This window comes from Comamonas thiooxydans (assembly GCF_000964545.1).
In the GTDB taxonomy this organism is placed as follows: domain Bacteria; phylum Pseudomonadota; class Gammaproteobacteria; order Burkholderiales; family Burkholderiaceae_C; genus Comamonas; species Comamonas thiooxydans.
The window spans coordinates 169,214-393,407 of the sequence record NZ_BBVD01000004.1 but is presented as its reverse complement, the minus strand read 5'-3'; the positions used below and the strand labels follow the sequence as shown (position 1 = coordinate 393,407).

The following is a 224,194-nucleotide window of genomic DNA, read 5'->3' as shown; positions in this document are numbered from 1 at the left end:
TGGCGGTGGATGCGGCGGCGCGCGGCTTCAAGGTCGTGCTGCTGGAGTCGCTGGACTTCGCCAAGGGCACTTCCTCGCGTGCCACCAAGCTGGTGCATGGCGGCGTGCGCTATCTGGCGCAGGGCAATATCTCCCTGGTGCGCGAAGCACTGCATGAGCGCACGACCCTGCTGCACAACGCACCGCATCTGGCCCAGCCTCTGGCCTTTGTGATGCCCTCGTACAAGCTGCTGGATACGCCGTTCTACGGCATCGGCCTCAAGATGTACGACGCGCTGGCCGGCAAGGCCGGCCTGGGGGCTACCGAATTCCTCTCCAGCGCCAAGACCGTGAAATACCTGCCGACCGTGCAGCAAAAAGGTCTCAAGGGCGGGGTCAAGTACTGGGATGGCCAGTTTGACGATGCGCGACTGGCGCTGGCGCTGGCGCGTACCGCAGCGGCCAAGGGCGCTTTGCTGATCAATTACTGCCCGGCGGAAAAGCTGATCTACGAGGGGCAGCAGATTGCCGGCCTGATCTGCCGCGATGCGGAATCGGGCCGCAACTTCACCGTGCGCGCCAAGTGCGTGGTCAATGCCACGGGGCCCTGGGTGGATCTGTTCCGCCAGCAGGATGCCGAGGCCCAGGGCAAGCCCGTCAAGCCCATGGTGGCGCCCAGCCAGGGCGTGCACGTGGTGGTGGATCGCGAGTTCCTGCCCACGGATCATGCGCTGCTGATCCCCAAGACGGCCGATGGCCGCGTGCTGTTTGCCGTGCCATGGCTGGGCAAGGTGATTCTGGGAACCACCGACACGCCGCGTCACGATCTGGCGCGCGAACCCCTGCCCTTCCCCGAAGAGCTGGATTTCATTCTCGGCGAGGCCGGCAAGTATCTGAATCGTCGGCCCACGCTGGCCGATGTGCGCAGCATGTGGGTGGGCCTGCGCCCCCTGGTCAAGCCGCAGGACGATGATGGCGAGAACACCAAGAAAATCAGCCGCGAGCACACGGTGATGGCCAGCAAGACCGGCCTGGTGACCGTCACCGGCGGCAAATGGACGACTTACCGGGCCATGTCCGAGGATGTGCTGGCCGAATGCTTCCAGATCGGTCGTCTGCCCAGTCGCCCTGCCGGGGTGACCGTGAACCTGCCCCTGGTTGGTGCGCCGGCGGAGGCCGCAGTCACGCACAGCATGAACCAGAGCCAGGGCCTGCACTCCTACGGCACGGATGCTGCCGCCGTGGCGGCGCTGCCTGGTGCGCAGAACTGGCTGATGGACGGTCTTTCCGAGGCCATGGTGCGCTTTGCCGCCCGCTTCGAGTACGCGCGCACCGTCGAGGACATGCTGGCGCGCCGCAGCCGCCTGCTTTTTCTCGATGCCCGCAAGGCGGCCGAGATCGCGCCCCGTGTGGCGGCCATCCTGACCGAGGAGCTGGCCCAGGATGTGCAGCTCAACGACTTCCTGGCCCTGACCCGTCAATATCTACCCGCCCAAGGCTGATCTGTGCGGTCGCCCTGCGGGCGTGGCGTGCGGGCAACAGGCTGCGATCCGCAGGCCTCGTGAAAATGTGAGCTTTCAGCGCTTGATGGCTGTTGATTTCGGCTAATTTATTGTTTGAAATCAATGAGCTAGTGGCGCGGCATGCTATTGTTTTAGTTGCAAGTGCGAAAGGCCTGTCTGCCGGGCTTTGCGCCAGTGAAATCAGTGCGGGTATTGCAGGCTAAACGCTTGACGCACAAAGGATTTCCTGCGACAATCTCCTGCTTCACGTTTAAAAGCGTGGAACTTTCTGCCCAGCGGGAAGCCCTCCGGAATGGTCCGGAAGGTGGACGACGGGCCCAAGACTGACCGGCTGCTTGATCAGCCCTTGAGAAGACTCTGGGGCTGTCGAGCGTTGCTGGAGCAAGTTGGGAATATTGAAATGATCCAAACAGAATCTCGGTTAGAGGTTGCCGACAACACCGGCGCGAAGTCTGTTCAGTGCATTAAGGTGCTGGGCGGTTCTCATCGTCGCTACGCAAGTGTTGGCGACATCATCAAGGTGAGCGTCAAGGAAGCAGCTCCTCGTGGTCGCGTCAAAAAAGGCGAGATCTACAGTGCTGTGGTGGTGCGCACCGCCAAGGGCATCCGTCGTGCAGACGGTTCGCTCGTGAAGTTCGACGGCAATGCCGCCGTGCTGCTGAACGCCAAGCTGGAGCCTATCGGCACCCGCATCTTTGGCCCCGTGACTCGTGAACTGCGTACCGAAAAGTTCATGAAGATCGTGTCGCTGGCCCCTGAAGTTCTCTAAAGGAATAGCACCATGAACAAGATTCGCAAGGGCGACGAAGTTATCGTGCTGACCGGCCGTGACAAGGGCAAGCGTGGCGTGGTTTCTCTGCGCAAGGATGACTCCCACGTGATCGTGGACGGTGTCAACCTGGTCAAGAAGCACACCAAGCCTAACCCCATGAAGGGCACCACCGGCGGTATCGTGGAAAAGGCCATGCCTATCCACCAATCCAACGTGGCTATCTTCAATGCAGCGACCGGCAAGGCCGATCGCGTGGGCATCAAGGTGAACGCCGACGGCACACGTGTTCGCGTGTTCAAGTCCAATGGCGCTGAAATCGCCGCCTAAGGAGTAACACATGGCACGACTGCAAAAACTCTATCGCGAAAAGATCGCGGCTGAACTGAAGGAAAAGTTCGGCTACACCTCCGCTATGGAAGTGCCCCGTCTGACCAAGATCACTCTGAACATGGGTGTGAGCGAAGCCGTGGCCGACAAGAAGGTGATGGACAACGCCGTGGCTGACCTGACCAAGATTGCTGGTCAGAAGCCTGTGGTGACCAAGGCCAAGAAGGCTATCGCTGGTTTCAAGATCCGCGAAGGCCAAGCTATCGGCTGCATGGTGACCCTGCGTGGCGTTCAGATGTACGAATTCCTGGACCGTTTCGTGACCGTGGCTCTGCCCCGCGTGCGTGACTTCCGTGGTATCTCGGGTCGTTCGTTCGACGGTCGCGGCAACTACAACGTTGGCGTCAAAGAACAAATCATCTTCCCCGAAATCGAGTACGACAAGGTGGACGCTCTGCGTGGTCTGAACATCAGCATCACGACAACAGCGAAGAACGACGAAGAGTGCAAGGCACTGCTCGCCGCTTTCAAATTCCCCTTCAAGAACTGAGGTGGCGCATGGCTAAAGTAGCAATGATTCAGCGCGAACTGAAGCGCGAAAAGCTGGCAGCCAAGTATGCTGCCAAGTATGCAGAACTGAAGGCAATCGCCGGCGACGTGAAGCGTTCCGACGAAGAGCGCGATGCCGCTCGCCTGGGTCTGCAGAAGCTGCCCCGTAACTCGAACCCCACTCGCCAGCGTAACCGTTGCGAGATCACTGGCCGTCCTCGCGGTACCTTCCGCCAATTCGGTCTGGGTCGTGCCAAGGTGCGTGAATTGGCCTTTGCTGGCGACATCCCCGGTGTCACCAAGGCCAGCTGGTAAGCAAGCAGGAGAGATTAAACATGAGCATGAGTGATCCCATCGCTGACTTGCTGACCCGCATCCGCAATGCACAACTGGTCTCCAAGGCCACTGTGTCGGCTCCTTCCTCCAAGGTGAAGGTTGCCATCGCACAAGTGCTGAAGGAAGAAGGCTATATCGACGGCTTCGAAGTGAAGTCCGAAGGTGGCAAGTCCGAACTCGAAATTACCCTGAAGTACTACGCCGGTCGCCCTGTGATCGAGCGTATCGAACGTGTGAGCCGTCCCGGCCTGCGCGTGTACAAGGGTCGTCACGCAATTCCTCAGGTCCAGAACGGCCTGGGTGTGGCCATCGTCACTACTCCCAAGGGCGTGATGACTGATCGCAAAGCACGTGCTGCCGGTATCGGCGGTGAAGTGCTGTGCTATGTGGCCTAACGGACATTAAGGAGAAATACTGAAATGTCTCGCGTAGCAAAAGCTATTGTGACCATCCCCGCAGGTGTGGATGTGTCCATCAACGCTGAAACCATCAAGGTCAAGGGCAAGGGCGGCGATCTGTCGCTGGCTCTGAACGGCCTGGTGACCATCGGCAACAACGACGGCAAGCTGTCCTTTGCTCCCGCCAACGATTCCCGTGAAGCTGACGCTCTGGCCGGTACCATCCGCCAGCTGGTCAACAACATGGTCAAGGGCGTGACTGAAGGCTTCGAGAAGAAGCTGACGCTGATTGGCGTGGGCTACAAGGCCGCAGCACAAGGTTCCAAGCTGAACCTGGCTGTGGGCTTCTCGCACCCCGTCAACTTCGAGATGCCTGCCGGCATCACTGTCGCTACCCCCACTCCGACTGAAATCGTGATCAAGGGTGCTGACCGTCAAGTGGTCGGTCAATTGGCTGCTGAGATCCGTGCCGTTCGTCCTCCCGAGCCTTACAAGGGCAAGGGCATTCGCTATGCGAATGAGAAGGTCGTGATCAAAGAGACCAAGAAGAAGTAAGGAGCTGCATGATGTTGAACAAGAAAGAGCAGCGTCTGCGCCGTGCCCGTCAGACTCGCATCCGCATTGCCCAGCAAGGCGTTGCACGTCTGAGCGTGAACCGCACCAATCTCCATATCTACGCCTCCGTGGTTTCGGAAGACGGCACTACCGTGCTGGCTTCGGCCTCCACTGCAGAAGTCGAAGTGCGTTCGCAACTCGGCGCCGCTGGCAAGGGTGGCAACGTGGCCGCCGCCACGCTGATCGGCAAGCGCATTGCTGAGAAGGCTAAGGCTGCTGGCGTTGAGAAAGTGGCTTTCGACCGCGCCGGTTTTGCATACCACGGCCGCGTGAAGGCTTTGGCAGAAGCCGCTCGCGAAGCGGGCCTGCAGTTCTAAGCGGAGCGGATACAAATGGCTAAATTTTCCCCCAAAGTGCAAGACGAAGGTCGTGACGACGGTCTGCGCGAAAAAATGATCGCGGTCAACCGCGTCACCAAGGTTGTGAAGGGCGGTCGTATTCTCGGCTTCGCTGCACTGACCGTGGTTGGCGACGGTGACGGTCGCGTTGGCATGGGTAAGGGCAAGTCCAAGGAAGTGCCTGCTGCCGTGCAAAAAGCGATGGAAGAATGCCGTCGCAACCTGATGAAGGTTGCACTCAAGAGCGGCACCATTCACCACTCGGTGAAGGGCCATCACGGCGCTGCCAAGGTCGAGCTGCACCCAGCTCCCAAGGGTACCGGCATCATCGCTGGCGGCCCTATGCGCGCTGTTTTTGAAGTGGTGGGTATCACCGACATCGTGGCCAAGAGCCACGGTTCGTCGAACCCCTACAACATGGTTCGCGCAACTTTCGACGCTTTGAAGAACTCCACGACCCCTGCGAACGTGGCAGCAAAGCGCGGCAAGTCGGTCGAAGACATCTTCACCGCCTGATCGGAGTCCAGCACATGACAACACAACAAACTGTCAAGATTCAGCTGGTTCGTAGCCCCATCGGCACCAAAGAGTCGCACCGTGCGACTGTGCGTGGCCTGGGTCTGCGCAAGCTGAACAGCGTCAGCGAACTGCAGGACACTCCTGAAGTGCGCGGCATGATTAACAAGATCGCCTACTTGGTGAAGGTTCTCTGAAAGGATTGATGATGGAACTCAATAGCATCAAGCCTGCAGACGGCGCCAAGCACGCTAAGCGTCGCGTGGGTCGCGGTATCGGTTCTGGTCTGGGTAAGACTGCCGGTCGCGGTCACAAGGGTCAGAAGTCGCGTTCGGGTGGCTACCACAAGGTGGGCTTCGAAGGCGGTCAAATGCCTCTGCAGCGTCGCCTGCCCAAGCGTGGCTTCAAGTCGCATCTGCTGAAGTTCAATGCAGAAGTGACCCTGTCCGAGCTGGATAAGCTCGGCCTGGCCGAAGTCGATCTGGCTGCTCTGAAGCAAGCCGGTCTGGTTGGCTCTATCGCTAAGGTCGTGAAGATCATCAAGAGCGGTGAACTGACTAAGGCTGTCAAGCTCAATGGTATCGGCGCTACCGCCGGTGCCAAGGCTGCCATCGAAGCTGCCGGTGGCAGCATCGCCTGATTAAAGTTCTGAAAGAAGACATCCGTGGCTACTAGCGCAGCTCAAATTGCAAAGACTGGAAAATTCGGCGACCTGCGTCGTCGTCTGGTTTTTCTGTTGCTTGCGCTGGTCGTATACCGCATCGGGGCGCATATCCCCGTTCCGGGCATCGACCCAGCGCAGCTGCAGCAGCTGTTCTCTGGCCAGCAGGGCGGCATTCTCAATCTGTTCAACATGTTCTCGGGTGGAGCGCTCTCGCGCTTCACAGTGTTCGCACTGGGGATCATGCCGTACATCTCGGCATCGATCATCATGCAGCTCATGACCTACGTGGTCCCGACATTCGAGCAGATGAAAAAGGAAGGTGAAGCGGGTCGTCGCAAGATTACCCAGTACACCCGCTACGGCACTCTGGGCCTGGCGCTGTTTCAGTCCTTGGGAATTGCTGTTGCCCTGGAAAGCTCCGCAGGCTTGGTTCTGAACCCTGGTTTTGGCTTCCGCATGACTGCGGTGGTCAGTCTCACGGCCGGTACCCTGTTCCTGATGTGGCTCGGTGAACAGATCACTGAACGTGGTCTGGGCAACGGTATCTCGATACTGATCTTTGGCGGTATCGCCGCAGGCCTGCCGAGCTCCATCGGCGGTCTGCTGGAACTGGTGCGCACCGGTGCCATGAGCATTCTGGCGGCAATCTTCATTGTTCTCGTTGTGGCAGCCGTGACGTATTTCGTCGTGTATGTCGAACGAGGTCAACGCAAGATCTTGGTGAATTACGCACGCCGGCAAGTCGGCAACAAGGTGTACGGTGGTCAGTCTTCGCACTTGCCACTGAAGCTGAACATGGCAGGTGTGATTCCTCCCATCTTCGCTTCGTCGATCATCTTGCTGCCCGCTACGGTGGTGAATTGGTTCAGTGCAGGAGAATCCATGCGCTGGCTGAAGGATATTGCGAGCACGTTGACCCCTGGTCAGCCAATCTATGTCATCCTTTATGCTGCCGCGATCATTTTCTTCTGCTTCTTCTATACGGCCCTGGTTTTCAACAGCCGGGAAACTGCCGACAACCTGAAGAAGAGTGGCGCTTTCATCCCCGGGATTCGTCCTGGCGAACAGACAGCCCGCTACATTGACAAGATTCTGGTTCGCCTGACCCTGGCTGGCGCGATCTACATTACCTTCGTGTGCTTGTTGCCCGAATTCCTGATCCTGAAGTACAACGTTCCGTTCTACTTCGGTGGTACATCGTTGCTGATCATTGTGGTCGTGACAATGGACTTCATGGCGCAAGTGCAGAACTACGTGATGTCGCAGCAATACGAGTCGCTCCTGAAAAAAGCGAACTTTAAGGCTGGTATTTGATGACAAGGCTGCCCAAGGGGGCAGCCTGCCAAAAGTTAGTAGACGCCCATCGATCTATCGCGGGCATTGTTTCCCGGTCGATAGGCCGATAGTGGATGGAAAGTTTTAGGAGAAAAGAATGAGAGTTTCGGCTTCGGTCAAGAAAATCTGCCGTAACTGCAAGATCATCCGCCGCAAAGGTGTTGTGCGCGTGATCTGCACTGACCAGCGCCACAAGCAGCGCCAAGGTTGATTGAAAGCATTAGAGGACTAATATGGCACGTATTGCTGGCATTAACATCCCGCCGCACAAGCATGCTGAAATCGGCCTGACTGCCATCTATGGCATCGGTCGCACTACAGCTCGCAAGATCTGCGAAGCATGCGGTATCGAGTATTCCAAGAAGGTCAAGGACCTGACGGACGCTGATCTGGAAAAGATCCGTGACTTCCTGAATCCCATGACTCTGGAAGGTGATCTGCGTCGCGAAACCACGATGAACATCAAGCGCTTGATGGACATCGGTTGCTACCGCGGTTTCCGTCATCGTCGCGGCCTGCCCATGCGCGGTCAACGTACCCGCACAAACGCCCGTACTCGCAAGGGTCCGCGCAAGGGTGCTGCGGCTCTGAAGAAATAAGAGATTGAAAGATCATTATGGCTAAGTCTCCCGCAAACAACGCAGCTGCTCGCGTTCGCAAGAAGGTCCGTAAGAATATTTCTGACGGCATCGCGCACGTGCACGCTTCGTTCAACAACACGATCATCACCATCACCGACCGTCAAGGCAACGCTCTGTCGTGGGCTTCGTCGGGTGGCCAGGGCTTCAAGGGTTCGCGTAAGTCGACTCCCTTTGCTGCTCAGGTTGCTTCGGAAGTGGCCGGTCGTGCTGCTATCGAACAGGGCATCAAGAACCTGGAAGTCGAAATCAAGGGTCCCGGTCCTGGCCGTGAATCCTCGGTTCGCGCCCTGGGTGCTCTGGGTATCCGTATCACTTCCATCTCGGACGTGACTCCGGTTCCCCACAACGGCTGCCGCCCTCAAAAGCGTCGTCGTATCTAACTTTTTTATCAAGCCCACCGCCGCCCAGGTGCATTTGCATCGCGGGCGGCTCCCGTGTTTGCGCACGGTAGATGACACAAAGGAAATCAAGTGGCACGCTATATTGGCCCTAAGGCAAAACTCTCCCGCCGCGAAGGCACCGATCTGTTCCTGAAGAGCGCACGTCGCTCCATCGCAGACAAGGCAAAGTTCGACACCAAGCCTGGTCAGCATGGCCGCACTTCCGGTCAGCGCACTTCCGACTACGGTCTGCAACTGCGCGAAAAGCAGAAGGTCAAGCGCATGTACGGCGTGCTGGAGAAGCAATTCCGCCGCTACTTCGAAGCTGCTGACCGCAAGCGTGGCAACACTGGTGCCAACCTGCTGTCGCTGCTGGAATCGCGTCTGGACAACGTCGTGTACCGCATGGGCTTCGGCTCCACTCGCGCTGAAGCACGTCAGCTGGTGTCGCACAAGGCTATCACTGTGAACGGCCAGTCCGTGAACATTCCTTCTTTCTCCGTGAAGGAAGGCGACGTGGTTGCCCTGCGTGAAAAGTCCAAGAAGCAAGCTCGCGTGGTCGAGGCTCTGCAACTGGCTGCTCAAGTGGGCTTCCCCGCATGGGTTGAAGTGTCTGCTGACAAGGCAGAAGGTACTTTCAAGAAGTCTCCTGACCGCGATGAATTCGCAGCTGACATCAACGAATCCCTGATCGTTGAGTTGTACTCGCGTTAATCTTTAGCAGCGACATTTCTGTAAACCGTCCCCACGGCGCGAGGCATCGCGCCGTGGGTGCTTCACCAGCCTTACCGGTGTAACGAGCCGAGGGTATTGAGAGGAAGTCTGCATGCAAACGAATTTGCTGAAGCCCAAGACAATCAATGTCGAGCAACTTGGTCACAACCGTGCCAAGGTTGTTCTGGAGCCGTTTGAGCGTGGCTACGGTCATACGCTGGGCAATGCCCTGCGCCGTGTTCTGCTCTCCTCCATGGTGGGTTACGCAGCGACGGAAGTGACGATTGCTGGGGTGCTGCATGAGTACTCCTCCATCGACGGTGTCCAGGAAGATGTGACCAACATCCTGCTGAACCTCAAGGGTGTGGTGTTCAAGCTGCACAATCGTGACGAAGTCACCCTGAGCCTGCGCAAGGATGGCGAAGGTGTTGTCACTGCCCGTGACATTCAGACCCCCCACGACGTAGAAATCGTCAACCCTGATCATGTGATCGCCCATCTGTCGCAAGGCGGCAAGCTGGACATGCAGATCAAGGTGGAAAAGGGCCGCGGCTATGTGCCCGGCAACGTGCGCCGCTACGGTGACGAATCGACCAAGTCGATCGGCCGTATCGTGCTCGACGCTTCGTTCTCGCCCGTCAAGCGCGTGAGCTACGCTGTCGAATCCGCACGTGTGGAACAGCGTACCGACCTGGACAAGCTGGTTCTGGAAATCGAAACCAACGGTGCCATCACCGCTGAAGACGCAGTGCGTGCATCCGCCAAGATCCTGGTGGAGCAGCTGGCAGTGTTTGCCCAGCTCGACGGTGGCGATATCGCCAGCGTGTTCGACGCTCCTGCCGGTGGCCGCGGCGCTGCCACGTCGTTCGATCCCATCCTGCTGCGTCCTGTGGACGAGCTCGAGCTCACCGTGCGTTCTGCCAACTGCCTCAAGGCAGAGAACATTTACTACATCGGTGACCTCATCCAGCGTACCGAAAACGAGCTGCTCAAGACTCCCAACCTGGGTCGCAAGTCGCTCAACGAGATCAAGGAAGTTCTGGCTTCCCGTGGTCTGACTCTGGGCATGAAGCTTGAAAACTGGCCACCCGCTGGCTTGGAAAAGCGTTAATTGCTACAATAGAGGACTTTGCTGGAGTTGATCCGGCAAAGTCCAAGTGCCTCGGGCAGTACCTGATACGGCTGCCTGATTTAATTTAGAAAAGATCTCCGGATAAAAACGGGGAGCAAAGGAAAAGCACCATGCGTCACGGCAACGGCCTCCGCAAACTGAACCGCACTTCTGCACACCGCAAGGCAATGCTGCAGAACATGATGAACTCGCTGATCGAGCACGAAGCAATCAAGACCACGGTCCCCAAGGCCAAGGAACTGCGTCGCGTCATCGAGCCCATGATCACTCTGGCCAAGGTTGATACCGTGGCTAACCGCCGTCTGGCTTTCGACCGTCTGCGCGACCGCGACAGCGTGACCAAGCTGTTCAACGTGCTGGGTCCCCGCAACGCTCAGCGTCCCGGTGGCTACACACGTATCCTGAAGATGGGCTTCCGCGTGGGCGACAACGCTCCCATGGCCTATGTGGAGCTGGTCGAGCGCGCTGAAGAAGCCGCTGCAGCAGCTGAATAAGCCAGGGCAGGCTGCAAAGCCTGCTATAATTTGGAAATACCGCGCGATGGAGCAGTCTGGTAGCTCGTTGGGCTCATAACCCAAAGGTCGGAGGTTCAAATCCTTCTCGCGCAACCAAATTGAAAAGGTCACGACAATGTCGTGACCTTTTTTTTTGTCCATTTTCCATTGAAGGGCGGCAGCGCTGGTATCAGCCCGTCATACCTCCCGGCGCTGTGCCCGAGCGCCGGCTCAAATGCTCGCGCACCCGGCTGGCGATCACCTGGGCGATTTCCGGGCTCAGCACCTCGCTGATATGCAGCACCTCGGTGTAGTGCAGATAGAGCAGGCCGCGCAAGGTCCTGAATGCCGTCTCATGTTCGGCACCGCAGATGCCGGCATCGTTGGCCAGCACGCGTTCGACGGCACCGGGGTCGAGCAGCCGGATCTTGCAGATAGCAGCCTGATGCAGTATCGCTAGATCTATTTCTTCAAGGCGGCTTTCCCATTCATCGGGCAGGAATCGGTTCGCTGGCATTTAGAGTGTCTCTCCTGCTGAATCCATGGGCATGTGCCCAATGCTTGAATACTGGCATGTACGAGGTCTTGCCATCGGTTTTGCTTCTGCAAGTCTTGCCGTCGATCAAACTTTGGCAACGTAAAAGTCGGCCTGGAGTCGAAGCCATGCGGCACTGCATCATGATGCCAGTCTGTGACCCGAGCGCCAATGTCCGTCGGGGACTCCTGGCTTTTGCTGAGCTGAGGTATGGTGTCTCGATGCGCTGCAGGTAAAGAAAAGGACTTCTATGTTCGAGAAGATCGTCTCGATGTTCCGTTACTTCAAATCGGTCGTTCCATTTCGGGTCGTGCCTGCACTGATTTCCACCCTGGTTCTGACCGGTCTGCTGCTGACGCCGGTGCCTGCGGGACTGGACAGCAAGGCCTGGCAACTGGTGGCCATCTTTCTGACGACCATCGTGGCGATCATCCTCAAGGTCATGCCCATAGGCGTGATGGCATTGATGGCGATTGTCATCGTGTCGCTGTCTCAGGTGACCTCCAGTTCGTCCAAAGGTGCGATCACGGATGCGCTGAGCAGCTTTGCGAATCCCCTGATCTGGCTGATCGTGGTGGCGGTTCTGATCTCGCGCGGTCTCAAGAAGACGGGGCTCGGCAACCGCATCGGATTGCTGTTCATTGCGCTGATGGGCAAGCGCACCATAGGCATAGGTTACGGACTCGCGATCTGTGAGCTGGTACTGGCCCCGTTCACACCCAGCAACACGGCACGCGGTGGCGGCATCGTGCACCCGATCATGAAGTCCATCGCCAACGCCTTTGAATCGGACCCGGCCAAGGGAACGCAAGGCAAGGTCGGGACCTATCTGGCACTGGTCAACTACCACTCCAACCCGATCACCTCGGCCATGTTCCTGACCGCTACGGCGCCCAATCCTCTTGTTGTGGACCTGGTGGCCAAGGCTACGGGTCAGTCCCTGCACCTGAGCTGGACAAGTTGGGCTCTGTACATGCTGCTGCCAGGGCTGCTGTGTCTGCTGTTGATGCCGCTGGCGATCTATCTGCTGTCGCCACCCGAACTCAAGGCCACGCCCAATGCCGTGGAGTACGCGCGCGCCGAGATGGCAGGCATGGGCCCGCTGTCAGGCAAGGAGCGCGTGATGCTCGGCACTTTCGGCGTGATGCTGCTGCTATGGGCGAATGTGCCGCAGATGCTGTTCGGCCCGGCGTTCACGCTGGACCCGACCGTGGTGGCTTTTCTCGGTTTGTTCGCCCTGATCATCACGGGGACCATCGATTGGGATGATGTGCTGTCCGAGAAAAGCGCCTGGGACACCTTGATCTGGTTCGGTGCCCTGGTCATGCTGGCCGAGCAGCTCAACAAGCTCGGTGTGGTCGCCTGGTTTGCCGAGGGCTTGAAGAGCGCCATCGTCGCCAGTGGCCTGGACTGGCTGCCCGTGGCTGCCATTCTGGTGGGCGTCTTCGTCTTCTCGCACTATCTGTTTGCCAGCACCACGGCCCATATCAGCGCCATGATGCTGGCCTTTCTGACTGTGGGCGCGCAGTTGATCCCGGCTGACTACGTCGTCCCCTTCATGCTGATGATGACGGCCGGTTCGGCCATCATGATGACGCTGACGCACTACGCGACCGGAACATCGCCCATCATCTTCGGCAGCGGCTATGTGACTCTGGGTGTCTGGTGGCGCGTGGGGGCCGCGATGTGCGTGCTGGAGTTGCTGATCTTTGCTGTCGTCGGCAGCGTCTGGTGGAAGCTGCTGGGGCTGTGGTGAGCTGCGCTGTCAGCTGCTCGTGCGCAGGGGCTCGCCCAGCGACAGCATGAGCCGGTTGGCCCAGTTGAAGAAGGCCGTGCCGTGAAGCGCATCGGAGATGGCTGCATCGTCGAGACCGGCGGCGCGCAGCGCATCGATATGACTGGACTCCAGTGCGGGCGGCGTCTGCGTCAAGGCCACGGCGGCGGCAACGATGGCATTCCAGCGCGGGCCCAGGTCGGTGCCCGGACCTTCATCGAGCAGGCGCTGCACATCGGCGGCGCGGTGCGAGAAATGCGTGGCAAAGCGCGCATGTACCGAAGCGCAGTAGATGCAGCCGTTGGTGCGTGAGGTTGCAGCTGCTGCCAGTTCGCGCTCGGCGCGCGGCAGGCCGGCGTCGGGGTTGTAGAAGATGTCCTTGTCGGTACGAGTGCGTGCTCCCAGCGTGTCGGGGTCGCGCGCCAGCAGCCGGAAATAGGGTGAACGCGCGCGCGCTGCGTCCACCAGGCCCGCATGGTGGCGCTCGTTCAGCTCGCTCTCCTGCAGCGGAGCTATCCATGGCTGCCAGTCGAGCTGTTCCTGGGTGAAGACCTGAGGGGAGGTGTTGTGCGTGGTGGTCATGGCTGGGCTTGCAGGGCGAGGGTGGACGATGCCGTGGTGACTGCTGCTCGTGCGCCAAGCACGCGCAGCCCCGCCACGAGGCGGATCTGGAAGGACAGAAAAGAGGCGAGCTGAGACAGGATGACGATATCGGTCTCGCTCCAGCCGGCCTGCTGCAGCACCAGCAAGGCCTGGGCACTCGCATCGCGTGGGTGGTAGGCCAGCAGATGGGCATGGGCCAGCGCGGCGCTCATGCGCGGGCCCAGCAAAGCCGCATGGGCCGGGTCCACGGCGTAGCTGGGGCCGCTCTGGTCCTCGCGGCTCAAGGGGCCGGCCGGATAGATCCCGTAGGGGCCGTGCGGACCGCTGCCGGGCTGCAGGCTGGCAGCGCGCCCGCGCACCACTTCCGAGCTCACGGCACCGGCCAGATCGGCATCTTCGGCCGCCAGGGCGCGTGTGTAGAAGGCCGTGCTGCGGGGCTCGCCATGCAGGCCTGCCGTGAAGGCGGCCAGCGTCAGGCGCTCGCGCAGCGAGACGGTTCCTGAGATGGGCTCTGCGGGGGTGAATAGGGCGGCAAAACTCTGCTGGGCCTGGGTGCGCGCCTCGCTGCGATGGCGGCGCACCTGATCCAGCGTGCTGCCGGCAGCGATATCGGCGAGATGGTCGATTACATCTTCGGGAAAGCGGGTCTGTGCGGTGTTGCTCATGGTCATGCAGCTTGAAGCAGTTCGGTCCGGACTAGGGGGTGGGAAGCGCCGGTGGGGGCCTCGTTGCGGCGCCAGCCCAGAGCTGGTGCCACGACGGCTGCCGTTAGCTCGATGGAGCGCAGAATGGCCTGGTGCGGCGGGTCGATGGAGTGAACCTGGAACACGATGTCGGTGGCTTGCGTCAGCGCCGTGTCGGCGCGCAGCGAGGCGATCACCTCCTCGGGTGTTCCCACATGCACGTCGTAGGCTTCAATGAGCTGCTGCAGCGGCGCCTGCGGATCGACGCGCGTTGCCCATTGCGTGGACGCGGATGAAGCCAGGGCCGCATGACGCTGGGCCGTGCGGCGCAGACCAGCCTCGGCCCATTGCAGTGCCGGGGCGCGCTGGTCGGAAACCAGCAGGGTGCGCGAAGCCAGGATGCGCGGTGCGCGTCCTGCGGGCAGGGCCGCGAGATAGGCTTCGATGATGGGGTTCTGTATCTCGGACAGCGTGGCGCGGGGGCGGCCTTCGGGTCGGGGCTGTGTGCGCGAGAGCATCAAGCCGTCCCCGTTGGCACCGGCGCGTGCACCGCCCTCGACCGAGAACGTGGCCTGCCAGACGCGTTCCAGCAGCTGCGGGGCTGCGGGGTACAGGCGCACGCCGCCTGCCAGCTCGCGCCCGGCCCAGGCATCCCTCAGCACGGCGAAATTGCGCGCAAAGACTGCGCCGCGCTCGCTGCCTGTGACGCCGAAGGCCTCGAAGGACTCCGCCGTGCCGCCTGTGCCCAGGCCCACCTCGAGGCGGCCGTTCGAGAGCAGGTCCAGCACGGCCGCATCCTCGGCCACGCGCAGCGCGTTTTCCAGCGGCAGCGTGACCACGCCCGTTCCCAGGCGGATGCGCCGCGTGCGGGCTGCCACATGCGAGAGAAAGACAAAGGGTGAGGGCAGGCCGCCCTCGCTTTCGTGGAAATGATGCTGGGCGATCCAGGCCGAGTCGAAGCCCTGGGCTTCGGCATGGGCGATCTGCTCGGTGACCAGGCGGTAGCGTTCGCCGGCCGGTACCTCATCGAGCAGGCGGCTGAAGAAGCCCAGGCGCGGGGTCGGGCGCGCGCGAGCAAGAGTGTCAGGCGGGGTGGGGGACAAAATCAATGCTCCTTTTGCCGGGAATGGCGTCCATGAGTTCGCGCGTGTAGTCGCTGGTGGGGCGCAGGAACACGTCCTCGACGCTGCCCACGTCCACCACCTTGCCTGCGCGCAGCACCGACACCGTGTCGGCGATCTGGCGCACCACGGCAAGGTCGTGCGAGATGAAGAGATAGCTCAGACCCAGGTCCTGCTGCAGCTGCGCGAGCAGGGCGAGGATCTGGGCCTGCACGGTCACGTCCAGGGCCGAGACGGCCTCGTCCAGCACCACCACCTCCGGTTGCAGCACCAGGGCGCGTGCAATCGCCACGCGCTGGCGCTGGCCGCCCGAGAGCGCATGCGGGCGCCGTTCGAGCACGGCGGCCGGCAGGCCCACGCGCTCGAGCATGTCAAGCACGTGCTGGCGGCGCTCTTGGTGCGGCAGCGGCTCGAAGTTGAGCAGCGGCTCCTCGATGATGTCGAAGACACGCTGGCGCGGGTCCAGCGAGCTGAACGGGTTCTGGTAGACCAGCTGAACCTTGCGCCGCAGCTGGCGCAGGGCCTCGCCGCGCAGGCCCGTGAGTTCGGCGCCGGCGATGCGGATGCGACCCGATGTAGGGCGTGCCAGGCCCACGATGTCGCGTATGGTCGTGGTCTTGCCCGAGCCCGATTCGCCGACGATGGCATGCGTGGAGCCTCGGCGCAGGCGCAGCGACACGCCGTCCACGGCGCGGAAAATGCCGCGCCCCTGGCTGGGGGCATGGAAGTCGTGAACCAGGTCCTCGACCTCGATGGCCCAGTCCTCGGTGGCAACCGCCGTCTCAGGCGGTGTGCGACGGGGGGCGGGCGTGAGCGAAGGTGCGTCCGACAGCAAGCGGCGTGTATAGGCGCTTTGCGGATGGCGCAGAAGCTCCAGTGTCGGGCCTTGTTCCTGGATGCGACCGCCCTGCATGACGATGAGGCGATGCGCGCGGTCGGCCGCCACGCCCAGGTCGTGGGTGACCAGCAGCACGGCGGTGCCGGTTTCGCGGCGCAGTTCGTCGATCAGATCCAGGATGCGCCGCTGTACCGTGACATCCAGCGCGCTGGTGGGCTCGTCGGCGATGATCAGCGCAGGCCGCAGCGCGATGGCGATGGCGATCAGCACGCGCTGGCGCATGCCGCCCGACAGCTCGTGCGGATACTGGCGCGCCCGCAGGGCGGGCTGGGACAGGCCCACGCGGGTCAGCAGGTCGATCACGCGCGCCTCGATGGCAGAGCGGTCGCGCAAGCCGTGAATGCGCAGGATTTCGCCGACCTGGTCGCCCACGGTGCGCACGGGGTTGAGCGAGGTGGTCGGATCCTGGGGCACCAGGCTGATCACGCGGCCGCGAATGCTGTTCCAGCGCGCAGCACTCCAGTCCGAGACCTCGGTGCCTTGCAGCCGGATGCTGCCTTGCTCGCGGCGCCCGTTGTCGGCGAGCAGCCCGATCACGGCCTGGGCCGTGGTGGTCTTGCCAGAGCCCGATTCACCGACCAGGGCCACGACCTCGCCGGGGGCCACGGAAAACGACAGGCCGTGGACTACGCGCTGTTCCCGGCCGCTGTGGTCGCGGTAGGCTATGACAAGGTCCTGGACCTCAAGCAGCGGTGGTGTGGTGGCGGCAGGGGTGGCCGTGGCGGGGCGGTCTTGCAGCAGGGTGCTCATGCCGGCCTCCGCGCGAAGGAGGCGCCGATGCGGTTGGCGGCCAGAACCACGGCCACCACGACCAGGCCCGGCGCCGTGGTCAGCCACCAGGCGGTGGCGATGTAGTTGCGCCCTTCGGCGATCAGCAGGCCCCATTCGGGCGTGGGCGGCGGTGCGCCGTAGCCCAGAAAGCCCAGTGTGGAAATCGACAGGATGGCCGAGCCGAACTGCAGCGCGGCCAGGGCCACCACCGAGGTCAGCGAATTGGGCAGCACATGGCGCCACAGCACGGCCGCAAAGCGTCCGCCGCTGCCGAAGGCCGCCTCCACATAGTCCGAGCGGCGCACGCGTACCACCTCGGAGCGCACCAGGCGCGCGAAGCCGGCCACGGATGCCACCCCCACGGCGATGGCTGCATTGATGGTGCCAAAGCCCAGCAAGATGATGATGGTCAGCGACAGCAGCAGCGAGGGCGCGGCCAGAAGCACGTCGACGAGGCGCATCAGCGCGTCATCGACGCGGCCGCCCGCTGCACCGGCCAGCAGGCCGATCAGCGTGCCCGCCACCAGGCCCACGGCCACGGCCAGGAAAGCGCCCGACAAGGAGTGCACCGAGCCATGCACTACGCGGGCCCAGAGATCACGCCCCAGCGCATCCGTGCCAAGCCAGTGCGCGAGGCCGGGCTCCAGCAGTTGCTGGCCGGCCTGGCCGACGACGGGGTTCTGATGGGCAAACCAGCCCGGAACCAGGGCCCACAGCGCAGCCGTGGCAATCACCAGCCAGGCCAGGGCCAGCGTGGGCGGCAGGCGCCTGAGCCTTTGCAGATCGATCAGGACGGGGCGCAGGCTTTTTGCGGCCGGTGCCGGCGGGGGCGCCAGCCTGGGCGCTGCGGTCGAGGCGACGCCGGATGCCAGTTGCTTGGGAATGGCGGTCGAGACGGCGGTGTTCATGCCCGGTTCTCCACAGAATGACGCAAACGAGGATCGAGCAGCGGGTAGAGCAGGTCCACGGCGAGGTTGATGAGCACGAAGGCGGCGGCCGAGACCACGACCACGGCCTGGAGCACGGCCGTGTCCTGGTTGCCCACGGCCTGCTGGGTCAGCGTGCCCAGGCCGTTGAGGCCGAACACGGCCTCGGTGACCACGGCGCCGGCCAGCAGCTCGCCGAACAGCACGCCGGCAATCGTCAAGGTGGGCAGCAAGGCATTGCGCGCCACATGGTGCAGCAGTACCCAGGCGCGAGAAGCGCCCTTGGCGCGCGCCACGGCCACGAAGGGCTGGGCCAGCACGGTATCGATATTGCGCAGCAGGATCTGGGCCAGTGGCGCCGAAATGGGGACGGCCAGCGTGAGAGTGGGAAGGACCAGGCCTTCCCAGGGGCCGGGATTGATGACGGGAATCCATCCCAGACGGAAGGACAGGACCTGGATCAGCATGATGCCCAGCCAGAAAACGGGCACGGAGACGAAGACCGAGGGCAGGGCTTGCAAGGCATTGCGCAGCCAGGCCAGCGGCGCGAGGCTGGCCGCGGCCGCCAGAGCGATGGCCAGCAGCGCCGCCGTGGAAAAGCCCAGGGCCGCCAGGCGCAGCGTGGGCGGCAGACTGGTGGCCAGGCCCTGGCTCACGGGCACGCCGGCCTGCAGCGAGTAGCCGAAATGGCCCGTGAGGAACTGAGCCAGCGTGTGCAGGTATTGCTGCCAGACGGGCTGGTCGGCGCCATAGGCGGCGCGGATGTCGGCGATCTCCTGCGGGCCCAGGCCCAGCTCGGGGTTCAGGAACTTGATCAGTACGGCATCGCCCGGCAGCAGCTGCAGCAGGATGAAAGAGGCCGTGAAAGCCGCCCACAGCACCAGGGCGGCCTGTGCGATGCGGCCAAGCAGATAGCGGCGTGGCATGGATGCGCTTCCTTGATCGGTGCGCACTCAGCGCTTGGCCAGCCAGGTGCTGTAGAAGCTGGGGCGGCCCACGGCCTCGAAGCTCACCTCACGCACCCAGGTCGCACCCGCGAAGGCCTGTGGCTCCTCGAAGATCGGGATCACATAGGCCTGATCGATCAGATAGTTCTGCACCTCGCCGGTCAGCGCGAGACGCCGGTTGGCATCGGTCTCGGCCGCGATGGCATCGAACAGGCGGTTGAGCTTGCCGTCCTCGAAGGACTTGACCTTCTGGCTCACACCGCCTTTTTGCAGCAGCACATTGCGGTTGCTCGGATAGTAATTGCTCTTGATCACGTCGGGATCGGCGCGGCCCACCATGCCCGGCAGCACGCCGGTCTTGTCGGGGTCCAGTGTGTCCACCGTGCGGCTGCCCGAGTCTCCGGCCAGCACATTGAGCTTGATGCCCAGCCTGGCCCATTGCTGGGCCACGAGCTGCAGGGTTTCCTTGTTCTGTGGCTGGGGCAGGGATTCGTAGGTCGAGAGCACGAAGTCCTGGCCGTTCTTCTGGCGCAGGCCGTTGGCGCCCAGGCTCCAGCCGGCCTCGTCGAGCAATTGCTTTGCCCTGGCCTCGTCAAAGACCAGCTTGGCCGACAGGTCCACATAGCCGGCTGCCGTGGAGGCGATCACCGAACGTGCCTGCGGGTAGCGCGGCGAGAAGAGGGTTTCGACGATCTCCTTGGTATTGGTGCCATGCAACAGGGCCTGGCGCACCTTGAGGTCGGCCACCAGGGCGTTGTCGGGACGGATGGCGATGCTGTTGTTCACGCCGCGCGTGGACGGCGCGTAGATGCTGAACTTCTGTTGCTCCACGCGCTTTTCGTCATAGGCCTGGACCTGGCGGATGAAGCCGGCCTGGCCGGCCAGCAGTGCGCCTATGCGCACGCTGTCCTCGGGTGTGACGATGAACTTGACTTCATCCAGGCGTGCGCGGCCCTGGTGGGCCAGCCTGGCGGGGCCCCAGCTGTAGTCCTTGCGCGCCTTGAGCACCAGTTCCTTGCCCAGGGTCTCGCTGGCCACCACGAAGGGGCCCGAACCTATGATGCGCGTGGCATCGCCAAGCTCCTCGAACGGACGATCCAGCGTGGCCGGCGAGACCAGGCCCGAGCCGATCACCGAAGTGCCCTGGAGAAAGCCCGGCGAGGGCTTTTTGAAGAAGAATTTCACGGTCAGCGGATCGACGACTTCGCTGCGTTCGTAATTGTTGATGACCTCGGAAACCGGCTGCTTGAGCGCCTTGTTGCCCAGACCGTAGGTATCGAAGTTGCGCGCCACGGCGGCCGCGTCCAGCGGCGATCCGTCCGAGAAGCTCACGCCGGAGCGCAGCTTGAAGCTGTACTCGGTGGCATCGGCGTTCACGGTCCAGGATTCGGCGATCCAGGGCTGGATCTCCAGCGTCTCGGGGTCCTGGTAGGTCAGCTTGTCCGTGATCTGGTTGAGCACGCCGCCGTTGGGATAAAAGCCGCCGGCAGGCGGATAGAGATTGGTGTGTGCCTGCTGTTCGAGGTAGACCAGGGTGCCGCCCTGGACCGGTTCCGCCGAGGCGCCGGCCTGGGCCGTGCCGGATTGTCTGGAGCAGCCGGCCAGCAGCATGCTGCCCGTCAGTACCGCCACTGCGGCCCATAGGGCGCGGCGTCGGGCCGGCTTGTTCACCGGCTGTTTTATCGATGGATCCGTCTGCGAAGGGAAAAACACGTTCATACCTCGTCGCCACATGGCGTTGAAAACTCTGGTTCCGGACGCATCGCCGCAGCGACCGGCCGGATTCATGGTTCTCATGCTATCGACACCAAATATTCGTGTTCATATATTGAGTAGCATCGTTATGCGAAAAGCAACTAAGCGGTGAGGGGCCGCATATTTGCAAAGCGCATAAGCGCAGACGAATTCCTTTGTTGGCCCGGCGCGCCGCTCTCACAACAATGACCTGGCATTCCTCTATCGAAAGCCCGCTCATGAGCCATCTCAACGAATATCTTTCCGAAAAACGCGCGGCCGTGCTGGCACGCAGCGCCGCCATCGAGGCGGGTACGGCCCAGGCCGCCAGACTCAAGGCCAGCGTGCGTGCCGAGGGGCGCAGCGGCGTGCGCCGTCTGCGCATCCGCGAACACCAGGTCATCAGCGACAGCCCGCCCGACTTCGCGGGCTACAACCTCGGCCCGAGCTCGCCCGAGCTGCAACTGGGCGTGCTGGGCACCTGCGTGACCCATATCTTTCTGATCCAGGCGGCCGAGCGCCAGGTGCCGCTGGAGAGCCTCGAAGTCGAGGTCACGGGCGTCATAGACCCGCGCGGCGGCAAGCCCGGCCATGAGGCGACGCCGATCTGGCCGCACGATATCGGCTATACCGTGCATATCGATTCGCCAGCCAGCCGCGCCGAGATCGATGCGCTGTTCGAGGCCGTGGAGAGAACCTGCCCCATCCTCAACCTGCTGCGCCACCCCCAGTCCATCCGCGCCGAGGTACGCCATACCGACTCCAGCGCGCCCGAGCGCCTGGCGGCCTGAAAACCTTTTGGAAAGACTTTTGCATGAGCCTGCCACTCGACCATATCGTCATCGCGGTCCGGGACCTGGAGCACACGATTGCCGACTACCAGTCCCTGGGTTTCAACGTGCTGCGCGGCGGCGAGCACCCGGGCCGCTCCACGCACAATGCCTTGGTGGTCTTTGCCGACGGCGCCTATTTCGAACTCATTGCCTGGCGTGCGCCAGCGCCCGAGGAGCGCTGGTGGCAGCAGCTGCAGCAGCACGGCGAGGGGCTGGTCGACTTCGCGCTGCTGCCCTCCGAGACCGGCGCCGTGGTGGCGGCGGCCCAGGCGCGCGGCCTGGACTATGAAGCGCCTTATGAGGGCGGACGTCTGCGTCCCGATGGAGAGCAGCTGCGCTGGCGCAATGCACGCGCCCACAGCCAGGATCTGCCGTTTCTGTGCGGCGACCTGACGCCGCGTGCCTTGCGCGTGCCCGAAGGCCAGGCCCGGGTGCATCCCAATGGCGTGACCGGCGTGGCGCGCCTGGAAGTAGCGGTGAAGGACCTGCAGGCCAGCCTGGCGCGCTGGCGGGCATTGCTCGGCGAAGGCGTGGATGTCAGCGCGCTGCGGGTCTCGGCCGACGGCAGCACGCAGCAGCTATCGCTGGGTCTGGGCACCACGGAGCTGGTGCTGGCCGCACCCGTACAGGCTGCAGGCCTCCTGGCCCAAAGACTGGCCACTCGCGGCGAAGGACCTTATGCGGTCGTGCTGTCGGTGCCGCAGCAGGCGGTAGCAGGGGGACTGGACGAAGTTGCCACCCACGGGGTGCGCATTGAACTGACACTGCATTCCGGCAGCGAGCTGGAAACCGCCGCCGCCTAGGCCCAATAACAGGGGCGCTAGAATAGCGCCCCCGCTGACACCCATGCCCACTTCGGTGGGCGTTTTCGTTGCGGCCGCGTCAGCCTTTGCGGGCCGGCGCGGTGCAGCGCCGCCTTTCATGACCACAGCTCTCACGCCTGCCACTCTGGGCATCGATTTCGGAACCTCCAACTCTGCTGCTGCCTATCGTCTGCCTGGCAAGACCGCAACTTTGCTGCCTCTGGAAGGGGCTGCCACCGGCATGCCCACGGCGCTGTTCTTCAATACCGAAGAGCACAGCACGCATTTCGGCCGCGATGCCATGCAGCAGTATCTGGCGGGCGAGGAAGGGCGCCTGATGCGCTCGCTCAAGAGCCTGCTGGGCAGCAGCCTGTTGCTGGAAAAGACCGCGGTGCACGAGCAGCTCGTCAGCTACCAGGACATCATCGCGATCTTTCTCAAGCGTGTGGCCGATCAGGCACGCCAGGCGCTGGACGGGCGTCTGCCCGAGCGTGTGGTGCTGGGGCGTCCCGTGCATTTTGTCGACGAACACCCGGAGCGAGACCGTCAGGCTCAGGATGCCCTGGCCGCTGCGGCGCGCGCCGCTGGCCTGGGCGAAGTCAGCTTTCAGCTGGAGCCGATTGCGGCGGCGCTGGATTACGAGCAGCGCCTGAGCGAGGAGCAACTGGTGCTGGTGGTCGATATCGGCGGTGGCACCTCGGACTTCACGGTGGTGCGTCTGGGCCCGCAACAGGCCGGGCATGCCGACCGCACCCAGGACATTCTGGCCACCACCGGCGTGCATATCGGAGGCACGGATTTCGACCATCGCCTCAATGTGGCCCAGGTCATGCCGTTGCTGGGCTACAAGCACATCGGCCCCAGCGGGCGCGAGGTGCCCAGCAGCGTGTTCTTCGATCTCTCCACCTGGCATCTGATCCAGTGGCTATACACGGCCAAGGCTCTGGCTGCGGCGCGCGGCCTCAAGAGCAATTACAGCGATCAGCAGTTGCACCAGCGCCTGATGAAGGTGCTGGATTGGCGCGAAGGCCATAGGCTGGCCGATGCGGTGGAGCAGGCCAAGATTGCGGCTTCGCAAAGCCATGCGGCCTCGGCCATTGCTCTGGACTGGCTGGAGCAAGACCTGCCAGCGGCCATCTCCCCGGAGGTTCTGCAGGAGCAGTTGCAGGCCTTGCTGCTGCAGGTCGTCGAATGTGCGCAGGACTGTGTGCGCCAGGCCGGCGTGGCAGCGCCAGACGCCATCTATCTCACCGGCGGCTCGTCGGCCCTGCGTACCCTGCGCGATGCGCTGCGCGTCGCTTTCCCCGATGTGCCGCAGGTCGAAGGCGACCTGTTTGGTGGCGTGGCAACCGGTCTGGCCTACGCTTGAGTCGCAACCAGGCTTCCCCAAAAGGGGGCTGCGGGGCAGCCCTTGCCAGGCGTCTCTGGTTTGTACCGCGCCCGGTTGACGTACTTATTCCTCTTCGGCGGCCCGCTTGAGTTCCAGCGCCCGGTCGTAGAGCGTGTTGCGGCTGGCCCCAGTGATTTCTGCGGCCAGCTTCACGGCCGTCTTGGTCGGCAACTCGGCCAGCAGCAGCTTGAGCACACGCTCGGCCTCGCCCGATTCCTGCTGCACTGCCACGGGGTGCAGCACGATGGCGAACTCGCCCTTGATGCGCTGCGGCGAGGCCTGCAGCCAGGCTGCCAGCTCGTGGGCCGGCATGCTGGCGATGTCTTCAAACTGCTTGGTGATCTCGCGCGCCAGCGTGACGCGACGCTCGCCCAGCAGGGCCAGAGCCTGGGCCAGCTCGATGATGCGGTGCGGTGCTTCCAGCAGCACGGTGCAACGCGGCTGGTCGGCCAGCTTCTGCACGGCGGCCAGTCGTTCGGCATTCTTGGTGGGCAGGAAGCCGGCAAACACAAAACCGCTTTCGCCCTGTGCCGGAGTGACGGCGCCGGCCACGCTGATGGCCGATGTCACGCTGCTGGCGCCGGGCAGCGGAATGCTGCGCAGACCCGCGGTCTGCAGCGCCGCGCACAGGCGCGCGCCCGGGTCGCTGACGCCGGGAGTGCCGGCATCGCTGACATAGGCGATGCGCTGGCCTTGCTGCAGGCGCTCGATCACCTGCTGGGCGGCTTCTGCCTCGTTGTGCTGGTGCACGGCCAGCAACTGGTTGCCGGGGCGGTCCAGCCCGTAGCTGCGCAGCAGGCCCTGGGTGTGGCGCGTGTCTTCGCAGGCGATGCAGTCCACGATCTGCAGTACATGCAGCGAGCGCAGGCTGATATCGGCCAGATTGCCAATCGGCGTCGCCACCACATACAGGGCTCCCTGCGGATAATGCTGGGAAGCGGCCGCGTCATGTGCGGCAGTCAGTGCAGAGGCGAAAGAGGTAGTCAATGGATTTCCTTGGAAAGCGGCCCAAGCCGGCGCAAAGCACAACCGCACGCGGGCAACAGGCCGAGGATGCCGCGTTGGCGCATTTGCAGACGCGGGGCCTGAAGCTTGTCGAGCGCAATTATCGGACGCCGGGCCGTGGTGGCGGCGAAATCGATTTGATCCTGCGTGACCGCGACGGGTCTTTGGTGTTCGTCGAAGTCCGCAGTCGCAACACCGAGCGCTTCGGCGGTGCCGGCGGCAGCATCGGCCGCCTCAAGCAGCAGCGCATCGTGCTGGCCGCCAGATACTATCTGATGCGGCTTGCGGCAGCGCCGCCATGCCGCTTTGATGTAGTGCTGGTCGATAGCGCCGGGAACCAGATGCGCCTCGAATGGCTCCAAGCGGCATTCGAGGCGCTTTAGCCGTCGCGTCATAGTTGTGCGCAACACTGATGCGCAAATAACGGTTTGCTACCAAAGAGATAACAGGTGGCGGGTATCATCGGGCCTCCATGCTAGAGCAACGAATTCAACAGCATTTCATCGACAGTGCCGACCTGAAGTACCAGGCCGCCCAGGCGCTGAGCCAACCTATTGCTTCCGCCGTACAGGCCATGCTGGCCTGTGTGACGGGCGGCGGCAAGGTGCTGGCCTGCGGTACGGGCGTTTCGGCCAGCGATGCCCAGTTATTTGCCTCCCTGTGCGTGACAGGGTTCGAGCGCGATCGTCCCGAGCTGGCGGCCGTGGCCCTGACTTCCGATGGCGGCCTGCTGGGCAGCGTGGGAGCCACGGGCTCGGGCGGCAATGCCAGCCAGTATCTGGCGCGTCAGGTGCGGGCGCTGGGGCAGCCCGGCGATCTGCTGCTGCTCATGTCGGTGACCGGCAACGACACGGCTGTGCTGGAGGCTCTTGAAGCCGCCCACGAGCGCGACATGATGGCTGTGGTGCTGACAGGCCGCACTGGCGGCAATCTGGCCACCGCCGTGCGCGAGACCGATGTACTGATCTGCGTGCCCCACGACCGTGCGGCGCGCGTGCGCGAAACCCATACCTTGATCCTGCACTGTCTGGCCGATGGTGTGGACTCTCAACTGCTTGGTGACCAGGAGATGCCTTTATGAAGTTGAAGTGGACCCGTGTTGCATGTGCGGCCCTGACTGTTGCCGCTCTGGGCGGTGCCTTGAGCGGTTGCGTGGCTCTGGTGGGCGGCGGTGCTGCCGTGGCGGGCATGTCGGCAGTGGACAGGCGTACCACCGGCACACAGGTTGAGGACCAGGGCATAGAGCTGCGCGCCGGCAATCGCATCAGCGAGGTGATGGGCGACAAGGCTCGGGTCAGCGCCACCAGCTACAACCGTGTGGTGTTGCTGACCGGCCAGGCAGGCAATGCGACGGACAAGGCGACCATCGAGAAGCTGGTGCGCGAACAATCCACCGTGCGTCAGGTCTATAACGAGATCGAGGTCGCGCCTTTCACGGCCACTCTGGGTCAGCGCTCCCAGGATTCTCTGATCACGACCAAGGTCAAGGCCAGTCTGGTCAACGCCAAGGACATTTCATCCTCGGCCATCAAGGTCGTGACCGAGAACAACGTGGTCTATCTGATGGGCATAGTTACGCCGCGTGAATCCAAGCGGGCTGCCGAGATCGCTCGTGGCGTCAACGATGTGAGCAAGGTTGTGCGCCTGTTTGAGGTCATCTCCGAAGATGAGCTGGCTGCAGCAACATCCAAGGCCGCCCCTGTGGTCGAGGATCGCTCCAGCATGAACTGAGGTGAGCGACGGTCACAAAAAAGCCGGACTCGAGTCCGGCTTTTTTCATGGCGCAGCGGCTCAGCGCAGGCGCTGGATCAGGCTGGAGGTATCCCAGCGATTGCCACCCATGGCCTGTACATCGGCATAGAACTGGTCCACCAGCGCGGTGACGGGCAGGCGTGCGCCATTGCGCTGGGCCTCGGCCAGCACCAGCCCCAGATCCTTGCGCATCCAGTCCACGGCAAAGCCGAAGTCGAACTTTCCCACGGCCATGGTCTTGCCGCGATTGTCCATTTGCCAGCTCTGGGCGGCTCCCTTGCCGATCACATCGAGGACTTTCTCAACGTCCAGGTCGGCACGAAGGCCAAAGGCAATGGCTTCGGACAGGCCCTGCACCACACTGGCCACGCAGATCTGATTGACCATCTTGGTCAGCTGACCGTTGCCGCAGGCGCCCATATAGGTGAAGGCGCGCGAGAAGGCATCGGCCACCGGGGCCACCTGGTCGAACACATCCTGATCGCCGCCGCACATGACGGTGAGCTGGCCGTTGACCGCCCCGGCCTGACCGCCCGATACAGGGGCATCGATAAAGTGCAGGCCGCGTTTGCGTGCTTCTGCATACAACTCGCGTGCCACCTGGGCCGAGGCCGTGGTGTGATCGACAAAGATGGCGCCAGGCTCCATGCCTGCAAAGGCGCCGTCGTCGCCCAGCACAATGGAGCGCAGGTCGTCGTCGTTGCCCACGCAGGAGAAGACCATGCGTGCGCCCTTGACGGCTTCGCGAGGCGTGGCCGCATGGCTGCCGCCGGGGAATTCCTCGGTCCAGGCTTCGGCCTTGGCAGCCGTGCGGTTGTAGACCGTGACCTGATGGCCAGCCGCAGCCAGGTGCCCGGCCATGGGATAGCCCATGACACCCAGGCCCAGAAAGGCCACGGGAGTGGAAGCGCAAGCAGCGTAGCTGCGGGAGGCGATGGTGGCTGTGCTCATGAAATCCTCTAAGACTTGGTGCGAAACAGTTCGATCATGGTAGCGCCGGAGTGCATGGCCGTGGCTGACAGCAGGGGCCTGGACGGCCCGCCACGCAGCAAAACCCGCGCTCCTCCTGTGGGAAGAGATGCCAGCGCCTTGGGCTTAGACGATGGTCAGATGCTCGGTGCCGGCCGCCAGGTCCAGAGTCCGGGCACGCTGGCTGTTGAGCTTGATCTGCAGACGCAGGTCGTTGACCGAGTCTGCATTGCGCAGCGCGTCTTCATAGGTGATGAGATTGGACTCGAACAGGTCGAACAGCGCCTGGTCAAAGGTCTGCATGCCGATGTTGCGGCTTTTCTTCATGATCTCCTTGATCTCGACGACTTCGCCCTTGAAGATCAGGTCGGCGATCAGCGGCGAGTTGAGCATCACCTCGATGGCGGCGACACGGCCCTTGCTGTCCTGCTTGGGGATCAGTCGCTGGGAAATGATGGCCCGCAGATTCAGCGACACGTCCATCAGCAGTTGCGGACGGCGCTCTTCGGGGAAGAAGTTGACGATACGGTCCAGCGCCTGGTTGGCACTGTTGGCGTGCAGCGTGGCAAGACACAGGTGCCCGGTTTCAGAGAACGCAATCGCGTGCTCCATGGTTTCGCGGTCACGGATTTCGCCCATCAGAATCACATCGGGCGCCTGGCGCAGCGTGTTCTTGAGCGCGGCTTCCCAGCTTTCAGTGTCCAGTCCCACCTCGCGTTGCGTGACCACGCAGTTCTTGTGCGGATGCACGAACTCCACGGGATCTTCCACGGTGATGATGTGGCCGAAGGAGTTTTCATTGCGCCAGTCCACCATGGCGGCCAGCGTGGTGGACTTGCCCGAGCCTGTCGCGCCGACCAGGATGCACAGGCCACGCTTGGTCATGGTCACTTCCTTGAGCACCTGCGGCACGCCCAGGCCGTCAATCGTGGGCAGGGTGCTGGGAATGGTACGCAGCACCATGCCGACCTTGCCCTGCTGCATGAAGGCGTTGACACGGAAGCGCCCCACACCGGCAGGCGAGATGGCGAAGTTGCACTCCTTGGTGTGTTCGAAGTCTGCCACCTGCCTGTCGTTCATGATGGAACGTGCCAGGGCCAGCGTATGCAACTGGTTCAGCGGCTGGGGCGAGACCTTGGTGACTTTGCCGTCAATCTTGATGGCGGGCGGAAACTCTGCAGTGATGAACAGGTCGCTGCCGTTGCGGCTGACCATGAGCTTGAGCAGATCGTTGATGAATTTACTGGCCTGATCGCGTTCCATGATCGTTCCTTGAGGCAGCGTCAAAATTGGCAGAGCCCAAGTGAGAGACGCCGAGCAAGAGCCGCCTCGCGGCGAGGGCGTCGTCCCCCTGGGGGGAAGCGGCAAAGCCGCTCAGGGGGAGGCATCATCCAGGAAAATTCTCGGGAATCTTCGCCTTGCTGCGCGCTTCGGCAGGACTGATGAGGTTGCGGCGCACCAGATCGGTCAGGTTCTGGTCCAGAGTCTGCATGCCCATGTTCTGGCTGGTCTGAATGGTGGAGTACATCTGTGCCACCTTGGCTTCTCGGATCAGGTTTCGGATGGCGGGCGTGCCCAGCATGATCTCGTGTGCGGCCACACGGCCCTGGCCGTCCTTGGTCTTGCACAGCGTCTGCGAGATCACGGCCTGCAGCGACTCGGACAGCATGGCGCGCACCATTTCCTTTTCCTCGGCCGGGAAGACGTCGATGATACGGTCGATGGTCTTGGCGGCCGACGAGGTGTGCAGCGTGCCGAACACCAGGTGACCGGTTTCGGCCGCCGTCATGGCCAGACGGATGGTTTCCAGGTCCCGCATTTCGCCGACCAGGATCGCGTCCGGGTCTTCACGCAGCGCGGACTTCAGCGCTGCCGCAAACGACAGCGTCATGGGGCCGACTTCGCGCTGATTGATCAGGCATTTCTTGGACTCGTGCACGAATTCGATGGGGTCTTCCACCGTCAGGATGTGGCCGTACTCGGTCTCGTTGAGATAGTTGACCATGGCGGCCAGCGTGGTGGACTTGCCCGAGCCCGTGGGGCCGGTCACCAGCACCAGACCGCGCGGCTTCAGGGCCAGGTCGGCGAAGATCTTGGGGGCGTTGAGTTGCTCCAGTGTCAGGATCTTGCTGGGAATGGTACGGAACACGGCCGCCGCGCCGCGGTTCTGGTTGAAGGCATTGACACGAAACCGGGCCAGGCCTTCAATCTCGAACGAAAAGTCCACTTCCAGAAACTCTTCGTACTGCTTGCGCTGGGCATCGCTCATGATGTCGTAGACCATGGCGTGCACGGTCTTGTGGTCCAGCGGATCGATGTTGATGCGGCGCACATCGCCGTGGACGCGAATCATGGGGGGCAGGCCTGCCGACAAATGCAAGTCCGAAGCCTTGTTCTTGACACTGAATGCCAGCAATTGCGTGATATCCACGGAGATCCCTCTCTGGTTTGATACTCTGGCGCCAATTATGACGACGATTGAAAACAATCTGGGGCAGATTCATGCCCGCATGGCAGCCGCTTGCGCCAGTGCAAGCCGGCCCGTGACATCGGTGCAACTGCTGGCCGTTTCCAAGACCTTTGGCGCGGATGTGGTGCGCGAGGCGGTGCTGGCCGGCCAGCGCAGCTTTGGCGAGAACTATATCCAGGAGGCCGTGGAGAAAATTGCCGCGGTGCGCGCCATGCAGCTGGCGGGCGGCGAGGCGCTGCAGTGGCATTGCATAGGCCCCATTCAGAGCAACAAGACGCGGCTGGTGGCCGAGAATTTCGACTGGGCCCAGACCGTGGACCGGCTCAAGATCGCCGAGCGTCTTTCGGCCCAGCGTCCGCAAGGCATGGCACGGCTCAATGTCTGCATCCAGGTCAATGTGGATGGCGGCGCCACCAAGTCCGGCGTCATGGCCGAGCAAGCACTGGAGCTGGCCCAAGCCATGGTGAAACTGCCCAATCTGCAGCTGCGCGGCATCATGAGCATTCCTGACGATGCTCCTGATTTCGAGGTGCAATGCGCAGTCCACAAAAAGGCCAAAGCCGTTTTTGAGTCCATCAAGGCCAGTGGTCTCGCGGGGCTGGAGCATTTCGACACGCTGTCCATGGGCATGACCGGCGATCTGGAAGCCGCCGTGGCAGCAGGCAGCACCATGGTGCGCGTGGGCAGCGGAGTGTTTGGGAAGCGGAGCTACACCCCCTGAGCGGCTGCGCGCCTAGGCGGCCCCGCCTTCCCCTCTCTCTACGCGCTGCGCGCTAGGGGAGGGGGACGACACCCTCGGTGCGGGGCGGCCCTTCCTTGGTGTCTCTGCGTTGGTCCGCGCTGGTATCAGACCGCTTAGGCCATGCCATACCGCACAGGAGATTGTGCTCAAGGTCGCTTCATCTGGCACTCCGTGGGTAGATCAAGCTGCTGGGCGGAATAGACGGCATCGGTTCTGAAGCCGTAGTTCGTGCCTTCCCAGCCGGTCTTGACCAGCTTGCCGTCCACGGGGGCGATGGTGTTGACGACCTGGGGCAGCAGCAACTGGTGGTCCTTGCCGCGCATCTTGACGGGGCCGAAGACGGTGTCCATGGACATGTCCTCCATGGCCTTGGCAATTTTCACTGGCTCGGTGGACTGGGCCTTGGTCATGGCAGCGGCCAGCATACGCGGCACAAGATCCATGCGCGGGGCCAGAAAGTCCTGGTTCATCCTGGCCTTGTACTCCCTGGCCCGGGCATCGGCCTGAGCACGGTCGGCCATGCCGGGATGCCATTCCGCGACCCAGGTCACCTGGCCTATCTTTGCCTGGGAAATCGAGGTCACGGTGCCCGGAAAGCCGCCAGCGCTATGGTTGAAATAGCGCAGGTTGTAGCCCGAGTCACCGGCCGACTTGAGCAGCAGGGCCAGATCCTGGCCCCAGTTGCCGGTGATGACCGAATCGGTGCCGACTTCCTTGATCTTGGCCACATAGGGTGCAAAGTCCTTGATGCGGCCCATGGGGTGCAGGGTCTCGCCGACAAACTGGATATCCGGGCTTGCCTTGCCGACCATGCTGCGCCCGAAGCTGGCCCATTGCTTGCCATGGGCGTAGTCCTGGTTGAGCAGAAAGACTTTGCGGATCTCGGGCTGGGTCTTGATGTAGTTGGCAATGGCCTGCATGCGCATGGCAGTGTTGGCATCGAACATGAAATGCCAGAAGCTGCAGGACTTGCCGGTCAGCTCGGGATCGATGGAGCTGTGGTTGAGTATCAGCACCTCCTTGCCCGGGTTGCGCTGGTTGTAGCGCGATGCCGCCTGCACCAGCGCCGTGACCACCGATGAGCCCGAGCCCCCCGTCACCACCACGCGTGCGCCCTGATCAATGGCGGCCTGCAGCGCGCTCTGGCTCTCCTGGGCCGAGAGCTTGCTGTCGAACTGCAGCAGCTGGAACTTGGCGCCGTTGTAGAGGCCGCCCTTGGCATTCACGTCATCGACAGCGTAGAGCACATGGTTGCGCATGACTTCACCCACATTGGCAAACGGGCCGGAGAGCGGGTCGATGAACGCGATCTTGAACGGCTCTGCCGTCTGGGCGGATACGGTGCCGGCACACAGGCTGGCAGCCAGCGCAAGGACTGAGAAGCGAACTGACATGGTTTTGTCTCCAGGAGTTGGAATGGCGCCTTGGCCTTCGAGGCTCTCAGCTGGCGCTGTTGGTGGTGGATGAAGCGCTCTTGCGGCGCCTGGGGGGCGAAGGGTTCTGCGCTGCTGGCGCCGGTGCGGCTCTGGCCGCGCGTTTGCGCGCAGGGGTCGCAGCAGTGCGCAGGCCCAGTACGCGTGAGGCCAGATCGGTGAGCTCGACCACCATCTCGGCCGGGCCCAGCTTGCCGTCAGGCTGATACCAGTTGTAGAGAAAGCCGGGCAGACTGCAGGCCGCCTGGGCTGTAATGCGGGTGTCGCGGAAATCGAAATGCCCGCTGGCGCGGCCTTCGTCGAGCAGGGCGCAGAACTGCTTGTAGAACTGCTGGGCCACATTGCGCGATGCCTTGAGATAGGCGGGGCTGAAGGCCTGTGGCTCGCGGTAGGGGAAGAAGCCCGCCGGGTAGTGCGCAATGGTGGCGGCAATCAGACGCTGCAGGCCGTCAATGGCTTTTTCATGCGCGGGGCGCGGGTCGTCGGCTGCAAAGTCCAGCACCGTGAAGCAGGCCTCGGTCGGTGCCCAGCACAGGGTTTCGAAGATCTCCTGCTTGTTGCGGAAGTAGTAGTAGACAAAGGGCTTGGTCACGCCCAGCGCCTGCACGATCTGCTCGATGGTGGTGTTGGCATAGCCATAGCGGTCGAACAGGGCTTCGGCGGCCTTGAGAATGCGCTCGCGCTTCTCGTCGGAGCCGGCAGTGGGCAGGCGCTGGCGGCCGCGCGGCGCCACGGGCGCAGCCGGCTTTTTTTCGGTCTTTCTGGACGTGGCGGGCATGAGGGTTTGCGTGTGTCGCATTCGTTATACCAATGGGTAGCATTGTTCTACCGGCAGGTATACATTGACAAGACGCCGAGCAGCAGATTGCCCTAAGGCAATCCCTGAGAAAGCTCGCAAGTGGCGCAGCTGCCCGGTCTACACGAGACACCCAGGAGACAACCATGGCCGAGTCCGAAATCCTCATTCCCCTGCATGAGGCCTTGCGCCGCAATGCGCGCCAGCATCCCGAGCGCGATGCCTATATCTGGTACGGACAGCACATCAGCTGGCGCCAGGTGGATGAGGCCAGCGATGCCGTGGCCGCCCATCTGCAGCAACTGGGCGTGAAGCCGGGCGAACCCGTCGCCCTGTTCATGAACAACTGCCCGCAGTACATCGTTGCCCACTACGCGGTGCAGAAGATCGGCGCCATAGTCTGCCCCTGCGGGCCGCTGAACAAGGAGCATGAACTCGAATATCAGCTCAATGATCTGCAGGCCAGGGTCATCATTGCGGCCGATGTGCTGCTGTCCGTGGTCGACAAGGTGCGCGGAAGCACCGCGCTGCAGCATGTGCTGGCCGTGCGCTACGGCGACTGGCTGCCCGCCAGAGCCACGCTGCCCCTGCCTGCCGAACTGCAGGCCCCCGTGCAGCCGCTGCCCGGCAATGTGACGTCGTTCTGGGATCTCATGCACAGCGGCGCCAGGCCTTCACATGTCGAGGTGGACATGGACGAGGTGGCGCTGATGACCTATACCTCGGGCACCACGGGCCTGCCCAAGGGCGCCATGCTGAGCTTCGGCGCGGCCGCATACAAGACGGCCGGCGCGTCCCGGGTGACCGGGGTCAGCGCCGAGGACGTATTGCTGGCCGTGGCACCGCTCTATCACATCGCGGGCATGTCCATGGGGGTGAACATGCCCGTGCATTCGGGGGCGCCCTGCGTGCTGCTGCATCGCTTCGATCCACTGGCCGTGGCGCAGGCGCTGGAGCGCTATCGCGTCAGCTGGTGGTACAGCATCGCGCCCATGAATGTGGCGCTGATGCAGGTGCCCGGCGTGGAGAAGATGGACTTCAGCGCGCTGCGCCGCAACACCGTCACCAGCTTCGGCATCACCTATACCGAGGAACTGGCGAAGCAATGGCGCAGGTTCGCACCCAATGCCATCTCCAGCGAGGCGGCCTACGGCCTGTCAGAAACCCACACCATGGATACCTTTATGCCCGGCGATGCCATACGCTGGGGCACCCATGGCAAGCCCGCGCCGGGCAACGAAATCCGGGTGATAGATCCGGAGACCGGCGCGCCGCTGGCCGCAGGCGAGGTGGGCGAGATCATCATTCGCGGCCCGGGCAACTTCAAGGGCTACTGGAACAAGCCCGAGGCCACGGCCAAGACGCTCAAGAACGGCTGGGTGCATACCGGCGACATGGGCAGGTTCGATGCCGACGGCTATCTGACCTTCATCGGCCGCTTCAAGGAAATGATCAAGGTTTCGGGCTACAGCGTGTTCCCCGAGGAGGTGGAGACGATTCTGATCAAGCATCCGGCCATCGCCCAGGCGGCCGTGATCGGTGTTGCCGACGCTCAGAAAGGCGAGGTCGTGCGCGCCTTCATCGTGCGCAAGCCCGGGCAGAGCCTGGAGGCGGACGGGCTGCTGACCTGGAGCAAGGAAAACATGGCCAGCTACAAGGCGCCGCGCGAGGTGCGCTTCATCGATGCGCTACCGGCCACGGGCGCAGGAAAGGTGCTGCGCCGTTTGCTGCGAGATATCCCCTGATTTTTTGCATCAAAAGTGATTGTGATCATTGATTGGTGAGCGCTAAAAGCTATTAAAACGAGAGTCCTATGTTCAAGAAAGTCCTGATCGCCAACCGCGGTGAAATCGCGCTGCGCATCATCCGTGCGCTGCAGGAGCTGGGCATTGCCAGCCTGGCGGTGTACGCCGCCGACGATGCGGAGGCCCCACATGTGCAGGCCGCAGACGAGGCGCTGGCACTGGGCGCCAGCGGCCCGGCTGCCTATCTCGATGGCGCGCAGCTGCTACGGATTGCCCAGCAGCACGGTTGCGATGCACTGCACCCGGGCTATGGCTTTCTCAGCGAGAACGCAGACTTTTCGCGCGCCTGTGCGGCAGCGGGGCTGCGCTTCATCGGTCCGACGCCTGAGCAACTGGCGCTGCTTGGCGACAAGGCCAGGGCCCGCGCGCTGGCGCAGCAATGCGGCGTGCCCCTGATGCCCGGCAGCACCGAGGCCGTGACGCTGGAGCAGGCCCAGCAGTTCTTTGCGCGCCAGCAGGCCGACGGGGCCAGCGGCATCATGATCAAGGCCATCGGCGGCGGCGGCGGGCGCGGCATGCGCGCGGTCACCGAGGCTGGCGAGGTGGCGGCCGCCTACCAGCGCTGCCGCAGCGAGGCCCAGGCAGCCTTTGGCGTGGATGGCGTCTATGTCGAGCGGCTGATGAGCGGCGCGCGCCATATCGAGATCCAGCTGCTGGGTGACGGCAGCGAATGGCCGATGGCGCTGGGCGAGCGCGAATGCACGCTGCAGCGGCGCTTTCAGAAGCTGGTGGAGATTGCGCCCAGCCCGAGCCTGACGCAGCCGCTGCGCGAGCGCATCACCGAGGATGCGCTGCGCATGGCAGCCAAGCTGCGCTACGAAAGCCTGGGCACGTTCGAGTTCCTGGTCGACCTGCAATCCCAGTCCCTGCCCTATGTGTTCATCGAGGCCAACCCGCGCCTGCAGGTGGAGCACACGATTACCGAAGAAGTCTTTGGCGTCGATCTGGTGCAGGCCCAGATCCGCATTGCGGCGGGCGAGCATTTTGCCGACCTGGGCCTGAATGTGAATGCACCGCCCCGGCCGCGCGGCTATGCCATGCAGTGGCGCATCAATGCCGAAACCCTCGATGCCCAGGGCAACTCCCGCCCCGGCAGCGGCCGCATTGCCGAGCTGCACTGGCCGCAAGGCCCCGGCATACGCCTGGACAGCCATGCGCAGCAGGGTGCCAGCCCGTCGCCGCATTACGACACCTTGCTGGCCAAGCTCGTCGTGCACAGCAACGCGCCGCGTTTTGAGGATGTGCTGCGCCGCTCCCGGCGCGCGCTGGCCGACTGCCGCATCGTGGGCCTGGCCACCAATCTGCCGCTGCTGAAGGCCCTGGCGCAGCGGCCCGAGATGCAGGATCAGACCGTGCACACGCGCTGGCTGGAAGAGGTCCTGCCGCAGCTGGTGGATGCTGCAGAAAAGATAGCTTCAAGCACAATTCATTCAAAGAATTCAGATGCTTTTGCTTCTGAAAGCAAGGTACTTCAAGCGCAGCAAGCTCCTGAAAATGCTGTGCTGGCCCCCATGCCAGCCAGGGTCGTGCAGTGGTCTGTTGCGGTGGGTGAGACGGTGGCCAAGGGCGCCGAGCTGGGCATTCTCGAAGCCATGAAGATGCAGCATGTGCTGTTCGCGCAGGCGGCGGGCCGGGTCCAGGCGCTGCTGGCGGAGGCCGGCAGCTATGTGGCGCAGGACCAGGCCTTGCTGGTGCTCGCGCCCGTTCAGGGCGATGCAGCGCATGCCGAGGTGGTGCCGCAGCGGCAGGACCCGGGCCACATCCGGGCCGATCTGCAGCGCGTCAGAGATCGCCATGGCTTCACGCTCGATGCAGCGCGGCCCGAGGCCATGGCCAGGCGCCATGCCCAGGGCAGCCGCAGCGCGCGCGAGAACATTGCCGATCTCTGCGATGAAGGCAGCTTCATCGAGTACGGCGCGCTGGCGATTGCCGCGCAGACACGCAGGCGCAGCCTCGACGATCTGGTGGCTAACACGCCGGCCGACGGCATGGTCACGGGCATGGGCTCCATCAATGCCGCGCAGTTCGGCGCGGAGCGGTCGCGCGCCGTGGTCATGTCCTATGACGCCACGGTGCTGGCGGGCACCCAGGGGGCGCGCAATCACGCCAAGACCGACCGCATGCTGGGCATCGCGCTGCAGCAGAAACTGCCCGTGGTGCTGTTTGCCGAAGGCGGCGGGGGCAGGCCCGGCGATACCGACACACCCGTGGTCGCGGGCCTGCATGTGCATACCTTCGCGGCCTATGCGGCGCTCTCGGGTCAGGTGCCCGTGGTGGGTATCACCCATGGCCGCTGCTTTGCGGGCAATGCGGCGCTGCTGGGTTGCAGCGATGTGATCATCGCCACGCGCAGCAGCAATATCGGCATGGGCGGACCGGCCATGATCGAGGGCGGCGGCCTGGGTGTCTTCCGTCCCGAGGAAGTCGGCCCCGCCAGCGTGCAGCATGCGAATGGCGTGATCGATATCCTGGTCGACGGCGAGGCCCAGGCCGTGGCCGCGGCCAGGCACTATCTGTCCTTCTTCCAGGGGCGGGTCGAGCAATGGTCCGAGCCCGATCAGCGTCTGCTGCGCCAGGTCGTGCCCGAGAACCGCCTGCGTGCCTACGATACGCGCGCAGCCATGGCCGGGTTGGTGGACGAGGGCAGCCTGCTGATGCTGAGAACCGGCTTCGGCGCCGGCATCCACACGGCGCTGGCGCGCATCGAGGGGCGGCCCGTGGGACTGATAGCCAACAACCCGGGCCATCTGGGCGGCGCCATCGATGCCGATGCGGCCGACAAGGCGGCGCGTTTCATGCAGTTGTGCAATGCCCACGGCATCGCCATCGTCAGCCTGGTCGATACGCCCGGCTTCATGGTCGGGCCGGAGATCGAGAAAACCGCCCAGGTGCGCCATGTCAGCCGGCTGTTCGTCATGGCGGCCAAGCTGCGCGTCCCATACTTCAGCGTGGTGCTGCGCAAGGGCTATGGCCTGGGCGCCATGGGCATGACGGCGGGCAGCTTTCATGCGCCCATCTTCAATGTGGCCTGGCCCACGGGCGAGTTCGGCGCCATGGGCCTGGAAGGGGCTGTGCGGCTGGGCTTTCGCAAGGAGCTCGAAGCCCTGCCGGAGGGCGCGCAGCGCGAGGAGCTGTTTGAGAGGCTGCTGGCCCAGCAATACGCGCATGGCGAGGCCATGCACATGGCGGCCACGCTGGAAGTCGATGCCGTCATCGACCCTGCGGAGACCCGCGCCTGGCTGGTGCGCGGCCTGGCCGGTGCGCGACTGCGCGAGGAAGGCGGCCGCTTTGTGGACACATGGTAAACGCTGATGGGGGCATCGAGATTTCAGCGTTTAATCGGTTGAAATCTCCGATGTGCAAAGCGCTTGCAGCTCATGTTTTTGATATGAACTGCATACGCAAAACCATATTCCGGCTCATGCTAAGCTGAATGTCTTGCACCAGCGCCCCGGCGGCCCAACGTCTGCTCCGGGGTGTTTTTGACTGCCCAGTATTTGCGATTGGAGATATCCCATGCCCGGACTTTTGCCCGACGTTGATCCCGATGGCCTGCTCGAATTCTCGGTGGTCTACACCGATAGAGCGCTCAACCACATGTCCAAGAAGTTCGTGGGTGTGATGCAGGACATCCTGGGCATGCTCAAGGACGTCTATCACGCCAACACGGCCGTGCTGATTCCCGGCAGCGGCACTTTCGGCATGGAAGCCGTGGCGCGCCAGTTCGCCAATCGCGAGCGGGTGCTGATCGTGCGCAATGGCTGGTTCAGCTATCGCTGGACGCAGATCTTCGATGCCGATGCGGGCCTGGGTGGCGGCTCCGTGGTCTGCAAGGCGCGCAAGCAGGGCGAGGGCAGCCAGGACCCCTGGGCGCCATGCCCGGCCGCCGATGTGGCCGAGACCATTCGCGTGGAGCGTCCCAAAGTGGTGTTTGCCCCGCATGTGGAGACGGCCAGCGGCATCATGCTGCCCGATGAATACCTGCGTACCGTCGCCGATGCCGCGCACGAGGTTGGCGCGCTATTCGTGCTGGACTGCGTGGCATCCGGCGCCATGTGGGTCGATATGGAAAAAACCGGCGTGGACGTGCTGATCTCGGCGCCGCAAAAGGGCTGGAGCAGCTCGCCTTGCTGCGCCATGGTCATGCTCTCGGCGCGCGCCCGCGAGGCCATAGAGCACACGCAGAGCTCCAGCTTCTCCTGCGACCTGAAGAAGTGGATGCAGATTGCCGAGGGCTACGAAAAAGGCCAGCACGCCTATCACACCACCATGCCCACGGACGCGCTGCTGCGCTTGCGCGACGTGATGCTGGAGACGCGCAAATACGGCTTTGCCAAGGTGCGCGAAGAACAGATGGAACTGGGTCGCAAGGTGCGCGAGCTGCTGCAGTTGCGCGGCTTCCCCAGCGTCGCGGCCGAGGGCTACAAGGCGCCTGGCGTGGTCGTGAGCTACACCACTGACGCGGAAATCCAGAGCGGCCGTGCCTTCCTCAAGGTGGGCTTGCAGACCGCCTCGGGCGTTCCGCTGCAATGCGATGAAGGCCCGGACTTCAAAACCTTCCGCATCGGCCTGTTCGGCCTGGACAAATGGCATGACTCGGATCGCTCCGTGGCGCATCTGTCCAAGGCACTGGACGATATCGGCATGGCCCGGACCTGAGTCAATGCAGCCGGCAGCATGGCTGCCATGACATTTTTTCGACCCGACTTCGTAATAAAGTCGGGTTTTGTTTATTCAGCGCATCCGATATGAAAAAAGCAGTCTCCGTGATCGGGTTTGTATTTGCTCTGGGCGTTGGCGCAGTGGTTCATGCTGCGCCAGTCACCACCGCCAGCGGGCTGATCTATGAAAGCCAGGTCGAAGGCAGCGGGCCCAGTCCCAAGGCGACGGACACCGTCAAGGTGCACTACCGCGGCTACTTTCCCGATACCGGCAAGGAGTTCGACAGCTCCTATGCACGCAAGCAGCCCATCGAGTTCCCGCTCACTGGCGTGATTCCCTGCTGGACCGAGGGCGTGCAGAAGATGAAAGTGGGCGGCAAGGCCAAGCTGACATGCCCTCCCGGCATAGCCTATGGCAGCCGTGGTGCAGGCCGTGCCGTTCCCCCCAATGCCACGCTGAACTTCGATGTGGAGCTGCTGGGCATCCAGGGCCGCTGATCAAGGCCTGTCGATCTCAAGCCGCTTGGCCAGGCGCTGCAGATTGGCTCGATCGAGCTGCAGCTCGCGCGCTGCGGCGGCCCAGCTGCCCCGGTGACGGGCCAGGCTGGAGCTGACCAGCTGGCGTTCATAGGCGCTGACGGCGGCGCGCAGACCGGCCTCGGGCGCAGCCGCCGGTGTGGCCGGGTCCATGGGGGCTGTAGCCTGTGCGGCGGCAGGCGCCTCGGCCCGCTCCCAGAGATCGGCAAGTCCCAGGGTCACGATGCGCAGCCTGGTTCCCGCGCGGCTGGCGCTGCCGTCATTGCGGCTCAGGGCCCTGAGCACGGCGCGGCTGATGCAGTGCTCGAGCTCGCGCACATTGCCGGGCCAGTTGCGATTGAGCAAGGCCGCCTGTGCGGCCGCATCCAGGCGCAGGCCGCCCAGCCTGAGCCTGGAGCGGTTCTCCTCGAGGAAATAGCCCGCCAACTGCAGCACGTCGCTGTCGCGCTCTCGCAGCGGCGGCACGGCGAGCGGATAGACATTGAGGCGGTGATAGAAGTCCGCGCGCATGCGCCCGGCGTGGACTTCCGCAGCCAGGTCACGGTTGGTAGCGGCGATCACGCGCACATCCACATGGTGCTCCCGGTCCGAGCCCAGGCGCTGCAGCTGGCCGCTTTGCAGCACGCGCAGCAGCTTGGCCTGCACGGGCAGCGACAGTTCGCCGACCTCGTCCAGGAACAGCGTGCCCTGATGCGCCTGTTCGAACTTGCCGCTGCGCTCGCTCAGTGCTCCCGTGAAGGCCCCGCGCACATGGCCGAACAGCTCGCTCTCGACCAGGTTGTCGGGCAGGGCCGCGCAGTTGATGCTGATCATGGGCTTGTCGGCACGGCCCGACTGCGCATGCACGGCCTGGGCCACCAGCTCCTTGCCGGTGCCGGTTTCGCCGGTGACGAGCACGCAAAGATCGCTGGCTGCGACCAGGGCAATGTCTTTCTGCAGCTGGCGCATGACGGGGCTTGCGCCCTGCAGTCCGCGCTCCTGTGGCGCGGCGGGACTGGCAGAGCCGGTGGCGCCGCGCGCGAGCTGGGACAGCTGGTGCACGCGCTCGGCCGTGGCCACGGTGGCTGCGGCCAGATTGCTAAAGGCCTGCAGCATGGCCAGCGCCGCGGGGTCGGCGAACCGGCCCGGCTCCAGTGCGTCCAGCGTCAGCAGTCCCCAGGGCAGGCCGCCCAGCTGCAGCACGCAGCCCATGCAGTCATGCACATGCAGCTCGCTGATGGCCTGGCCTTTGTGCGCCACCAGCCCGTCATAGGGATCGGGCAGGGGACTGTCGGGTTCAAAGCGCATGGCCTGGCCGGCCGCCAGCAACTGGGCAAAGCGCGGATGCTCGCCCAGGCGAAAGCGCCGGCCCAGCGTGTCCGGCATCAGGCCGTCGATCGCCATGGGGCGCAGCCATTCGCCTTCGAGCTTCAGCAGGGCGACGGCATCGGCGGGCAACAGATTGCGCAGTGCGGCCAGCAGACGGCGCAGACGTTCGCGCTCGGACAGGTCCTGGGCCAGATCGGCGATCAGCGGGCTGACGGCGTTGAGAATGTGAGATGTTGTCATAACGACATCGTATGGTGTCAATGAGACAGCAATTGATGGATGTCATATTGACGCATATTTTTGCAAGCCATTGTTCTGCAATGGTCTTGTTGCTGGCACGCCGTTTGCATTTATCCGCTCAAGCCTTGCAGCTGGCAAGGCAGCAACCAGGAGATTTGCATGCTTACCGAACGTCAACGCGAGATCGTCAAGGCCACCGTACCGCTGCTGGAAACCGGCGGCGAGGCCCTGATCACGCATTTCTACCAGACCATGCTGGGTGAGTATCCCGAGGTGCGCCCGCTGTTCAACCAGGCGCACCAGCAAAGCGGTGCTCAGCCGCGAGCATTGGCACATAGCGTGCTGATGTATGCCAAGAACATCGACCGACTGGAAAACCTGGGCAATCTGCCTGCGCAAATCATCAACAAGCATGTGGCGCTGCAGGTACAGGCCGAGCATTACCCCATCGTCGGTGCCTGCCTGCTGCGCGCCATTCGCGAGGTGCTGGGGGCAGAGATCGCCACGGATGAGGTGATCGCCGCCTGGGCCGCCGCCTATCAGCAGCTGGCCGATATCCTGATCGGTGCGGAGCGCGCGGTGTACGAGCAGACTGCGGCAGTCGAAGGCGGCTGGCGTGGTGCGCGTGCCTTCAAGCTGGTGCGCAAAGAGGCCGAAAGCGCCGAGATCACGTCCTTCTATCTGGAACCCGTGGACGGCGGCGCGGTGATTGCCCATCAGCCAGGCCAGTACATCGGCCTGCGCGTGGTAGTCGACGGCCTGGAGCAGCGCCGCAACTACTCGCTGTCGGCGCCTGCCAACGGCAAGAGCTATCGCATCAGCGTCAAGCGCGAGGCCGGCGGCAAGGTCTCCAACCATTTGCACGACCAGCTGCACGTGGGCGATACGCTGGAGCTGTTCCCGCCTGCCGGCCATTTCACCTTGCAGGCCAATGCCAAGCCCCTGGTGCTGATCAGCGGCGGTGTGGGCATCACGCCCACGCTGCCCATGCTGCAGGCCGCGCTGCCCACGGGGCGCGAGATCACCTTCATCCACTGCGCGCGTGATCGCGGCGTGCATGCCTTCCGCGAGAAGATCGATGCGCTGGCTAACAGCCACGAGCAGCTCACACGCCGCTATTGTTACGACCAGGCGGACGCGGGCGACGAGGTCGATGCCCAGGGCCTGCTGAGCACCGACCGACTGGCCCAGTGGCTGCCTGAGTCACGCGATGCCGATGTCTACTTCCTGGGCCCGCGCGGCTTCATGCGCAGCGTCAAGCAGTCGCTGCGCGAGCTGGGCGTGCCCGAGGCCCAGGTGCACTATGAGTTCTTCGGTCCTGCGGAAGCGCTGGCTTGAGCGAGCTGAATGCTATTGAATAAATAGCTTTATGCGCTTGGTGTGAAAGGAGTAGAGGCTGAAAAGGCTTGAACTCAAGTCTTCAGTCTCTTCCATGCACTATGGTGTGAATGATTTCCCTGCCATCCAGGATGCGGCTGACACCATTGAACCAGCGGCAGTCGGTGTGGATGTTGGCGTAGTGATCCATCCAATCCAGCGTGATGGGTGAAATGCAGACCAGACGCTGGCTCTGCAGACCAGCATCAAACACTTGTGCGCGGAACTGGCTCAGGTTGGCGGGGCAATCCATCTCTTGAGCAAAGCACTGCCATGCAGCATGCAAAGCCGTGGCGTCTGCTGCGCGCAATCGTGTTTCAGCCTCGGAGGCTTCCGCGGGACTGGTTTGCTGCCAGTCGCTGATTTGCCCCTGCTGCAGGGTGGCCTTGACGCAGTGCCCTGCATCGCCGAAGACCAGCGCTTGAGCATCGCTCAGGCTGTGTACATAGAGTCTGTTGGACTCTGGCACTTCTGCGGCAAAGCGTTGCAGCAGCGGTATGTCCATCCCTAAAACGAAGCTGCTGCAAAGCGCGGGCTGTACAGCGATGGCTTCGGGTCGCAGCACCTGCTGCACCCAGGTTTGCCAAGGCAGCGGAAGCCCGGGCATCAACCATCCCAGCTCGCCCTCCGTGATTCTGTGTCGCAGCCCGGCCTCTTGCCTTTGTCCATCGGCGATCTGGCTGCGAGAGTATGGCCGCACGGCATTCAGCTCACGCTTGAGCTGGCGCTTGTTCAGGCGTTGTGCGGCCACGGGGACTGGGTTTAGCGGTAATACGCCTCGACCGTACCCTTGAGCTTGATCAACAGGGGCTTGCCCTTGCGGTCCAGGGTCTTGCCAGCGGGCACCTTGACCCAGCCCTCGCTCACGCAGTATTCCTCGACGTCAAAGCGGTCCTTGCCGTTGAAGCGGATGCCGATGTCGTGCTCGAACACGGCGGCCACATGGTGAGGGCTGCGAGGGTCGATGGACAGGTGGTCGGGCAGTTCGGGGCGTTGTATGTCGGTCATATCGTGCGGATCCAAAAACGCCTATTGTCCTCTGCTTTGCTGGCTAGTCAGGTGAGCTCATGCCATGAGTCCCTGCTTTTCTTCCTTCGTGAAAACAAGCTGTTGGACTACTTTTGGCAATTCCTGGGGTTATTGACTGCCGCAAATGTTACCTGTGCGTGCGCCAGATGGCCGGTTCGGTTTTACATGTCTGCATGCAGTTTCCGCTGAGTCGCTGCTCATGTGTGTCGACGGTGACTTTTTGTGTCGGTTTGCGTTGCCACCCTGAGAGGCCCAAGGGAAGTTCGGGCTGATGAAAACCCGAATTGATAAGGCAGGAACAGCGTGAATGTCCAACTCTGTATGTGGATGTAGCGTAACGGCTGTACAGCCTGTTTGTTTGCCAAAGGCAACTTGGTTTTCAAAGTTTAAAAGCTATGAAAACGGTAGTCGAAGCTTCACTTCCAAACCGAAAAATGAGCTCTCCGAAACAGCGCCCCGAGCTTGTGCAGCCCGGCGCGCGCAACAAAGGAGAGTCTGATGGATACAGCCATCCGCACCAAGGCAGGCTTGGTTTTTCTGGGGCCACTCACCACAGCCGTCCCTGAGTCAGAGCGATCTGTCTCCTATCAGGATCTGGATGCGCTGATGCACTCCGGTGTACAGCCGCAGGGCATTTATTTGCGTGCCGTGCCGCACCAGGTCTGGCGCAAATGGCTCAATCGCACCCGCCAGAGCGACTGGTGGAGCCTGCCGGTCTTTGCGGAACCGGCGCTGCGCGACGCGCAGCCGTACGTGGATGCGCTGTGCAGCGTGGAGCGGGCACACGAAATCACCGAGGGCATGGCCTTGCGCCGCCAGATGCTTCCCGATCCTGGTGATGTGCTGGGGCTGGAGGAGCGTCTGCTGTACTTCCTCTACGAACGCGGGCCGCAGACGGGCTTTCGGCCGCTACTCGACCGCGACAGCGACCAGCTCTACCGCTATCCGGTCGCGGAGCAACTGGCCTGCGCACAGGAGAGCGTGTCCCAGGCGCTGGAGGAGCTGCGCCGCCGCGGGCTGCTGCGCTCCGAGGGGCTGGTGGACCGCACCCGGCTGTGCTCGGGTTGCGGCTCGGCGCACATCCATTTCGTGGACGTATGCCCGCATTGCCAGAGCCTGGACATCCGACGCGAGTCAATGCTGCACTGCTTTGCCTGCGGCCATGTCGGCGCCGAATCGCAGTTCGTTGAAGGCGGTGCGCTGGACTGCCCCAAATGCCATGTGCATTTGCGTCACATCGGCGTGGACTACGACAAGCCGCTGGCCCAGTACCACTGCCGTAGCTGCCAGCGCTCATCGGTCGATTCCATGGTCCAGGCGCGCTGCCTGGACTGTGCGCGCACGAGCACGCCCGACGAGCTGGAGGTGCGTGAAGTCGCCACGCTAATGCTGAGCGCCAGTGGGCGTCAGGCTGCGCGCAATGGCGGAGTGGGCGAGGCCTACCCGCCGCTGAAGGCGCGCAACTATGTGGACCCGCAGGGCTTCAAGCGCATGTTGGGCTGGGCCAGCGACATCCAGGCGCGCAACCCGCAGTTCAGCTTCCACCTGATGCGCATGGAGCTCGAGCATAAGGGGCTACCGGCGCAGCAACTCAGCCCCTGGCAGATCACCGAGCTGCTGGACGAACTCGCCGTGCGCCTGAATGCCCAGCTGCGCGAGTCCGACCTGATTACCCGCGTGGATGAGCACAGCCTGTGGGTGATCCTGCCATACACGATGCCGCAGGGCCTGCAAAGCCGCATCGAGAAAACCATGGAAAAGCTGGCCGAGGAAGAGGGTGAAGCCAAGCGCCTGGCCCTTTCGGTGCACCTGCGTAGCATGGAAGTCAAGGCCATGAACGACGGCAGCGAAGCACCGTCCGCGAGCAATCTGATGCGGAAGATGCAGGCCGACACGCTGCAAGAGGCCTGACCATGTGGCAGCAGTTTGTGGAATCTTTCTTGCTGCTGGCGCACAGCTTCAGCACGCGGGGCGCATGGGATCAGGCATTCAACCTGTTCCCGTTCATCGTCCTGCTGGAGCTGCCGTTCTATGTGCTGGTCGTCGGCGGGATGCTGCGCTACGGGTTGCGCCATTGGCGTGTTCCGGTCCGGCGCCTGCAATACCCGTCCGTGTCCTGCCTGATCACCTGTTATTCCGAAGGCGATGATGTGCGCAAGACCATCAGCTCCTTGGTGAATCAGCGCTATGCGGGGCGCATCCAGATCATTCCGATCATCGATGGAGCTATCAAGAACAGCGACACGCTGCATGCGGCACTGTCCGAGGCCAAACGCTGGGAAGGTACCGAGGGGCGGCGCGAAGTCACCGTGCTGCCCAAGTGGCAGCGCGGCGGCCGGGTGTCTTCGCTGAATGCGGGGCTGACGCTGGCCACGGGCGACGTGGTGATGGCACTGGACGGCGATACCTCGTTCGACAACGACATGGTGGAGAACGCCACACGCCACTTCGACGATCCACTGGTGGCGGGGGTTGCGGGCAATCTGCGTGTGCGCAACCAGGGCAGAAACCTGGTGACCAAGATGCAGGGGCTGGAATACATGCTCTCCATCAGCGGTGGCAAAACGGGCCTGTCCGAGTTCAACATCGTCAACAACATCTCGGGTGCCTTTGGAGTGTTCCGGACTTCGCTGGTCCGGCACCTTGGCGGTTGGGACGCGGGGACGGCGGAGGACCTGGACATGACGCTGCGCATCAAGCAGTACTTCGGCCGCTACAGCGGCATGCGCATCAAGTTCGAGCCGCATGCCATGGGGCATACCGACGCACCGGAATCCTGGCGCGTGTTCTTCAAGCAGCGCTTGCGCTGGGACGGGGACATGTACTACCTGTTCGTGCGCAAGTACCGTTTCAACCTGCGGCCTTCGTTGCTGGGGTGGCCGAACTTCCTTTTCACCCTTATCAACGGCCTGCTCATGCAACTGGTGCTGCCCTATCTGATCGTGGGATCGCTGGCAATGCTGCTGTTCATCCAGCCGCTGGGCATCGTGCTGGGCACGCTGGCTTTCGTCTACCTGGGCTATCTGCTGTTGCTATTGGCCTACTACCTGGTCTATCTGGCCACGGTGTCGGAGCGTATCCGGTTGGACCTGTCCTATCTGCCGTACCTGCCGTTGTTTCCTCTCTTTGCCTTCGTGACCCGGGTGCACAGCGGCTACGCCATCCTGGTGGAAGCGCTGACCCATTCGCACCTGGACTCGTCCATGGCGCCCAATTGGGTGCTGCGCAAGAACAAATTCTAAAAACCAACGCATGAAACCATTTTCCCTTCACTACCTGCCGGGTGGGCCGCACCGCGTCCGTGCCCTGAGCGGCCTGATAGGCGTCAGCCTGCTGGCTTCCATGCTGGGAACAAGCGCGAGCGCGCAGACTGCCACTGCCGTATCCGCAGCGTCTGAGGCGCGTGCTCCTGTCGCTTCCGCCGACACGGGCCAGCCCTGGAGCTGGGCCGACCTGCAGGCCTGGAGCGCGGAGCAGGGGCCAGCCGTGCGGCTGGCGCGCCTCAAGGAGCATGTGGCCGGCAGCAACCTCAAGCTGGTCGAGTCGGACAACGGTGCACGGCTTATCGCGGCTGCCGGCCTGGCACGCGCCAAGGAGCCGGTGACGGATACCCTGAACCGCAACTACAGCCGCCTGTCGGGGCAGGCTGGTCTGCGCTGGAGTTTTCTGGGCGCCGAGGAAGCACGCCGGCGCAATGTGCAGGAGGCCAGGACCGAGCAACTGAGCAGTACCGCGCAGACCCAGCTTCTGCAGGCCCAGGCCGTGACGGAGCTGGGACGGCTGTATGTGCGCTATCTGCGCAGCCAGCAGCGCGAGCAGGTAGCGCGGGCCTATCTGTCCACGCGCTCCCTGATCGAGGGCAGGCTGCAGGAGCGCGTGGCTGGCGGCCACATGCTGCGCTCTGAAGGGCTGGACCTGCAGGGCTACTACGAAGCCGCGCAGAACCGCGTGGCCAAGGAGAAGGAAGTGCAGCGCGCAGCCTTGCAGCAAATGGGCTTTTTGACTGGCCGCCGTCTGCGCGCCCAGTCGGTGCCGGCTCTGGCCCTGCCGCAGACCTGCATGAATCCGGCCATGCTGCAGGATGCGCTCAGCACGCATCCCGCGCTGGAATCTGCACGCTATGCGATGGAAGGATTGCGGGAGCAGGCCCGGCACACGCGCTATGGCGGAGTGACGGGCGGCGTGCAACTGAGCCAGAGCCTGAGCAAGGATTTCGGCGGCAGCCCCGGCCATGCGACGGCCGTGGCGGTGGATGTGTCCATCCCCCTGCAATGGCGCAGTCAGAAGGATGCGATGGCGGCCAAACTGCAGGGCCAGTATGACGAGGCGGCCGAGCAATACGCGCAGACCCAGGGCAAGCTGCAGCTGGAGCAGCAGACCGTGCTGGAGCAGTACAGGTTGAGCCAGGTCGAACTCAAGAGCAGGGCCCAGCGCTATGCAGCGGCCACCGAAGGGCTGCGTGTGGCGCAGCTGCGCGCGCCCAGCCTCGGCGGTGACGGCATGGTGCAGACCATCAAGGCAGACAACGGCCGCTACGAGGCGGCGGTGCGCTATATCAGCGCCGCCGAAGAAGAGGATCTGGCGGCCATGGACATGCTGTATTACACGCGTGGTTGCAGCTTGCAGGTGCGTAGCGACGACCCGCTGCAGGCTGCGGTGCTGCAGCGTACTGGTGCCGCAGCTTCCGCAGTGGGTGCTGACGGACTGGTAGCAGTGGCGCAGCAGACCAGGCTCAGCGAGGAAGCGGGCGTTGCCAAACCCGCTGCAGCCGCTGCAGCCGCCGCACCTGCGGGAACCGGCTGGTATGCATGGAAAGGCTGGCAATGGGTGCAGCAGCCGGCCCGCATCGACCAACTGCCGCAAGGCACGCAGCGCCTTCTGGTGTCGTTCACCGAAGAGCAGTTGCAGCGCCTGGCGGCCGACGAGCAGGCTCGCCAGGGACTGGAGCAGCTGGCGCAGCGTGCGCGCCAGCGCGGCATCCGGCTGGAGCTGCTGCTGGGCGAGCCGACCTGGGTGCTGCCCAAGGGGCGCGGCAACATGCTGGCGCTGCTGCAGAAGGTGCAATCCATGCCGTTCGGCATGGTCCACCTGGATCTGGAGCGCAGCCAATTGCCCGAGGTACAGCAAAAGGACTGGGGCCGCAATGTGCTCGACAGCCTGCAGGAGGCGGTGGCCCAAAGCCGCCTGCCGGTCTCGCTGACGACCCACCACCGCGAACTGCGCGAACCCGGCTTTCTACAGGCCCTGCAGAAGGCCGGTGTCAAGGAAGTCGTGCCCATGATCTACAGCGCCAATGCGCAGAGCACGGTGAACGCGATCAAGCAGCTGCCGCCCATGCCTCAGGGGCTGGACCTGGCCGTGGCGCAAAGCATTGAAAAGGAATTGCCCTCGGAAGAGAGCTTGTTTCGCATAGGCAGGCGCCAGGCACTGGTTCATTGGCAGGGCGTGGCACAAGCGCTGCGGACGGTGCCCGGTTTCAAAGGCGTCGTCGTGCAGTCCTGGGAAGACTATATGGAGGCTCAACCGTGAAGATCCAATTCAATGCTCCGCCGGCTTCGGCGGAAGTCAGCAATGGCATTCCCGTCAAGTACGACAACGTCAAGCGCAAGGTGCCGCGCTGGCGCTGGTATCTGGTGCTGGGCATTGTGCTGCTGATACCCTTGTACTTTGTCTACAAAACCGTGAGCAGTACGGTGCTGCGGGCTTCGCCCGGCATGGTGGTCATCGACCAGGTCGTGGTGCGTGCACCGATCACGGGCCAGGTGGAGCAAGTCGCCCCGGAGGGGCAGGCCACTGAGCAGGGCGAGCGCGTGCTGCGTGTGGTGCAAAAGCAGGTGCCCACGCCAGCGGCCGGTACGGTGCAGGCTGCCGACGTGGTGGCCAGTTCCGCGGACCATACCTATGCGATGCAGCGCCAGGATCTGCAGGGCCAGCAAAAGGCCTTGCAGTCCAGTCTGCAGGCCGTGCAGGGCCGCATGTCTCTGATGCAGGATCGCGTGCGGCAGATTGATGAGCTGTTCCGCCAGGGCGCGGCCACGCGCCAGGAAGTGGACGCAGCACGCCTGCAGATGCTGCAGGCACAGGCCGAGGTTGGCCGCGCCCAGCGCGAAATCCTGGTCGCCAGCCAGCAGCAGAGCGCCCTGTATCTGCAGGCGGCCAAGGATGCTGCGGCCACGCGTCAGGCTGTCGGTCTGGCACAGGCCGGCAACATCACGCCGGTTGCGGATCTGATGGCGCCCGTGCCCTCGCAAGTGGTGCGCAGCTTCGTCAAGGCCGGCGAATGGGTGGTGGCCGGAGACGAGCTGATGGTGCTGCAGACGCGCAAGGCGCCCTGGGTCCAGGCCTATCTGACGCCCCAGCACCTGAGGTACGCGCGCAAGGGCCAGAAGGCCACGCTGGTCTTCCTGGACGGGCAGAAGGTGCCGGCCGAGGTCGATGAGGTCTTCTCGGAAACCCAGCGTGTCCCGGCCGAGCGCGTGGGCCCGATGGAGTCGCAAAGCGCCGCGGTGGTGGTCAAGCTGCGTCCGCTGCAGGCCCTGCCTGCCGAGCACCGCGTCAACCGCCTGCCCATTGATGTGCGCTTTGAGAGAAGCTGGTGGCCCTGGAGCCAGGACCCTCGGCTTGCTGATTTCACGGCAAACGTCAAGGTCGGCTGACCCGTCCGATGCTGGCGGCAGCCCTGGGCTGCAGACGAGCGGGCCGAGAGGCCGTATGCTCTAGCGCATGCTCACGTCTGAACAACGTCGCTCACTGCAGCAGGCCAAGCGCATGCCGCTGGTTCTGCTGCTGCTGGTGGCCGCAGGTTTCATTGCCACTGCGCTGGCCGGCTCGCGCTGGGCCATAGAGGGGCAGGCCGTGCCTTTATGGCTGGTCTGTCTGCGCGGCATTTGCGAGGCGGCGATGGTAGGGGCGCTGGCCGACTGGTTTGCCGTGACGGCCCTGTTTCGTCATATTCCGCTGCCGCTGGTGGGGCGGCACACGGCCATCATCTCGCGCAACAAGGATCGCATAGGCCGCAACCTGGCCACTTTCGTGCGCGACAAGTTTCTCGACGCGCCTTCGCTGGTGGCGCTGATCGAGCGCAACAACCCCGCCCAGGCGCTGGCGGACTGGCTGACGGCTCCCGCCAACAGCCAGCTGCTGGGCAGGCAGGTGGCGCGGCTGGCGCTGGCCGCGCTGGAGATGGTGCAGGACAAGCAGGTAGAGAAATTTCTGACCCAGTCGCTCAAGGCCGTGATGCAGCATGTGGATCTGTCGCGCGCGGCGGCATCGCTGCTGTCGGGGCTGACGGCGGGCGGGCGCCACCAGGAGGTGCTCGACGATGTGCTGGCGCGCATCAGCCGCGTGCTGCGCCAGGAGCAGACCCATGTGCTGATCGCGCAGACCATCGTGGTCTGGCTCAAGCGTGAGCACCCGATCAAGGAAAAAATGCTGCCCACCGACTGGCTCAGCGACAAGGGTGCCAGTCTGATTGCCAGCGCTCTGGACAGCCTGCTGCAGGACGTGGCCCAGAACCCCGGCCACCGTCTGCGCGAGGCCTTCGACAGCTCCATACAGCGCCTGATCGACGGTCTGCAGAACGACCCGGTCTACGCCGAGAGGGTAGAAAAACTGCGCAACTATCTGCTGCATGACGAGAAGCTGGCCGTCTATCTGCGCGAGCTATGGGCAGGCTGGCGCACCAAGCTGGAGCGCGATCTGGCCGACGAAAACTCGGCCATGGCGCGGCGTGCAGCCGTGATGGGGCGCTGGCTGGGCCAGGCACTGGCGCATGATGAGGCGCTGCGCAACTCCATGAACGAGCGCCTCAAGCGCTGGGCGACCACGCTGGCTCCCGATGTCTCGCAGTTCATCGCCAGACATATTGCCGACACGGTGCAGCGCTGGGATGCGGAGCAACTGGCCACGCTGATAGAGGCGCATATCGGCAAGGATCTTCAGTACATACGCATCAACGGTACGCTGGTGGGCGGCGCCATCGGTTTGCTGCTGTTTCTCATCTCGCATGCCGCGGCCCTGTGGCGCAGCCTGCTGGCCTGGCTGGGATAAAGTTCTATGAGCCGCAGCCGGTGCCAGTTGACGCTGGTTAGCGTCCTTGTCAAAGTACTTAACAGTAAAAATTCTTTGGAAGGCCTGTTGGTTGCGGTTACAATGAGAATTATTCGCAACAAGAAGACCTTGCGGTAATCTTTGACTCAGCCAGGCATGCACATTGAATGACTGCATGCCGCCATGCCCAGCTGCATGGTTTAGCCAGGACGATCTCTGCGCAGATCGTGATTGCCTTCTTCATCACTCCAACAGCGCGAATGCTTCGCTGACCTGCACCTGCTGTTCGTGGCTTTGGCCATGAGGCGCAGCCGTGTCTGGTCGATGTGCATCTTCTTCCAAACTCATCATGCAAATTCATGCAGCCGCTGCTGCAGGCCTGGCCATGGCCTGCGCGTCTTCGTCTTTCCGTCCTCTGTTCACCACCCGCCGGTCGCTGCGTCCTGTGCTGGGCATGGCGCTGGCTGCAGCAGGCCTGCTGACCCACGGGCTGACGGCGGCGCAGGAGAAATCTCTGGAGACCGTGGTGGTCACGGCCTCGGGCTTCGAGCAGGAGATCAAGGATGCGCCGGCATCGATTTCCGTCATCACACGCGAAGAGCTGGAAAAAGGCAGCTACAACAATCTGCATGATGCGCTGCGCGACGTGCCAGGCGTGAATCTGGTGCCTTCGGACAACAATTCCAACGACATCAGCCTGCGCGGCATGGGCGTGAACTACACCCTGATCCTGGTGGACGGCAAGCGCACCAATACCCGCGAAACCCAGGCCAACGGCTCCACCGGCACCGACCAGAGCTGGGTGCCGCCGCTGGAGGCGATAGAGCGCATCGAAGTGGTGCGCGGTCCCATGTCCTCGCTCTACGGCTCTGACGCCATGGGGGGCGTGATCAACATCATCACGCGCAAGGTGGCCAAGGAGTGGATGGGCTCCATCCGCACCGAAGCCACGCTGCAGGAGCGCTCGTCCTCGGGCAATATCTACCAGAGCAATTTCTATCTGTCCGGCCCCATACAGACCGATCTGCTGGGCCTGAGCATCTACGGCAACTACAACAAGCGCGGCGAGGACAACATCCTCAACGGCTACAACGACTACGAAAACCGCGCGCTCAACGTCAAGCTGGCGCTGACGCCCAACAAGGACCACGACATCATTGCCGAGCTGGGCACGGGCAAGCAGCACTACACATCGACACCGGGCAAGACGCTGGCGGCCACGGCCGCACTCAGCGACCGCAAGTTCGAGCGCGACAACTTCTCGCTGCAGCACAAGGGACGCTGGGGCTGGGCATCTTCGGACACCTATCTGCAGCAGGAGAAGACGCGCAATCTGTCGCGCGACATGACCATCAAGAACACGGTCTTCAACAGCAGCTGGGTGGCGCCGCTGGGGGCCAGCCATCTGCTGACCACGGGCGTGAGCTACAACGAGCAGGACCTGACGGACACCACCACCAACACCTTGCCCAATGCCAGCCGCACCAGCATCAACCGCAGCCAGTGGGCCGTGTTTGCCGAGGACGAATGGCGTCTGCACAAGGACTTCGCACTGACCGGTGGCCTGCGCTACGACCATGACAGCCAGGCCGGCGGCCAGGTCAGCCCGCGCCTGTATGGCGTGTGGAATCTGGCCCCGCAGTGGACGGTCAAGGGCGGCGTCTCCACGGGCTTTCGTGCGCCGTCGCTGCGTCAGACCGTGGGTGACTGGGGCCAGAGCAGCCGTGGCGGCAATATCTACGGCAACCCCGATCTGAAGCCCGAGACCTCGCTGACCAAGGAAATCGGCGTGCTCTACGATAGCGGCGCCGGCACCACGGCGGGGCTGACGGTATTCGACAACGAGTTCGAGGACAAGATCACCCGCGTGGCCTGCCCCAGCTGCGGCCCGCTCAACAGCTCGGGCCGCGTGCCCACCACGAACATCAATGTGGATAACGCCATCACGCGCGGCCTGGAGGCTTCGCTGGGCACCCAGCTGAGCAAGACGCTGCGCCTGAAGACCAGCTACACCTTCACCAAGTCCGAGCAAAAGAGCGGCGAGTTTGCAGGCCTGCCGCTGAACCAGCTGCCGCGCCATCTGTTCAATGTCTCGCTGGACTGGAGTCCCACGGCCCAGCTCAACGGCTGGCTCAAGGCGTCCTATCGCGGCAAGGAAAGCGCACCCACGGGCGGAGCGTCCTCGGGCAGCTTCACCCAGAAGAGCTACACCATGCTGGATCTGGGCGGCTCCTACAAGCTCAACAAGACCGTCACGCTGTACGCGGGCATCTACAACCTGCTGGACAAGCAGGTCATCTATGACGGCGTCAATTACGACACCGTGCTCGACGGCCGCCGCTACTGGCTGGGCATGAACGTCAAGTTCTGATCCTCGCCATCGCAGCCGTTGCCGCAATGCCCGGCAAGGGCTGCCGACTTTTCTTCTGTTTTGCTTTTCAAGGTTCTTCATGCAACAACTGATCAGTCGTCGCGCCGCTAGCCTGGCACTGCTGGCGATGGCCGGCTCCGCCTGGGCGCAAACGCCGCAGTCCCTGTCATCTGCGGCCCAACCCGCCCGCATCCAGGTCCAGCATGCCAGGGGCGTGATCGAGCTGCCTTTGGCGCCGCAGCGCGTGGTGATCTACGACCTGGCTTCGCTGGACACCATGCAGGCGCTCAAGCTGCCGGTGACGGGAGTGCCCAAGGTTCATTTCCCCGCCTATCTGACGGGCTACGCCGATGCCCGCTACCAGGTGGCGGGCTCGCTGTTCGAGCCCGACTACGAGGCGCTGAGCCGCATCCGCCCTGATCTGATTGTGGTGGCCGGCCGCTCGGCCAGCAAGTACGAAGCGCTGAGCCGTATCGCACCGACATTGGACCTGAGCACTTCGGGCAAGGACTTGCTCGGCAATATGCAGCGCAATGTGACCGCACTGGCCAGCCTGTGGGACAAGCAGGCGCAGGGCGCGCAGCTCATGCAGCAGGTGCGCAGCGACGTGGAAGCCACCCGCGCTGCCGCGGCCAAGGCCGCGCCAGGCCTGCTGGTGCTGGCCGTCAACCGGAATATGAGCGGACAGACGCCGGGTTCGCGCTTCGGTCTGCTGCATGACGTGCTGGGCATCAGGCCTGCCTTGCCCGCAGATCCGGCGCAGGCGCGCGGCATTGCGTTGAAGATGGAAGATATCGCCAGGATTGACCCCGAATGGCTGTTCGTGATCGACCGCAATGCGGGCACGGGCAGCACCAGGGACAAGGATGGCAAGCCGGTCGTTCCTTCTCAGGTGCTGTTCGACAACGACACCATCAAGAACACGCGTGCAGGCCGCAAGCAGCAACTGGTGTTCGTTGATCCGCAGCTCTGGTATTTGTTGGGTAGCAGCGGCCCCCAGGCCATGCGGGCCAATGCGCAGCAGATTCGCGCCGCGCTCGAGCGCTAGGCTTCGCGGGAGGTGGCAAATTTAATAGCTGCTCTCGCCAATGAATAAAGGGTTTCAATGCATAAAATCATTGAAGCCCTTTATTTTCATACGTAGCAAGCTATCAAAAGTATCAGGCAGCGGGCTCCGAAGGCTCGGGCGGCAGCAACTGCTTGCCAATCAGCTGCCAGGCCTTGGCGGCATCGGTCTGGCCGGCGAACAGATGGCAGCTGGCGGCAGTCATGGCGATGCGGCCGTTCTCGGGTTCCAGGTCGAAGGCCAGCTCGCATTGCGCAGCGGCGTTGGCCCACATGACCAGCGCGTTCCGGTTCTCCTCCTTCTGCAAGGCGTGGGCCTCGGCCATCCAGGCCTGTGCCAAACGAAAGGCGGCTTCCGGTTCGCTCATATCGGCCTTGTGCGCCAGATAGAACTCCTTGCCGGCTGCCTGCCAGAAGGCGCGGGCCTGCTCGAAGTCCTGCGTGGCAATCTTCTGGGCCTGCTGCACCAGCGCGTTGCCGGCCTGCAGATGGGCCTGATAGGTGGATGCGTCTTGATCTTGGGACATGGCGCTTATTGTCCTCATTGCCTGGCCTCGCGGAGCGCAACCGTGTGCATCTCCCCTGGACGGCCCCGGGGCATTGCCGGTGCCTGCCGGCGGCTTGCCGCTAGTAGCGGAAGTCCAGCTGATGCGGGCCCTTGCCGATCTCTGCCGTTTGGGTCTTGCTTACGCCCTCCCTGGTGGTGGCGGTGATCTTGTAGCTGCCGGTAGGCAGCTGGATCAGGCAGACCGGGCCGTTGGCCGTGAAGCGGCTGCTGTCCTTGCCGGAGCTGACCTCGACCGCCACATTGGCCAGATAGGCGCCGTCCTTTTGCGCAAACAGCAGCGACAGCGGGTAGTCCTTCATCGCGGCGCGCATGAGCGTGGACTCGTCCTCGCCTATGCCGCCGCAGCTGTAGCGCAGCGCGCCGGCCTGCTGCATATCGGGAATCCGGCCTTGAGCCAGAGCGGGCAGGCCGAGACCGGCACTGGCGGCCAGAACCAGGCAGGCAGCGTTTCTCAAGCAATGCATGGTGTTTCCTTTCAGCGATGCACGGCCGGCCATCTTGCGGCCTGACCGCGCAGCTCCATGTCATCCCTGCTCGGTGCTGCGTGTGGGCCTCATCGGCTTTTACGCCCGGTTGCCGGATGAAACAGGCGCCCGTGCTTGTGCATCCTGGCCCGCAGGCAGACTCAGCCCGATGCTGGTGACAGACAGGCCGGAGCGTGCAAACGCCTGTCCGCCATGCATGCGTGCAATGGCGGCCACGATGGACAGGCCCAGGCCGTGGTTGCGATCGGCCTGGCTGCGGGCTGCGTCCGCGCGGTAAAAGCGGTCAAACAGCCTGGACAGATGTTCGGCTGAAATGGCCTGCCCCCGGTTCTGCACCGCCAGCGTGACCTGGTCGGCCTGCGGCGAGCTGATCTGTATTTCTATGCAGCTTCCCGGCGTGGCATAGCGCGTGGCATTGCCCAGCAGATTGGACAGCGCCCGGCGCAGCAAACGCGCATCGACCTGGGCCTGTGCATCGCCCTGCACCCGCACCTGCAGATCAGCCTCCTGCAGCGCGGCCTCGTGATACTCCACCACTTCGTGCGCTAGGCTGGCCAGGCTGGCCACCTGAATGCGGTGCGCGCTTTCGCCGCGATCGGCGTGAGAGAGAAAAAGCATGTCCGCCACGATGCCGGCCATGCGCTGCAGATCCTCCAGATTGGAAGCCAGGATGTCGCGCAGCTCGCCCGCATCGCGGGGCTTGCGCAGAGCCAGCTCGCAGCTGCTGATGAGTGTGGTCAGCGGGGTGTTGAGCTCATGGGCCACATCGGCGTTGAAGGCCTCCATCTGGCGGTAGGCCACGGCCAGCCGCTCCAGCAGCGCGTTGAACTGTGCAATCAGCGGACGCAGCTCCTGAGGCTGGTTGCTGTCGTCAAGCCTGGTCTGCCAGTCGTGCGTGAGATCCTTGGCGCCCAGTTGCCGGGTCTGCTCCACCAGCGAATGCAGAGGTGCCAGCCCGCGGCGCACCAGCCAGGCGCTGAACAGCGACACCAGCAGCGCACCGCTGACGGCAGCAAGGCCCAGAATCCAGGCCAGCTGGCGCAGCAGGGCATCGTCGGGGCGGCGGTCCAGCATCAGCAGCACCTGTACGAGCTGCTGCTCCTGCGGATCCACATGGGCTGGCAGCACGACGCTGAAGCTGCGCCGTGCACTGTGAACATCGTCGAGGGGCTGGTGCAGTTTCTCGAACAGCAGCGCGCCGCTGGCATAGCTGACGCGGATCGACATATCCTCGTGGCCCGTGAGAAAGTCGGACAGCATGTGTTGCATGCTGGACGCGGAGCGGTTGGCACGCGCCTGTTGCAGCAGATGCGTCACCGTGACCTGCTTTTGCTCCAGGCTTTCCTGCTGGCGCTGGGCCAGTGCCAGCCAACTGCCCCAGTACACGGCCACGCAGACCAGGCCCAGGCCCAGCATGGTCTGCAGGGCCAGCGAGCGCGACAGCCGGCGGCTCAGGTTCGGGATCTGAGGAGTGCTTGGAGAGACGTGATCAGCGGTCATGAGTGGCTGCTATGCTGGAAGATTCATTGTTTGCGGTTTGCTGGAAAAAGGAACGGACCATGAGTCTTGGTAACGCCATCATGAACAACTACGCCTTCTTGCTGGAGATGTACGAGGACAGCTATTTCCCTGAAGAACTGGTTCGCAAGGGCGAGGATATTCTGAGAGAACTCTGCCTGCAGATAGAGCAGCAAAAGCCGCAGAATCTGGAGCAGCTGTATCGATTGACCCACGCTGCGACCGAGCGTTTCAACGATCTTCAGCAGGAGTTCGAAGAGCAGGGCAGCGAGCTAGAAACGGCGGCACGTGAATGCATTGCGGCTGACTTCGAGGCCATTGCCAAGGCTTATGGTTTTGAAGAGGCGGATGTGGAGGAACTGATCGCTCTACGCGAATGGTAAGCACCGGCTATCAGGCATCAAGGCGAAGCTCCAGCACATAGCCCATGCCGCGCACCGTGTGCAGCAGGGGCAACTCGAACGGCGCGTCGAGCTTGAGGCGCAGGCGGCGCACGGCGACCTCGACGACATTGGTTTCGCTGTCGAAGTTCATGTCCCAGACCTGGGAGGCCAGCTCGGTGCGCGACAGCACTTCGCCCTGGCGCCGCAGCAGCAGACTCAGCAGATTGAACTCCTTGGCCGTCAGGTCCAGTCGCTGGCCGGCACGCGTGGCGCGGTGACGCAGCAGATCCAGCTCCAGATCGGCCATGCGCAGCACAGTGGCTTCGGGCGTGGCCTGGGCCTGCAGGCCGCGGCGCAGCAGTGCATGAATGCGGGCCACCAGTTCTGAAAATGCAAAAGGCTTGACCAGATAGTCATCGGCGCCGGCCTGCAGTCCTTTGACGCGGTCCTCCACCTGGGCGCGGGCCGTGAGCATGAGCACTGGCGTCTGGCGGGACTGGCGCAGAGCCGCCAGCACGGCCAGGCCGTCTATGCCGGGCAGCATGCCGTCCAGAATGATGAGGTCGTAGGGCTGCTCGGTGGCCAGATGCAGGCCGTCAATGCCGTTGTGCGCGGCATCGACCACAAAGCCTTCCTCGCCCAGGCCTTTTTGCAGGTATTCGGCGAGTTTGGTTTCGTCCTCGATGACTAGAAGCTTCATGCGCAGATTGTCTAGCAAGTCGGTCGTTTGCGAAGATGACAAATTTGTCATCTTGAGGTCAGAACCCTGTGGGGGCCGCGAGGCTAGATTTGCTCCGCTTGCACAAGACTGCCAATGGAAGGGCAGGCATGCCGGCGGAGCATCACCATGACATTCATCACCAAGGCGGCCGCTGTGTTGCTGGGCAGCGGTTTGGGCCTTTTCGTGCCTTGTGCCTGGGCGCAGCAAACTGCGCCCGCAACAGCAGCGGCAGCCGCCCCCATCAGCCTGCAGGCCGCACTGGCGCTGGCCATGGAGCACAACCCCGGTCTGCGAGCGGCGGCGCAGGCCCTGGCGGCCAGCGAGGGGGCGCTGATCCAGAGTCGCGCCAGACCCAACCCCGAGCTGGCCTATTCGCAGGAAGACACGCGCCGCGAAACCAGGTCCATGACTCTGCAATGGAACCAGTCCATAGAGATCGGCGGCAAGCGCGAGGCTCGCATGAAGGCGGCCGGGCATGGTCGCGAACTGGCCAGGGCCGAGCTGGAGGCCGCGCAGGCTAGTCTGCGTGCCGATGTGCGCACGGCATTTGCCAATGTGCTGGCCGGCCAGCAACGCGTGCAACTTCACCAGAGGACGCTGGAGATTGCCAGCAGTGCCCGCGATGCCGCGGCCAAGCGCGTGCTGGCCGGCAAGGTGGCTCCGCTGGAGGAAACCAAGGCCCGCGTGGCCGAGAGCAGTGCCGAGCTGGCGCTGGCGCAAGCGCGCTCCGGTCTGCGTGTGGCACGTCAGCAGCTGGCGGCGCTGTGGGGAGCGCAGCCAGCGGCATTTGGCAGCGCGGTGGGGGAGCTGGCGCAACTGCCTGTGCTGCCCGATGAGGGCCTGGTGCTGGAAAAGCTAGAGCATTCACCGCAGATGCTGCGCGCGCAGCAGGCCGTTTTTCAAGCCAGGTCCGTCGCCGAGCTCGAGCGTGCCAAGCGCCTGCCTGACCCCAGCGTGAGTCTGGGCATGAAGCGTGCGCAGGAAGTGGGACGCAATCAGCTGGTGGTGGGTGTCTCGGTGCCGCTGCCGATCCTGGACAGCAACCGCGGCAATCAGCTGCAGGCGCTGCGTCTGGCCGACAAGGCCGAGGATGAGCTGCTGGCCACGCGCCAGCAAATGTACGCACAGCTGCAGCAGCAACGTGAACAACTGCAGACCAGCCGGGCCCAGGCCGAGCAACTGGCGCAGCAGGTCCTGCCGGCGGCCGAGTCCGCTTACGAAGTCGCAGCCAAGGGCTTTGCCCTGGGCAAGTTCAGCTATCTGGAAGTGCTGGATGCCCAGCGCACGCTGGCCGAGGCACGCAGCCTCTATCTGGAGCAACTGGTGGCAACCCATCAGGCGGCTGCGGACATCACCCGCCAACTGGGCGATGTGCCCGGTCTTGAGTAAGAACAAGCACGTATCATGAATTCCACATCCTCTAAGCCCCGCCGCACGGCGATTGCCATCGCCATCATTCTGGCGCTCGGTGCGGCCGCTGCTGCAGCCATTGTCTACGGTACGCAGCCGGCGGCTATAAGCGCCGAAGGCCACGGTCACGGTGCTGCAGAGAAGAGTCATGCCCATGAAGAAAAGAACGGGCATGAGCATGACGAAAAAGAGGGGCATGACCATGGCAGCGAGCCTGGGCATGAACAGGCAGCAAGCACCGGAAAACCCGCAGCCAAGCCTGAATCCGCTCATGCCGATGATGAGGATGAAGGTCTGCTCAAACTCGATGCCGAGCGTGCCAGGGCTGCGGGCGTGGCGCTGGCCGAGGCCGGCCCTGCGTTGATCGCCAGCATGCTGCAGTTGCCGGGCGAGATTCGCTTCAACGAGGACAGGACGGCTCATGTGGTGCCGCGGGTGGCGGGCGTGGCGGAGAGCGTAGCGGCCAATCTGGGGCAGGTGGTAAAGAAGGGCCAGTTGCTGGCCACCCTGACCAGCCCTGCGGTATCCGAGCAGCGCAGCGAGCTGATGGCCGCGCAAAAGCGTCTCGCACTGGCGCGCACCACCTATCAGCGCGAAAAGCAGCTGTGGCAGGAAAAGATCTCTGCCGAGCAGGACTATCTGCAGGCCCAGCAGGCACTGCGCGAGGCCGAGATCGCGTCCGCCAATGCGCAGCAGAAGCTGGCTGCGATCGGTGCCGGCTCAGGTTCTGCCGGGGCGCTGAACCGATTCGAGCTGCGCGCGCCCTTCGATGGGGTGGTGGTGGAAAAGCATCTTTCCGTGGGCGAGGCCGTGCAGGACAGCACGGCCGTGTTCACCATCTCCGATCTGCGTTCGGTCTGGGCCGAAATGAAGGTGGCCGCCAGCGACCTGCCCTTTGTGCGCGTGGGCGAAAAGGCCACTGTGCATGCGACGGCCTTTGAATCGAAAGCCACGGGGACGGTGGCCTATGTGGGCGCCTTGATAGGGCAGGAAACCCGCACGGCACCGGCACGCATCACCTTGGACAACCCGGATGGCATCTGGCGTCCGGGCCTCTTCGTGAATGTGGATCTGACGGCATCCAGCCAGAAGGCGGCGGTGACGGTAGCCAGTGCGGCCATCCAGAAGATCGACGGCGACAAGCCCGTGGTGTTTGTGCCGGTGGACGGCGGCTTCAGGGCGCAGGTCCTGAAGCTGGGCAAGACCGATGGCCAGAACACCGAAGTGCTGCAGGGCCTGAGTACAGGCCAGCGCTATGTGAAGGACGGCAGCTTCGTCCTGAAGTCCGAGCTTGGCAAGGCAACGGCCGAGCATGTGCACTGATTAGCCACCCCCTGAGGCGCGGCGCGCCTTCCCGTTGCACGGCGCCCCCAAGGGGGACGACACCCTCGCCTGGGCGGCCCCGCCGCGAGGCGGCTCTTGCTCGGTGTCTCTGGTTTGGATTGCGCCAGTGTGACAGGGCAGATGAAGATATTTGGAGTTTGAATGTTTGAGCGCATCATCCGCTTTGCGATTGCCCAGCGCTGGCTGGTCATGCTGGCCACGCTTGCCCTGGTGGGCCTGGGTATCTACAACTACCAGCGTCTGCCCATCGATGCCGTGCCCGACATCACCAATGTGCAGGTGCAGATCAATACCTCCGCTCCCGGCTATTCGCCGCTGGAGACCGAGCAGCGCGTCACCTTCCCCATAGAGACCGTGATGGCCGGCCTGCCGGGGCTGGAGCAGACCCGCTCGCTGTCGCGCTACGGCCTGTCCCAGGTGACGGTGGTATTCAAGGACGGCACGGACATCTACTTTGCACGCCAGTTGGTTAACGAGCGCATGCAACAGGCGCGCGATGCCCTGCCGGCGGGCGTCGCGCCTGCGCTGGGGCCTATCTCCACGGGGCTGGGCGAGATCTATCTGTGGACCGTGGAGGCCGATGAGGGCGCCACCAGACCCGACGGCTCACCCTATACACCCATGGATCTGCGCGAGATCCAGGACTGGGTCATCAAGCCCCAGCTGCGCAATGTGGCGGGAGTGACTGAGATCAATTCCATTGGCGGCTTCGCCAAGGAATATCTGGTGGCGCCCCAGCCGCAAAAGCTGGCGGCCTATGGCTTCACGCTGGCCGATATCGTCGCAGCGCTGGAGCGCAACAACGCCAATGTGGGTGCCGGCTATATCGAACGCCAGGGCGAGCAGTATCTGATCCGCGCACCGGGACAGGTGGGGGGTATTGCCGATATTCGCGAAGTCATCGTGGGGTCGGCACAAGGCCAGCCGATTCGCGTGCGCGATCTGGCCGATGTGGGCCTGGGTCGCGAGCTGCGTACGGGGGCTGCCACGGACAACGGTCGCGAAGTGGTGCTGGGTACGGTGTTCATGCTGATTGGCGAGAACAGCCGTGCCGTGGCGCAGGCGGTGCATGAGCGCATGCAGGTGATCAACAAAAGCCTGCCGCCCGGCGTGAAGGCCGTGACGGTGTACGATCGCACCAATCTGGTGGACAAGGCCATTGCCACGGTCAAGAAGAACCTGATCGAAGGGGCGGCGCTGGTCGTGGCGATCCTGTTCCTGTTTCTGGGCAATCTGCGGGCAGCGCTGATCACGGCGCTCATCATTCCGCTGTCCATGCTGTTCACCTTCACGGGCATGGTGCAGATGCGCGTCAGCGCCAATCTGATGAGCCTTGGGGCGCTGGACTTCGGCATCATCATTGACGGCGCGGTGGTGATCGTGGAGAACTGCGTGCGCCGTCTGGCCCATGCCCAGGCAGCAGCAGGCCGATCGTTGACCCGCAGCGAACGTTTCGAGGAAGTGTTTGCGGCAGCCAGGGAGGCAAGGCGTCCGTTGTTGTTCGGTCAGCTCATCATCATGGTGGTCTATCTGCCCATTTTTGCGCTCACCGGTGTGGAAGGAAAGATGTTCCACCCCATGGCGCTGACGGTGGTGATCGCGCTGCTGGGTGCCATGCTGCTGTCTATCACCTTCATCCCTGCCGCGATTGCGCTGTTCATGGGCGACAAGGTGGCAGAGAAGGAAAACCGTTTGATGGAGTGGGCGCGCCGTGCCTATGCGCCGGTGCTGGACAAGGTCATGCATGCACCAGCAGTGGTGTTGACGGCGGCCAGCGTCATCGTTGCCCTGAGCCTGCTGCTGGCCACGCGCATGGGCAGCGAGTTTGCACCCAATCTCAATGAGGGCGACTTTGCGATTCAGGCCTTGCGCATACCGGGCACCAGCCTTACGCAGTCGGTGCAGATGCAGATGCAGATCGAGAGCGAGCTCAAAAAGCAGTTCCCTGAAATCGAGCGTGTGTTTGCGCGCACCGGAACGGCCGAGATCGCGTCGGACCCGATGCCGCCCAATATCTCGGACGGCTACATCATGCTCAAGCCGCGTGAGCAATGGCCCGATCCGGCGCGCTCGCGTGACGATCTGCTGGCTGCCGTACAAGAGGCTGTGGAAAGGATTCCGGGCAGCAACTACGAGTTCTCGCAGCCGATTCAGCTGCGCTTCAATGAGCTGATCTCGGGCGTGCGCAGCGATGTGGCCGTCAAGATCTTCGGCGACGACATGGCTCAGCTGGAAAAGTCCGCGCAGGCCGTGGCCGCCATGCTGCAGAAGATTCCTGGCGCCTCCGAGGTCAAGGTCGAGCAGACCACTGGCCTGCCCATGCTCACGGTGCAGATCGACCGCGAAAAAGCCTCGCGCTACGGTTTGAACATGGGCGATGTGCAAGATGCCATCAGCACGGCATTCGGCGGGCGTGAAGCCGGCACGGTGTTCGAGGGAGATCGACGTTTTGCCATCCAGGTTCGCCTGCCCGAGGCCATGCGCAGCGATGTGGACAGCATAGGCCGTCTGCCGATTGCGCTGCCGCGCGGCGGCGACGGGCGTCTGGGCTTTGTGCCGTTGTCATCGGTGGCGACGGTGGAGCTGGCACCGGGGCCCAATCAGGTCAGCCGCGAGGACGGCAAGCGCCGCATCGTGGTCAGCGCCAATGTGCGCGGGCGAGACATCGGCTCCTTTGTGGCCCAGGCTCAGCAGGAACTCGAAGGCGTTGCGTTGCCTGTAGGGTACTGGACACGCTGGGGCGGAACCTTCGAGAACCTGGAGTCGGCCCGCAAGCGCCTGATGATCGTGGTGCCCGTGGCGCTGGCGCTGGTGTTCACGCTGCTGTTTGCCATGTTCGGCAACGTGCGCGACGGTCTCATCGTCTTCACGGGTATTCCGTTTGCGTTGACGGGCGGGATTGCGGCGCTGTGGCTGCGCGGAATTCCGCTGTCCATTTCGGCGGCCATCGGCTTTATCGCACTCTGCGGCGTGGCCGTGCTCAACGGCCTGGTGATGATTGCCTATATCCGTTCGCTGCGCGAGCAGGGCATGGGCGTTGAACAGGCCGTCACCGAAGGGGCGCTCACGCGTCTGCGTCCCGTGTTGATGACGGCCCTGGTGGCATCGCTGGGCTTTGTGCCCATGGCGATTGCCACGGGAACGGGGGCCGAGGTGCAAAGGCCGCTGGCCACGGTGGTGATTGGAGGCATTCTTTCGTCCACGGTGCTGACGCTGTTGGTGCTGCCGCTGCTGTACAGACTTGGTTATCAGAAGCGCCAGTAGCCGTGCAAGCGCCAGCGTTCTGACTGGCGTTTCGATGTTCTCTGCACAGGGCCGATGCGAATGCATCGGCCCTTTTTGCATGGCGCTTCGTGCCGGGCAAGGCTTGCGAATCTTGAGCGCTGGCCCGATGCGAAGAAACGTACTGAAACACGGACGTCATCGGGATGACACGAGCTTTTCCTAGATTCTTGCCGGTCGAAACTTGTCGACATCAAAGCGAAAGACTCCATGCAAAACAAGCGTTTGATCAAGGCGCTGGCGCTCGCCTGTCTGACGGCTGCCACGCTGGCCGCCTGTGGTGGCAGCGATGACAGCCCGCCTGCTCCCACAAACCCGACCAATCCCACGACCCCCACGACCCCCACCGAGCCGGCCAAGCCGGAGATGCGCTGTGCTCCCTGAGCGCGGTGACAGACAAGGCTTCACCATGATTTCGCGACGCAACCTTCTGCAGGCCGGCAAGAACGCCGCCTTTTCCGCTGCCGCACTGGCGGCCTTTCCGCCCAGCATCCGCCGTGCGCTGGCCATTCCGGCCAACAATGTCACGGGCACGCTCATGGACGTACAGCATGTGGTGATCCTGATGCAGGAAAACCGCTCCTTCGATCAGTACTTCGGCACACTCAAGGGGGTGCGCGGCTTTGGCGACCGGATGACGATTCCCGTGCCCAACGGCCGCAAGGTCTGGCAGCAGGAGCGTGCCAACGGTACGGTCATCACGCCCTACCATCTGGACGGAACGGCCAACAACGCGCAGCGCGTTTCCGGCACCCCTCATTCCTGGCTGGACAGTCAGCAGGCCTGGGACAACGGCCGCATGTCGCGCTGGCCCGTGGCCAAGACGGACACCGCCATGGGCTATTTCAAGGAGCAGGAGCTGCCCTACCAGTTCGCGCTGGCCAATGCCTTCACGATCTGCGATGCCTACCACTGCGCCATGCACACTGGCACCGACGCCAACCGGTCATTCCACATGACAGGCACCAACGGTGCCATACCGCAGAACGTGGCCTTCGTGAATAACGAGTGGGATGCCATCAACGGCGTGCCCAGCGACGCCAACACCGGCTACACATGGAAGACTTATGCCGAGCGGCTGCAGGAAGCCGGGGTGAGCTGGATCAGCTACCAGAACATGCCCGACGAGTGGGGCGACAACATGCTGGGGGCGTTCCAGAACTTCCGCAGAGCGAATCTGGCCTCCGGCTTTCCGGTCTCCAGCGGCGGTGCGCCCAATGCGCCGTATACCAACACCGGCCAGGCCTTGCCCTACCACGCCTATGATGCTGCCGGCGACAACGCTGCCAACCCGCTGTACAAAGGCGTGGCCAACACCTTGCCTGGCAACAAGCCCGAGGAATACCTGGACGCCTTCAAGCGCGATATTCGCGAAGGCAAGCTGCCCCAGGTGTCCTGGGTCAATGCACCGTCCATCTATTGCGAACACCCCGGCCCATCCAGCCCGGTGCAGGGCGCCTGGTTTCTGCAGGAGGTGCTGGACGCGCTGACGGCCAATCCCGAGGTCTGGAGCAAGACCGTGCTGCTGGTCAACTTCGACGAGAACGACGGCTACTTCGACCATATGCCTTCGCCCTCGGCGCCATCGCAGAACGCCGACAAGACCTATGCAGGCAAGACCACGCTGCCGGAGGCTGATCTGCAGGCCGAGTACTTCACGCATGGCGCGCCGGTCGGCAGCCGCAGCCAGCCCGCCCCCGATGGCCGTGTCTACGGTCCCGGGCCGCGCGTTCCGCTGTATGTGATCTCGCCCTGGAGTCGTGGCGGCTGGGTCAACTCGCAGGTATTCGACCATACGTCGGTGCTGCGTTTTCTGGAGGCACGCTTTGGCGTGAAGGAACCCAATATCAGCCCGTTCCGTCGTGCGGTATGTGGAGATCTTCTGAGCACCTTCAACTTCAAGACGCCGAACAACGAGACCCTGCCCGTGCTGGCTGGACGATCCACACGCGATGTCGCCGACCAGCTGCGTGCCGATCAGCAAAAGCTGCCCGCCGTGCCGGTGCCGCGCGATATGCAACTGCCTTTGCAGGCGGTCGGTACGCGTCCCTCGCGGGCCTTGCCCTACGAGCTGCACACCAGTGCGCGCTGTCAGGCTAACAGCCAGGTGGAGCTGGTGTTTGCCAACACCGGTACACAGGCGGCCGTCTTCCATGTCTATGACCGCTACAAGCTGGATCGCACGCCGCGCCGCTATATGGTGGAAGCGGGCAAGACGCTGGCCGATACCTGGGATGCCGTGCGCGACAATTTCGGCAAGTACGACCTCTGGGTGCTGGGCCCCAACGGTTTTCACCGCCACTTCAAGGGCGACCTGAATCGCCTGGGTCGTACACAGGCTGCCCCCGAGGTGCGTGTCTGCTACGACATCGCCAATGGCAATGTCTACGTGGATCTGATGAACAAGGGCGCTCAGGCTGCGGTGTTCACCATCACATCCATGGCCTACCTGAGCGACGGTCCATGGACGGTTAGCGTTGCCGCTGCCGCCAGCGCCGAGAGGCATTGGGAGCTGAAGGCCAGCGGCCAGTGGTATGACTTTGCCGTAACCTGCAACAGCGATCCGGCGTACTACCGGCGCTTTGCCGGCCGCGTGGAAACCGGTCAGCACACGATCAGCGACCCGGCCATGGGCGAGGTATAGCGACCATGCTGCGCCTTTGCTGACCTGTCTGGCATGCACCATTGGCCCTAATATGGCGGTCTTGTATGACGATGGATGCCTGCCATGACTTTCCCCGCACTGCGCGACCTTGTTGAAGACCTGCGTCATGCCCGGCCCGCGCTATGGGCCGGGCGCAGCGAAGGGGCTCGGTCCACGCACTCTATAGACGCAGCTCAGGTTCAGCAGGCTGTACAGCGTTTTGAACGTTTTGCACCCTTGCTGGCGCAGCTGTTTCCAGAGTTGCAGGTGTCTGGCGGACGTATTGAGTCGGCGCTGCTGCACGTGCCGCAGATGCAGCAGGCTTTGCAGCTGCCCGAGCAACTGGGTCGGCTCTGGCTCAAGGCCGATCACAGCCTGCCAGTAGCGGGCTCCATTAAGGCACGCGGTGGCGTGCATGAGGTGCTGGAGTATGCGGAGCAGATCGCTTTGCAGCATGGCCTGCTGGCCGATGGCGACTATCTGCAACTGGCCTCCGATGCTGCGCGTGCGGTGTTCGCCAGCTACCAGGTGGCGGTAGGCTCCACGGGCAATCTGGGCCTGTCGATTGGCGTCATGGCTTCGGGCCTTGGCTTCAAGGCAACGGTCCATATGTCTGCCGATGCCAAGGAGTGGAAAAAGCAGCGCCTGCGAGCCCGTGGTGTGCAGGTGGTGGAGCATGCCGGCGACTATGCCCAGGCCGTGGCCGCAGGCCGCGCGCTGGCCGACCAGGATACGCACTGTCACTTTGTGGATGACGAGCATTCGCTTTCGCTGCTGCTTGGCTATGCGGCGGCGGCTCCGTACCTGGTCGCGCAACTTGCAGAGAACGGGATTGCCGTGGATGAGACGCATCCTTTGTTTGTCTATATTCCCTGCGGCGTTGGGGGTGCGCCCGGCGGCGTGGCGCTGGGTCTGCAGCAGGCATTCGGGCCGCATGTGCATTGTTTTTTTGCCGAGCCCGTGCAGTCGCCCTGCTTCATGGTGGAGATGCTCGCTGGTGCTGCAGCGCTGCCTGGTCTGGAAGCCCATCCTTCGGTCTATGAGCTGGGCTTGAACAACCAGACCGAGGCCGATGGCCTGGCAGTGCCGCGTGCATCGGAGCTGGCTGCCGACGTGGTGCGTGGTTTTCTCGGCGGAGTTTTCACGGTGGAGGACGAAACCCTGTTTCGCCATCTGTGCCTGTTGAAGGATAGAGAGGGGCTGCAGATCGAGCCATCGGCCGCAGCGGGCTTTAGCGGTCCGCGCGCCCTTTTGGAGAGTGTTGCGGGTCAGGATTATCTGCAGCGCCAGAAGCTGTTGCCGCACATGGCAAACGCCACACATATTGTCTGGACCACGGGCGGCCTGTTTGTCCCCGACGAGGAGTACGCGAGGTTTCTGGCACGTGGACGCGATCTGCTGAACTGAGCACCTTACCTGGTTACCTGGGTCTTGGCGCCGTGCCCGCTTCACTCATCAGCATCAGCAGGCTGCGGTTGAAGTCCTCCACCACCAGCAGGCGGCCCGCATGATCGAGGCCGATGCCCGTGGGGCGCCCGCCGGGGCGCAGACCGGGCCTGGCGTCCCAGTTGCTCAGCCATTGAATGGGTTTGCCAGAGGGCCGGCCCTTGTCGTCGCGCGCAAAGCCCACGAGGCGTTGACCGTCTGCGCGCTGGCCGTGCCAGGCCACCAGCAATTGCCCGCCAAATGCGCTGCCCACAGGCGTGGCCAGCATTTGCAGCGGAGCCACGTGGGCGGGCCAAAGCATATGCGGTGCCTCGGTCTTGCTGCAGTCAAAGCGCTTTTCATAACCCTGTGCGTTCTGGCGTGCGCCTATGCAGTAAGGCCAACCGTAGTCGGCACCCGCGCGCAGCAGGTTGAGCTCCTCCGGCGGTTGCCTGGGGTCGCGGTAGTCGATATTGTTTTCGCCTTGCCAGACGGTACCTGCCGCAGGGCCGTCGGGCATCACGGCCAGCGCCATGGAGTTGCGCAGGCCGCTGGCAAAGGGGTTGAATTCCTTGACGGGCTGCTTGCCGGCCTGCAGCACCATGCGCCAGACGGCAGCGCGCGGCATGGCCGCGCTGCGCTCGGGGCAGGGCACGGCTTGCTTCTGGTCTTCACCCCGGCAGGCATCGGTGGCCGATCCCATATTGACGTAGAGGCTGCCGTCCGGCGCAAACGCCAGCTCCTTGAGCAGGTGCGCACCGTCGGCCGGCAGGCCGCTGGCCAGCAACTCGGGCTGAGGTGTCTGTCCGAGTGAAGGCACTGCAGCGCGCCATATCTTGTCGGCCTCGCCGATATAGATTTTTCCGTCCGGACCGCGCGCCATACCCGAAGGGTAGTTGAGCTTGCTCAGCAACACTCTTGCTTCGACGGCCCTGGCCGTGGTGTTGGCATTGGCGGGAGTCGCCGCGTCTGGCGGCAGGCGCAGTTCGATCAGCTGGCCCACCTGGGGCATCCAGTTGCCCATGTCCAGCACCCAGATACGGCCCGGCTCAATCTCCAATACGCGGCGCGGAAAGCGCAGCCCATGGGCATCGTCGGCTATCAACCCTACGCAGGTGCCCGAGGGACTGGTGATGGCCAGGCGTGGATAGATACCACATTTGCCGGTGGAGGCATAGCCGCGTGCATGCGCACCTGGGCTGGCAGCCATGAGCAGCAGCGCAGACAGTCTCAGAATCAACCTGTATTTGCGCTGCAGGGCTCTCCTGGCGGTTAAAAGCGCGGCAGATCGGGGTGGGCAATCTGTCCGCCGCGCACCAGCATCTTGCCGTACTCGGCGCAGCGGTTGAGCGTGGGAATCACCTTGCCGGGGTTGAGCAGCGATTGCGGATCAAACGCCGCTTTGAGCGCGAACATCTGGGCGTTCTCGGCCGTTGTGAACTGGGTGCACATGCTGTTGAGCTTTTCCACGCCCACACCATGCTCACCCGTCACCGTGCCGCCCATGGCGACGCTGGTTTCCAGAATGTCGGCGCCGAACAGCTCGCAGCGGTGCAATTCGTCGGGGTTGTTGGCATCGAACAGGATCAAGGGGTGCAGATTGCCGTCTCCTGCATGGAACACGTTGGCGCAGCGCAGCTGGTATTTCTTCTCCATCTCCTGAATCGCCAGCAGGATGTCGGCCAGACGCTTGCGCGGAATGGTGGAGTCCATGCACATGTAATCGGGGCTGATGCGGCCGCTGGCGGGGAAGGCGTTCTTGCGCCCGCTCCAGAAGCGCAGACGTTCTTCCTCGCTTTCGCTGACGGTGATGGCCGTGGCACCAGCGTGGCGCAGAACTTCGCTCATGCGGGCGATCTCTTCCTCGACCTCCTCGGGCGTGCCGTCGCTCTCGCAAAGCAAAATGGCTTCTGCAGTGAGATCGTAGCCGGCGCGCACAAAGTCCTCCACGGCGGCCGTCATGGGCTTGTCCATCATTTCCAGTCCGGCGGGAATGATGCCGGCCGCGATCACCGCAGCCACTGCGTCGCCCGCTTTGCGCACATCGTCGAAGCTGGCCATGATGCAGCGCGCCAGCTGGGGCTTGGGCACGAGTTTGACCGTGACCTCGGTCACCACGGCCAGCATGCCTTCGCTGCCTATCATGACGGCCAGCAGGTCCAGACCGGGGGTGTCGAGTGCATCCGAGCCGAACTCGACGGGCTCACCTTCGATGCTGAAGCCTTTGACCTTGAGCACGTTGTGCACCGTGAGCCCATACTTGAGGCAGTGCACGCCGCCCGAGTTCTCGGCCACATTGCCGCCGATGGTGCAGGCGATCTGGCTGCTGGGGTCGGGCGCATAGTACAGGCCGTAGGGGGCAGCGGCTTCGCTGATGGCGAGGTTGCGCACGCCGCACTGCACCAGGGCTGTACGGCTGTAGGCATCGACCTTGAGGATTTTGTTGAATTTGGCCAGCGACAGCGTCACGCCCATGGGGTGAGGCATGGCGCCGCCCGAAAGCCCCGTCCCCGCGCCACGTGCAATGACGGGTGCTCCTATGGCGTAGCAGGCCTTGAGCACGGCCTGCACCTGAACATAAGTCTCGGGCAGGCAGACCAGCAGAGGGCGCTGGCGGTAGGCCGTCAGTCCGTCGCACTCATAGGGCGTGGTGTCTTCGCTCTGATAGAGCAGGGCATGCGCCGGCACATGGGGGCGCAGTGCCTCCACCACCTCGGCCTGGCGCCGGGCACGCTCGGACTGCTCGGGCGGGTGGTGCGCGGCGTTGGCCGCTGCGCTGGAGGTGGCGACGAGATCGGTAAAAGTGCTGGCGAACGTCATGCCTGCAAATGTAGGGGATGCGCCCGCGCATTGGTGTGAGCTTTATTGCAAAGCTGCTTGAAATGCTTTGCGACGATGATGATATTTGCTCTTTAAATAATAGCTATTGACGATTGATGAATAAGACTTGGAATTGATTTATTCCCTGAAATGGCCGCTCGCATCAATCATGGTCAACCCCACATAGCTGGAGCCGGTGCGCGGCGGTGTGAAGCGCAGATGCATGGCGCCGTAGCGAATCTCGCCCATGGCGTCGAGGGCGGCCAGCAAGCCCGCTCGATTGCTTGTGGGTGCAGCTTTACGCAGCGCGTCCAGCAGGGTTCGGGTGTTGAGAAAGACTTCCAGGCCCAGATAGGAGGCAGGCGGCATGCCGCCGTGGTCGAGGAGCTGCTGGTAGTCCTTGATGGCCGGAACCGCGCCCTTCCAGGGGCTGGGTACCAGGGTGGTGAAGGCAATGCCGCGTGTATAAGGGCCCAGCCCTTGCACCACCGCACGGTTGGCCTGGGCGGCCAGGTTGTAGAAAGGCGCCGTGACATGAGCCTGTCTGGCCATGGTGATCAGACCTATAGTGGCAGGGGTGCCCGCCAGCACGATGACGCCTTGGAGATCGGGCAGGGCGGCTAGCTGTCTGGCCAGGTCCGGGGTGTTGCTGCCCGATGCCTCCACGGCCAGAGTTGCCGCGGCCTTGAGATCATTGGCTGCAAAGGCGTTCAGGGCGATCTGCAGGCTGTTTTTGCCGAAGCCGTCGTTCTGGTGAACGATGGCGATCCGCCGCAGACCTATGGTCTGCATCTGCTGCAGCATGGCCGCGACTTCTGCCTGGGTGCTGGCGCGCAGCGGATAGATGAAACGGCTCGGCTGCTGGCGCATGCTGCCGGCTCCGGCAATCACGCCCACCAGGGCCGTCTGGCCTTGCTGTACCTCGGGTTGCATGGCTGTGCAACTGGCCGTTCCCCAGCAGTTGAGCAGGGCCAGGGCTCCTTCCTGGATCAGTTGGCGTGCATTGCTGGCGGCGCGCTGTGGCTCGTAGCCATCGTCCAGCACCTTGAGTGTCAAAGCTTTGCCGCCCAGGCCTCCCTGCTTGTTGAATGCCTCCACCTGCGCCTGCATGATGCTCATCCCTTCCTTGCCGGCCTCGGCCTGCGAGCCTGACAGTGGCAAGCTGGCGCCTATGGTGAGCTTGTTCTCCTGCGCATGCAGGGTCAGGCTGGTTGTGATGCTGGCGGCCAGTAGCCAGGCGCAGCGCGATGGGGTTTGCATGGGTCTCCTCCTCGTTGTTGTGAGCCCATGGTGGGAGGATTGCAACAAGGGGGGGAGAGGGCAACTGTGGCCATGTCGGCAGGGGGCGACGTTATGGTGTTTTGACCCGCTTGTGAGATACGGGCTTGATCTGCATCGCCCCATGGCCTTGCGTCGTCATCTGCTCTCCAGTATCCACAGGCGCTTGCTGGCGCGGGTCATGGCGACGTAGAGCATGTTGCGCTGTGGGTCGCTCGCATTGGGCGAGAAGTGTCTGGAATTGACAAAGGGCACGGCCACATACTCGTATTCATGGCCTTTGCTGCGTTCTACCGTGAGCAGTTGCAAGCTGGGTTTTTCATGGCGCTGATGCTGCGCGATGCTCGACTGGACCATGAGGCTGAGGCGGCCCAGGAATTCATCGACGGAAAGCCCGGCGCAGATGCGCGACAGCGCTTGCAGGCTGGCCAGGCACTGGCGCAGTTCGTCCTGGCTGATGGGGGCTTGGGCGAAGAACTGTCGCAACAGAGGGTGCAGAAGCAGCTGCCCCGCATCGGCGCACTGGTCTGCGGGCAAGGCCAGCAACCGGGCACAGGGGGAGTCTGGTGCGATGTAGGCGGCGAGGAAGCGGCGCATGGCGGCTTGCTGTCCCATGAGTTCGGCGGCAATGCGCAGCGTGTCGGACTCCGGCGGGGCGTCGCCCATTGCAGTCATGTCGAACAGGCCGTTGGCCAGCAGATCCCGGTCGGGTGGGCTGGCATGGCGCACATAGCGCATCAGACCTTCGGCAGCGCTGCTCAGAATGCCTTGCGAGAGCAGCGCACCGCCGCTGCAGCCCTGCATGGCCCACAGCATGGCCAGCACCAGGGCGATTTCGCGGCGCTGGTAGAAGCGCTGCATGCCTTTGCAGGCATAGTGCACGCCCTCGTGGGCGAACAGCCATTCGAGCAGTACCGAATCTTCGGGCGAATGCAGGATGACACGCAGCACGGCCGGCGGGTCCTGCGGTTTGCGGGGCTGGCGGGCCACTGCGGCATGAATATCCAGCAATTGCCGGGCGCAGTCCTCGTCATCGCCATGGCGATGTTCGAACCAGGCCGAGGCGTTGCGGTAATGGGCGTCGAACTCCACGCCGAAGAGCTGGTTCAGTTCCTGGCAGATGACGGGGCCGAAGCGATAGGTCGTGTTGAGCGTGGCCTGGCCGGTGCCCGCAGGCAGCTCCTGCAGGATGCGCTGGGCGCTGTCGCCAAAGATGGAGGAGGCGCCCGGCAGTATGTGCTGGTTGAAGTCGCCGACACCGATGAAACGCCCGTTGCCGCGCGCCAGGTGGCGCAGCACCAGCAGCGCGGCTTCGTCAAGGTCCTGCAGCTCGTCGAACAGCACGGCTTCGAAGCGACCCTGCAGCAGCGGGAAGCCGGCATCGAAGTCCAGTGCTGCCAGCTGGCAGGCCAGCGCGTAGGTGCAGTCGCCGGGCGCATAGAACAGCGGCTCCTGGGTGGGGCCTGCGCGTAGCCGCTCATAGCTGCGCAGCAGCCGGTACAGGCCGTAGTCCAGAGCGTTGTCGCGGCAATATGCCAGCGCGCTGAGGCCGCTGTCGTCGATGTCGAGTTCCAGCATGCACTGCTTGGCCTGGGCCTCGAAAGCGAGGAAGGCGCTGATGTCCAGAGGCCGTGCGAAGTAGTCCGCCAGCTCGGGTATGTCGAGCTCGGCATGCCGTTCGGCCTCTTGCGACAGCGCTTCATGCGCCTGCTGGATGAGCAGGTTCTTTTCCAGGCTGGAGGAGAGCATGGGGACAGGGTCTCCCTGCTCTTCGAGTAGGCGGGCGCAAAAATGCTCCAGAGTGAGCAGATGCAGGCCTTCGAGGCGCACGGCGGAGATCCGGTCCAGGCGCGCCTGAATGGCCTTGATGCCGGCCTCCGAGTAGGCCAGCATCAGCACGTTGCGCGCGCCCTGGGTGCGGATCAGGTCGGTGGCCTTGATGGCCAGCGTAGTCGTCTTGCCCGTGCCGGCCAGGGCGCGGATGAGCAGCGAGGACGCTTCGCTGTTGAGGGCCTGGTTCTGGTCAAGGCCGGGGTACAGCCTGGGCTGCAGGTTCATGCAGTGGGTGCTCCATCTTCGTTATCCATCGAGCTATCCGTGCAACGGCTGCTCGCCGGTCCAGGGATGGCGAGCAAGAACTGCGCCGCCGCGAAGCCGCCGGGTTGCCGCTCAGCCCATGGCCTTGCGCAGCCACTCTGCGAAGGCCGCACATTCCCAGCGGTCCATGATGCCGGTCTTCCAGCATAGATAGTGTGCGTGGGGGCTGGGAGCATCGACATCGAACAGGCGCACCAGCGTACCGTTTTCCAGCCAGGGCGCACCGAGCTTGTGGCGCACCAGGGCAATCCCCATGCTGGCCGATGCGGCGTCGCACATCAGACCGATGTCGTTGAACTGCGAGCCTTCGTTGGGCTCGGCCATGTCGAGGCCGGTCGCGGCAAACCATGTGCGCCAGGGCTCCAGCGGGCTGCGCAGCAGCGGCATGCCTTCCAGGTCGTCCGGGCGCTCGAACGGGCCATGTTCGCGGATGAAGCTGGGCGAGGCCAGCGGCGTGACCGTGTCGCGGGCCAGCTCGATATGCTCCACATCGGCATAGTGGCCGGCGCCGAAGCGCACCATCAGGTCGGCATCCTCGCCGATCACATCCAGCAGCGGAATCGACACCTGCAGCGCAATGTCTATCTCGGGATAGGCTTCGGTGAACTGGCGCAGGCGCGGGATCAGGATCACGCGCGCAAAGGTGGGGGTGACGGCCAGCTTCAGGCGTCTGCGCCCAGGCGAGGCTGACGCTCCTGGAAAGCGTTGCAAGGCGCCCAGGCCTTCACGCACATGGGCCAGATAGGAGCTGCCGTCCGTGGTCAGCGAGAAATCCGTTCGGCCGAACAGGCGAGCTCCCAGAATCTGCTCCAGCTGCTTGACTCTGTGGCTGACGGCACTGGGCGTTACGCACAGCTCCTCCGCCGTCAAGGTGACCGAGCGCAGCCGCGCCAGAGCCTCGAAGGTGAGCAGGCACTGTATCGGCGGAATCCGCCTGGCCGTAATGCTGTTCAAGGCGCCGGGGCTGCGGGTCATACAATCAATCCCAAGCCCAGGGATTTAGCGGAACACAACGGTCTTGTGACCGTTGAGAATGACGCGGCGCTCGCTATGCCACTTCACGGCACGGGCCAGAACCTGGCTCTCGGTGTCGCGGCCGCGGGCCGTCAGGTCCTCCACGGTGTCGGTATGGTCGGCGCGTGCCACGTCCTGCTCGATGATCGGGCCTTCGTCGAGGTCGGCCGTCACATAGTGGGCGGTGGCGCCGATCAGCTTCACGCCGCGGTCATGCGCCTGGTAGTAGGGCTTGGCGCCCTTGAAGCTGGGCAGGAAGCTGTGGTGGATATTGATGGCGCGGCCGGACAGCTTTTTGCACAGGTCGTTGGACAGCACCTGCATGTAGCGCGCCAGCACCACCAGCTCGGCGCCTTCTTCCTCGATGATCTCGTACTGGCGCTCTTCGGCCTGGGCCTTGGTCGCGGCAGTCACGGGAATGTGATGGAAGGGGATGTTGTAGCTGGCCGCCAGCTGATAGAACTCGCGGTGGTTGCTGATGATGGCCTTGATCTCGATGGGCAGCAGGCCCGACTTCCAGCGGAACAGCAGGTCGTTGAGGCAGTGGCCTTCCTTGCTGACCATGATGACGGTCTTGATGCGCTCGGCCTTGGAGTGCAAACTCCACTGCATTTGATATTGATCAGCTAATTCGGCAACGGATGCCTTTAAAGAGGCGGCGTCTTTGCCATCGCAGGCAAACTGCACGCGCATGAAGAACAGACCGGTTACCGGGTCGTTGTACTGCGCTGCTTCTTCAATATTGCCGCCTTGCTCAAGCAAGAATCCGGAAACGGCATGCACCAGGCCCAGTCGGTCTGGGCAGGATAAAGTCAAAATATAGGCTTGGGTCATAGCTCGGCAATTGTCGCAGCAAGGCGAGGACCCTGCGGACAAAGGAAATTCATGAAAAGCGAGGAGGGGCATTCTGCGCTCACATCCTGGGTGATTGTCACCCTCTATTTGTGCGTGGGGATGCTTTGGTTGGGGGCGCAGGCGGGCGTGCTCGGCTATTTTGATGTATCGCTGAATCGACAGTCTCTGCGTTGGCAGATAGGCCTGTTCATTGTTTGGTTGCTGGCGACAGCGCTGATTGCACTTTGGTTCATGCAGCGCAAGGCGCGCGCCGACCAGCGTGGCCGGGAGACGGCGCAGGAGCTGGAGCTGGTGGTGCGCCACGCACCGGCCGGTATGGCTCGCGTGCATGTGGGCGGTGCAGAGATTGTCTGGGCCAATGCCAAGCTGGCGGGTTGGCTGGGCTGCAGCGTCGAGTCGCTGCGCGGTCAGGATTTTCGTGTTCTGGTGCCTGTGAATGACCAGGACGACGTTGCTCTGCAGCTGCAGCGCCTGCTGGACGGCAGCACCGATTACTTCCAGGTGTTGCGCCAATGCGTGAATGCCGGCACCGGAAAGGTTACGCCCGTGCTGTGCACCACCAGCCGCGTGGCGGCTTCGGGTGTGGACGGGCCGGTGGCCCTGGTCTGCGTGCTGCAGGATCTCAGCGAGATGGTGAGTGCGCGCAATGCCATGATGCGCAGCGAGACCATGCTGCGCCTGGCGCTGGAGGGCAGCGGCAACGGCGTGTGGGAGTGGGACGCGCTTGAGCAGCGGCTGAACTTCTCCACGGGCATGAGTGCCTTGCTGCGCTATCAGGGCCAGGATCTGGCCCGCGAGTTCGATTTCCATCAGCGCCTGCACCCCGAAGATGCCGCAGGTGCGCGCGCCCAGGCCGAGCAGGCGCTGGAGCAGGGCAGCATGCTGGTGCTGACGGCACGTCTGCTGTGCTTTGACGGTCTGTATCGCTGGTTCCGCGCACGCGGCCAGGCTTACAAGGATGAGAGCGGACGCCTGATACGGATCTCGGGCCTGCTCTCCGACCAGACTGCGAGTCGCGAGGCCGACGAGCGCAGCCGCCTGGCTTCCACGGTGGTGGACAACACCATCGAGGGCGTGGTGGTGACCGATGCACACAGCCGAATTCTCTCGGTCAACCACGCGTTCACGAAGCTGCTGGGCTTCAGCGAAGCGGAAATGCTGGGCAAGACGCCGCGCATGTTCAAGTCCGGCCGACATGACAAGGCTTTCTACGACGCCATGTGGGCCAGCATGCATGCCACAGGGCACTGGCAGGGCGAAATCTGGAATCGGCGCAAGAATGGAGAGGTCTTTCCCGAGCGCATGTCGCTGAGCGCGGTCAAGGATGCCAACGACAAGGTGACGCATTACGTCTGCATGTTCACCGATATCTCGGCCGAGAAGGCGCGCGAGCAGCAACTGGAGTTTCTGGCCCATCGCGACACCTTGACCGGTCTGCCCAACCGCTCTCAATTCACGCGCATGCTGGGCGAGGCGGTGGAGTTGAGTCAGAGCACCAACCGTCGCATGGCCGTGCTGCTGTTCAATATCGACCGCTTCAAGGACGTGAACGACAGCTATGGCCACTCCATCGGCGACGAGGTGCTCAGGCATGTGTCTGTGCAGATGCAGGGTGCTTTGCGGCACGGCGACATCATTGGCCGCCTGGCGGGCGATGAAATCTGCGTGGTGGCGCAATCCATTTGCGGTCGCGACAGCGCGGTGGACGTGGCCGAGCGCCTGATGGCCGCAGCCGGCCAGCCCTGGACCACGCCGGATGGCCTCTCGGTGGTGGTCAGCGTCAGCGCAGGCATCTGTCTGTATCCCGACCATGCATTGACAGCCGACGATCTGCTGCAGGGCGCTCATGCAGCGGTGTATGGCGCCAAGGCCAGAGGCTCCAATGCCTGGTGCTTCTTCCATGAGAACATGACCCAGGCCGCCCGCGAGCGTCTGGCGCTGGAGGCGCGCCTGCGCCGTGCGCTGGAGCTGGGCCATATGCGTCTGTATTACCAGCCACAGATTGAGCTGGCGACGGGGCGACTGGTGGGGGCTGAAGCCTTGTTGCGCTGGCTGGACCCGGAGGAAGGCCTGATCTCGCCGGCCCGTTTCATTCCCGTGGCGGAAAACTCGGGTGTCATCGGCCCGCTGGGCCTGTGGGTGCTGGGTGAGGCCTGTCGTCAGGGTCAGCAATGGCGCGCCGCCGGACTGCCCGATCTGGCGATTGCGGTCAATGTCTCGCTGCACCAGTTTTTGCTGACCGATATTGCCGGGGCTACGGCCGAAGCGCTCAACAAATCGGGTTTTCCGGCCAGTCTGCTGGAGCTGGAAATCACCGAAAGCGCACTGGCCGAAAAGCCCGAAGAGGCGTTGGCCGTGCTCAACCGCCTGCGCGAGCTGGGCCTGCGCCTGGCCATCGATGACTTTGGCACCGGCTATTCCTCGCTGGCGCACCTCAAGCGTTTTCCGCTCGATCTGCTCAAGATCGACCAGGGCTTTATCCGCGACATTCCGCACAGCGCGGACGATATGACCATCAGCAGCTCGGTCATTGCCCTGGGTCATGCCATGGGTCTGAAGGTCCTGGCCGAAGGCGTGGAAACCCAGGAGCAGCTGAGCTTCCTGCAGCAAAAAGGCTGTGACTACTTTCAGGGCTATTTCTGCAGCCGGCCCTTGCCGGCCGAGGACTTCACGCGCCTGCTGGAAAAGACGCGTGAGGGGCAGCCGCTGGTGGCTGTCGCGACCGCGGGCTGAGGGTCACCAGCGTTGCAGCAACCCGTCAGGGCTTGGGCGCAGGTCTGTTCTTCCACTGTTCGCGCAGTTGGCTGCACTGGTCTTCGGAGGCGTTGCCCTCTAGTGTTAGCAGCTTGTCTGCCTTCATGGCGATAGCTGTCTGAGCCTTGTCTGATCGGGCTATCGCCACCTTTTGCTTGAAATCGCCGGGCAGCCAGGTCGGCACGCCGATATCGCTGCGCACATGGCCGCGGCCCGCCACCAGCAGCACGCTTTTGCCGGGCTGGCCCAGTTCGCGCACCGCTGTTTCAGTCACTCTGGCCATGGATTCATCACGGGCCAGCTGAATTCGGGCCATGGGCGCGAACTGCGATTCGGGCAGCAGGCCGCAGTGGCCGTCCTTGATGGCGTCGAGCTGCAGCTGCCAGCCAGCAGCCGGCAGGTGTCCGTCGTAGCGGGACTCGCCCATGGCCTGCTTCATCCGGACACGTGGCAGATTGCCACCGAGCACGGGCACGCCGGCTTTCACGGCAGCCATCACCACCGGGCCATAGTCTTGCCAGGGCCAGCCGCCCGGGCCGCCGCCCTGAGCCCATTGCAGAGCAGTTTTCACCTCCTCATCGCTGGCCGATGCGGGCAGGCTCCGGGTGCTGCCGCCTGCGGGGGCCATCTCGACCACCAGGGCTGCGAGCCTGCCTTGCGCTGCCAGGTGGCGCACGGTAGCGGCTTCCCACTGATGATGGGCGATCTGGTCATGCTGCTCGCCGAGCAGAATGGCCGGTGTTCCGGCCCACTGCCCCAGTGTCTGCTGCCATTCGGTGTCGGAGGTCAACTGAGTTCTTTGATGGGCACAGCCACCCAGCAGCAGGGCGCTGGCTAGAGCTGTCAAGGCCAAAGGATTGAAACGCTGGCGCGGCTGCGCCGCAGAAATGAAAGTCCACATATGAGCTGATTGCGTTCGTCTGAGACGGGGCATGGCTTCGTAGCTGTAGATTTCGTACCGGCTTTGCCCACCGAGTTTTGCCGCGATACTGCGGGGCATTGCCCCTGTCGCGCGCCCATTGTCGTGCCTTGCCGGATTCCCGTGCACATGTCCGTATTGCTTCCTCCCGTGTTTCTGGCCCGTGTGGCCGCTACTTTGCTGCTGGCCTGGCTGGCAGCCCAGCTCTGTCTGGTGCTGCATACGCCGCTGCCCTGGATGCTGGGTCCGCTGATTTCCGTCTCCCTGCTATCGATTGGCGGGGCGCCCACCCAAAGCTGGGCCAGGCTGCGCGATCTGGGGCAGTGGACGATAGGTGGCGCTCTGGGCCTGTACTTCACGCCTGCGGTGACCGAGCTGGTCGCCGGTCTGTGGTGGGCGATTGCGCTGGCCATTGCCTGGGCCCTGTTGCTGGGCTGGGTCTTCGGGCGCTGGCTGTATCGCGTCCAGGCCCCCTCCATGCTGGCGCAACCGGACATGGATGAAGAGCGCTTGCGCGCCACGACCTATTTCTCGGGGGCGATAGGTGCAGCCTCGGAGATGACGCTGCTGGCCGAGCGCGAGCATGCGCGCACAGATCTGGTGGCGGCGGCGCACAGCCTGCGGCTGGTGATAGTGACGGTGAGCATTCCCTTTGCACTGCAATGGTCGGGACTGCAGGGCGACCCGGGCCTGACGCTGCCCAGCGTGCGCACCGTGCAATGGCCAGGCTTTGCCTGGCTGGTGCTGGCCACCGGCGCCGGGGCATTGCTGATGCTCAGGCTCAGGCGTGCCAATCCCTGGTTTCTGGGGGCGCTGGCCGTATCCATGGGCTTGACCATGGCAGGCCTGGAGCTGTCCGCCGTGCCGCAATGGCTGATGAACGCCGCCCAGCTGGTGATCGGCGTCAGCCTGGGGGTGCGCTTTCGACGTGATTTCCTGCACACGGCGCCGCGCTGGCTGGGCATGGTGGCGCTGGGTACCGTGGGGTTGATGGCAGTCTGCGCCGGTTTTGCCTGGCTGCTGCACTGGGCCACTGGTCTGCCCTGGGTGACCTTGCTGCTGGGCACATCGCCGGGCGGCATTACCGAGATGGCCATCACCGCCAAGGTCCTGCAACTGGGCGTGCCCGTGGTCACGGCCTTTCAGGTCTGCCGGCTGATTGCCGTGCTGCTGCTGGTAGCGCCGCTGTACCGATGGCTGAACAGAGCACTGCCAGGAGCGAGGCCATGATCCGCGGTAGGCGAAAGTCCTGGAAGTCAGTCTTGATCCTCAGCGCATGCGCCGGCTTTGTGATGGCCGGGCTTCTGATGTGGATGGCCTGGGAGCACAACCCCCAGTGCGAGATTCACTGCGCAGAGCAAGGCATTGACTGGGGCTACTGGCTGGCGCTGGGTGCGGCAGGGGGGCTGCTGGGCTTTTTTGGCTGCATGCTGAGTGCCTGCGTGTTGATGCTGTTGTGCAGAAAGTCATAGCGGATCGCGCTTTTCCGGTAAGCACTAGAGTGTGTTTTCAGGCATCAAAAAAGCCACTCTTTCGAGTGGCTTTTTGCAAGGTGTTCAGTGAATGATTACCGGCTGCTGGGCCAGGCCCGTGTAGGTGTCGAGAATTTCCTCCACCTCCTCCTCGGTGGGGGCATCCTGCTGCCAGGCGAGGATCTGCTTCTGGAACATTTCGGCCCAGGAACCATCCAGATACACCTCCTTGCCCGAACGCTTGTCCACGATTTCGAAGCCGTGGCGCGGCAGTTGATGGGCTTGCTCGGTCTCGGCCTTGGCTTTGCCTGCCGGAACGTCTGCCTCCATATCGGGACGCAGATGGAGCACCGCAAAGGATTCAGAGTCGTAAAGCATTTGCATGGTGTTCCTCCTTTCACTTCCGTTATGAGCATGCCTGCCATGGATATGGCGACAGGGTGCCGCATTTCAAGGTGGAAATGCCTGCTCTTGGCACTTGGGCACAGTATTCCATGGATTTGGCATGGTTGTGGGCAACTGGCTTTCCCGATCTGTAGTAGGCAAGTCCTTGAATGGTGCGACAGCGTTCAGCCCGAGCCGATGCAGGTGGCAGGCCTTGGCTGGGAGGTGAGTAAGCGCTTTGGGCGCGGTGCTCCCGGGGTTTACGCCAGGGGGCGACATGGAGGCTATTGCGGCGCGGACAGATATTTCCTGAGCTGCAGGTCGACAAAGTCGTCCTGTCCCTGAGTGAGCTTGATGCGCACGGGCAGGTATTGCATGGACGGAGCCAGCCAGACCGATCCGCGCTGGTCGCTGCTGCTTTTGCCGGGCAGCTTGTCCAGGCGCAGCGCCATGACGCCGCCAAATGGCAGCTCCAGCGCCTCGCTGGCACCCACGCGGAACTGCCAGCGCACGGCCGAGCGTGCGCTGCTGGTAGTCAGCTCTATCAGCGTGCCTGGCGGGTATTTATCGGGGGCGGCAGCCATCAGGGCCGAGAGCTGTAGAAACACGCTGAGGCGGTCCTGCACGCCATCGCCGATGGCCGCATCGGTCTGGCCGCCGCTGTAGTGTGCCTTGCCACTGGCCACATCAAAGGCGGCGGACTGGGTTTTTCGCCCCTTGTCGCTGAAGTTGAGCGGTTGCAGGCCCTTGGGTGTGATCAGCCCCTCGCTGGTCTGGGCGCGCTCGCCGAGCAAGAACATGCTGATCGACTGCCTGGCCTGGTAATACTGGCCGTCATGCTGCCATTGCAGCTGGGCGCCGGCCGAGTATTGAAAACCCTTGACCTGACCCGAGGCATTGAACTCCAGCGTGGCGGAGTTGGGCAGGGTGACGGGCAGCACAGAGTCAGGTGGCAGCGGCGCGCTGCCTGCGGGCGTGACCTGGATGGGGCGGGCCGTGTCGGCACCATTGGCTTCGGGAGGCTCGGCCATGGGCTCGGGAGCCGGCTCTGCTGCAGCAGCGGGCAGCTCTGTATTGGCGGGTGCTTCTGTTCCAGGAGTTTCTTGCGTTTGTGGTTCCTGGACTGGAGGCGGATTTGGCTCTGATTCCTGCTCGTCCGGGACGGGGGCAGGCACGGGAGCAGGAGCCGGCGCCCGGGGTGAGGCCTGGGGTCTGGGCGCCGGGGCTGGAGCCGGTTTGGGCGCTGCGGGTGCAGGCGGCGGAGGAGGGGGCGCCTGCAGCATGCGCGTCTCCATCACGATCTGGTCGGCCGCCGCTTTGTCCGGCGGGCTTAGTTCGGGCAGGCCCCAGAGCAACAGCCCATGGGCTGCCAGCACCAAGCCGGTGATGGGCAGCAGTGTCTTGCGTGCTTGGCTTGTCTGAGGGGAGCGGCCCATGAGCGTGATTCTGAGATTGCAGGTTTCAGTGGTTGGGATCGGCGCGCCAGCCCAGATCGCTGGAAAGCTGGCGGGCGGCCGCCTGCAGTGGCGCATCTATGGCTCCACCATAGTCCGGGTCGAAAGTCGCCAGCGAGCCCAGGGTCATCAGCCCCAGCACGATATGGCCGGATGCATCGAAGACCGGCACGCAAAAGGCCACGATGCCCGGCAGCACGGTGTCGACCACGCGGGCCGTGCCGCGCGCACGGACTTCGGCCAGCATGTCCGCAACGGCCTCTTCGGTCTGGGGCAGGTCCTGGCGCCTGGCCTTGCGCGCACGTTCGATCTCGGGCTCCAGCAACGCGGCCGTCGCCTCGCGCGGCAGCCAGGCACCGAAGCAGCGCCCTGTGGCCGAGGCCAGCATGGGCATGACGTCGCCCAGGCGCAGATTGGCAGTGACGGACTGCGCCGATTCCTCCCAATGCACGATGGTCGGGCCATGGTTGCCCCAGACGGCAATGGCCAGCGTGTGGTTGAGAGTCTCGAGCAGCGCCGGAATGCGCTCCCGCGCCAGACGCACCGGGTCGAGGCGGGCCAGGGAGGCCAGGCCGATCTTGAGCGCCGCAGGGCCCAGGTCGTAGCGCGAATTGCGCTCGTCCTGCGCCACCAGGCCGATGCGCTGAAAGCTCACCAGATAGCGGTGCGCCTTGGCGGCACTCATGCCGGCGGCGGCGGCGACATCCTTGAGCATCAGCGGGCCGCTGGCCTGCGCCAGCGCTTCGATGAGGGAGAAACCCACTTCGACCGACTGAATCCCTGCGCGTTCCTTTTCCATTGCAATAGAATCGTGTTTTGTTTAGTTAAATCAATTTAACCAATCGTAATTTTGGCTAGCGTTGTCAGGCATTGTGCCAGCACCGCTGCCGTGAGCAGAGGGACAGAGAATGAAACTGGCAACCTACAAGGATGGCTCGCGCGACGGGCAACTGGTCGTGGTCTCGCGTGACCTGAGCCAGGCCTGCTATGCCACCGGTATTGCCAGCCGCATGCAGCAGGTGCTGGACGACTGGAGCTATATGGCCCCCCAGCTGCAGGATCTGTCGCACGAACTCAATCATGGCAAGGCCCGCCACGCGTTTCCCTTCGATCCCCAGCGCTGCATGGCACCGCTGCCACGAGCTTATCAGTGGGCGGATGGCTCGGCCTATATCAACCATGTGGAGTTGGTGCGCAAGGCGCGCAATGCCGAGGTGCCGGCCAACTTCTACACCGACCCGTTGATGTACCAGGGCGGCAGCGATGATTTCATCGGCCCCTGCGACGATGTGATCGTGCCCAGCGCGGCCATGGGCATAGACTTCGAGGCAGAGATTGCCGTCGTCACCGGCGATGTGCCCATGGGCACGGATGCCAAGGATGCGCTGGACGGCGTTCGTCTCGTCATGCTGGCCAATGACGTGAGCCTGCGCAATCTGATACCTGGCGAACTGGCCAAGGGTTTCGGCTTTTTCCAGAGCAAGCCCGCCACGGCCTTCAGCCCTGTGGCCGTGACACTTGACGAGCTGGGCGATGCCTGGAAGGGCGGTCGTCTGCATCTGACGCTGCAGAGCACCTGGAACGGCCGCAAGGTCGGCATGTGCGATGCGGGCGAGGAGATGACTTTTCACTTCGGCCAGCTGATCGCCCATATCGCCAAGACCCGCAATGTGCGCGCCGGCTCCATCGTGGGCAGCGGCACGGTGAGCAACAAGGGCGTGGAGACCGGCAGCGGCAAGAACAAGCGCGTGGAATGGCCCAAGGGCTATAGCTGCATCGCCGAAAAGCGCTGCATAGAGACCATTCAGGACGGCGCACCCAAGACCGAGTTCATGCAGTTCGGCGACACCATCCGCATCGAGATGAAGGGCAAGGACGGCCAGAGCATCTTCGGCGCCATCGACCAGAACATTGCGCCGCCCGGCGGCAGCAAGGATGACTTGCCCGAAGCTCAGCCTCTGGACAGCTCTGAAGACTAAGCCCTCGTTGCTGCCGCCATGCCCATGTCAAGTCTGAATCTCTCGCGCTGGATTTCGCCTCTGAAGGTCGTGTCGGCCATAGCGTTCGCTTTGTTGACGGGCCTGTCCATGGCGGCAGAGCCTGCCGCCGAACCTGCAGTCAGTTGTCCGCCGCCGTTCAGTCCGCCAACGCCGGCCGAAGTGCAGGCCATGGCCCCCCAGATGCAGGACAGAGGCCTGCTCTGGCGCGTGCAGGACGGCGAGCGCACCAGCTGGCTTTACGGCACTTTGCATGTGGGCAAGCGGGAGTGGATCTTGCCCGGCCGCACCATCTTGCGTGCCATGGTTGCGACGGATTTGCTGGCGCTGGAGCTGGATGTGCTGAATCCGCAGGTCATGCAGCAGTTGATCGACGGCTTCCAGGCCCGTGTCGACGCCCCTGCGCTGCCCGCAGATCTGGACGCCCGGCTGGCGCAGCAGCGCAAGCGAGCCTGTGCCGAGCATCTGAGCGTGCAACGTCCGGACGCCCAACTGCTGGGACTGGTCAGCCAGCTGGGCCGCAAGCATGGGCTGATGGTCGAATTCGGCGCCGATCTGCAGCTGGCGAGCCTGGCCGGTGCCGTGCGCAAGCCTGTGCTGGGGCTGGAGTCGGCGCAGATCCAGCTCGAGGAGCTGCTTTCCGACGATCCCTTGGAGGTACAGGAAAGCGTGCGCGATGGGCTGGAGCAGCTCGAAGATCCCAAGTCCCCGGAAATCCTGCAACAGCTGGCGAACATCTGGGCAAGCGGCAACGAAAAACAGCTGGAGAACTATGCCGACTGGTGCGACTGCATCAAGACCGAGCGTGACCGGCTCAAGTACGCGCGCCTCATGGATGGACGCAATCCGGGTATGGCAGACGGCATTGTGCGTCAGCTCCAGCAGGGCAAGACCGTGTTTGCCGCCGTGGGAGCGCTGCACATGGTCGGGCCCAAGGGCCTGCCCGAGCTGCTGCGTCAGAAAGGCTATCAGGTCGAGCGCGTGAGCTTCAAACTGCCACCCATACAGAAATCAGAGTCAAAACCGATTCAAACCGAATAGAGACAAGCGCAGGCAGCTATCAATTAATAGAAAAGGCCGCCTGGCGGGGTCTAAAAATCATTCCACAACCCCCTACATCACCCTCAAGGAGACAAACGATGGATCGTCGTCAATTCCTGGCTGCCGTGGCAGCCAGCTCGGCTGCTGCCGCATCCCCCTTTGCCATGGCGCAGGACTGGCCCGCCAACCCTGTGCGCTGGGTCGTTCCCTACCCACCCGGAGGCGGCACCGATGTGCTGGCCCGCACGGTGGCCGAATCCATGCGCAAGACGCTGAACCAGACCATCGTGGTGGACAACCGTCCCGGTGCCTCGACGAATATCGGCGGCCAGCTCGTTGCCGCGGCCAAGCCCGATGGCTACACCATCATGTCGGCCGACAACGCCATCCTGGCGTTCAACGAGCACCTGTTCAGCAAGCTGCCCTTCAGCCCCGACAAGGATTTCACCTATGTGGGCGGCATCAGCCGCTTCCCCATGGCGCTGGTGGTCAACCCTGCGTTCGAAGCCAAGGATTTCAAGGAATTCCTGGCCTATGCCAAGGCCAACCCCGGCAAGCTCAACTACGCCTCGCCCGGCAATGGCTCGCCTCACCATCTGGCCATGGAGCTGTTCAAGAACCGCACCGGCACCAGTCTGACCCATATCCCCTACAAGGGTGCCGCGCCCGCGCTGGCCGATGTGATGGGCGGCCAGGTGCCTTGCATGTTCCTGGATCTGGCATCGGGCCTGCCCGTGATCCAGTCCGGCAAGGTGCGGGCCCTGGCCATAGGCACGGCCAAGCGCGTGCCCAATCTGCCCAATGTGCCCACGCTGGCCGAACTGGGTCTCAAGGATTCCGAGGTCTATGCCTTCCAAGGCATTCTGGGTCCCAAGGGCTTGCCGCCAGCCATCGTGCAGCGTCTCAACGCAGACCTGCAAAAAGCCCTCAAGGACCCTGACGTGGTCAAGCGCATGGCCGACTTCGGCATGGAAGCCCTGCCTGGCACGCCCGAGCAGTTCCACCAGCTGGCGCGCACCGAAGCCAAGCGCTGGGGTGAGGTCATCAAGGCGGCCGGCGTGAAGCTGGACTGATCGCCTCTTTCCTGAGCTTCGCGAGGTTCTGGGCATGGCTTGAGCCGTTGCCGCAGACCTCGTCGGCTTGCATCGTAGCGGCCCTGCCACCTTGAGTTGCAGGGCCGTTTTCAGTAGGGAAGTATGCCGGGCAGCAGTGGGCGGCTCAGGCGCTCGCGCCACCATTGCTGGGCCCGGCCGGGGGCATCGCTGCGCCAGGCCAGCCAGAAGGTTTCGGGCGGTCGCGGTTCTTCCACCGCCAGTTCTACCAGTACCCCGGTCTCCAGCTCCACACGCACGCATGCGCGTGGCACAAAGCCGTGGCCCAGGCCGGCGGCCTGGCAGGCTATCTTGGCCTGCATATCGGGCACGGTGATGCGCCGCTGACCGGTGAGCAGGCCCACGGTGCGGTCGGTCAGCGAACGGGCGCCGTCGCCCACCACCACGGCGGTGTGCTCCAGCAGGTCGGCGCGCGCCAGCGGACGGCCAAGACGCGCCAGCGGGTGGCTGGCAGTCACGCAGAACACGAAATCGAGCTGGCCCACGGCCACGGCCTTGTGGCCGCCACCGGCCGGACCCTCGCCCGCCGCCACGATCAGGTCGGCCCGGCCTTCGCGCAAGGCTTCCCAGGTGCCCGTCAGGGTCTCGCTGCCGATGCGCAGCCGCGTGCCGCTGTTCAGCGCCTCGAATGCCTGGATGTCGGCGCCGAAGGCGCTCGTGGGGATCAGCGAGTCGTGCACCAGGCGGACCTCGGTCTCGAATCCTGTGGCGATCTGGCGCAGTCGCGACTCGAGCTGACGCGCAGCTGCCAGCAGCCAGCGCCCTTCCTTGAGCAATTCCTCGCCCGCAGGCGTGAGACTGACACGTGGGCCGTTGCGCACAAACAGGTTCAGACCCAGCTGTTCCTCGAGCTTGGACACGGCATAGGAGATGGTCGAAGGTACTTTGTGCAGGCGCTCCGCCGCACCTGCAAACGAGCCATGGCGCGCAATGGTGTCCACCAGTTCTATGGCTTCCAGAGAGAGTTTGAGCATATTGGGTGTGCCTAAAAAACAATCATCGAAATTATCGATGATTGAGAAGATTTTCTTTCAGCATAACCGCATATCAGGCCGCGGATACTTCATTCATCGCCACACGGAATGCAGCAGAACAAGGCAGACAGGCCTGCTGCAGCAAGTGTGAATACCATCGATTGTTAAGGGGATAGAAATGCTTGAAGTTCGCCAATCCAACCACCGCGGCCGTGCCAACCATGGCTGGCTGCAATCGCGCCACACCTTCTCCTTCGGCCATTACCGCGACGCCAACCAGCAAGGTTTTTCGGATCTGCTGGTCATCAATGACGACCATGTGTCCCCCGGTCAGGGCTTCGGTACCCACGGCCACCGCGACATGGAAATCTTCTCCTATGTGCTCGACGGCGCCCTGGAGCACAAGGACTCCATGGGCACGGGCTCGGTGATCCGTCCTGGCGATGTGCAGATGATGAGCGCCGGCACCGGAGTGGAGCACAGCGAATTCAACCACTCGGCCCAGGACCCGGTGCACTTTCTGCAGATCTGGATCGTGCCCGCCGAACGCGGCGCCGCTCCACGCTATCAGCAGGTCCATGTGGACGATGCCGACAAGCGCGGCCGCCTGCGCCTGATCATTGCCCCCGAAGGCCGGGACGGCACGTTGGCCGTGCGCCAGGACGCCCGGGTCTATGCCGGCCTGTTCGATGGCGCTGAATCCGCCGAACTCGATGTGGGCACCGACCGCCATGTCTATGTGCATGTGGCCCGCGGCAGCCTCAGCGTGAACGGAGAGCGCCTGTCCGAAGGCGACGGAGCCCGCATCCGCAACGCCGGGGCTCTGCGCTTCGATCAGGGCGAGCAGGCCGAGGTGCTGGTCTTTGACCTGCGCCCCCGTGAACTGCCTAGCTTGTAAGTGCCAGTTTCCATTCGGCTTTCCTGTTTTTTCCGCAGCCTCGCTCTCACCTTTTACCCAAGAGTTTCACCATGACCAACGCCAATGCCTCCATCGCCCGTCCCGTCGCCGTCGCCAAGCCCGGTGCCAAGCTGCTCAACCCCCATGACCACACGCTGATCATGATCGACTTCCAGTCGCAGATGGCTTTTGCCACGCACTCCATCGATCCCGTGCAACTGCGCTCCAACGCGGCCCTGGTTGCTTCGGCCGCAGCCGGCTTCGGTGCCTCTACCATCCTGACCACAGTGGCCGAAAAAAGCTTCTCCGGGCCCATGTTCGAGGAAGTGACCGCGCCTTTTCCCGGCCAGACCCTGCTGGACCGCACATCGATGAATACCTGGGAAGACGAGGCTGTGATCCGGAAGGTCAACGAGATCGGCAAGCCTCGCATCGTGCTGGCCGGCCTGTGGACCAGCGTGTGCATCGTCGGACCGGCCCTGTCGGCGCTGGATCAGGGTTTTGAGGTCTTCGTGATCGCCGATGCCTGCGGCGACATTTCCACCGAAGCCCATAACCGTGCCATGGAGCGCATGGTGCAGGCCGGCGCCCAGCCCATCACGTCGCTGCAGTACCTGCTGGAAATGCAGCGTGACTGGGCCCGCGCCGAGACCTATGACATGACCACGGGCATCGCCAAGAAGCTGGGTGGCGGCTACGGCATCGGCATCACCTACGCCAAGACCATGTTCGGCGCCCACGAAGGCTAAAAAGAGCACATCATCTTTCTACTGCGCAGACCGATCTCGCACCCGCGATTCTCGCCGTACGCATGTACGGATGCGGTCCTCAATGCGACCTTGGTCTGCTCGCCAAGAAATCTGGCGCACTCTTCGCGCCGCTGAACGACCGGAGACCTCCATGACCCAGCCCTCCACCCCCGATCTGATCCTGTTCAACGGCCGCTTCACCACGCTGGACCGCAGCAAGCCCACGGCCACGGCCGTGGCTGTAAGCAAGGGGCGCTTCAGCGCCGTCGGCAGCGACCGCGAAGTCCTGCTCCTGGCCGGCTCGCAGACCAAACGCATCGATCTGGGCGGACGCAGCGTGCTGCCGGGTCTGATCGACAACCACCTGCATCTGATCCGTGGTGGCCTGAACTTCAACATGGAGCTGCGCTGGGACGGCGTGAAGAGCCTGGCCGATGCCATGGCCATGCTCAAGGCCCAGGTGGACGTGACCCCTGCGCCCCAGTGGGTGCGTGTGGTGGGCGGCTTCAGCGAGCACCAGTTCGTGGAAAAGCGCCTGCCCACGCTGGCCGAGCTCAATGCCGTGGCACCCGACACCCCGGTCTTCATCCTGCACTTGTATGACCGTGCCCTGCTCAACGCCGCTGCCCTGCGCGCCGTGGGCTACACCAAGGACACGCCCGAGCCGCCCGGTGGCCAGATCCTGCGCGACAGCGCCGGCAACCCCACGGGCCTGCTGCTGGCCAAACCCAATGCTTCCATACTCTATGCCACGTTGGCCAAGGGCCCCAAGCTGCCGCGCGACTACCAGCTCAACTCGACACGCCACTTCATGCGCGAACTCAACCGGCTGGGCGTGACCGGTGCCATCGACGCTGGCGGCGGCATGCAGAACTACCCCGACGACTACGACGTGATCCAGGAGCTGGCCGATGCCGACCAGCTCACCATCCGCCTGGCCTACAACCTGTTCACGCAAAAGCCCAAGGAAGAGAAGGACGACTTTCTGCGCTGGACCTCCACCTCGCAGTACAAGCAGGGCACAGACTACTTCCGCCACAACGGCGCGGGCGAGATGCTGGTGTTCTCGGCCGCCGACTTCGAGGACTTCCGCCAGCCCCAGCCCGAGCTGGCGCCAGGCATGGAGGGCGAGCTCGAAGAAGTGGTGCGCATCCTGGCACAGAACCGCTGGCCCTGGCGCATGCACGCCACCTACGACGAGACCATCGATCGCGCGCTCGATGTGTTCGAGAAGGTCAATGAAGACATTCCCCTGGCCGGTCTGAACTGGTTCTTCGACCACGCCGAAACCATCTCCGAGAAGTCCATCGACCGCATCGCGGCCCTGGGCGGAGGCGTGGCCGTGCAGCACCGCATGGCCTACCAGGGCGAATACTTCGTCGAGCGCTATGGCGCGGCTGCGGCCGAAGCCACACCGCCTGTCAAGCGCATGCTGGAAAAAGGCGTGAACGTGTCTGCCGGCACCGACGCCACCCGCGTTGCCAGCTACAACCCCTGGGTCTCGCTGTCATGGCTCGTCACGGGCAAGACCGTGGGTGGCCTGCAGCTCACGCCTCAGCGCAATTGCCTCACCCGCGACCAGGCCTTGCGCATGTGGACCGAAAACGTCACCTGGTTCAGCAACGAACAGGGCAAGAAGGGCCGCATCCAGGTGGGCCAGCTGGCCGACCTCATCGTTCCTGATCGCGATTTCTTCGCCTGCCCCGAGTCCGACATCGCCGACACCTCGGCCCTGCTCACCGTGGTGGGCGGCAAGGTGGTCTACGGCGCTGGTGCCTTCGCCGACCTCGATGAGTCGGCCCCGCCCCTGGCCATGCCCGACTGGTCGCCCGTGCGCACCTTCAAGGGCTATGGCGCCTGGGGTGTGCAGGAGGCTGCGCCGCTGCAGTCCGTGATGCGCAACGCGGCAGCAAACTGCGGCTGCGCCATTAGCTGCAACATGCATGGCCATGCCCACGCCACGGCCTGGAGCAGCAAGCTGCCCGTGGCCGATCTCAAGGGCTTCTGGGGCGCCCTGGGCTGCGCCTGCTGGGCGGTGTGAGATGGGCGAGACGCTGCATGCCGCAGCCACCGCCCCCTGGGTGCAGCCGCTGGCCCTCGCCGGTTTCACGGTGCTGGCGGCCTTGCTGGCCGACCGCTTCCGGGCAGCGCCGCAGGCCGAGCGCCAGCGTGCTGCCAACGCATTTTTTGAACACTGGGGCCTGGTCGGCGGCATGTTGCTCGTCGCCTGGCACGATCTAGGAGACTCCCATGCCGGATAACCAAAAAACCGCCTCGGGCAGCTTCGCGCCCCTGGCCATTCCCGTCTTTGCAGTGCTGTGGGCCGCCACGGTGCTGGGCAATATCGGCAGCTTCATGCGCGATGTGGCCAGCGCCTGGATGGTGACCGAGCTCTCGTCCAGCCCCACGGCCGTGGCCCTGATCCAGACGGCGGCCACGCTGCCAGTCTTTCTGCTGGCCATCCCGGCCGGCGTGCTGTCCGACATCCTGGACCGCCGTCGTTTCCTCATCGGCGTGCAGGTGTTGCTGGGCGCCGTCAGCGGCACGCTGCTGGTGCTTGCCCAGACCAACACCCTCACGGTGGAATACCTGGTGGCTCTGACCTTTGTGGGCGGCATTGGCGCCGCCCTCATGGGACCGACCTGGCAGTCCATCGTGCCCGAGCTGGTGCCGCGCAGCGAACTCAAGAGCGCCGTGGCCCTGAACTCCCTGGGCATCAACATCGCCCGTGCCATCGGCCCGGCTGCCGGCGGCCTGCTGCTGGCCAGCTTCGGCGCCGCGGCGGCCTACGGCCTTGATGTGCTGAGCTATGTGTTCGTGATCGCCGCCCTCATCTGGTGGAAGCGTCCCAAGGCCGAGGCTTCGGCACTCAACGAGCAGTTCTTCGGCGCCTTCCGGGCCGGTGTGCGCTATGCCCGTGCCAGCCGCGAGCTGCATGTGGTGTTGCTGCGCGCCGCTGTGTTTTTCCTGTTCGCCAGCTCGGTCTGGGCCCTGCTGCCCCTGGTGGCGCGGCGCATGCTGGGCGGCACGGCCGGCTTTTATGGCGTGATGCTGGGCGCTGTGGGCGCCGGAGCCATCCTGGGCGCCGTGCTGCTGCCCAAGCTGCGCAAGCGTCTCGATACCGACGGTCTGGTGTTGCTGGCTTCTGTGGTTACGGCCTTGGTCATGGGCATGCTGACCCTTGCGCCGCCCCAGTGGGCTGCCGTGGCGCTGATGCTGGTGCTGGGCCTGGGCTGGATTGTTGCGCTGACCACACTCAACGGTGTGGCCCAGGCGGTGCTGCCCAACTGGGTGCGCGGCCGGGGTCTTGCCATCTACCTGATGGTATTCAACGGTGCCATGGCCCTTGGCAGCCTGGGCTGGGGCCTGATTGCCGGCCAGCTGGGCCTGCCGGTCACGCTGCTGATCGGAGCCCTGGGTCTGGTGCTGGTGTCCCTGGTCTTTCACCGCGTCAAGCTGCCAGCTGGTGAGGCGGATCTGCAACCGTCCAACCACTGGCCCGAGCCCCTGCTGGCAGAACCCGTGGCTCATGATCGTGGCCCGGTCATGATTCAGATCGAATACCGCATTGCCCACGAAGATTTGGCCGCTTTTTTCCAGGCCATGCAGCAAGTGGCCCAGGAGCGCCGTCGCGATGGGGCTTATGCCTGGGGCGTGGCCGAACACACCGGCGAGCCCGGTCGAGTGATTGAGTGGTTCCTGGTTGAATCCTGGGCTGAGCACTTGCGCCAGCATGGTCGTGTGTCCAAGGCCGATGCCGATCTGCAGGCCGCCGCTTTGCGCTACCACCAGGGGCCGGACAGGCCCCTGGTTCACCATTTCCTGGCCCTGGATGCGCGCAGCGCCCAGCAGGGAACGGGTTCCCCCGCCCAATGAGCGGCGCTGGAATCGGCATTCATCGCTGACGGGACAGGCGATGAATGCGACCCGGTTTATTTTTCCAGGGGCTGGAGCAGAGGTCGGTGCATCACTTACTTGGCGGGCTTGGCGGCACGCACTGCCACGACCTCGATTTCCACATACCAGGCCGGGTTGGCCAGGGCTGCAATCTGGAAGGCCGAGCGTGCGGGCAGGTTGGGCTGGGTAGCCGTGCCAAAGAACTGGGTGTAGCCACGCATGAAGCCGGCAAAGTCCATCTTGTTGCCCTTGGCGGGGTCGGCCACCAGGAAGACCTGCATCTTCACCACATCGCTCATGCCGAGATTCATGCTCTTGAGCTGCTCTTCCAGGCCCTTGAGGATGGCCATGGTCTGGCCTTCAGTGTCGCCGCCATAGGCAGCAGGATCAGTGGCGGGCTTGGATTTGTCCACCACGGGCGGCACCTTGCCCGAGAGGTAGACAGTGCGGGCATCGGTGGGAATTTCCACGGCTGCGGCGATGGGAAAGGTCGAGCCCGGTGTCTTGTAACGCAGGACATCGCCACCGCCGGAGGTGGTGGCTGCGCAGCCGGTGAGCAGGACTGCAGCGCCCAGCAGGGCGGCGGTGGTGGCGGTCTTGAAGATGGATGGAACGTTCATGTGATCTCCTGAATGGATTTATGGGGTGACGCGAAAGGGTTTGACGTCGGCGGCAGACAGCTTGTCCGGGTACTGATTGCCGAAGTTGCTGCGCACATAGTTCACGACGTCGGCAATCTGCTCGTCGGACAGCTTGCTGGCAAAGGATGGCATGCCGTGCAGGCCGTTCATGACGACCGAGGTCGGGTAGGCGGCGGCTGCCAGCTTGGGGTTGGAGGCCAGCGCGGGGTAGAAGCCGGCGCCCTTGGCGCCTTCGCCCTTGACCATGTGGCATCCCTGGCAGATGGCCTGGTACAGGGTCTCTCCGCCGCTCTGGCTGAAGCGTGGACGGACCGCAGAGAAGTTCTGCATCAGCGCCTGGGTATCGGCGGGCGAGATGGAAAGAACGGCGGCAGACTGCAGCGTTTGCAGGTTTTTCACATCCTGGGTTTTCATGCCCTGTGATTGGGCCAGGACGGCGCCGGAGAGACCCAGGGCCAGGGCGAAAGCGGAGCAAAGACGGTGCAATGTGTGCATGGTGAAGTTCCTTGTTGCAGACATGGGCGATCAGAGGCTGGAGGCCTTGGCGTGCAGACGCTGGATGGCGTCCAGCGAAGACAGCACGGCACCTTCCTGCCAGGCGGGGATGTACGAGACATGCTCGCCCGCGAGCACTAGGCGACCGTCGATCTGGGCCAGATCCTTGTAGTGCTGCTCGCGCAGCGCATCGGTCCAGTTGCCGAAGCAGCCGTTGATCCAGGGCATGCGATGCCAGGCTACCGACACACCGTTGAGGAACTCCTGCTTGTACTGCGGATGAATCTGCGCGCCGTACTCCAGCGCCAGACGAATGCGCTCGGCCGGCTTGAGCGAGGAGAAGCGGTAGCTGTTGGAGTTCTCGAAGGCATAGGCGCCCAGCAGCACGGCGGGGCCGTTGCCCATATAGCCGGTGGAGGGGTAGGAGATCTGCTGAATCGGCAGATCGGTGTAGCTGATGCCGCCGTAGATGCGCTCGTCCTCTTCCCAGAAGCGGCGCTTGAACTCCAGACCGACCTTCATGGAGCTGCCGTAGGGCACGGCAGCAATCGCGTTTTGCATGGCGCTGCTGGCCTGCACTTCGATCTGGCTCAGGATGGACAGCGGAATCGTGCACACGCACCAGTCGGCGCGGGCCTGCAGTGTGGCGCCGGGCTTGAGGGCGTCCACATAGTCCACGGTCACGCCCTTGTCGTTCTGGGCGATCTTGGTGACCTTGGCGTTGTAGCGTATGGCCGAGCCCAGATCGCGCGCCATGGCCTGGGCCAGCATGTCCATGCCGCCTTCGGGCTGGAAGATGGCGCTGTGGAATTCGTAGATATTACCCACGCCCATCTGGCGCCACAAATTGGATTCGAGCAGCTCGTGCAGGCCCATGGGCGTCGACGGTTTGGCCTGCGCCATCAGGCCGCCGCCGGGGTCGATGTCGTAGCCACGGAAATCGCTGACCGCATTGCTGGCGCGGTAGCGGTACTCCTTGTCCAGCACGCCCCAGGCCTTGAGGCTCTCCAGCAGGCGTTCCTTGTCTTCCCGGCTGACGCTCTGGTCCAGCGCGCCCTGATTGGTAGCCTTGGACAGCAGCTCGGCCACATGACCGTAGACATCGGTCTGCACATGGCGAAAGCGCTGGGGCTTGCCAGCCAGGGCCTTGCTGTTGTGCAGATAGGCGTTGTAGTTGACCTGGTTAAAGGCTTCGAGCTTGATGCCGAAGCGCTTGTAGTAGTCCAGCATCGCATGGTGGTGGTAGGGCACGCGCCAGGGGCCGGGGTTGAAGTAGTTGCCCTTGGCAAAGCCCACTTTCTGGCGTGTACCGTCGAGTTCGCTGAACTCATCGCCGCTGCGCAGCGTCCAGCAGCGGCCGCCGGCGCGACTCTGGTATTCAAGCAACTGCACCTTGTAACCCGCCGCGCGCAACTCGTGGGCTGCCACCATGCCTGCCAGGCCCGCGCCCAGCACCAGAACCGACGCGCCAGGTCTGGCGTTGCCGAGCTTGACCGGACCGCTGTAATGCGACTCGGCGGCGTAGCCCAGTGAACTCATGGCTTGGTACATGGCACTGCCGCCCGCGACCTTTCCGATCATCGAGAGCAGTTGTCTGCGACTGACATGCTTGCTTGGCTCTGGCATCTGAAATTCCTTTGCTGTTGTGTATTCCGCTGTCCATCCGGGGTTGCGGGGCAAGGGTTTTCAGCAAGAGCTGTGCCAGGTCAGAGGGCTCAAGGCATTAGTTCAATGAAATCAGTTACTTGTTATGGAATTCAGATCAATTTGCGCTCAATCCTTTTAACGCTTGTGGTGCAAGCTCACTAATTTGAAGCGTCATTGGCCAAATTGGTGCAACGGAGTCACACAATAAGCTGCAAAAAAAGCGTATCGGCTGTGACAGCGGATACGCCTTGAGTGTGGGAGCGGAACTACGGTGCTGCCGGGCTCAGAGCTCGCTGGGAGGCTCGCAGGCCTTACTGACCATGACACGATTGCGTCCACCCCGCTTGGCGGCATAGAGCATGGCATCGGCCTGCTGGAAGACGGCCTTGATATCGGGATCGCTGTCGGGCCAGTGGGCCACGCCCAGCGAGATGGTGATATGGCCCACTGGCGGTATCTCCATTTTCTCGACCAGCTGACGCAGGCGCTCGGCGGCATGGGCGGCGGCCTCCAGCCCCGTGCCGGGCAGCAGCAGCAGAAACTCCTCGCCACCCACGCGGCAGGGCAGGTCATCGACACGCGAGACCTCGCGCATGGTGCGTGCGAGCTGTCTGAGTACCTCGTCGCCTGTGTCGTGGCCAAAACCGTCGTTGATATGCTTGAAGTGGTCGATGTCGATGGCAATCACCGAGAACGGCAGCGCTTGCGTCTGAAAGGCGCTGATGGCTGCCTCCAGATGGCGGCGATTGCCCAGCCCGGTCAACGGATCGGTGTTCACGTCCTCGCGCAGCTTGGTGATATTGCGTTGCAGCAGGCCCAGGCCCTTGAGCATGGCTTTCTTGAGTTCGTAGGACTCGAAGTACCAGGACTTGACGGCCTGGATGTTCTGCGCCGTCTCGGGCTTGTCCATATCGTGAGCGCCATTGGCGAGCTGGCGCAGCGGGCTGGCAATGCGGCGCGCGCTCCACCAGATGACCACCAGCATCAGCAGGGCGATGGGCAGGGTCTTGTAGAGCACGGAGCGCATCAGCTTGTTGAGCGGGGCCAGCGTGGCCGCCTTGGGGCGCTGGGCCACAATGCCCCATCCCGAGGCATGGATGACGGCATAGCCGGCCAGCATTTCCACTCCCTTGCTGTTGACGACTGGCGCCGTACCCGACTCGCCTCGGATCACGGCGTTGATGACATCGTTGTTGATCACCTGATCGCCGATACGGTGGTTGTCGGGGTGATAGATGATGTGCTTGTTCTGGTCCACCACATAGACATAGGTGCCATCCTGGTAGAAGTGCGAGCCCAGCAGGGTGTCGAGGATGCTGTCTTCCTTGAGGTAGATGCTGCCGCCTACCGCTCCCAGGAATTCGCCCTGAGGGTCGAAAATGGGCTGCGAGACAAAGACGATGTAGTTGCCGGCCGTGGACATATAGGGCTGGCTGATGACGGGCCCGCGAGTGCTCAATGTCTGTGTCACTCCGGCGCTTTGCAGCGTCTTGCCCTTGATCTGCAGGGTTTCGGGCGATGTCGCCAGCACATAGCCCGTTGGGTCGATGATGGTGACGGAGTTGAAGCTCTTGGTTTGCAGGCGCAGACGTGTGGCCTCCTTGGCCAGATAGTCCACGTCATCCATGTGCGCGCCCATCAGATTGGCGCTGTATTCCAGCTGCTGCAGGGCGGACTGCAGAAAATCATCCGTGCTCTGCGCCAGCTTGGTCGCATAGGCATGGTGACCTTCGAGCGTGTTGTCTATCAGCTGCTGGCGCTGCACCAGATAGCCGGCATAGAAGGTGTTGAGAAACGGGATCAGCGCGCTGCAGATGGTCAGGACCAGGATCAGTCGACGCAAATCAAGCCGGTTAGGCGCAAGCCGGCGGTGCCAGGGGAGAGATTTCTTCACAGATGATGTCGCGAGAGCAGGGCGGCTCTGCGCTGTACCTGTGTGCTCTGACAGGCTCAGACCCCGGCCGCATATTCATTGAGTGTCTGCATTATGGTTGCTCGCGCCGTGGCCCTGCTCATGGTCAACCACAATGCAGCGGTGTCAGGCTGACAACTCCTTGAACTTTTCCACCTGTACCGCGCAGTCGTAGAAGCAGGGCGCTCGGCCAATATCGGTGAGCTGCTGATGCGTCAGCTCGTTCACATTCGTTCCGTTGGCTCCCTGCTTGCGCCACCAGATGCCCAGGCCCACCACCACGCCGGCGCGAGCGCGGCCGTTGACGGCGGCGTGGCAGACATGCTCGCCGCGCTGGTTGAAGACGCGTAACCGGTCACCGTCGGCAATGCCGCGCGCAGCTGCGTCATCGGGGTGCATCTCCAGCAGCGGGCGCTCTTCCATGCGGGACAGACTGGCTATATTGGCAAAGCTGCTGTTGAGGAAGTTGCGTGCCGGCGGCGAGATCATGGCCAGCGGGTAGGCGGCCGTGGGCGGCTCGTAATTGGGCAGGTAGTCGGGCAGGGTGTTGATGCCCAGCCGCGCCAGGGCTGGGTTGTCGAATTCGCATTTGCCCGAAGGCGTGGCAAAGCCACCTTCGGCAAATGGCGCATCGGGCAGCGGAATATGGGCAAAGCCCCGTTGCAGAAGGTCGTCGAAATCAATCGCAGTATGTGTAACTGCTGCACGGCATAGAGCTTCGTCGGACTCCGAGAAACATGCCGCAGCAAAAGCGGGGTCCAGCCGGGCCATATGCATGGCCAGATCGCGAAAGATCTGCGCGTTGCTGCGTGCCTGGCCCTGGGGCTCGATCGCGGGGCGATTCAGCAGCACATCGGTATGGCCGTAGCTGCCGTGGACGTCCCAATGCTCTAGCTGCGTGGTGGCGGGCAGCACATAATCGGCATGGTCTGCGGTGTCGGTCAAGAAATGCTCAAGCACCACGGTGAACAGATCTTCGCGCGCAAAGCCCGCAGCCACCTTGGCCGACTCTGGCGCCACCGCCACGGGATTGCTGTTATAGACCACGACGGCTTCCACCTTGGGGCCGAAGCCGGCATCGCCCCCATGCAGCAGCACATCGCCAATCTGGCTCATGTTCAGCGTGCGTGGGCGACGCTCGCCCAGCAGCTGGGGCATTTGCAGATCTGCGCGCTTGAACGGCGAGACCCCCGAGGCGGACAGCAGCAGCCCGCCAGCACGGTGGCGCCAGGCGCCGGCAAGAGCCGGCAAACAGGCCACGGCGCGCACGGCATTGCCGCCGCCGCGCGCCCGCTGCATACCGTAATTGAGGCGAATGGCCGCTGGTCTGGTCGTGCCGTAATCACGTGCCAAGGACTGAATCTGTTCCACGCTCAGGCCACAGACACTGGCCGCGCGTTCGGGTGGCCATTGCAATGCTCTGGCCCTGAGTGCCTCCCAGCCGAGGGTGTGTTGGGCGATGTAGTCGTGGTCCAGCCAGTCGTGCACGATCAGCTCGTGCATCAGCGCCAATGCCAGTGCCGCATCGGTGCCGGGCAGCAGTTGCAGGTGTTCCTGGCATTTGTCGGCGGTCTCGCTCTTGCGCGGGTCTATGCAGATCAGCTTGGCGCCCTGGCGCTTGGCTTCCTGTGCATAGCGCCAGAAATGAAGATTGCTGGCAATGCTGTTGCTGCCCCAGATCAGGATCAGCTTGCTTTCGGCAAAGAACTCCACACGCATGCCCAGCTTGCCGCCATAGGTAGCGGTCAGCGCCTCGCTGCCGGCACTGGCGCAGATGGTGCGATCCAGCAGGCTGGAGCCCAACTGGTGAAAAAACCGTCGGTCCATGCTCTCGCTCTGCACCAGTCCCATGGTGCCGGCATAGCTGTAGGGCAGTATGGCTTCGGGCGCGCGCCGGGCAATCCCGTGCAGGCGCTGGGCAATATCGCTCAGGGCTTCTTCCCAGCTCACGGGGGTGAACTGGCCGCTGCCTTTGGGGCCGCTGCGCTTGAGCGGCTGCAGTACTCGCCCGGCGTGGTAGGTGCGCTCGGTGTACTTGCTGACCTTGGCGCAGAGCACGCCGCCCGTGTGAGCGTGCTCTGCATTGCCTTGCACCTTGGTGGCCGTGCCATCGATCACCGTGGTGACCAGAGCGCAGGTGTCCGGGCAGTCATGCGGGCAGGCGCCGCGTACTTGAACGATATGAGGCATGTCGTGGGCTCGAAAAATCTGGACCGGTTTGCGGCTGAAGACCGTTTTGTGGGCCTATTATGCGGCGCGCATCCATGTCAAGAAACCTGAGATGCAAGACCCCAGAAACGGGCCGATCCAGCCCGTAGCAATGAGTAGCCCGTAGAGAGATCAAGAGCAATGCAGTACAAGCGAGTGGAGTGGAATCGTCGTCAATTCATGACTGCTGGCGCAGCTGTGGCAGCCGGGAGCTGGATCGGCGCAAGTCATGCCCAGGATTCGAGCGGGCCCATTGTGCTTGGGCAGTCCTGTGCGCTGAGCGGTCCTTCAGCGCAGCTGGGTATGCAGTTTGTGCAGGGCGCCAAGCTGTATTTCGATCAGCTCAATGCCCAGGGCGGCATCGGCCGCTGCCAGGTGGAGCTGCGCACGCTGGACGATGGCTATGAGCCAGAGCGCTGCGTGGCCAATACCCAAAAATTCATTGCCGATGATGTGATGGCCTTGTTTGGCTATCTGGGCACGCCCACCAGCATGGCGTCACTGCCTTTGCTGCAGAAGGCCAAGCTGCCGCTGATTGCTCCACTGACGGGGGGCGCCGGCCTGCGCGATCCCAAGCTGGCCCAGACGGTCTTCAATCTGCGCGCCTCCTATGCCGATGAAACCGCGCTCATGGTCAGACAGCTGGTTTCTTTGGGCCTCAAGAAGATCGCGGTGTTTCATCAGAACGACGCCTATGGTCAGTCAGGTCTCGAGGGGGTGATGCAGGCGCTGCAAGGCCATGGCCTCAAACCCGTGGGGGCCGCGACGGTGGAGCGCAACTCCCAGGATGTGGCCAAGGCCGTCAAGACTCTGGTGCCGCTGGGTGCCGATGTCATCGTGCAGGTCGGCACCTATGCGGCCAGCGCTGCCTTTGTGCGAGCGGCACGCCAGGCAGGCTATGGCGGTCAGTTCTACAACGTGTCGTTCGTGGGAACTTCTGCACTGGCGCAGGCCCTTGGCAAGGAGGCCGAGGGCGTGGTGGTCACCCAGGTCGTGCCCTCGCCCTTCAAGACCTCGCATCCACTGGCGCGTGAGTTTCAGGCCGCGCTGCAGAAAGGAGGCGCTTCGCTGCAGCCCGATTACTCCAGCATGGAAGGCTATCTGGCTGCCCGTGTCGTGAGCGAAGCGCTGAAATCTGCCTCTGCCGCAGGTCGCCTGCAGCGCGATGGCCTGGTGGCGGCACTGGAGGCGATGAATGGCCAGCAGGTTGCGGGCTTTCCCATCGCTTTCCGTGCGCAGGCGGGCAAGCCGCGTTTTGTGGAGCTGTCCATGCTCACGGGCGACGGAAAGGTCCGGGTGTGAGGCTTTGAGGCGCGCAGGGCGCAAGCTCTCCCGCTTTGGGTCATCATGGCATCTTTGCCATTGATGACCCCAAGGAGAGAGCGCATGGCCCTGCTGCCCGAACTTCAAGCAAGCGCCCCTGACATTGCCGCGCTGCGTCGCGATATCCACGCCCACCCCGAGCTGTGTTTCGAGGAAATACGGACCTCGGATCTGGTCGCGGCGAAGCTGGAGCAATGGGGCATAGCAATCCATCGTGGTCTGGGAAAGACCGGTGTGGTGGGCATCATCCACGGTCGTGACGGCGGCAGTAGCGGCCGAGCCATCGGCCTGCGCGCCGATATGGATGCCCTGCCCATGCAGGAGTTCAACACCTTTGACCATGCCAGCCGCCATGCGGGCAAGATGCATGCCTGCGGTCACGACGGCCACACGGCCATGTTGCTGGCGGCGGCGCAATATCTGGCCGCACATCGCGACAGCTTCGAGGGCACGGTCTACACCATCTTCCAGCCTGCCGAGGAAGGCGGTGGCGGTGCCCGCGAGATGGTCAACGACGGACTGTTCGAGCAGTTCCCCATGCAGGCTGTGTTTGGCATGCACAACTGGCCGGGCATGAAGGCCGGCACCATGGCCGTGGGTGCGGGGCCCGCCATGGCATCCAGCAACGAATTCAGGATCGTGGTGCGCGGCAAGGGCGGCCACGCGGCCATGCCGCATATGGTGGTGGACCCGGTACCCGTGGCGGCACAGCTCATCATGGCTTTCCAGACCATCGTCAGCCGTAACGTCAAGCCCATTGAGGCGGGCGTGGTGTCGGTCACCATGGTTCATGCCGGCGAGGCTACCAACGTCGTGCCGGACAGCGTGGAGCTGCAGGGCACGGTGCGTACCTTCACGCTGGAGGTGCTGGACCTCATCGAGCAGCGCATGCAGCAGATCAGCGAGGCCGTCTGTGCGGCGCATGGCACGCAATGCACGTTCGAGTTCGTGCGCAACTACCCGCCCACCATCAACACCGCCCCCGAGGCCGAGTTTGCCCAGGCCGTGATGCGCGAGATTCTGGGCGATGCCGGTGTGGTGCCGCAAGAGCCATCCATGGGGGCCGAGGACTTCGCCTTCATGCTGCTGGAAAAGCCCGGTGCCTACTGCTTTATCGCCAACGGCGATGGTGATCATCGCGCCCTCGGGCATGGCGGTGGCCCCTGTACCTTGCACAACCCCAGCTACGACTTCAACGATGCGCTGATTCCGCTGGGTGCGACCTTCTGGGTCAAGCTGGCCCAGCGCTGGCTGGACCAGCCTACGCGCGGCTGAAGGCTGGCGCCCGCCGTTGCGCGTTGGGTGGACGATTTCTTTCACGCCAGACCTCAGGCGGGCAGCCAAAGAGCGTGCTGAACCAGCGTGTGAAGGCACTGTGGCTGTTGTAGCCCAGCATGGAGGCGATCTGGCCTACAGGGTAGTCAGGGTTGCGCACATAGCGCTGGGCAAGATCCGCGCGAACTCCCTGCAGCAGGTCGGTAAAGCTCAGGCCTTCACCGTCAAGCTCGCGCTGCAGGGTCCGTACGCTGCGCCCCAGGCCTTGGGCCACGCAGATGCAGGTGGCATTGCCCGAGGGCAGCATGAGATAGATGGCCTTGCGCACCTGCTGGCCGATGGAGGCCTGACGGCCCTGCTGCGTGGTGTCCACCATGGTCTTGGCATAGCGCACCAGAACCGGGTCGGCCAAGGGGTTGGGAGCATCCAGGTCCTCGGTGCGAAACACAATGCCGTTGAAGTCCGCATCAAACTCCACGCGGCAACGAAACATCTGCTTGTGCAGGCCGGTGTCGCCGGGCGCGGGGTGGCTGAAGCAGACCCGCAGCGGGCGCCATTGCTCATGCAGCAGCAGGTTGCAGGTGCGAAACAGCACGCCGATTGCCAGCTCCATGGATTGCGGCAATGCATCCGGCAGGGTGAGCTCTTCGCGCAGCACCACGACGCCATTGGCGTCGTCCATATGAATCACCAGCGACTCATTGAGCATGTGCACATGCTCGATCAGCGTGCTCAGCACCTTGCGCAATGTGGGCTGGTGCAGCAACAAAAGGCTGACGACACCGAAGTTTGAAACCTGCCGCGATTGCGCCATGCGCAGCCCGAAGTTTTCGCAACCCGTGATGCTTGCAGCTTCTTCCAGCAGGCGCCCGGCCGTCAGCGCATCGATCAGCTGATCCTGCTCGCGCACCACGGCTGGGCGCAGGCCGGCACGACGCAATGCCGCATCAGGGTCTCCTCCCAGTTCGCTGAATAGTTCCGAGAAATTCGTCAGAGATGCCGCGCGCACAAAAGTGACCATGACTGCTCCACGCAAAAAGTCGGAGAAATTCTGGCATGAGATGCATAGCGTGCGGCATGAAATGCACAACCTATGTGACACAGGTTTTCTACAGTGGACTTACCGGGCGGCAGAGACTAGCAACAAGCCTGGGTTCAAAAAAGTGTAGGAGACAGTGATGCAGATAAACCCTCTGACCTGTGCCATAGGCGCGGAGTTGGTCGATGTGCAACTGGTGGATGCGCTGCGCGATGATGGGCTTTTCGCAGAGATCAAGACGGCCTTGCTCAAGCACAAGGTGCTGTTCTTGCGCCGCCAGAGTATCAGTCGCGCCGAGCATGTCGGTTTTGCCCGGCGTTTTGGCGAGCTGGAGGACCACCCGGTGGTCGGCAGCGACCCCGAGCATCCCGGGCTGGTGCAGATCTACAAGACGCCGGACAAGCCGCTGGACCGGTATGAAAACTCCTGGCATTGCGATGCCACCTGGCGCGAGGTGCCGCCCATGGGCTGCGTGCTGCGCTGCGTCGAATGTCCGCCGGTCGGCGGCGACACCATGTGGGCCAATATGGCGCTGGCTTACGAGATGCTTCCATCGCATATCAAGGACGTGATAGCCCCGCTGCGGGCACGCCACAGCATCGAGTGCACCTTTGGCGCCGCCATGCCTGCGCAGAAGCGTCTGGCTCTCAAGGCGCAGTTTCCGGATGCGGAGCACCCGGTGGTTCGTACACATCCGGAAACCGGTGAAAAAGTGCTGTTTGTCAGCGGCTTCACCACTCATTTCACGAACTTCCACACGCCCACCAATGTGCGTGTGGGTCAGGACTTCACCCAGGGCTCATCCAGTCTGCTGCAGTTCTTGATCAGCCAGGCCGCGATCCCCGAGTACCAGGTCCGCTGGCGCTGGGAGCCCGACAGCATCGCCATCTGGGACAACCGCGCGACACAGCATTACGCGGTGATGGACTACCCGCCCAGCCATCGAAAGATGGAGCGCGCCGGAATCATTGGCACACCGACTTTTTGAGCATCGAAAGACGCCCGTGGCAAGGCGCAGAACCTGACCGAGCGGTGCGATGCAAGCACAGTTGTACGCAAGGCTCTGAGCGCGGGCATGGCATTCATATAACAACGGAGACACCATCATGAATTTCCTCGACGGTCACCTGGTTGCCGAAAATCAGCAGCCTCTCATCATCACTGCAGCTCCTTATGCACCTTCGTGGCTGCCGGAGGACTTCCCTGGCGAAATTCCCGTCACGATGGAGGAGCAGATTCAAAAAGCCGTGGACTGCTACAACGCCGGCGCCCAGGTGCTGCACTTGCATGTGCGTGAACTCGACGGTCGCGGCAGCAAGCGGCTTTCCAAGTTCAACGAGCTGATTGCCGGCGTGCGTGCCCGCGTCCCGGACATGATCATCCAGGTGGGCGGGTCGATCAGCTTTGCACCCGAAACCGATGGCGCGGCCGCCAAATGGCTGTCTGACGATACCCGCCACATGTTGGCCGAGCTGGATCCCAAGCCCGATCAGGTGACGGTGACCATCAATACCTCGCAGATGAACATTCTGGAGCAGTTCGATGTGCGGGATATCGAGGGCACTTCGATGGAGGACCCAGCGGTGTTCAATGCTTACAAGGAAATGACCGTGCCAGCACAGCCGGGCTGGGCCGAAGAACATATACGTCGCCTGAGTGCGGCCGGCATTCAGAGTGCCTTCCAGTGCTACAACATCAACAGCTTCGAGTCGGTGGAGCGGCTGATGCGTCGCGGCATCTACAAAGGTCCGCTGGTGCTGAACTGGGTGGCCATCGGCGGCGGCATGGACCAGCCCAGCGTCTACAGCCTGGCCAATTTTGTGCGCGCCGTGCCCGACGGTGCGGTGCTCACGGTAGAAGCCTCGGTGCTGAACGTGCTGCCCATCAATCTCATGGGCATTGCCATGGGCCTGCATGTGCGCTGCGGCACCGAAGACAATCTGTGGAATCAGACCCGAACCCGAAAAATGGGCACGGTGGAGCAGATAGAGCAGTTGGTGCGCATTGCCAAGGAATGCAGCCGCCCCATCGCCACTCCTGCCCAGGCGCGCGAGATCTGCCAGATCGGCGTGTTCTACGACACGGTGGAGGAGAGCCTGGCAAGGAACGGCTTTGCTCCGAATCGCAACGGTGCTCAGCAGGGTTTTCTGCGCAAAGTCGCCTGAGTCCAAAGGAGCGCACGATGCAACGCATTCCAGTCTTGCTGTCCATTGCTCTGGCTGCAGCTTTGCCAACTGGCAGCGCCTTCGCTTTCACCGACAAGCCCGTCAAGCTCATTGTTCCTGCCCCGCCCGGCGGCACGATCGATGTGTTTGCTCGCATCATCAGCGATCAGTTGGCGCATGAGCTCAAACAGCCTGTGATTGTGGAAAACCGCCCAGGTGCCGGCGGTGCCATGGCGGTGAAATACATGCTGTCCCAGCCCTCAGACGGCAATACCCTGCTGGTGACGGTGACCAATATCCTGACCGAGGTTCCGCATGTGCTCAAGGGGGGCTTTGATGCCATGAAGGATGTCAGACCCGTCTCGCAGATGGCCCGCTCCGTCATGGTCTTCATTGCTTCGCCTCAGTTCCCTGCCAAGGATGCCAAGGAGGCTATTGCCTATATCAAGGCCCATCCGGGTCAGCTGTCCTTTGCCTCCTACAGCCAGGGGACGGCATCGCAGTACGCAGGGGCGATCTTGAATCAGAAGGCGGGGCTGGACATGCAGCATGTGCCGTTTCCAGGCTCGGCACCGGCACTGGCACAAATCATGGGCAATCAGATTCCGCTGATGTTCGACGGCTCCGTGACCACCAAGCCGCTGGTTCCCAGCGGCAAGGTCAAGCTGTTGGCCGTTGCTTACAAGAGCCGCTTGTCCGATTTTCCCAATGTACCGACGATGGCCGAGGTCGGTTATCCGGAGCTTGATTTCAGCAACTGGGCCGGTGTGTTTGCTTCGGCAAAGACGCCGCAGCCGTTGCTGGAGAAGATCAATGCCACGCTGCAAAAGGTCAACGCCAGCCAGGCGGTGCAGGCACGTTATGCGGCCACAGGCTTTGAGCCGATTCGCCAGGAGCGCACTCTGGAGCAGTTGTCTACCGATCTGCAGGCTGAATACCAGCGCAATGGCGAGATCGTCAGGAATTTCGGCATCAAGCTGAACTGAATCGGCTCGTCAATCGGCCCGGGCATGTCTGCGACTGAGGATGCCCGGACTTTTGCTTTGCAGCGCTTGCTGCACCTCAATAGATACAGGAGCATTTCATGACTCAGGCCATTCGCTTTTACGAGACTGGCGGTCCAGAAGTCCTGCGACTGGAAAACGTTGCCGTGGGAGACCCCGGCCCAGGCCAGGCGCGCGTGCGGCATAGCTATATCGCGCTCAACTTCATCGATGTGTACTTCCGCTCCGGGCGTTATCCGTTGGCCTTGCCCAACGGGCTGGGCTCGGATGCCGTCGGAGTGGTCGAGGCCGTCGGAACGGGTGTGACGGATATCCGGGTGGGTGACCGCGTTGGCTATCTGATCGGTCCGCAAGGCGCTTATGCACAGGCGCGTGTGATGCCTGCAGAAGTGCTGATTCCGTTGCCCGACGGAATTTCAGACCGTACGGCAGCCACACTCATGATGAAAGGCATGACGGCCCAGTATCTGTTCCGTCAGGTCTATCCGCTGCAGGGCGGTGAAACCATTCTCTATCACGCAGCTGCCGGAGGCGTAGGCCTGATTGCCTGTCAGTGGGCCCGCGCCATGGGGGTCAACATGATTGGTACGGTCAGCACGGATGAGAAGGCCGAACTGGCCAGGGCGAACGGATGCGCGCACACCATTGTGACTTCGCGTGAAAACATCGTCGAGCGAGTGAAGGAAATCACGGCAGGCAAGGGCGTTCCCGTGGTTTACGACTCGGTAGGCAAGGACACACTGATGGACTCGCTCGATTGCCTGCAGCCACGTGGCTCGCTGGTCAGCAACGGAACCTCTTCCGGCTCCGTGGTGGTGGACTCATCGCTGCTGGCCGCCAAAGGCTCGATCTGGATGACCCGGCCGGCCATGATGCATTACATCCAGCCCCGCTCACATATGCTGGAGATGGCTGCAGAGCTGTTCGAGCACGTGCTGGCGGGGCGCATCGTGAGCGAGCCGCAGCAGGAGTTTGCCTTGGCCGAGGCAGCACAAGCCCATCGCGCATTGGAAGCGCGCAAGACTGTGGGGGCCACGGTACTCGTGCCATGAACTGCTGGGTGCAAATGTTGGGCGGGTAAAGCTATTGCGAAAATCCGTGCCGGTGCCTTTTCCAAGGCGCCGGCTTTTTTCTGTCTGACATTGGCCATGCGGCAGGGCGACATTCCTAGGGATTTCACCTTGGGAACATGGCACCAAATAAGCAATGAATGGCATCAACTGCACAAGAGCTGCAGCCTTCCTTTTCTAGAGTGATTTCGCGGATCAATACCGCGAATTCATAACGAAAAGGAGACATGAAATGCCACGTATTTCACGCTATATCTGGAGTCTATTTGCATTGTCCGCCAGCAGCCTGGCCAGCGCTCAGTCATCCGTGACGCTGTTCGGTGTCATGGATGCGGGCGTCAGCCGCTACATGGTGCGCAGCAATTCCTGGGATGGCTCCGGCCGCACGGCCAGCCAAGGTATCTGGGCGCTGTCACCCTCGGGTAATCTGGCCAGCCGTCTGGGTGTTCGTGCCGTTGAAGATCTGGGGGCCGGAATGTCTGCCAGCATGTGGCTGGAAGCGCCTGTGACCAACGACACGGGTGGCGGTGCGCTGAACTTTGGGCGACGCTCCACCGTCAGCCTGGCGGGCAATTGGGGCGAGCTGCGCCTTGGGCGTGATCACACGCCGTCGTTTCTGAATGACTGGGCCTTTGATCCCTATTCCGTCAACGGCGTGGGCGTCAATTTGCTGGCGGTGGTCAGCAGCAACCTGGCCATCAACCGTGCGCTGAGTACGCAGACCAGCGGCACGCTGCCCGAGCGCTTGCTAGGAAACGGTTTGTCGGCAGGCACGGACAATTATCTGCGCGCCAACAACTCCATCGGCTACCACCTGCCTACAGGGCTGGGCGGAATTTATGGTCAGCTGATGTATGCTTTCCCGGAAAATGATGCCAGGCGCGGCCGCTATGCCGGTGGGCGCATTGGCTGGGCCAGCGGCCCCACCGATATTGCGCTGGGCTATGGCGAAAGCATGCTGGGCACTTTCAACGGCCGCAAGGAAACCATCAAGTCCCTGAACCTGGGAGGTTCGTACAACTTCGGTCCGGTCCGTGTGTTGGGCGAGTGGTCGCAGGTGCGCAATGCGCGCAGCGATGTGCGGGCCACAGACCGCTATGACGGGTTTCTGGCTGGTGTGCAAATCCCTGTCGGACTGCATCAGCTCAGGGCGTCGGTGGCCAGGGTGCAATTCAAAAATGGGCAGGGAACCGGCGACGCATCGGTGAACAAGCTGGCCTTGGGTTATGTGCATAACCTCTCCAAACGCACGGCGCTCTACACCACGGTGTCACGTATCAGCGTGAGCAATGGACACAACAATCCTGCGGTGATGGGTGTGACGCCGCTGGCCGTCAGCAGCCCGGTCATCATGCCGCAACCGGCCTACAGCAACAGCCCCGGCATGCAGCCACGCAGCGCATTGGGCTTTGATGCGGGTTTGCGCATGATGTTCTGAAGACAGTCCGCTGCTGCTGCGAGGCGAATCACGAAGAGGCGGATTTGAGGGAGTGCGTGTCGCAAAGGGCTGCTTGCCGGCGTTGCAGTACTTTGTGAAATAAAAAGAACGGTCGTTCTAATTTTCCGGATTTTTGGCTACACTGGCCTCGACTATTAAAGCCCAGGAGACCTTTCATGTCCGATCTGAACGCCCGGTTTGAAGAGACCGTCAAGAATTCCACCTCGCTCGGCGAGCGTCCCGACAACGCCACCTTGCTCAAGATTTATGCCTTGTACAAGCAGGCGACCGAGGGTGACAACGAAGCCAAGAAGCCCAGCTTCACCGACATGGTGGCCCGCGCCAAGTGGGATGCCTGGGCCAAGCTGGAAGGCACGACGCCGGATGAGGCCAAGCAGCAGTACATCGATCTCATCGAGTCGCTGCGCTGATCCGCGCCACCCCTGATCGCCGACAAGGCCCCGGGATCCGGGGCTTTGTCGTTTCAATTCAGACCAGATCACCCTGCACCAAAGACGGAGGGCTGGAACCTGGCGCACCCCCAAGCCAGGGACACCGAGGAAGGGCCGCCCCGAGGGTGTCGTCCCCTTGGGGGAAGCGGCAGGGCTGCTCAGGGGGTCAGTACCTGTTCGAGAAATTGGCGCTGATGCGCTGACGCAAATATTCCGCCCCTGTGATGAGCGGATATTTTTTGGCCGGCCCTTCTATCACCGCATCCTCATTGGCCTGGCAGAAGAAGGCCAGGCTATAGCGGGCCCCCTGGTACTCATGGGGCAGAGGGTTGCGCACGCGGTGGAAGTTGCTGGGCAACTGGTCGTCGCTCCAGCGCATCAGCATGTCGCCGATATTGCAGGTGATGACGCCATCCACAGGCTGCACGGGTGTCCATTGCTGGGCATCGGCCTCCTTGCCGGGCAGCACCTGCAGACCGCCTTGACCGGCGCGCTGGAACAGCAATGTCAGGCAGTCGAAGTCCGTATGTGCGCCAGCCCGCCACAGACCGATTTCGTCCTTGAGTGCCGGGTCCACGGCAAAGTAATGCAGCATGCGCAGCGTGCTCTGGTAGCTGGGCACGACGGGGTCATGTGCGCGGGTGAAGAATTCATCGTCAAAGCCCAGCTTGTAGGCAAAGCAGGACAGCAGTTGCATGCCAACCTGCCAGCATTGATGCTCAAAGGCCAGAGTAGCTCGCTTGAAGCCGGGCAACTCCTGCTCGCTGGGCCACAAGCCTTGCATGCGCGGGCGTGTGACCTGATAGGACTCTTTCTGGTCGGGAGTGCGCGTGGAAGGGCGAATCTGTGCCTTGTGCTCCCAACCTGCATTGCGCGATAGCGGCCATTGAGCCTTGGTTTCGGGCGGCAAGGCGAATAGCTGCTCGGCTCTGCAGAACGCGGCGTCGATATCGGCCTGGGCAATGCCGTGGCCGGAAACCTGGAAGAAGCCGATTTCCACCGATGCGCTCCAGATCTGCTCGGCAATCTCCTGCTTGCGCTGCTCGAAGTCACTGATGTCTATGACGCGAACTTCGCGCGCCGAGGTTTCTGCACCTTGCCCGCCCATGCGGGCTTCCTTGTTCAGTTCGCCAAGGCTGTAAGAGTGGCTGGTCATGGTCTGCATAAGAATCTCTCTTGCGATGACTTCAGACACCGGCGTTGCCAGTGAGGCTTGGGGCTGCGGGCATCTGAAGTGTGGATACCAGGCACGGCCGGCTGCCGCACCCACTTCAAGAGCAATGACCCGCGAAGCTGCTGACCGAGGAAAGGTCAGAGCACCGTGCTGAACGCTTCTACTCTTGATTTGAGTGCAGCAAACAGCGTGCCAGCCATTTTCCAGGGCGCGGGCACTCTTGGTTTTGGTGCATGGCTTCAATCTGGTGCATTGCCGTGCATGAATCCATGCATCCATCTCTTTTGCATGCACTTTTTTGATACCTGGCAAGGCGCAACCCAAAGCAGGCACGCCAATTGCTAGAAGGTTGAACGAGTAGAAGCGTTCAGCCTGCATCCGCGTGCAGTGCCCGGAAATTGCTCAAGTCCTGTCAGCAGCGGCAGCTGCTGGCGTTCCTGTCGCCAGAGACCTGAGAGTTCCACCATGCTACGTCGCCATTTCCTTGCTGCCCTGCCTCTTTGCGGCGCACCCTGGGTTCATGCCCAGGGCAAGTCGCTGACTCCGCTGAAATTCACGCTGGATTTTCGCGTCAACGGCCAGACGGCGCCGTTCTTTCTGGCACAGCAAAACGGCTACTACCGCGATGAAGGGCTGGATGTGAGTCTGGACGTAGGGTCGGGCTCGGTGGCTTCGATTACTCGTATCGCCAGCGGTGCCTACCAGCTCGGACTGGGCGATGTCAGTTCGCTGATCGAGTTCAATGCGCAAAACGCTGGCACACCTCGCGTGCAGGCCGTCTACCAGTACTACAACCGCGCGCCTTTTGTGATCATCGGGCGCAAGGACAGAGGCATCACTTCGGATTTCGCAAGTCTCAAGGGCAAGAAGGTGGCTGCAGCGGCAGTGGAGTCCACGCGCCGTGCCTGGCCCATGGTGGCGCGGCGAAGGAATCTGCCCGCCGATCTGTTTGCCTGGTCGACGACGGAGTTCTCGGCACGCGACAACGTCATGGTGCGTGGCGATGTGGATGCCGCCACCTATTTTCATGATTCGGCGGTTTCGCTGTTTGCGCGCCTCAAGCCCGAGGAACTCTCCATACTGCGCTACAGCGATGCCGGCGTTCATCTGTATGGCAATGCGATCCTGGCGTCCAGCCAGCTGATCGCAGAGAAGCCGCAGGTCGTGGCCGCTTTCCTGCGCGCCACCAACCGTGCGATTGTGGAATGCCTTGCCAACCCCGCTGCAGGCATTGCCGCAGTGCGCCAGCGCGAGCCGATTCTCGATGAGAAGCTGGAGCTGGAGCGCTGGTCCATCACTGCACAGTATGTGGCCGCGGCAGATACGAAAAGCCATGGACTGGGCGACTTCAGCAAGCGTTTGCTGGAGCAGCAGCTGGACAGCGTGGTGCAGACCTTTGCGCTCAAGACCACGCCATCTGCCGATGCACTGTTCAACAGCAGCATGCTGCCCGCCAGGTCGGCGCGCATGCTCAAGGCCTGAGGAGGAAGCCACCATGCCCCTGCCTCAAGTCCAGACCTTGAATGACAGCGATGGTCGCTATCTGCGCCAGGCCATTGCGCTCGCGGATGTGGCGCGCGAGCGCGGCAACCGTCCGTTTGGCGCGCTGATCGTGGCTGCAGATGGGCGCGTGCTGGCCGAGGCCAGCAATGCCAACGGCGAGAGCGGCGATTGCACGGCCCATGCCGAGTTGTCCGCCATCCGCCTGGCCAGTCCTTTGCATTCACGCGATGAGCTGGCCGTTGCCACGCTGTACTCGTCTGCCGAGCCCTGCGTGATGTGCGCCGGCGCGATCTTCTGGTCCGCCATCGGCCGAGTGGTCTATGGCATCGATGCGGAGCGGCTGCGCGTGTTCCGTGGCGAGCGGCTCGATCAGAAGGATGCCGAGCTGTCCTGCCGCGATGTGTTTCAGGCCGCTTCGCACGCCATCGAATGTATCGGGCCGGCCTTGATCGAAGAGGCCAGCAGTTCGCACCAGGGTGCCTGGAAGGTCTGAGCGCCGACACGAACCCAACAGCAATTCATTGACATAGAGAGAGGGAAGCCACCATGCAAACCAAGCGCCTGTTCCTGCAATCCGTTCTGGCCCTGGGCAGCTTTGCCAGTGCCACGGCGGCCTTTGCCGCCACGCCCATCAAATTCCAGCTCGACTGGCGTTTCGAAGGACCTGCCGCGCTGTTTCTGCAGCCCGCCGCCAAGGGCTATTTTCAGGCAGCGGGCCTGAATGTGACGGTTGATGCCGGCAGCGGCTCGGGCGGCGCGATTCAGCGCGTGGCATCGGGCTCTTACGACATGGGCTTTGCCGATCTGGCCGCACTTATGGAGTTTCATGCCAACAACCCCGATGTCAAAGACAAGCCCGTGGCCGTGATGATGGTCTACAACAACACGCCAGCCTCGGTCATGGCGCTCAAGAAGAGCGCCATCGCCAAGCCGGCGGACCTGACGGGCAAGAAGCTGGGAGCGCCGGTCTTTGATGCCGGCCGGCGCGGCTTCCCGCTGTTTGCCAAGGCCAACAAGGTCGGAGATGTGCAATGGACCACCATGGATCCGCCGCTGCGCGAGACCATGCTGGTGCGCGGCGATGTCGATGCCATCACGGGCTTTACCTTTACTTCGCTGCTGAATCTGGAGGCGCGTGGCGTGAAGGCGGCCGATGTGGCGGTCATGCCGTTTGCCGACAACGGTGTCAAGCTCTATGGCAACGCCATCATCGCCAGTGCCAAGCTGGTGCGCGAGAACCCCGAAGCCGTGCGCGCCTTCCTCAAGGCCTTCAGCAAGGGCGCCAAGGAAGTCATGGCCAATCCCGGTAGTGCCATCGCCTATGTGAAGGAGCGCGACGGCATCGTCAACACTGCTCTGGAAATCCGCCGCCTGCAACTGGCGATCGACACGGTGATCAACACCGCCGATGCGCGCGGCGAGGGCTTTGGCCAGGTCAGCCCGACACGCATGGCGCTGATGGCTTCCCAGATCTCGGACGTCTATGCGACCAAGACGCGGGTGAATCCTGAGCTTGTCTGGAACGGCCGCTTCTTGCCGCCCGTCGCAGAACTCGACGTCTTTCCCAAAAAGTAATTGCTCATTGATTGATAGCTGTATGCGCTTGTGTGACAGGAGCTGCAGCCTGTTTTTATGAAATCATCAGATACAGAAGCTGCCCGGCCCTTCGTCGAATTCAAGGACGTCTGGCTGGCCTATAACGAAGAGCTGCTGCAGGCCAACCACTTTGCGGTGGAGGCCATCGACCTCACGGTGCAGCGCGGCGAGTTCATCGCCATCGTCGGTCCTTCGGGCTGCGGCAAGTCCACTTTCATGAAGCTCACCACGGGCCTGAAGATGCCCTCCATGGGCCGTATCACGGTCGATGGCCAGCGCGTGACAGGGCCGCTCAAGATCTCGGGCATGGCCTTCCAGTCCTCCTCGCTGCTGCCCTGGCGCACCACGCTGGACAATGTGCTGCTGCCGCTGGAGATCGTGGAGCCGCACCGTTCGCAGTTCAAGCAAAAGCGCAAGGAATACGAAGCACGTGCCATCGAGCTGCTGGGCAAGGTGGGCCTATCGGGTTATGAGCGCAAATTCCCCTGGCAGCTGTCCGGCGGCATGCAGCAGCGCGCCAGCATCTGCCGCGCCCTGATTCACGAGCCGCAGATGCTGCTGCTAGACGAGCCCTTTGGCGCGCTCGATGCCTTCACCCGCGAGGAGCTGTGGTGCATCTTGCGCGACCTGCAGGCCGAACAGAAGTTCAATGTGATTTTGGTCACGCATGATCTGCGCGAGAGCGTGTTCCTGGCCGATACCGTCTATGTGATGAGCAAAAGCCCGGGCCGCTTCGTGGTGCGCCGCGACATCGACCTGCCGCGCCCGCGTGATCTGGAGGTCACTTACACCCCCGAGTTCTCGGACATTGTCTACGAGCTGCGCGGCCATATCGGCGCCCTGCGCAAGAGCGGCACCGACATCGCTGCCGCCATTCCTCAATAAGGCGCATCATGAAACATCAAAAAACCGCCGAGCGCTGGGCTCCCTGGCTGCTGTTGCTGCTGATCGTCCTGCTCTGGCAGATCATCTGCTCGGGCTTAGGCGTCTCGGAATTCATCTTCCCCAGCCCCTGGGCCATAGGCCATCAGCTCTATGAGTTTGCGGGCACGATTGCCATGCATGCCTGGCACACCTACTGGGTGACGATGGCAGGCTTTGCCCTGGCGATCGTGGTGGGTGTGCTGCTGGGGTTTCTGATCGGCTCCTCGCGCCTGGCCTATGCGGCCTTCTACCCGCTGATGACGGCCTTCAACGCCTTGCCCAAGGCAGCGTTCGTGCCGATTCTGGTGGTCTGGTTCGGCATCGGCGCGGGCCCGGCCATTCTCACGGCCTTTCTGATCAGCTTCTTCCCCATCATGGTCAATATCGCCACGGGTCTGGCCACGCTGGAGCCTGAACTGGAGGATGTGTTGCGCGTGCTGGGGGCCAAGCGCTGGGACGTGCTGATCAAGGTCGGCCTGCCGCGTTCCCTGCCGTATTTCTACGGCTCGCTCAAGGTCGCGATCACGCTGGCCTTCGTCGGCACCACGGTCAGCGAGATGACGGCTGCCAACGAGGGTATCGGCTATCTGCTGGTCTCCGCCGGATCTTCCATGCAGATGGGTCTGGCCTTTGCGGGGCTGATCGTGGTGGGGGCCATGGCCATGGTTATGTATGAGCTGTTCAACCTGCTGGAAAAGCACACCACGGGCTGGGCGCGTCGCGGCTCCCAGGGCGAGTGATGCATTGTTTCTGAGCGCTGTCAACGTAGCACCTGAAAACGAGAAAGGCCAGCCGGATCGTTGATCCGGCTGGCCTTTTTTGTGCTTCGCAGTCAATGCCTAGCTGGCCGTGCGGCAGCTGGCAAATGCATCCAGAGGCTGCTTGTAGGTTGGAGAAGTGACATCCATCAATCCCATCACCGTATGGAACAGGTTGTCATGCGAGAGCGGCTGATCCAGCGTCTTGCTCAGACAGGCCTGATTCAGGCCGGTGCGAGCACCCAGCGTTCCCAGCCAGGCAATCATGGGCACATGTTTTTGATCATCGGGCGCCATGGCGTAAGGCATGCCGTGCAGATAGACACCGAGCTCGCCCAGCGATTCGCCATGGTCGGACATGTAGAACATGCCGGTTTCAAACTGGTTTTGCTGGGCCTTGAGCCAGTCTATGGTCTGGGCCAGGAAGTGGTCGGTATAGCGAATGGAGTTGTCGTAGACATTGACCACGCTTTGCTGAGAACAGCTGGACAGCTCATTGGTCGCGCACTCGGGCTTGAAAGCCTTGAGGTCTGCAGTGGAGCGTTTGAAGTAATCGGGGCCGTGACTGCCCATCTGGTGCATGACCAGTACCAGGCCCTTGGCGCGGCGTGCGGGATCCAGCTTGGCGATGCGCTCGTCCAGGCCGCTGAGCAGCAGAGCGTCCAGGCATTCGCCATCCTGGGCGCACAGGGCCTTGCCGGTCGGCGTATTCACGCTGTCGGCGGTATCGGCCATGGGGATACGCTTGCACACGCCTTTGCAGCCTGCCTGGTTGTCCACCCAAAGTACGGCCAGGCCGGCGGCCTGCAGAACGTCGAGCAGGTTGTCATGCTCGACCTTGGAGGCGTAAAAGCCTTCGCGGCCCAGGTTGGAGAACATGCAGGGCACCGATTCGCGGGTGCTGGTGCCGCAGGAGTGGGCATTGCGCCAGCTCAGCACATCGCGCTTGGCCAGCTCGGGGTTGGTATCGCGCTCATAGCCGTTGAGGCTGAAGTTCTTTGAGCGTGCCGTCTCGCCCACCACCAGCACCAGCAGCGGCGGTTTCCGGGCTGCGGCATAGCTGGCACCCAGAGCTGCACCACCCGTGATGCTGTCAAAGGGCCTGGGCTTGTTGAGTAGAGGATCCAGGGCCACCGAGGCGGAGGACAACACGGGGTTGATCGGGTTGATCATGTAGCGCAGCCAAAGATTGTTGCGCACCACGGGGGCCAGATCGCGGTAGGAAACGGCCAGCGATGCGGCTATCAGGGCAATGCCGCCCAGTAGCAGCCAGGCGGTGCGCAGCATATTGCGCCAGGCGCTGTTCGCGCGTTTGAGCGGCGTTTTCCAAAGCCAGATGGCGGGCAGTATGGCGATGATCAACACCTCGGCCAGCAGCTTGATGTTGAACAAGTCCGAGCTTTCGCGTGCATCGGTCTGCAGGATGTTGTGAATCATGCCCTTGTCCATCACGGTGCCGTAGCTGACCATGAAGTACTGGGAGCTGGCCGCCACCAGCAGCAGTGCAACCCAGAACGGCTTGGTAAAGCGCGGCCAGGCAAACAAAGAGGTCAGCAGAAGGCTGGCGCCCAGCACCAGCGGCATAACCCGCAGGGCCAGCAGAGCCAGACTGCCGTGATAGCCATCCAGGGAAGGCAGGCGCAGCCACAGGGCCCAGTTGGCTGTCAGCGTCAGCCAGATGGCCAGGGCCAGAGCGATGAACTGAGGCGTGCGAGGTTGAAAAAGCCCCTTGAAAAATGGGGCAGAAGCGGAGTCTTGGGTAGCCACGGCAGACGGCAAAAAATAGGTATCGGAGAAGTCTGGCGGGACTTTCTTAAAAACCGCTGAAGCCTCCTATGTGGCGAATCCTTGTAAAAAATTGTTTTATGTCGATTTGAAGTATTTATTGGCACTGAGTCGCTGTTTTTGCAGCTTCTCCCCATTGGGTGCATAGCCGCAGCTTGCGCTCTTCTGCGGACAAGGCTGCCAGCTCGCGCATCTGAGCATAGAAGCTGCGCCAGGTCTCGGGAGTGGCCGGGCCTTCGCCGCGCAGTTGCAGCCACCAGCGAGTCATGGCAGGCACCCAGTCGTCATAGGCGGCCAGGGCGCTGAAACTGGCGTTATTGGACTGGGCCACCCATTCGTCGGTCTGGGTCAGGCGCCGGTAATATTGCTCGCGCAGGGCGAGGCTGCTCAGCAGGGGCTCGTCAGTGGCAATCCATTGCGCTCTGAGCTGCGCATAAGTGGCGCGGAATTCGTCAAATACTTTGCTTTTGATGGCTTCCAGCGCTTTGGCATCAAGGGCTTCAGTATTTTTCTGTTCATAAATCTGTTGCAGGCGCTGACGGGTCTCGCGCGTCAGCTGCTGCCATAGCTCGCGTCGCTGCAGGCTCTGCTGCCAGCGCTGCTGCGTGGCGGCGCTGGCATGGCTGTGCAGCCACAAGGGTGTGGCCATGCGCTCCACCGTGGTGGCAAAGGATTCGTTGAAGGCCGTGTCGTTCTTCACATACAGCAGCTGGTGGGCCAGTTCGTGGAACAGCAGGCCGGCAAAGTCGCCCTCCTGCCAGGAGGTGAAGGTGCTGAGCAAGGGATCGCCGCCCAGCCAGTTCAGATAGCCCAGCGTGGAGTAGGCAGGCACGCCATAGACGCTGGTTTCCAACCCCTGGGACTGAAGCGTCAGTGCCTGCGCCTGTGCGTCGCTCTTGCTGAAGTAGCCTCGGTAGGCAATGCAGCCGGTGACGGGAAAGCACCATTGGTGCATCTCCAGGCTGTAGGCCGGGGCTGCCACCACGTTCCAGACCGCAAACGGACGCTGCAGCTGGGCGTAGCGGGTGTAGCTGGCGTTGTCGGGCAGAGCCAGCTCCCGGCTGGCGAAGCGGCGCATCTGTTGCGCGGTCTGCAGGCGCTGACGCAGTGCTGAGGAGGTACTGTCTTCTGCCAGCCAGTCATCAATAGGCCGTGCGGCCTGAAGAATCTGCATCTGTCCCTTGAAACCTTGCCAGTAATAGCCGGCGCTGCTGCAGCCCGTCAGGCCTGCAATTGCGGCACTAATTCCCAGCAAAGCCCTCAGGCTGACTACACTCATCCTTTTTCTCATTGCGCTTGTCCGCCTGTCTGGTTTCACTTCATGGATTTTCTAACGCTCGCCATCATTGTCACCACCGTGCTCTACGTGCTCAAGAAGCAGGAGCAGCGTCAGCACACCCAGCTTCTGGCCCAGCATCTGGCACGCTTTCAGATCGAGAAGCTCATGGCCAATCTGATGGAGGGATATCTGCGTGTCATCGGCGAGAAGGATGCGCAGAGGCGTGAACAGATCTGGCCCGTGCTGGCCAATACCGAGAGCAGCCTGGTGAGCCAGTTTCAGCGTTTCGCGGATGAATTCGCCACCTTGCCGGCCGAGCAGACGCGTGCCAGCACCCTGCCGCTGGCGCTGCCCTATATGACCAGGGTTCTGCCTTCGGCCACCATGGATGTGCGCGAGACCATGAAGCTTCATGCCCAGGCGCTGGCGGCTGCCCGTGTGGGGGATGCGGCCGACGAGGAGGAGCGCAAGCGCCGAGCCTTCACCATGACGGCCGAGCTGATGCTGATGCAACACACCTGCCACTGGTTCTGCCGCAGCCGCACCGTTGCTTCCATGCGCTTGCTGGCGCGTCACAAGACGGCTTATGAACAAGTGCTGCAGGCTGTGGCCCCCGCCACCCTCAAGGCCTACGACAGGCTGGTGAAAGCCAGCAACTGATCCTCTGCCAGACCTGGAGGCAGTTTTAGGCAGGGATGTTTTCCGTCTTGACCCTGCCATAGTCGATGTGAACAATGGTTTTCATGAAAAACCTGTTGAGCACATTGGAGCCGCTGCTAGCAAGACTTCCTGTGACTGCGTCGATACAGCTTCCCTCGGGCGAGCGTATCGGGCCTGAACACAGCGCGGTTCAACTCATTTTTCGTTCTCCCAAGGCTGTTGCGGCGCTGCTGGACGGCCAGATCGGCTCGATTGGTTCGGCCATCGTCGAAGGCTGGGTGGAGGTCAAGGGCAGCTCCCGCGACATCATGGCGGCAGCGGCCGGGCTGCTGCGCGGTGATCCGGTCAGTCATACGCCCTCCTGGCTGGGGCAGACGGTCTCCAAGGCCAGGTCGCTGGCCATGCACACGCTGACCCGCGATGCGGAGCAGATTCAGTTTCATTACGATCTCTCCGACGATTTCTACGCGCTGTGGCTGGACCCGCGCCGCGTCTATTCCTGCGCTTACTACAAAGAGCAGGGCATGAGCCTGGCGCAGGCGCAGGAGGCCAAGCTCGATCACATCTGCAAAAAGCTCAAGCTCCAGCCCGGAGAGCGCTTCTGGGACATAGGCTCTGGCTGGGGCGGACTGGTCTTCTGGGCAGCCGAGCATTACGGCGTGCAGGCCCATGGCATCACACTGTCGCGCAACCAGTTCGATCATGTGCAGCGTCTGATTGCCGAGAAGGGCCTGCAGGGCAAGGTTCATGTCGAGCTACGCGACTATCGGCAAATGGTTGATGTGGAGCCATTCGACAAGATCGGCTCGGTCGGCATGTTCGAGCATGTGGGCAGCGCCAATCTGCAGGAATACTTCGAAACCATTTATTCCATGCTCAGGCCCGGCGGACTGGCCCTGGTCCATGGCATCACGGCGGGCGGTGTCAGCAATGTGGAACTGGGTGCCGGCATGGGCGAGTTCATCAACCGCTACATCTTTCCCGGCGGAGAGCTCATGCATGTCAGCCGCGTGCTGCATGATCTGGCGGCCAGCGGACTGGAAATGGTGGATACCGAGAACTTGCGCCCGCACTACGCGCGCACGCTTTGGGCCTGGTCGGATGGGTTGGAGGCCAGGCTGGGCGAAGCTCAAATCATTTTGCAAGCCCAGTACGACGAGGAAAAGGCCGCTAAGGCTTTGCGTGCCTATCGTCTTTATCTGGCGGGCTCGGCCATGGGCTTCGAGCATGGCTGGATTGCGTTGCATCAGATGCTGTGCAGCAAACCCGATGGCGATCTGCGCAGCGGTGCGATGGCGGGTGCGCAGAGCGGCTATCCTTTCAACCGCGAATACATCTACCGTTGAAGGAGTCGCTTCATGCCCTACAAATTCAAATCGCGTGCCACGGCAGACCTCATCATGCTGGACGCCAACGGCCGCAAGCTGCTGGAAATCATCGGCAAGTCTCCCGATGAGGTGCATGGCATCATCACCGTGGAGCAGATTCCGGCCGCCATCATCGCGCTGGAGGCTGCTGCCGCCGAAGATGCGGCCAGACGTGCGCAGCCGCAAGACGAAGCGCAGGAGGAGGATGCCGTGCCTGCAAATCAGGACGGCGTGGCCCTGGGCCAGCGCATCGTGCCTTTTGTAGACATGCTCAGGCGCAGCGCCGCCGATGGCAAGGAAGTGACCTGGTAAGCGGCCTTCTTCGGTCGCCCCATGCAAAAAAGCCTGCAGATGCAGGCTTTTTTGCGTTGAACGGATTGTGCGTTCTCAGTCGGCGTAGATGCCGGCGGCCTTGATGACCTTGCCCCACTTGGCGATTTCGGCTTCCACAAACTTCTTGTGACCCGCAGGGTTGGTACGGTCGTCGCTGGCAATCACGGCCCCCAAGGCTTCCTGGCGCTTGATGAACTCGGGGTCCTTGAGCGAAGCCTTCATGGCTTCGTTGATCTTTTGCACCACATCGGCAGGCGTGCCCTTGGGGGCGTACAGACCGTGCCAGATGGTCACGTTGAAGTCCTTCAGGCCCAGGGACTGCAGCGTGGGCAGGTCCTTGAGTGCAGGCGTGGTCAGAGGCTTGGCAGTGGTCACGGCATAGGCCTGAACCTTCTTGGCGGCAATCTGCGAAGTGGTATTGGTGGTCTGGTCGCACAGCAGATCCACCTGGTTGCCCATCAGATCGGCAATCGCAGGAGCTGCACCCTTGTAGGGCACGGGCGTCATGTCCTGCTGCAGCGAGGCCTGGAACATCAGGCCGCACAGGTGCGAGGCCGAGCCCACGCCGGCGTTGGCCAGATTCACCTTGCCCTGGTTCTTGCTGACCCAGTCCTTGACTTCGGCGAAGTTCTTGGCGGGCAGGGTGGGGCGGCCGATCAGCGTCATGGGCACATCGTTGATGATGCCAGCGTACTCGAAGTCGTTGAGCACGTTGAAGGACAGCTTGCGGTACAGCGTCGGGATGGTGGACATGCCGATATGCGTCAGCAGCAGCGTGTAGCCGTCATTGCGTGCACGTGCGGCCTTGGCTGTGCCAATCGTGCTGCCGGCACCGTCTGCGTTGTCGATGACGATGGTGGCGTTGTTCAGCTGCTTGCGCATGGATTCGGCCAGGTCGCGAGCCACCTTGTCGGTGGGGCCGCCTGCCGTGAAAGGCACGATGATCGTGATCGTCTTGCCAGCGGCTGGGTAGCTGTCGGCATGGCTGCTGATGGCTGCGGTAGCGGCCAGAGCGATGGTGGCGATCTTGAAAATAGTTTTCACAGTGTCTCCCTAAAAATAATGTGCAAGCAGACCAGGACGGTTGACTTGTCGTGACGTAAAGCCGGATTCTAGGTAGCGCTAATCTGTGGGGTTTTTGTTATTTTCTAAGTGTTATCCCTTGATGGAGCGGGCGATCACATTGCATTTGCGTTAAAGCAAACCGATTGCCTGTCGCGTATTGGCGACACATGTGCAGGGGCTTGGCCAAGCTCGAGTCCCAGTACAAAACCTTTAGGTCGCAGAGCCAGCCGAATGCCGGCAGCTCTTCAGAGCTTCACTGATAGGAGCGCGCGTCCTCGATCACCTTGCCGTCATTGGGCAGGCTTCCGGGAGACACCATCTGCACTTCGCCGCGCAGCTTGGTGACTTCGCGCAAGGCGTCGATCACCTGCAGGGCAAAGCCCGGTGCGGTTTCCGTGGTTTCAACCAGCAACTGCATCTGGTCGTTGGCCATCTCACCCGTCACCACCAGCCTGGCCCTGACGATCTGCGGAAAGCGCTTGACGACCTCGGCCACCTGTTTGGCATGCACGAACATTCCGCGCACCTTGGTGGTCTGGTCGGCGCGGCCCATCCAGCCCTTGATGCGGGCATTGGTGCGACCCGTGGGGCAGGTTCCCGCAAGATAGGCCGAGAGGTCACCCGTGCCAAAGCGGATCAGCGGATAGTCGGGGTTGAGCGTGGTGATGACCAGCTCGCCCACCTCGCCCTCGGCCACAGGGTCGCCGGTTCCGGGGCGCACGATCTCCACGATCACGCCCTCGTCCAGCACCAGACCTTCACGGGCGCTGGTCTCATAGGCAATCAGGCCCAGATCGGCCGTGCCATAGCTCTGGTAGGCGTCTATGCCATGATCGCGCATCCATTGGCTGAGCGAGGGGGGGAAGGCTTCGCCGCTGACCATGGCCTTGGTCAGGCTGGGCAGCTTCATTCCCATCTCCTGGGCCTTTTCCACAATGATTTTCAGAAAACTGGGCGTACCCACATAGGCCGCAGGCCGCAGATCGGCCATGGCCTGCACCTGCTGCTCGGTCTGGCCCGTGCCGCCCGCGAACACCGTGCAGCCCAGGGCCTGAGCACCGGTTTCCATCATCGATCCGGCGGGCACGAAGTGATAGCTGAAGCAGTTGTGCACCAGCTCCCCAGACCTGAAGCCCGCGGCGTACATGGAGCGGGCCATGCGCCAGTAGTCGGGGCGGCGGCTTTCGGGCTCGTAGATGGGGCCGGGGCTGGAAAACAGCCTGGGCATGTCGTGGCCAAGGCCAATGGCATTGAAGCCGCCAAAAATCTGCTGCGGACGCTGTGCAGCCTGGCGCTCCAGCAGCTCGCTCTTGCGCGTCACAGGCAAGGTGGCCAGCGCTGCGCGACTGGTGATACGGGACGCATCCACACCTTTGAGAATTTCGGCAAAAGCGCTGGAGCGCTGCTGTGCATGGGCAATCTGCAGCGGCAGGCTGGCCATGCAGTCGGCTTCGCGCTGTTCGGGGCTGCGGGTTTCCAGGGCATCGTAGAAATCACTCATGGCAAATCCTGTAGAGAAAATCTGCAAGCAAAACTGAAGTCAATGGGCGCAAGTTAAAAACTGGCGCGCACCAAGCCAGAGACAGCGAGCAAGCGCCGCCGCGCAGCGAGGCCGTCGTCCCCCTAGGGGGAAGGCGCGAAGCGCCTCAGGGGGCAGTCATCAAGCCAACCAGCGTTTTCTGCGTTTGTAGCTCTTCACATCCTTGAAGCTCTTGCGTTCGCCGCCGCCCACGCCCAGATAGAACTCCTTGACGTCCTCGTTGCTGGCTAGATCCTTGGCGGAGCCGTCCATGACGATGCGCCCGCTTTCCATGATGTAGCCGTAGTCGGCGTATTTGAGCGCCATGTTGGTGTTCTGTTCGGCCAGCAGGAAGGTGACTTTTTCCTTGCTGTTGAGGTCTTTGACGATGTGAAAGACCTCGTCCACGATCTGCGGTGCCAGGCCCATGGAGGGCTCGTCTAGCAAAACCATACGCGGGTTGCTCATCAGCGCACGGCCGATGGCGCACATCTGCTGCTCGCCGCCCGAGGTGTAGGCCGCCTGGCTGGTGCGCCGGGTCTTGAGGCGCGGGAAGTAGTTGTAGACCTTCTCGAGATTGGCTGCAATCTCGCCCTTGTCCGTGCGTGTGTAGCTGCCGGTGAGCAGGTTTTCTTCGATCGTCAGGTGGGCGAAGCAGTGGCGTCCTTCCATGACCTGGACCACTCCGCGCTTGACAAGTTCGGCGGGCGAGAGGTTGGCGATCTGCTCGCCTTCCAGTGTGATGCCGCCTTTGGTGACTTCGCCGCGCTCGCCCTTGAGCAGATTGGAGATGGCGCGCAGCGTGGTGGTCTTGCCCGCGCCATTGCCGCCCAGCAGGGCCACGATGCTTTGGTGGGGGACTTGTAGCGAGACGCCCTTGAGCACCAGGATCACATGGTTGTAGATGACCTCGATGCCATTGACTTCCACCAGCGGTGCGGTCTGGGCGGAAGTGGAAACTGTGTGCGCGATATCGGTCATGCGGTCACCTGATAACTCAAAATAGATAGCTGTCTGCACTTCATGGATAAGCGCTTGAGGCTGATTTTTATAAATCCGGTTGCGACGAGGCGAGCCTTGGTCAGAGACATCAAGCAAGGACCGGGGCTGGCCGCGCCGCAGCGAGGATGTCGTCCCCCTCAGGCGCCAGGCGCCAGTGAGGGGGAAGGCGCGACGCGCCTCAGGGGGTGCAGGTTCTTACCTTGACGTTCTTTTCCTTGGCGTACTTTTCCGCGAATTCCTTGTAGAGCGGATCGACCATGGACTTGTCGGCCTGGTACCAGTCGGAAGTCACCTTGAACTTGGCGCCGTCCCAGGTGGCAATGCGGGCCCAGTCGGCGCCCAGATGGTTGTCGCAGCTGGTCTTGAAGGGGCGGATGATCTTGCCGAAGCCCAGCTCGTTCAGGCGTTCCTGCGTCATATTCAGGTTCTCCAGGCCCCAGCGCACCTGCTCGGGTGTCATGACCTTGCCTTTGCCGAACTTTTCCTGAGCGGTGCGGATGGCCTCGACCTGCAGCATGGAGATCACAATGCCGCGAGTATGTGCCAGCTGGCCCAGTTCCTTGGCGTCCTTGGCGGTGCCCTGACCCTTGTCGTAGAGCATGGACTTGATGTCGCCATGCACCTTGTCGCTCTCGGCAGTGTTGTGGATGGTCACCGTGTTGTAGCCCTTGGCGCCGGCACCGATGTCCTTGACGTCATGGTCGGAGCCGCCCCACCAGACGGCATACATCTTCTCGCGCGGGTAGCCCGTGGCCTGCGCCTCACGCACGGCCGTAGGAGTCATCACGCCGGCCGACCACAGCAGCACATAGTCGGGGCGGTTCTGGCGAATCTGCAGCCAGGTGGATTTTTGCTCTACGCCGGGGGCAGTCACGGGCAGCTTGATCAGCTCAAAGCCATCCTTGGCGGCGCGCTTTTCCAGCAGCGGAATCGGCTCCTTGCCATAAGGCGAGTCGTGATAGACCAGTGCGATCTTCTTGCCCTTGAGGTTGCCTTTTTCCTTCTTCAGAATGTCCTGCACGATGGAGTCGGCGGCTGTCCAGTAGTTGCCCAGCAGCGGGAAGTTCCACTCGAAGACCTTGCCGTCCACGGACTGGGACAGACCATAGCCTGGGGTGACCACTGGCACCTTGTCGCCGGGAGCCTTGTCGGTCACGGCAAAGGTGATGCCGGTGGACTGGGTGTCAAAGCCCGAGGCGCCGCCGTCCTTGTTCTTGAGGCGCTCGTAGCATTCCACACCCTTGGCCGTGTCATAGGCGGTTTCGCATTCCTCGAATTTGATCTTCACACCGTTGACGCCACCCTTGGCATTGACCAGCTTGAGGTAATCCTGCTTGCCGTCCGCCCATGGAATACCCAGGGGCGCGAACTGGCCCGTGCGATACACCAGCAGAGGCACGAACTGCTCCTGGGCCTGAGCCGCAGGCGAGGCCATCAAGGCTCCCATGCCTGCAGCAACAGCAGCGGCAGCAATCGCAACTTTCTTGAACATCATCGACTGTCTCCTTGGGTTGTATGGGACGCTGTCCCGGTTGCAGGCACTCTGCGGTGTCTTGTAAATAAATCAGCTATCTCTCAATCAAGCACTCAGCAATTCAAGGGCACCGAGCAAGAGCCGCCTCGCGGCGGGGCCGCCCCGGCGAAGGTGCCGTCCCCCTTGGGAGAAGCCGCGTCAGCGGCACAAGGGGAGTCATCAATGCGGAAACGGCCAGACGCGCAGCTTCTGACGGGCCGTGGCCCAGAGCTTGGCCAATCCGTGGGGTTCCACAATCAGGAAGAACACGATGAGCGCACCAAAAATCATGTGCTCGAGATAGGTCGCCGTGGCTGTGGACAGCGGCAGGCCCAGCCAGTGGGGCACCTGGTTGAGCAGCAGCGGCAGCAGCACGAAGAAGGCGGCGCCGAAGATGCTGCCCACGACCGAGCCCAGGCCGCCGATGATGATCATGAACAGCAACTGCAGAGAGCGGTCCAGGCTGAAGGCTGCGGGTTCCCAGGCGCCCAGGTGGACAAAGCCCCAGAGCGCACCGGCCACGCCGACGATGAAGCTGCTGACCGCAAAGGCCGACAGCTTGGCGTAGGTGGGGCGGATGCCGATCACTGCAGCTGCCACGTCCATGTCGCGCATGGCCATCCATTCACGACCTACCGAGCTGCGCACCAAATTCTTGGCGGCCAGTCCGAGCAGACACAGGATGGCCAGGCAGAGCAGGTACTTTTCCATGGGCGTGTCGATGGCCCAGCCCAGAATGGCCAGTGGCTTGGCGCTGACGGAGCCGGATGAGGAGTTGTTCGTCACCCAGGCCGCGCGGGTCGCCAGCCAGTCCACAAAGAACTGGGCGGCCAGCGTGGCCACGGCCAGATACAGGCCGCGAATGCGCAGGCTGGGCAGACCGAACACCACGCCGAACGCCATGGCCACCACGCCACCGCCCAGAAGTGCCACCAGCAAAGGCATGCCTTCAATGCGGGCCTGCAGGTTGTAGGCCGCATAGGCACCCACGGCCATGAAGGCGGCCGTGCCCAGCGAAATCTGGCCGCAGTAGCCGACGAGGATATTGAGTCCCAGCGCCGCCAGCGACATGATGACGAAAGGAATCAGAATCGCCTGAAAGGTGTAGTCGCTGGCAATGAAGGGAATGGCCAGGAAGGCAAAGGCCAGCACCAGCAGGATGACCCAGCGGTCCTGCGCGACGCCGAAGATCTGCTGGTCTGCCGCGTAGCTGGTCTTGAACTGGCCGTTTTCACGATAAAACATATTCTTGTTCTCCCTGTTCAGACGCGGTCAATGATCTTGTCGCCGAACAGACCTTGGGGTCGTACCAGCAGGAAGCAAAGGGCCAGACCATAGGCAAACCAGGTCTCGATGCCGCCGCCCACCATGGGGCCGATGTAGACCTCGGAGAGCTTCTCTCCCACGCCGATGATCAGGCCGCCGATGATGGCGCCGGGCAGTGATGTCAGGCCGCCCAGAATCACCACGGGCAGGGCCTTCAGGGCCACCAGCGACAGCGAGTACTGAACGCCCAGCTTGCTGCCCCAGATGATGCCGACGACCAGAGCCACGCCGCCGGCCACCGACCAGACGATGACCCAGATGCGCGACAGCGGAATGCCGATGGACTGGGCGGCCTGGTGGTCGTCGGCCACGGCACGCAGCGCGCGTCCGGTTTTGGTCTTCTGAAAGAAAAGGCTCAGGCAGATCACCAGGATGGCTGCGATGCAGGCCGCATACAGGTCTTCCAGGCTGATCATCACGCCGCCCTGAAACAGGCTGTCCATGATGAAGACAGGATCCTTGGGCATGCCCACGTCAATCTTGTAGACCTCGCTGCCAAAGACCATGGGGCCGAGGCCATCGAGCAAATAGGCAATGCCCAGCGTGGCCATCAGCAAGGTGATGGGCTCCTGATTGACCAGATGGCGCAGGGCCAGACGTTCGATCACCCAGGCCACGCCCACCATCAGCGCCAGGGTGACGGCGATGGCCAGCAGGTTGCCGATCAGCCCCGGCTCCAGGCCCAGCCAGCCGGGAATCCATTGCGAAAAACGCGCCATGGCCAGGGCTGAAAACAGCACCATGGCGCCTTGCGCAAAGTTGAAGACGCCGGAGGCCTTGAAGATCAGCACGAAGCCGATGGCGATCAGTGCATACAGCGTGCCCACCATGAGGCCGCCGAACAATGTCTCTAAGAAAAATCCCATGACTGCTCCTTCAGTGGCCTGCGCCCAGATAGGCGCGGATCACGTCTTCGTTGTTGCGTACTTCATCGGGAGCGCCGTCGCCGATCTTCTTGCCATAGTCCAGCACCACGACACGGTCCGAAATGTCCATGACCACGCCCATATCGTGTTCGATGAGCACGATGGTGGTGCCGAACTCCTCGTTCACATCGAGGATGAAGCGGCACATGTCCTGCTTTTCTTCCACGTTCATGCCGGCCATGGGCTCGTCCAGCAGCAGAACCTGAGGCTCCATGGCCAGGGCTCGGCCCAGGTCCACGCGCTTTTGCAGGCCATAGGGAAGCTGACCCACGGGAGTCTTGCGATAGGCCTGGATTTCGAGAAAGTCGATGATGTGCTCGACGAACTCGCGGTGCTGCATTTCCTCGCGTTGCGCGGGGCCGATGCGCAGGGCCTGCATGAGGATGTTGCTCCTGATCTTGAGGTTGCGGCCGGTCATGATGTTGTCGATCACGCTCATGCCCTTGAACAGCGCCAGGTTCTGGAAGGTGCGTGCGACACCCATCTCGGCCACCTGGCGGCTGTTCATATGACTGAAGGTCTGGCCGCGAAAGGTGATGGAGCCTTCGGACGGTGTATAGACGCCGTTGATGCAGTTGAGCATGGAGCTCTTGCCAGCACCGTTGGGGCCGATGATGGAGCGGATTTCGTGCTCTTTGACATTGAACGAGATATCGGTCAATGCCTTGACGCCGCCGAAACGCAGACTGATGTTCTTGATGTCCAGAATCACTTCGCCGCTGGTTCTTGTATTCATGAAAATTCCTCTCAGGCGGCAGCCTTGGCCGAAGCCGGGTGGAGCTTGGCTTCGACGATGGTCAGCGTGGCGCTGACGCTGCCCGTGCGGCCGTCCTCGAACTTCACCAGGGTCTCGATGAACTGCTGCTGCTTGCCGGTGTAGAGCGCCTCCACCAGCACGCCGTACTTGTCGGCGATGAAGTTGCGGCGCACCTTGCGGGTGCGGGTCAGCTCGTCGTCATCGGGGTCCAGCTCCTTGTGCAGTACCAGAAAGCGCGCCACCTGGGTGTCGGCCATGCCGGGCTCGCTGGCCAAGTCGGCGTTGACCTTGTCTATGCAGTCGGCCACCAGCTCCAGCACCTTGGCCTTGCTGGCCAGGTCCACATAGCCGCCGTAGGGCAGACCCTGGCGCTCGGCCCAGTTGCCCACGGCCTCGTAGTCGATGTTGATGAAGGCGCAGACCTCGTCCTTGCCATGGCCGAAGCAAACGGCTTCCTTGATATGCGGGAAGAACTTGAGCTTGTTCTCTATGTAGTTGGGCGCGAACATGGCGCCGCGGCTGGTCTTGCCCACATCCTTGGCGCGGTCGATGATGCGCAGCTGACCGTTGGCATCGATCACGCCGGCATCGCCGGTATGGAAGTAGCCGCTGGCGTCGATCACCTCTGCGGTGGCGTCGGGGCGCTTGTAGTACTCCTTGAGCACGGACACACCCTTGACCAGCACCTCGCCGTTGTCGGCAATCTTGAGCTCGATGCCCGGAGCCGCCTGGCCCACGCTGGAGAGTTCCACCTGGCGGTCGCGCTGCAGGCAGACATAGGCACAGGTTTCGGTTTGACCGTAGAGCTGCTTGAGGTTGATTCCGATGGAGCGGAAGAAGCGAAACAGCTCGGGGCCGATGGCAGCGCCTGCCGTATAGGCCACGCGGATGCGCGAAAGGCCCAGAGCATTGCGCAGCGGTTCGTAGATGAACAAGCTGCCCAACTGGTATTTGAGGCGATCCATGGCACTGACGTTCTTGCCGTCCAGAATGTCCGAGCCTACGCGACGTGCCACCTCCATGGCCTTGGCATACATCCATTGCTTGAGCGGCGAGGCATCTTCCATGCGAATGGAAACCGAGGTCAGCATGCCCTCGAATATGCGCGGCGGAGCAAAGTAGTAGCTGGGTCCGATCTCGCGCAGGTCGATGGCGATGGTCGAGGCGGATTCCGGGCAGTTGATGGTGAAGCCCGCCACCAGCCATTGCGCAAACGAGAACAGATGGTCTCCCACCCAGGCCGGCGGCAGATAGCAGATCACATTGTCCGAAGCATTCAGGCCATCGGTCTGCACGCCGCCGCGGGCAGATTCGCCAAAGCTGGCGTGGGTCTGGCACACCCCCTTGGGCTTGCCCGTGGTGCCCGAGGTGTAGAGGATGACCGAGACATCGTCGGGCGAGACGGCCTGGAGCATGGCCTCATAGGCTCCTGCGTGCCGTGCATCCCATTCCTTGCCCTTGGCCAGCAGCTCATCGGTGCTGATGAGTCCGGGTTGGTCATATTTGCGCAGGCCGCGCGGGTCGTCATAGATGATGTGGCGAATGCTTGGCACGCTCTCGCGTACTTCCAGCAACTTGTCCACCTGTTCCTGGTTCTCGGCAAAGGCGAACGCGATCTCCGCGTCCTCCATCACAAAGCGCATCTCGGCGGCCACGGCATCCTGGTACAGCGGAATGGGCACTGCGCCACAGGCCTGAACGGCCAGAAAGCCCATGTAGACATGAGGCCGGTTATCGCTGATGAACGCCAGGTTCTGGCCACTTTCAAGCCCCAGCGCGCGCAGGCCGCAGGCCATGTGGCGTACGGTCTGTGCGGCTTCGCGCCAGCTCCAGGTTTGCCAGATGCCATACTCCTTTTCGCGCAGGGCGGGCGCATCGGGGCGTTCTGTCGCGTGCTTGAGCAGCAGTTGCGGGAACGTGGTTGTCATGCCTGATCCTCTTGGTTGGGGTTGGAGCCGCCGCGGCTACCCTTCACGAAAGTCTTGCAGACATGCTATGAGTGACTTTGACGTCAGGATGTCTGTTTGACGACAATTTGAGGGAAAGCCTGCATAGTGAAAATCCGCTGTAACAAATGCTGCTGAAAATGGCGCATTTGCTGCCTCGTGGAAATCCCGCTGTTGCGCCAGCGCGGCTTTGGCAATGCTTCTGGGCATGAGTCAAGAACTGTCCCTGCATCAAAGGCGGCGCAAGCCTTTGAGCTCAGAACTCGATGGCATTCCCTGGTGGCCCGTTCTGTTGCCCATGGAGCGTGAAAACGTGGCACGCGTGCTGCTCGTCGGCGATGCCGAGCCGGGCGACTATGTCTGCCGCACTGGTCGCCCGCCTACCTACTGGTTTGGCGTGGTCGACGGCCTGCTCAAGATGAACACCGAAAGCGCCGACGGAGTCAGCATGACGCTGGCCGGCCTGCCTCCCGGCGGCTGGTTTGGGGAGGGAACGGTCATCAAGCGCGAGCCCTATCGCTACAACGTGCAGGCCATCCGCAAGACGGTTGTGGGTGGCCTGCCCATAGACATGTTCCACTGGCTGCTTGATCACTCCATAGGCTTCAATCGTTTTGTGATGAACCAGCTCAACGAGCGCCTGGGCCAGTTCATCGCGGCGCGTGAGATCGACCGCATGAGCAACCCCGATCTGCGCGTGGCGCGTACTCTGGCCGCCTTGTTCAACCCCTTGCTCTATCCCGGCGTGGGGCAGATTCTGCGCATCACCCAGCAGGAGCTGGCCAATCTGGTCGGCCTGTCACGTCAGCGTGTGAACGAGGCCTTGTCTGTGCTGCAGCGCGAGCGCGTGATCCAGATTGAGTATGGCGGCCTGCGCGTACTGGACCTGGAAGCGCTGCGGCATGGTGAGTTCTGTGCGTCGCGCAAGGCGCTTGCCTGAGGGACGTCCTATAACCTAGCTCCGCGCTGGAATTGTGGATAACTCTCGCCTCGCGCCCGCGCGTCGCGAGACAATTACGCCCAAATGTCAGTCAAACCTCCTAAAGAGTCCGGCGCCCCTGGTGCTGGCAAATCCTCCGCGCCCTCTGATTCCTCGTCGGCGCGCCCTGTTTTGCGTGCACCGGCCAAGCCAGCCAAGGCCGAAAAGCCTGCGGCAGCCCGTGGCTCCAGGCCCGCTGGCGGTACCGATCGCGGCCCGCGTGGTGAAGGCCCGCGTGGCGAACGTGGCGCCCGCCCTCAGCGTGAGCGCGACGAGCGCCCCCGCGCTTCAGGCTTTGGTCGTCCCGATGGCGGCCGCCCTGCTCGTGACGACGGTGAACGTCGCGGCGGCTTCTCGCAGCGCGATGAGCGCCGCCCCCGCACCGATCGCGATGAAGGCGGCGAGCGCCGCTTTGGCGGCGGTGACCGTGGTTTTCGCCCCTATGGCGAGTCGCGTGATGGTGATCGCGGTGGCGAGCGCCGCGAGTTCCGTCCCCGTGACGACCGCCGTGATGACCGCCCTCAAGGCGGCCGTGACTTTGGTGACCGTCCACGTTCGTCCGGTTTTGGTCGCCCCGACCAGGGCCGCTTCGAGCGTTCCGAAGGTGGCGAGCGCCGTGAATTCCGCCCCCGTGACGACCGCCGTGATGACCGCCCGCAAGGCGGCCGTGACTTTGGTGACCGTCCACGTTCGTCCGGTTTTGGCCGTCCCGACCAGGGCCGTTTTGAGCGCTCCGAAGGTGGCGAGCGCCGTGAATTCCGTCCACGCGACGGCGAACGTCGTGGCGGTGATCGCTTTGAAGGCCGCCGCGATGAGCGTCCTCAAGGTCGTGACTTTGGTGACCGTCCGCAAAGCCGTGGTTATGGTCGCCCAGACCGCTCCGAAGGTGGCGAACGCCGTGAATACCAGCCCCGTGATGGCGAGCGCCGTGGTGGCGATCGCCCGCAAGGCCGCGACTTTGGTGATCGTCCGCAGAACCGTGGCTACGGTGACCGTCCCGAAGGCCGCTCCTTTGATCGTGACGACCGCCGCGGGGATGCCCGTCGCGGTGATGACCGCCGCAACGACGAGCGCCGTGGTGAACGCCGCGACGAGCGCGGTAGCGAGCCTGAAAAGCGCCATATCCCCGGCTCGTTTGTGTCGGAGGCGACCCGTCGCCCCACCACCGGTATTCGCACCTATCGCCCCGCAGCCGATGGCTCGGACCGTGCGATTCCCGTCAAGCGTGCTCCCGAAGCCGAAGCGCGCCAGGACGACCGTCCCGGTGCCATTCGCATCAACAAGCGAATTGCCGACATGGGCATGTGCTCGCGTCGCGAAGCCGATGAGTGGGTGGAAAACGGCTGGGTCACGGTCAATGGCGAAGTCGCAACCATGGGTCAGAACGTGGTGCCCGGCGACAGGATCGAGATCGACCAGAAGGCTCAGGAACGCCAGGACCAGCAGGTCACCATCCTGCTGAACAAGCCCATGGGCTATGTCAGCGGTCAGGCCGAGGACGGCCATGAGCCCGCCGTGGTGCTGATCACCAACGAGAACCGCTGGAACGAAGACCGCAGCAAGACGCGCTTCAACTTCAGCCAGCTCAAGGGCCTGGCTCCCTGCGGTCGTCTGGACATCGACTCCGTGGGTCTGCTGGTGCTGACGCAGGACGGCCGCGTGGCGCGCCAGATCATTGGCGAGGACTCGGAAGTCGACAAGGAATACCTGGTGCGAGTGACCTTCGGCGATCGCGACGTGGATGTGCAGTCCGTCTTCCCAGAGGAAAAGCTGGCTCTGCTGCGTCACGGCCTGTCGCTGGACGAGCAGCCGCTCAAGCCGGCCCAGGTGGACTGGCAGAACCCCGAGCAGCTGCGCTTTGTGCTGACCGAAGGCAAGAAGCGCCAGATTCGCCGCATGTGCGAGCAGGTCGGCCTCAAGGTCGTGGGCCTCAAGCGCATCCGCATCGGCGGCGTGACCCTGGGCAATCTGCCCACTGGCCAATGGCGCTATCTGGCTGCGCATGAAAACTTCTGACACCCCCTGAGGCGCTTCGCGCCTTCCCCCCTCTCTCTTCGGGAGGGGGACGACAGCCTCGCTGCGGGGCGGCGGGGCCGCCCAGGCCCTTGCTCGCTGTCTCCGGTTGTGGGGTGTGTCGAATTTTGAGTGAAATTGGCCTCTGGCCCTTTATTGATAAGCGCAAGTAGCTATTCTTTTTGAATAAGTGCTTGCGCTTTTTTCTTGCCCGAATAGCCCTTGAAATATCAGGGGCAGGCCCTAGCTATGACTGCGAATCGCCTTGAGAGGTTCTCCGGGCGGCTTTTGATTTCAGTTTTTCGCTCACAAAGACATGACAAAGCAAACCCATTCCTTCCAGGCCGAAGTGGCCCAGCTGCTGCACCTGGTCACGCATTCGCTGTATTCCAACCAGGAAATCTTCCTGCGCGAGCTGATCTCCAATGCTTCGGATGCTTGCGACAAGCTGCGCTTTGAAGCGCTGGGCGACGCCAGCCTCTACGGCGATCAGCCCGAGCTGGAAGTGCGCGTTTCCTTCGACAAGGCTGCCAAGACGCTGACCATCACCGATACCGGCATCGGCATGAGCGAGCAAGAAGCCATCGACAATCTGGGCACGATTGCCAAGAGTGGCACCAAGGCCTTCATGGAAAAGCTCAGCGGCGACCAGAAGGCCGATTCGCAATTGATCGGCCAGTTCGGCGTGGGCTTTTATTCAGGCTTCATCGTGGCCGACAAGATCACCGTGGAAACCCGCCGCGCCGGTGCTCCGGCATCGGCCGGCGTGCGCTGGATCAGCGGCGGCACGGGCGACTTCGAGATCGAGCAGATCGAACGCGCCCAGCGCGGCACCAGCATCATCCTGCACCTGCGTGAGGACGCCGAGGAGTTTCTCAACGGTTACAAGCTCAAGCAGGTCATCTCCAAATATTCCGACCACATCAGCCTGCCCATCCTGATGGAAAAGGAAGAGTGGAAGGACGGCGAGAACGATCAGCCCGGCGAGATGGTCAAGACCGGCGAATGGGAAACCGTGAACAAGGCCAGCGCCCTGTGGACCCGCGCCAAGAAGGACATCACGGAAGAGCAGTACAAGGAGTTCTACAAGGCCATCAGCCATGACTTCGAGGACCCGCTGACCTGGAGCCACAACCGCGTCGAAGGCAATACCGAGTACACGCAGTTGCTCTATATCCCCGCCAAGGCCCCGTTCGACCTGTACCAGCGTGACAAGCATGCCGGCATCAAGCTCTATGTGAAGCGCGTCTTCATCATGGACGATGCCGAGGCGCTGATGCCGCAGTATCTGCGTTTTGTGAAGGGCGTGATCGACTCTGCCGACCTGCCGCTGAACGTGAGCCGCGAGCTGCTGCAGGAAAGCCGCGATGTACGCCTGATCCGCGACGGCTCGGCCAAGCGCGTGCTTTCGATGCTGGAAGACCTGGCACGGCACGACAGGCACGAAGCTGCGGCCGAGGCTGCCGATGGCGTGCAGGATGTCGTCAGCGAAGAGGACAAGGCCAAGGAAGGCAAGTTCACGCAGTTCTACAACGAGTTCGGCGCCGTGCTCAAGGAAGGCCTGGGCGAGGACTTCGGCAACAAGGAACGTATTGCCAAGCTGTTGCGCTTTGCCACCACCGCGCATGAGGGTCTGAACACCTCGTTTGCCGACTACAAGGCACGCATGAAGGAAGGTCAGGACGCGATCTACTACATCACGGCCGACACCCTGGCTGCGGCCAAGAACAGCCCTCAGCTCGAAGTGTTCAAGAAGAAGGGCATCGAAGTCCTGTTGATGACCGATCGCGTGGACGAGTGGGCGCTCAATTATCTGCACGACTTTGACGGAACGCCGCTGCAGTCCGTGGCCAAGGGTGCCGTGGATCTGGGCAAGCTGCAGAACGAGGAAGAGAAGAAGGCCGCCGAGGAAGCTGCCGAAGCCTTCAAGCCCGTGCTGGCCAAGCTCAAGGAAGCACTCAAGGACCGTGCCGAAGACGTGCGTGCCACCAGCCGCCTGGTCGACTCGCCCGCCTGTCTGGTGGTCAGCGACGGCGGCATGAGCCTGCAACTGGCCCGACTGCTCAAGCAGGCCGGCCAGGCCGCGCCCGAGTCCAAGCCCGTGCTGGAAGTGAACCCCGATCACGCCCTGGTCAAGAAGCTCGACGGCTCGGTCCACTTCAACGATCTGGCCCAGATTCTGTTCGACCAGGCCGTGCTGGCCGAGGGCGGCATGCCCGAAGATCCTGCTGCTTATGTCAAGCGTGTGAACGCGCTGCTGGCCTGAGCGGTTCGGTTACCCCGATAAAAATCCCCGCAGAGTGGTGGCTCTGCGGGGATTTTTATCATGATTTCTGGCTGTATCGCTTATGGGTAGGGCGCAAACAGCTATCAAAATTGATTAGGAGCGTGAACGTGCAAGCAGGCTGCGATCCCAGAGCACCATGGCAAGGGTGAACAGGCCCAGCAGACCTCCCATGAGGCTGGTGCCGGCCCAGCCATGTGCCAGCCAGGCCCACGAGCCCAGTGCCGAGCCGAGGGAGGCGCCGAGAAAGTACGTGGTCATATAGACGGCATTGATGCGCGAGCGGGCCTCGGGTGCCAATGCGTAGACCACGTTCTGGTTGCTGATGTGCAGAGCCTGCAAGGCACCGTCGACCACCAGCAGGCCCAGCATGAACCACCAGAGGCTGCTGCCGCCCAGCCACAGGCACAGCCAGCCCAGCAGCATCAGAATGGCGCCGGCCAGCGTGGTGGACTGCTCCAGCCCTTTGTCGGCCATGCGGCCTGCCACATTGGCCATCAGTGCGCCGGCAATGCCCACGATGCCGATCAGGCCGATCATGAGATCCGAGAGTTCAAAGCCCGGCCCGGCCAGCAGCAGCGCCATGGTGGAGAACAGCACGCTCACGGTGGCAAAGCCGGTGCCGCCAATCAGCGCGCGGCTGCGCAGGCGCGGATGTCGGCGCAACAAGTCCCCCAGGGACTTCATGACTTCACCATAGCTGACGGGAGCGGCGGGAGCCGCCTTGGGCAGGGCACGTGCCAGCAGCAGAGCCATGAAGGCCGTAGCGATGGCTCCTGCCCAGTAGACGGTGCTCCAGCCGCCCAGATCGGACAGAATCCCCGCCACGCTGCGCGAGGCCAGAATGCCGATCAGCAGGCCGCTCATGACCAGCCCTACGGCGCGGCCGCTGGTGCCGGGGGCGGCGAAGGTGGCCGCCATGGGCACCAGTACCTGGGCGGCCACCGAGAAGACACCGGCCATCAGCGTGCCGGCAGCCAGCAGCGCAAAACTGCCTGCCAGGCCGCTGATACCCGAGAGCAGCATGCCGCAGGCGGCTAGCAGCATCAGCGTCAGAACCAGGCGGCGGCGCTCCAGCATATCGCCCAGCGGAACCAGAAACAGCAGGCCCAGGCCGTAGGAGACCTGGGCCATGGTCACGGTGCTGGAGGCCTGGGCATCGCTGATGTGCAGATGCTGGACCATGGAGTTAAGCAAGGGCTGGTTGAAGTAATTGGCTCCGGCGCACAGACCGCAGGCCGTGGCCATGAGCAGCAGGGTGGTTCTGGAGAGGACGGTAGTGGCCGCTGGTGTTGTGGTTTTCATGAGGCGTTCAGGTGTGCAGGGTGTCAGGCGGGAGTGGCGGCTTTGGCGCCCACCGCCATGGGCAGGGCCGCCGTGGCCTCCACCTCGATCAGCATGCCGGGCAGGGCCAGCTTGGGCACGGGAATCAGCGTGCAGGCCGGAAAGCGCGGCCGCTTGTCGCCGGGTTCGCCGCTGCCCCAATGCTGTCTCACGGCGCTTTGCCAGTGTTCGAAGCGCTCCAGCGAATGATCGACGATGAGCACGGTGAGCTTGAGCACATGGCCCATGTCCGCGCCACCGGCGTCCAGGGCGGTCTTGATATTGGCCAGAGCCTGCGCAGCTTGCAGGGCAAAGCTGTCTGGCAGCTCGGCCAGGGCGTTTTCTCCACCCTGGCCCGAGACGAAGAGCCAGCGCAGCGGCTCCTGGACGGTGACCACATGGGTGTAGCCATTGGGCAGGCTGTCATAAAGACCGGTGGGCTGCAAATAGCACGGTTGTGGTGCAGGGGCAATGAAACTGGGCTTGGCGTCCATGAAAGTCTTTCAGGCAAGGCTGGTCCGGCAGGGCCCGCCAGCAGCAGGCCTTTGTTCCGGAAGCCGCTGGAATTGTTCAACCTCAACTAAGCTTGAGGTCAAGAGGTTTGTATGACCACATAGGATTGCGGTTATGGCGGCCAGGCAGGGACAAAGGGAAGCAACGGGAGATGACTGTGCAGTGTGAAGAGGCTGGCGATATGAATGGATGCGGCAGCGGCCTGGTGGCCGAGGCTGAGGGAATGCCGGATCTCAGTGTGGGAGAGGTCGCCAGCCGCAGCGGGGTGGCGGTATCAGCCCTGCATTTCTATGAGAAGCAGGGCCTGATCGAGAGTGCGCGCACCGCAGGCAATCAGCGTCGCTATGCACGAGCGGTGCTGAGGCGGGTGGCCGTGATCAAGGTAGCCCAGCGCATGGGCGTACCCCTGGCCGAGATCGCGCAGGCACTGGCCCATCTGCCGGCCAACCGCGTACCCGGCAAGGCCGACTGGAGTCGCCTGTCCTTGCATTGGCAGGCACAGCTCGATGCACGCATTGCCATGCTGACCCAGCTCAGGGATCAGCTCGATTCCTGCATAGGCTGCGGCTGCCTGTCTCTGCAGGCCTGCCCGCTGCGCAACGACCATGACTGTCTTGCGGCGCAGGGAGCCGGCCCGCATTTCAGATAGCCGGGCCTACTGGCGTGGCACGGGCAGCACGCGTGCCCTTGCGCTGATGATGCCAAGCAGTGCCGACAGCAGGCCCAGACAGACACAGAAGCCTATCAGTGCGCCCGCCAGCCCTATATGGTCGGACAGCCAGCCCATGCCCAGGATGGGGACGATGGTGCCTACATAGCCCACGACCAGATAGGTGGACAGCAGGCCAGTGCGGTTGACGGGCTTGGAGACCTTGTTGACCACGGCCATGCCTGACAGATTGCACAGTGCATGACCGCAGGACATGCTCAGCACACTCAGAGCGAACAGCCATGGTGAGCCGGCAAACAGATTGAGAACCAGCAGGGCATTGGTCGCCGCCAGGGCGAAGAAGCCGATGATGATCAGTCGCTTGGTGGGGTAGGGCCGGGCGATGAGCTGAATGCCGGCCGACAGAAACAGAATGACGCCAATGGACAGGCCAGAGACTGCCGGTCCGTGCCAGGGCAGCATCTGGGCCATGAAGCTGGGGGCCATGGCGGCAAACAGGCTGAACATGCCGAAGGCAGAAAACGCCGCCATGCAGCCCAGCGCATAGTGGTAGAGAAAAGGCTTGCGCGGCTGGGAAATGCTGGGCAGAACATCTTTCAGTGTCAGGCCGGGAGCATTGTGGACGGGGGCACTGGTCGCCGGCAACTGGATCTTGAACAGCGCATGGATGCCCAGAAAGCTCAGTGCGATGGGTGGCAGATAGCTGCTGACCAGCGGGTGGGGCACCCATTGCGCCATCAGGCCGCCAACCAAGGGCCCCAGGCCGAAGCCGAAGGCAATCGTCAGGCTGGTGGTCGCAGCCGCACGCTGCAGGTCGCCCTTGTTGTTGAGCTGGGTCATGCCTATGGAGGCCGAAGTGGTGATCAGGCCCGAGGCCAGGCCGATGATGAAGCGGGAGGCGCCCAGACTCCAGACATTCCAGGACAGGGCCGAGCCGATGACGCCCACGGTCATCACCATCAGTCCCAGGCGCAGCACTTTGAGAAAACCGAAGAGGTTGGTCAGACGACCCAGAAACAGCAGGCTGATCAAGGCGCCCAGCATATAGGTCACGAAAATCTGCGTGATATGGCTGGGCTGCAGCCCCCAGGCCTGCTGGTAGAGCGGGTAGAGCGGGCTGGCAAGCGCCGTTCCCATGACGCCGACGCACATGGAAAAGCAGACCCAGGCATAGGGAGTCAGACGGGATTGCATTGGGAAGGCTTTGGTGGAGCAGTCATCCGCATGCCCGATGCGGGCAAGTCGGCTTGGCCTAGAATTATTAAAAATGACTAATTGGTCAATTTTATGAATTCTAGAAAAGGATTTCAGAGCATGGCGGATGTTGCGACGGCAGCCCCTTGTGCAGACCCGGATATCGGCACAGTGGCAAAGCGTCAGCGGCGCACGCGTGGCCCGAGTCTCGACAAGACAGCGCAGACCCGTCAGCAGATCGCGGAGGCCGCGCTGGCCGAGTTCGTGGAGTGCGGCGTGGCCCGTAGCACCATGGAGCGCATCGCCTGCCGCGCGCAGGTGGCCAAGGGCACGCTGTATCTCTACTACCCATCCAAGGATGAGCTGCTGCGGGGCGTGGTGGAGCATGCGCTGCGGCATTCGGCCGTCTACCGGCCGCTCAAGCGTCGAAAAAGCGAGACGGTGCGTGCCTTTCTGCGCCGCAGTCTGCTGCCGACGCTGGAGGCGGTCGAGAGCAGCGAGCGCGGCATGCTGGCACGTCTGGTGCTCAGCGAGGCACGGCATGCGCCCGAGCTGGCCAGACTGTACAAAGAGCTGGCTTTTGATGCCTGGCAGAACTATGTGCAGGACTTGCTGGCGCTGGCCGTGAAAGAGGGGGAGCTCAAGACCCGCTCGGTCAGCCGCAGTGCCCAGTTGCTGGCCAGCCCGTTCTGGATGGCGCTGGTGCACAACAACCTGCTGGCTTCCGAGGGCTCGCAGAAACTGGCTCTCAAGCCACTGGTCGAGCTACTGATTGATAACCTTTTTGCGGTCACGGCGGGTGACAATGCGGCTGTCAAACGTCAGTGAGAGTCAGTGAGATGAATTCCATGCCAGTCACCATAAAGCCCGGTCATCACAGAATCCTGAGCACGGTCTGTGCCGCTGCTCTGGTGCTGGTCTTGCCCGCCTGCGGCTCCGTAGGAGCTGGCGTGGGCGTCGGGATTCCGGTGGGGCCGTTTTCCGTGGGCGTGGGCCTTGGCAGCGGCGGTCTCAGCGCAGGCGTCGGCACGGGCGTCGGGCCTGTCGGTGTGGGCGTAGGCGTCAATCAGCGCGGGCAGGTGCTGGGGAGTGCCGGTGTCGGCGCTTCCACCGGTGTGGGCGGTGCCAGCGTGGGTGTCGGGGTGGGGTCCTCCACCGTGCTGCATGACCCCAATCGCCCGCAGGCACCAGAGGCGCAGCCCGCGCCGCCGCCGGCCCCCGCACAGAGCGGCGATGCCGTGCAATGGCGCGATGCACGTGGGCAGCTCGTGCCCGAATGCCGTTTGCAGGGGCGCTGCTAGCTCTTTGCAGGCATGGACCGCCTTAGGCGTAGAGCGGCTCCTGCTGCATGGCTTCGATCTGTTCGTTCAGCATGTCCACCTGACCCTGCCAGTAGTCGGTGCTGCCAAACCATGGGAAGTTGATGGCAAAGATCGGATCCTGCCAGCGGCGCGCCAGCCAGGCGCTGTAATGCAGCAGGCGCAAGGTGCGCAGCGGCTCGATCAGCGCCAGCTCGCGCCGGTCGAAGCTACGGAACTGCTCATAGCCTTCGAGCAGGGCCGACAGCTGCTGCGTCTGCTGGCCCCGGTCGCCCGAGAGCAGCATCCACAGATCCTGCACGGCTGGACCGCTGCGCGCATCGTCCAGATCGACGAAATGCGGGCCGCCATGGCCTTCGTCGTCCAGTGGCGTCCAGAGAATGTTTCCCGGGTGGCAGTCGCCATGCAGGCGAATCTGCGTTGCAGAATGCAGGCCAAAATGGCCTGCAGCGCTTAATCCGTCAGCGGATGGTGCTATTAATGAGAGAGCTTTGTCGCAAGCCTGCTGCCAGCGGCTGCGCACTTCGAGCGCCACGACCTCATGTTCGAGCAGATAGTGCATGGATTCGTAGCCGAAGCTTTTCAGGTTCAGCGCCGGACGATGCTCAAAGGGCCGAGCGGCACCCACGGTGTGGATGCGGGCCAGAAAGCGGCCTGTCCATTCCAGCACCTCCCAGTCGTCCAGCTCGGGGCGGCGCCCGCCGCGCCAGGGACTGATGCTGAACAGAAAGCCCGCATGCTCATGCACGGTTTGCCCTTGCAGCACCAGCGGCGCAACCACGGGAACTTCCCCGTCCGCCAACTCCTGGGAGAAGGCGTGCTCTTCCTCGATCTGGATGCGGCTCCAGCGGCCGGGGCGGTAGAACTTGGCGACGACCTTGTCGCCCTCGTCCTGATGGGCCAGATAGACGCGGTTTTCATAGGAGCTCAGCGCCGTCAGCCGTCCGTCCGGCACAAGGCCCGTGCTGCACAGCGCATCGATCACGCAGTCCGGCGTGAGGTCCGCATAGGGGTGAGAGGGGTCTTGTGTATCGCTCATCCCTGCATTGTCAGGCCCAAACAGGCCAGTCCGGGTCGGACGGGGTTGCGCATACGCCGACAAGATTGCTTTTGATTTGATAGCGGTATCCATTTGACAGGCCAGGCTTGGTGGTCTGAAAAATGGGAAAACTGTCCTGGTGCCGTGCATGTGGCCGAAGCTGGCACACTGCCCGCATGCAAGAGAGCGAAGAACTTTCACAGCCCTGTGAGGACCGGGATTTTGCCGAGTGGCACAAAGGCTGCCCCTGGTGCGCCGTCTGGGTGGTGATGCTGCAAGGCCCTGACCTGGAGTCCTTGCTGCAGCACGCCAGATCCAGACTCGGTGATGCCCTGTTGCCGCGCCATGCGCGCCAGCCGCATATCACGCTGGCCTATAGGGGGCTGTGTGGGGGAGGGGACGAGCATGTGGCGCGGGAATATGACCGGCTGGCGCTGCGCGCCGATGTCGCCATGCTGCAAAGCCAGCGGCTGCACCCTTTTGCCGTGCAAGTCGCGGGGGCTGGCAGCTTCACCACCGTGCCTTATCTGGGCGTCGGCCGGGGGCAGGAATGCTTGCAGCGCCTGCATAAGGCGCTGGTGCCCATGGAGCCCGCGCCGGGCTGGCGCTATGTACCCCATGTGACCCTGGGCCACTATGCGAGACGGCTGCCACTGCGAGAGGCTGTGGACAAGTTGCTAGCACTGATCCAGGACTTGCCGGTCTTCGAGGTAAGGGAGTTGGCGCTGACCCGCTATGCGGCGGCCGATATTGCCGGGCCGCTGACGCTTGAAGGCGTCTTCGAACTGGACACCGGGCGCTATGTTGCAGCGCCCGGTGCCCTGTGGCCTGAGCCGCTTTAGGCGATGGTCAGCGTCACGTCGATATTGCCGCGTGTGGCGTTGGAGTAGGGGCAGACCTTGTGAGCGGCGTCCACCAGTTGCTGGGCCGCAGCCTTGTCCATGCCGGGCAGGCTGATCTTCATGCGCACGGCGATGCCGAACACTTCGCCCACGGGGCCCAGATCGACTTCCGCGTCTACCGACAGGTCGGCAGGCAGGGTCAGCTTCTGGCGAGCGGCCACGGCCTTCATGGCGCCGATAAAGCACGCGGAGTAACCGGCGGCAAACAGCTGCTCGGGGTTGGTGCCCTTGCCGGCGCCGCCGGGCGAGCTCAGCTGGATGTCCAGGCGGCCATCATCGGTGCGCGAAGCGCCTTCGCGGCCGCCGGTGGTGTGGGCGTGGGCGGTGTAGAGAACCTTGTCGAGTTGGGCCATGGTGTCTTCCTTTGCGAGATTGCCCGGCAATGCGGGCGGGTGGAGGAAATCGTCAGGAGTGGCTGCGGCGCGGCGCAAGCCGTGCGCGCAGTGTGCCGAGCTGGCCCGTGAGGGCCTGCAGTTCGGGCAGGGTGCACTGCGTGCTCTGAAGCACGCAGGCAGGTATTTTTTCGGCTTCGGCGCGTAGTGCCCGGCCGGTATCCGTGAGGGCGATGCGCACGCGGCGCTCGTCCTGTGCATCGCGCTGGCGTGCCAGCAGGCCTGCGCTCTCCAGTCGCTTGAGCAAGGGCGTCAGCGTGCCTGAATCCAGGTAAAGACGTTCACCCAGTTCCGAGACCGTGAGCTGGTCGCCTTCCCAGAGCACCAACATGACCAAGTACTGAGGGTAAGTCAGGCCTATGGCATCCAGCAAGGGTTTGTAGAGCTTGGTCATGGCCAGCGATGCCGAGTACAGCGCAAAGCAGACCTGATTGTCCAGGCGCAGCAGCTCGGAGCTGTCGGGGAGAAGGTTGTCATCGGATCGCATGTGTTGAATTATTGCAGACAATTAAATTGTGTGCAATTTAATTTGCAAGCAACCAAGCCAAAGGAGGCAGTGCAGAGGTCCGGAGCAATGCAAGCAGGCTCCGCTCACGGAGCCTGTCGCGGCTGAAGCTGTCTCGTGCCTAACGGGCGGTCAGCGCATCGGCCAGAGCCTGGTACATGGGCAGGCTGGTCGGGTCTATGCCTGCGTTGCCAGCAATCGGGTGGGAGGCGTAGCGCACCACCACCATCTGGGCCTTGGGGTCGATGTAGATGGCCTGACCGTGAATGCCGCGCGCCATATAGGCCCCGTTGGGATTGTGCGAGACCCACCACATATTGCGATACGACCAGCCGGGCAGCGTGGCATAACCGGCCTTCACAAACTTGGCGGGGTCGGCGCCGCGGCGAATGTCCTGAACCACGGCCCTGGGCAGCACCTGCTGGCCGCTGGCGGCGCGGCCTTCGTTGCGCATCAGCTCGCCGAAGCGGGCCAGGTCGCGCAGCGTGGTGTTGAGCCCGCCGCCGCCCGATTCCGTGCCTATGCGATCCACCATGAAGTAGGCGTCCTGCTCGGCACCGATGCGGCTCCAGATGCGCTCGGACAGCAACTGGGCCAGAGGCTTGCCGCTGGCGCGGCGCACGATCCAGGCCAGGACTTCGGCGTTGACTGTCTTGTAGGCAAATCCCTGGTCATGCTCGCCCTCTTTCTGCAGGGTCTGCAGAAATTCATAGAAGCTCCTGGGCCCTGCATAGTCCTTGCCCTGGGGCATCATGCCGCCGGCGCGGGCGTAGTCCCAGACTTCGGCCTTGGGATCGGCGTAGTTCTCGGAGTACTTCACGCCAATCGTCATGTCCATCACCTGGCGCACCGTGGCGTCGCCATAGGCGGTGTTCTTCATCTCGGGCAGATAGTCGGTCACCGGTGCCTCGGGCTTGATGAGGCCTTCATGGGCCAGCAGGGCGGCCAGGGTGCCGACAAAGGACTTGGTGACCGACATGGCCAGGTGCGGGCGCTGCGGCTCCAGCGCGCCCAGATATTTCTCATAGATCACGCGGCCCTTGTGCATGACCAGAATGCCATCGGTGTAGTTGCGATCCAGTGCCTGGACAAAGCTCAGTTCCTCGCCGGTGCCCATGACCTTGAAGCGCACCTGCTCGATGTCGACCGGAGCCGAGCGCAGGGCGCTGGGCGAGCCAGGGCCACGCCAGACATTGGCCGTGGGCGTGATTTCGCGGATATGCGAGAAGGTCCAGCGATTGCGTGGAAAGGTATTGCCCAGGGGGTTGTCGAAGGTGATGAGCTTGTCGGCTGCGGGCGGAAAGCCCTGCATCCAGCCCATGGCCTGCACGCTGGTGCTGGCCGGGTCGGGCAATGCGGGAGCGGCAGCCTGTGCATGGACTGCAGAAACCATAGCTGTCAGCGCAAGTGGCACAAGCGTTTTGCGTGTAAAAGACTTCAAACTCATCATCACCTCTTGGGCATGGGATTAACGACCGGTAAAACGTGCTGGGCGTTTCTCGATAAAGGAACACACCCCTTCGGCAGCGTCCTCGCTGCTGGCCAGGCGCTGCTGCACGGGGATGAAATCGGCCACGGCGGCGGCCTGGCCCAGCTCTATGGCCTTGAGGACATTGAGGCGTGTGGCCACCACGGCCTGCGGCGCCTGGGCGGCAATGCGCTCGGCAATGCGAAAAGCCTCTTCCAGTTCCTGGCCTGCAGGCACGACTTTTTGCACAAAGTGGCAGCGCAGGGCTTCGGCTGCATCGAAGGCGTCGCCGGTCAGCAGATGCAGCATGGCATTGCCCACGCCGGCGCGCTCGGGCATGCGCAGCGTGGCGCCGCCCGTGGGCATGATGCAGCGCTGTACTTCCATCTGTGCAAAGCGGCTGCTGTCGGCAGCGACGACGATATCGGCGCCCAGCATCAGCTCTATGCCGACGGTAAAGCAGATGCCCTTGACGGCGGCGACCATGGGCTTGGTGCGGCGGCGGTAGCCGGGCAGGCCATAGTCGTGAGGCTCCACGAGACCTGCAGGGATGACCTTCTGGCCGCTTTTCATGAACTCGGCGATGACAGGCAGATCCAGTCCCGCCGTGAAATGTTCACCGAACGCATGGAGCAGGCCCACGCGCAACTCTGGCTCGTCGTCGAGCCGGGTATAGGCCTCTGCCAGTTGCTGGAACATGGCCGGCGTCCAGCCATTGCGCTTGGCCGGGCGGTTGATGCCTATCAGCAGCACATGGCCGCGGACTTCACAAGAAATGCAGCCCTCGGGCGGAGGGCTGGGATGGTCGATTTGCATGGCAGGTCTCCTGCTGCAACCTTAGACGGCTGTCGCAGCCGCCGCAGTCGCGCACAAGACCTGAAGGCCGGCGATTTAGTAGGTGTAAACACCCTGGCCGGTCTTGCGGCCCAGACGGCCGGCGGCCACCATTTCGCGCAGCAGGAAGCAGGGGCGGTACTTGCTGTCGCCGAATTCCTTGAGGTAGACCTCCATCACGGCCAGGCAGACGTCCAGACCAATCATGTCGGCCAGGGCCAGCGGGCCAATCGGCTGGTTGCAGCCCAGCTTCATGCCGGCGTCGATGTCCTCGGCCGAGGCCGTGCCTTCGCTGAGCACCTGGAAGGCCTCGTTGATCATGGGCACCAGAATGCGGTTGACCACAAAGCCGGGAGCGTTCTTGACGGTGATGGGCGACTTGCCCAGTTTTTCCGACAGGGCCTTGACGGCATCGTGGGTGGCGTCGCTGGTCTGCAGGCCGCGGATGATCTCCACCAGGGCCATCATGGGCACGGGGTTGAAGAAATGCATGCCGATGAACTTGTCGGCACGCTGCGTGGCAGCTGCCAGCTGGGTGATGGAAATGGACGAGGTGTTGGTTGCAACGATCACGTCCTGTGCCAGCAGGGTATCGAGCTGCTTGAGGATCTTGACCTTGAGCTCGTAGTTCTCGGTGGCGGCTTCGATCACCAACTGGGCCGACTTCAGATCGTCGTAACTGGTCGAGGTCTTGATGCGTGCCAGCGCTGCGTTCTTGTCGGCTTCGCTGATCTTTTCCTTCTTGATCAGGCGGTCCAGGCTGCCGGCCACGGTGGCCAGGCCTTTTTGCACGGCGGCCTCGGAGATATCCACCATCACCACGTCGATGCCCGACACGGCGCAAGCCTGCGCGATGCCGTTGCCCATGGTGCCGGCGCCGATGATGCCTACGGTTTGGATTGCCATCTTTTTGTCTCCATTCAGTTGAGTGCGGTTGAACAGGAAAATGTTATCCCGGTTCTGACCGGGTTTGACCCTAGTCGGGCATGGTTGGCGTGTTAGGAGTCATCACGATGACAGTTTTTTCTGCACGACCGTGTTTTTCCTCGTTTCGCTGCTGCAGACCTCTGGTCAGAATTTGCGGCAAAAGGAGGGCGGAGATGCGTGACTATCTGGTGGTGGGAGGCGGCTCCGCTGGTGCGGTTTTGGCAGCCAGGCTCAGCGAGAACCCGCAGGTCGCCGTGACCTTGCTGGAGGCGGGTGGCGAAGACACAAGCGTGCTGATCCACTGCCCGGCAGGGCTGGCGCTGATGGCCAAGCAGAAAAACTTCAACTGGGCCATGAGCACGGTTCCGCAGGCTGGCCTCAATGGCCGGCGGGGCTACCAGCCGCGCGGCAAGGTGCTGGGCGGCTCCAGCTCCATCAATGCCATGATCTATCTGCGCGGCCAGCCTGCGGACTACGAATATTGGAGCGCCCAGGGTAATCCAGGCTGGGGCTGGAGCGATGTTCTGCCCTATTTTCTGAAGGCCGAATGCAATACGCGCGGCGCGGATGCGCTGCATGGTGCCAGCGGCCCTTTGCATGTCTCCGATCTCTGCGATCCGAACCCGCTGGCCCAGGCCTTTGTGCGCGCAGGCGTGCAGGCCGGTCATGCGCACAACCTCGACTTCAACGGCACCGCTCAGGAGGGCGTGGGTCTGTATCAGGTCACGCATCACAAGGGCGAGCGCTGCAGTGCGGCCAAGGCTTATCTGAAGCCGGTGTGCGGCAGCAGGCCCAATCTGGAAATCCTGACCGGTGTGCAGGTGCTGCGGGTACTGATGGAAGGTCGCCGAGCTGTCGGAGTGGAGTATGTGCAGGGTGGTCAGACCCGGCAGCTACGCTGCCGGCGCGAGGTCTTGCTTTGTGCCGGGGCGCTGCAGTCGCCGCAGCTGCTGATGCTCTCGGGCATAGGGCCGGGCGAGCATCTGCAGCAAACAGGCGTTGATGTCGTGCATCACCTCCCCGGTGTGGGCGAGCATTTGCATGACCACCCCGATGTGGTGCAGGTGGTGGACGGGCCGCAGATGACGGACAGCTTTGGCCTGTCGTTTGCCGGCCTCAGGAATGTCTGGCAGGGCATGGGCCGCTGGCGCCGTGAGCGCCGGGGCATGCTGACCAGCAACTTTGCCGAGGCCGGCGGCTTTATCCGCAGCGGGCCGCAGGAGCGTGCGCCCGATCTGCAGCTGCATTTTGTGGTGGGCAAGCTGGTCGACCACGGTCGCAAGACGGTGCTGGGCCACGGTTACTCCTGCCATGTCTGTCTGCTGCAGCCAAGGAGTCGGGGCAGCGTGAAGCTGGCCTCTGCCGATGCCAGAGCCATGCCGCTCATAGACCCTGCCTTCTTTGCCGAGGCCGACGATATGCAGCGCCTGGTGCGCGGCGTACGCCGCATGCGTGAAATTCTCGGGCAACCTGCGCTGGCTCGTTTCGAGGGGCGGGAGCTGGAGTATTCGGCACAGGCGCGCAGCGATGCGGAGATCGAGCAGTTCATCCGAAATTACGCCGACACCATCTATCACCCTGTGGGAAGCTGTCGCATGGGGCCTGGCGTGAAGGATGTGGTCGATGCACGCTTGCGGGTGCATGGTGTGCAAGGGCTGCGCGTGGTCGACGCATCGATCATGCCGCGCATCGTGAGCGGCAATACGAATGCGCCGACCATCATGATTGCCGAGAAGGCGGCAGATCTGATCAAGGCCGAGTGCTGACTCAGGTCAGCGGAGCCAGGTCGGAGGGGGCATGATCCTCGCCGGGCGGAGGCGTCAGAGTGGTGCATTCGACCCTTCCCCGGCCCTGATTCTTGGCTTGTTGCAGGGCGGTGCCGGCATGGCTGGCCAGCTCGTTGAGGCTCAGGCTCTTCCAGGCCGAGGGGACCAGGGCACAACCCGCGCTGAAGTCCAGGTCCATCTGCAGTTCGTACTGCGCGCCGATCTGGAATGCGGACTGGATGCGAGTCAGCAGCGACCTGACACCCAATTGATCGGCGTGAATTAGCAGGCAAAAGGATTCACCCTGCCATCTGGCCACGACCTCGTCGCCGCGCATCTGCTTTCGCAGAGTGCGTGACATGAGCTGCAGCGCCGCGTCTCCGGCCTGATAGCCATGGCGGCTGTTGACCCGCGAAAAGTGATCCATGTCGATCAGAATCAAGGCCAGCGGCAGGCCTTCGCGTCGAGCTCTGTTCAGCATGAAGCGGGCCTGGTTCTTGATGGCCTGGCGCAGCGGCAGGCCGGTCAGACTGTCTTCTGGTGCGTTTGCGGATCGCTGGCGGACTTCTTCGTCACGGCAGGCCATCAGGATCGATACGAAAAAAATGGCGGAACCTATGGGGATCAGCCACGAAAGCAGCATATGTGGGCTGGGTTCCTCTGCAAAGCTGTGCAGCCAAGGAGCGTTCAAGGTGAAGTAGCCGCGTATGAGCAGAATGCTTGCGATGCAAAGGCCGGCACCCAATAGCAGATAACGCCAGGCCGTGGCCGAGTTGGTTTGCGGCGATAAGGTTAGGCAGACCAGAGTGACAAGGCTCAAGCCGTAGCTGATATTGAACCAAGCCAACCGGTAGGGCTTGCTTTCGATCAGAACCAGCACGCCCGCAAGTGTCAGCAGGCACAGCAAGGCCAGGGAGCGGGTGAGTATCTTGTTGCGAGGTCCAAGCCAACCCTTGAGTGCTTTATGCAGCTGCCACAGTGCGCCGGTTGCAGCCGCGGCACTGGATATCGACAGCAGCGCATTCCATGTGAAGGGGAGTACATGCCCGGCGCAGAAGACGAGCAACCAGGCCAGCCCCTGCAAAAGCAGGAATTGCTGAGCATTTCTGGTCGCCCGGCTCATTTGCTGACCCATAAACCATGGCAGTGCAAAAGCGACCGTCATCAAATTGACGGCCACCATCAATGTCATGGAAAACTGGTCGGTTTCCGGCATGGCTGGGCTTTACTGGAAGGCCACTTCGTCAAAGCTGCGCAGCTTGCGGCTGTGCAGGCGGTCGGAGCCGCCTTCGCGCAGTATGTCGACGGCACGCATGCCGATGCGCAGGTGCTGGTCCACACGCTCTCGATAGAAATGGTTGGCCATGCCAGGCAGCTTGATCTCGCCGTGCAGCGGCTTGTCGCTCACGCACAGCAAGGTGCCATAGGGCACGCGGAAGCGGAAGCCGTTAGCGGCAATGGTGGCCGACTCCATATCCAGCGCCACGGCTCGGCTCTGACTGAAGCGGCGCTGGGGCAGGTTGTCAGGCAGCAGTTCCCAGTTGCGGTTGTCGGTGCTGGCCACGGTGCCGGTGCGCATGATGCGCTTGAGATCGGCACGCTCCATCTGCGTGACATCGGCCACGGCCTGCTGCAGCGCGACCTGGATCTCGGCCAGCGCAGGAATCGGCACCCATAGAGGAAGCTCTTCGTCCAGCACATGGTCTTCACGCACATAGGCGTGGGCCAGCACATAGTCGCCCAGCTGCTGGCTGTTGCGCAGACCCGCGCAGTGGCCCAGCATCATCCAGGCATGAGGGCGCAGTACGGCGATGTGGTCGGTGATGGTCTTGGCATTGGCCGGGCCCACTCCGATATTGACCATGGTGATGCCGCTATTGTCTGCGCGCACCAGGTGGTATCCTGGCATCTGCGGCAGGCGCGGCGGCGCCGTGCCGAGTTCGTCGACGGCTTCCGCGGGCAGGCCGGCACGGCGGGTCACCACATTGCCGGGTTCGACAAAGGCAATGTATTCGCTGTCCTCCTTGGCCATTTCGGCGTGGCCCAGGCGGATGAATTCGTCGATATAGAACTGGTAGTTGGTGAACAGCACGAAGTTCTGAAACCAGTCGGGGGCCGTGCCTGTGTAGTGGCGCAGGCGATGCAGCGAGTAATCCACGCGCGGGGCGGTGAACAGCGACAGAGGCAGGGCCTCGCCGGCCGCCGCGCGCCAGGTGCCGTTGGCGATGCCGTCGTCCATGGATTCCAGGTCGGGCAGATCGAACACATCACGCATCAGCATGCGGCGTTCTGGCGAGAGCGAACCTTCGATATGGTCGTTGTCGGCGAACGAGAAATGAATCGGGATGGGCTTGTCGCTGAGGCCTACTTCGATGGGGACCTGGTGGTGCAGGATCAGCAGGCGCAGTTGCTCGCCGAAGTAGCTGGCAAACAGGTCGGGCCGGGTCAGCGTGGCCTCGTAGGTGCCTGGGCCTTCCACAAAGCCGTAGGTCAGCTTGGTATCGGCTTGCGCCACCGTGGTGGTCTTGATGCGTACAAACGGGTAGTAGGCATGAATGGGCGCGGCCGGAGTTTCACCTGCCACGAAACGCTGCATGGCAGCTCGCAGATGGTCGATTTGCTCGCGGTACAGCTGCTGCACATGGGCCAATGCCTGAGGGGCATCCGTATGAAACATGCTGCTGCTTTTATGAGAGGGTGTCGGTGTATTCGAGGCCATGCACTATTGTCTTTGTAGCAGTTGACAGTGTTGCGACATCCATGCCGAGGCTTGCTCGGCAGATAATGGCGCTGACACGAGAAACCCTTGCATCATGGCACAGCCCATCTCTCTCAGAAGTTGCAGCTGTTCAGTGCTTTCCACACCTTCGGCCAGAATCTCCAGATGCAGGCTACGGCCCATCTGCACGATGGCATTGACAATGGCGGCCGCATCCGGGTTGTGGGGCAGATCGGTCACGAATGAGCGGTCGATCTTGAGCCGGTCTATGGGGTGCTTGCGCAGGTAGGCAAGAGACGAATAGCCGGTACCGAAATCGTCGATCGCCAGTCCCACGCCCAGTGCCTTGAGGGCATGCAGAGTCTGCTGCATCTGGTTGCCCGAGAGCATCAGCGTGGTTTCTGTGACCTCGATGTGCAGATAGCAGGCGTCCAGCCCCGTGTCGGCCAGTGCCTGCGCCACTTCCTTGACTACATCGCGCTGGCGGAATTCCTGTGCCGACAGGTTGACGGCCACGGGGATGGCGGGAAAGCCTTGTTGCTGCCAGGCACGGGCTTGACGGCAGGCCTGATAGAGCACCCAGCGGTCCACGGCTGCGATCAGCCCCCGGTTTTCGGCAAAGCCGATGAACTCGTCGGGCGAGACCAGGCCGCGGTGCGGGTGCTTCCAGCGCACCAGGGCTTCGAAGCCTGAAAGCTCGCCCGTCTGCATGAGGGTCTGCGGCTGGTAATGCAGCTCGAACTCACCGCGTTCCACGGCGTTGCGCAGCATTTGCTCCTGCATCAGCATGCGTGTGGCCCGGCTTTCGAGCGCAGGAGTGTAGAACTGGGAGAAGCTGCGGCCGCGACTCTTGGCCATCTGCATGGCGGCCTCGGCATTGCTCAGCAGGGACGCCGGACATTTCCCGTCCTTGGGATACATGGCGATGCCGACACTCACGGAAATCACCAGTTGGGTACCCTCGATCAGATAGGGCGCCTCAGCTGTGGCCCGAAGTCGCGTCAGCAGGGCCTCGGTCTCGAGCAGGCCGGGGTTGTCGGGCAGCACGACCACAAAGTCGTCGCTGCCGGTGCGGGCCACGATGTCCTGAGCACCCACAGTGCTTCGGAGCCGCTTCGCAAGCTCGCACAGCAGCAGATCCCCTGCCTGATGACTGAGCGAATCGTTCACCGCCTTGAACTGGTCCAGGTCCAGTGACAGCACCGCCAATCGTGATTGCTCGCCGGCAGCCCTGGCGATGGCATCGGCCAGCAGATGGTTGAGACGCGCTCGGTTGGGCAGATGTGTCAGCAGGTCATGCTGGGTCAGATAGTCCATGTGCTGTCGGGTCTGAAGGCTTGCGGTCAGGTCGCGCAGCAGGACGATGCGATGCCTGTCCTTTTCTCCAGGCATGGTGCAGGCCTCGATCTCTACGGGGATTAGCTGGCCGTTCTTGTGAATGATCACGGACTCGAGGCGATCCTCTCGCTCGCTGCGCATGTTCTGCAGCGCCCGCAGGCGCGCTTCAGGTGCCACGTAATCGAGAACCGGCGTGCCGCGCAGTTCGCCAAGCGAGTAGCCAACCAGCCGGGCCAGTGCGTCATTGCCGTCCGTGATGATGCCGTCACGATGCAGCACGATGGCCTCGGTGGTGATGGCAGCGAACTTGCGCATGCGCTCTTCGCTGTCGCGTATCTGCTGTGTCGCCAGATGGTGGTGGCTGACATCGGTCATCAGCGCCACAACGCCCTTGAGTACGCCTTTTTCCTCATGAGGGCGCAGCACTGCCTCGATGTGTTGCAGCCGACCAGTCTCGTTTTCGACCTGGCGGGTGTAGCGCAGCGTCTGAGTGTTGTCGACGGCCACGGAGTCCAGATAAGGTTCGATCTGTGTCCAGACCAGCTCGCCCACAATGTCACGCACATCCATGCCCACTATGGTTTGCATGGTGTGGCCAAAGTGCTCTGCATAGCGCGCGTTGGCAAAGCGACAGGCGCGTGTGTCGGCATCAAAATAGGCCAGCATAGCGGGCGCTGTATCGGCCACCAGTCGAAGAATGGCGTCCTCATCCCTCGGTTGCTGTGCTATCAACGTATCAGGCATGCGCCTCCCTTTTTTCTGGGAGTATTTATATAGGAATCAGGTCAGCCTCGACCATGACATGTCCATCACGATAAGGGATTCTGGGTTGCTTTATAGACAACTTGCAAAGACTATTGAAGCATCAAAGCACTTGGTGATATAGAGGCTGTAGAACCTGAACATGTCCAAATCTGACGTCTCAACATATTCACAATGGCTGCAGCCGCATAATTTGCTGCGCCTGTCCGTGGTGGTGGCGCTGCTCACCATTGTGCTCAAGACCCTGGCCTGGTGGCTGACCGGTTCGGTAGGCCTGCTGTCCGATGCGCTGGAGTCCTTTGTGAATCTGGCCGGAGCCATGTTTGCACTGACCATGGTGACCGTGGCCAAGCGACCGGCGGATACCGAGCACCCCTATGGACATTACAAGGCGGAGTACTTCTCGGCCGGTTTCGAAGGCGTGCTGGTCATAGGCGCGAGCCTGGCGATTGCCTGGGCGGCGCTGTCGCGGCTGTGGAACCCGCATCCACTGGAGCAATTGAGCTGGGGCCTGATGCTGTCGCTGCTCAGCACCGTCTTCAACGGGCTTCTGGCCTGGGTCATGCTGCGCTCTTCACGCAAATACCGCTCCATGGCGCTGGAGGGCGATGCGCGGCATCTGCTGACCGATGTCTGGACTTCGGTGGGCGTGGTGGTGGGTCTGCTGGCCGCCGCCTTGACAGGCTGGCTGTGGATGGATGCACTGGTGGCTCTGGCAGTGGCTGTGCATATCTGCGTGCAGGGGGTGCAACTGGTCTGGCAGTCCTCGCAAGGACTGATGGATCAGGCGCTGGACGCGCCGCAGCGTCTCAAGATTGACACTTTGCTGGACGGCTATGCCAAGCGCAACGAGGGGGTGAGCTTTGACAATATCTCCAGCCGTCAGGCGGGGGAGCGCAGCTTTGTGGACTTCCACATGCATGTTCCCGGCCAGTGGAGCGTGCAGCGAGCGGCACAATTGCGCTCGGAGATTGAAGCCGCGCTGCTGCAGGCCATTCCAGGCCTGTATGCCCGCATCGAGCTGCTGCCCATGGGCATGAACACGGTCAGTGAAGTGGCCGATGGAGAGCAGGGCGGCGAAGCACAGGGCGCGGCCAAGGAAGGTTTGAGTACATGATGAGTGTGATTCAGCGCGTCAAGCAGGCGCGCGTGGAGGTCGACGGCCGTATTACGGGCCAGATCGACCAGGGCTTGCTGGCGCTGGTCTGTGCCGAGCGCGGCGATACCGAGGCCGAGGCCGACAAGCTGCTGGCCAAGATGCTCAAGCTGCGCATCTTCAGCGATGAGGCCGGCAAGATGAACAAAAGCCTGCAGGACGTTGGCGGGGGGCTGCTGGTGGTCAGCCAGTTCACACTGGCGGCCGATACCAGGGGCGGCAATCGCCCCAGCTTTACCGCCGCCGCCGCGCCCGACGAAGGCCGACGCCTCTACGAATACTTTGTGGACCAGGCCAGGCTTTCCCACGCTCAGGTGCAGACCGGCGAGTTCGCCGCCGACATGCAGGTGCACCTGGTCAATGACGGGCCCGTCACCATTCCCATGCGCATGGAGCCGCAGGCCTAGGCAGAGCCGGGCCTGCGACCCCATTCGTCACCACGATTCCTACAAGAGCTGTCCATGAAGCAATCCTGCAATTCCTCCTTGTCCCTCATAGCCGCCGGCCTGATTCTGGGTCTGGCAGGCGCCAGTCTGCCCATCCAGGCGCAGACCTTGAAGAAACCCGCGCTGGACGCACTGATCGCATCGTCCGCCCCGACCCCGCCCGAATCCTTCAAGACCTTTGCGCAGCAGGCTGCCAGGGCCGAGCCGGGCCTGGCGTCAGCCGTGCAGCGATACATGCGCGGCCAGACGCTGTCGGATGGCGAGCTCGCGGATATCGCGCGATTGCTGGGTGTGTACAACCGCCTGACGCAGGAGACAGCGGTGCTGGAGAGCCTGCAGCGCATGGTGGCGCTGCCCACGGTGCGTGATCCCAAGGTGCCTCCGCATGAAAGTCCGGCCATCCTGGACTTCGGCAAGCTCGTTGCATCCATGGCCGCCGAATTCGGGCTGCGCTTTCGCAATGTGGACAATCGCATCTTTGAGGTGACACTGCCTGCCAATGCGGCGAGCCGCGCCAGCGAGGCGACCGAGTTCGGCATCCTGACCCATGCCGATGTGGTGCCGGTGGTGGCTGCAGAGTGGGTGCTGGACGGCAGGCAGATCAATCCTTTCCAGGTCACCCGCGTGGGCGATCGGCTTTATGGGCGCGGCACGATTGACGACAAGGGCTCCATCGCCACCGTGCTGTATGCGATGAAGGCGGTCAAGGACAGCGGTCTGCCGCTGTCGCGCAGCATTCGCCTGATGATAGAGACCACCGAGGAAACCGGCGGCGATGCCATGAAGTACTACCAGAGCAAGACCGCGCTGCCGCAGTACAACATCGTGCTGGACAGCAAGTACCCGGCCGTGGTCGCTGAAAAGGGCACGGGCGCGCTCAAGGCCTTGTTTGCGGATGTCACCGTGGATGCAGCCAAGCCTGCCATCACCGCCATGAGCGGCGCTGCCTCGGCCAACTCCATTGCGCAGACGGCTTCCGCTACCGTCTCCGCCATCGATGCAGCTGCGCTGGATCAGATTGTGCAGCGGCTGTCCAAGGAAAAGGACGGGTTTGTGCGCAGGCACGAGGCCCAGGGCAAGTTCGCCATCGATGTGCAGCGCGCCGAGGGCCAGGTCACGGTCAAGGTCAGCGGTGCATCCGCTCACGGCTCGCGCCCTGAGGAAGGGGTCAATCCCGTGCCGCGCCTGGCGCTGTTCCTGCAGCAGAGCCTGATGCCGGAGCAGGGCGCTGCGCTGCTGCAGCCCAATCAGTACAGCCAGGCCGTGCGCTATATCAACGGCGTGTTTGGCCTGGACTATCTGGGCCGGCAGCTGGGTATCGCCTATGCCGATGATTTCATGGGGCCGCTCACGCTGTCGCCCAATCTCATCAAATCCGCGGACGGCAAGCTGGAGGTGACGGCCAATGCGCGCATGCCGCGGGGCAAGACGCCGGAGCAGTTGCGCGCCGAGGTGGAGCAGGGCATTGCCCGCTGGAGCGATGCGGCCAAGGTTGCGGTGACCGTGCAGTACACACAGGGCAACTGGATGGCCCGCGACCCCAAGGGTGCGTGGCTGAGCACCTTGCTCAATATCTTTGGCGACACCACGGGTCTGGATGCCAGGCCCGTGCCTACCGCAGGCAGCACCACGGCCAAGCTCATGCCCAATGCCATCAACTTCGGCCCGGCGATGCCTGGCAAGAAATACACGGCCCACAATGCGCTGGAGTACCAGGAGCTGCCGGATCTGCGCACGGACATGCAGATGTTCACCGAGATGCTGGTGCGCATCGGCAATCTGCAGCAAATGCAGTGATGAACGGCAGACAAGCCGCAGCCCCGATGGCGGGGCAGGCTTGCGGTTACTGCATCACGTTCATGACGGCCAGCGTCATGGTTTCCACACCGGTCTTGAGCGTGGGTTCTGGCTCGGGAGCGAAGAAGGGCGAGTGGTTGAAGGGCAGCGGCTTGCCGCCGGGCTGGCTGGCCTGGGCCACCTTCTGGGGATCGAACACGCCCAGGGTGTAGAACATGGATGGAACGCCCTGGTTGATGAAGTCGGAGAAATCTTCGCTGGCCGTGATGGGCGGGATGGGGATCACGTTCCGGTCGCCGAGCGCGGCCTTGAACAGCCTGACCGTGCGGCTTACCAGCGCCGCGTCGTTGACCACGGCGTCCGAGCCCTTGACCAGCTTTACCTCGGGGGCAGGAGCGCCCGACATGGCGGCTTCGGCCTTGGCTGTGCGCTCTATGCCTTCGTGCATTTTTGTGCGCACCTCGCTTTTGTAGCTGCGGATGGTGCCCAGCAGCCGCGCCTGGTCGGGAATGATATTGCCCGCGCTGCCCGAATTGAAGGCGCCCACGGTGACCACGCCGAACTCCATGGGGTCTTTTTCGCGGCTGATCACGCCCTGCACGTCGACCACAAAGCGCGAGGCCATGAGCACCGGGTCAATGCCTTTGTCCGGCATGGAGCCGTGGCTGCCACGGCCATGGAAAGTGATGTCCAGAGAGTCCGAATTGGAGGTCGCCGGCCCGGCCACATAGCCCACCATGCCATAAGGCATGGAGCCGGTATGCAGCGCAAAGGCGTAGTCGGGCTTGCCGAACTTCTTGAACAGGCCGTCGGCCAGCATGGCCTTGGCGCCGGTCACGGTTTCCTCGGAAGGCTGGGCGACGAACATCAGCGTACCCTTCCATTGATTCTTCAGGCCCAGCAGTGCCTGGGCCGTTCCCAGCCAGCTGGCCATATGCATGTCGTGGCCGCAGCTATGGGCGACAAAGCTCTCCTTGCCGTTGTACTGGGCCTTGGCCTTGCTCGCATAGGGCAGGCCGGTTTTTTCCTCCATGGGCAGGGCGTCCAGCTCGGTGCGCACCATGACGGTGGGACCCGCGCCATTGCGATAGATGGCAACCAGGCCGGTCTTGCCAATGCCCTCGGTGACCTCGAAGCCCAGCTTGCGCATTTCGGCAGCCAGCTTGGCGGCGGTACGCGTTTCCTGAAAACCCAGCTCGGGGTTGGCATGCAGGTCTTCGTAGACGCCGCGCAGCTGCGGATACATCTTGGCGATCAGCTGCTGCAGCTGGGGCTTGAGCGGCTGGGGATCCAGCTCTGCGGCCTGGGTCGAGGTCAGACTGGCGGCCAGCGCGGCGGCGATGCAGAACTTGCGAGTGAGGCTTGGGTGCATATTGGGTCTGTGGTTGGCGTCAAACAGAAGCGGCTCATGGAGAGCGCGCTTTCAGACTAGGAGCATGGCCGGACCGGATTGAAGAGGGGCAACCCGCAAATGGCACCGTGAATAGCGATGGCTCAAGGCTTTTGCGGCGCAGGCCCGGGATAATCCGCTCCCATGAACACCTCCACCAGCGCCGCCCAGGCCTCTGATTCCACCGCTTTCTCGGCGCTGCCCCTGTCCCCCGAAATGCTGGCCAACCTCCAGCAACTCGGCTATACGCAGATGACGCCCATCCAGGCCGCCAGTCTGCCGCTGACCCTGCAGGGCAAGGACCTGATCGCCCAGGCCAGCACCGGCAGCGGCAAGACGGCTGCCTTCGGCCTGCCCATGGTCGACCGCCTGAACCCGCGCTGGTTTGCCGTCCAGGCCCTGGTGCTGTGCCCCACACGCGAGCTGGCCGACCAGGTCGCCACCGAAATCCGCCGCCTGGCGCGCGCGCAGGACAATATCAAGGTCGTCACAGTCTATGGCGGCGTGCCCTCGCGCAACCAGATCGCCTCGCTGGAAAACGGCGCGCACATCGTCGTCGGCACGCCCGGACGCGTGATGGATCTGATGGAGCGCGGCAAGCTCGACATCGGCAACCTCAAGACCCTGGTGCTGGACGAGGCCGATCGCATGCTGGACATGGGCTTTCTCGGCGACATCGAAACCGTGGTGCGCCAATGCCCGGCGGACCGTCAGACCTTGCTGTTCTCGGCCACCTACCCCGATGGCATTGCCTCGCTGGCCAGCCGCTTCATGCGCGATCCGCAGACCGTCAAGGTCGCGACCCAGCACAGCGCGGGCAAGATCGCGCAGCGCTGGTACGAAGTCGGTGCTAGAGAAAAAGTGAGCGCGGTGGCCAAGCTGCTGGCACACTTCCGTCCTGAATCAAGCATTGCCTTTTGCAATACCAAGCAGCAATGCCGCGACGTGGTGAGCGAGCTGCAGGCCCAGGGCTTCAGCGCTCTGGCCCTGTTCGGCGAGCTGGAGCAGCGCGAGCGCGACGAGGTGCTGGTGCAGTTTGCCAACAAGAGCTGCAGCGTGCTGGTCGCCACCGATGTGGCGGCGCGCGGTCTGGACATCGCCGACCTGTCTGCAGTCATCAATGTGGATGTCACCCCCGACCCCGAGGTGCATATCCACCGTATCGGCCGCACGGGCCGTGGCGATGCCGAAGGCCTGGCGCTGAATCTGGTAAGCATGGACGAGATGGGCAGCGTGGGCAAGATCGAGCAGCTGCAAGGCCGTGCTTCACAATTCTTCCCCGTTGACGAACTCACGCCTGCCGCCGGTGGCGAGCTGCTGCCACCCATGATGACCATCCAGATCATTGGCGGGCGCAAGGAAAAGATCCGCGCCGGCGATGTGATGGGCGCCATGTGCGCCGACTTCGGCTATAGCCGCGAGCAGATCGGCAAGATCAGCGTCAACGACTTTTCCACCTATGTGGCCGTGGATCGCAAGATTGCCTCGGCGGCCTGCGCCAAGCTCAATGCAGGCAAGGTCAAGGGCAAGACGGTCAAGGCTCGTCTGCTCTGAAAATATCGTCAAATTGGCCTCTGACGCTTATCTATCAAGCGCTGCGTGCTCACAAAAAAGCCTTCTCGGACCGAGAAGGCTTTTTGCTTTGGGCAGCGCTTCAGCCTTTGGCGAAGAACAGCCCTGCCATCACGAGCCCCGTGGCCACAATGCCCCAGCGCAGGACATGGGGTGCAATCTTGCGCGCCACGCGGGCTCCCAGATAGCCGCCCAGGGTGGCGGCCACCATCATGACGATGGCCTGCTTCCATTCCACAATGCCGCCCACGGCATAGATCACCACGGCAATGGCCGTCAGCAGGGCAGAGACCAGGTTCTTCATGCCGTTCATGGCGTTGAGCGAGGTCTGGCCCAGTAGGCCGAACAAGGCCAGCAGCAAAATTCCCAGGCCGCCGTTGAAGTAGCCGCCATAGATGGCCACGATCAGCATGCCTGCAGCGGCCTTGGCCGCCGATGGGGTGGCATGGGCGGCATTCTTGCCCGAGGCCCAGGCGCGCAGCTGCGGCCCGAAGGCGAACATGGCGGTGGCGGCCAGCAGCAGCCAGGGAACGACCTTGCGGAAGGTGGCGTCGGGCGTGAACAGCAGCAGCGCCGCACCGGCGGAGCCGCCGATCAGGGACAGCGCCACCACCTGTTTCATGGACAGGCCAGGCGGGGACTGCATATCGTCTTTGAAGCCCCAGGCGCCCGCCATATAGCCTGGCAGCAGGGCCACGGTGCCCGTGGCATTGGCAATCACGGGTGGCACGCCGGTGAAGACCAGCGCGGGAAGGGTCAGAAAGCTGCCGCCACCGGCGACGGCGTTGAGCGCGCCGGCCGTGAAAGCTGCGGCCAGCAAAAGGGCGAGGTGGCCCAGGTTCTCCATGTTCTTGTCTCCTGATTTTCTCTATCGGCTTTGCGCCTTGTGGTTGGGGTCGATCTTAGGCGCTGGCCCGCGTCGCCTCTTTTCTTTTTCTTGTGTGGTTAATTATTTTTGGAAATAAAAGAATATGAAAACAGTATTTTGAGGAATAAGTGATTGTTTTGACAATCAACTCCTTAGTTAAGGAGTTTTGCCGTGAATCTGCCCCGTTTACTTTCCCGCACCGCCTGGGCCATGCTGGCTGCAAGCTGTGTATCGGGCGCAGCCATGGCTCAGCAGCCGGAGTTTCCTGCGCGCTCCGTCAGGCTGGTGGTGGCCAACGGCCCCGGCAGCGTCCCGGATCTGCTGGCCCGTCAGGTGGGCAATCTGGTGGGCAGGGACTGGAAGCAGGCCATCGTGGTGGAAAACAAGGGCGCGGCTGGCGGTGTCTCGGCCGTGGATGCCGTGGTCAAGGCTCAGCCCGATGGCTACACCCTTCTGGTGGGCGGCGACAGCGCCATCACCATCATGCCCAATGTGCAGCGCAACCTTCCCTATGACGTCAAGAACGACCTGGTGCCGGTGACCAAGCTGGGCCAGTCCGACTTCGTGCTGGTGGCCAATCCCCGCAAGGGCTTCAAGACCTTGCAGGACTTTGTTGCTTATGCCAAGACCCACCCGGGCAAGATCAACTATGCCTCCTCGGGCACGGGCGGCGCCCAGCATCTGGCCATGGAGCAGTTCAAGCAGCGCGCAGGCTTTTTCGCCACGCATATTCCCTATCGTGGCGGCCCTCAGGGCCTGCAGGATGTGCTGGCCGGCCAGGTCGATGTGATGCTGATTGCGATTGCTCCGGCGCTTACCCAGATCCAGAGCGGCAAGCTCACGGCGCTGGCCGTGTCCGGCATGCAGCGCCATGCACTGCTGCCCCAGGTGCAGACCCTGGCCGAGAGTTACAAGGGCTTTGAGGCTGGTGCCTGGTTCGGTTTGTTCGCACCCAAGGGCACGCCCGCTGCCGTGGTCCAGGCCATCGCCCAGGACACGGACAAGGCGCTCAAGGACCCCGAGCTGCGCAAGAGTCTGCTGCAGCAGGGCATCACCCCCGTGGGGGAGGGCCAACAAGTGTTTGCCAAGCAGATCAAGACCGAAGATGTGCGCGTTGCCCAACTGGTGCGCAGCATTGGCCTGAGCGTCGAGTAAACGGCTTTACGCACCAGCAGAAAAAGCGGCCGAGGGCCGCTTTTCCTTTGCTCTAGAGGACTGGGTCAGAAGCTGTAGCGCAGGCCGATCGAGATTTCGCTGGCCGTCAGCTTGGCACGCATCTGCTCGTCCTGCAGGCCGCGGACGTTGGCGAAGTTGTTGGCACCGCTCTTGGCCTTGCCCATGTCGACATAGCGCCAGCCCAGGTCGATGCTGAGCTTCTGGATAGGCGAATAGCTGACGCCAAAACCCACGGAATACGCCAGATTGTTCTGGGTGTCGCTGATGTACTGACGGCCCGGATTGCCCTGCCAGCCGCTGGACTCCAGACGTGCCAGGCCCAGGCCGGCCATTCCGTACAGCGAGAACCGGGCGTTCAGGGGGAAATCCTTGTATGCATTGACCATCAGGCGCTGCGAGCGGATCTGGTGGTGGTTGAAGCTGGTTGGGAAGCGGGTGGAGCCGCTGGTGAACTCGTTGTTCTTGGGCAGGGTGTACTCGGCTTCCACGCGCCAGTTCGACGGGAGTTGATAACCAAGGGCCAGGGAGCCCCCTGTGGCGGTATTCGACTCGTCGCCAGGCACGAACTGGCCCAGTCCGGGGCGGGCGCTGGAGTCCATGTCGTGGGCTTGGTAGCGTGCGGAATTGATCCGCAGGGCGCCGTAGTAGCTATCGTCGGCAAAAGCGCTGCCTGCGGCAGCCAGGATCAGCAGGGGGGCAAGGCGTTGAAATTTCACGAAAAATCCTAGATCCGATTACTTCAGCAGGTCCTGCACCTTGGCCAGGGCGGCCTGTGCGCATTGGTCGTCCAGATGGCCGCCGGGCGCACCGGCCACGCCCACGGCACCGATCACCTCATTGCCCACCTTCACGGGCACACCGCCGCCCAGCAGCAGGAAGCCGGGGATGTCCTTGAGGTTGGCTGCGCCGGCGTTCTTCTGGGAGTTCTCCATGATGGCAAGCGTTGGCGCCTTGGCCGATGCCGAGGTGAAGGCCTTTTCGCGGCTGGCTTCCACGGTGTGTGGGCCGGCGTTGTCGGCACGCTGCACGGCGCGCACGCTGCCGGCGCGATCGACCACGGTGGCGGTCACGGCATAGCTGTTGGCGGTGCAGGCCGAGACGGACTGGGCGGCGATCTGGTTGGCCAGCTCCAGCGACATATTCTTTTCCGTGCGCACGGCCTGGGCGTTGGCGGTGCCAGCGGTCAGGGTGGCCAGAGTCAGGGCGGCGAGTGTCAGAGTGCGTTTCATACGTTTTTCCGGGTGGATGGGTATGAACGCAACTGTAGAAAAACGCCACCCGGGCGTCCATGCGGCAGGCTACGCGCCTACCTCCGTAGAACTACGGAGCGGCGTCCTCGACCAGGGCCGCGTAGCGCCGGATGAGCATGGCCAGCGAGTCGGTCTCCAGCTTAGCGAACAGGTTGGCGCGGTGGGTCTCCACCGTGCGCGGCGAGAGCGACAGAGCGCGACCGATCTCCTTGTTGGTGAGCCCCTCCACGATCAGGCCCAGCACCTCGCATTCGCGGCTCGAGAGCTGTGCATAACGCTCGCGCGCCTGCCGGTCGGCCTGGTGGCGCTCGCGCGAGCGCACATGCTGGCGCACGGAGGCCTGCAGCGCCTCGATGAGCAGCTCGTCATCGACCGGCTTCTCAAGGAATTCCGCAGCACCGGCCTTGAAGGCGCGGCGGCACATCTCCACGGTTCCATGGCCCGTAAGCATGATCACAGGCTGATCCACCCCTTGCGCCACCAGCCTGTCCAGCACCGCCAGCCCGCTGATGCCAGGCATGCGCACGTCGAGCACGATGGCGCCCACGTCGCTGCGGTCGAACTCGGCGAGAAAGACATGCGGGTCGGACCAGGTTTGGACGCGCAGGCCTACCGTGCCTATGAGCAGTGCCAGGCTGTCGCGCACGGCGGCATCGTCGTCCACAAGGTGAATCAGGGGCGAGAGGGAAGAGGTCATGTCGCGTTCAAGGCTGGTGTGCCAGCGGGAGCTGCAGATGGAATTCGGCCCCAGGCCCATCGGCAGGCGAAGGAGAGGATGGCGCCAAAGTGAGCTCGCCTCCCATCGCCTGCGCCAGGCTTTCCGACAGCGAAAGGCCTAATCCCAGGCCGCCGGAGCGTGTGGTGTAGAACGGCGTGAACAGGCGCGCTCGCGCCTCGGGCGCCACGCCGGGGCCGGTGTCGCGCACGCTCAGCAGGACCCGCGCGCCCTGGGGGCTAAGGGTGAGGCGCAAACGGCGCCGGCCGGGCTCGGTCTGCTCCATGGCCTGCAGCGCGTTCATCACCAAGTTGTGGATGATCTGCTGCAAGGCCACAGGCTCGGCGCGCACGGCCGGCAGGTCTGCGGGAGCATCCACCTGCACGGCAATGCTGCGGCGGCGCAGCTCGGGCTCCAGCAGGTGCAGTGCATCATGCACGGCGGTGGACAGGGGCAGAGCCTGGACCTGGCCTGACAGGTCGGGCCGCTCGACCACGCGGCGCAGGCGTCCCACGACGGTGCTGGCGCGCCTTGCCTGGGCCACGGCCTGATTCATGGCATGGCGTGCCATGTCCAGATCTGGCTCCTCATCGCCCAGCAGGCGCTGCGCCGCCTGGGTATTGGCCAGCAGCGCGGTCAGCGGCTGGTTGACTTCATGTGCCATGCCCGCAGCCAGTTCGCCGAGCTGGTTGAGACGGGCGACCTGGCCCAGACGCAACAGCTCTTCTGCCCGGCGTGCGGCCACGCGCTGGCGCAGCAGGGTGCGCAGTGCGGCCAGTGCTGCAGCGCTGGCCGCCGCCCAGGCCAGCATGGTGGCCCAGGGCAACTCGCTCCAGCCCACGTCGCGCTCCAGCACCACATCGAAGGGCTGGCTCTGCGAGGCCAGCAGCTTGTGAAAGTCGTAATTCCAGCCGCGCTCCAGTTGCCGTCCGGCCTGCACGGTAAAGGCTTGGCCCTGATACTGAAGCCGCACGCGCACTGGACTGGTCCGGGCATCCATGGGCCACTCGTCCCAGGGAATGGTGGCATGCAGATCCAGCAGCAGGGCGTGGTCGGCGGCTGGGCCGGCAAGTGCCAGCCATACCCGGCCTTTGGGCAGGTCGGCCCAGGCCAGTTCGGCATGGCCGCTTTGCAGCGAGCGGGCCTCTGCCATATCCAGCGCGGCACCCAGGTCATGGGGCCAGTCAGCCGGCCAACTGCTGTCCGGCAGGCGGCGCAGTACCTCGATGATCTGCGGATAGGCGGCGGGCAGGCGCGGCAGCGGCAAGGCTACCTTGGCACTGCGGCCTTGCGCAGGTGGTTGCAGCAGGGGCAGCATGGCCATTACCGCATCGTGCTGCACGGCACGCTGGCTCAGCAGCCGGTGCACGATGCGCGCATCCGTCACGAATGCATCCTCCAGGGCCTGCAACCGCGCATGCACGAGCCAGCCTGCGCCTGCAATGGCCACCAGGGCCCAGGCCATCAGCCAGGCCAGGGGGCGGCGCCAGTGGGGGATGATCATGGCCGGTGTTGTCGCGGATTATTTGGCGTAAGGGTCTTCGTAACCCATCTCCTTCATGATGTCGGTCTCGTAAGCCTCCATCTCTTCGGCGTCTTCCTCGCTGGTCTCGTGGTCCCAGCCCTGGGCATGCAGCGTGCCATGCACCAGCAGATGGGCGTAATGCTCTTCCAGGCTCTTGTTCTGCTCCTGGGCCTCGCGCTCCACCACGGGGGCGCAGAGCACAAGATCGGCCATCACGCAAGGCTCCTGCTGATAGTCGAAGGTCAGCACATTGGTCGCGTAGTCCTTTTTGCGGTACTCGCGATTGAGCTTGCGGCCTTCCTCTGTATCCACGATGCGCACCGTGATCTCGGCATCCACGGCCAGCGCATGGCGGATCCAGCGCGTGACGCGGCTGCGGCTCAGCAGTTCGCGATGGGCGGCGGCCTCGGCGCTGGGACCGAATTGCAGCGATAGTTGCAGTTGATTTAAGGTCATTTTGGCTTTTAGCCCTTATGGGGTAAGCGCTAGTAGCTATTGATTTTGATTAAAGTTCGTCTGCCGTTGGCAGCGGGCGGGCCGTTCGGGGGCTGCTACGGTGCTTGGGCGCCGAAGTGCCTTCGGACACGCGGCCGCGTGCGTCATAGGCGTCCACAATGCGGGCCACCAGCGGGTGGCGCACCACGTCGGCGCTGGTGAAGTGGTTGATGGAGATGCCCTTGACGCGTTTGAGGACGCGCTCGGCATCGACAAGTCCGCTGGGTGCTCCCTTGGGCAGGTCGACCTGGCTCACGTCGCCCGTGACCACGGCCTTGGCGCCAAAGCCGATGCGGGTCAGAAACATCTTCATCTGCTCGGGCGTGGTGTTCTGCGCCTCGTCCAGGATCACGAAGGCGTTGTTCAGCGTGCGTCCGCGCATGAAGGCCAGCGGCGCGATCTCCAGCGCATTGCGCTCGAAAGCCTTCTGCACCTTCTCGTAGCCCATCAGATCGTAGAGCGCGTCATACAGCGGGCGCAGATAGGGGTCCACCTTCTGCGTCAGGTCGCCGGGCAGAAAGCCCAGGCGTTCGCCGGCTTCCACGGCGGGCCGGGTCAGCACGATGCGCTGCACGGCGCTGCGCTCCAGCGCGTCCACGGCGCAGGCCACGGCCAGATAGGTCTTGCCCGTGCCGGCCGGGCCGATGCCGAAGCTGATGTCGTGATTGGCGATGTTTTCCAGATACAGCGCCTGGTTGGGCGTGCGGGCGCGCAGATCGGCACGGCGCGTAGTCAATTGCGGAGCCGTCAGGTCGGCCTCCAGCATCTCGACATCGCCGGCCAGCATGAGCTGCAGCGTATCTTCCGCAATCACGTAGTCGGCGATCTCATAGAGAGCCTGAAGCAGCTCCAGCGCCTCATTGGCCTTGGCCTTGGGGCCGTCGATCTTGAACTGCTCGTGGCGATGAGCGATCTTGACGCCCAGCGCGATTTCGATGGTGCGCAGATGCGCATCTGCCGGGCCGCAGAGATGGGTCAGGCGCGTATTGTTATGGGGTGTGAAGGTATGGCGCAGGATCACGCGGATAATTTCTCAAAAGAATCGCCGCACGGTGCGGCAAAGGATTTCAATGATAGGCAAATTGACTGGAACGCTGCTGGAAAAAAACCCGCCCGAAGTCCTGGTGGACTGTGCCGGTGTGGGCTATGAGGTGCAGGTGCCCATGAGCACCTTCTACAACCTGCCTGCCAATGGTGCCAAGGTAGCCTTGCTGACCCATTTTGTGGTGCGGGAAGACGCCCAGCTGCTGTTCGGCTTCGGTACGGCCCGCGAGCGCCAGACTTTCCGCGAACTCATCAAGATCACCGGCATAGGACCGCGCATGGCACTGGCCGTGCTCAGCGGCATGAGCATCGATGATCTCGCGGACGCGGTATCGCAGCAGCAAGCAGGGCGATTGGTCAAGGTGCCCGGCATCGGCAAGAAGACCGCCGAGCGTCTGCTGCTGGAGCTCAAGGGCAAGATTGGCGCGGATACCGGTGCGCAGTCGCTGTTTGCCAATAACAACGACCAGAACGATATTCAGCAGGCACTGATGGCGTTGGGCTACTCGGACAAGGAAGCATCGGCCGCCCTCAAGAAACTCCCACCCGATGTAGGGGTGAGCGAGGGCATTAAGCTCGCGCTCAAGGCTTTGACCAAATAGCTTCGCTGGCCCTGTGCCAGTCCGATCGTGAACTGCAGGAGAACACGATATGCATTGGTGGATACAGGGCAGGCGCGTTCCCTCTCTATGCGCAAGCCTGATGCTGGTGGTGCTGACCGCTTGCGGCGGCGGAGGGGGCGGAGGCAGTGTTCCGGACCCGGGCCCTGGCGGCGCAGGTGTCGGTAACGGCGGCAATGGTGCGGGCGTCGCAGAGACCAGTCCTCCGCCGGGTCCGCCCACGGCCTATGTGCTGGATTCGCTGATAGTGCCTGTCGCCCAGACTGCGGCTTCGGCCAGAGGCGTGGCTGTGGCATCCGTGGCCGTGCGACCCAAGGCCGTCGATCTGGCTTTGCCGCAGTGGAACGACGCGCCTTTGCCGGTCATGCCCATGCCTGGTGTGCCCATGCAAATAGGGGCGCCGCGGGCGCTGTCTTCGCTGCAGTCCACTGGCGACATGGCACGTACGTTGCGATGGGCCGGGGCACCGGATGGCAGACAGGTGGCGGCGATAAGCATCACATCGACCGGCGCCCATGGCCTGCGGCTGGGGCTGGTGGTCGATGCCATGCCCGATGCCGCCGAGCTCAGGCTGTACCGCAAGGATCGCAGCAAGACCGGGTTCGAGACCACGGGCAAGGCCATCAACGAGGCCATTGCGCGCAACCGTCGTGTCGACGGCGATACCCGGGCGGCTGGCATCTGGTGGACCCCCGACCTGGGCGCCGATGAGGTCACGCTGGAGATTGCATTGCCTGCGGGACTGTCGACATCGCAGCTGCGCATTGCCATTCCCACACTCACCCATGCCTATGTCAACCTGGCCCTGCCCGTGGAGCTGGAGCTGCGCGATAGCCTTGTGCCCAGAAATGTGGGCGATGCCGCGGGTTGCGAGCTCGATGCCAGCTGCGCCGATCAGTACGCGGTCGAGCGCAATGCCGTGGCGCGCATGACGTATGTGGGCCCCGACAATCGCTACTACTACTGCTCGGGCTCCCTGCTGAACAATACCAAGCGGGACTACACGCCGTACTTTCTATCGGCCAGTCACTGCATCTCGACGCAGGCAGCCGCTACTTCGCTGCGCACAGACTGGTTTTTCCGCTCGGCAAGCTGCAATAGCTTCGAGCCGAATGCAAGTACCTCGGCGCTGCAGCGCGGTGCCACGCTGCTGTATTCGACCGCTGTGACCGATGCCACGCTGATGCGACTCAATGAGGTGCCACCTGCCGGCGCGACGCTGGCCGGCTGGGATGCGAGAGGAACGGCGGTGACGGGGACGGCCATCTACGGACTGCATCACCCGCAGGGCGATTTGCTCAAATACAGCGAAGGCCAGGTGCAAAGCTACAGAAATTGCAGTCTGGGCGCCGGCAGCATCACCTGCAGCCCGGGCAATGCCCAGAGCGATTTTGTGAACGTCGGCTGGAGCAAGGGCGTGACCGAAGGCGGCAGCAGTGGCTCGGCCATGTTTGCGGGCGGACGCGTCGTGGGCACGTTGTCCGGCGGCAGCAGCTCGTGTACGGTCAGCGGCGGCTCCGATGTCTACAGCCGCTTCGACCGGACCTTCAGCAGCCAGATCGGGAACTGGCTGGCGCAGTGACCGAGGGCCGGGCCTATTTCCCCTGCAACTGCCTGACGGCCGCCTTGGTCTGCTCCACATGGGCCAGCGGGTCGCTGCTGACAAGGGCGAACTTCACCTTGCCGTCCTGGCCCACCACATAGGAGATGCGGTCGGCCCTGGCAGGGTTGGCGGCAGCACCCGCGTCATAGGCCTTGATGGTGACGGCCCGAGGGTCCGATGCCACGGCAAACTGGTCGCGGCAGGCCTCGGTGGAAAAGCGCTTGAGGGTGTCGATATCGTCATGTGACATGCCCACGACCGTGGCTTTCATTGCGGCGAACTGGGGCGTGGCTTCGGCAAAGGCATGGGCTTCCAGCGTGCAGCCCTGGGTGAAGGCCTTGGGGAAGAAATACAGCACCACCGGCCCTTTCTTGAGCGCCTCGGCCATATCGAAGTCAAAAGCCTTGCCGGCAACGGCCGCGGGCGTCTTGAAGCCAGGTGCTGCATCGCCGGCCTTGAGCGCAGCCTGGGCAGCGACGGACAGGCAAAGCAGGGCGGCCGTACAGGCCAGGGTGTGAATACGCATGAAAAAGCTCCTCGGATCTTTGCCGTCATTGTGCGCAAAGCCAGGGGCCGGCCGTCAATGTGGGGCACTGCAACTGTGGGATTTTGTTTTCCCCTGTATTTTTAATCAGTGTCCCTGTCATGCTTGGGGCACAATCACCGCCATGACGATTCATGTGGACGAATTTGCGGCCAGTCCCGCACCTGCACGCAAGGCCAGAAGCGCGGCCGCCGACCCCGAGGCGGCTGCGCCGCGCATGGTTTCGGCCGGGCATTCGTCCCAGGGCGAAGAGGCGCTGGAGCGTGCCCTGCGCCCCAAGCAGCTCGATGAATATGTGGGCCAGGCCAAGGCGCGAGAGCAGCTCGAGATCTTCATTGGCGCTGCCAAGAAGCGCAGCGAGGCGCTCGATCATGTGCTGTTGTTCGGCCCGCCGGGCCTGGGCAAGACCACGCTGTCCCACATCATCGCAGCCGAGCTGGGCGTGAACCTGCGCCAGACCAGCGGCCCGGTGCTGGAAAAACCCAAGGATCTGGCGGCGCTGCTCACCAATCTCGAGCCCAACGATGTGCTGTTCATCGACGAGATTCACCGCCTGAGCCCGGTGGTCGAGGAAATCCTCTACCCGGCGCTGGAGGACTATCAGATAGACATCATGATCGGCGAAGGCCCGGCTGCACGCTCCATCAAGCTCGATCTCCAGCCATTCACGCTGGTGGGCGCGACCACGCGCGCCGGCATGCTCACCAACCCGCTGCGCGATCGCTTCGGCATCGTGGCGCGGCTGGAGTTCTATACCTCGGAGGAGCTCTCGCGCATTGTCAGGCGCAGCGCCGGACTGCTCAATGCGCCGATTGACGCGGAAGGCTGCTTCGAGATCGCGCGCCGCTCGCGCGGCACGCCGCGCATTGCCAACCGCCTGCTGCGCCGCGTGCGCGACTATGCCGATGTCAAGGGCGACGGCCGCATCACGCGCGAGATTGCCGACAAGGCGCTGGCCATGCTCGATGTGGACCCCCAGGGCTTTGACATCATGGACCGCAAGCTGCTCGAAGCCGTGGTGCATCGTTTCGACGGCGGCCCGGTAGGTCTGGACAATATCGCCGCCAGCATTGGCGAGGAGTCGGGCACCATCGAGGACGTGATCGAGCCCTACCTCATCCAGCAGGGCTTTTTGCAGCGCACCCCGCGCGGCCGCATGGCCACCCAGGCCGCCTACCGGCACCTGGGCCTGCAGCCCCCCGGAGACAATGCAGCATAAAACTGGCGCAACCCAAACCAGAGACATCGAGCAAGGGCCGCCCCGCAGCGAAGATGTCGTCCCCCTGGGGGAAGCCGCGCAGCGGCTCAGGGGGGATCAATTGCTCTGCGGTCCGGCGTTCCAGAAGGCCTGCAGCACGCCGGGCAGGGCTTCGATCTGCGTGACCACCTGGTCCAGCTCCTCGGCATGCACGGCCGTGGCGAACAGCTCGGCCTCGATTTCGGTGTTGTGCGGCGGAATCTCGTGCTTTTCGACTGCGCGCACCGGGTAGTTGGCCGCCTCCAGCAGCTCCTGCATGCCCTCGCGCACATCGGCCTGGGCTTGCTGGCCGCAGATCACATAGACATAGTAGGTGGCCTCGCTGGCATGCTCGGCCACGGGATGGCGGTTGATGTAGTTGACCACGGGGCGCAGCAAGGTGTTGCTGGCCAGCACGAACAGGGTGGCAAGGCCGGCCTCGGGCAGCAGGCCCGCGCCCGCGCAGGCGCCCACGGCGGCCGAGCCCCATAGCGTGGCGGCGGTGTTCAGCCCCGTGATGTTGGCTCCTTCCTTCATGATGGCGCCGGCACCCAGAAAGCCCACGCCCGAAACCACATAGGAGATGACGCGCGTGGCGCCGTCCGCGCCTGAGACGCGCATGGCCAGGTCGACGAACACGGCCGCGCCCACGGCGACCAGGGTATTGGTGCGCAGGCCCGCCGTGCGCTGGCGTATCTGGCGCTCAAGGCCGATGATGCTGCCGCAGACAAAGGCCACGAGAAGACACAGCACCGTGTTCAGCGTGGCGAGCAGATTGAAGTTCTGTAGGGATTGCATGAAGTTCTGATTGTTATTGGTTATGGACAGGTGCTTGGGTTCATGAAATATGCGGCCCGGAGCTCACCAGCCGTACTTGCGGATATAGACGCGCTTGAGCAGCGTGGTCAGCACAGCATAGGCCAGCAATATGACGATGAGCCAGGGGAAATAGCCGAGCGGCAGGGCCTGCAGCTTGAAATGTCCGGCCAGCGGGCCCATGGGCAGGAAGATGCCTATGGCCATGATGGTCGCCGTGGCGGCCAGCAAGGGCCAGGAGGCCCGGCTTTGCACAAACGGGATCTTCGGCGTGCGGATCATGTGCACGATCAGCGTCTGCGTGAGCAGCCCCACCACGAACCAGCCCGACTGGAACAGGCTTTGCTCTGCGGCCGTGCTGGCATGGAAGACGAACCACATCAGCGCGAAGGTGAGCACGTCGAACAGCGAGCTGATGGGGCCGAAGAAGAGCATGAAGCGGCCCAGGTCCTGAGGGCTCCAGCGCAGCGGCCGCGCGACCATTTCCTCGTCCACGTTGTCGAAGGGAATGGCGATCTGCGACAGGTCGTAGAGCAGGTTCTGCATCAGCAGCTGCATGGGTAGCATGGGCAGGAACGGGATGAAGGCCGAAGCGATCAGCACCGAAAATACATTGCCGAAGTTGGAGCTGGCCGTCATGCGGATGTACTTGAGCATATTGCTGAAGGTGCGACGTCCTTCGAGCACGCCCTGCTCCAGCACCATCAGGCTTTTCTCCAGCAGGATGATGTCGGCCGCCTCGCGGGCGATGTCCACGCCGCTGTCGACGCTGATGCCGATATCGGCGGCGCGCAGCGCGGGCGCGTCGTTGATGCCGTCGCCCATAAAGCCCGTGATATGACCGTTGGCGCGCAGCGCATGCACGATGCGCTCCTTGTGCAGCGGCGTCAGGCGGGCGAACAGCAGGTGCGACTCCACGCAGCGACGCAGTTGCTCCTCGTCCATGGCTTCGATGTCGTTGCCGACAATCGCCTCGTCCACCTGCAGACCCACGTCGCGGCAGACCTTGCGTGCCACCAGTTCGTTGTCGCCCGTGAGCACCTTGACCGCCACACCGTGCTGCAGCAGCGCAGCAATGGCGGCCTGGGTGGATTCCTTGGGCGGATCGAGAAAGGCCACGTAGCCGATCAGGGTCAGTCCGGCCTCGTCGGCGATGCCGTAGGTGCTCTTGTCGGGCGGCACTTCCTTCATGGCCACGGCCACCACGCGCAGCCCCTCGCTGTTCAGGCTCTCGGTGATGGCGCGCACCTGCTCGCGGCGCTCGGACGTGAGCGGCAGCCGCGTGTCTCCGTCGCGCCCGCTGTCTCGAATATGTGTGCAGACCTGCAGGATTTCCTCGACCGCTCCCTTGCAGACCAGCTCGTGGTGGTGATTGCGCTCGGCCACCACCACGGACATGCGCCGGCGCTGGAAGTCGAACGGAATTTCGTCGACCTTGCGGTAGTCCTCGTTGACATGCAGCCGCGTGTGCAGCTCCACATGCTCGAGCACGGCACGGTCCAGCAGGTTCTTGAGCCCGGTCTGGTAGTAGCTGTTGAGGTAGGCGAACTGCAGCACCTCGTCGCTGGGACGGCCCTGCACATCGGTGTGGCGCTCCAGCGCGATGCGGTCCTGCGTCAGCGTGCCAGTCTTGTCGGTGCACAGCACATCCATGGCGCCGAAGTTCTGGATCGCATCCAGGCGCTTGACCATCACCTTCTGGCGCGACAGCACCACGGCGCCCTTGGCCAGCGTGGAGGTGACGATCATGGGCAGCATCTCGGGTGTCAGGCCCACGGCCACCGACAGCGCGAACAAAAAGGCCTCGCCCCAGTCGCCCTTGGTGTAGCCGTTGATGAACAGCACCACGGGCACCATCACGGCCGCGAAGCGGATCAGCAGCCAGCTGACGCTGTTCACGCCCTGCTCGAAGGCCGTGGCAGTGCGGTCCTGGTGGGTGATGCGCGCTGCCAGCGTGCCGAAATAGGTCTGGTTGCCGGTGGCGACGACCACGGCCATGGCCGATCCCGAGACCACATTGGTGCCCATGAAGAGCAGGTTGCCGGCTTCCAGCAACTGGCCGGCCTGCAGGGAGGCGAGGGTGCGCGCATCCTTTTCCACGGGCAGCGATTCGCCCGTCATAGCTGCCTGGCTCACGAACAGGTCCTTGGCGGACAGCAGGCGGCAGTCGGCCGGGATCATGTCGCCGGCCGACAGGGCCACGATGTCTCCGGGCACCAGCTCGCGCATGGGCAACTCGGACAGCGAGGTGTCATGGCCTCCGCCGCTGTCGCGAAAGTCTGCGGCCGGTGCATCGGTCTTGCGGCGCACGGTGACGCGGTTGCTGACCAGGGCCTGCAGGCGTGCTGCGGCGCGCCGGGACCGCCCTTCCTGGACAAAGCGCAGCAGCGTGGACAGCAGCACCATGCTGGCGATGACGATGGTGGCTTTTTCGTCCTCGGTGACATAGGAGACCACGGCCAGCAGCGTCAGCAGCAGGTTGAAGGGGTTGCGGTAGCAATGCCACAGGTGCTTCCATGCGGGCAGCGGCCTTTCATGCGCCACCTCGTTGGGCCCATGGCGTAGCTGGCGCTGCCGGGCCTGCTCGGGGCTCAGGCCCCGGCTAGATGTGTCCAGCTGCTGCAGCAGCGCAGCCACGGGGCTGCAGGCGGCGGATTGCAGGGCCTGTACCTGTGTCGCAGGCACTGTGACGGCTGTGGACGGGCCGCCAGCGGGCATGGGCTGGCGGCCGAAGAGGCCGGCCATGCGGTGGCTGTGCAAAAAGGCCCGGAACAGATTTTTGAGAGTCTGCATCACGGCCTCCGGTCAGTGCAGCGTCTTGCCGGAGGTGCCCAATCGCGTCCAGGGCTGCTGCACCTGGCTGGCGCGCAGCTGGTTGTCGATGCGGTTGCGCTGCTCGCGGGTCAGCAGCGACAGCGCATCGGCGCGCTGGCGGATGCTGAGATTGGCCATGGCGCTGGCCATGAGGGGCGCTGCATGGCGGTCGACCAGGTGGCGCAGCACATCGGTGCGGCGCTCGCTCAGTGCCGAGATCACGGCATGGGTCAGGCCATGGTGGCGGGTAGAGTCATTGAAGCGGGATGCGGGGCGGCTGCGTTGCAGCACGCGCAGCCAGGCGAGGCGTTGCATGGGCATACTCCTTGGGGGTGACCCGGGAGCTGCCCGCCGCTGCTAGGGCATCAGGCGCGCGACCCCGGGACGGGGTTCCAGTTCGTGCGCGCAGCCAAGAGGGTCACACGCACGGCAATGGGCTGACAGTGCGCCGCGAAGGGCGCGCTGCAAGATCGACTAGGGTCGGGATCCATACGTGTTCCTTGGTTGAAAGTGAATGAAATGCGGGCCGGAGTCGGTCCGCGACGAGGCTGCTCAGCGTACGCTGCGGCTGCTCAGAAAGCTGCGGATGCGATGCGTGGGCCAACTGGTCAGTGCATCGAGCTCCAGCGTCTGCTCCAGCGCTTGCGGCAAGGCTGCCGGTGCGGCGGGCGCTGCCTGGCGGGGCATAGCGCGGGCGCGCAGCAGCAGGGGGCGCAGCTGGTGCAGAGAGCGGGTCAGGCGGTTGCTCATGGCGTTCTCCTCATCGGTTGAGGGAGCGGGCCAGGCGGCAGCGCGGCACAAACGTTTTGGCGCAGCCACGAGTCGGGGTAAACCAGAGCGAATGGCGGCGCGAAAACTCAGTGAGGAGCAGAGCTTGCGAGCTTGAAGCCTCTAGCCGTGCTGCGCACGGCAGGGCGGCCCGAAGGTCGGGAAGCCAAACAGCAAGTTGCGAGGATCGCGAGGGCGAGGGATGCGGGGCGGTCGATGACGACTCCCGATCCGGGGGAGTCTGTCAGTCGGCCAGCTTCGCAGCCATTGCGGCGTGCGATAAATCACTGGTTGAACTGGCACTGTCCACGTGGGGACTCCTGAAATTGCGATCTGGCAATTATCGGCCCAGACCGGGTTCAGGGTCAACCCTAGGTGGTTTTCAGTTGCAATTGCGCCGGGGCCTGGTGGGTTGCAGGCTCGGCCCATGGGCGCACACAGCCCCAGACGATCAGGGCCTGTGCGGCGTAATAGCTGCCGAGCACGCTCACTGCGGACCAGGGCAGCGGCTGCACAAAACGGTTGATGGCCAGGATGGAGTCGCTGAGCATGAAAAAGCTGGCGCCCAGGGCGGTCAGTAGTGCGGCGCGGCTGCGCAGTTGACGATAGCGTCCCCAGGCCTGGGCCGCCATCAGGGCGATGACGCCGACATAGGCGGCCACGGGCAGACGCAGGGCGGCGGGCAGGCCATGGGTCCAGAGAAAGACATACATGGCGGCGCCGATCGCAGCCACCAGCATCAGTGCGCTGCGATCGGCAAACCAGGCAACATCAAGCTTGAATAGCGCAACGTAGCAGACATGGGCCAGCAAAAAGCTGACCAGGCCGGGAATGAACAGACTGGTGGGCAGCTGTCCGTCCAGCATCAGGAATACATCGCCAGCCATGGAAAAAACAATAGCTGCCAGCAGCAGATGAACATGCTTTTGAGGCAGATTTTTTATAGTTTTTGAGCTCTGCTTTCCGCAAGAAGCTATGCATATGAGAGCAAAAACCATGGTGGCAGGCTTGAACAGCCAATGCCATGGCTGCAGTCCCAGCGCTGCCGTGGCCGTGGCCAATGCGCCGCTTTGCAGCATCAGCGCCAGCCACAGACTGATGCGTCCCTGCATGGCAGCGCCCAGAGCCCATTGCCCGGTGAGCAGCACGCCGAACCAGATCAGATTGGTGGCCAGCGGTGACTGATCGGCATGCCAGAGAAAGACCGAAGTGCCCGCAACCAGTGCTGCAAACTGCAGGCCGGCAAACCAGCGCAGCCCAGTGCCCATGGGCGGGGCATAGATGATGCGGTGCTCGTCCAGGTCGAAGGCGGGCTTGGGAAAGCGCTGCGCCACATCGGCCGGCCGCCAGCCCGGCGGCTTGAACCAGACGCGAAGCTTGTCCAGCCAGCTGCGTGCATGCCAGCTGTCATGCGCCAGCTGGCGGTAGACGCTGAAGTTGGCCCAGAGCGGGTCCCAGCTCTTGAGCAGGCCGCGCGTTCCGTAGACGCAGGGCTCCTCGTCGTCCTCGGTCTTGTAAGTGCCGAAGAGCCGGTCCCAGACGATGAGAATGCCGCCGTAGTTGCGGTCCAGATAGCGCTCGTTGACGGCATGGTGCACGCGGTGATTGCTGGGCGCGCAGAACCAGCGGTCGAACCAGCCCAGCTTCTTGACCTGCTCGGTATGCACCCAGAACTGGTAGAGCAGGTCGATCAGCCCTACCACGGCAAACACCAGCGGCGGCACGCCGGCCAGGGCCATGGGTAGATAGAAGATCCAGCCCAGCAGCGCGCCGGAGCTGGTCTGGCGCAGCGCGGTGGAGAGGTTGTAGGCCTGGCTTTGGTGGTGCACGGCATGGGCGGCCCAGAGCACGCCCACTTCATGGCCCATGCGGTGCAGCCAGTAGTAGCAGAGGTCGTAGAACAGCAGGGCCAGCAGCCAGCCCGGCAGGCTGAGCCAGAAGGCATCGGCCTCGATCAGAGCCACATGGCTGGCCACGACGGTGTAGATGCCCAGCGTCAGCAGCTTGGTGAAGACGGCGCTGGTCTGGCTCAGTACGCCCAGGTTCAGCGAACTGATGGCATCGGCCAGCGCATAGGCATTGCGCCCGCGTCTTAGGCTGATGGCCCATTCCACGGCAATCAGTGCGAAAAAGACCGGCGTGGCCAGAACGATGACTTGGCTGGGGGAGAGCATGGGTTCCGATTCTGGAGCGGCCCGGTGTCCGGCGGCTTGGCATGAACCCTAGCGCCCGGCGCTGCAGACCTCGTTGGGTTTAAAGGGTGAATCAGGATTGCTAAGTATTTCCTGTTATGGCAGCCCGCAAGGTGCTCTGGGATAATTGCCAGCTTGCCCGTCCGCCGGAGGGCACACTCAAATTTACCGGCCAGTACAGCGACGCGGCGACCCCGGGATGGGCCTGGAGCCGTCAGTCTGTCTGCATTCTTGCTGCATGCCCATGTCCACATCCCGCCGCTCCTTTGTTGCCGCCGCTGCCTTGCTGGCCTCAGGCTTTACCGCCCCTGCCGTTCTTGCCGCCGCCGATGTCTGGCCCGCCGCCAAGCCCATCACGCTGATCGTGCCGTTCAGTGCCGGTGGCAATGTGGACACCACGGCGCGCCTGATCGGCCAGAAGCTGGGTGAACGTCTGCACCAGTCCATCGTGGTGGACAACGTGCCCGGCGCCGGCGGTGTGCTCGGGGTGAGCAAGGCCGTCAAGGCACCGGCCGACGGCTACACCTTGCTCATGGGCTTTGACGGCCCCATCAGCATTGCCCAGCTGGTGAATTCCGCCGTCAAGTACGATGCCGAAAAGGATCTGACCCCTGTGGGGCTGACCACCATCGCACCCGTGGTCGCCGTGGCCCGACCCGGCCTGCCGGCGCACAATCTGAACGAGCTGATTGCCCTGGCGCGTTCCAAGCCCGGATCGTTGACCTATGCCACTTCGGGCGTGGGCACCATGCTGCATCTGGCCATGGAAATGCTGCAGGAGCGCGCCAAGATCAAGCTGGTGCATGTGCCCTACCGCGGCGGTGCTCAGATCACCAGCGACGTGATGGGCGCTCAGGTCGATGTGGGCATGCTCACCACCGTGAGCGCCGTGCCTATGATCCAGCAGAAAAAGCTCGAAGGTCTGGGCGTGACATCGGCCAAGCGCATCGATGCCATCCACGCCGTGCCCACCTTTGGCGAGACGGCCGAACTCAAGGGCTTTGACCTCAACACCTGGACGGGGCTGTTCGTGCCCGCCAAGACGCCTCAGGCCGTGGTCACGCGTCTGGCTACCGAGCTCGATGCCGTGCTCAAGATGCCCGATGTGCGCAAGCGCCTGGAAGATGGCGGCGCCACGCCCGGCTCCGGCACCCAGGCCAGCTTTGTCCAGTTCCTGAAGAAGGAAAAAGCCGGCTATGCCCAGATCGTGAAGTCGGCCAACATCCAGGCGGAATAAGCCATGGCCGCGCCTCTGAACCCGGTGCATGCCGAGATCCATCCGCCCGTGCTGCCCGAAGTGGCCGCCGTCGCGCACGAGATGCTGGCCCTGCGCCATGATCTGCATGCCCATCCCGAGCTGGCATACGAAGAGCACCGCACGGGCGATATCGTGGCCGCCAGGCTGGCCGGATGGGGCTACGAGGTCCATCGCGGTCTGGGCGATACCGGCGTGGTGGGGACGCTGCGCTGCGGCGACCATGCTAATGGCAAGCACATCGGCAAACGTCTTGGCCTGCGCGCCGACATGGATGCGCTGCCCATCCGTGAAGCCACGGGCCTGCCCTATGCCAGCCGTCACGACGGCAAGATGCATGCCTGCGGCCACGACGGGCACACGGCCACCTTGCTGGCAGCAGCCAGGGTGCTGGCAGGGCGCAAGAACCAGCTCCAGGGCACGCTCAATCTGATCTTCCAGCCCGCCGAGGAAGGCCATGGCGGTGCGCAGAAGATGGTGGAGCAGGGCCTGTTCGAGCTGTTTCCCTGCGATGCGCTCTACGCCTTTCACAACGAGCCCGGCTACCCGGCGGGGCAGTTCGGCTTTCGCTCGGGCGTGATGTATTCCAGCTCGGACACGGCCATCATCACCATCCGCGGCAAGGGCGGCCATGGTGCCATGCCTCATGTGGCCGTGGACCCCATTGTCGTGGCCTCGCATCTGGTGCTGGCGCTGCAAACCATACGCTCGCGCGAGATCGACCCCAACGACATGGCGGTGGTCACCATCGGTGCCATCCATGCGGGCGATGCGCCCAATGTGATTCCCGAAACCTGCGAGCTGCGCGTGACCATTCGCGCGCGCTGCCCCGAGGTGCGCCAGCAATTGCGCGAGCGCATCACGGCCATGGCCCATGCCCAGGCCGCAGTTCACCGCGCCACGGCCGAGGTGGACTACAAATGGCGTTATCCGCCCGTCATGAACGACAAGGCGGCTACCGATTTCGCAGTCGGTGTGGCCCGCGAATTCCTCGGCGAAGCATGGTTGATTCCCGATCTGCAGCCGCTGCAGGCCAGCGATGACTTCGCCATCATGCTCAACCAGGTCCCCGGCAACTACTTCATCGTCGGCAACGGCATGGGCGAGGGCGGCTGCATGGTGCACAACGCAGCCTATGACTTCAACGACAACCTGCTGCCCGTGACTGCCTCGTATTGGGTGAAGCTGGCCGAGAGCTATCTGGGGCGCGACTGAGTTTTGTATGAGTGAAATCAACCTCTCCGGCCAGAACCTGCCCGGCTTCGATGCCACGACCGACTATTGGCAAGCCACCGTCATCGAGGCCGAGCTGAGCCAGTCGCCGCTGCCACCCTATGCGAAGAGCTATCCGGCCAGACTGCCCGACGGCCGCTATCTGCTGCTGCCGCTGCGCGGCATGCCCACGGCCGATGGTTCCGCCCCCGACCGCTGCGTGGCGTCGCTGATTGCCAACCAGGCTTCCATTGAAGTGGTCGAGCAACTGGCGTTGCACATGGCGCAAGGCGCCGGGGCGCATGACTTCGATGTGGTTGTCGGTCTGCCCACGCTGGGCCTGGCTTTTGCGCCACTGGTGGCGCGCCACCTGGGTCGCAGCCGCTATGTGCCGCTTGGTTACTCGCGCAAATACTGGTATCGCGACGAGCTCTCCGAGCCCGTCAGCTCCATCACCACGCCGGGCAAGGGCAAGCTGCTCTATATCGACCCCAATCAGCTGAGTCTGATCACTGGCAAGCGCGTGCTGGTGGTGGACGATGCCGTGAGCTCGGGCACGACCATGATGTCCGGCCTCAAGCTGCTGGAGCGTTGCGGCGCCGAAGTGGCCGCCATTGCCGTGGCCATGCGCCAGGGCGCGCAGTGGCAGCAGAAATTGGTGCGTGCCGATGGCAGCGCCATCCCCGTGGTCGCGGCCTACGACTGTCCGCGCATGGAGCGCCGCGCCGACGGCTGGTGGCCTGAAGGCTCATAAAAAGAGAGCTACTGGCGTCTTTCATGCATGAAGTTTAGGCTGTTTATGCCTTGAAATCATTGTATGAAATGCGTTATAAGCTCTTGTTTGTATAGCAGTCAAGGCCCGGAGCAGGAGCAAATCAGGTCAGCGCACCGCGCCCGTCGACCGTGAAGATGCGCTCGACCACGCCCTTGAGCCGGCCACCGCGCACGCCGATCAGATGGTCGTGCAGATTGACCGTGGGGTCGCAGTGGCCGGGAATCAGCCACAGGCTCTCGCCCAGCGCGGGCAGCCAGCCGCTGTGGTTGCCCGCGTCGGCATCGGGGTGCAGCACGCCATGCTCGTCGCCGCCATTGGCAAAGCGCAGCGCATTTTCGGGCGCCAGCGCATGCAGCTTCGGCAGGCCGGAGTCTATGGCATGGGCCTTGTGGCCGGCGTCGCAGACGGCATGGTCGCCGCTGAGCGACATGACCTGGGTCTTGACGTAGAGCGCATGCTCGAACAGGGGCTGGGCCGGGTCGCGCTGGTTGGCCGCGTAGTCGGCATCCATGAAGAGGAAGGAGCCGGGCTGGATTTCGCCATAGATGCCGCTGGCGGCCTCGTTGACCATGGTGCCCGTGCCGGCACCCGTGATCAGCGGAATGGCCAGGCCGGCGCGGTCGAACTCATGGCGCGTGCGGTTGACGAGCTTGAGCACCTGCTCGATGGCGGTCTTGCGCTCCTCGGCGCTGCGCAGATGTTGGGCGCCGCCGTGATAAGCCTGCAGACCCGCAAAGCGCAGCACGGGCTGCGCTGCAATCGCCTGTGCCAGGCCCAGGGCGGCTTCGCCGGGCTCTGCGCCGCAGCGGTTCTGGCCGACATTGATTTCCACCAGCACATCCATGGCTGTATCGCCGGCCTGCGCATCCTGCAGGGCCCGCGCCAGCCGGGTGATGCCTTCCTCGCAATCTACGGCCAGGGCCAGCCGGCCGCCCTGGGCATTCAGTTCCCTGGCCAGAGCCGCCACGCGCGCCAGCTTGGTCTGGGAGATGACTTCGTTGCTGATGAAGATATTGGTGATGCCGCCCTGGGCCAGTGCCTCGGCCTCGCTGACCTTCTGCACGCAGTGGCCGCAGGCGCCGGCATGTTCGAGCAGATGGGCGATATGCGCGCTCTTGTGCAGCTTGGCATGCGGACGCCAGAGCACGCCATGCTGCTGGGCAAAGCGGGCCATGCGCTCGATATTGCGGTCCATGGCGTCCAGGTCGATGACCAGGGCGGGCGTGTCTATGCGTTTGACGGCCTGGCCGACCAGGGTCTGCAAATGCTCAGGAATGTGCTTCATCTCGGCTGCCTTGCTGAAGGTGTGCGGTATCTGCCCAGCCTACCAAAGACAGGCCGTCAGGCGTCCAGAGCAGGCGATTGATGGCGCAGTTGCTCAGCTCCCAGGTGCGTGGCGTCTGGAAATCCTGGCGCGTGGCCAGGCGGTAGAGCACATCCATCACGCCGCCATGGGCGACCAGCACGATCTGCTCGCCCTCATGCTTGCGTGCAATCCGGTCCACGGTGGCAAAGATGCGTTCGCGCAAGGCCTGCAGCGAGTCGCCACCTCCGGGCGGGGCATAGGCCGGGTTGCGCGTGCGCCAGAGCTGGGCGTCCTCGGGCTGGGTGGCTTCCACATCCTTGAAGGTGCGGCCCTGGAAATCGCCGAAGCAGCGCTCGCGCAGGCCGGCGGTGGTGTGTAGAGGTGCACCGGATCTCTGGGCAATCGCCTGCGCAGTGACATGGGCACGCTGCAGGTCGCTGCTGTAGATGGCGGCAATACTCTCGTCGGCCAGTGCCTGGGCCGCTTGCTCGGCCTGCCACAGGCCGGTGTCGTTCAAGGGGATATCCAGATGCCCCTGGATACGTCCATCGACATTCCAGGTTGTCTCTCCGTGCCGGATGGCAATGATGCGCGTGGCGTGCATGTCTTGGCTCGTTCAGCGTAGGTTGTTTTATTGAACAGTCATTGTCTTGCAAACAAAGTGTGCCTGTACCCCGGTCTGTTGTTACAGACTTTTCGACGCTCGGCCTGCATCGTGGCGCAGCCGGCAAGAAAAAAGGCCTGCAACCACGGTTGCAGGCCTTTGGGCATTGCAGCACTTGCCAGCACTTGCGTTTCAAGCGCCGGCTGCCATGTTTTTCGGTGTCAGATCAGCGATTTGGCATTGTCCAGCACAAAGTCGCAGGCCTTTTCCTTGAGGTTGCTCTTGACCTTGTCCAGGCTGAAGCTCTTGCCGTCGGCGCCCGTGACCATGCCCATCAGCCCGTTCTGGTAGCCCTGATCCTTGGGTTCTTCCTTCTGGCCCAGGCCAAGCTTGCCCAGCAGCTGATTCTTGACCTGGGCGGCCTTGTCGGCGTTGAGGTAGTTGTTCTTCATGCAGTAGGTGAGGACACCTGCGGCATTGCTGGCCGTGCCGGAGCTCAGGTTGCCCAGGCCCAGGGCCGACAGTGCCGAAGAGCCTCCCGAGCCGCCGAGCATGCCGCCCAGACCAGAAGCGCTGGAGCTGCTCTCGGCCGCGCCGCCGCCCAGCTGACCGCGCAAGGCGTCGCCGAGGCCACTGGCATGGGCGCTGAAGGCGGCCGCAGCCACTGTGGCGCAAAGCAGGCTGGAGAGAGCAAATTTCTTCATGACTTCATCCTTTTCATGGCGAGGGCCCAGGCAGGAGGCCCTGGTTCAAAGCGAGCTGCACGTTAGCACGCGGCAGGCCCGGCAACTGTTGAAGATTGCAAATCAACGTGCCGGAGCCACGGTGGCCGGTGCCACCTTGGCCGGGGCGGCTGGCGTGACCGATGCGGCGGGCTGTGCGGGTGCTGCAGGCGCGCCGCTGGCAGGCTGCGCTGCCGGCGGCTGGATGACGGTGCGCACATTGCGCTGGCCCTGCGGCGGCTTGGGGAAGCCCGTCAGCGCAGCATCAAACAGAATGCCGAAGATGGCCGGGTCGTCGGTCCACACATCCTGGCGCTGGGCCGAGGTTTCGTAGACGATCTGCTGGGTCTTGATATCGCGCATGACGATGCTCACGGCGCGGTAATACTCCAGCGGCGGTTCGTTGAACATCATGCCGCCGCCGAAGCCCCAGCCGAAACCGCGGCCGTAGCTCATGCCCCAGCCCCAGCGCGGGCCCCAGTAGGGGTCGTAATAGGGCCAGCTGGCCCAGTCGCGCGCATAGCGTGCCATGGCGCTGATCTGCACCACCAGGCTGGCGTGCGAGTCATCGCGTGTCAGGCCGACGCGGGCCAGCGCATGCTGGGCCTGGGCTTCCACGGCCGCGAAGTTCACCTGGCTCTGCTGCGAGGGCAGGGTCTCCAGCCGGTAGGTGGCCGGCACGGGGATGGTGTTCAGTGCGGAAAAGCTCTGCACCGTGCTGTTGACCTCACGCACCGTGCTGCAGCCGGCCAGCAGGGCCGTCGCAGTCAAGGCCGCAAGGCCGATCCAGCGTAAGGAGGTTTTGCGCAGGTTCATGATGATTTCTCTGAAAACGACAAAGGCCCATGGGATGGGCCTTTGATTGGACAGCAGGGTCCGGTTTTAGTTCAAAAGTCCGCTCAGGACAGTTGTACCACTTGTACTCCGCCGGGCAGGGCGGCCATGGTTGGCAGCTCTTCATGGTCAAAGGCCATGTCGCCGTTGGGATCGGCAATGCCCGTGGCCTTGGCGTTCCTGAAGTCGTGCAACTGGGGGTCCATCATGTGGGTGGTCACGATATTGCCCATGGCGCGGAACATGCTCTCGATGCGGCCGGGGAACTTCTTGTCCCACTCGCGCAGCATATTGCCCACGGCCACGCGCTGCAGTCCGTCCTGGCTGCCGCAGAGGTTGCAGGGAATGATGGGGAAGTTCTGGTACTGGGCCCAGCGCGTCGTGTCCTTCTCGGGCACATAGCACAGGGGGCGGATCACCACATGCTTGCCGTCGTCGCTGACCAGCTTGGGCGGCATGCCCTTCATGCGGCCGCCGTAGAACATGTTGAGCATCATGGTCTGCACGATGTCGTCGCGGTGATGGCCCAGGGCCACCTTGGTGCAGCCCAGCTGGTCGGCCACCTTGTACAGGATGGCGCGGCGCAGGCGCGAGCACAGACCGCAGGTGGTCTTGCCTTCGGGCACGACGCGCTTGACGACGCTGTAGGTGTCCTGGTTCTCGATGTGGTAGTCCACACCGATGCTCTGGAAGTACTCGGGCAGCACATGCTCGGGGAAGCCGGGCTGCTTCTGGTCCAGGTTCACGGCCACGATGTCGAACTTCACGGGCGCGCGCTTTTGCAGCTTGCGCAGAATGTCGAGCAGGGTGTAGCTGTCCTTGCCGCCGGACATGCAGACCATGACCTTGTCGCCTTCCTCGATCATGTTGTAGTCGAGGATGGCCTTGCCCACTTCGCGGCACAGGCGCTTCTCGAGCTTGATCTGTTCGCGCTCGATCTTGATCTTGCCGGGCTTGGCGGCTTCTTCGCCGTTGGCGTTCTCTGCGGCCGCAGCATCGGCGGCTTCTGCCTCTTCGGCAATCCAGGGGTTGTCGTTTACTGCATTCATGGGGTTCACCATTGTCCGGTTTCGATGCGAATGGCTACTTCGCAGTCGTCAAAAATTTCCAGCTTCGCAATTTTCACACGCACGCCGCGCACGCCGGGCAGCTGCAGCAGGCGCTGGGCCAGCTTGCCGATCAGGCTCTCGAGCAGGTTCACATGCTCGGAGGTGCATTCGTCGATGATGATCTGGCGCACCTTGCGGTAGTCCAGCACATGGAGGATGTCGTCATCGCGCGGAGCCAGGGGCTGGGGGCCGAGATTGAGTTCGGCGTCGACCTGGATCGGCTGAGGCTCTTGTTTCTCATGCGCAAGAATCCCCAGGCTCGCGTCGAAGCGCAGCCCGGTGAGCGTGAGAATCTGTTGTCCGGAAGTGGAAGTCATGGAAAAGGGTGCGGCCTCGACGGGCTCACATCATCGAAAAATCGCGCTCGAAGCGCTGTAAATGTTGGCCGCCATCGACCAGCATGGTGGTGCCCGTCATGGATCGGTTTTCCAGTGCAAAGCACACGGCGGCGGCAATGTCCTCGGACGAGGAGGAGCGTCCCAGCGGGCTCATGGCGTGCAGGGCCTCGAACTTTTCCTGGCTCAGCATATGGCTGGTCAGCGTCAGGCCCGGCGCCACGCCCACCACGCGCACGCTTGGAGCCAGCGCCAGGGCCAGCATGGTGTTGGCGGCTTCCAGAGCCGCCTTGGAGAGGGTGTAGCTCAGGAAATCGGGGTTCTGGTTCCAGAGCTTCTGGTCCAGCACATTGACCACGGCGCCCTGGGCCGAGGCTTCGCCCGCCGCCGCACGCTCCTGCACATGGGCGTGCAGAGCCTGGGACAGCAATATAGGCGCACCCGTGTTGCTGCGCATATGCGCTTCCAGCGCCACATAGCTGAAGCTCTGGGCATCGTCATGCTCGAACAGCGAGGCGTTATTGACCACGGCGTCGATGCGGCCAAAGCGCTCCACCACACGCGGCACCAGCGAGCGTACCGACTCCTCGTCAAAGAAGTCCGCGTCAAAAGCTGCGCTGTCGCCCGACAACTGCGCGCAGGAAGCTACGGTCTGCATGGCTTGCTCGCGGGAGTCGCGATAGTGCACAGCCACTTGCCAGCCCGCGCGGGCCAGGGCCAGGGCCATGTCACGTCCAAGGCGACGGGCGGAACCGGTCACCAATACTGTGCGTGGTCGGGCGGGTGAGGACATTCGTGGAAAATGCGGGTTGTGACGACAGAACCCTCAAGTTTAACGAGCGCCTTGCAATCCCGCATTGCCAAGGAGATTGCCGCCGTGGGCGGCTGGCTGCCTTTCGACCGTTTCATGGAGCTGGCGCTCTATGCTCCGGGCCTGGGCTATTACGCCAATGAAACGGCCAAGTTCGGTGCCATGCCGGAGTCGGGCAGCGACTTTGTGACGGCGCCGGAGATTTCGCCTATTTTTGGCCAGTTGGTGGCGTCCCAGTTACGGGAAGCGCTACAAAAAACGAATACCCGCGAGATCTGGGAGTTCGGCGCGGGAACCGGCGCGCTGGCGCTGCAGATCCTCGACGAGCTGGCGGCTCAGGGTGCGTTGCCCGAGCGCTACACCATCGTCGATCTCTCGGGAATGCTGCGCGCGCGCCAGAAGCTAGCGCTGGCCAAGTACGAACATCTGGTGCGCTGGGTGGATGCGCTGCCGGACGCCATGGAGGGCGTGATCATCGGCAACGAGGTGCTGGATGCCATGCCGGTGCAGCTGCTGCAGCGCACCGCAGGCCAATGGCATGAGCGCGGCGTGGTGCTCGGCGCAGGCGGCGATGAGGCGGCTTTTGCCTGGGAAGACCGTCCCACCGAACTGCGCCCGCCTGTGGATATCGGTGGCCCGCATGATTTTCTGACCGAAATCCACCGCCAGGGCGAGGCATTTATCCACACCCTGGGCGAGCGTCTGGTTCGCGGTGCCGCCTTCTTCATCGATTACGGCTTTGGCGAGAGCGAGTACTACCACGAGCAGCGCCATATGGGGACCCTGGTCTGCCACTACCAGCATCAGGTGGACAACGACCCTCTGGTGCTGGTCGGCCTCAAGGACATCACGGCCCACGTCAATTTCACGGGCACCGCCGTGGCGGCCCAGGATGCGGGCTTCGACGTGCTGGGCTATACCAATCAGGCGCACTTTCTCATCAACTGCGGACTTGCGCCCAAGCTCGATGCGGTCGGCATCAAGGCCCGCTCCATGGCCTCCAAGCTGGTCATGGAGCACGAGATGGGTGAGCTGTTCAAGGTTGTTGCCCTGTCCAAGGGCGTGGAGCCCTGGATGCCGCTGGGCTTTGTGCAGGGCGACCGCACGCACCGGCTATAGCGTCTGCGCGCCCGCCGAGCTCACTGCTTTTCGAGCTTGGCGGCCTGGATGATGCTGCCCCAGTGCTTGTACTCGGTGCGCGTGAAGTCGCGGAACGCGCTTGAGCCGAGCAGACGAGGTTCGCCGCCCAGGGCCGCGACCCTGGCCTTGAACTCGGGGCTGCTGGCCACCTTGAGCGTGGCGGCTTCAAGTCGCTGGACCACGGCGCGTGGTGTCCCCTTGGGGGCCAGCACGCCGTTCCAGGTGGCGGTGACAAAGGACGGAAAGCCGCTTTCCTTCATGGTCGGAACCTGGGGCAGCTGCGGCAGACGCTCGGCCGAGGTCACGGCCAGCGCCTTGAGCTTGCCGCCCTGGATGAAGGGCAGCGCCGGCGTGATGTTCTCGAAGATGAAGTCGATCTGGCCGCCGATCAGATCGGTCAGGGCCGGAGCGCTGCCCTTGTAAGGCGCGTGAACCAGGTCCAGTTTGGCGGCGCTCTTGAGCAGCTCACCCGACAGATGCACGGTGGAGCCCATGCCCGGCGAGCCATAGCTCATGCCGGTGCGGCGCTCGCGCGCGGAGCTCACCAGCTCGGCCACCGATTTGACCGGTGTTTTCGATTCGTTGACCACCAGCACGTTGGGAATCGAGGTCACCAGAGCTACGTACTCGAAGTCGTCCAGGCTTTTCTCGCTGAGATTGCGGTACAGGCTGGGATTGATGGCCTGCGTGCCCGCCGTGCCGAACAGCAAGGTGTAGCCGTCATTGGCGGCAGCCGCGACGCGGCTGGCTCCGATGGCTCCGTTGGCTCCGGGGACGTTCTCCACCACGACCGGCTGTCCCAGGGCCTCGGCCAGGCCCTGGCCGACCAGGCGCGCCACGACATCGGTGTTGCCGCCGGGCGAGAAAGGCACGACCAGCTTGAGCGGGCGATTGGGGAAGCTGTCGGCAGCCGCCGGCAGGGCCAGGCTGGCGCCCAGCAGCGCTGCGCTCAGGAGAAACTGTTTGCGTGAAAAGGTCAGGGGCACGGTATGTCTCGTCGTTTGTTGTTGGCGGGCCGTGACGGCAGACGCATGGGCCCGGGCCCTGCATGGCGCTGGGCTTGGACATCATGGGCAGAGGGGGGAATTGAGGTCAATCAATCTTTGGGAAGCATGTCATGCATAAACGGAATGGCTGCCTGACAGCATGGGCGTGCAGGCCGTCAGGACAGTGCGCCTCTATACTTGCGGTCTCATGATTCGCTGGTTGATCGTCATTTTTCTGGCCCTGTTGCTCGTCAACGGGCTGCACGGCTGGCTGCAGCGCATAGGGCTGGGGCGTCTGCCCGGCGACTTCCGCTTTCGGCTGTTCGGCAAGGAATTTTTTCTGCCCGTGGCCAGCACCGTGCTGCTCAGCGTGGTGGCGGCGCTGATTGCCCGCTTTGTGAAGCTCTGAGATCGTAGACACGATCTGACGCTGGCCGACTTGAATCTGCAGGCTTTGGCTGCACATACGGGCCTGAGCCCGATCAGTGCCTGCTGGCACCAGCACCGTCAGGCATTGCCAAAGAAAGTACGACTTACGCAAAGCGGGTTCAGGCAAGGCGACTGTCCCAGGAGGCAGGCCGTTGTCGCATTCTTTTTTGCGTAAATCCTAGAAAGGTTGCCCCTGTGTCAGAATCCCTGCACTACGTCTGCCCTCACTGCCACACCACCAATCGCATCGCCAAAGAGCAGCTGAGCAATCAGCCTGACTGCGGCAGCTGCCACCAGCCGCTGGTGACGGGCGAGCCCGTGGCCCTGGACAACGACAGCTTTGCCCGGCACACCGGCCGCAGCCAGTTGCCCGTGGTCGTGGATTTCTGGGCCCCCTGGTGCGGTCCCTGCCGCATGATGGCGCCGGCCTTTGCCCAGGCGGCTCAGCAGCTGGCGGGGCAGGCGCAACTGGCCAAGCTCGATACCGAGGCTTATCCACAGGCTGCAGCACCGCTGGGCATTCGCAGCATTCCGACCATGGTGGTCTTCAAGGAAGGCAGGGAACTGGCACGCATCTCCGGGGCACTGCCTGCCTCGGAGATCGTGCGCTGGGTGCGCTCGGTGATCTGAGCGGCGGCTTCGCGCGAGCCGGCCCGCTCACCCGGCCCCGGTTCGGGGCCGGTTAGCCAGGCTCAGGCGGCGATGTCCAGCACCACGCGGCCTTCGATCTTGCCTTCGTGCATGCGGGCAAAGATGTCGTTGATGTTTTCCAGCTTGTCGGTGGATACGGTGGCCTTGACCTTGCCCTGAGCAGCAAAGTCCAGCGACTCCTGCAGGTCCAGGCGCGTGCCGACGATGGAGCCGCGTACCGTGATGCCCTTGAGCACCATGGAGAAAATCGGCAGCGGAAAATCGCCAGGTGGCAGGCCGTTGAGCGAAATCGTGCCGCCGCGACGCACCATGCCCAGAGCCTGCTCGAAAGCCTTGGGCGACACGGCAGTGACCAGCACGCCATGGGCGCCCTCGATCTCTCTTTGCAGATAGGCCGCCGGGTCGGTGTTCATGGCGTTGACGGTGACGGTGGCGCCCAGCTGGCGCGCCAGCGCGAGCTTGCTGTCGTCGATGTCGACCGCCGCGACATTGAAGCCCATGGCCTTGGCATATTGCACAGCCATATGGCCCAGGCCGCCGATGCCGGAAATCACCACCCAGTCGCCGGGCTTGGCGTCGGTGACCTTCAGGCCCTTGTACACCGTGACCCCGGCGCAGAGCACGGGAGCGACGTCGATAAAGCTCACGTTGGACGGCAGGTGGCCCACATAGTTGGGATCGGCAAGTGCGTAGTCGGCAAAGCCGCCGTTGACCGAATAGCCGGTATTGGTCTGAGATTCGCACAAGGTTTCCCAGCCGCCTATGCAGTGGCGGCAGAAGCCGCAGGCGCTGTGCAGCCAGGGCACGCCCACGCGATCGCCTTCCTTGACATGCTTGACGTTCTTGCCCACCGCAGCCACGTAGCCCACGCCCTCGTGGCCGGGAATGAAGGGCGGATGAGGCTTGACAGGCCAGTCGCCTTCGGCCGCATGCAGATCGGTATGGCAGACGCCGGAAGCAGCGATCTTGACCAGGATCTGATCGTCTGTCGGTCGGGGCACCGGCATTTCTTCGATCGTGAGCGGCTTCCCGAAGGAACGCACCACGGCGGCTTTCATGGTCTGGGGTAAGGACATCAGAGCACCTCCTTGAAGCAAGAGGGCAAGGCCGTGGCCTGTGGGCCGGACACTTGCCCGTCAAAGAACCATACCGGTATGGAATGGGTGTTGCAGCGGGCTTCGTGACCCGCTGCATGGCCCGGGCGGAGCGAACCGCCGCAGCCGTCTCGTACTGTGCAATGGCTGCAGCATAGCTTCTTTGACTTAACTCAAGCCGCGCGCATCCCTGCCTTCTGGGCCTTGGCGCGCGGACGGCTAGGCGCCGTCTTCCAGATAGGCGGCAATCGCCTGCTCGCGCGCCTTGCTCACTGCGTCGCCGATGGCCTTGCCCTTGAGGCCGCGCTGCGCTGCGGTCTGGGCGACCGGGCCGGTTTCCACGGCAAGCGCCGCTTTCAGGGCATTGCCCAGGCGCTGGCGCTGCGGATAGGCCGCATCTTCAAAGCCCAGACGTCCGCGCGCATCGCATTCGCAGGCCTGCAGGGCTTCCTCGAAGCGCTGGGGCTTGCGTATGGCATCGCAGCGCTCGAGCAGGCGCAGCAGGGCGGCGGCATTGAGTTCGTGGCTGCGGTGGATGTTGCCATGCTCGCGCGCCACGACCTCGGCCAGCTCCTTGCAGTCGTTGGGCACGCGCCAGCGCTCGCAGACCAGCAGCAGTAGGCGGGCGCTGCGCTGCTCATGGCCGATATGGCGGGGCAGCACATCGGCTGGAGTGGTGCCTTTGCCGAAGTCATGGCACAGGCAGGCAAAGCGCACGGACAGCGGTGCCTGCAAGCGGGCCGACATGTCCAGCACCATCATGGCATGCACGCCGCAATCGATCTCGGGGTGGTATTCGGCGCGCTGGGGCACGCCCCAGAGCTTGTCGAGTTCGGGCAGCAGCCGGACCAGCGCTCCGCATTCGCGCAGGATCTCGAACATGCGCGAGGGCCGGGCCTCCATCAGGCCGCGGCTGATTTCCTGCCACACGCGCTCGGGCACCAGGGCATCGACCTCTCCGGCCGCCACCATCTCGCGCATGAGTTCCATGGTCTCGGGCGCGACGGAAAAATCGGTGAAGCGCGCCGCAAAGCGGGCCAGACGCAGAATGCGTACCGGGTCTTCGCGGAAGGCATCGGTCACATGGCGCAGCACGCGATCCTTGAGATCCTGCTGGCCGTGGTAGGGGTCGACCAGGTCTTCGAAGTTGCCGTTGCCTGTCCAGTCTGCGGGAGCAGCGATGGAGTTGATGGTGAGATCGCGCCGCGCCAGGTCTTCTTCCAGCGTCACATCGGCGGCGGTGTGGACCACAAAGCCGCGATAGCCCATGCCGTTCTTGCGCTCGGTGCGTGCCAGCGCATATTCCTCATGGGTCCGGGGGTGCAGAAACACCGGAAAGTCGCGCCCCACGGGTACGAAGCCGCGCGCGCTCATCTGCTCCGGCGTGGCGCCAACCACCACCCAGTCCGTATCGTTGACGGGCAGGCCCAGCAATGCATCGCGCACCGCACCGCCTACCTTGAAAACCTTGAATTCACTCATGCTGCAATGGTAGTGGCTGCGAGCGGGCCTGCAGATACCGCAATCGCGGGAGCCAGGCCTCAGCGCTGCTGGCGATAGGGCTCTTCAAACTGCAGAAAGTCCTGCTCGGCCAGCGCGGCCTGAATCCATTCCTGGGTGGCTGGCAACTGGGTGACGCGCTGCACATAGGCGCGCACAGGGGCCGAGGTCGGCAGGCCGTAGCTGTTGATGCGCATGCACACCGGCGCAAAAAAGGCATCGGCAATGCTGAACTGGTCGAACAGCATGGGGCCGCTGGCTGCGCTCAGCAGCGGGGTCCAGAGCTCTTCGAGTTGCTGGACATCGCTGCGTAGATCGGCATGCTCGGCCCAGAGCCGGGCTCCGGTTTCCTGCAACTGGGCTTCGATATTCATGGGGCAGAAGCTGCGCAGCGCGCCGAAGCCGCTGTGCATTTGCGCCACCAGGCTGCGCGCGCGGGCGCGCTGGGCCACGGTCTGCGGCCACAGATGCTTGTCGGGAAAACGCTCGGCCAGGTATTCGCAGATGGCCAGGCTGTCCCAGATGATCAGTCCCTCGTCGACCAGCAGCGGCACCTTGCCGGTTGGTGCGAGTGCCAGCGCCTGCAGCTTGAAGCTGGAGTCGGGCGCAAAGCTGTCGAAGCGCAGTGTGAGCTCTTCGAAGCTGATGCCGCTTTGGCGCATCAGCACCCAGGGGCGCATGGACCAGGACGAGTAATTCTTGTTGCCGATATAGAGCTTCATGGCGGACTCCTGTGTGGTTTGTCGAGCAGCTTATCAAGCTTGGGCCTGACGGTCTGTGTGTTTTGATTCCACAGTCATGTCTCGGCGGCGCGGCGGATGATGTAATTGCAGCACTATGGCAAATACTTCGACTTCTTCTGCAAGCCCGGCCGCTCAGGTGGCCGGGGCCGGTCACCACAAGGGCGCGCTGGTGCTGTTCTCGGGCGGCCAGGACTCGACCACCTGCCTGGCCCAGGCCCTGGCCATGTTCGAGCGCGTGGAGACGCTGGGCTTTGACTACGGCCAGCGCCACAGCGTGGAGATGCAGGTGCGCGCCGGTGTGCGCGAGCAGCTGGCTGAGCGCTTTCCCCTGTGGGCGCCTCGTCTGGGCGAGGACCATGTGCTGTCGCTCGACGTGCTCAAGCAGATTGGCGGCTCGTCCCTGACCGAGGATGTGGCTTTTGCCATGCAGGCCGACGGCCTGCCCAACACCTTTGTGCCGGGCCGCAACCTGCTGTTTCTGACGCTGGCCGGCGCGCTGGCCTATCGCCGAGGTCTGACGGTGATCGTCACCGGCGTCTGCGAGACCGATTACTCGGGCTACCCCGATTGCCGCGACGACACCATGAAGGCCCAGCAACTGGCGCTGAACCTGGGCCTGGAGCGCCGGCTGCGCATCGATACGCCGCTGATGTGGCTGGACAAGGCCCTGACCTGGCAACTGGCCCAGGATCTGGGCGGCAGCGATCTGGTGGAGCTGATCCGCACCGAGACCCATACCTGCTATCAGGGCACGCGCGATGCGCTGCACGAGTGGGGCTATGGCTGCGGCAGCTGCCCGGCCTGCGAGCTGCGTGCATCGGGCTGGCGCAACTGGCGCGCCAGCCAGTCCGCAGTTTGAAATTGATAGCTTCTTGCGCTTGATAAAAAAGGACTTCAGGCTGATATGGTGCTGAAGTCCTTTGATTTAAATTGGTAGATGCTCCTCAATGAGGAGCATTTTTTCGATCGGCCCGATTCAGGCGCTGGGCCGCGTGGCGATCTGCCCGGCCTGAATCTGCGCCGTCATCTGGCTGAGCCAGGCCTGGCTCTCGGGGCGCTCGAACAGAAAGTCCCAGATGGCATCGTGCTGGCGCGGTGTCAGTCCGAGCGCGCCATGGCGGCGCATATGGGATTGCAGCCGCAGCACCTCGGGGTGCGTGAGCGGCAGCTGCATCACGGTCAGTGGCGGGCGCTGGCGGTAGCGGCGCTGGGGAATGTTCTTGCGGGGACGACTCATGGCAAAGCGATTCAAGGGTTAGACGGGCCAGACCACGCCGTTGTCGTTGAGGATGGCGTCCAGCGGCTGGTCATGGACCTCGGGCTGGAAGTCATCGACATAGCCATTGGTATAGCCCAGGCCCACGGTGAACGGGCGCGGGCTCAGCTCGGCCAGCGTGCGGTCATAGAAGCCGCCACCATAGCCGAGGCGGTAGCCGCCGGCTGCATAGCCTACGCAGGGGACAAACAGCAGCGTGGGCACCAGCAGTTCGGTATCCTTGGGCTTGGGAATGCCATAGGCGTCCTCCTCCATCGGGCAACCGGGGTACCAGGCGTGAAAACTCAGCGTCTTGCGCTGTTTGTCTATCACCGGCAGCCCGATCCTGCGCCTTTGTGGAGTACCCTGTAGCTCGCCATCTTCCTTCCAGCGATGCAGGGCTGGCAGCGGATCGAATTCACCCTTGATGGGCCAGTAGGCACCAATAACGGTATCGGGCCGCTCCATCAGCCAAAAGCGCATCACCTGCTGCAGCGCATCGGCGCGTTGCAGGCGATCTGGAAGGTTGAGGCGCAGTTCAATCAACTTGCGGCGTAACGCTGCTTTGTCCATCGGATAATTTCCTCCATGCACTGGCTGAAGATTTTGACACCGCTTTGTGCGGCTTCCCTGTTGACTGTAGCTGCTCCGTTTGCGCAGGCACAAAACCCGGGCGACGCCGTGTTGCTGGATATGCAAAAAGCATTCCGCAGCCGCAATCAGACGGCGCTGACCCAGCTCTTGCCACAGGCTGCCGGTCACCCCCTCGAACCTTGGGCCGCTTACTGGGAACTCAAGAACCGCCTGGAAACCGCGTCGCCCGATGAAATCCAGGGCTTTCTGAACCGCTATGCCGGCACCTACCACGAAGACCGCTTGCGCAACGACTGGCTGCTGCTGCTGGGCAAGCAGCGTGACTGGAACACCTTCGGCCAGGTCTATCCCAAGTTCCGCATGCGCGACGACAAGTCCGTCACCTGCTACGCCCTGCTGGCCGACGCCTTGCAAGGCCGGGGCGCGCCCAATGTGGGCCAGCAGGTGCGCGATCTGTGGATGGCGCAAAAAGATGCCGATGACGGCTGCACCACTGCCGCCGGCCAGCTGTATGCGAACAAGCTGATCACCGACGCCGATGTCTGGCGCCGTGCCCGTGTTGCCACCGAAAACAATCGCCAGAAGGCGGCCCGTGATGCGGTGGCCATCGTCGCCCCCGAGGCCGCCGACCAGGTGGCGCAGGTGTTTGCCTCGCCCGCCAAATACCTGGCAGGCCAGAGCAAGGCGCGCGGCCGCGAGCGCAAGGAACTGGCCCTGCTGGCCCTGATCCGCATGGCGGCCAGCGATCCCGATGCGGCTGCCACCCAGATCGACGGCGGCTGGGGTGCCCAGCTCAACGGCGAGGAGCGCAACTGGGCCTGGGCCGTGGCCGGCAAGCAGGCCGCCTTCAAGCTCTCGCCCGATGCCAACAACTACTTTGGCAAGGTGCGCCGCAACGAAGACCTGAGCGACGATCTGCTGGGCTGGAAGGCCCGCGCCGCCTTGCGTGCCGGCGACTGGAAGGCCGTTCGCCGTGCCATCGACGCCATGGGGCCGGAGCGCACCGACCCGACCTGGGCCTACTGGAAGGCCAAGGCCATGCTGGCGGGCCGCCCCAATGCCGAGGAAAAGGCCGAAGCCCGCCAACTGCTGGAGGACACGGCCGGCAGCAGCAGCTTCTACGAGCAGCTGGCGCTGGAGGAAATCGGCCAGCGCATCACCGTGCCGCCCGCGCCCGCGCCGTTGACGGCGCAGGAAAAGGCGGCGGCGCGCAGCAACCCTGGCCTGAGCCGCAGCCTGTATGCGATTGGCATGGGGCTGCGCAGCGAAGGCGTGCGCGAGTGGAACTACTCCACCAATCTGCACCAGCCGGGAGGCATGGAAGATCGCGAACTGTATGCGGCCGCCGATCTGGCCTGCGAGCGCCAGGTCTGGGATCGCTGCATCAACACCAGCGAGCGCACCAAGACCTTTGCCGACTGGAAGCAGCGCTTTCCCATGCCCTATCACGACACGGTGCTGGCCAAGTCGCGCAATATCGGGCTGGACCCGGCCTATGTCTATGGCCTGATCCGCCAGGAGAGCCGCTTCATCATGGATGCACGCTCGGGTGTGGGCGCTTCGGGGCTGATGCAGGTGATGCCGGCCACGGCGCGCTGGACGGCCAGGAAGATCGGCATGACGGGCTTCACTCCCGACATGATCAACGACCGCGACACCAATATCACCATCGGCACCTCCTATCTGAAGCTGGCGCTGGATGACTTCGAGGGTTCGATGGCGCTGGCTGCCGCGGGTTACAACGCCGGCCCGGGCCGCCCGCGCAACTGGCGCAACGGACCCACGCTGGATGCCGCCATCTGGGCCGAAAACGTGCCCTTCAGCGAGACCCGCGACTATGTGAAGAAGGTGCTCTCCAACACCACCAACTATGCGGCGCTGATCACCGGCCAGCCTCAGTCGCTCAAAAGCCGACTGGGCACCGTAGGCCCGCGCCCGGCCAATGATCCCGAAACCATGAAGGACTTGCCATAAGCGGGTGTTTCGATGAGCTGATTGCTCATTTAATGATAGTGAAAAGCGCTCTACCTGAAAGGTGTGGAGCGCTTTTTTTATTGAGCTCTTCAAGTGCTCAAACAAGACCCGCGCCGAGGCGCGCGTGAAATAGCATGCAAAGCCCCTTGTAGGTGAATAACCTACAAACAGATGGCGAATGAGACTGGTTTGCGTTTACAAAAGTACATAATTGCAACCGTCAGAGCCCATAACGTCACATACAACCTCGGCTTTGTCTCCCTTTAGCTGCCAGCCAGCTGTCCAGAAGGCCCACCGGGCCGCCGCTTCCTACCCGTATCTGTGAACGACCTGCCCGAGGCAGGCCGAGGAGTCATCATGTCCAACGCAGCTCTCAGCCGTGCCCGCCACATTCGCTGGCAACCCCGTTTACTGGCCCTGGCCGCTGCCGCCGCATGCGCCGGCAATGCTTTTGCACAAGCCAGGGAGTCCACCATGGAGGAGGTGGTTGTCTCTGCCTCCGGCTTCGAGCAGGAGCTGAAAAATGCCCCGGCCTCCATCTCCGTCGTGACGCGCCAGGAGCTTGAGACCAAGAACTTCCGCGATCTGGCCGAAGCCCTGCAGGGCGTGGAAGGCATCGATGTGATGGGCGGCACCGGCAAGACCGGCGGTCTCGACATCAGCATCCGTGGCATGCCCAGCGACTACACGCTGATCCTGATCGACGGGCGCCGCCAGAACGTGGCGGGCGACGTCACGCCCAACGGCTTCGGCGCCGCACTGACCAGCTTCATGCCGCCCATGTCGGCCATCGAGCGTATCGAAGTCATTCGCGGCCCCATGTCCACGCTCTATGGCTCGGACGCCATGGGCGGCGTGATCAACATCATCACGCGCAAGGTCAGCAAGGAGTGGGGCGGCGAAGTCAGCGTGGGCGCCGGCATTCCGCAAGACAGCGAATGGGGCAACCAGTACAAGAGCAGCTTCTACATCAACGGCCCCATCAAGCAGGATCTGCTGGGTCTGGCCGTGCGCGGCAGCACCTTCAACCGCGATGCCGCCGACTGGGTGCTGGCCCCTGGCGCCGCCCAGCCCGCACAGGCGCGCAACCCCGCGCCGGCTCAAAGCCGCCAGCACAGCCTGGGTGCCAAGCTGACGCTGACGCCCAGCCGTTATCACGACATCTGGCTGGACGTGGACCAGGCCCGCACCTGGTACAACAACGAGGATGGTCGTTTGGGCAGCCGTGATGCACTCAATCCTGTCGACAAGAATGGCGATCCAGCACTGCCCGGCTACCGCGACGCCCTGCGCTTCAACCGCGATCAGGTCAGCATCGGTCATACCGGCCGCCTGGGCTTCGGCACGCTGGAAAGCAGCCTGATGCATACCGAAACCGAGACCATTGGCCGCACCATTCCCAGCGCATCGGTGCCTAAGGGCGACCCACGCGGCGGCGCCGATCGCGAACTGAAGACCACCAATCTGGTGCTGGACAGCAAGCTGGTGGCCCCCGTGGGCGATGCCCATATGCTGACCGTGGGCGGCCAGTTCTGGGATGCCAAGCTCAAGGACGGCCTGCTGCCGCAAAGTCACAAGCAGACCATGTGGTCGCTGTTTGTCGAGGACGAATGGCGTCTGCGCGAGGGCCTGACGGCCACGCTGGGCGGCCGCTATGACCACCATGATGCCTTTGGCGGCCAGTTCAGCCCGCGCGCCTATCTGGTCTGGGATGCGACGACGAACTGGACCTTCAAGGGCGGCGTGAGCCAGGGCTTCAAGGCGCCGCGCCTGAATCAGCTGATCGACGGTGTCAGCGGCGTGACCGGCCAGGGCAAGACCATCAGCATCGGCAATCCCAACCTCAAGCCCGAGACCAGCACCAATGTGGAGCTGTCGGCCCTGTATGACAACAAGGCGGGCTGGACCAGCGCGGCCACCTTCTTCCATAACGATGTCAAGGACAAGATCGCCTCGGGCGGCTCTTGTGATCCTAACAAGCCTGGCTCGGTCTACATCTCCAGCTGCGCTTACAACCCCACGGCCGATTACTCCATCAATGTGGACAAGGCCAAGACCTGGGGTCTGGAGCTGAGCAGCCGCGCCCAGCTGGCCAAGGACTGGGCCGTCAAGGCCGGCTACACCTGGACCAATAGCGAGGTGATCGAGAGCGGCGTCAAGAACGGCCAGCTCGCCAACACCGCCAAGCACATTGCCAATGTGCAGCTGGACTGGACGCCGAGCAGCCAGTGGCGCCTGTGGGCGCGCGGCGAGTACCGCGGCAAGAGTCCGCGCTTCAGCGGCTCCTACGACAATCTGAGCAAGGCCAACAGGGACGTGTATGACGCCGTGGGCGATATCAAGGGCTATGCGCTGTTCCATCTGGGAGGCAGCTATCAGGTCAACAAGAGCCTGAGCATCAACGCCAGCATCTTCAATCTGTTCGACAAGGACTTCCGCAAGTATCAGCAGGTGAGCGTCAACGGCACGCCGACCTGGGTGAACAGCTATTTCCAGGGCGGCCAGAGTGTGTCGGGCGTGACACAGGCCGGTCGTACCTTCTGGATCACGGCGAACATGAAGTTCTGAGGCTGAGCGCTTTATAAGCGGCATGAGCTTCTGAATCAGGAGCTGTCAGCGTATTTCAATCATAGGTTTCAAACTGTTTTATGTCTGAAACCTTGGATGAAAAAGCGCAGGCAGCTCCTGTTTTCATATTGCTGATTATTGCTTACACTTATTTACAAATACTGGTTCTGTGCATGGCAGACCAGCACCGAGTGAGGGGGAAGTCGCAATGTCAACAGCAAGAGGCCGCGTGCTCATCGCCACGCTGGGACTGGTCTGGGCCGGTGCCCTGACGGCACAGCCCGTCTACAAATGGGTGGATGCGCAAGGGCAGACGCATTACGGCTCGCAGCTGCCGCCGCAGCAGGCGGATGCATCGCAGGTCAAGGTCTCTCCCAACGGCAGCTCGGGGGCGGGCGCGGGGCGCTTTGGCGAAGGACCGGAGACACGCAATCCCGACGGCACCAGGAAGCTGCCCAAGGGCGCTCAGGAAATGGCCGACGGTCTGGCCCAGGGCCTGAGAAAGGTCGATGGCAAGGAAGTGGCGCTGAACTGCGCGCTGGCGGTGGACAACATCCGCAGCCAGATCGAGACCATGCTGGAAAACGGCCAGAAAAACCTCAGGGGCGGCTATATCACCCAGGCCCAGTACGACAGCTCGGCGGGCAACTTCGTGAAGCTGCGCTCCCAGGCCACGGTCAGCGACTGCAAGGCCGCCACGGGCCGCTCGCGCGATATGTACCAGTGCATGACCAGCATGCACAACCACCTGGTCGGCTGCGCCGAAAAGCACAGGCCCTGAGCTGCTCGGCCGGTTTCAGAACACTTCTCAGGTCTCGGCCCACATGCGCAGCAGGTTGTGATAGTGGCCGGTCAGGCTGACGGTTTCCTCGGTTTCACCGAACTTTCCGCGCAGGCCCGTGATGGCCTGATCCATCTCGAACAGCATGGCGCGGCGTGCATCGTCGCGCACCATGCTCTGGGCCCAGAAGAAGGAGCAGATCCGCTCGCCGCGTGTCACAGGCTCGACCCGGTGCAGGCTGGTTGACGGGTAGAGAATGAGGTCGCCCGCAGGCAGCTTGACCTCGTGCGTGCCGTAGGTGTCGACCACGACCAGCTCGCCGCCCTCGTAGTCCTCGGGCTCGCAGAGAAACAGCGTGCAGGACACATCGGTGCGCAGCCACTGCTCGGAGCCCGCGACGCGGCGTGCCGCGCCGTCCACATGCAGGCCGTAGGTCTCGCTGTCGCTGTAGCGGTTGAACAGCGGCGGCATGGTGCGCGCGGGCAGGGCGGCGCTGAAGAACAGCGGGCTGGCGGCCAGCGCCTGCAAGATGATGCGGCCCTGCTCCTGGGCCACGGGCGAGTGCTCGGGCAGCTGCCGGTTGCGCTTGACCTGGGCGCCCTGGCTGCCCACGGTGGCGCGGCCGTCGACCCAGTCGGCAGCATCGATGGCGGCACGCATGCTGGCGACCTGCTCGCGGCTCAGGACATTGGGGATGTGCAGCATCATTTTATGAATTTCCTCGGACGGGAAAGCCCCGCAGTTGCGGGGCTGAAAGCGTAAAAAGAGGGCGCAGCCTTCAAGCTGGCATGGCCCAAGCCAGAGACATCAAGCAAGGGCCGCCCCGCAGCGAAGATGTCGTCCCCCTCCGGCGCTCAGCGCCAGAGAGGGGGAAGGCGCGTCAGCGCCTCAGGGGGAGAACTTCCAATCAGAACTTGAAGTTTGCAGTCAGACGGGCCGAGCGTGCAATGCCGGGGAAGTAGCGGTAGCCGCTCTTGTTGATGGCCGCCACATAGTCCTTGTCGAACAGATTGAAGACATTGAGCTGGATGTCCAGATTCTTGTTCACGCGGTAGCTGGCCATGGCGTCAAAGACCCAGTAGGAGTCCGTGTGGCTGGGCGTGCCCACGGCACCGTCGGTGCCGCGCTTGAGGCCGCCCGCATAGCGCGCGCCGCCGCCAATCGTCAGGCCGAAGGGCAGCTGATAGGTGCTCCAGAGGCTGAAGGCATTCTTGGGCGTATAGGTCAGACCGTTGCTGGCGTCGGCTGCCACCAGGGCACCGGTGTCGACCTTGGTGTTCTGCACGGTGTAGCCCGCGCTCACGCCCCAGGCCTTGTTGATCTGGCCGATCACGCCCAGCTCCAGGCCCTGCACGATCTTCTTGCCGGTCTGGCCCACGGTGCCGTCGGAGTTGGTGACGATCTCGTTGGTCACTTCGGTGCGGAACAGCGCGCCGCTGAGCATCAGGTTCTTTTCCATCAGCTCCCATTTGCTGCCCAGCTCCAGCGTCTTGGCTTTCTGTGGGTCCATATTGGGGTTGGCGGCATTGTTCACGGCGGCCGACAGCGCAAAGTTGCTGCCGCCCGGTGGCTGCTGCGAGAGAGCGTAGTTCATGTACACGCTGCCATTGGGCGCGGGCTTGTAGAGCAGGCCGGCCTTCCAGCTCAGCAAGGTGCCGGACTTGCTCAGGCCGTCCGAGGTGGTGGGCACCACGGTGCCAGCAGGGTTGCTGCCGCAGGGCTGGGTGGTCGAGGTGGCCGTGCAGACCGCCATGGCGTTGTACGAGGTCTTGTAGCGGTCCAGGCGCAGGCCCAGATTGGCCTGCCACTGGTCGTTGAACTTCAGCGTGTCGAAGGCATACAGCGCCACGGTGTCGGTCTTGCCCTTGCTGTCGGCGCCGTTGCGTACATAGGCAGGCAGCGTGACGCTGGCGTCGGGGTTGTACACGCTGACCCGGCTGGGTACCGAGCCCGAGGTGGCCAGGCCGTAATTGGTCTGTTCCTCGCGCGTCAGCTCCAGGCCCAGGCTCAGATCATGCTGCACGCTGCCGGTGGCAAGGCTGGTGCTCAGATTGGTCTGGTTGGTCAGGATGCGGTTGACCTGATCCTTGGTGTTGATGAGGCGCGCCATCGACCATGTGGATGGATCGGCGGGGTTGGGAGTCTGCAGCGAATTGCTGCCAAGCACGCCGCCCGCAGAATATCCCTGGCCCATGATGGCCGAGAGCAGATAGTCCTGCTTGGTCTCGCCCCAGCGCGTGGTGTTGCGCAGCTTGGTGGTGGACGAGAAGTCATGCTCCACCTTCAGCGTCGCCATATTGGCCGTCACATCGTCGTGGTCGGAGGCCGTACCGTAGAAGTTCTTGCTGTTGACGCGTGCTGCAGAGTCCAGAAAGGCGCGGCGGCCCGCATAGCCCGCAGCGTCGGGAGAGGTGTAGCCAGGCAGGCCGATGGTGGCAACGCCGCCGTCGGGCACATTGCTCTGCTTGATGTGCAACAGGTTCACGAACACGCGGGTGGGCGAGTTCAGGCCGAAGGCGAACGAGGGCGCAATGCCCCAGCGGTTGTTCTCGATGCCGTTGCGGCCCGCCACATTGGCGTCCTGCGCCATGGCGTTCAGGCGCACGGCCGTGCCGGTCTCGGCATTGATGACGCGGTTCAGGTCGATGCTGGCGCGTTTGTAGCTGGCCGAGCCCAGGCCCAGGGAGCCGCCGAAGCTGTTGTTCAGATTGGCCTGCTTGCTCACCAGATTGATGGCACCCGTGGGGGCGCTGCGGCCGTAGTCCGTGCCGGCCGGGCCCTTGGTGACTTCGACCTGGTCGATGTTGAACATATCGCGCGAGATCGAGCCTATGTCGCGTACGCCGTCCACATAGATGCTGCTGGAGCTGTCGAAGCCGCGCATATAGACGGCGTCGCCGGTGCTGGTGTTGCCGTTCTCGCCCGCGTAGAAGGTGCCGGCGCCGGGCACATTGCGCAGTGCCTCGGTCAGCGTGGTGGCGCCTTGCTCCTGCAGCAGTTGCTCCTTGATGACGTTGACGGTCTGCGTGGTGTTGACCAGCGGTTGGGTGAACTTGGGCGAGGACAGCTGGCCGGGCGTGTAGCCGGTGTCGGCCTTGCCTTCCACCTTGACTTCCTTGAGCGTGGTTTCTGTGGACTGGGCCTGCGCTGGCAGTGCCAGCGTGGCACCGGCCAGCACGGTGGCGCAGGCGACCAGGCCGGCGGAGGAAGGCAAGCGGCCCGCGGAATGCTTGCGGCTTTGGATATAGATGTTGGATTGAGCCATGTTGAAAGGACTGGAAGTGAAGACAGTTGGCTGGCTGGTACTGGCTGTCTGCACTTGTGATGCGAGCGCAGACGCGGGTGGCGTCCGGGCGAAGTCCTGGCTGGCTAAAGCGTACTCGGGTACGAATGCAGCAAATGATAATGATTCTTAATATAACTTTGCGAAAGTTTACGGAGAATCATGCACGGCGTTGTTGCATAGCAACATGGTTGGGGTAGGCGGGCGCTCGCTTCACTTCGAATATGAGAGCTACTACCGCCTTTTCTATCTGTATTTCAAGGTGCTAGAGCATTGAAATCATCGAGCAGCATGCGTTGGCTGCTTCTTTTTTAGAGTATTTACGGTTGCGTAGCCTGGGCGCTGTCCCTGGCCTGCAGCAGCAAATCATGCAACAAGGCCTGCTGGGCCGCAGGAAAGTCGCTGAGCAGCTCGGTGGCTATCTGCTCGCGCCGGCTTCTGAGCTGGTCGAACAACTGCTGCCCCCTGGTGCTGAGTTGCAGGCAGCGTACGCGCTTGTCGGCTTCGCTGGCAGAGCGCTCCAGCCAGCCCTTGTCCTGCAACTGGGCCAGGGTGCGCGCCATCTGGGCCTTGTCGGTGTGACTGTGCTCGACCAGTTCCTTTTGCGTGATGCCGGGGTGGCGACCGGTGTGCATGAGGATGCGGAATTCGTTGAAGGTCAGCCCCGGTTGCACCGCTTCAAGCGACTCAAGCAGGCGCGCGCGAAACAGGTGCAGCAGATCGTGCAGCACCTCGAACACTTCGGCAGCGATGGATGAACTCATGGTGGGAAAGGTTGTTTGTTGACTTAGTCAACTTATTAATGGATATTTCGTGGACTTTATCAACTTAATGAAAATCATGTCCAACACCGAGACAGTGTCCATCATGCAGCGTGTACGCCACGAATTCCGCTCGCGCCATGTGCAGCTGCTGGCGCGCGAGCAGCTCAGCCCCGGCTTTATCCGCCTGACCGTGGGCGGCCCCGAACTGGCAGGCTTTGTCAGCGCGGGCTTTGACGACCATACCAAGCTCATCCTGCCCCAGGCCGGGATGGACAGGCCCAATCTGCCGCAGATGGTCGACGGTCGCCCGCATATAGCCGGCGAGCGCCCCACCATGCGCGACTACACGCCGCTGAACTACGACGCGGCCCGCAACACGCTGCAGCTGGAGTTCGCCGAGCATGGCTCGGGTCCGGCCGTGGAATGGGCGCGCGCAGCACCTATCGGCCAATGGCTGGGCCTGGCCGGCCCGCGCGGGAGCCTGGTCGTGCCCGCCGATCTGGACTGGCATGTGCTGCTGGGCGATGAAAGCGCCATGCCCGCCATGGAGCGCCGCCTGGCGGAACTGCCGGCCGGCAGCCGCGCCATCGTGCGGGTGCAGGTCGGCAATCAGGTCGATCAACGCCACTGGAGCAGCGCCGCAGCGCTGGACCTACAGTGGGTGAGTTCGCTGGCCGATGCGGTGGATGCGCTGGAACTGCCCGAAGGCGAGGGCTTTGTCTGGGCTGCAGGCGAGAATCGTGCCATGGCCGATCTGCGCAAGCGCATTCTGGCCAAGCCCGGTGCCCATCCCAAGCGCATGCGGATTGCGTCCTACTGGAAGCAGGGCGAGGCCGCTCACCACGAGGAACTGAGCGCGAATGACTGAAGAGACAAGTCCGCCTTCACGACTCACTGCAATACTGCGTCGCAAGCTGCACAAGCGCTACACATCCCTGGTGTTTGCCTTTTACATGGCGCTGATCATGGCGTTCTTCATGTGCTGCATCATCGTGGCTGCCAACGGCGGCCTGGGGGCAGGCTATGGATGGCGAGTGCTCAAGGCCTATGCGCTGGCCATGCCTTCGGCCTTTGCTTGCGTGGTGTTGGTGCGTCCGCTGGTCATGCGGCTGGTTGCCGCCACCGTGCAGCACTGAGCGTTCCTCACTGATTGAGCAGGATGGGAGTACCGGTTGCATCGCGCCGCAGCTCGGCCGCGCCGCTGGCAAGCAGACTCTCGATCAGACTTTCCAGCCATTGCTGCGCGGTCTGTGCGCCAAAGTAGCTCTGGTGCAGGATGCCGAAATAGGGGGTGGCACAAACCCAGTCCTGCAGATCCTGCACCCTGATGCTTTGCCACTCCAGCAGCTTGTATTTGAGCAGTACCTTGGCGGCATAGCTGGCATGGCGTTCCGGAGACTGGACAAAGCCTGCCAGCCGCTTGCGGGCAATGCCCAGAGCCGCCTGCACATCGCCAAACAAGCCGCCGTGTCCGGGAATGACGAGGCGGGGCTTCAGCCGCTCGATCACGTCCAGTGTTGCGGCGACCTCGTCGAAGGCGGCAATGCCTTCGATCTCGGGGAAGACCACGCCAAAGCCGTTTTCCCATAGCGCATCGGCAGAGATCAGGATGCGGCTGTCAGGCTCGAACAGAATCACCGAATGGGGATCATGGCCGGGGGCTGCATGGATCTGCCAGTCGCGCCCCGACAGGCGTACCGCGCTGCCTGGCTGCAGCAGGCCCGTGATGGCAAAGCGTGGGCATTCCTGGCCCGTGGGGGCGTAGCTGAGGGCGGCGTCGTCCCAGCTGCGTACCTGCTCGGCTTGGCCTGGTGCGATAAAGGTCTGCACCTGTGGATAAGCCTGCTGTAGTGCAGCATTGCCTCCGCAATGGTCGCTGTGCAGATGGGTGTTGAGAATGCGCGCCAGCGGCTGACCTTCCAGCGTGCTTTCGATCAGCGCCAGTGTTTGTGCGGAGTGCGTGACATAGCCGGTGTCGATGACGGCAGCACCTTCGGCATCGCCGGCCTGCGCGGCAAAGACGATATTGTTGGCCGACAGCCAGCCGCGCTCCAGCACGGTCATGCCGGGCGGCAGTGGGACATGCATTGCCGGGGATGCATTCATCGGACTGGTCTCCTGTGCGGTGCTTTGTGTTTTGCACAAGCCTAGCAGACCGCTCATCACGCAGCTGTCGCGTGGGCGAGCTGCTCAGTGCGATTCGACCGAAGGCAGGATGTTGCGGCGAATCACCACGGGCTTGCCGCCAAAGCGCTGCTTGGACAGCCAGTGCGCCAGGGCCGAGTCGAGATGCGTGGCGTGGCCGGGAAACCAGTCCACCAGGGCCTTGGTCAGATCGCGGCAAAGGGCTACATTGCCTTCGGCGAGCTTGACGCGGACCTCTGCCACCGACTTGAGCACGGCCGCATGTTCGTCGATATGGCAGTCGCGTGGAGGGAAGCCGGTACTCAGCATCCACTGGTCCTCTTCGGCAAAGTGGTGCTGCAGATGGCTTTCCATGGCTTGCAGCAGACTGGGCAGCTCGCTGTCTTCGGCGGTTTGCAGCAGGGCAATCAGCTCGACGAATTCCTCGTGCAATTCGTCCATGGGCCCGTGGCCCATGAGCAGATGGTCTCCCCAGACCAGGGTGGCGGTGTGGCTCATGGCAATGTCTTCTTGTGAATGCTTCGGAGTGCGCGCAGCTTGTCTCTGAAGACCATTATGCAAGCCGTATCGGTGGGCAGGCATCCTCCAAAAGAGGGGGGGCGGTCTGCCGTGCGGGCAAAGAAAAAGCCCCTTGAACCGAAATTCAAGAGGCTTTGTCTGGTGCGCGATACATGGATCGAACATGTGACCCCTGCCGTGTGAAGGCAGTGCTCTACCGCTGAGCTAATCGCGCTTTAACTGGTGGGTGATACATGGATCGAACATGTGACCCCTGCCGTGTGAAGGCAGTGCTCTACCGCTGAGCTAATCACCCGAAGACCGCAATTCTAGCAGCAACTTTGGAAGTCTTCGGGAAAACTCGTAAATTTTCTGAAAAAACTCAGTTCGAGCGCAGCTCGCGCCGCAGGATCTTGCCCACATTGGTCTTGGGCAGCTCGTCGCGGAACTCGATATAGCGTGGCCGTTTGTAGCCCGTCAACTGCTCCTGGCAGTAGCGCATGACCCGGTCTTCCGTCAGCGAGGGGTCGCTGCGCACCACATAGACCTTGATCGATTCGCCCTGCTGATCGTCCTTGACGCCCACGGCTGCGCATTCGAGCACGCCGGGGCACATGGAGATGACGTTCTCCAGCTCGTTCGGATAGACGTTGAAGCCGCTGACCACCATCATGTCCTTTTTGCGGTCGATGATGCGGGTGTATCCCTCGTCGTCCAGCACACCGATATCGCCGGTGCGCATATAGCCGTCGGCCGTGAAGGCCTTGGCGGTCTCTGCAGGCTGGTTGTAGTAACTGTGCATGACGTTGGGGCCCTTGATGCAGAGCTCTCCCGCCTGGCCGTTTGGCAGGTCGTGGCCTTCATCGTCCTTGATGGCGATCGAGATGCCGGGCAGAGGCAGGCCTATGGTGCCGGTGAACTCCTTGTTGGTCACGGGATTGTTCGTGCCTATGGCGCAGGTCTCGCTCATGCCCCAGCCTTCGATCATGGCGCAGCCCGTGGTCTGCTGCCACTGACGCGCCGTGCCTTCGGACGCCGCCATGCCGCCGGCCTGGGAGATGAACAACTGCGAGAAATCGAGCTGGCGGAACTCCGGGTTATTGAGCAGCGCATTGAACAAGGTGTTCACGGCTGGCAGCACATGGAAGGGCCGCTTCTTGAGCACCTTCACAAATTTCGGGATATCGCGCGGGTTGGGAATCAGACTCAGGCTGCCGCCCAGTCGCATGGCGAACAGGCTCACGGTGAGCGCGAAAATGTGATAGAGCGGCAAGGCCGCCACGATATGGGTTTCATTGGCCTTGACCCTGCCTTCCAGCGCTGGGGTGAACCAGGTATGGGCCTGCAGCGTGGCGGCGACGATATTGCGATGGGTCAGTACCGCCCCCTTGGACAGGCCCGTGGTGCCACCCGTGTATTGCAGAAAGGCAATCGAGTCCAGCGTGGCCGTGCTGGGGATGAGCTTGCGTCCTGCGCCCTCGGTCAGCGCCTTGCTGAACTGGGCGACCTGGCGCTGCTGGCTGCCGGCGCCTGAATCCGAGCCAAGGGGCAGGTCGAAGGCCGGCACCATCTTGGCCAGATGGCGCACGGCAAAGGTGATCCAGCTGCCGTACAGGCCGCCGAGCAGATCGCCCATGCTGGTCAGGCAGATATGGCGGATATGGCTGCGCTCCAGCACCTGGGCCAGGGTGTGGGCAAAGTTCTCCAGGATGATGATGGCCGTGGCGCCCGAGTCCTTGAGCTGATGCTCGAGCTCGCGCGCGGTGTAGAGCGGGTTGACGTTGACGCAGGTAAAGCCTGCACGCAGCACGCCGGCCATGCTGACGGCGAATTGCGGCACATTGGGCAGCATGATGGCCACGCGCGCTCCTGGCTCCAGACCCAGACTCTGCAGCCAGGCCCCCATCTGTGCGGATAGCCGGTCCAGCTCGGCATAGCTCATCCAGCGGTCCATGCAGACCGAAAACGGCCGCTCTGCATGCTGGCTGAAGGCTTCTTCGAGCAGGTGCACCAGCGAGCGGTACTGTTCGGGCTGCACATCGTGCGGCACATTGGGCGGATAGTTCTTGAACCAGGGAGCGGCAGCGTCCATAGAAGAGGTACCTTGCAGAAGCCGCTCGTCGTCCAGGGAAGAGGGCGGCGGGTTGAACAAAGAAGGCCAGCGTGCAAAACCTGCGCTGCGGCTGATTCTGCGGATGCGGTCTGTCAGGGTCTACGGGGGCTTGTCCTAGGCGTGGAGCGGCATGCTTGCTACGCTGGGTCCGAGAACGCAAACACGTTCTGAGGAGGAGCAGCTTTGAATACCTGGTTCTGGCGCTGTGTGGTGATGGGAAGCTGGCTGGCGCTGTTGCTCTGGTGCAGCTATTGGTGGCCGCGCTCAGTGGCTGTGGCACTGCTGGGCGCGGGGCTGATTGCGAGCGGAGCCGGGCTGCAGCTGGGCACGCAGATGCTGATGATGCGTGCGGTGCTGCGCGGTCGTGGATTGCCGCTGCCGCCTGCCATGGTCGCGCTGCGGGCCTGGTTTGCCGAGTGGCGCTGGGCCTGGCGGCTGTTCGGCTGGCAGATTCCTTTTGGCGAGCATGCAGAGCCCGATGGAGTGCCTGTGGATCGCGAGGGCAAGCAGCTGCAAGGGCAGGTGGGCGTGGTACTGGTGCATGGCTATTTCTGCAACCGTGGCGTGTGGACCGTGTGGCTGCGCAGGCTCAAGGCACGCGGTATTCCCTGCATGGCCGTGACGCTGGAGCCGGCTCATGGCAGTCCAGTCGATGCCATGGTGGACGATCTCGACAGATGCGTGAAAGCCATGGTCCAGCAAACCGGCCGTGCCCCTCTTCTGGTTGCGCACAGCATGGGCGGTCTGGTGGTGCGGGCCTGGCTCAATCGGCTCGATGCTGATGAGCGTGCGCGCCATGCGGCCCATGTGGTCACCGTGGCCACGCCGCATGGCGGAGCCTGGCTGGCGCGGTTTGCGCAGCGCCTGCCGGCCGTGGATATGCGCGAAGGCAGCGACTGGCTGCAGCGGCTGGGGCCGCCGCCCCAGGATGTGTCATTCAGCTGCTGGTGCAGCAGCAGCGACAACATCGTCTTCCCCCCTGGTCTTGCGATCTTGCCGAATGCGCAGTGTCATCAGGTCGACGATGCAGCGCATATGCAGCTGCTGTTCGATCCTCGGGTCTGGCAGCACTGCCTGCAGTTGCAGGCGCAATTGCAGAGCGGGCATCAGGCAGCCGAGGTGGGCGCCTCCGCAGCCGACGCCGGGGCACGGGCCTGCGGGTCCTGAATCAGGTGGATGTCGGTGGCGGAAACCAGGGCGATCTGCTGCTCGGCGCAGCGCTGCAGCAGGCCGAACAGCAGGTCGCTGCGCGTGCTGTAGACATTGCGCGAACTGGAGACATGGCCGAAGCTGGTGATGTTGACCACGCTGCCATTGATGGAGTCCACATACATTGAAGGAGCAGGGGTGCTCAGCACGGCCTCATGCTCGGCATAAAGGCCCAGCAGCACCTCGCGCAGCTTGACGATATCGGTGTTCAGCGGCACCGAGAACGCGATCGAGATGCGGCCCAGCGCGCCATCCATGGTCAGGTTCTGCACGGACTTGGTGATGAACTCCGAGTTGGGCACGATGACGGTGGATTTGTCATCGGTCTGAATCTCGGTGGCGCGCACGCTGATGCGGCGGATGTCGCCGACCTGATCGCCGATACGCACGCGGTCGCCCAGCTTCACGGGGCGCTCGGCCAGCAGAATCAGGCCCGAGACAAAGTTCTGCGTGATGGCCTGCAGACCGAAGCCGATGCCGACGGACAAGGCGCTGGCCAGCAGCGCCACTTTTTCAAAGCCTATGCCCAGGGCCGCCAGCGTCCACAGGCCGGACAGCAAAATGCCCATATAGCGGGCCACTGTGCTGATGGAGTTGCGTGCGCCTATATCCAGCTCGGTCTTGGGCAGATAGGTTTCCACCAGCCAGTGCTGCAGGGCGCCAAACACGGTCAGGCCTGCAACCAGCACCAGCAGGCCGCGCAAGATCGTCATGGGGCGCAGGAAGGAGTCGCCCACGGGAAGGCCATTGGTCAGCGTATCGGCCAGCACGATCAGGCTGCTGGAGTTGCCAAAGGGCGCGATCAGCGCCATCAGCCCCAGCAGCAACAGGCAGACACGCGTGAGAGCCGACAACAGCACGCCAACCTGCTCCAGGCGCGAGGGCCTGAGCCCCGTGCCGGCAGCGAAGCCCTGTCCGATACGGCTCTCGCTGGAGCACAGCCAGGTAAAGAGGTCGTCGGCAAACTTCATCAGCAGCGAGGTGGCCAGAACCACCACGGTGATCCAGACCATTTGCGTGGCTGCGAATACCGAGAAGTTCAGATAACCGATCAGCGCTGCGATGAGTGCGGCCAGCACCGTCAGATGCCCGCCCAGCCAGGCCAGCATCAGCCAGCGACTGGTTGCCGCAGGCCGGTAATCGTCACCATGGTGAGCGGCCTTCTCGCGCTCGGCCAGTTGCTGGCGCTTGCGTTGCTTGTTGATGACCATCAGCACCGACATGATGAGCAAGGCATAGACGAGCGCAATCAGTCCGTCCAGGGCCACGCTGCTGACGGCACTGGTGCGTGCGGCAATGTCCACCGCGTTGAGCATCATGGAGAACCAGGTCAGACCGGCGGCTCCCCAGGCAAAGCGTGTGAGCGCAGGGGCGGCGATGTCGTCGATGTTGAGCAGTCGCCAGGTCGGACGCTTGGGCACCAGCAGGCAGGCGCTGACGGAGAGGAAGAAGGCGGCGACAAATGAGGATTGAATCCAGGCATCGGCCACGGTCTGCAGGCGCGGTGCAATCGCGTCTATGGAGCGCAGGCTCTCGATGAATATCAGACTGGCCAGGCCGGGCAGGGCCGTACCCACTACCAGCATCCAGACAGCCAGACCTGTGCGGCGCAGCCGTCCGTTGGGTGCGCGTTCGGAGGCCGCAAATTTGCGGCCTGCATAGCGCAGGCCGATGCGCAGCGGAAACATCACAAACAGCGCCAGGGCAATGCTGGTCAGCGTGGCCGACCAGCCATGTTCGGCAATGGCTGCCGCAAAGCTGGCCTGGCCCTGGCGTGTCAGGGCCGCAATGCGCTGCAGGTCGGTTGGCAGATGTTCGGCAAACTGCTTCCACAGCGAGGGCGACAGCGGCGATGCCACTTTGCGGGCGATCTGTGCGTTGAACTGCTGGGTGCGGATTTTCTCGATGCTGTCCGTGGTCTGTTTGGCCTCCATGGACAACAGCTTGCCGCGCTTGAGCGCGGAGTCCAGCTCGCTGTGCTGCTGCGCCAGATCCTTGCGCTGCAGGCTCAGTTCGGGGGATTCCTCGCTGCCTTCGGCCACCGGACCCAGCTGGGCAATGCGAGCGTCGATTTGCTTGAGCAGCGGCTCCAGCGCCGTGACGGCATTGTCGGCATCGCGTTTGGACTGCAGGGCTTTTTCGGACAGTGCCTGCAGCGTTTCGGAGGTGTCGGCGTCATCGAGCGACTGGCGTACCTTGTCCAGGGTGTTCGATGCTTGTTGAATCTGGGCGATGGACGTGGTCTGGATATCGCCATTGGCAGGCAGCTCGGCCGCGACGGCCAGACCTATGCAAAGTTGGAGCGCTAAAAGCCAGCGCAGCAGTTGGTTGCAGCGGTAATGCATTGTGAAGAAGTGAGTGGGCGGCAGTTTGCCTCTGGCGCTCACTATAGGTGCAATGCTGCGGTCAGGGTTTCAGGGCGCAGCCAAGTCATGCAGGGCTTGCAGCCTGGATATTCGGCGTCAATTGCTATTAAAAATGGAGCTTTATGCGCTTTTCTGGAAAGGAATAGAGCCGAATTCTCATCTGACAATTCGGCTCTTGACCTCGCGCTTGCCAAGGCGCGTGCCGGTATACATCCGCTGACTAAATCAGCTGCTCGCCGGGCAGCAACTCCTTGGCGCCAATGGTGGGCCGCTGACGAAGCTGCTCATACAGCGGCGCAAAGTCGGTATCGGCCAGGTTCAGCAGGTGGGGCATGTCGTCAATCACGAAATAGGTCTGCTGATAGGTGTCAATCTTGTAGAGCGTGCGCATGGTGCGCTCCAGCTGCAGCGGCAAACGGTGCGGCTGCGGGCTGTTGACGCTGTACTCCAGCTCGCCCACAGAGCTGAGAATGCCTGCGCCATAGGCGCGCACGCCGCCGCTCTCACGGATCAGACCGAATTCCACCGTGTACCAGTACAGGCGCGACAGCATCTCGCAGGCGCCGAGTTCGGCGGCCTTGAGGCCGCCCTGTCCGTAGGCCTGGATGAAATCGGCCATGACGGGGTTGAACAGCAGCGGCACATGGCCAAAGAGGTCGTGAAAGATGTCGGGCTCGACGATGTATTCGAACTCCTCGGGCTTGCGTATCCAGTCCGTGACCGGGAATTTGCGCTGGGCCAGCAGCGAGAAGAACGGTACCTCGGGAATCAGACCTGGAACGCCGACGATCTCCCAGCCCGTGGCCTTGAATAGTCGCTCGTTGATTTCCTCGAAGCGCGGAATGCGCTCCTTGGCGCCCAGCGACGGCAGGGCGTCGATGAAATGCTGGCTGGCGCGGCCCGGCAGCAGCGCGGATTGGCGCTCGTAGAGGCGGTGGTAGGTGTCATGCTCGGCCTCGGTATAGGCGGCATAGTCTTGCGTGCAGGTGTAGTCTGCATGGGCACGCGTGTAGTCGCCGCGTGGAGGGCGGTCGGACTGGCCATAGACGACGGGGGCCGCGCCGATGCCGCCGGTCATGGCGGTGCTGTTCTGGATGCTGTTCATAAGGTACTCCCTGAGATGAGGGGTCGCGAAGGCTGCGGCCAGAGCTCGTGGCCGGGGCGCAGCAGGGAAAAGGAGAAGCGAGCCGAAAGCTGGCTCAGTGCATCTGTATCTGGGCGCGCTTGACGAGCTGTCCGTAGCGCGCATGCTCGGCCTGCACCAGGCGGGCAAAGTCCTGCAGACGCAGGTCGTCGCGCACCACGCCCATGGCGTCGAAGTACTGCTGTATATCGGGCCTTTGCAGCGTCTGGGCAAAAGTCTCCGACCAGCGCTTGGCCTGGCTGTCCGTGATGCCGGCAGTGGCAAAGATGCCGAACCAGGTGGTCAGATTCATGCCCTTGATGCTGTCGTCCAGGCTGGGCACTTCCGGCAGAGCCGGCAGCGGCGAGCGCCAGGTCACGCCAATGGCCTTGAGCCTGCCGGCCCGCAGATGAGGCAGAGCCGAGGCAATGTTGTCGAACATCAGATCGGCCGTGCCCTCGAGCAAGGCCGACAGAGCCGGCCTGGCCCCGCCAAACGGCAGGTGCTGGAGCGGAACCTGGGTCAGCGACTGGAACCACTGGCCCGCGATATGGCCGATGCTGCCGTTGCCCGCCGAGGCATAGCGCAGGGGCTGCCGGTGCTTGGACATGAAGCGCAGCAAATCCTCGGGCGTGTAGATGCGCCACTGCATGGCCAGTTCGCTGCGCATGACCAGCACATGAGGCATGCGGGCCACGAGTGTCAGCGGCTGAAAGTCGCGCAGCGGATCGTAGGGCAACTGGGGGTTGAGCCAGGGAAGGATGGCATGTGTGGCCACGGCACCCATCAGCAGCATGGGCTCGCGCGCTCCTGCTCTGGCCACCATGGCTGCACCCGTGGCGCCACCGTCGCCTGCGACATTGAGCACATTGATATTGCCTAGGGCCGTGGTTTCCTGCGTCAGCTTGCGCGCTGCCCGATCCAGCGGTCCGCCCGCCGCATAGGGAACGACCAGCGAGAGTTCGTTGCGGCTGCGGCTGGAATTCGACGGCAGGGCGCTCGCATCCCTGGCAGCATGCGCGCTGTCCGCGATCAGGGAGGTCGCCGAAGCCACCGCCAGGGTCATGGCCTGGCGGCGGGAAAGGCGCCAGGTGTCGGCAGGCGCTTCCAGCCTCGGTGCTCTGCAGTCCTCGGGGGCTGTAGCGGGGGGCTGATGGGGGCGCGACACTGGATCCTTCCGGGCGTTGAGGCTGGCTGCGCCGACTCACGTCAGGCGTGGATGCGGCAGTGCAGCATGACGGAAAGTATAGGGACGGAAACCGATCGCCACATGGTCCGTTTGACGGAGTGGTAACCATTGGTATCTTTTTGATGTATTGCGTAGCGCCGGAGTCCACGCCGGCCATGCTGCAAGCGAGCAGACGAGGCGGGTGCAGGCCGAGGTGGCGCATGGCAGGCTCCGTTGATCTGGTTCAGGTCTTGAGCACGCCGCGGCGCATCTGGTCGAGTTCCATGGTCTCGAACAAGGCCTTGAAATTGCCCTCGCCAAAGCCGCTATTGCCCTTGCGCTGGATGAACTCGAAGAAGATGGGACCCAGCTGGTTTTCGCTGAAGATCTGCAGCAGCAGCTCGCCCGGCTGGCCGTCCACCAGGATGTTGCGCGCCAGCAGTTCGGGAATGGGTTCCTGCAGGTCCGGGATGCGCTTGGGCAGCAGCTCGTAATAGGTCTCGCTGGTGTTCAGCAGCTTGATGCCGTTCATCTGCAGACCGTCCACGGTGTCGTAGAGATTGGTCGAGCCCAGCGCGATGTGCTGTATGCCTTCGCCGTGGTACATGTCCAGATATTCCTGAATCTGGCCGGCCTTGTCGTTGCCTTCCTCGTTGATGGGAATGCGGATCTTGCCGCAGGGGCTGGTCATGGCCTTGCTCTTGACGCCTGTGGCCTGGCCTTCGATGTCGAAGTAGCGGATCTCGCGGAAGTTGAAGATGCGCTCGTAGAACTCGGCCAGCTCGGCCATGCGGCCGCGGTAGACGTTGTTGGTCAGATGGTCGATATAGGTCAGGCCCAGGCCCTCGGGGTGCAGATCGGCACCGGGCAGAGGCTCGAAGTCCACGTCGAAGAAGCTGATATTGCCCAGGTCACCGTCCTTGGCACCATTCTTGCCGCGCCATTTGTCGATGAAATAGATCAGCGAGTCGCCAATGCCCTTGATGGCGGGAATGCTCAGTTCGCCAGGGGCGGCCTGCTGGGCATAGCCCCAGGCACCCAGCGAGGTGGCGCGCTCATAGGCGTACTTGGCGTCGTTGACGCGGATGGCGATGGCGCAGACGCTGGGGCCGTGCAGACGCGCGAAGCGCTGGGCAAAGCTGTCGGGCTCTGCATTGATGATGAAGTTGATCTCGCCCTGGCGATACAGGGTCACGTTCTTGCGGCGGTGCTTGGCGATGGCCTGAAAGCCCATGCGCTCGAACAGCTGACCCATGGCCACGGGATCGGGGGCCGCGTATTCGACGAACTCGAAGCCGTCCGTGCCCATGGGGTTGTCCCAGGTCTGGAACTGGCTGGCGTTGCTTTGAGTCAGTGGGGCGTTCATGGCAGAGGTCTCCATCGGGTAGGGGCGCAACACATGAAGAACAGGTGTCGACGATGGATGCACTGTAGGACAGGGCGCGGACAAGCTTCATGCAAAAATGCCTTGGCTGCAAACAGCTCAATGCATGAAAATTGCATAAAAAATTGATTTCATGCAATTTAAATGGTTATCAAGGGTTAACCATTAATAAAAACTGCGCTTTTTTTATAATCTGCCGCCATGAGTTCCATGCACACCATCGACAAACTGGATAAGGCAATTTTGCGCCGATTGCAGGCCAATGGCCGAGAAACTTATGACGTCATCGGGGAGCAGGTCGGCCTGTCGCCCAGCGCCGTGCTGCGCCGTGTCAAGCGGCTGGAGGAAAACGGTGTCATCGACCGCTATGTGGCTTTGGTGCAGCCCGAGACCGTGGGTCTGGGGCTGACCGCCTATATCAATGTGCGTCTGGAAAAATACACCGAAACCAGCAAGCGCAATCCCATGGATGTGTTCCGCGCCAGCGTGCAGACCTGGCCCGAGGTGGTGGAGTGCGTCTCCCTCACTGGCGAGATGGACTATCTGCTGCGGGTGGTGGTGGCAGACATGCAGCATTACAGTCGTTTCATCATGGACACGCTGCTCAAACACCCCAGTGTGCAGGATTGCAAAACCAGCTTTGTCATGGACCGGGTCAAGGTCACGACGGCCGTGCCGCTCTAAGCCTTCGTAGAGGTCCTTCATACGGACCATGACCTAGCCGGAAACAGAAGCTAAGGTGTTGAATTATCGGAAAATCCTTACAGGATTGTTGCAATGCAACATGCGGCTTGTGAAACCTCGGGTTTTTACCTATATTTCAGGCTATGAACCTCCCCAAAGACTGGTTGACATCGCCCTGGCAGGCCGGCTCCGGCTGGCTGCGAGACATGGGCAAGTCCCATGGCGCCGAGCGTCGCTCGCCGTCCTTGGTCCCCATCCGTTCGCTGAGCCCGCGCCATCGCGACCGCATCATCAAGCATCTGCTCAAGCTGGATGCGCGTGATCGCTATCTGCGCTTTGGCTATGCGGCCAACGACGAGCAGGTGCGCCGCTATGTCGAGCAGCTCGATTTCGAGCGCGACGATATCTTCGGCATCTTCAACCGCCGCCTGGAATTGATCTCCATGGCGCATCTGGCCTTTGCCGGCCATCCCGAGCATGAGAAATGCGCGGAATTCGGCGTCTCCGTGCTCAAGAGTGCACGTGGCAAGGGGCTGGGGGCACGTCTGTTTGCACGTGCAGTGCTGCATGCGCGCAGCAAGAACGTGAGCATGATGTTCATCCATGCGCTGTCCGAGAACACGGCCATGCTCAAGATTGCGCGCAACGCGGGTGCCACGGTCAAGCGAGAGGGCTCGGAATCCGAAGCCTATCTGGAGTTGCCGCCTGCCGACTTCGAGACCCATGTCAGCGAGCTGGTGACGGAGCATCTGGGCGAGATGGACTATCAGCTCAAGAAGCAGGCCGTCAATTTCTGGGCTTTCCTGGCCGGCGTGCAGGAAGTGCGCAAGGGTGTGCAGGAAGGCCGCCATAAATCAGGCGAGTAAATCGTCTTGTGAAGCCAGCAAGGCTGCAGCCCAATAAAGACAGGCGCAAGCAGATATCAAAATAGCTTTGGCTGAGTGCGCTCGGAGACCGCCGCTCATGGCTTTTGTGAGCTAGCAAGCCGTCTGTCAACACAATCCGTTATTCTTGGGGACTTGTTCGACTACCGCACGTCCTGCACTCCAAGACAGTGTCTGACCCCCATCCTGCGCGACTTCCCGAGAAGGAAGACAAGCGAAGCTTCCTGCAAAAGGTGGCTGAGTTCATCCATCCGGCACCGGAGTCTCCCGATGAACTGATCGAAACCCTGGCCGAAGCCGAAGACAACCAGGTCATCGGCACCGAGTCGCGTGTCATGCTGGAGCGCGTGATTCGCATGGCCGACATGAGCGCCGGAGAAGTCATGGTGGCTGCGCCACGCATGGATCTCATCAATATCGATGCTCCGTATGAAGAAATCCTGCACCAGGTTCTGACTACGGCGCATTCGCGCTTTCCGGTCTACCAGGGCGAGCGCGAGAACATCATTGGCATTCTCATGGCCAAGGATTTGCTCAAGCTGCAGCGCTCTCCCACCCTGAATATTCGTGCTCTGGTGCGCCCGGCCGTCTTTGTGCCCGAGAGCAAGGGCCTGAACGACCTGCTGCGTGAGTTTCGCGCCAATCGCAATCATCTGGCCGTTGTCATCGACGAGTTCGGCCGTGTGGCCGGCCTGGTGACGATTGAAGATGTGCTGGAAGAAATCGTCGGCGAGATCGAGGACGAGTTTGACATCCCCGAGGACGAGGGCGATATCTTTGCTCTGGCCGACAACAGCTACCGCGTGGCGGGCGATGCCAGCATCGAGCATGTGAGCGAGGAGTTCGAGACTTCGCTGCATGCCAGCGACCCCGATGCCGAGTTCGATACCATCGGTGGATTGATTGCCCATGAAATCGGCCATGTGCCCAAGCGCGGCGAGCAGATTCATCTGGGCGGGCTGGAGTTCACCGTGCTCCACACCAAGGGCGGCGCGGTGCGCTGGTTCAAGGTGGTGCGCGATCCGTCGCCAGACAGCTTGGTTCGCAACTGATCGCGACTTGCGCAAATCCGGGTCAGGCCTGGTGTGATGCCGGTGGAAATACTGGTTGTGCCTCTTGGTTTGCACAAATCTTGGCGATACCTCGTATGCTTGAATTCACCCAACCGCCCGGTTGGGTGTTTTGTTAGTGCCTGCTGATTCCTATGACCACCACTGCCTCTACCGTTCAGACCGCTGCTGCCAGGCCCAAATGCTGGATGAGCTGGCTTTTGATGCTGATTGCAGGCGGGCTGCAGGCCTTCTCTCTGGCCTGGCCCTGGGCTCGCGGCCAGGGCGACGGCTGGCTGAGCTTGGCCGGAGGCTATGGCCGTCCGCTGTGGTGGCTGCAGATTCTGTCGCTGGCGGTGCTGGTTCATGCGCTGCTGGCTGCCCGTACCGCCGCTCAGGCGGCAGGCCGGGCCTGGCTGTTCGGCACGGCCTGGCTGGCGGCCACCTTCTGGTGGCTCTTCATCTCCATGCACACCTATGGCGGATTGGCGGCGCCATTGGCGGTGGCAGCCGTGTTGGCACTGGCGGGCTTTCTGGGTGGCTATTACGCCGTGGCTGCATGGTGCTTCAAGCGTTTGGCAAAGGCGCCGGATGCATTGTCAGCGCTGGTCTTTGCTGCACTCTGGACGCTGGCCGAGCTGGCGCGTGGCTGGCTCTGGACCGGTTTTCCCTGGGGCGCAGGCGGCTATGCCCATGTGGAAGGCCCGCTGGCCGTGCTGCCGCGCTGGATTGGCGTCTACGGCACGGGGTTTGTGGCGGCCTGGGCTGCAGCCTGGCTGGCGCTGCTGGTCTGGCGTATGCAGACCAGGTCGGCGTTGCTGAAATTCAAGCCGGCCCTGGCATCTGCTGTTGCCCTGGGTCTGGTCTGGGGCGGGCTGTGGTGGTCGCGTGATGCCGCCATTGAAGCACCTGGTCAGCTGCCCGGCATGAGCGTAGAGCTGCTGCAGGGCAATATTCCGCAGGATGAAAAGTTTGAAATGGGTTCGGGCGTGGTGGTGGCACTGCGCTGGTATGCCCAGCAGTTGCATGACGCCAGGGCCCAGTTGGTCGTGGCACCCGAGACAGCCATTCCACTGCTGCCTCAGCAGCTTCCTGAAGGCTATCTGGACTTTGTGCGCGCACCTTTTGTCGCCAAGGAATCCAGCCGCGCGGCTCTGGTGGGCCTTCCGCTGGGCAACTGGGACAAGGGCTTCACCAATACGGTCGAAGGCTGGCTGCCGGGGCAGACCCAGGCCTATCAATACGACAAGCACCATCTGGTGCCGTTTGGTGAGTTCATTCCGCCCATGTTCCGCTGGTTCACCGAACTCATGAATATTCCGCTGGGCGACTTCAATCGTGGCGCACTGGGCCAGCCTTCCATGAGCTGGGCGGGTGAGCGCCTGTCGCCCAATATCTGCTACGAAGACCTGTTCGGCGAAGAGCTTGCGGCCCATTTCGGCAATGCGGCGACGGCACCCACGGTGCTGGTCAATCTGAGTAATATCGGCTGGTTTGGCGACTCCGTGGCCATTGATCAGCATCTGTCCATCAGCCGCATGCGCGCGCTGGAGTTCGAGCGCCCCATGTTGCGCGCAACGAACACCGGAGCCACGGTGGTGATCGATCACAAAGGGCAAGTGGTGAAAGCACTGGCGCCTTTCGAGCGCGCGGTGCTGCAGGGCCGGGTTCAGGGGCGCGACGGGCTGACGCCTTATGCGCGCTGGGTGCATGCTCTGGGTCTGTTGCCTCTGACTCTGTTGTGCCTCGTGTTCTGCGCGCTGGCCTGGATCTCCTTGAGAAAGACCGAGGAAGGCGTAGTGTCCCGCACGGAATAAGCCACCTCGGCATCAGCGGCTGTGGCATTTGTGGCAGAGTCTTGGGCCTGAAAACGGGTATTGTGTCCCGGGTAGGGGCGTGAGCCTTGATAATCCCTGGTTGTACCGCCCGCAGTGGGCGCGCGCAGCGGGCGCGGGTCCCGTCACCCAAAATACAGAGTAATAGGTAGCTTGCACAGGCTGCCGCGGAGCAATTGAGAGAATGGCTGAATCTTTTTCCTACGAACAACTGATCGCGTCCGGCGAAGGCAAGCTGTTTGGTGCCGATAGCGGACGTCTGCCCCTGCCTCCCATGTTGATGTTCGATCGCATCACACATATCTCCGAGGACGGCGGTGCCCACGGTCTGGGCAAGATTGTTGCGGAACTGGACGTCAAGCCCGACCTGTGGTTCTTTGATTGCCACTTCCAGGGCGATCCCGTCATGCCCGGTTGCCTGGGCCTGGACGCCATGTGGCAGCTGATCGGCTTTTACCTGACCTGGCTGCGTTTGCCGGGTCGTGGTCGTGCCCTAGGTGCAGGCGAAGTCAAGTTTACAGGTGAAGTAGGTCCCGATGTCAAACTCGTGACATATGAAATTGATATCAAGCGAGTAATCAAGCGCAAGCTGAACATGGCCATCGGCGACGCACGTCTGCTGGCCGACGGCAAGGAAATTTACGTGGCCAATGACCTGCGCGTGGGTCTGTTCCTGCGTGAAGGTGATGCCAAGGGAACGGCAGCATGAGCAAGAAGCGGGTAGTGATCACCGGCGCGGGCATTGTCTCGTGCATCGGCAATGACCTGACAACCGTGGAGGCCTCGCTGCGCGAGGGCAAGAGCGGCATCAAGGCCATGCCCCAGTTCACGGAGCTGGGCATGCGCTCGCAGGTGGCAGGCATTCCCGAGATCGATATCGAAGCGCGCATCGACCGCAAGCAGTTGCGCTTCATGGGCGATGCTGCAGCTTATTCGCAGATCGCCCTCGAAGACGCGATCAAGCAAGCGGGCCTCACGCCCGAGCAGGTGAGCAGCCCGCGCACCGGTCTGATCATGGGCTCGGGCGGCGGATCGCCCGCCAACCAGATCGAGGCAGCCGATACGCTGCGCGAAAAAGGTATCCGCCGCGTCGGCCCTT

General features: G+C 63.0%; 205 protein-coding genes and 3 tRNA genes (2 of these 208 cut by a window edge). 108 read left to right on the top strand and 100 right to left on the bottom strand.

Going from position 1 to position 224,194, the window contains the following annotated elements; translation table 11 throughout:
* The 19 genes from Cth01_RS07040 to Cth01_RS06950 form a co-directional block, all read left to right on the top strand.
* Positions 1 to 1,481, top strand: the 3' portion of a protein-coding gene (locus tag Cth01_RS07040) for a glycerol-3-phosphate dehydrogenase/oxidase (RefSeq protein ID WP_034395855.1). Its footprint begins 115 nt before the window's first position; the window shows 1,481 of its 1,596 coding nt (coding positions 116-1,596); the start codon falls outside the window, past its left edge; the stop codon is at positions 1,479 to 1,481.
* Positions 1,482 to 1,902: 421 nt separating this feature from the next.
* The gene (gene rplN, locus Cth01_RS07035) at positions 1,903 to 2,271 is read left to right on the top strand and encodes a 50S ribosomal protein L14 (protein WP_003050500.1); all 369 of its coding nucleotides are present in this window, start codon (positions 1,903 to 1,905) and stop codon (positions 2,269 to 2,271) included.
* Positions 2,272 to 2,283: 12 nt separating this feature from the next.
* Positions 2,284 to 2,601 (top strand): 50S ribosomal protein L24, encoded by a 318-nt coding sequence (rplX, locus tag Cth01_RS07030; RefSeq protein ID WP_003068411.1) that lies wholly within the window; start codon positions 2,284 to 2,286, stop codon positions 2,599 to 2,601.
* Between the two features lie 10 nt (positions 2,602 to 2,611).
* Positions 2,612 to 3,151, top strand: a complete 540-nt coding sequence (gene rplE / locus Cth01_RS07025; RefSeq protein WP_003050507.1) for a 50S ribosomal protein L5 — start codon at positions 2,612 to 2,614, stop codon at positions 3,149 to 3,151.
* A gap of 8 nt (positions 3,152 to 3,159) precedes the next feature.
* Positions 3,160 to 3,465 carry a 30S ribosomal protein S14 gene (rpsN, locus tag Cth01_RS07020; protein WP_003050509.1) on the top strand — a complete coding sequence of 102 codons (306 nt, stop codon included), beginning with the start codon at positions 3,160 to 3,162 and terminating at the stop codon, positions 3,463 to 3,465.
* A gap of 20 nt (positions 3,466 to 3,485) precedes the next feature.
* On the top strand, positions 3,486 to 3,881 hold the full coding sequence (gene rpsH, locus Cth01_RS07015; protein WP_003050510.1) for a 30S ribosomal protein S8: 396 nt from the start codon (positions 3,486 to 3,488) through the stop codon (positions 3,879 to 3,881).
* Between the two features lie 24 nt (positions 3,882 to 3,905).
* Positions 3,906 to 4,439: a 50S ribosomal protein L6 gene (rplF, locus tag Cth01_RS07010; RefSeq protein WP_003068417.1), complete on the top strand. Its 534-nt coding sequence runs from the start codon at positions 3,906 to 3,908 to the stop codon at positions 4,437 to 4,439.
* Positions 4,440 to 4,450: 11 nt separating this feature from the next.
* Positions 4,451 to 4,816: a 50S ribosomal protein L18 gene (gene rplR / locus Cth01_RS07005; RefSeq protein WP_003050513.1), complete on the top strand. Its 366-nt coding sequence runs from the start codon at positions 4,451 to 4,453 to the stop codon at positions 4,814 to 4,816.
* 15 nt (positions 4,817 to 4,831) lie between these two features.
* On the top strand, positions 4,832 to 5,353 hold the full coding sequence (rpsE, locus tag Cth01_RS07000; RefSeq protein ID WP_003050515.1) for a 30S ribosomal protein S5: 522 nt from the start codon (positions 4,832 to 4,834) through the stop codon (positions 5,351 to 5,353).
* Between the two features lie 14 nt (positions 5,354 to 5,367).
* Positions 5,368 to 5,550: a 50S ribosomal protein L30 gene (gene rpmD / locus Cth01_RS06995; protein WP_003050517.1), complete on the top strand. Its 183-nt coding sequence runs from the start codon at positions 5,368 to 5,370 to the stop codon at positions 5,548 to 5,550.
* An 11-nt stretch (positions 5,551 to 5,561) separates the two neighbouring features.
* Entirely contained in the window at positions 5,562 to 5,993 is a 432-nt protein-coding gene (gene rplO / locus Cth01_RS06990) for a 50S ribosomal protein L15 (protein ID WP_003050519.1), read from the top strand.
* A gap of 24 nt (positions 5,994 to 6,017) precedes the next feature.
* Positions 6,018 to 7,331 carry a preprotein translocase subunit SecY gene (gene secY / locus Cth01_RS06985; protein ID WP_003050520.1) on the top strand — a complete coding sequence of 438 codons (1,314 nt, stop codon included), beginning with the start codon at positions 6,018 to 6,020 and terminating at the stop codon, positions 7,329 to 7,331.
* 118 nt (positions 7,332 to 7,449) lie between these two features.
* Positions 7,450 to 7,563: a 50S ribosomal protein L36 gene (gene rpmJ / locus Cth01_RS06980; RefSeq protein WP_003050535.1), complete on the top strand. Its 114-nt coding sequence runs from the start codon at positions 7,450 to 7,452 to the stop codon at positions 7,561 to 7,563.
* Positions 7,564 to 7,585: 22 nt separating this feature from the next.
* Positions 7,586 to 7,951, top strand: coding sequence for a 30S ribosomal protein S13 (gene rpsM / locus Cth01_RS06975; protein ID WP_003068424.1), 366 nt, complete (start codon positions 7,586 to 7,588; stop codon positions 7,949 to 7,951).
* 17 nt (positions 7,952 to 7,968) lie between these two features.
* On the top strand, positions 7,969 to 8,373 hold the full coding sequence (gene rpsK, locus Cth01_RS06970) for a 30S ribosomal protein S11 (protein ID WP_003050538.1): 405 nt from the start codon (positions 7,969 to 7,971) through the stop codon (positions 8,371 to 8,373).
* Between the two features lie 90 nt (positions 8,374 to 8,463).
* Positions 8,464 to 9,087 (top strand): 30S ribosomal protein S4, encoded by a 624-nt coding sequence (gene rpsD, locus Cth01_RS06965; RefSeq protein WP_003068426.1) that lies wholly within the window; start codon positions 8,464 to 8,466, stop codon positions 9,085 to 9,087.
* A 112-nt stretch (positions 9,088 to 9,199) separates the two neighbouring features.
* Positions 9,200 to 10,198 carry a DNA-directed RNA polymerase subunit alpha gene (locus tag Cth01_RS06960; protein ID WP_003050542.1) on the top strand — a complete coding sequence of 333 codons (999 nt, stop codon included), beginning with the start codon at positions 9,200 to 9,202 and terminating at the stop codon, positions 10,196 to 10,198.
* A 131-nt stretch (positions 10,199 to 10,329) separates the two neighbouring features.
* Positions 10,330 to 10,713: a 50S ribosomal protein L17 gene (gene rplQ / locus Cth01_RS06955; RefSeq protein ID WP_003050544.1), complete on the top strand. Its 384-nt coding sequence runs from the start codon at positions 10,330 to 10,332 to the stop codon at positions 10,711 to 10,713.
* 40 nt (positions 10,714 to 10,753) lie between these two features.
* A tRNA-Met gene (locus tag Cth01_RS06950) sits at positions 10,754 to 10,830 on the top strand.
* Between the two features lie 73 nt (positions 10,831 to 10,903).
* On the opposite strand, the gene Cth01_RS06945 is transcribed toward Cth01_RS06950, so the two are convergent.
* Entirely contained in the window at positions 10,904 to 11,230 is a 327-nt protein-coding gene (locus tag Cth01_RS06945) for a hypothetical protein (protein WP_034355023.1), read from the bottom strand.
* Between the two features lie 268 nt (positions 11,231 to 11,498).
* Here Cth01_RS06945 and Cth01_RS06940 point away from each other — a divergent pair, with 268 nt between their 5' ends.
* Positions 11,499 to 13,004 carry a DASS family sodium-coupled anion symporter gene (locus Cth01_RS06940; protein ID WP_034377341.1) on the top strand — a complete coding sequence of 502 codons (1,506 nt, stop codon included), beginning with the start codon at positions 11,499 to 11,501 and terminating at the stop codon, positions 13,002 to 13,004.
* Between the two features lie 9 nt (positions 13,005 to 13,013).
* Here the strand turns inward: Cth01_RS06940 and Cth01_RS06935 are convergent, their stop codons facing one another.
* The 7 genes from Cth01_RS06935 to Cth01_RS06905 are packed head-to-tail and all read right to left on the bottom strand — an operon-like array spanning position 13,014 to position 20,690.
* Complete coding sequence (locus tag Cth01_RS06935) at positions 13,014 to 13,604, bottom strand: alkylhydroperoxidase domain protein (RefSeq protein WP_034377340.1); 591 nt, start codon at positions 13,602 to 13,604, stop codon at positions 13,014 to 13,016.
* Positions 13,601 to 14,296: a CMD domain protein gene (locus tag Cth01_RS06930; protein WP_034377339.1), complete on the bottom strand. Its 696-nt coding sequence runs from the start codon at positions 14,294 to 14,296 to the stop codon at positions 13,601 to 13,603. Before Cth01_RS06930 ends, Cth01_RS06935 begins: the two co-directional genes overlap by 4 nt.
* On the bottom strand, positions 14,293 to 15,411 hold the full coding sequence (locus Cth01_RS06925) for a putative FMN-dependent luciferase-like monooxygenase (RefSeq protein WP_034377338.1): 1,119 nt from the start codon (positions 15,409 to 15,411) through the stop codon (positions 14,293 to 14,295). The genes Cth01_RS06930 and Cth01_RS06925 overlap by 4 nt, the downstream gene beginning before the upstream one ends.
* Positions 15,392 to 17,077: a dipeptide ABC transporter ATP-binding protein gene (locus Cth01_RS06920; protein WP_045838817.1), complete on the bottom strand. Its 1,686-nt coding sequence runs from the start codon at positions 17,075 to 17,077 to the stop codon at positions 15,392 to 15,394. The genes Cth01_RS06925 and Cth01_RS06920 overlap by 20 nt, the downstream gene beginning before the upstream one ends.
* The gene (locus tag Cth01_RS06915; RefSeq protein ID WP_045838816.1) at positions 17,074 to 18,006 is read right to left on the bottom strand and encodes an ABC transporter permease; all 933 of its coding nucleotides are present in this window, start codon (positions 18,004 to 18,006) and stop codon (positions 17,074 to 17,076) included. Before Cth01_RS06915 ends, Cth01_RS06920 begins: the two co-directional genes overlap by 4 nt.
* Positions 18,003 to 18,950: an ABC transporter permease gene (locus Cth01_RS06910; protein ID WP_003050560.1), complete on the bottom strand. Its 948-nt coding sequence runs from the start codon at positions 18,948 to 18,950 to the stop codon at positions 18,003 to 18,005. Before Cth01_RS06910 ends, Cth01_RS06915 begins: the two co-directional genes overlap by 4 nt.
* A 27-nt stretch (positions 18,951 to 18,977) precedes the next feature.
* Positions 18,978 to 20,690: a TIGR04028 family ABC transporter substrate-binding protein gene (locus Cth01_RS06905; protein ID WP_174447035.1), complete on the bottom strand. Its 1,713-nt coding sequence runs from the start codon at positions 20,688 to 20,690 to the stop codon at positions 18,978 to 18,980.
* Between the two features lie 254 nt (positions 20,691 to 20,944).
* Between Cth01_RS06905 and Cth01_RS06900 the strand changes: the two genes are divergently transcribed.
* From Cth01_RS06900 to Cth01_RS06890, 3 genes are all read left to right on the top strand, one after another.
* On the top strand, positions 20,945 to 21,496 hold the full coding sequence (locus Cth01_RS06900; RefSeq protein ID WP_034377335.1) for an OsmC family protein: 552 nt from the start codon (positions 20,945 to 20,947) through the stop codon (positions 21,494 to 21,496).
* Positions 21,497 to 21,519: 23 nt separating this feature from the next.
* A complete protein-coding gene (locus Cth01_RS06895; RefSeq protein ID WP_034377333.1) occupies positions 21,520 to 22,341 on the top strand; it encodes a VOC family protein in 822 nt (273 codons plus the stop codon).
* A gap of 118 nt (positions 22,342 to 22,459) precedes the next feature.
* A complete protein-coding gene (locus tag Cth01_RS06890; RefSeq protein ID WP_034377419.1) occupies positions 22,460 to 23,710 on the top strand; it encodes an Hsp70 family protein in 1,251 nt (416 codons plus the stop codon).
* A gap of 84 nt (positions 23,711 to 23,794) precedes the next feature.
* Here Cth01_RS06890 and rsmI read toward each other — a convergent pair whose 3' ends face one another.
* Entirely contained in the window at positions 23,795 to 24,718 is a 924-nt protein-coding gene (gene rsmI / locus Cth01_RS06885; RefSeq protein WP_034377332.1) for a 16S rRNA (cytidine(1402)-2'-O)-methyltransferase, read from the bottom strand.
* Between rsmI and Cth01_RS06880 the strand changes: the two genes are divergently transcribed.
* From Cth01_RS06880 to Cth01_RS06870, 3 genes are all read left to right on the top strand, one after another.
* Positions 24,718 to 25,119 carry a YraN family protein gene (locus Cth01_RS06880; protein WP_003068453.1) on the top strand — a complete coding sequence of 134 codons (402 nt, stop codon included), beginning with the start codon at positions 24,718 to 24,720 and terminating at the stop codon, positions 25,117 to 25,119. The genes rsmI and Cth01_RS06880 overlap by 1 nt on opposite strands.
* 89 nt (positions 25,120 to 25,208) lie before the next feature.
* Positions 25,209 to 25,817 (top strand): SIS domain-containing protein, encoded by a 609-nt coding sequence (locus Cth01_RS06875; RefSeq protein WP_003068456.1) that lies wholly within the window; start codon positions 25,209 to 25,211, stop codon positions 25,815 to 25,817.
* Complete coding sequence (locus Cth01_RS06870) at positions 25,814 to 26,467, top strand: BON domain-containing protein (RefSeq protein ID WP_003068458.1); 654 nt, start codon at positions 25,814 to 25,816, stop codon at positions 26,465 to 26,467. The genes Cth01_RS06875 and Cth01_RS06870 overlap by 4 nt, the downstream gene beginning before the upstream one ends.
* 60 nt (positions 26,468 to 26,527) lie before the next feature.
* Here Cth01_RS06870 and Cth01_RS06865 read toward each other — a convergent pair whose 3' ends face one another.
* The 3 genes from Cth01_RS06865 to Cth01_RS06855 form a co-directional block, all read right to left on the bottom strand.
* A complete protein-coding gene (locus Cth01_RS06865) occupies positions 26,528 to 27,439 on the bottom strand; it encodes an NAD(P)-dependent oxidoreductase (protein WP_034354990.1) in 912 nt (303 codons plus the stop codon).
* 144 nt (positions 27,440 to 27,583) lie between these two features.
* The gene (locus tag Cth01_RS06860; protein WP_003068462.1) at positions 27,584 to 28,720 is read right to left on the bottom strand and encodes a PilT/PilU family type 4a pilus ATPase; all 1,137 of its coding nucleotides are present in this window, start codon (positions 28,718 to 28,720) and stop codon (positions 27,584 to 27,586) included.
* 124 nt (positions 28,721 to 28,844) lie between these two features.
* Positions 28,845 to 29,888: a type IV pilus twitching motility protein PilT gene (locus Cth01_RS06855; RefSeq protein WP_003068464.1), complete on the bottom strand. Its 1,044-nt coding sequence runs from the start codon at positions 29,886 to 29,888 to the stop codon at positions 28,845 to 28,847.
* Positions 29,889 to 29,925: 37 nt separating this feature from the next.
* On the opposite strand from Cth01_RS06855, the gene Cth01_RS06850 reads away from it, so the two are divergent.
* Complete coding sequence (locus Cth01_RS06850) at positions 29,926 to 30,648, top strand: YggS family pyridoxal phosphate-dependent enzyme (RefSeq protein ID WP_034377331.1); 723 nt, start codon at positions 29,926 to 29,928, stop codon at positions 30,646 to 30,648.
* Between the two features lie 167 nt (positions 30,649 to 30,815).
* Here Cth01_RS06850 and Cth01_RS06845 read toward each other — a convergent pair whose 3' ends face one another.
* Together Cth01_RS06845 and Cth01_RS06840 are read right to left on the bottom strand one after the other, a co-directional pair.
* On the bottom strand, positions 30,816 to 32,063 hold the full coding sequence (locus Cth01_RS06845; protein WP_034395820.1) for a branched-chain amino acid ABC transporter substrate-binding protein: 1,248 nt from the start codon (positions 32,061 to 32,063) through the stop codon (positions 30,816 to 30,818).
* Between the two features lie 46 nt (positions 32,064 to 32,109).
* Entirely contained in the window at positions 32,110 to 32,880 is a 771-nt protein-coding gene (locus Cth01_RS06840; RefSeq protein WP_045838815.1) for a TetR/AcrR family transcriptional regulator, read from the bottom strand.
* 164 nt (positions 32,881 to 33,044) lie between these two features.
* Between Cth01_RS06840 and Cth01_RS06835 the strand changes: the two genes are divergently transcribed.
* From Cth01_RS06835 to Cth01_RS06820, 4 genes are all read left to right on the top strand, one after another.
* Positions 33,045 to 34,643, top strand: coding sequence for an AMP-binding protein (locus tag Cth01_RS06835; RefSeq protein ID WP_045838814.1), 1,599 nt, complete (start codon positions 33,045 to 33,047; stop codon positions 34,641 to 34,643).
* A gap of 68 nt (positions 34,644 to 34,711) precedes the next feature.
* Positions 34,712 to 38,008 (top strand): acetyl-CoA carboxylase family protein, encoded by a 3,297-nt coding sequence (locus Cth01_RS06830; protein ID WP_045838813.1) that lies wholly within the window; start codon positions 34,712 to 34,714, stop codon positions 38,006 to 38,008.
* Between the two features lie 211 nt (positions 38,009 to 38,219).
* A complete protein-coding gene (locus Cth01_RS06825; protein ID WP_045838812.1) occupies positions 38,220 to 39,362 on the top strand; it encodes an aminotransferase class V-fold PLP-dependent enzyme in 1,143 nt (380 codons plus the stop codon).
* Between the two features lie 89 nt (positions 39,363 to 39,451).
* Positions 39,452 to 39,862, top strand: a complete 411-nt coding sequence (locus Cth01_RS06820) for an FKBP-type peptidyl-prolyl cis-trans isomerase (protein ID WP_045838811.1) — start codon at positions 39,452 to 39,454, stop codon at positions 39,860 to 39,862.
* Here Cth01_RS06820 and norR read toward each other — a convergent pair whose 3' ends face one another.
* On the bottom strand, positions 39,863 to 41,449 hold the full coding sequence (gene norR / locus Cth01_RS06815; protein ID WP_045838810.1) for a nitric oxide reductase transcriptional regulator NorR: 1,587 nt from the start codon (positions 41,447 to 41,449) through the stop codon (positions 39,863 to 39,865).
* A gap of 159 nt (positions 41,450 to 41,608) precedes the next feature.
* Here norR and hmpA point away from each other — a divergent pair, with 159 nt between their 5' ends.
* Positions 41,609 to 42,787, top strand: coding sequence for an NO-inducible flavohemoprotein (hmpA, locus tag Cth01_RS06810; RefSeq protein WP_045838809.1), 1,179 nt, complete (start codon positions 41,609 to 41,611; stop codon positions 42,785 to 42,787).
* Positions 42,788 to 42,869: 82 nt separating this feature from the next.
* Here the strand turns inward: hmpA and Cth01_RS06805 are convergent, their stop codons facing one another.
* Both Cth01_RS06805 and Cth01_RS06800 read right to left on the bottom strand, forming a co-directional pair.
* Positions 42,870 to 43,577, bottom strand: a complete 708-nt coding sequence (locus Cth01_RS06805; protein ID WP_034377325.1) for a hypothetical protein — start codon at positions 43,575 to 43,577, stop codon at positions 42,870 to 42,872.
* A gap of 11 nt (positions 43,578 to 43,588) precedes the next feature.
* Positions 43,589 to 43,834 (bottom strand): DUF3297 family protein, encoded by a 246-nt coding sequence (locus Cth01_RS06800; RefSeq protein ID WP_034377324.1) that lies wholly within the window; start codon positions 43,832 to 43,834, stop codon positions 43,589 to 43,591.
* A 519-nt stretch (positions 43,835 to 44,353) separates the two neighbouring features.
* On the opposite strand from Cth01_RS06800, the gene Cth01_RS06795 reads away from it, so the two are divergent.
* From Cth01_RS06795 to Cth01_RS06765, 7 genes are all read left to right on the top strand, one after another.
* Complete coding sequence (locus Cth01_RS06795) at positions 44,354 to 45,766, top strand: TackOD1 domain-containing metal-binding protein (protein ID WP_045838808.1); 1,413 nt, start codon at positions 44,354 to 44,356, stop codon at positions 45,764 to 45,766.
* 2 nt (positions 45,767 to 45,768) lie between these two features.
* The gene (locus Cth01_RS06790) at positions 45,769 to 47,097 is read left to right on the top strand and encodes a glycosyltransferase family 2 protein (RefSeq protein WP_034377322.1); all 1,329 of its coding nucleotides are present in this window, start codon (positions 45,769 to 45,771) and stop codon (positions 47,095 to 47,097) included.
* A gap of 10 nt (positions 47,098 to 47,107) precedes the next feature.
* A complete protein-coding gene (locus Cth01_RS06785) occupies positions 47,108 to 49,384 on the top strand; it encodes a TolC family protein (protein WP_052088064.1) in 2,277 nt (758 codons plus the stop codon).
* Positions 49,381 to 50,511 (top strand): HlyD family secretion protein, encoded by a 1,131-nt coding sequence (locus tag Cth01_RS06780; protein ID WP_034377321.1) that lies wholly within the window; start codon positions 49,381 to 49,383, stop codon positions 50,509 to 50,511. The genes Cth01_RS06785 and Cth01_RS06780 overlap by 4 nt, the downstream gene beginning before the upstream one ends.
* Positions 50,512 to 50,578: 67 nt before the next feature.
* Positions 50,579 to 51,904, top strand: a complete 1,326-nt coding sequence (locus Cth01_RS06775) for a DUF445 domain-containing protein (protein WP_034377320.1) — start codon at positions 50,579 to 50,581, stop codon at positions 51,902 to 51,904.
* Positions 51,905 to 52,253: 349 nt separating this feature from the next.
* Positions 52,254 to 54,275, top strand: coding sequence for a ligand-gated channel protein (locus tag Cth01_RS06770; RefSeq protein ID WP_045838807.1), 2,022 nt, complete (start codon positions 52,254 to 52,256; stop codon positions 54,273 to 54,275).
* A gap of 79 nt (positions 54,276 to 54,354) precedes the next feature.
* On the top strand, positions 54,355 to 55,323 hold the full coding sequence (locus Cth01_RS06765; protein ID WP_034377317.1) for a siderophore ABC transporter substrate-binding protein: 969 nt from the start codon (positions 54,355 to 54,357) through the stop codon (positions 55,321 to 55,323).
* A 112-nt stretch (positions 55,324 to 55,435) separates the two neighbouring features.
* Here Cth01_RS06765 and Cth01_RS06760 read toward each other — a convergent pair whose 3' ends face one another.
* From Cth01_RS06760 to Cth01_RS06750, 3 genes are all read right to left on the bottom strand, one after another.
* On the bottom strand, positions 55,436 to 55,867 hold the full coding sequence (locus Cth01_RS06760) for a hypothetical protein (RefSeq protein ID WP_045838806.1): 432 nt from the start codon (positions 55,865 to 55,867) through the stop codon (positions 55,436 to 55,438).
* 100 nt (positions 55,868 to 55,967) lie between these two features.
* The gene (locus Cth01_RS06755; RefSeq protein ID WP_045838863.1) at positions 55,968 to 56,372 is read right to left on the bottom strand and encodes a hypothetical protein; all 405 of its coding nucleotides are present in this window, start codon (positions 56,370 to 56,372) and stop codon (positions 55,968 to 55,970) included.
* Between the two features lie 99 nt (positions 56,373 to 56,471).
* Positions 56,472 to 57,893, bottom strand: coding sequence for a heavy metal sensor histidine kinase (locus Cth01_RS06750; protein ID WP_045838805.1), 1,422 nt, complete (start codon positions 57,891 to 57,893; stop codon positions 56,472 to 56,474).
* A gap of 59 nt (positions 57,894 to 57,952) precedes the next feature.
* Here Cth01_RS06750 and Cth01_RS06745 point away from each other — a divergent pair, with 59 nt between their 5' ends.
* Positions 57,953 to 58,294, top strand: coding sequence for a DUF5713 family protein (locus Cth01_RS06745; RefSeq protein ID WP_034354934.1), 342 nt, complete (start codon positions 57,953 to 57,955; stop codon positions 58,292 to 58,294).
* Positions 58,295 to 58,304: 10 nt separating this feature from the next.
* Here Cth01_RS06745 and Cth01_RS06740 read toward each other — a convergent pair whose 3' ends face one another.
* Positions 58,305 to 58,994 (bottom strand): heavy metal response regulator transcription factor, encoded by a 690-nt coding sequence (locus Cth01_RS06740; protein WP_003068520.1) that lies wholly within the window; start codon positions 58,992 to 58,994, stop codon positions 58,305 to 58,307.
* A 147-nt stretch (positions 58,995 to 59,141) separates the two neighbouring features.
* Here Cth01_RS06740 and Cth01_RS06735 point away from each other — a divergent pair, with 147 nt between their 5' ends.
* From Cth01_RS06735 to dsdA, 6 genes are all read left to right on the top strand, one after another.
* The gene (locus Cth01_RS06735; protein ID WP_045838862.1) at positions 59,142 to 60,404 is read left to right on the top strand and encodes a TolC family protein; all 1,263 of its coding nucleotides are present in this window, start codon (positions 59,142 to 59,144) and stop codon (positions 60,402 to 60,404) included.
* 15 nt (positions 60,405 to 60,419) lie between these two features.
* Positions 60,420 to 61,748 (top strand): efflux RND transporter periplasmic adaptor subunit, encoded by a 1,329-nt coding sequence (locus Cth01_RS06730; protein ID WP_045838804.1) that lies wholly within the window; start codon positions 60,420 to 60,422, stop codon positions 61,746 to 61,748.
* A 162-nt stretch (positions 61,749 to 61,910) separates the two neighbouring features.
* Entirely contained in the window at positions 61,911 to 65,033 is a 3,123-nt protein-coding gene (locus Cth01_RS06725; protein WP_045838803.1) for an efflux RND transporter permease subunit, read from the top strand.
* A gap of 228 nt (positions 65,034 to 65,261) precedes the next feature.
* A complete protein-coding gene (locus Cth01_RS23950) occupies positions 65,262 to 65,435 on the top strand; it encodes a hypothetical protein (RefSeq protein WP_012840047.1) in 174 nt (57 codons plus the stop codon).
* 25 nt (positions 65,436 to 65,460) lie between these two features.
* Complete coding sequence (locus Cth01_RS06720) at positions 65,461 to 67,695, top strand: phosphocholine-specific phospholipase C (protein ID WP_174447030.1); 2,235 nt, start codon at positions 65,461 to 65,463, stop codon at positions 67,693 to 67,695.
* A 75-nt stretch (positions 67,696 to 67,770) separates the two neighbouring features.
* Positions 67,771 to 69,102, top strand: coding sequence for a D-serine ammonia-lyase (dsdA, locus tag Cth01_RS06715; protein WP_082085642.1), 1,332 nt, complete (start codon positions 67,771 to 67,773; stop codon positions 69,100 to 69,102).
* 13 nt (positions 69,103 to 69,115) lie between these two features.
* Here the strand turns inward: dsdA and Cth01_RS06710 are convergent, their stop codons facing one another.
* The 6 genes from Cth01_RS06710 to purU form a co-directional block, all read right to left on the bottom strand.
* Positions 69,116 to 70,378 carry a PQQ-dependent sugar dehydrogenase gene (locus Cth01_RS06710; protein WP_045838801.1) on the bottom strand — a complete coding sequence of 421 codons (1,263 nt, stop codon included), beginning with the start codon at positions 70,376 to 70,378 and terminating at the stop codon, positions 69,116 to 69,118.
* Between the two features lie 14 nt (positions 70,379 to 70,392).
* On the bottom strand, positions 70,393 to 71,940 hold the full coding sequence (locus Cth01_RS06705; protein WP_045838800.1) for an FAD-linked oxidase C-terminal domain-containing protein: 1,548 nt from the start codon (positions 71,938 to 71,940) through the stop codon (positions 70,393 to 70,395).
* A gap of 138 nt (positions 71,941 to 72,078) precedes the next feature.
* The gene (locus Cth01_RS06700) at positions 72,079 to 73,200 is read right to left on the bottom strand and encodes an ABC transporter substrate-binding protein (RefSeq protein ID WP_045838799.1); all 1,122 of its coding nucleotides are present in this window, start codon (positions 73,198 to 73,200) and stop codon (positions 72,079 to 72,081) included.
* Between the two features lie 156 nt (positions 73,201 to 73,356).
* On the bottom strand, positions 73,357 to 75,276 hold the full coding sequence (locus tag Cth01_RS06695) for a UvrD-helicase domain-containing protein (RefSeq protein WP_045838798.1): 1,920 nt from the start codon (positions 75,274 to 75,276) through the stop codon (positions 73,357 to 73,359).
* A 111-nt stretch (positions 75,277 to 75,387) separates the two neighbouring features.
* Positions 75,388 to 76,290 (bottom strand): LysR substrate-binding domain-containing protein, encoded by a 903-nt coding sequence (locus Cth01_RS06690; RefSeq protein WP_012840040.1) that lies wholly within the window; start codon positions 76,288 to 76,290, stop codon positions 75,388 to 75,390.
* A 24-nt stretch (positions 76,291 to 76,314) separates the two neighbouring features.
* The gene (purU, locus tag Cth01_RS06685) at positions 76,315 to 77,163 is read right to left on the bottom strand and encodes a formyltetrahydrofolate deformylase (RefSeq protein ID WP_003068559.1); all 849 of its coding nucleotides are present in this window, start codon (positions 77,161 to 77,163) and stop codon (positions 76,315 to 76,317) included.
* 51 nt (positions 77,164 to 77,214) lie between these two features.
* Here purU and Cth01_RS06680 point away from each other — a divergent pair, with 51 nt between their 5' ends.
* Positions 77,215 to 79,917 (top strand): GGDEF and EAL domain-containing protein, encoded by a 2,703-nt coding sequence (locus Cth01_RS06680; protein ID WP_045838797.1) that lies wholly within the window; start codon positions 77,215 to 77,217, stop codon positions 79,915 to 79,917.
* Positions 79,918 to 79,942: 25 nt separating this feature from the next.
* Here the strand turns inward: Cth01_RS06680 and Cth01_RS06675 are convergent, their stop codons facing one another.
* On the bottom strand, positions 79,943 to 80,839 hold the full coding sequence (locus tag Cth01_RS06675) for a ChaN family lipoprotein (protein ID WP_045838796.1): 897 nt from the start codon (positions 80,837 to 80,839) through the stop codon (positions 79,943 to 79,945).
* 147 nt (positions 80,840 to 80,986) lie between these two features.
* Between Cth01_RS06675 and Cth01_RS06670 the strand changes: the two genes are divergently transcribed.
* Positions 80,987 to 82,087 carry an AbrB family transcriptional regulator gene (locus Cth01_RS06670; protein ID WP_045838795.1) on the top strand — a complete coding sequence of 367 codons (1,101 nt, stop codon included), beginning with the start codon at positions 80,987 to 80,989 and terminating at the stop codon, positions 82,085 to 82,087.
* A 32-nt stretch (positions 82,088 to 82,119) separates the two neighbouring features.
* A complete protein-coding gene (locus Cth01_RS06665) occupies positions 82,120 to 82,329 on the top strand; it encodes a hypothetical protein (RefSeq protein ID WP_231905886.1) in 210 nt (69 codons plus the stop codon).
* Between the two features lie 84 nt (positions 82,330 to 82,413).
* On the opposite strand, the gene Cth01_RS06660 is transcribed toward Cth01_RS06665, so the two are convergent.
* The 3 genes from Cth01_RS06660 to Cth01_RS06650 form a co-directional block, all read right to left on the bottom strand.
* Positions 82,414 to 82,713, bottom strand: a complete 300-nt coding sequence (locus Cth01_RS06660) for a BTH_I0359 family protein (protein WP_003068569.1) — start codon at positions 82,711 to 82,713, stop codon at positions 82,414 to 82,416.
* 284 nt (positions 82,714 to 82,997) lie between these two features.
* Entirely contained in the window at positions 82,998 to 84,149 is a 1,152-nt protein-coding gene (locus Cth01_RS06655; protein WP_045838793.1) for a DUF3108 domain-containing protein, read from the bottom strand.
* 25 nt (positions 84,150 to 84,174) lie between these two features.
* Positions 84,175 to 84,966: an IclR family transcriptional regulator gene (locus tag Cth01_RS06650; RefSeq protein ID WP_034354893.1), complete on the bottom strand. Its 792-nt coding sequence runs from the start codon at positions 84,964 to 84,966 to the stop codon at positions 84,175 to 84,177.
* 109 nt (positions 84,967 to 85,075) lie between these two features.
* Between Cth01_RS06650 and Cth01_RS06645 the strand changes: the two genes are divergently transcribed.
* The 3 genes from Cth01_RS06645 (at position 85,076) to Cth01_RS06635 (ending at position 88,278) form a co-directional block, all read left to right on the top strand.
* A complete protein-coding gene (locus Cth01_RS06645; RefSeq protein ID WP_045838792.1) occupies positions 85,076 to 86,146 on the top strand; it encodes a fumarylacetoacetate hydrolase family protein in 1,071 nt (356 codons plus the stop codon).
* Between the two features lie 24 nt (positions 86,147 to 86,170).
* Positions 86,171 to 87,205: a TraB/GumN family protein gene (locus Cth01_RS06640; RefSeq protein WP_045838860.1), complete on the top strand. Its 1,035-nt coding sequence runs from the start codon at positions 86,171 to 86,173 to the stop codon at positions 87,203 to 87,205.
* 98 nt (positions 87,206 to 87,303) lie between these two features.
* The gene (locus Cth01_RS06635) at positions 87,304 to 88,278 is read left to right on the top strand and encodes a Bug family tripartite tricarboxylate transporter substrate binding protein (protein WP_003068579.1); all 975 of its coding nucleotides are present in this window, start codon (positions 87,304 to 87,306) and stop codon (positions 88,276 to 88,278) included.
* 110 nt (positions 88,279 to 88,388) lie between these two features.
* On the opposite strand, the gene Cth01_RS06630 is transcribed toward Cth01_RS06635, so the two are convergent.
* Entirely contained in the window at positions 88,389 to 89,291 is a 903-nt protein-coding gene (locus tag Cth01_RS06630) for a LysR family transcriptional regulator (protein WP_034354888.1), read from the bottom strand.
* 178 nt (positions 89,292 to 89,469) lie between these two features.
* Between Cth01_RS06630 and Cth01_RS06625 the strand changes: the two genes are divergently transcribed.
* The 5 genes from Cth01_RS06625 to Cth01_RS06605 all read left to right on the top strand — a co-directional run bounded on the left by Cth01_RS06625 (position 89,470) and on the right by Cth01_RS06605 (position 94,814).
* Entirely contained in the window at positions 89,470 to 90,189 is a 720-nt protein-coding gene (locus Cth01_RS06625) for a pirin family protein (protein WP_045838791.1), read from the top strand.
* Between the two features lie 71 nt (positions 90,190 to 90,260).
* Positions 90,261 to 90,938, top strand: coding sequence for an isochorismatase family protein (locus Cth01_RS06620; RefSeq protein WP_045838790.1), 678 nt, complete (start codon positions 90,261 to 90,263; stop codon positions 90,936 to 90,938).
* A 151-nt stretch (positions 90,939 to 91,089) separates the two neighbouring features.
* On the top strand, positions 91,090 to 92,979 hold the full coding sequence (locus Cth01_RS06615) for an amidohydrolase (RefSeq protein ID WP_045838789.1): 1,890 nt from the start codon (positions 91,090 to 91,092) through the stop codon (positions 92,977 to 92,979).
* Position 92,980: 1 nt separating this feature from the next.
* Positions 92,981 to 93,199 carry a hypothetical protein gene (locus tag Cth01_RS06610; protein WP_045838788.1) on the top strand — a complete coding sequence of 73 codons (219 nt, stop codon included), beginning with the start codon at positions 92,981 to 92,983 and terminating at the stop codon, positions 93,197 to 93,199.
* Positions 93,189 to 94,814: an MFS transporter gene (locus tag Cth01_RS06605; RefSeq protein ID WP_045838787.1), complete on the top strand. Its 1,626-nt coding sequence runs from the start codon at positions 93,189 to 93,191 to the stop codon at positions 94,812 to 94,814. The genes Cth01_RS06610 and Cth01_RS06605 overlap by 11 nt, the downstream gene beginning before the upstream one ends.
* A gap of 95 nt (positions 94,815 to 94,909) precedes the next feature.
* On the opposite strand, the gene Cth01_RS06600 is transcribed toward Cth01_RS06605, so the two are convergent.
* The 5 genes from Cth01_RS06600 to Cth01_RS06580 all read right to left on the bottom strand — a co-directional run bounded on the left by Cth01_RS06600 (position 94,910) and on the right by Cth01_RS06580 (position 101,720).
* The gene (locus Cth01_RS06600) at positions 94,910 to 95,455 is read right to left on the bottom strand and encodes a RidA family protein (protein WP_082085641.1); all 546 of its coding nucleotides are present in this window, start codon (positions 95,453 to 95,455) and stop codon (positions 94,910 to 94,912) included.
* Between the two features lie 18 nt (positions 95,456 to 95,473).
* Positions 95,474 to 95,971, bottom strand: a complete 498-nt coding sequence (locus Cth01_RS06595; RefSeq protein WP_034404445.1) for a c-type cytochrome — start codon at positions 95,969 to 95,971, stop codon at positions 95,474 to 95,476.
* A 30-nt stretch (positions 95,972 to 96,001) separates the two neighbouring features.
* Positions 96,002 to 97,597: a flavin monoamine oxidase family protein gene (locus Cth01_RS06590; RefSeq protein ID WP_034391271.1), complete on the bottom strand. Its 1,596-nt coding sequence runs from the start codon at positions 97,595 to 97,597 to the stop codon at positions 96,002 to 96,004.
* A gap of 304 nt (positions 97,598 to 97,901) precedes the next feature.
* Positions 97,902 to 99,461 (bottom strand): sensor domain-containing diguanylate cyclase, encoded by a 1,560-nt coding sequence (locus Cth01_RS06585; protein WP_003068601.1) that lies wholly within the window; start codon positions 99,459 to 99,461, stop codon positions 97,902 to 97,904.
* A 195-nt stretch (positions 99,462 to 99,656) separates the two neighbouring features.
* Complete coding sequence (locus tag Cth01_RS06580; RefSeq protein ID WP_045838786.1) at positions 99,657 to 101,720, bottom strand: molybdopterin-containing oxidoreductase family protein; 2,064 nt, start codon at positions 101,718 to 101,720, stop codon at positions 99,657 to 99,659.
* 159 nt (positions 101,721 to 101,879) lie between these two features.
* Here Cth01_RS06580 and Cth01_RS06575 point away from each other — a divergent pair, with 159 nt between their 5' ends.
* Complete coding sequence (locus Cth01_RS06575) at positions 101,880 to 103,040, top strand: ABC transporter substrate-binding protein (RefSeq protein ID WP_045838785.1); 1,161 nt, start codon at positions 101,880 to 101,882, stop codon at positions 103,038 to 103,040.
* Positions 103,041 to 103,124: 84 nt separating this feature from the next.
* Positions 103,125 to 104,336, top strand: coding sequence for a M20 aminoacylase family protein (locus Cth01_RS06570; protein ID WP_034391262.1), 1,212 nt, complete (start codon positions 103,125 to 103,127; stop codon positions 104,334 to 104,336).
* Here Cth01_RS06570 and Cth01_RS06565 read toward each other — a convergent pair.
* Entirely contained in the window at positions 104,323 to 105,357 is a 1,035-nt protein-coding gene (locus Cth01_RS06565; RefSeq protein ID WP_045838784.1) for an AraC family transcriptional regulator, read from the bottom strand. The genes Cth01_RS06570 and Cth01_RS06565 overlap by 14 nt on opposite strands.
* A 157-nt stretch (positions 105,358 to 105,514) precedes the next feature.
* Here Cth01_RS06565 and Cth01_RS06560 point away from each other — a divergent pair, with 157 nt between their 5' ends.
* The 6 genes from Cth01_RS06560 (at position 105,515) to Cth01_RS06535 (ending at position 111,483) form a co-directional block, all read left to right on the top strand.
* A complete protein-coding gene (locus tag Cth01_RS06560; protein WP_045838783.1) occupies positions 105,515 to 106,363 on the top strand; it encodes a TauD/TfdA dioxygenase family protein in 849 nt (282 codons plus the stop codon).
* Between the two features lie 118 nt (positions 106,364 to 106,481).
* Positions 106,482 to 107,540, top strand: coding sequence for a beta-keto acid cleavage family enzyme (locus tag Cth01_RS06555; protein WP_045838782.1), 1,059 nt, complete (start codon positions 106,482 to 106,484; stop codon positions 107,538 to 107,540).
* Positions 107,541 to 107,557: 17 nt separating this feature from the next.
* Positions 107,558 to 108,526, top strand: a complete 969-nt coding sequence (locus Cth01_RS06550) for a Bug family tripartite tricarboxylate transporter substrate binding protein (RefSeq protein ID WP_034354850.1) — start codon at positions 107,558 to 107,560, stop codon at positions 108,524 to 108,526.
* Between the two features lie 98 nt (positions 108,527 to 108,624).
* Positions 108,625 to 109,596, top strand: a complete 972-nt coding sequence (locus Cth01_RS06545; protein WP_003068616.1) for a quinone oxidoreductase family protein — start codon at positions 108,625 to 108,627, stop codon at positions 109,594 to 109,596.
* Between the two features lie 250 nt (positions 109,597 to 109,846).
* Positions 109,847 to 111,052: a porin gene (locus Cth01_RS06540; protein WP_034391256.1), complete on the top strand. Its 1,206-nt coding sequence runs from the start codon at positions 109,847 to 109,849 to the stop codon at positions 111,050 to 111,052.
* Positions 111,053 to 111,228: 176 nt separating this feature from the next.
* Positions 111,229 to 111,483, top strand: coding sequence for an acyl-CoA-binding protein (locus tag Cth01_RS06535; RefSeq protein WP_003050754.1), 255 nt, complete (start codon positions 111,229 to 111,231; stop codon positions 111,481 to 111,483).
* A gap of 187 nt (positions 111,484 to 111,670) precedes the next feature.
* Here Cth01_RS06535 and Cth01_RS06530 read toward each other — a convergent pair whose 3' ends face one another.
* Positions 111,671 to 112,669, bottom strand: a complete 999-nt coding sequence (locus Cth01_RS06530) for an isopenicillin N synthase family dioxygenase (RefSeq protein ID WP_045838781.1) — start codon at positions 112,667 to 112,669, stop codon at positions 111,671 to 111,673.
* Positions 112,670 to 113,143: 474 nt separating this feature from the next.
* On the opposite strand from Cth01_RS06530, the gene Cth01_RS06525 reads away from it, so the two are divergent.
* From Cth01_RS06525 to Cth01_RS06505, 5 genes are read left to right on the top strand one after another with little or no spacing between them, the layout of a single operon-like run.
* Positions 113,144 to 114,160 (top strand): ABC transporter substrate-binding protein, encoded by a 1,017-nt coding sequence (locus Cth01_RS06525; RefSeq protein ID WP_034404432.1) that lies wholly within the window; start codon positions 113,144 to 113,146, stop codon positions 114,158 to 114,160.
* Between the two features lie 13 nt (positions 114,161 to 114,173).
* Complete coding sequence (locus Cth01_RS06520; RefSeq protein WP_034354837.1) at positions 114,174 to 114,674, top strand: nucleoside deaminase; 501 nt, start codon at positions 114,174 to 114,176, stop codon at positions 114,672 to 114,674.
* Between the two features lie 53 nt (positions 114,675 to 114,727).
* The gene (locus tag Cth01_RS06515) at positions 114,728 to 115,756 is read left to right on the top strand and encodes an ABC transporter substrate-binding protein (protein ID WP_034354834.1); all 1,029 of its coding nucleotides are present in this window, start codon (positions 114,728 to 114,730) and stop codon (positions 115,754 to 115,756) included.
* Between the two features lie 57 nt (positions 115,757 to 115,813).
* Entirely contained in the window at positions 115,814 to 116,662 is an 849-nt protein-coding gene (locus Cth01_RS06510) for an ABC transporter ATP-binding protein (RefSeq protein ID WP_045838780.1), read from the top strand.
* Positions 116,663 to 116,670: 8 nt separating this feature from the next.
* Positions 116,671 to 117,441 carry an ABC transporter permease gene (locus Cth01_RS06505; RefSeq protein ID WP_045838779.1) on the top strand — a complete coding sequence of 257 codons (771 nt, stop codon included), beginning with the start codon at positions 116,671 to 116,673 and terminating at the stop codon, positions 117,439 to 117,441.
* 99 nt (positions 117,442 to 117,540) lie between these two features.
* Here Cth01_RS06505 and Cth01_RS06500 read toward each other — a convergent pair whose 3' ends face one another.
* Complete coding sequence (locus tag Cth01_RS06500; RefSeq protein ID WP_233425117.1) at positions 117,541 to 119,226, bottom strand: phosphoethanolamine transferase; 1,686 nt, start codon at positions 119,224 to 119,226, stop codon at positions 117,541 to 117,543.
* A gap of 115 nt (positions 119,227 to 119,341) precedes the next feature.
* Positions 119,342 to 120,523 carry an aminopeptidase gene (locus Cth01_RS06495; RefSeq protein WP_045838777.1) on the bottom strand — a complete coding sequence of 394 codons (1,182 nt, stop codon included), beginning with the start codon at positions 120,521 to 120,523 and terminating at the stop codon, positions 119,342 to 119,344.
* Between the two features lie 42 nt (positions 120,524 to 120,565).
* On the opposite strand from Cth01_RS06495, the gene Cth01_RS06490 reads away from it, so the two are divergent.
* From Cth01_RS06490 to Cth01_RS06480, 3 genes are all read left to right on the top strand, one after another.
* On the top strand, positions 120,566 to 121,183 hold the full coding sequence (locus tag Cth01_RS06490) for a hypothetical protein (protein WP_034354821.1): 618 nt from the start codon (positions 120,566 to 120,568) through the stop codon (positions 121,181 to 121,183).
* Between the two features lie 74 nt (positions 121,184 to 121,257).
* Entirely contained in the window at positions 121,258 to 122,529 is a 1,272-nt protein-coding gene (locus tag Cth01_RS06485) for a class I SAM-dependent methyltransferase (RefSeq protein ID WP_045838776.1), read from the top strand.
* A 12-nt stretch (positions 122,530 to 122,541) separates the two neighbouring features.
* Positions 122,542 to 122,862, top strand: a complete 321-nt coding sequence (locus Cth01_RS06480; protein ID WP_034354819.1) for a DUF1840 domain-containing protein — start codon at positions 122,542 to 122,544, stop codon at positions 122,860 to 122,862.
* Positions 122,863 to 122,937: 75 nt separating this feature from the next.
* Here the strand turns inward: Cth01_RS06480 and Cth01_RS06475 are convergent, their stop codons facing one another.
* The 8 genes from Cth01_RS06475 to Cth01_RS06440 form a co-directional block, all read right to left on the bottom strand.
* Complete coding sequence (locus Cth01_RS06475; RefSeq protein WP_034377274.1) at positions 122,938 to 123,927, bottom strand: tripartite tricarboxylate transporter substrate-binding protein; 990 nt, start codon at positions 123,925 to 123,927, stop codon at positions 122,938 to 122,940.
* A gap of 274 nt (positions 123,928 to 124,201) precedes the next feature.
* Positions 124,202 to 125,449, bottom strand: a complete 1,248-nt coding sequence (locus tag Cth01_RS06470) for a phenylacetate--CoA ligase family protein (protein WP_034377273.1) — start codon at positions 125,447 to 125,449, stop codon at positions 124,202 to 124,204.
* A 159-nt stretch (positions 125,450 to 125,608) separates the two neighbouring features.
* Positions 125,609 to 126,448, bottom strand: coding sequence for an ABC transporter ATP-binding protein (locus Cth01_RS06465; protein WP_012840001.1), 840 nt, complete (start codon positions 126,446 to 126,448; stop codon positions 125,609 to 125,611).
* A 199-nt stretch (positions 126,449 to 126,647) separates the two neighbouring features.
* A complete protein-coding gene (locus Cth01_RS06460; protein ID WP_034354805.1) occupies positions 126,648 to 127,964 on the bottom strand; it encodes an ABC transporter substrate-binding protein in 1,317 nt (438 codons plus the stop codon).
* A 198-nt stretch (positions 127,965 to 128,162) separates the two neighbouring features.
* The gene (locus Cth01_RS06455) at positions 128,163 to 129,227 is read right to left on the bottom strand and encodes a branched-chain amino acid ABC transporter permease (RefSeq protein WP_003068654.1); all 1,065 of its coding nucleotides are present in this window, start codon (positions 129,225 to 129,227) and stop codon (positions 128,163 to 128,165) included.
* A 17-nt stretch (positions 129,228 to 129,244) separates the two neighbouring features.
* Positions 129,245 to 130,174, bottom strand: coding sequence for a branched-chain amino acid ABC transporter permease (locus Cth01_RS06450; protein WP_034377271.1), 930 nt, complete (start codon positions 130,172 to 130,174; stop codon positions 129,245 to 129,247).
* 10 nt (positions 130,175 to 130,184) lie between these two features.
* Entirely contained in the window at positions 130,185 to 130,970 is a 786-nt protein-coding gene (locus Cth01_RS06445) for an ABC transporter ATP-binding protein (RefSeq protein WP_003068658.1), read from the bottom strand.
* Positions 130,971 to 130,981: 11 nt separating this feature from the next.
* Entirely contained in the window at positions 130,982 to 132,919 is a 1,938-nt protein-coding gene (locus tag Cth01_RS06440; RefSeq protein ID WP_045838775.1) for an AMP-dependent synthetase/ligase, read from the bottom strand.
* Between the two features lie 226 nt (positions 132,920 to 133,145).
* On the opposite strand from Cth01_RS06440, the gene Cth01_RS06435 reads away from it, so the two are divergent.
* From Cth01_RS06435 to htpG, 3 genes are all read left to right on the top strand, one after another.
* Positions 133,146 to 133,877 (top strand): Crp/Fnr family transcriptional regulator, encoded by a 732-nt coding sequence (locus Cth01_RS06435; RefSeq protein WP_034355313.1) that lies wholly within the window; start codon positions 133,146 to 133,148, stop codon positions 133,875 to 133,877.
* A gap of 84 nt (positions 133,878 to 133,961) precedes the next feature.
* On the top strand, positions 133,962 to 135,932 hold the full coding sequence (locus Cth01_RS24250; RefSeq protein ID WP_233425116.1) for a pseudouridine synthase: 1,971 nt from the start codon (positions 133,962 to 133,964) through the stop codon (positions 135,930 to 135,932).
* 313 nt (positions 135,933 to 136,245) lie between these two features.
* Entirely contained in the window at positions 136,246 to 138,195 is a 1,950-nt protein-coding gene (gene htpG, locus Cth01_RS06425; RefSeq protein WP_045838774.1) for a molecular chaperone HtpG, read from the top strand.
* Positions 138,196 to 138,309: 114 nt separating this feature from the next.
* On the opposite strand, the gene Cth01_RS06420 is transcribed toward htpG, so the two are convergent.
* Both Cth01_RS06420 and Cth01_RS06415 read right to left on the bottom strand, forming a co-directional pair.
* Positions 138,310 to 139,518: an MFS transporter gene (locus tag Cth01_RS06420; RefSeq protein WP_045838773.1), complete on the bottom strand. Its 1,209-nt coding sequence runs from the start codon at positions 139,516 to 139,518 to the stop codon at positions 138,310 to 138,312.
* A 23-nt stretch (positions 139,519 to 139,541) separates the two neighbouring features.
* Positions 139,542 to 140,030 carry a RidA family protein gene (locus Cth01_RS06415; RefSeq protein ID WP_045838772.1) on the bottom strand — a complete coding sequence of 163 codons (489 nt, stop codon included), beginning with the start codon at positions 140,028 to 140,030 and terminating at the stop codon, positions 139,542 to 139,544.
* 200 nt (positions 140,031 to 140,230) lie between these two features.
* On the opposite strand from Cth01_RS06415, the gene soxR reads away from it, so the two are divergent.
* On the top strand, positions 140,231 to 140,698 hold the full coding sequence (soxR, locus tag Cth01_RS06410; protein ID WP_003068674.1) for a redox-sensitive transcriptional activator SoxR: 468 nt from the start codon (positions 140,231 to 140,233) through the stop codon (positions 140,696 to 140,698).
* Positions 140,699 to 140,704: 6 nt separating this feature from the next.
* On the opposite strand, the gene Cth01_RS06405 is transcribed toward soxR, so the two are convergent.
* Positions 140,705 to 141,913, bottom strand: a complete 1,209-nt coding sequence (locus Cth01_RS06405; protein ID WP_082085640.1) for an MFS transporter — start codon at positions 141,911 to 141,913, stop codon at positions 140,705 to 140,707.
* Positions 141,914 to 142,033: 120 nt separating this feature from the next.
* Here Cth01_RS06405 and Cth01_RS06400 point away from each other — a divergent pair, with 120 nt between their 5' ends.
* Both Cth01_RS06400 and Cth01_RS06395 read left to right on the top strand, forming a co-directional pair.
* Positions 142,034 to 142,741 carry a TetR/AcrR family transcriptional regulator gene (locus Cth01_RS06400; protein WP_034354790.1) on the top strand — a complete coding sequence of 236 codons (708 nt, stop codon included), beginning with the start codon at positions 142,034 to 142,036 and terminating at the stop codon, positions 142,739 to 142,741.
* A gap of 20 nt (positions 142,742 to 142,761) precedes the next feature.
* Positions 142,762 to 143,214: a hypothetical protein gene (locus tag Cth01_RS06395; protein WP_045838857.1), complete on the top strand. Its 453-nt coding sequence runs from the start codon at positions 142,762 to 142,764 to the stop codon at positions 143,212 to 143,214.
* 22 nt (positions 143,215 to 143,236) lie between these two features.
* Here Cth01_RS06395 and Cth01_RS06390 read toward each other — a convergent pair whose 3' ends face one another.
* Entirely contained in the window at positions 143,237 to 144,271 is a 1,035-nt protein-coding gene (locus tag Cth01_RS06390; protein ID WP_034354785.1) for a serine/threonine protein kinase, read from the bottom strand.
* 176 nt (positions 144,272 to 144,447) lie between these two features.
* On the opposite strand from Cth01_RS06390, the gene Cth01_RS06385 reads away from it, so the two are divergent.
* Positions 144,448 to 145,113 carry a 2'-5' RNA ligase family protein gene (locus Cth01_RS06385; RefSeq protein ID WP_045838771.1) on the top strand — a complete coding sequence of 222 codons (666 nt, stop codon included), beginning with the start codon at positions 144,448 to 144,450 and terminating at the stop codon, positions 145,111 to 145,113.
* On the opposite strand, the gene Cth01_RS06380 is transcribed toward Cth01_RS06385, so the two are convergent.
* The 5 genes from Cth01_RS06380 to Cth01_RS06360 all read right to left on the bottom strand — a co-directional run bounded on the left by Cth01_RS06380 (position 145,110) and on the right by Cth01_RS06360 (position 149,278).
* Positions 145,110 to 145,526: an organic hydroperoxide resistance protein gene (locus Cth01_RS06380; protein ID WP_003068688.1), complete on the bottom strand. Its 417-nt coding sequence runs from the start codon at positions 145,524 to 145,526 to the stop codon at positions 145,110 to 145,112. The genes Cth01_RS06385 and Cth01_RS06380 overlap by 4 nt on opposite strands.
* Before the next feature lie 52 nt (positions 145,527 to 145,578).
* Positions 145,579 to 146,052: a MarR family winged helix-turn-helix transcriptional regulator gene (locus Cth01_RS06375; protein WP_003050815.1), complete on the bottom strand. Its 474-nt coding sequence runs from the start codon at positions 146,050 to 146,052 to the stop codon at positions 145,579 to 145,581.
* A 139-nt stretch (positions 146,053 to 146,191) separates the two neighbouring features.
* Positions 146,192 to 147,517: a serine hydrolase domain-containing protein gene (locus tag Cth01_RS06370; RefSeq protein ID WP_174447029.1), complete on the bottom strand. Its 1,326-nt coding sequence runs from the start codon at positions 147,515 to 147,517 to the stop codon at positions 146,192 to 146,194.
* A gap of 21 nt (positions 147,518 to 147,538) precedes the next feature.
* Entirely contained in the window at positions 147,539 to 148,354 is an 816-nt protein-coding gene (locus tag Cth01_RS06365) for a crotonase/enoyl-CoA hydratase family protein (protein WP_034354769.1), read from the bottom strand.
* 75 nt (positions 148,355 to 148,429) lie between these two features.
* On the bottom strand, positions 148,430 to 149,278 hold the full coding sequence (locus Cth01_RS06360) for a 3-hydroxybutyryl-CoA dehydrogenase (RefSeq protein ID WP_003068696.1): 849 nt from the start codon (positions 149,276 to 149,278) through the stop codon (positions 148,430 to 148,432).
* Positions 149,279 to 149,472: 194 nt separating this feature from the next.
* Between Cth01_RS06360 and Cth01_RS06355 the strand changes: the two genes are divergently transcribed.
* Positions 149,473 to 151,065, top strand: a complete 1,593-nt coding sequence (locus Cth01_RS06355) for a GMC family oxidoreductase (RefSeq protein ID WP_045838770.1) — start codon at positions 149,473 to 149,475, stop codon at positions 151,063 to 151,065.
* Between the two features lies 1 nt (position 151,066).
* Here the strand turns inward: Cth01_RS06355 and Cth01_RS06350 are convergent, their stop codons facing one another.
* The 3 genes from Cth01_RS06350 to Cth01_RS06340 are packed head-to-tail and all read right to left on the bottom strand — an operon-like array spanning position 151,067 to position 155,866.
* Positions 151,067 to 152,281 carry a GGDEF domain-containing protein gene (locus Cth01_RS06350; RefSeq protein WP_045838769.1) on the bottom strand — a complete coding sequence of 405 codons (1,215 nt, stop codon included), beginning with the start codon at positions 152,279 to 152,281 and terminating at the stop codon, positions 151,067 to 151,069.
* A 9-nt stretch (positions 152,282 to 152,290) separates the two neighbouring features.
* On the bottom strand, positions 152,291 to 153,742 hold the full coding sequence (locus tag Cth01_RS06345) for an AMP nucleosidase (RefSeq protein WP_034354761.1): 1,452 nt from the start codon (positions 153,740 to 153,742) through the stop codon (positions 152,291 to 152,293).
* A gap of 45 nt (positions 153,743 to 153,787) precedes the next feature.
* Positions 153,788 to 155,866, bottom strand: a complete 2,079-nt coding sequence (locus Cth01_RS06340; protein ID WP_034354757.1) for a putative bifunctional diguanylate cyclase/phosphodiesterase — start codon at positions 155,864 to 155,866, stop codon at positions 153,788 to 153,790.
* Positions 155,867 to 156,026: 160 nt separating this feature from the next.
* Between Cth01_RS06340 and Cth01_RS06335 the strand changes: the two genes are divergently transcribed.
* The 3 genes from Cth01_RS06335 to Cth01_RS06325 are packed head-to-tail and all read left to right on the top strand — an operon-like array spanning position 156,027 to position 159,283.
* A complete protein-coding gene (locus tag Cth01_RS06335; protein ID WP_045838768.1) occupies positions 156,027 to 157,001 on the top strand; it encodes a cation diffusion facilitator family transporter in 975 nt (324 codons plus the stop codon).
* Positions 156,998 to 157,447, top strand: coding sequence for a D-aminoacyl-tRNA deacylase (dtd, locus tag Cth01_RS06330; protein ID WP_034391209.1), 450 nt, complete (start codon positions 156,998 to 157,000; stop codon positions 157,445 to 157,447). The genes Cth01_RS06335 and dtd overlap by 4 nt, the downstream gene beginning before the upstream one ends.
* Positions 157,448 to 157,501: 54 nt before the next feature.
* Positions 157,502 to 159,283 (top strand): dipeptidase, encoded by a 1,782-nt coding sequence (locus tag Cth01_RS06325; protein ID WP_034391206.1) that lies wholly within the window; start codon positions 157,502 to 157,504, stop codon positions 159,281 to 159,283.
* A gap of 46 nt (positions 159,284 to 159,329) precedes the next feature.
* Here Cth01_RS06325 and Cth01_RS06320 read toward each other — a convergent pair whose 3' ends face one another.
* Positions 159,330 to 160,655, bottom strand: a complete 1,326-nt coding sequence (locus Cth01_RS06320; protein WP_045838767.1) for an amidohydrolase — start codon at positions 160,653 to 160,655, stop codon at positions 159,330 to 159,332.
* A gap of 162 nt (positions 160,656 to 160,817) precedes the next feature.
* On the opposite strand from Cth01_RS06320, the gene dbpA reads away from it, so the two are divergent.
* Positions 160,818 to 162,227, top strand: coding sequence for an ATP-dependent RNA helicase DbpA (gene dbpA, locus Cth01_RS06315; protein ID WP_034377248.1), 1,410 nt, complete (start codon positions 160,818 to 160,820; stop codon positions 162,225 to 162,227).
* 100 nt (positions 162,228 to 162,327) lie between these two features.
* Here dbpA and Cth01_RS06310 read toward each other — a convergent pair whose 3' ends face one another.
* Positions 162,328 to 163,092, bottom strand: a complete 765-nt coding sequence (locus tag Cth01_RS06310; RefSeq protein ID WP_034377246.1) for a sulfite exporter TauE/SafE family protein — start codon at positions 163,090 to 163,092, stop codon at positions 162,328 to 162,330.
* A gap of 192 nt (positions 163,093 to 163,284) precedes the next feature.
* Here Cth01_RS06310 and Cth01_RS06305 point away from each other — a divergent pair, with 192 nt between their 5' ends.
* The gene (locus Cth01_RS06305; protein ID WP_034377245.1) at positions 163,285 to 164,268 is read left to right on the top strand and encodes a Bug family tripartite tricarboxylate transporter substrate binding protein; all 984 of its coding nucleotides are present in this window, start codon (positions 163,285 to 163,287) and stop codon (positions 164,266 to 164,268) included.
* A 65-nt stretch (positions 164,269 to 164,333) separates the two neighbouring features.
* Here Cth01_RS06305 and Cth01_RS06300 read toward each other — a convergent pair whose 3' ends face one another.
* The 6 genes from Cth01_RS06300 to Cth01_RS06275 all read right to left on the bottom strand — a co-directional run bounded on the left by Cth01_RS06300 (position 164,334) and on the right by Cth01_RS06275 (position 169,295).
* Entirely contained in the window at positions 164,334 to 165,005 is a 672-nt protein-coding gene (locus Cth01_RS06300) for an outer membrane protein (protein WP_034354734.1), read from the bottom strand.
* A gap of 18 nt (positions 165,006 to 165,023) precedes the next feature.
* Complete coding sequence (locus Cth01_RS06295; protein ID WP_034354731.1) at positions 165,024 to 165,518, bottom strand: GlcG/HbpS family heme-binding protein; 495 nt, start codon at positions 165,516 to 165,518, stop codon at positions 165,024 to 165,026.
* Between the two features lie 91 nt (positions 165,519 to 165,609).
* On the bottom strand, positions 165,610 to 166,236 hold the full coding sequence (locus Cth01_RS06290; protein ID WP_034354728.1) for a response regulator transcription factor: 627 nt from the start codon (positions 166,234 to 166,236) through the stop codon (positions 165,610 to 165,612).
* 7 nt (positions 166,237 to 166,243) lie between these two features.
* A complete protein-coding gene (locus Cth01_RS06285) occupies positions 166,244 to 167,758 on the bottom strand; it encodes a sensor histidine kinase (RefSeq protein WP_045838766.1) in 1,515 nt (504 codons plus the stop codon).
* Between the two features lie 18 nt (positions 167,759 to 167,776).
* Positions 167,777 to 168,235: an rRNA maturation RNase YbeY gene (gene ybeY / locus Cth01_RS06280; RefSeq protein WP_034377242.1), complete on the bottom strand. Its 459-nt coding sequence runs from the start codon at positions 168,233 to 168,235 to the stop codon at positions 167,777 to 167,779.
* Between the two features lie 49 nt (positions 168,236 to 168,284).
* Positions 168,285 to 169,295 (bottom strand): PhoH family protein, encoded by a 1,011-nt coding sequence (locus Cth01_RS06275; RefSeq protein WP_034354721.1) that lies wholly within the window; start codon positions 169,293 to 169,295, stop codon positions 168,285 to 168,287.
* A 49-nt stretch (positions 169,296 to 169,344) separates the two neighbouring features.
* Between Cth01_RS06275 and ruvA the strand changes: the two genes are divergently transcribed.
* Together ruvA and Cth01_RS06265 are read left to right on the top strand one after the other, a co-directional pair.
* Positions 169,345 to 169,920 (top strand): Holliday junction branch migration protein RuvA, encoded by a 576-nt coding sequence (gene ruvA, locus Cth01_RS06270; RefSeq protein WP_012839968.1) that lies wholly within the window; start codon positions 169,345 to 169,347, stop codon positions 169,918 to 169,920.
* Positions 169,921 to 169,969: 49 nt separating this feature from the next.
* Positions 169,970 to 171,520 carry a trypsin-like serine peptidase gene (locus Cth01_RS06265; protein ID WP_034377240.1) on the top strand — a complete coding sequence of 517 codons (1,551 nt, stop codon included), beginning with the start codon at positions 169,970 to 169,972 and terminating at the stop codon, positions 171,518 to 171,520.
* 13 nt (positions 171,521 to 171,533) lie between these two features.
* On the opposite strand, the gene Cth01_RS06260 is transcribed toward Cth01_RS06265, so the two are convergent.
* Positions 171,534 to 172,067 carry a peroxiredoxin gene (locus tag Cth01_RS06260; protein ID WP_003068738.1) on the bottom strand — a complete coding sequence of 178 codons (534 nt, stop codon included), beginning with the start codon at positions 172,065 to 172,067 and terminating at the stop codon, positions 171,534 to 171,536.
* Positions 172,068 to 172,209: 142 nt separating this feature from the next.
* On the opposite strand from Cth01_RS06260, the gene ruvB reads away from it, so the two are divergent.
* Entirely contained in the window at positions 172,210 to 173,304 is a 1,095-nt protein-coding gene (ruvB, locus tag Cth01_RS06255; RefSeq protein WP_012839966.1) for a Holliday junction branch migration DNA helicase RuvB, read from the top strand.
* Between the two features lie 96 nt (positions 173,305 to 173,400).
* Here ruvB and Cth01_RS06250 read toward each other — a convergent pair whose 3' ends face one another.
* From Cth01_RS06250 to Cth01_RS06230, 5 genes are all read right to left on the bottom strand, one after another.
* Positions 173,401 to 174,120 carry an MgtC/SapB family protein gene (locus tag Cth01_RS06250; protein ID WP_034354715.1) on the bottom strand — a complete coding sequence of 240 codons (720 nt, stop codon included), beginning with the start codon at positions 174,118 to 174,120 and terminating at the stop codon, positions 173,401 to 173,403.
* Positions 174,121 to 174,183: 63 nt separating this feature from the next.
* On the bottom strand, positions 174,184 to 176,931 hold the full coding sequence (gene mgtA / locus Cth01_RS06245; RefSeq protein WP_045838765.1) for a magnesium-translocating P-type ATPase: 2,748 nt from the start codon (positions 176,929 to 176,931) through the stop codon (positions 174,184 to 174,186).
* Positions 176,932 to 176,943: 12 nt separating this feature from the next.
* Complete coding sequence (locus tag Cth01_RS06240; RefSeq protein ID WP_045838764.1) at positions 176,944 to 177,267, bottom strand: hypothetical protein; 324 nt, start codon at positions 177,265 to 177,267, stop codon at positions 176,944 to 176,946.
* Between the two features lie 237 nt (positions 177,268 to 177,504).
* Entirely contained in the window at positions 177,505 to 177,702 is a 198-nt protein-coding gene (locus tag Cth01_RS06235; RefSeq protein WP_034354705.1) for a hypothetical protein, read from the bottom strand.
* 389 nt (positions 177,703 to 178,091) lie between these two features.
* Entirely contained in the window at positions 178,092 to 179,894 is a 1,803-nt protein-coding gene (locus tag Cth01_RS06230) for a lysoplasmalogenase family protein (RefSeq protein WP_045838763.1), read from the bottom strand.
* A gap of 262 nt (positions 179,895 to 180,156) precedes the next feature.
* Here Cth01_RS06230 and Cth01_RS06225 point away from each other — a divergent pair, with 262 nt between their 5' ends.
* From Cth01_RS06225 to Cth01_RS06215, 3 genes are read left to right on the top strand one after another with little or no spacing between them, the layout of a single operon-like run.
* Positions 180,157 to 181,149 (top strand): Bug family tripartite tricarboxylate transporter substrate binding protein, encoded by a 993-nt coding sequence (locus Cth01_RS06225; RefSeq protein ID WP_174447028.1) that lies wholly within the window; start codon positions 180,157 to 180,159, stop codon positions 181,147 to 181,149.
* A 3-nt stretch (positions 181,150 to 181,152) separates the two neighbouring features.
* The gene (locus Cth01_RS06220; protein ID WP_034391165.1) at positions 181,153 to 182,382 is read left to right on the top strand and encodes a M20 aminoacylase family protein; all 1,230 of its coding nucleotides are present in this window, start codon (positions 181,153 to 181,155) and stop codon (positions 182,380 to 182,382) included.
* 7 nt (positions 182,383 to 182,389) lie between these two features.
* Positions 182,390 to 183,133 (top strand): phosphoribosyltransferase, encoded by a 744-nt coding sequence (locus Cth01_RS06215; protein ID WP_045838761.1) that lies wholly within the window; start codon positions 182,390 to 182,392, stop codon positions 183,131 to 183,133.
* A gap of 121 nt (positions 183,134 to 183,254) precedes the next feature.
* Here Cth01_RS06215 and Cth01_RS06210 read toward each other — a convergent pair whose 3' ends face one another.
* The 7 genes from Cth01_RS06210 to Cth01_RS06180 form a co-directional block, all read right to left on the bottom strand.
* On the bottom strand, positions 183,255 to 184,439 hold the full coding sequence (locus Cth01_RS06210; protein WP_045838760.1) for a DSD1 family PLP-dependent enzyme: 1,185 nt from the start codon (positions 184,437 to 184,439) through the stop codon (positions 183,255 to 183,257).
* Complete coding sequence (locus Cth01_RS06205; protein ID WP_034354687.1) at positions 184,423 to 185,064, bottom strand: histidine phosphatase family protein; 642 nt, start codon at positions 185,062 to 185,064, stop codon at positions 184,423 to 184,425. The genes Cth01_RS06210 and Cth01_RS06205 overlap by 17 nt, the downstream gene beginning before the upstream one ends.
* Before the next feature lie 221 nt (positions 185,065 to 185,285).
* Positions 185,286 to 185,768 (bottom strand): YjjA family protein, encoded by a 483-nt coding sequence (locus Cth01_RS06200; RefSeq protein WP_045838759.1) that lies wholly within the window; start codon positions 185,766 to 185,768, stop codon positions 185,286 to 185,288.
* 102 nt (positions 185,769 to 185,870) lie between these two features.
* Positions 185,871 to 186,602, bottom strand: a complete 732-nt coding sequence (locus tag Cth01_RS06195) for a DUF4136 domain-containing protein (protein ID WP_045838758.1) — start codon at positions 186,600 to 186,602, stop codon at positions 185,871 to 185,873.
* Between the two features lie 83 nt (positions 186,603 to 186,685).
* On the bottom strand, positions 186,686 to 187,681 hold the full coding sequence (gene ttcA, locus Cth01_RS06190; protein ID WP_003067973.1) for a tRNA 2-thiocytidine(32) synthetase TtcA: 996 nt from the start codon (positions 187,679 to 187,681) through the stop codon (positions 186,686 to 186,688).
* Positions 187,675 to 188,046 (bottom strand): dihydroneopterin aldolase, encoded by a 372-nt coding sequence (locus tag Cth01_RS06185; protein WP_003050921.1) that lies wholly within the window; start codon positions 188,044 to 188,046, stop codon positions 187,675 to 187,677. The genes ttcA and Cth01_RS06185 overlap by 7 nt, the downstream gene beginning before the upstream one ends.
* 25 nt (positions 188,047 to 188,071) lie before the next feature.
* The gene (locus Cth01_RS06180) at positions 188,072 to 188,857 is read right to left on the bottom strand and encodes an SDR family oxidoreductase (RefSeq protein WP_034404347.1); all 786 of its coding nucleotides are present in this window, start codon (positions 188,855 to 188,857) and stop codon (positions 188,072 to 188,074) included.
* A gap of 9 nt (positions 188,858 to 188,866) precedes the next feature.
* On the opposite strand from Cth01_RS06180, the gene Cth01_RS06175 reads away from it, so the two are divergent.
* The gene (locus tag Cth01_RS06175; RefSeq protein ID WP_174447026.1) at positions 188,867 to 189,994 is read left to right on the top strand and encodes a class I SAM-dependent methyltransferase; all 1,128 of its coding nucleotides are present in this window, start codon (positions 188,867 to 188,869) and stop codon (positions 189,992 to 189,994) included.
* Positions 189,995 to 190,014: 20 nt separating this feature from the next.
* Here the strand turns inward: Cth01_RS06175 and Cth01_RS06170 are convergent, their stop codons facing one another.
* Positions 190,015 to 191,001: a Bug family tripartite tricarboxylate transporter substrate binding protein gene (locus Cth01_RS06170; protein ID WP_034404344.1), complete on the bottom strand. Its 987-nt coding sequence runs from the start codon at positions 190,999 to 191,001 to the stop codon at positions 190,015 to 190,017.
* Positions 191,002 to 191,209: 208 nt separating this feature from the next.
* Between Cth01_RS06170 and Cth01_RS06165 the strand changes: the two genes are divergently transcribed.
* The gene (locus tag Cth01_RS06165) at positions 191,210 to 191,410 is read left to right on the top strand and encodes a DUF2905 domain-containing protein (protein ID WP_012839950.1); all 201 of its coding nucleotides are present in this window, start codon (positions 191,210 to 191,212) and stop codon (positions 191,408 to 191,410) included.
* A 215-nt stretch (positions 191,411 to 191,625) separates the two neighbouring features.
* Positions 191,626 to 192,060 (top strand): thioredoxin TrxC, encoded by a 435-nt coding sequence (gene trxC, locus Cth01_RS06160; RefSeq protein WP_034377222.1) that lies wholly within the window; start codon positions 191,626 to 191,628, stop codon positions 192,058 to 192,060.
* A 62-nt stretch (positions 192,061 to 192,122) separates the two neighbouring features.
* Here the strand turns inward: trxC and adhP are convergent, their stop codons facing one another.
* The 3 genes from adhP to Cth01_RS06145 form a co-directional block, all read right to left on the bottom strand.
* Positions 192,123 to 193,157 carry an alcohol dehydrogenase AdhP gene (gene adhP / locus Cth01_RS06155; RefSeq protein WP_034377221.1) on the bottom strand — a complete coding sequence of 345 codons (1,035 nt, stop codon included), beginning with the start codon at positions 193,155 to 193,157 and terminating at the stop codon, positions 192,123 to 192,125.
* A gap of 237 nt (positions 193,158 to 193,394) precedes the next feature.
* Complete coding sequence (locus tag Cth01_RS06150; protein WP_034404341.1) at positions 193,395 to 194,657, bottom strand: multifunctional CCA addition/repair protein; 1,263 nt, start codon at positions 194,655 to 194,657, stop codon at positions 193,395 to 193,397.
* Positions 194,658 to 194,716: 59 nt separating this feature from the next.
* Positions 194,717 to 195,397 (bottom strand): glutathione S-transferase family protein, encoded by a 681-nt coding sequence (locus Cth01_RS06145; protein ID WP_003050937.1) that lies wholly within the window; start codon positions 195,395 to 195,397, stop codon positions 194,717 to 194,719.
* Positions 195,398 to 195,512: 115 nt separating this feature from the next.
* On the opposite strand from Cth01_RS06145, the gene queC reads away from it, so the two are divergent.
* Complete coding sequence (queC, locus tag Cth01_RS06140; RefSeq protein WP_045838757.1) at positions 195,513 to 196,277, top strand: 7-cyano-7-deazaguanine synthase QueC; 765 nt, start codon at positions 195,513 to 195,515, stop codon at positions 196,275 to 196,277.
* 117 nt (positions 196,278 to 196,394) lie between these two features.
* On the opposite strand, the gene Cth01_RS06135 is transcribed toward queC, so the two are convergent.
* The gene (locus Cth01_RS06135; protein WP_034354650.1) at positions 196,395 to 196,655 is read right to left on the bottom strand and encodes a hypothetical protein; all 261 of its coding nucleotides are present in this window, start codon (positions 196,653 to 196,655) and stop codon (positions 196,395 to 196,397) included.
* Positions 196,656 to 196,673: 18 nt separating this feature from the next.
* The gene (locus tag Cth01_RS06130; protein WP_034377217.1) at positions 196,674 to 197,246 is read right to left on the bottom strand and encodes a 5-formyltetrahydrofolate cyclo-ligase; all 573 of its coding nucleotides are present in this window, start codon (positions 197,244 to 197,246) and stop codon (positions 196,674 to 196,676) included.
* Between the two features lie 15 nt (positions 197,247 to 197,261).
* Between Cth01_RS06130 and Cth01_RS06125 the strand changes: the two genes are divergently transcribed.
* The 3 genes from Cth01_RS06125 to Cth01_RS06115 all read left to right on the top strand — a co-directional run bounded on the left by Cth01_RS06125 (position 197,262) and on the right by Cth01_RS06115 (position 202,590).
* On the top strand, positions 197,262 to 199,241 hold the full coding sequence (locus tag Cth01_RS06125; RefSeq protein WP_045838756.1) for a lytic transglycosylase domain-containing protein: 1,980 nt from the start codon (positions 197,262 to 197,264) through the stop codon (positions 199,239 to 199,241).
* A 357-nt stretch (positions 199,242 to 199,598) separates the two neighbouring features.
* Positions 199,599 to 201,809 carry a TonB-dependent receptor domain-containing protein gene (locus Cth01_RS06120; RefSeq protein ID WP_045838855.1) on the top strand — a complete coding sequence of 737 codons (2,211 nt, stop codon included), beginning with the start codon at positions 199,599 to 199,601 and terminating at the stop codon, positions 201,807 to 201,809.
* Positions 201,810 to 202,017: 208 nt separating this feature from the next.
* The gene (locus tag Cth01_RS06115) at positions 202,018 to 202,590 is read left to right on the top strand and encodes a DUF4124 domain-containing protein (protein WP_034404338.1); all 573 of its coding nucleotides are present in this window, start codon (positions 202,018 to 202,020) and stop codon (positions 202,588 to 202,590) included.
* Positions 202,591 to 202,617: 27 nt separating this feature from the next.
* On the opposite strand, the gene Cth01_RS06110 is transcribed toward Cth01_RS06115, so the two are convergent.
* From Cth01_RS06110 to Cth01_RS06100, 3 genes are all read right to left on the bottom strand, one after another.
* Entirely contained in the window at positions 202,618 to 203,298 is a 681-nt protein-coding gene (locus Cth01_RS06110) for a Fe2+-dependent dioxygenase (protein ID WP_045838755.1), read from the bottom strand.
* 199 nt (positions 203,299 to 203,497) lie between these two features.
* Positions 203,498 to 205,855: a catecholate siderophore receptor Fiu gene (locus Cth01_RS06105; RefSeq protein WP_034377211.1), complete on the bottom strand. Its 2,358-nt coding sequence runs from the start codon at positions 205,853 to 205,855 to the stop codon at positions 203,498 to 203,500.
* A gap of 338 nt (positions 205,856 to 206,193) precedes the next feature.
* On the bottom strand, positions 206,194 to 206,637 hold the full coding sequence (locus Cth01_RS06100) for a MarR family winged helix-turn-helix transcriptional regulator (protein WP_045838754.1): 444 nt from the start codon (positions 206,635 to 206,637) through the stop codon (positions 206,194 to 206,196).
* Positions 206,638 to 206,704: 67 nt separating this feature from the next.
* Between Cth01_RS06100 and Cth01_RS06095 the strand changes: the two genes are divergently transcribed.
* Positions 206,705 to 207,505 (top strand): siderophore-interacting protein, encoded by an 801-nt coding sequence (locus Cth01_RS06095; RefSeq protein WP_045838753.1) that lies wholly within the window; start codon positions 206,705 to 206,707, stop codon positions 207,503 to 207,505.
* Complete coding sequence (locus Cth01_RS06090) at positions 207,498 to 207,773, top strand: DUF2798 domain-containing protein (protein ID WP_034391119.1); 276 nt, start codon at positions 207,498 to 207,500, stop codon at positions 207,771 to 207,773. The genes Cth01_RS06095 and Cth01_RS06090 overlap by 8 nt, the downstream gene beginning before the upstream one ends.
* A 7-nt stretch (positions 207,774 to 207,780) precedes the next feature.
* Here the strand turns inward: Cth01_RS06090 and Cth01_RS06085 are convergent, their stop codons facing one another.
* From Cth01_RS06085 to Cth01_RS06065, 5 genes are all read right to left on the bottom strand, one after another.
* Positions 207,781 to 208,743, bottom strand: a complete 963-nt coding sequence (locus Cth01_RS06085) for an MBL fold metallo-hydrolase (protein ID WP_034391117.1) — start codon at positions 208,741 to 208,743, stop codon at positions 207,781 to 207,783.
* 84 nt (positions 208,744 to 208,827) lie between these two features.
* Positions 208,828 to 209,280: a bacteriohemerythrin gene (locus Cth01_RS06080; protein ID WP_034377206.1), complete on the bottom strand. Its 453-nt coding sequence runs from the start codon at positions 209,278 to 209,280 to the stop codon at positions 208,828 to 208,830.
* A 160-nt stretch (positions 209,281 to 209,440) separates the two neighbouring features.
* Positions 209,441 to 209,515: transfer RNA gene (locus Cth01_RS06075), tRNA-Val, on the bottom strand.
* Between the two features lie 6 nt (positions 209,516 to 209,521).
* Positions 209,522 to 209,596 (bottom strand) — tRNA-Val (locus Cth01_RS06070).
* 66 nt (positions 209,597 to 209,662) lie between these two features.
* Positions 209,663 to 211,372 (bottom strand): AMP-binding protein, encoded by a 1,710-nt coding sequence (locus Cth01_RS06065; RefSeq protein WP_045838752.1) that lies wholly within the window; start codon positions 211,370 to 211,372, stop codon positions 209,663 to 209,665.
* 204 nt (positions 211,373 to 211,576) lie between these two features.
* Between Cth01_RS06065 and Cth01_RS06060 the strand changes: the two genes are divergently transcribed.
* Positions 211,577 to 212,560 (top strand): esterase/lipase family protein, encoded by a 984-nt coding sequence (locus Cth01_RS06060; protein WP_052703265.1) that lies wholly within the window; start codon positions 211,577 to 211,579, stop codon positions 212,558 to 212,560.
* On the opposite strand, the gene Cth01_RS06055 is transcribed toward Cth01_RS06060, so the two are convergent.
* From Cth01_RS06055 to hppD, 4 genes are all read right to left on the bottom strand, one after another.
* Complete coding sequence (locus Cth01_RS06055; protein ID WP_045838750.1) at positions 212,500 to 214,947, bottom strand: DUF3772 domain-containing protein; 2,448 nt, start codon at positions 214,945 to 214,947, stop codon at positions 212,500 to 212,502. The two genes, Cth01_RS06060 and Cth01_RS06055, sit on opposite strands and share 61 nt — an antisense overlap.
* A 241-nt stretch (positions 214,948 to 215,188) precedes the next feature.
* Complete coding sequence (phhA, locus tag Cth01_RS06050; RefSeq protein WP_045838749.1) at positions 215,189 to 216,073, bottom strand: phenylalanine 4-monooxygenase; 885 nt, start codon at positions 216,071 to 216,073, stop codon at positions 215,189 to 215,191.
* 94 nt (positions 216,074 to 216,167) lie between these two features.
* Positions 216,168 to 217,202: a Bug family tripartite tricarboxylate transporter substrate binding protein gene (locus Cth01_RS06045; protein ID WP_034377408.1), complete on the bottom strand. Its 1,035-nt coding sequence runs from the start codon at positions 217,200 to 217,202 to the stop codon at positions 216,168 to 216,170.
* 301 nt (positions 217,203 to 217,503) lie between these two features.
* Positions 217,504 to 218,625 (bottom strand): 4-hydroxyphenylpyruvate dioxygenase, encoded by a 1,122-nt coding sequence (gene hppD / locus Cth01_RS06040; RefSeq protein ID WP_012839929.1) that lies wholly within the window; start codon positions 218,623 to 218,625, stop codon positions 217,504 to 217,506.
* Positions 218,626 to 218,844: 219 nt separating this feature from the next.
* On the opposite strand from hppD, the gene Cth01_RS06035 reads away from it, so the two are divergent.
* The 6 genes from Cth01_RS06035 to fabB all read left to right on the top strand — a co-directional run.
* The gene (locus Cth01_RS06035) at positions 218,845 to 219,327 is read left to right on the top strand and encodes an Lrp/AsnC family transcriptional regulator (protein ID WP_034354614.1); all 483 of its coding nucleotides are present in this window, start codon (positions 218,845 to 218,847) and stop codon (positions 219,325 to 219,327) included.
* A 143-nt stretch (positions 219,328 to 219,470) separates the two neighbouring features.
* Entirely contained in the window at positions 219,471 to 220,193 is a 723-nt protein-coding gene (locus tag Cth01_RS06030; RefSeq protein ID WP_034354611.1) for a GNAT family N-acetyltransferase, read from the top strand.
* 188 nt (positions 220,194 to 220,381) lie between these two features.
* On the top strand, positions 220,382 to 221,263 hold the full coding sequence (locus tag Cth01_RS06025) for a CorC family transporter (RefSeq protein ID WP_003068015.1): 882 nt from the start codon (positions 220,382 to 220,384) through the stop codon (positions 221,261 to 221,263).
* A 152-nt stretch (positions 221,264 to 221,415) separates the two neighbouring features.
* On the top strand, positions 221,416 to 223,077 hold the full coding sequence (gene lnt / locus Cth01_RS06020) for an apolipoprotein N-acyltransferase (RefSeq protein ID WP_034391109.1): 1,662 nt from the start codon (positions 221,416 to 221,418) through the stop codon (positions 223,075 to 223,077).
* A gap of 202 nt (positions 223,078 to 223,279) precedes the next feature.
* Entirely contained in the window at positions 223,280 to 223,804 is a 525-nt protein-coding gene (gene fabA, locus Cth01_RS06015; RefSeq protein ID WP_003068017.1) for a bifunctional 3-hydroxydecanoyl-ACP dehydratase/trans-2-decenoyl-ACP isomerase, read from the top strand.
* Positions 223,801 to 224,194: the beginning of a beta-ketoacyl-ACP synthase I gene (fabB, locus tag Cth01_RS06010; protein WP_034354603.1), read on the top strand. Its footprint extends 830 nt past the window's final position; 394 of the gene's 1,224 nt are visible here — the first part of the coding sequence; the start codon lies at positions 223,801 to 223,803; its stop codon lies off the right edge, out of view. The genes fabA and fabB overlap by 4 nt, the downstream gene beginning before the upstream one ends.

Excerpts from the sequence above, each read along its gene's own strand:
- Cth01_RS06535 (WP_003050754.1), top strand. The coding sequence starts at position 111,229 with ATGTCCGATCTGAACGCCCGGTTTGAAGAGACCGTCAAGAATTCCACC.
- Cth01_RS06350 (WP_045838769.1), bottom strand. The coding sequence starts at position 152,281 with ATGCCGGAAACCGACCAGTTTTCCATGACATTGATGGTGGCCGTCAAT.
- Cth01_RS06940 (WP_034377341.1), top strand. The coding sequence starts at position 11,499 with ATGTTCGAGAAGATCGTCTCGATGTTCCGTTACTTCAAATCGGTCGTT.
- hppD (WP_012839929.1), bottom strand. The coding sequence starts at position 218,625 with ATGAACGCCCCACTGACTCAAAGCAACGCCAGCCAGTTCCAGACCTGG.
- Cth01_RS06865 (WP_034354990.1), bottom strand. The coding sequence starts at position 27,439 with ATGAGCACAGCCACCATCGCCTCCCGCAGCTACGCTGCTTGCGCTTCC.
- rpmD (WP_003050517.1), top strand. The coding sequence starts at position 5,368 with ATGACAACACAACAAACTGTCAAGATTCAGCTGGTTCGTAGCCCCATC.
- Cth01_RS06375 (WP_003050815.1), bottom strand. The coding sequence starts at position 146,052 with ATGCGATCCGATGACAACCTTCTCCCCGACAGCTCCGAGCTGCTGCGC.
- Cth01_RS06545 (WP_003068616.1), top strand. The coding sequence starts at position 108,625 with ATGACTCAGGCCATTCGCTTTTACGAGACTGGCGGTCCAGAAGTCCTG.
- Cth01_RS06210 (WP_045838760.1), bottom strand. The coding sequence starts at position 184,439 with ATGAAGCACATTCCTGAGCATTTGCAGACCCTGGTCGGCCAGGCCGTC.
- Cth01_RS06420 (WP_045838773.1), bottom strand. The coding sequence starts at position 139,518 with ATGAAAACCACAACACCAGCGGCCACTACCGTCCTCTCCAGAACCACC.
- Cth01_RS06260 (WP_003068738.1), bottom strand. The coding sequence starts at position 172,067 with ATGCGTATTCACACCCTGGCCTGTACGGCCGCCCTGCTTTGCCTGTCC.
- Cth01_RS06360 (WP_003068696.1), bottom strand. The coding sequence starts at position 149,278 with ATGGCAATCCAAACCGTAGGCATCATCGGCGCCGGCACCATGGGCAAC.
- Cth01_RS06840 (WP_045838815.1), bottom strand. The coding sequence starts at position 32,880 with ATGCCCGCCACGTCCAGAAAGACCGAAAAAAAGCCGGCTGCGCCCGTG.
- Cth01_RS06910 (WP_003050560.1), bottom strand. The coding sequence starts at position 18,950 with ATGCCACGCCGCTATCTGCTTGGCCGCATCGCACAGGCCGCCCTGGTG.
- Cth01_RS06230 (WP_045838763.1), bottom strand. The coding sequence starts at position 179,894 with ATGCTCTCCCCCAGCCAAGTCATCGTTCTGGCCACGCCGGTCTTTTTC.
- lnt (WP_034391109.1), top strand. The coding sequence starts at position 221,416 with ATGACCACCACTGCCTCTACCGTTCAGACCGCTGCTGCCAGGCCCAAA.
- Cth01_RS06775 (WP_034377320.1), top strand. The coding sequence starts at position 50,579 with ATGCTCACGTCTGAACAACGTCGCTCACTGCAGCAGGCCAAGCGCATG.
- Cth01_RS06755 (WP_045838863.1), bottom strand. The coding sequence starts at position 56,372 with ATGCATTGCTTGAGAAACGCTGCCTGCCTGGTTCTGGCCGCCAGTGCC.
- rplE (WP_003050507.1), top strand. The coding sequence starts at position 2,612 with ATGGCACGACTGCAAAAACTCTATCGCGAAAAGATCGCGGCTGAACTG.
- Cth01_RS06225 (WP_174447028.1), top strand. The coding sequence starts at position 180,157 with ATGTCCACATCCCGCCGCTCCTTTGTTGCCGCCGCTGCCTTGCTGGCC.
- Cth01_RS06650 (WP_034354893.1), bottom strand. The coding sequence starts at position 84,966 with ATGGAAAAGGAACGCGCAGGGATTCAGTCGGTCGAAGTGGGTTTCTCC.
- Cth01_RS06655 (WP_045838793.1), bottom strand. The coding sequence starts at position 84,149 with ATGGGCCGCTCCCCTCAGACAAGCCAAGCACGCAAGACACTGCTGCCC.
- Cth01_RS06595 (WP_034404445.1), bottom strand. The coding sequence starts at position 95,971 with ATGCACACATTGCACCGTCTTTGCTCCGCTTTCGCCCTGGCCCTGGGT.
- rpsH (WP_003050510.1), top strand. The coding sequence starts at position 3,486 with ATGAGCATGAGTGATCCCATCGCTGACTTGCTGACCCGCATCCGCAAT.
- Cth01_RS06850 (WP_034377331.1), top strand. The coding sequence starts at position 29,926 with ATGACGACGATTGAAAACAATCTGGGGCAGATTCATGCCCGCATGGCA.
- rplF (WP_003068417.1), top strand. The coding sequence starts at position 3,906 with ATGTCTCGCGTAGCAAAAGCTATTGTGACCATCCCCGCAGGTGTGGAT.
- Cth01_RS06510 (WP_045838780.1), top strand. The coding sequence starts at position 115,814 with ATGAAATCATCAGATACAGAAGCTGCCCGGCCCTTCGTCGAATTCAAG.
- Cth01_RS06385 (WP_045838771.1), top strand. The coding sequence starts at position 144,448 with ATGCAAGAGAGCGAAGAACTTTCACAGCCCTGTGAGGACCGGGATTTT.
- Cth01_RS06435 (WP_034355313.1), top strand. The coding sequence starts at position 133,146 with ATGAGTCAAGAACTGTCCCTGCATCAAAGGCGGCGCAAGCCTTTGAGC.
- Cth01_RS06090 (WP_034391119.1), top strand. The coding sequence starts at position 207,498 with ATGACTGAAGAGACAAGTCCGCCTTCACGACTCACTGCAATACTGCGT.
- Cth01_RS06335 (WP_045838768.1), top strand. The coding sequence starts at position 156,027 with ATGTCCAAATCTGACGTCTCAACATATTCACAATGGCTGCAGCCGCAT.
- Cth01_RS06835 (WP_045838814.1), top strand. The coding sequence starts at position 33,045 with ATGGCCGAGTCCGAAATCCTCATTCCCCTGCATGAGGCCTTGCGCCGC.
- Cth01_RS06115 (WP_034404338.1), top strand. The coding sequence starts at position 202,018 with ATGTCAACAGCAAGAGGCCGCGTGCTCATCGCCACGCTGGGACTGGTC.
- Cth01_RS06880 (WP_003068453.1), top strand. The coding sequence starts at position 24,718 with ATGGATTTCCTTGGAAAGCGGCCCAAGCCGGCGCAAAGCACAACCGCA.
- Cth01_RS06480 (WP_034354819.1), top strand. The coding sequence starts at position 122,542 with ATGCCCTACAAATTCAAATCGCGTGCCACGGCAGACCTCATCATGCTG.
- Cth01_RS06175 (WP_174447026.1), top strand. The coding sequence starts at position 188,867 with ATGCGGGTTGTGACGACAGAACCCTCAAGTTTAACGAGCGCCTTGCAA.
- Cth01_RS06250 (WP_034354715.1), bottom strand. The coding sequence starts at position 174,120 with ATGCAATCCCTACAGAACTTCAATCTGCTCGCCACGCTGAACACGGTG.
- Cth01_RS06265 (WP_034377240.1), top strand. The coding sequence starts at position 169,970 with ATGCATTGGTGGATACAGGGCAGGCGCGTTCCCTCTCTATGCGCAAGC.
- Cth01_RS06415 (WP_045838772.1), bottom strand. The coding sequence starts at position 140,030 with ATGGACGCCAAGCCCAGTTTCATTGCCCCTGCACCACAACCGTGCTAT.
- Cth01_RS06875 (WP_003068456.1), top strand. The coding sequence starts at position 25,209 with ATGCTAGAGCAACGAATTCAACAGCATTTCATCGACAGTGCCGACCTG.
- Cth01_RS06745 (WP_034354934.1), top strand. The coding sequence starts at position 57,953 with ATGAGTCTTGGTAACGCCATCATGAACAACTACGCCTTCTTGCTGGAG.
- rpmJ (WP_003050535.1), top strand. The coding sequence starts at position 7,450 with ATGAGAGTTTCGGCTTCGGTCAAGAAAATCTGCCGTAACTGCAAGATC.
- Cth01_RS06520 (WP_034354837.1), top strand. The coding sequence starts at position 114,174 with ATGCCCCTGCCTCAAGTCCAGACCTTGAATGACAGCGATGGTCGCTAT.
- Cth01_RS06550 (WP_034354850.1), top strand. The coding sequence starts at position 107,558 with ATGCAACGCATTCCAGTCTTGCTGTCCATTGCTCTGGCTGCAGCTTTG.
- norR (WP_045838810.1), bottom strand. The coding sequence starts at position 41,449 with ATGACAACATCTCACATTCTCAACGCCGTCAGCCCGCTGATCGCCGAT.
- Cth01_RS06185 (WP_003050921.1), bottom strand. The coding sequence starts at position 188,046 with ATGACTTCCACTTCCGGACAACAGATTCTCACGCTCACCGGGCTGCGC.
- Cth01_RS06320 (WP_045838767.1), bottom strand. The coding sequence starts at position 160,655 with ATGCACCCAAGCCTCACTCGCAAGTTCTGCATCGCCGCCGCGCTGGCC.
- Cth01_RS06860 (WP_003068462.1), bottom strand. The coding sequence starts at position 28,720 with ATGGAACGCGATCAGGCCAGTAAATTCATCAACGATCTGCTCAAGCTC.
- Cth01_RS06200 (WP_045838759.1), bottom strand. The coding sequence starts at position 185,768 with ATGAAGAAATTTGCTCTCTCCAGCCTGCTTTGCGCCACAGTGGCTGCG.
- rplX (WP_003068411.1), top strand. The coding sequence starts at position 2,284 with ATGAACAAGATTCGCAAGGGCGACGAAGTTATCGTGCTGACCGGCCGT.
- Cth01_RS06790 (WP_034377322.1), top strand. The coding sequence starts at position 45,769 with ATGTGGCAGCAGTTTGTGGAATCTTTCTTGCTGCTGGCGCACAGCTTC.
- Cth01_RS06820 (WP_045838811.1), top strand. The coding sequence starts at position 39,452 with ATGAAAAAAGCAGTCTCCGTGATCGGGTTTGTATTTGCTCTGGGCGTT.
- Cth01_RS06795 (WP_045838808.1), top strand. The coding sequence starts at position 44,354 with ATGGATACAGCCATCCGCACCAAGGCAGGCTTGGTTTTTCTGGGGCCA.
- Cth01_RS06915 (WP_045838816.1), bottom strand. The coding sequence starts at position 18,006 with ATGAACACCGCCGTCTCGACCGCCATTCCCAAGCAACTGGCATCCGGC.
- Cth01_RS06960 (WP_003050542.1), top strand. The coding sequence starts at position 9,200 with ATGCAAACGAATTTGCTGAAGCCCAAGACAATCAATGTCGAGCAACTT.
- Cth01_RS06750 (WP_045838805.1), bottom strand. The coding sequence starts at position 57,893 with ATGACCGCTGATCACGTCTCTCCAAGCACTCCTCAGATCCCGAACCTG.
- Cth01_RS06495 (WP_045838777.1), bottom strand. The coding sequence starts at position 120,523 with ATGAGTGTAGTCAGCCTGAGGGCTTTGCTGGGAATTAGTGCCGCAATT.
- Cth01_RS06720 (WP_174447030.1), top strand. The coding sequence starts at position 65,461 with ATGATTTCGCGACGCAACCTTCTGCAGGCCGGCAAGAACGCCGCCTTT.
- Cth01_RS06845 (WP_034395820.1), bottom strand. The coding sequence starts at position 32,063 with ATGTCAGTTCGCTTCTCAGTCCTTGCGCTGGCTGCCAGCCTGTGTGCC.
- rpsE (WP_003050515.1), top strand. The coding sequence starts at position 4,832 with ATGGCTAAATTTTCCCCCAAAGTGCAAGACGAAGGTCGTGACGACGGT.
- Cth01_RS06630 (WP_034354888.1), bottom strand. The coding sequence starts at position 89,291 with ATGCTCAAACTCTCTCTGGAAGCCATAGAACTGGTGGACACCATTGCG.
- rplO (WP_003050519.1), top strand. The coding sequence starts at position 5,562 with ATGGAACTCAATAGCATCAAGCCTGCAGACGGCGCCAAGCACGCTAAG.
- Cth01_RS06310 (WP_034377246.1), bottom strand. The coding sequence starts at position 163,092 with ATGGAGAACCTGGGCCACCTCGCCCTTTTGCTGGCCGCAGCTTTCACG.
- Cth01_RS24250 (WP_233425116.1), top strand. The coding sequence starts at position 133,962 with ATGTCAGTCAAACCTCCTAAAGAGTCCGGCGCCCCTGGTGCTGGCAAA.
- Cth01_RS06640 (WP_045838860.1), top strand. The coding sequence starts at position 86,171 with ATGTCAAGTCTGAATCTCTCGCGCTGGATTTCGCCTCTGAAGGTCGTG.
- Cth01_RS06380 (WP_003068688.1), bottom strand. The coding sequence starts at position 145,526 with ATGGCCCAACTCGACAAGGTTCTCTACACCGCCCACGCCCACACCACC.
- Cth01_RS06100 (WP_045838754.1), bottom strand. The coding sequence starts at position 206,637 with ATGAGTTCATCCATCGCTGCCGAAGTGTTCGAGGTGCTGCACGATCTG.
- Cth01_RS06240 (WP_045838764.1), bottom strand. The coding sequence starts at position 177,267 with ATGCAACGCCTCGCCTGGCTGCGCGTGCTGCAACGCAGCCGCCCCGCA.
- Cth01_RS06540 (WP_034391256.1), top strand. The coding sequence starts at position 109,847 with ATGCCACGTATTTCACGCTATATCTGGAGTCTATTTGCATTGTCCGCC.
- Cth01_RS06825 (WP_045838812.1), top strand. The coding sequence starts at position 38,220 with ATGCCCGGACTTTTGCCCGACGTTGATCCCGATGGCCTGCTCGAATTC.
- dbpA (WP_034377248.1), top strand. The coding sequence starts at position 160,818 with ATGAACACCTCCACCAGCGCCGCCCAGGCCTCTGATTCCACCGCTTTC.
- Cth01_RS06870 (WP_003068458.1), top strand. The coding sequence starts at position 25,814 with ATGAAGTTGAAGTGGACCCGTGTTGCATGTGCGGCCCTGACTGTTGCC.
- Cth01_RS06065 (WP_045838752.1), bottom strand. The coding sequence starts at position 211,372 with ATGGACGCTGCCGCTCCCTGGTTCAAGAACTATCCGCCCAATGTGCCG.
- Cth01_RS06730 (WP_045838804.1), top strand. The coding sequence starts at position 60,420 with ATGAATTCCACATCCTCTAAGCCCCGCCGCACGGCGATTGCCATCGCC.
- Cth01_RS06675 (WP_045838796.1), bottom strand. The coding sequence starts at position 80,839 with ATGTGGACTTTCATTTCTGCGGCGCAGCCGCGCCAGCGTTTCAATCCT.
- Cth01_RS06725 (WP_045838803.1), top strand. The coding sequence starts at position 61,911 with ATGTTTGAGCGCATCATCCGCTTTGCGATTGCCCAGCGCTGGCTGGTC.
- Cth01_RS06695 (WP_045838798.1), bottom strand. The coding sequence starts at position 75,276 with ATGAACCTGCAGCCCAGGCTGTACCCCGGCCTTGACCAGAACCAGGCC.
- Cth01_RS06455 (WP_003068654.1), bottom strand. The coding sequence starts at position 129,227 with ATGTTTTATCGTGAAAACGGCCAGTTCAAGACCAGCTACGCGGCAGAC.
- Cth01_RS06680 (WP_045838797.1), top strand. The coding sequence starts at position 77,215 with ATGAAAAGCGAGGAGGGGCATTCTGCGCTCACATCCTGGGTGATTGTC.
- rplN (WP_003050500.1), top strand. The coding sequence starts at position 1,903 with ATGATCCAAACAGAATCTCGGTTAGAGGTTGCCGACAACACCGGCGCG.
- Cth01_RS06740 (WP_003068520.1), bottom strand. The coding sequence starts at position 58,994 with ATGAAGCTTCTAGTCATCGAGGACGAAACCAAACTCGCCGAATACCTG.
- Cth01_RS06785 (WP_052088064.1), top strand. The coding sequence starts at position 47,108 with ATGAAACCATTTTCCCTTCACTACCTGCCGGGTGGGCCGCACCGCGTC.
- rpsK (WP_003050538.1), top strand. The coding sequence starts at position 7,969 with ATGGCTAAGTCTCCCGCAAACAACGCAGCTGCTCGCGTTCGCAAGAAG.
- Cth01_RS06590 (WP_034391271.1), bottom strand. The coding sequence starts at position 97,597 with ATGCCAGAGCCAAGCAAGCATGTCAGTCGCAGACAACTGCTCTCGATG.
- Cth01_RS06610 (WP_045838788.1), top strand. The coding sequence starts at position 92,981 with ATGGGCGAGACGCTGCATGCCGCAGCCACCGCCCCCTGGGTGCAGCCG.
- Cth01_RS23950 (WP_012840047.1), top strand. The coding sequence starts at position 65,262 with ATGCAAAACAAGCGTTTGATCAAGGCGCTGGCGCTCGCCTGTCTGACG.
- Cth01_RS06365 (WP_034354769.1), bottom strand. The coding sequence starts at position 148,354 with ATGCAAATCGACCATCCCAGCCCTCCGCCCGAGGGCTGCATTTCTTGT.
- Cth01_RS06120 (WP_045838855.1), top strand. The coding sequence starts at position 199,599 with ATGTCCAACGCAGCTCTCAGCCGTGCCCGCCACATTCGCTGGCAACCC.
- queC (WP_045838757.1), top strand. The coding sequence starts at position 195,513 with ATGGCAAATACTTCGACTTCTTCTGCAAGCCCGGCCGCTCAGGTGGCC.
- Cth01_RS06525 (WP_034404432.1), top strand. The coding sequence starts at position 113,144 with ATGCTACGTCGCCATTTCCTTGCTGCCCTGCCTCTTTGCGGCGCACCC.
- Cth01_RS06400 (WP_034354790.1), top strand. The coding sequence starts at position 142,034 with ATGGCGGATGTTGCGACGGCAGCCCCTTGTGCAGACCCGGATATCGGC.
- Cth01_RS06035 (WP_034354614.1), top strand. The coding sequence starts at position 218,845 with ATGAGTTCCATGCACACCATCGACAAACTGGATAAGGCAATTTTGCGC.
- Cth01_RS06145 (WP_003050937.1), bottom strand. The coding sequence starts at position 195,397 with ATGAAGCTCTATATCGGCAACAAGAATTACTCGTCCTGGTCCATGCGC.
- Cth01_RS06345 (WP_034354761.1), bottom strand. The coding sequence starts at position 153,742 with ATGTTTCATACGGATGCCCCTCAGGCATTGGCCCATGTGCAGCAGCTG.
- Cth01_RS06670 (WP_045838795.1), top strand. The coding sequence starts at position 80,987 with ATGTCCGTATTGCTTCCTCCCGTGTTTCTGGCCCGTGTGGCCGCTACT.
- Cth01_RS06935 (WP_034377340.1), bottom strand. The coding sequence starts at position 13,604 with ATGACCACCACGCACAACACCTCCCCTCAGGTCTTCACCCAGGAACAG.
- Cth01_RS06390 (WP_034354785.1), bottom strand. The coding sequence starts at position 144,271 with ATGAGCGATACACAAGACCCCTCTCACCCCTATGCGGACCTCACGCCG.
- Cth01_RS06395 (WP_045838857.1), top strand. The coding sequence starts at position 142,762 with ATGCCAGTCACCATAAAGCCCGGTCATCACAGAATCCTGAGCACGGTC.
- ruvA (WP_012839968.1), top strand. The coding sequence starts at position 169,345 with ATGATAGGCAAATTGACTGGAACGCTGCTGGAAAAAAACCCGCCCGAA.
- Cth01_RS06165 (WP_012839950.1), top strand. The coding sequence starts at position 191,210 with ATGATTCGCTGGTTGATCGTCATTTTTCTGGCCCTGTTGCTCGTCAAC.
- Cth01_RS06285 (WP_045838766.1), bottom strand. The coding sequence starts at position 167,758 with ATGATCATCCCCCACTGGCGCCGCCCCCTGGCCTGGCTGATGGCCTGG.
- Cth01_RS06765 (WP_034377317.1), top strand. The coding sequence starts at position 54,355 with ATGCAACAACTGATCAGTCGTCGCGCCGCTAGCCTGGCACTGCTGGCG.
- dsdA (WP_082085642.1), top strand. The coding sequence starts at position 67,771 with ATGCCTGCCATGACTTTCCCCGCACTGCGCGACCTTGTTGAAGACCTG.
- Cth01_RS06135 (WP_034354650.1), bottom strand. The coding sequence starts at position 196,655 with ATGAGTCGTCCCCGCAAGAACATTCCCCAGCGCCGCTACCGCCAGCGC.
- mgtA (WP_045838765.1), bottom strand. The coding sequence starts at position 176,931 with ATGCAGACTCTCAAAAATCTGTTCCGGGCCTTTTTGCACAGCCACCGC.
- Cth01_RS06580 (WP_045838786.1), bottom strand. The coding sequence starts at position 101,720 with ATGCCTCATATCGTTCAAGTACGCGGCGCCTGCCCGCATGACTGCCCG.
- ttcA (WP_003067973.1), bottom strand. The coding sequence starts at position 187,681 with ATGGTGAACCCCATGAATGCAGTAAACGACAACCCCTGGATTGCCGAA.
- Cth01_RS06095 (WP_045838753.1), top strand. The coding sequence starts at position 206,705 with ATGAAAATCATGTCCAACACCGAGACAGTGTCCATCATGCAGCGTGTA.
- Cth01_RS06890 (WP_034377419.1), top strand. The coding sequence starts at position 22,460 with ATGACCACAGCTCTCACGCCTGCCACTCTGGGCATCGATTTCGGAACC.
- Cth01_RS06370 (WP_174447029.1), bottom strand. The coding sequence starts at position 147,517 with ATGAGTTTGAAGTCTTTTACACGCAAAACGCTTGTGCCACTTGCGCTG.
- Cth01_RS06205 (WP_034354687.1), bottom strand. The coding sequence starts at position 185,064 with ATGCACGCCACGCGCATCATTGCCATCCGGCACGGAGAGACAACCTGG.
- Cth01_RS06690 (WP_012840040.1), bottom strand. The coding sequence starts at position 76,290 with ATGACCCGCAGCCCCGGCGCCTTGAACAGCATTACGGCCAGGCGGATT.
- Cth01_RS06085 (WP_034391117.1), bottom strand. The coding sequence starts at position 208,743 with ATGAATGCATCCCCGGCAATGCATGTCCCACTGCCGCCCGGCATGACC.
- dtd (WP_034391209.1), top strand. The coding sequence starts at position 156,998 with ATGATGAGTGTGATTCAGCGCGTCAAGCAGGCGCGCGTGGAGGTCGAC.
- Cth01_RS06635 (WP_003068579.1), top strand. The coding sequence starts at position 87,304 with ATGGATCGTCGTCAATTCCTGGCTGCCGTGGCAGCCAGCTCGGCTGCT.
- Cth01_RS06895 (WP_034377333.1), top strand. The coding sequence starts at position 21,520 with ATGAGCCTGCCACTCGACCATATCGTCATCGCGGTCCGGGACCTGGAG.
- Cth01_RS06490 (WP_034354821.1), top strand. The coding sequence starts at position 120,566 with ATGGATTTTCTAACGCTCGCCATCATTGTCACCACCGTGCTCTACGTG.
- Cth01_RS06110 (WP_045838755.1), bottom strand. The coding sequence starts at position 203,298 with ATGATGCTGCACATCCCCAATGTCCTGAGCCGCGAGCAGGTCGCCAGC.
- Cth01_RS06465 (WP_012840001.1), bottom strand. The coding sequence starts at position 126,448 with ATGACCGATATCGCGCACACAGTTTCCACTTCCGCCCAGACCGCACCG.
- Cth01_RS06220 (WP_034391165.1), top strand. The coding sequence starts at position 181,153 with ATGGCCGCGCCTCTGAACCCGGTGCATGCCGAGATCCATCCGCCCGTG.
- Cth01_RS06505 (WP_045838779.1), top strand. The coding sequence starts at position 116,671 with ATGAAACATCAAAAAACCGCCGAGCGCTGGGCTCCCTGGCTGCTGTTG.
- Cth01_RS06080 (WP_034377206.1), bottom strand. The coding sequence starts at position 209,280 with ATGAGCCACACCGCCACCCTGGTCTGGGGAGACCATCTGCTCATGGGC.
- Cth01_RS06760 (WP_045838806.1), bottom strand. The coding sequence starts at position 55,867 with ATGTCCCAAGATCAAGACGCATCCACCTATCAGGCCCATCTGCAGGCC.
- Cth01_RS06905 (WP_174447035.1), bottom strand. The coding sequence starts at position 20,690 with ATGAACGTGTTTTTCCCTTCGCAGACGGATCCATCGATAAAACAGCCG.
- rpsM (WP_003068424.1), top strand. The coding sequence starts at position 7,586 with ATGGCACGTATTGCTGGCATTAACATCCCGCCGCACAAGCATGCTGAA.
- Cth01_RS06485 (WP_045838776.1), top strand. The coding sequence starts at position 121,258 with ATGGTTTTCATGAAAAACCTGTTGAGCACATTGGAGCCGCTGCTAGCA.
- adhP (WP_034377221.1), bottom strand. The coding sequence starts at position 193,157 with ATGTCCTTACCCCAGACCATGAAAGCCGCCGTGGTGCGTTCCTTCGGG.
- Cth01_RS06195 (WP_045838758.1), bottom strand. The coding sequence starts at position 186,602 with ATGAACCTGCGCAAAACCTCCTTACGCTGGATCGGCCTTGCGGCCTTG.
- soxR (WP_003068674.1), top strand. The coding sequence starts at position 140,231 with ATGAATGGATGCGGCAGCGGCCTGGTGGCCGAGGCTGAGGGAATGCCG.
- Cth01_RS06325 (WP_034391206.1), top strand. The coding sequence starts at position 157,502 with ATGAAGCAATCCTGCAATTCCTCCTTGTCCCTCATAGCCGCCGGCCTG.
- Cth01_RS06660 (WP_003068569.1), bottom strand. The coding sequence starts at position 82,713 with ATGCAAATGCTTTACGACTCTGAATCCTTTGCGGTGCTCCATCTGCGT.
- rplQ (WP_003050544.1), top strand. The coding sequence starts at position 10,330 with ATGCGTCACGGCAACGGCCTCCGCAAACTGAACCGCACTTCTGCACAC.
- Cth01_RS06605 (WP_045838787.1), top strand. The coding sequence starts at position 93,189 with ATGCCGGATAACCAAAAAACCGCCTCGGGCAGCTTCGCGCCCCTGGCC.
- Cth01_RS06560 (WP_045838783.1), top strand. The coding sequence starts at position 105,515 with ATGCAGATAAACCCTCTGACCTGTGCCATAGGCGCGGAGTTGGTCGAT.
- rplR (WP_003050513.1), top strand. The coding sequence starts at position 4,451 with ATGTTGAACAAGAAAGAGCAGCGTCTGCGCCGTGCCCGTCAGACTCGC.
- Cth01_RS06295 (WP_034354731.1), bottom strand. The coding sequence starts at position 165,518 with ATGAAACGCACTCTGACACTCGCCGCCCTGACTCTGGCCACCCTGACC.
- fabA (WP_003068017.1), top strand. The coding sequence starts at position 223,280 with ATGGCTGAATCTTTTTCCTACGAACAACTGATCGCGTCCGGCGAAGGC.
- Cth01_RS06600 (WP_082085641.1), bottom strand. The coding sequence starts at position 95,455 with ATGAACGTTCCATCCATCTTCAAGACCGCCACCACCGCCGCCCTGCTG.
- Cth01_RS06945 (WP_034355023.1), bottom strand. The coding sequence starts at position 11,230 with ATGCCAGCGAACCGATTCCTGCCCGATGAATGGGAAAGCCGCCTTGAA.
- Cth01_RS06470 (WP_034377273.1), bottom strand. The coding sequence starts at position 125,449 with ATGAGTGATTTCTACGATGCCCTGGAAACCCGCAGCCCCGAACAGCGC.
- hmpA (WP_045838809.1), top strand. The coding sequence starts at position 41,609 with ATGCTTACCGAACGTCAACGCGAGATCGTCAAGGCCACCGTACCGCTG.
- Cth01_RS06645 (WP_045838792.1), top strand. The coding sequence starts at position 85,076 with ATGAAACTGGCAACCTACAAGGATGGCTCGCGCGACGGGCAACTGGTC.
- Cth01_RS06530 (WP_045838781.1), bottom strand. The coding sequence starts at position 112,669 with ATGCAGACCATGACCAGCCACTCTTACAGCCTTGGCGAACTGAACAAG.
- Cth01_RS06105 (WP_034377211.1), bottom strand. The coding sequence starts at position 205,855 with ATGGCTCAATCCAACATCTATATCCAAAGCCGCAAGCATTCCGCGGGC.
- Cth01_RS06030 (WP_034354611.1), top strand. The coding sequence starts at position 219,471 with ATGAACCTCCCCAAAGACTGGTTGACATCGCCCTGGCAGGCCGGCTCC.
- Cth01_RS06055 (WP_045838750.1), bottom strand. The coding sequence starts at position 214,947 with ATGCATTACCGCTGCAACCAACTGCTGCGCTGGCTTTTAGCGCTCCAA.
- Cth01_RS06920 (WP_045838817.1), bottom strand. The coding sequence starts at position 17,077 with ATGAGCACCCTGCTGCAAGACCGCCCCGCCACGGCCACCCCTGCCGCC.
- rpsN (WP_003050509.1), top strand. The coding sequence starts at position 3,160 with ATGGCTAAAGTAGCAATGATTCAGCGCGAACTGAAGCGCGAAAAGCTG.
- Cth01_RS06235 (WP_034354705.1), bottom strand. The coding sequence starts at position 177,702 with ATGAGCAACCGCCTGACCCGCTCTCTGCACCAGCTGCGCCCCCTGCTG.
- Cth01_RS06705 (WP_045838800.1), bottom strand. The coding sequence starts at position 71,940 with ATGACGTTCGCCAGCACTTTTACCGATCTCGTCGCCACCTCCAGCGCA.
- Cth01_RS06770 (WP_045838807.1), top strand. The coding sequence starts at position 52,254 with ATGCAAATTCATGCAGCCGCTGCTGCAGGCCTGGCCATGGCCTGCGCG.
- Cth01_RS06555 (WP_045838782.1), top strand. The coding sequence starts at position 106,482 with ATGAATTTCCTCGACGGTCACCTGGTTGCCGAAAATCAGCAGCCTCTC.
- Cth01_RS06440 (WP_045838775.1), bottom strand. The coding sequence starts at position 132,919 with ATGACAACCACGTTCCCGCAACTGCTGCTCAAGCACGCGACAGAACGC.
- Cth01_RS06620 (WP_045838790.1), top strand. The coding sequence starts at position 90,261 with ATGACCAACGCCAATGCCTCCATCGCCCGTCCCGTCGCCGTCGCCAAG.
- phhA (WP_045838749.1), bottom strand. The coding sequence starts at position 216,073 with ATGAACAGCATCCAGAACAGCACCGCCATGACCGGCGGCATCGGCGCG.
- Cth01_RS06565 (WP_045838784.1), bottom strand. The coding sequence starts at position 105,357 with ATGGTCACTTTTGTGCGCGCGGCATCTCTGACGAATTTCTCGGAACTA.
- Cth01_RS06900 (WP_034377335.1), top strand. The coding sequence starts at position 20,945 with ATGAGCCATCTCAACGAATATCTTTCCGAAAAACGCGCGGCCGTGCTG.
- Cth01_RS06625 (WP_045838791.1), top strand. The coding sequence starts at position 89,470 with ATGCTTGAAGTTCGCCAATCCAACCACCGCGGCCGTGCCAACCATGGC.
- Cth01_RS06615 (WP_045838789.1), top strand. The coding sequence starts at position 91,090 with ATGACCCAGCCCTCCACCCCCGATCTGATCCTGTTCAACGGCCGCTTC.
- Cth01_RS06460 (WP_034354805.1), bottom strand. The coding sequence starts at position 127,964 with ATGATGTTCAAGAAAGTTGCGATTGCTGCCGCTGCTGTTGCTGCAGGC.
- Cth01_RS06215 (WP_045838761.1), top strand. The coding sequence starts at position 182,390 with ATGAGTGAAATCAACCTCTCCGGCCAGAACCTGCCCGGCTTCGATGCC.
- Cth01_RS06700 (WP_045838799.1), bottom strand. The coding sequence starts at position 73,200 with ATGCAAACCCCATCGCGCTGCGCCTGGCTACTGGCCGCCAGCATCACA.
- Cth01_RS06180 (WP_034404347.1), bottom strand. The coding sequence starts at position 188,857 with ATGTCCTCACCCGCCCGACCACGCACAGTATTGGTGACCGGTTCCGCC.
- htpG (WP_045838774.1), top strand. The coding sequence starts at position 136,246 with ATGACAAAGCAAACCCATTCCTTCCAGGCCGAAGTGGCCCAGCTGCTG.
- Cth01_RS06445 (WP_003068658.1), bottom strand. The coding sequence starts at position 130,970 with ATGAATACAAGAACCAGCGGCGAAGTGATTCTGGACATCAAGAACATC.
- Cth01_RS06290 (WP_034354728.1), bottom strand. The coding sequence starts at position 166,236 with ATGACCTCTTCCCTCTCGCCCCTGATTCACCTTGTGGACGACGATGCC.
- Cth01_RS06405 (WP_082085640.1), bottom strand. The coding sequence starts at position 141,913 with ATGCAATCCCGTCTGACTCCCTATGCCTGGGTCTGCTTTTCCATGTGC.
- Cth01_RS06130 (WP_034377217.1), bottom strand. The coding sequence starts at position 197,246 with ATGGACAAAGCAGCGTTACGCCGCAAGTTGATTGAACTGCGCCTCAAC.
- Cth01_RS06515 (WP_034354834.1), top strand. The coding sequence starts at position 114,728 with ATGCAAACCAAGCGCCTGTTCCTGCAATCCGTTCTGGCCCTGGGCAGC.
- Cth01_RS06575 (WP_045838785.1), top strand. The coding sequence starts at position 101,880 with ATGCAGTACAAGCGAGTGGAGTGGAATCGTCGTCAATTCATGACTGCT.
- Cth01_RS06735 (WP_045838862.1), top strand. The coding sequence starts at position 59,142 with ATGACATTCATCACCAAGGCGGCCGCTGTGTTGCTGGGCAGCGGTTTG.
- Cth01_RS06830 (WP_045838813.1), top strand. The coding sequence starts at position 34,712 with ATGTTCAAGAAAGTCCTGATCGCCAACCGCGGTGAAATCGCGCTGCGC.
- Cth01_RS06340 (WP_034354757.1), bottom strand. The coding sequence starts at position 155,866 with ATGCCTGATACGTTGATAGCACAGCAACCGAGGGATGAGGACGCCATT.
- purU (WP_003068559.1), bottom strand. The coding sequence starts at position 77,163 with ATGACCCAAGCCTATATTTTGACTTTATCCTGCCCAGACCGACTGGGC.
- Cth01_RS06150 (WP_034404341.1), bottom strand. The coding sequence starts at position 194,657 with ATGAGTGAATTCAAGGTTTTCAAGGTAGGCGGTGCGGTGCGCGATGCA.
- ruvB (WP_012839966.1), top strand. The coding sequence starts at position 172,210 with ATGACGATTCATGTGGACGAATTTGCGGCCAGTCCCGCACCTGCACGC.
- Cth01_RS06570 (WP_034391262.1), top strand. The coding sequence starts at position 103,125 with ATGGCCCTGCTGCCCGAACTTCAAGCAAGCGCCCCTGACATTGCCGCG.
- ybeY (WP_034377242.1), bottom strand. The coding sequence starts at position 168,235 with ATGACCTTAAATCAACTGCAACTATCGCTGCAATTCGGTCCCAGCGCC.
- Cth01_RS06125 (WP_045838756.1), top strand. The coding sequence starts at position 197,262 with ATGCACTGGCTGAAGATTTTGACACCGCTTTGTGCGGCTTCCCTGTTG.
- Cth01_RS06355 (WP_045838770.1), top strand. The coding sequence starts at position 149,473 with ATGCGTGACTATCTGGTGGTGGGAGGCGGCTCCGCTGGTGCGGTTTTG.
- Cth01_RS06800 (WP_034377324.1), bottom strand. The coding sequence starts at position 43,834 with ATGACCGACATACAACGCCCCGAACTGCCCGACCACCTGTCCATCGAC.
- Cth01_RS06450 (WP_034377271.1), bottom strand. The coding sequence starts at position 130,174 with ATGGGATTTTTCTTAGAGACATTGTTCGGCGGCCTCATGGTGGGCACG.
- Cth01_RS06930 (WP_034377339.1), bottom strand. The coding sequence starts at position 14,296 with ATGACCATGAGCAACACCGCACAGACCCGCTTTCCCGAAGATGTAATC.